We start from the raw sequence: 183,876 nt of genomic DNA, 5'->3' as shown, positions 1-183,876 counted from the left end.
CCATTAGTGTTCATCCGGTACCCGGCCCTAAAGGGCCGGGCTATGATTACGAAGCCCGCTGCGCGGGCTGCTGGCCCTCAACCCTCGCCCCCGTTCCCGCCTGACAATGGTACGGTTGTTACCGCAGAGGGCGCGGAGAGCGCAGAGGGGAAGGAGTGCAAGGACGGACCGAACGGATGCGCATCGATGTGGTTGATGGCGTTATGATGCGCTGGTGTGCCCCCACCCCCTTGCCCCTCCCCCGCTGGGGGAGGGGTGATAGGGAGCGCAGCACGGGACTTTACGGCATCGCACAGCGTTCCCTGTCAAGAAGAGACACGAGCCATGAACCGCGGCAGGAGACCCCGCCCCGTATGTCATTGCGAGGGCGCGCAGCGCCCGAAGCAATCTCCCGCTGTAGCGCGAACAAACATTGTGGAATATTGTCCTCCCTTGGGGGAGATTGTTTCGCCGCGCAGTGGGCCGAGCGCTAATCGGCCCTTACCATACGGTTCGCAGTGACAAACTGGAGAGCGGAACCCTTTCACGTCCATGTCCTGCATTGGAGGAGCGGGGCAGAGGATGAAGATGAACCGGCGACTCCCCAAGCCCTCAACCGTATCAACACTCAGGCGTTCTATCCACCCCTCAACTGCACGGAGCGAGGGCGTGCCGCATCGCCGGACGGTTTTACGGTATCCCATCAGAGCAAGATGAAGGAGAGCCGAGCCGTGCGGCTTTACAGTTCATCTAACGATCCTCACAAGTACGGTGCGGTGATTGCGGACGAGGGAGAGCCGCACGGCCGTGCGGCTTTACTACCCCTTCAGAGCGGGGCTTTTTTGTTTTGCCGTCGAAGCTGACGACTCGCTACGTCGTCAGCATCCGGTTTCAAACCCCTTCAGAGCGGGGCTTTTTTGTTTTGGTTCGTGGACATTGCTGGAATTCTATCTGAAAAACGTGTTTCAAACCCCTTCAGAGCAGGGCTTTTTTGTTTTGGCTTGCAGCGGGCTGGCGAAGCAACGCCGGGGTCGCGGTTTCAAACCCCTTCAGAGCGGGGCTTTTTTGTTTTGTTCGACCGGCTTCAATCAGCCGGTCGAACGCGGTTTGGTTTCAAACCCCTTCAGAGCGGGGCTTTTTTGTTTTGTTCGACCGGCTTCAATCAGCCGGTCGAACGCGGTTTGGTTTCAAACCCCTTCAGAGCGGGGCTTTTTTGTTTTGGAGGAGCGTTTCCTCCGCCCGCCATGCGCCAGCAACCGGTTTCAAACCCCTTCAGAGCGGGGCTTTTTTGTTTTGCTACGAGGTCCGCTACCTCTCCGGCCTCAACCGAAAAGTTTCAAACCCCTTCAGAGCGGGGCTTTTTTGTTTTGGTGTATGCAGAGCCACAAGAGTGGCTCTGCATTGAAGTTTCAAACCCCTTCAGAGCGGGGCTTTTTTGTTTTGCAGGCGGCAAGCGAGGCGCAGCGTCGTCTTGATTCGGGTTTCAAACCCCTTCAGAGCGGGGCTTTTTTGTTTTGTGGTGGTGTGCGCGGGGGACTGTGAACCCCCGCCCACGTTTCAAACCCCTTCAGAGCGGGGCTTTTTTGTTTTGTGGTGGGGGACGGGAGGTGAGGAGCCTCCCGCTGGTGTGTTTCAAACCCCTTCAGAGCGGGGCTTTTTTGTTTTGGATCGGCCGCGATACGCTCTGGCTCGACCACGAATGTTTCAAACCCCTTCAGAGCGGGGCTTTTTTGTTTTGTTCATATTCTTTCCCCCCCCCTTCGGGGGGGTGCTGGCGTTTCAAACCCCTTCAGAGCGGGGCTTTTTTGTTTTGTGGCCGCCATCATTATGGCGGCCATGGTGGGGTTCGCGTTTCAAACCCCTTCAGAGCGGGGCTTTTTTGTTTTGAGCACCCAACATAAGAGCGCCCAAAGGGGCGCCAAAGGTTTCAAACCCCTTCAGAGCGGGGCTTTTTTGTTTTGGCGCGGGGGTCACCGGCGAGGCGTTCGGCGCTGAGCGGGTTTCAAACCCCTTCAGAGCGGGGCTTTTTTGTTTTGAGGAGGGTGCTGCCATGACAACAGCACCCAACGTAAGAGTTTCAAACCCCTTCAGAGCGGGGCTTTTTTGTTTTGACTATCATTACTATTTTTGGTTGTGGCCGCCATCATTGTTTCAAACCCCTTCAGAGCGGGGCTTTTTTGTTTTGTCCCCGATACGGGGGAGGGTGAGGGCAGTCACCTTGTGTTTCAAACCCCTTCAGAGCGGGGCTTTTTTGTTTTGAAAACAATCCGGCGCCCAAAGGGGCGCCAAAGGGTAAGTTTCAAACCCCTTCAGAGCGGGGCTTTTTTGTTTTGGGACCCGAACGCGACCTTCTACCTCCACTTGGAGGGGAGTTTCAAACCCCTTCAGAGCGGGGCTTTTTTGTTTTGCCGAAAAATCATCGCAACCCTCGCCCTGCTGGGCGGGGTTTCAAACCCCTTCAGAGCGGGGCTTTTTTGTTTTGCTTTAATACCCGCAAACAATGGGTTTGCAGGGTCTTATGTTTCAAACCCCTTCAGAGCGGGGCTTTTTTGTTTTGTTGTGGCTGCCATCATTATGATGGCAGCCACGATGGTGTTTCAAACCCCTTCAGAGCGGGGCTTTTTTGTTTTGCGGTTCGATCCGGCGAAGTCGGACACACCCTCTATGGACGTTTCAAACCCCTTCAGAGCGGGGCTTTTTTGTTTTGAAGAAAGGAGGAAGCCCATGAAGGAGTTCATGGGCTTGTTTCAAACCCCTTCAGAGCGGGGCTTTTTTGTTTTGCTGAGGAGAACCCGGCCACGCCCGGCGAGGACAGGGAGTTTCAAACCCCTTCAGAGCGGGGCTTTTTTGTTTTGTCAGCGGGGCAGGAGCGACAAGGAGGAGCCATCAGCGTTTCAAACCCCTTCAGAGCGGGGCTTTTTTGTTTTGGCGAAACTCCCCCGCCGGTTCGGTCAGACAGCCACGTTTCAAACCCCTTCAGAGCGGGGCTTTTTTGTTTTGCACCACACGCCGGTACTGGCGTTCACACCGATGAGTTGTTTCAAACCCCTTCAGAGCGGGGCTTTTTTGTTTTGGCGAGCGCCAACGTGATCGGCCGTGCTGGTAGGTGCGGTTTCAAACCCCTTCAGAGCGGGGCTTTTTTGTTTTGCGGGCGTTGTCCCACCGGCCTATGAGCCGGTGGAGATGTTTCAAACCCCTTCAGAGCGGGGCTTTTTTGTTTTGAGGAGGATGCCGCGGACAAGGCGATCCGGCAACTTATGCTGTTTCAAACCCCTTCAGAGCGGGGCTTTTTTGTTTTGAAAAACAATCCGGCGCCCAGAGGGGTGTCAAAGGGTAGTTTCAAACCCCTTCAGAGCGGGGCTTTTTTGTTTTGGGGTGATCGAATTGCTGCTTCCGAACGCGGATCTGTCGTTTCAAACCCCTTCAGAGCGGGGCTTTTTTGTTTTGATGCGGATCGACATGGCGCCACTCGCGGAGATCCTTGGCTAGTTTCAAACCCCTTCAGAGCGGGGCTTTTTTGTTTTGAGGTGCCCATGAACTCCTTCATGGGCTTCCCCGTCGTGTTTCAAACCCCTTCAGAGCGGGGCTTTTTTGTTTTGCCGACGGTGCCGCCGACGGCGACGGCGACGCCAACGGGTTTCAAACCCCTTCAGAGCGGGGCTTTTTTGTTTTGAGGGGCCGCAATGGGCGGCCCCACGTATATTATCTCGTTTCAAACCCCTTCAGAGCGGGGCTTTTTTGTTTTGGAGGCTAGTTGGTATAAGTGGCCAACTGCCCCTGCGTGTTTCAAACCCCTTCAGAGCGGGGCTTTTTTGTTTTGCCGACGGTGCCGCCGACGGCGACGGCGACGCCAACGGGTTTCAAACCCCTTCAGAGCGGGGCTTTTTTGTTTTGGCCTGTGCGGGGGACTGTGAACCCCCGCGTCCGCGTGTTTCAAACCCCTTCAGAGCGGGGCTTTTTTGTTTTGCCGCCTCGAGCCGGGCGACCGGTTGGAGTACGGGGAGGTTTCAAACCCCTTCAGAGCGGGGCTTTTTTGTTTTGTAACCATACCTCCTCCTTCCAATAACTGTTACCATCGTTTCAAACCCCTTCAGAGCGGGGCTTTTTTGTTTTGGGCGCCTACGAGCCGCAGCCGGAAGGGCTGCGGCTCGTGTTTCAAACCCCTTCAGAGCGGGGCTTTTTTGTTTTGTGATCGATCTCACCCTCCCCGCGCTGCCGTCGTCGTCGTTTCAAACCCCTTCAGAGCGGGGCTTTTTTGTTTTGACGGGGGGGCTGGGGGCGGCCACCCACCCCCCGAAGGGTTTCAAACCCCTTCAGAGCGGGGCTTTTTTGTTTTGATGCGGATCGACATGGCGCCACTCGCGGAGATCCTTGGCTAGTTTCAAACCCCTTCAGAGCGGGGCTTTTTTGTTTTGAGGTGCCCATGAACTCCTTCATGGGCTTCCCCGTCGTGTTTCAAACCCCTTCAGAGCGGGGCTTTTTTGTTTTGAGCTGCTCAAGCTCTGTGCCCTGCCCGCCAGCGCCTTGTTTCAAACCCCTTCAGAGCGGGGCTTTTTTGTTTTGTTCATGAGGCGCTGACCGCTCCAGCGTTGCCCGATCGTTTCAAACCCCTTCAGAGCGGGGCTTTTTTGTTTTGTCATGGGCTTCCCCGTCGTCGAAGACGACGGGGAATTGTTTCAAACCCCTTCAGAGCGGGGCTTTTTTGTTTTGGGAGGAACAATGGAGATCCTCATGACGGAACGGTTGTGTTTCAAACCCCTTCAGAGCGGGGCTTTTTTGTTTTGCCCGTGCCACCGAGTCTGCGTGGCCGATACTCCGTCGTTTCAAACCCCTTCAGAGCGGGGCTTTTTTGTTTTGGAAGAGTCGCGCGTCATCGTGCGATTCCCGTATCATGTTTCAAACCCCTTCAGAGCGGGGCTTTTTTGTTTTGACGCGGCATCTCCCCCAACGACCTGTTGCACCGTGACGTTTCAAACCCCTTCAGAGCGGGGCTTTTTTGTTTTGAGGAAGGAGGAGCCGATGACGTTCGGCATTGCAAACTGGTTTCAAACCCCTTCAGAGCGGGGCTTTTTTGTTTTGGCCGTCGCGCACCGGGGTGAGCGGTGGTTGGCTTGTTGGCGCGTTCGTTGCTAGCAACCAATGACCTCCATTGTTGTATGTCCTGCCCCTTGTTGATCGGTTGGTGTATCATGGTTGGAACATTTGCATTGTATCAGGTCATTGGTGGAAAGGCAAGAGCGATGGTGCGTTGGGCTGTGTATCTGGCTGAGACGCCGGTGGTGTTGCAGCGTTTGATCGCGGCGACGCAGCGGGTGCGTTGGCCGCATCGCGCTGACGCTGCCGCGCGAGTGGCGGCGCTGCGCGCGGCGTTGTGCCGTCCGGCAGCAGTGCGGGCCTGTTATTTTGCGTTGGCGCCTGAGGCGCAAGCGGCCGTGCAGGTGTTGCGCCGCCGCCGGGGGGTGCTGTCGCCGGCTGCCGCCGAGCAGTTGTTGGGGCCGATCCGGCCGTTGCGCCAGTTGCGCCGCGATCGCCGGCCTCGTTCGATTGGCGAGACGCTGCTGCTGCTTGGGTGGCTCTTGCCCCGCCCGGCGCGTCCGCGCCATCCCGCCGGTTGGGTGCTGGCCCCTGAGCTGCGCCGTTGGTTGCCGGAGCCGTTGCCGGAGGTCGCTGCGCCTTGCGCGTTGCCATCCGCTCATGTCCCAGCCGCGTTGGCGGCTGCATCTACGCTGCTGGCCGTCGCTGCTACCCAGCCGTTGCCGGTGCGCGCTAGCGGTTTGTTGGCCAGCGCGGCGTTGCGCCGGTTGCGCGCGGTGGCCTCGACATTTACCGATGATCTGTGGCAGTGGTTGGCGCCGTTGTTGGTTGATGTGGGTGCGTTGCGTCTCGCTGGCCAAACGTTGCGCCCCGGCCCGGCCTTGGCCCAGTTTGCCGGCGCTGCTGCCACCACGCAGCTCGCCTTGCTACGCGCCGCATGGGAACATCAACCACGGCCTGACCGGTGGTTGGTACGGTTGCGGTTGTCGATGCGCGGTCTCGATTGGCCGGCGCTGCGCCGCCGGTTGTTGCACTGGGGCGAGGCAATGGCAGCGCAGCAGCTCGCTGCTGATGCTGCGTTTGTGGCGTTGACGAAGGCGGTGGGGCCGTTGGTTGATGGTACGACCCATAGTTTGTGGCCTGTCCGCCGCGCGCCGTGGTTGCGCCGGGGCCAGCAGCAGGCGTGGCGGGCGGCGGTGGCCGGGCCGCTGGCGTGGCTGGGGGTGGTGGCGCCGTTTGCGCTGCCGCAACCGCAACCATGGCAGTATGATGAGCTGACCCGGCAGGTGATCATCCCAACGGCGACGCTGGCGGCTGACTTGCCGGCGTTGCAGCCGTGGGCCGCATTGGTGCGGGTGGATCAAACGATGGCGCGTTGGCAGATCACGCCGGCGACGATCCGGCGCGGCTTGGCTGCCGGGCACGATCCCGGCGCGTTGCGCGATCTCTGGCGGCAGCGGTTGGGAAGCGATCCGCCAGCATGGATGTTGCCGGCGGCTTCCCCGCCGGTGCAGATTGTGACCCGCGCACTGGCACTGTGCGCGACCCCAGCGACGTTGGCCGCTGCGGTGCGCTCTCCGGCGGTGCGCCGCGCGCTGGCGATGCAGGTCGCTCCCGGTGTGGCGCTGGTGGCGCCGGGGCGCGAGCGAGCGTTGGCGCGAGCGTTGGCGCGGGTTGGGGTGGCGGTTGTGGCGGAAGCGACGCGCGATCAGGTCGCATCACAACCCGCGGGAGAGCGCTGGCCCGCGATTGAGAGCAGGGATGGCGTTGCTGAGCGTGATGAAGCTGTACTGCTATCACAGTTCGCGGAAGTGGGTGACAATGAATTGCCGGCAACAGCATCGGTCGCCGTTGGCGAGCGGGTTGATCCGGTGCAACCATGCCAACCGCTGGCGGTGACGTTGCAAATGCTGCGCGCGGCGATCCGGCGCCGGCAGGCGGTGCAGTTGCGGTACCAACCGCCGCAGCAGCCGGCGCATGAACGGCTGGTGCAACCGATCCGGCTCGAGCAGCACGGCGATCGCTGGCTGCTCTATGCTTATTGCGCCATGCGGCGGACCGAACGCTGTTTTCGCGTCGATCGAATTATTGACCTGCGTTCGACGCTCTTGCCACCGGCCAACCATCGCCGGCAGCAGGGAGCGGCGCGGCCCAAGGGTCGCTTGGCGCTGCCGGCCGCTCCTCCTAACCGGATCGCCCGGGTGTGGCTGGAATGAGCGGTTAGACCATGTAGTGGGTTGGGTCAGTGGTGATCCGGCCAATCCCATGGATGACGGTGCGCTCGGCGGCTACGGCGTCGAGCCGGTAACAGCGCACGCTGTCTTGGGCCGGATCGATCAGTTTGCGCAGTTGGTCGCTGACGGCGCGAAATTCGCGCGCGTCGAGCATGGCCTCGAAGACGCTGTACTGTACACGCACGCCGTAGCCTTTGAGCAGCTTCATAACGCTGGCGCGCCGTTTGTCATCCACGATGTCGTAGCTAATGATGGTGAACATGCTCATCGCACCACTCCTTCGTACCGCGCTTGCTCGCCGCGAATGATGCGGGCCACCATCTGGGCTTGCAAGAGCACGACGCGCCGGAATGCGGTTTGGCTGCCGCCGGCCAGCCGCACTGGCGTTTGCATCAGCGCTTCGTAGCGGCTGACCACCAGTTTGCGGGCGGCGCCGTTGAGGTAGATGGCGTTGGGTTTGTCAGGGCCGGCGCGCTCGAATTGCTGGCGGGTGATGGCGTTGGTAGTAATGAGATCGAGCGCCATGCGATCGACGATCAGCGGGCGAAACTCTTCCATCAGATCGAGCGCTAACGAGGGCCGGCCGGCTTCGATGGCGTGAAAGACGCCGAGGTAGGGATCGAGGCCGGTGAATTGCACGGCGGTTAAGACGTCGTGCAACAAGAGGGTGTAGCCAAACGAGAGGAGGGCGTTGATCGGATCGGGCGGCGGGTAGAAGGCGCGGCCTTGGAAGCCCCAGCCTTGTTGGAAGGCGGCGCGCCACGCGCCGAAGTAGGCGGCGGCGGCAGCGCCTTCAAAGCCGCGGGCAGCGTCGAGGGTGGCGGCGCTGGCTAAGCCGCGGGCAGCAGCGTCGATCTGCGCGATCGCTGTGGCCGCGGCTGGCCAGCCGGTCGCGGCGAGTACGGCGCGTTGGGCGGCCAATTTGGCGGCCACGATGCCGCGCGCCAGTTCGAGCGCCCACGCCGGATCGACCACCAGTTGGCTTTGGCGCAGACGCAACGCGCCAAACCGCGAGGGGCCGGCGGTGAGGGTGGCGTAATGGCGGCTGCCGTGCTGGTTGGTCAGCATGACCGGTATCCCGCGTCCGAGCAGTTCGACTAAGAGTGCGGTCGAAATCTGCACGCCGCGCCCCATAAGGACGATCTGGTCGATCTTGTTAAGTGGAATTTCTTGCAGCACTTCACCGGCGCGGGTGATGATGATCTGGTTGTCGCGTTTGCGCACGGTGGCGCCTTGTTCTTGGACGTACAGCGTAGCCATAGCATTGCTCCTTGTTGAGGTTGTTTACCGCAGAGGGGGCGGAGAGTGTAAACGCGTGCGATGCTCCTTCTCCCCGCTCCCTTTCAAGGGGCGACAGAACATTTGATCCAGCACCCGGCCCTGAAGGGCCGGGCTAGGATTACGAAGCCCGCTGCGCGGGCTGCTGGCCCTCATCCCCTGCCCCTCTCCCGCGCTAGCGCGGGAGAGGGGAGTGTAAAGTTGAGCGAGGTTGGTTGGCGAAATAGCCGCACAGCGCCGCAAAAGACACAAATGTAACCATTTTTTGCGCCTTTTGCGTCTTTTTGTGGCTATTCATCGCCCTCCCTACTCCCCTTCTTCCGCAGCCGGCCCACCTGCTCACGCAAGCGCCGCTCGGCTTCGTGAAAGTCGGTGAGACCGTGAAACAGGCCTTGCCCGCGGCGCGGGGCCAGCGCCTGACCCAGAAACTCGATGCCGTCGGCGTAGGCGACGATCCGGGTTTTGGCCGGGTTGAGCTGGAGGCGCAAGGTAGCCAGTTGCCGTTCAACCAGCGCCAAGGTGCGTTCGGCTACGTCACGATCGGGGCACATGACGACGAAATCATCAACGAAGCGCACCATGCGCGCGCCGTGGGCAGTCATCGCGACATCGAACGGGTGGAGGTAGATGTTAGCCAGCAGCGGCGAGAGCGGGCCGCCTTGGGGCGTGCCGCGCTGCGCGCGCTTGGCTTTGGCGTGATGCACCAGCTCGCTGACGGCGACTGCGCCGGCGGCCAGCGCGCCGCCGAGCAGCAGCCGTTGCGGGCCGATCCGGCGCACGAGCGGGCCAAGCCGTTGGGCGACTTCGATGGCCGGTTGGGCAAGGCTGATGGCGGCGAAGAGACCGGTGGGCAGACCGGCGCGCGGCGCCACCGGCGGCATGCCGTAAGGGTCTGAATAGTTCACATCGGGCGGATTCGGGTCAGCCGGCGCGCTGATCGCCTCGTGGATCAGTTCGCCGCCGCGCCGGAGCGCGTTCAGCAGCGGGCTGGCCGGCGCCGGTTCGGCTAGCTCCGCTTCTTCGTGCAACGCTCCCACGGCCAGCCATTGGCCGATCAGGCGCAAGATGGCCGGTTCGTCGATCCGTTGGCGCAGCAGACCCAGTAAAATCCCGTGGTCGATCGAGTCGAAGTAGGCGCTGATGTCGCTATCAACCACCCAACTCAGGCCCTGTTCGGCGTAGCGCGCCACCCGCTCGACCGCTTCCGGCACGCCGACCGCTAGCCGGCAGCCATACGAGCAATCGAGGAAGAGCGGCTCGAAGAGCGGGGTCAAGACTTGTTGCACGGCGCGCTGGGCAATGCGATCGCGGATGGCCAAAATCGCGATCGCCCGCTCGCCGCCGTTGGCTTTGGGCAGCATCACCCGGCGCGGCGGCAACGGCCGGTAGCTGCCGTCGCGCAATTCTTCGGCCAACTGGGCCATCTGGGCCGGCCAATCGGCTTCAAAATCGCGCAGCGTGACCTGATCGATTCCAGCGCTGCGATCACGCCGGATTAACTGGATGTTGGAACGCACCCGCCGCCATGCGTTGGTCAGGTTTTCAACCGTGCAGACCTGTTCGATCAGCGACGGGCCGTGATAGCGGGGAAAGAGTGGCATAGTGAAACCTCCGGGTTGATGTGATAGAACCTTATCTCCCTGCCTCTGTTCACGCACTGCGGGCTGTTGCCCCCACCCCTTGCCCCTCGCTCACGCCAGTGGGAGCGGGGAGCGTTGCGTCGAGTGTTGAGGCATTGCCCAGCGATCACTGGTGGTCAGCACCTCGGATCCGGCACCCGGCCCTGAAGGGCCGGGCTACTCTTACGAAGCCCGCTGCGCGGGCTGTTGCCCCCACCCCTTGCCCCTCCCCCGCTGGGGGAGGGGTGATGGGGAGCGCAGCACTGGGATGTCAGGCATTGCCCAGCGATCACTGGTAGTCAGAACCTCGGATCCGGCACCCGGCCCTGAAGGGCCGGGCTACTCTTACGAAGCCCGCTGCGCGGGCTGTTGCCCCCACCCCTTGCCCCTCCCCCGCTGGGGGAGGGGTGATGGGGAGCGCAGCACTGGGATGTAGGGAAGAAAGCAACGTTTTGTGTTCTTTTGTGGCTATTTCCCTTACCGTTCGGCCAGTTGCCAATTGCCGAGCCGCGCCATCTGGTCGGCCACCAATTGCTCGTGGCGCAGCCGCAGTTCGAGCAATACCCGCTCGTGGTGTTCGCGCCGCTCGGCGGCAGCTTGGGCCCGCGCCAGCCGGCGGTCTTCGAGCTGTTGCTGCAATTCGACCAACGCCTGCAACTGTGCGCCGCGCCGCTCTTCGACCCCCAATGTCACTTCGCCAGCGATACGCTCACTCTCGTGCTGAGCGGCCAGCAGCCGGAGGGCCTGATCGGTGCGGTGGCTCTCGAGCAGTTGCTGTTGCAGCCGTTCCCACTCTTGCTGGAAGCGAGCCTGCTCGCTCTGCCACACCTGCTCTTCGTGAGCAATCTCGGCGACCTGCGCCCGAATCTGGGCATTGATCAGATCGAGTTGGGCGGCCAGCGTTGCCCGCTGCACTTCAGCATGCTGGGCCAAGAGCTGCTCGCGCGCCTCGGCGGCCCGCATCTGCATACGCAAGCGATGCTCGTGATCGAGCTCAACCGTCTGCGCAGCCAGCGCGTGCAGACGCGCCCGGTGGCGGGCCTCGGCGACCCGGCGCTCTTCGTCGATCTGGGCCGCGGCAATCGTCGCCGCCATCGCCGCCTCGGTGTGGCGCTCATCGCCTTGCCGGTCGAGCGTCTGCACGCCGATAATCTCGAGGCCGGCTAGGGTTGGATCGGCCTGCAACCGTGCGCAGACAAAGCGGGCCGCCTCATCAATCCCCTGCGCGCCGGTGAGTTCGGCGTGGCTGTGCTGCTCGATGAAGACGTGGGCCGCGGCGCGAGTCGCCGCGCTCACCGCTGCCAGTGGTTCGCGGTGCAGCGCGATCAGCAGCGGATCATGCACCGCTAGCTCGATCGCCAGCCAGAGCCGGATCGGCCACTTATCGGCGCTCCATCCTTCGATCGGGCCGATCTGCACTTGGCGGCGGCGAGCATCGACCCACTGCGCCAGCACTGGGCCGGGAGGCGCCCAAATCGTGTGGCTGCCGGCGGTGAAGGTGCGCGTCGCGCCGCCGGGCAGATAGATCACCGCCCACGTGCCGGGAGGCACCACTACCTGCGCCATGAGGCCCAATAGTTGGCGCGGTAATTGTTGCGGCGCGGTGGCCAAGCCGGTGGCAAAGTGCAATACCGGCAACGTCTGCGCCATCGTCTCAGCGGTGATCGCGCCGTTCACGACCGCCAAGCCATCATTGACCGCTTCTGCGACCACCTCGCGCACAGTGGTTGCAATCGTGGGTTCGCGCGTTTGCATACCTTGCCTCCTCTCGTGATGGATCGTGAACCAAACCATTCCCTCGCCACCTACTCCCTGTTCCCTACCTCCCCACCCCGGCCCGGCGCAACAACGCCTGCCGTCCACCCAACGCCTCCCACGCCAGCGCGTCAGCCAGCCGGTTGAGATCGCGCGGGATGCGTACCAGCTCGAACGCCGCTGGCGGAAACTGGTCGATCAGCTCGCGCGCGGTCTGGTAGAGTGGGCGGATCGGTTCGGCGCGCACCGCTGCCGCGCCGCGCAATTGCTCAACCAGCAACTGGCTATCGGTGAGACAGCGCACCCGCCGGTTGGGAAAGTCGCGCCGGATCAAGCGCAGGGCCGCGATCAGGGCCTGATACTCGGCCTCGTTGCTAGTACGGGCCGGCGCGCGCCCGGCATAGAACCGGATCACCGCGCCGCGCTCACTGCGCACCAACACGCCTAATCCAGCCATGCCGCGCGCCGGAAAGCCCGGCGTACCGTCGATTTGCACAATCAGCCATTCGGCTAGGCGAGCAGGCTGTATGCGAGGATGAGAAAGATCGCGCCGGCGATCAGGAAGGTCGTCGCCAGACAGCCGCGTAACAGGTGGCGCGGCGACAGGCGCGGCAACCGGATCGGGCGGGGTTTGAACGTCAGCGCAGCGATCGCCAAACCGATGCAACAGAGCACGCACGAAGCGAGACACCATACCATAACCTCCTCCTTCCCCAAGAACTTTGGATCAGCAGCGCCGGTGTGCGGCGGAAGATGCAAGGCGCTCTACCCTGAGCATACCGGAAAGTACTTTCACATATGTGAAAAATGACGAGCATTTTCGACGAGTTTTCACGCTCGCCCAACGGCATACCCCCTTGCCAACACGGCTGCACTCGCTGCTACAATGAAAGGTATGAGCGCACCCATCACGACCATAACCTCCTCCTTCCCCAAGAACTTTGGATCAGCAGCGCCGGTGTGCGGCGGAAGATGCAAGGCGCTCTACCCTGAGCATACCGGAAAGTACTTTCACATATGTGAAAAATGACGAGCATTTTCGACGAGTTTTCACGCTCGCCCGACGGCATGCCCCCTTGCCAACACGGCTGCACTCTCTGCTATAATGAAAGGTATGAGCGAACACATCACTCTTGCTGAAATTGCGCGGCTACCAACTGCCTACCATGTCGCGCATATCCGTATCGAACCGAATATCATCCTCGCCCCGATGGCCGGCGTAACCGACAGCATCTTCCGCCGGATGATTCTGCGCCTCGGCGGCTGCGGCTTGGTCAGCACCGAAATGACCAATGCGGCCAGTGTTAGCCCCAAGGCCTTGCGCCGCCACCGGCTGCTCGACTATTTGCCGGAAGAGCGCCCGCTGACGATGCAGATTTCGGGCAACGATCCCGATCTGGTCGCCAACGCGGCCCGCATCGTCGAGCATTTAGGCGCCGACATTATTGACATCAACTGTGGCTGTCCATCGCCCAAAGTGACCGGCGGCGGCCACGGTTCGGCGTTGCTGCGCGATCTGCCGAAGATGGAACGGCTGTTGCGCGCGGTGCGCGCGGCGGTGCAGATTCCGGTGACGCTGAAATTCCGCGCCGGGTGGGATGAGCAGAGTCTGAATTATATTGAAGCGGCGCAACGCGCCGAAGCCGCTGGCGTTTCGGCGCTGGCGCTACACCCACGCACCCGCGAGCAGGGGTACAAAGGGCAAGCCGACTGGTCGCGGGTTGCCGAAGTCAAACGCGCCGTCTCGATCCCGGTGATCGGGAGCGGTGATGTGACGACGGCGGTTGATGCGCTGATCCGGTTGCGCGACAGCGGCGCTGATGGGGTGATGATCGGGCGCGGCGCGATCGCTAATCCGTGGATCTTTCGCCAGATCGCCGATCTGCGTCGCGGGGTTGCGCCATTTGCGCCGGCGCCGGCTGACAAACGCAACTTATTGATCGAATACATGGATATCTGCGCCGAGGAGTTGCCGGAACGGCTCGCGCTGAACAAGATCAAGCAGTTGATCGGCCAATTCCATGTTGGCTTGCCCGGCAGCAACCACCTGCGCGTGGCGGTGCATACGGCTGCCAGCCTTGCCGCTGCCCGTGAGGCGATTGAGCGGTTTTTTGCGCCCTACCTCGAAACTGATGCCGCTGTGCCTGAAACAGCGATAGCGGCGGATTAATGCGCCGGCCCTCAGCTACGACGAGCATCGTTGCGGCTGAGGGCCTTGGCGTCAGAATAGCAACCTGCGATGCACGATGGGTATCTGTTTACGCTAGGCATTTGCGGCAGCGCCGATGAAGATGATCCGGCGCCAGAGGTGTTGAGCGCGCTGCTCGGCCAATTGCCGCCGGTGAAGCGGGCCGCGTTTCTCGGCCCGTTGCCTCCCGGCCAACCCGACGCGCTGCTAGCCGATATTGTGGCCGATATGCGCGATGCCGAGTTGATCGTGATCGTCACGCCGGCGACGGCGCCGCAACTGCCGGCCCGCCTCAACGATCTGCTGCGCGCCGCTTATGCCGCCGATCTGGCCGGACGCTACGCCGCGTTAGTCGCTGTCGGGCCGCACGCTGCCGCCGTGCTCAACGAATTGCGGGCCGCGGTTGCGACATGCGGTTTTATGATCGCCGGTGCGGTTGCACTGGCCGCTGACACGCCGTTGCCACACGCCGCCATCCAAGCGGCGTACCAGACAGCGCGTGCAACGCTAGCGCCGCATGCGCTCCCATAGGACGGGCAGAGCGCTGCTCTGCCCCATCGCACAGCGAAGCCAATCCCGTATGGGTAGAGCGCTGCTCTGCCCCATCGCACAACGAAGCCACTATGGTCACGCCTCGCATCCCAGCCCACAAAATCTGGATCGCCGACGAAGCCATCTACTATCTGTTAGCGCGTCCGGCGCTCACTCGCAGCTTTGATCACATTTGGTTCGCCCAATACGGCCCGCGCCCCGATCCGCAGCGTGGCCCGTACATCTTCTACTTGAACCATTCGGCATGGTGGGATGGGTACATGATGATGCTCATTCACCGCGCAATTATGCGGCGGGCATTTGATAGTTATCTCATGATGGAAGAGCGGCAACTGCGCGCGTACCGCTTCTTTACGTGGTGCGGCGCTTTCTCGATCGAGCGGCGCGATCCCGCCGAATCGCAGCGCGCACAGATCTATGCCGCGAACCTATTGCGCGAGCGGCGTGATCGGGCGCTCTACATCTTCCCGCAAGGCCGGATCGAAGCCAACGACTACCGCCCGCTGACCATCTACCCCGGCATTGCCCGCATCGCCGCGCTCGCCGGCGATGTCACCCTCTGCCCAATTGCACTGCGCTACGAATTCCTCGGCCAACAATGGCCGCATGCCTTTGTGCAGATCGGCCCGCCCCACCCGCCGGCCAGCCGCGACGATATTGAAGCGATCCGGGCCGATGTCGCCGCGCGGCTGACCGCGGCAGTTGACACCCTCCGCGCCGATGTAATCGAGCAACGGCTAGGCCGGTTCCAGCCGCTGCTCAGCGGACGGTGGGGGATTGACCGCACGTGGGATACGGTCAAGGGTTGGTTTCGGCGACGCGACGCAGACGGCGGGCCAGCCGCGGCAGCAGCCAATCGCCTGCGAGCACGAGCATAATCAAGCCGCCGATCAGGGCCGGCAACACTTGGCCGCGGGCAAGGTTAACGACCACAAACATCGTGAGGTTGGTTAAATACAACACCGGCGGCAGCCACGGCATAAAGTGCTGCGGCGTATGGCTGCGGTGCGCCGCTTGCCGGCGCAACGCCAGCAACACCCACGATAAGATCAAACTCGTCACCCACCACGCCACAAAGTTGGACGCCGGAATGCCATAGTAGAAACCGGTCTCATCACTCGTCCAAACCCAGTAGCGATTGATGTAGACGGCGAACGGCTCAATTGTTACGTCAAGCAGCAACGCAAACGACGCCGCGGTCAAGACGCGGGTCGGATGAAGCTGGCGATCGTCTACCGGACGGCCATCACGGTTGAGGATCCGCTCGGCGACACCAACCGCCGCCACAACAATCAACAGCCATGCAAAGGGAATAGCTAGCGGCACCACGCCGAAGATTTGCGGTTGCAGCACATCGGTGTACGAATAGCTTCCGAACGGGAAGCCGGTGGTTGCGCCAATGTGCTCAACCGCCCATGAAATAACCAGAATCAAGCCGGCTGCCAGCGCCCCCCACCAGCGATAGCGCACGGTCAGCCACACACCCATCAACGCACCTTGCAAAATCAGCAAGGCGCCACCCATCCATGTGCCCCACACCGGCACCCGATCTAGCGCGACTAAGACAATGGCGAAAGGGTAGATAAAGAGGTAGACGGCGAGCAGAAGAACAACGCTGCGACGTAACTGTGGCAACAAAGATTGATCAGAAAGCATAAGGTAATATATTCCTGACAGACGGGTCATACCATTCGGCAGCCCCTATAGTTGATTATAGATTCGCTTTCATGGCCTGTCAAAGCCCATCAACAACCTAACCAGATCATCACAATCGCCAGCAGCAAATTGACAAAACTGTTATGGCAACAACCGCAAACATGTGCTACACTATAATAGGACTAAAGTACTATTACCACCGGCGCCGCCTCTACAGCTCACATCTTGCAATGGCGCAGGATCAGCGACATGGGGGGTGACCAATGACACACACGCAAGCCAATGGCCATCCAGTGCGTATTCTCCTTGTAGAGGATGACAATAATATTGGGCGTATTATCGAATTTGCTATGCGGGGGCTTGGCATTCCCTACGAATTCGTGTCGGTGCTCAGCGCGGAAGAGGGACTCGAGCGCTGGAAAGAACAGCCGTTTGATTTGCTGATCACCGACTACAACCTACGCGGTATGAGTGGCGTGCGCTTGATCAATGAGCTGCATGCCCAAGGGTATTACCCGCCAACGTTGATCGTCACCGCCTATGACTCGGCTGAGGTACGGAATGCAGCCGCTGAAGCGGCGGTCGATGGCTATATGACCAAGCCCTTCTTCATCGACGAATTGATCGAGCGGATTAAGCAACTGCTCCCCTCGGCCCACATCGTCCACGAGCGCGCGATCAACGGGTATTGAGCCAATTCATTGCAGGCACCATGCAAGCAGCGTTAAACAGGCGTGCGGCAGGGGCCTGCCGCACGCTGTATTTTAGCCAGCCACGTTAATCTAACACTGCCGGCGTGCGATGCAACGGCAGCAACCCGGCGGCGGCCTGTTCTGGCGACGGCAACGCCGATTCAGCCGGTTTGTCGGAAGCGGCCAACAGCAACGCTCCCCGTGCGTGCAGGTCCTGCCCCAGCCGGAACAGCTCGCTGCTGAGGGCCAGCCGGCCATCAGCCATGCGCGCTGCGGTTGTCACCAATTCGGTGCGGCGGAACTGCGTAAACGGCGTCGGATCACCAGCTTCGATCCGTTCGATCAATTGCTTGCGCAGCGCCTGCAACTCAACCGGCACCTGTTGCGCGGCAATCAACAATTCGAGCAGCGTCGGTGACAAGCCGGCAGCTAATTGCACTTCAATCGCCGGCAAATCAAACACCTCGACCGTCGCAAACAAGGCCAGCGCCACCGTGTAGTCTTGATTGTCGAGGGTCAGCCGGTGCCATTCCCGCCGGCACAATTCGGCATAATTCCGGCGAAACAAGCTGCGATCAAACTGGTCGCCCAACAACTCAGTGGCGACCATCAAGGCCGCCTCGGCCCGCGCATCGTCAATCGCGCCATCTGACCGCCCGCGCGGGCCGAGAAGGGTTTTGTCAATATCGATCAGGACGGCGGTTTGGGTCCAATCCACCCCCCGCGCCACCAGTTCCGCCGCCCATTGCTGCACCAAGGCCCAGCGGGTCGCCGTCGCAACTGCATCGTCCCACTCAAGGGTAGCCGGCGCTACCGGACGGTCAACGCCGATGAAGCCATACGCGGTGATCTCGCCCAAACTTTGCAAATGGACGGTCAAAAGCCGATCATTCTCGGTATCGCCGATCACGGCCACGGTCGTGAGCGGCGGGCCGTTGCGCAACGCCTGCGCCGCGCGGGCCAGCGCCAGAATCACCCGCGCGTATGCCACATCACGCTTGCGCGGCGTCACATTGGCCGGCAGGCCCAACACCGTGCGCAACGTAGCCAAACCGGGCAAAGCGGGGTCGCACGGCTGCAAATCGCGATAGATCACATAATCGCCGGTGAGATCGGCAATCGTTGCCCACCCATTCATAACCACCCCTGCGCATGCATCAGTTCGGCATTCAGAATCGACGCGCCGGCCGCACCCCGGATCGTATTGTGGCTGAGAGCAATCAGCTTGATATCAAACAGCGAACAGGGGCGGATGCGGCCAACGACTGTGGCCATGCCCCGGCCAGCGTCGCGATCGCGGCGCGGTTGCGGACGATCGGGTTCATCACGCACAATGATCGGCTGTTCAGGCGCAGTGGGCAAGCGCAGCTCTTGGGGCAAGCCGCGGAATTGGCGCAAGACGGCTGTCACTTCATCGGGCGTCGCCTTTTGTTCGAGTTCGATCGACAGGCAGACCAGATGGCCTTCGAGCACCGGCACCCGATTGCAGTGCGCTGAAGTGGCAAAACTCGCCGGCACAATCGTATCATCGCGCAACTGGCCGAGCATCTTTTGCGGTTCAATTTCGAGCTTTGGCTCCTCGCCACCGATAAACGGGATGACATTATCGACAATATCGTAGCTCGGCACACCCGGATAGCCCGCGCCGGAGAGGGCCTGCATACTGACCAGCAGCATACGGCGCACGCCGAAGGTATCGAGCAGCGGACGCAGCACCATCGTCGCCGGGGTTGAGGTGCAGTTGGGGTTGGTCACAATCGCACCCGACCAGCCGCGCCGGCGCCGCTGCACCGGAATGAGGTGCAGATGGTCGGGGTTGACTTCAGGGATCACGAGCGGCACATCGGGTTCCATCCGGTGGTTGGAAGCGTTGGAACAGACAATATGGCCGGCGGCGGCCAACCGCTGTTCAATCGGCCCAGCGACATTGCTGGGCAAGGCCGAGAAGACCAATTGCGCCGGCAGATCAGCATCGGCATCGAGCACCGTCAGATCGGCCACCGCTGCCGGCATTGGCGTATCGAGCACCCACCGGCAAACCTCGCGATACTTCTTGCCAGCGCTGCGCTCGCTACCGGTCAGCGCCACCACCTCAAAGAGCGGATGCCCTTCGAGCAATTGAATAAAGCGCTGGCCCACCGCGCCGGTGGCGCCCAGCACTGCAACCGGGATCGTAGCCATCCGAGACCTCCTGTCACTAGAACTCAATCGCCTTCATTATACTCAAAGACGAACGGTTGCATAAACAACTACTAATGGTTATTATTCGACTACGTTTGTTGTGAAAAAAGCCGGTAAAAGAGTAGCATTTCGACCCATGATGGTGTATAATCTCTGTGAGATCTGAAACATTATTCAGCTCCACCTCACTATTTGCGCTCCTCCCACGACGCAGGAGTCGTCATTTCTTCCCTAAGCAACGGTGATCACTGTTGATCACACAGGAAGGAGCAGCACTATGATCGACCCGCACGTCCAACGATTGTTAGAGCACGTGCTCGATACACCAACCAAGCTGCATTTGCTCCTCATGTTTCATGAAAACCCGCGCAGTGAGCTATCAGCAGCCGCGATCGCCGAGCGGCTCTTCCGCGATATTTGGAGCGTGCAACAGGCCCTCGATGAACTGGCCGCATCCGGGTTTTTATCCGTAACCAACACGATGGGCGGCCAACCGATCTACCGCTATACACCGCCACCCGAATGGCACGAAGCGATCCGGCGTTTGGTGCGCAGCTATAACGATCCACTCGAACGCGACCTGATCCAACGCACTATTCGCGATCTCGCCGCCTTAGCCTCGTTCCGGCGCAGCGAATTGGAACGGTTCGAGTTTGCCTGACGTTCCCGTGCGGCGACAAGGCCGTTCCGGCGCGGGGGACACCCGCGCCGTTGCTATGCTAACACAGATCTAACACAGCCTGTCTTGACGCTAGCGACAACGCTCTCTACAATCGAAAACAGACCCATGTGGCGGCAGACACTGCGGCGCGAGGCAGGTGTATGAAGGACTATTATCAGGTGCTTGGCGTAAGCCGTTCGGCCAGCGATGACGAGATCAAGCAAGCGTACCGGCGGTTGGCGCGCAAGTACCATCCCGATGTGAATCGAGGCGATCCGCAGGCCGAAGCCCGGTTTAAAGAGATTAACGAAGCCTATCAGGTGCTGTCCGATAAAGAGCAGCGCGCCAAGTATGATCGGTTCGGCAGCGATTTTCGTCGCTATGAGCAAGCCGGCTATGGCGGGTTTGATTACGGTAACGCTACCGATGTGGCCGATCTGTTTGAAACCCTCTTCGGCGCTCGTCGTACACCCGGCGGCGGGTTCAACGTCAGCCTTGACGGCCAAGATGTCGAGCAGAACGTCGAGCTGACGCTCGAAGAGGCCTACCACGGCACGCAACGCTCGTTGCAGTTTTCCAACCCTAACGGCACCCCGCGTACTATTACCGTCAAAATCCCTCCCGGCATCGATACCGGCAAGCGGGTGCGCGTTCCCGGCGAAGGCGCCCCCGGCCTGAACGGCGGTCGCCGCGGCGACTTGTATCTCGTGGTCACGGTCAAGCCGCATCCCCGCTTCGAGCGCAAAGGCAACGATCTGTACACCACCGCGCCAGTGAGTATGTACACGTTACTGCTGGGTGGGCAAATCCAGCTTCCGTTGCTCTCAGGCAAAACCCTGAAGCTGGCCATCCCCCCCCAAACGCAGAATGGCCGGGTGTTTCGCATCGCCGAACAGGGTATGCCGCTGATGGGCAGCCCGCGGTACGGCGACTTGTATGTCACGGTGAGCGCCGTGTTGCCAACTAATCTTTCCCCCCAAGCCCGCCAGTTGATCGAAGAGTTGCAGCGGCTCACGGGAAACCCGGCGGAAGAGAAATGACCCGGCTCGCTGGCATATTTGGTACTTTCGCACAAAACCGCTTGACACGCTTGCCTAAAGTGCGGTATAGTATTTGGTAATAATCCACGATAACAGTGCTGTTTAGCCGTACCGGGCGGTACAGTGGTCACACTCAATGATCGAGTGTGGCGCTTTCCTGTATCTTCCATCTTTATCATTTATCAATCAAACCGGATTGGCTTTGTTGCCAAGATGTGATCGCCGTAATCGCGCGGCGGTATCACTATCTCTACCGTAAATTGCAAACGCGAGAGCGCGCTCGCCCTTCTCTCATCGCCGAGGAGCAGCGAGCGCGCTTTTGTCTGTTTTTGTACTTGGCATCCGTCTACTTAGTGAAGAGCAAGGAACGAGCGATGTACCTTCCTGCGCGAGACCCAGCCCGACTTTACGATCCGCGCTTTGAGCATGATGCCTGCGGCATCGGTTTCGTGGCCCGCGTTAATGGTCGGGAGAGTCACGATATTCTTGAGCTGGCCCTGACTGCATTGAGCCGCCTTGAACATCGCGGCGCAGTGGCTGATGATGCGCGCACCGGTGATGGCGCTGGGGTGCTGACTCAATTGCCGCGCCGGCTCTTACGCCGTGAGCTGGCCGCCACCGGCATCGACGTCGCTGAGACCGATCTCGCGCTTGGCATGCTCTTCTTGCCCGCTGATCCCGCCCAGTGCGCCGCTGCATGCGCGCTGATCGAGCAGGCGCTGGCCGAACATCAGTTGCCGTTGCTGCGCTGGCGCGAGGTGCCGGTCGATCCCGACGTGCTCGGCGAGCGCGCGCGCAAGGCGATGCCGGCGATCCGGCAGGTGATCGTTGGCCGCCCGCAAGGGCTGGATGATCGCGCCTTCGAGCGCACGATCTTTCTCGCCCGCAAGGCGATGGAGCAGTCGTTCCGCCGCGCCGGTCTGCCGGCCTATATCCCCTCCTTCTCGTCGCGTACGGTCGTCTACAAGGGATTGTTGCTCGGCTCCCATCTGGCCGATTTCTACCTCGACCTGCGTGATCCCGATTTCACTACCGCACTGGCCGTTTATCACCAGCGTTACAGCACCAATACCTTCCCGACGTGGGATCGTGCCCAGCCCTTCCGCATGCTCTCGCACAACGGCGAGATCAATACCCTGCAAGGCAATGTAAACTGGATGCGTGCCCGCGAGCAGGCGATTACGTTGCCCGCCGATTTCTTGCCCAGCGGCGCGCCGCCGATGAGCGAACTGCTGCCGGTGATTGACGAGAGCGGTTCTGACTCGGCCATGCTCGACAATACGCTGGAGCTGCTGGTGATGGCCGGGCGCGATATTCGCCATGCGACGGCGATGCTGGTGCCGGAAGCATGGGAAAAGGTGCAGGATATTGATCCCACTCTGCGCGCCTTCTACCAGTACCATGCGTGTTTGATCGAGCCGTGGGACGGCCCGGCGGCGCTGGCTTTCTCGGATGGCGTGATCGTCGGTACGTCGCTCGATCGCAACGGCTTGCGCCCGGCGCGCTATATCGTGACCGATGACGGCTTGGTCGTATCGGGGTCGGAAGTCGGCGCGGTGCCGATCGCCGAAACGCGGATTGTCTGTAAAGGCAAGCTCGGCCCCGGCCAGATGCTGGCTGTCGATACCGCCGCCGGGAAGATTTACACTGATAGCGAGGTCAAGTCGCTGCTGGCGGCGCGCCAACCCTACACCGAATGGCTGAACGAGCATTTGTGTTATCTCCCCGCCGAATTGCCCCCTGTCGCCACCGCTGAACCGGAAGACCTGCAACCGTTGCAGATGGCGTTTGGCTATACCTCCGAAGAGCTGAACGTGATCCTCAAGCCCATGGGAATGACCGGCCACGAACCGGTCGGCTCGATGGGTGACGATACGCCGATCCCGCCGCTCTCGCAGTGGGAATTGGGCCGGCCACTGTTCCACTTCTTCAAGCAGCGCTTCGCCGAAGTGACCAATCCGCCGATTGACCCGCTGCGCGAAGAGCTGGTGATGTCGCTCAGCGTCGGCGTTGGCCGCCGCCGCTCGATCTTGCTCGAGACGCCCGAGCACGCCCACCTGCTGCAACTGACGTCGCCAATTCTGACCGATGCCCAGTTGCAGGCGATTCGGGCCCAAACCGATCCGCTGCTGCGTTCGGAGACGATCAGCCTGCTCTTCCCGGCCCGCCAGATTACGACCGAGAGTCTGCTCAAGGCGCTCGACCGGATCGGTGACGAGGCGGCGCAGGCGGTGCGCGATGGGGCGGCGATCGTGATCTTGAGCGATCGCGGGGTTGATGCCGATCACGCTGCATTGCCCATCTTGCTCGCTACTGGCGCCGTTCACCATCACCTGATCCGCACCGGCCTACGCTCGCGGGTGAGCTTGCTGGTCGAGACGGGTGAAGCGCGGGAAGTGCATCATATTGCCGCCTTGATCGGCTATGGCGCCGAGGCGATTAACCCCTATCTGGCACTGGCCAGCGTGCGCCGGATTGCGGTCGAGCGCGAGGCGGTGCGCCAGCGCGCCGAGCATAGCCTCGACCACGAGCAGAGCGATGCGCGCACCCATACGCTGGCGCTGGAAGCCGAAGAGCACTTTATCCACGCGCTCGAAAAGGGCCTGTTGAAGATTATGTCAAAGATGGGCATCTCGACCCTCGACAGCTACTGCGGCGCGCAGATCTTCGAGGCGGTCGGGTTGGCCCACGAGGTGATCGAGCGCTGCTTTACCGGGACGCCGTCACGGGTCGGCGGCATTTCGTTCAATCGCATTGCCCGCGATCTAGCCGCCCGCCATGCCCGCGCCTTCCAGACCGGGAGGGTGACGTTGCCGCACCCCGGCTTTTACAAGTTTAAGAAGGATGGCGAATACCACGCCTTCAGTCCAGCGGTTGTGCATGCCCTCCACAAGGCGGTGCGCAACCCGCACGCGCTGAATGGCGACAGCACCGGGCCGGAGCTGAGCAGCGAGGGTTATGCTACCTACCGCGCTTATGCCGAACTGGTTAACAACCGGCCACCAGTCGAGCCGCGCGATCTGCTGGAGTTTGTGCCGGCTGGCCCGCCCGTACCGCTGGATGAGGTAGAGCCGATCGAGTCGATTGTGAAGCGGTTTTCGACTGCGGCGATGAGCCACGGCTCGACCAGCTCGGAAGCGCACGAGACGCTGTCGATCGCGATGAACCGGCTGGGTGGCATGGCCAACAGCGGCGAAGGTGGCGAAGCGCCGGAGCGCTACCACGACGAGCGCAATTCGCGGATCAAGCAGGTGGCGTCGGGCCGGTTTGGCGTCACGCCGGCCTACCTCGCCAGCGCCAGCGAGTTGCAGATCAAGATGGCGCAAGGGGCCAAGCCCGGTGAAGGTGGCCAGTTGCCCGGCCATAAGGTCAACGAAGAGATCGCGCGCATCCGCCATACCGTGCCCGGCGTCGCGCTGATTAGCCCGCCGCCGCACCACGACATCTATAGCATTGAGGACTTGGCCCAGTTGATCTATGACCTCAAGCAGGTGAATCCGAACGCGCGCGTGTCGGTCAAGTTGGTGGCGACCGCCGGCGTCGGTACGGTAGCCGCTGGCGTGGCCAAAGGCTATGCCGACACCATCTTGATTAGCGGCCATTCCGGCGGCACCGGTGCTTCGCCGCTCAGCAGCATTAAGAACGCCGGCATCCCGTGGGAACTTGGCTTGGCGGAAACGCAGCAGACGCTGATCCTCAACGGGTTGCGCGAGCGGGTGCGGCTGCGCGCCGACGGCGGTCTCAAGACAGGGCGCGATGTAGTGATGGCGGCCTTGCTCGGCGCAGACGAGTTCTCGTTCGGCACCGCCGCACTGGTGGCCGAGGGTTGTATTATGGCCCGCGCCTGCCACAACAACACTTGTCCGGTCGGAATTGCCACCCAGCGCGGCGATCTGCGGGCCAAGTTCCCCGGCAAGCCGGAGATGGTGATGGCGTTCTTCCGCTACTTGGCCCAAGAGGTGCGCGAAATTCTCGCCAGCCTCGGCCTGCGTTCGATTGATGAAGCGGTTGGGCGCACCGATTTGCTGCGCCAGCGCCACACCGGGGTTGAAACCGCCGATCTGCTCGATATGACGCCGGTGTTGGGTGCGGCCAGCTTGATCGGGCGCGGCCCGATCCGCCATGGTGGCAAGCCCAATGCGCTGCCGCCGGAAGAGAGCCTCAATGACCGGATCATGCGCGATGCAGCCAGCGCGCTCGAAGCCAGCGGCCCAGTACGCTTGCAGTACCAGATCAACAACTGCGACCGTTCGGTCGGCGCACGCTTGGCCGGCGCGATCGGCCATCTGTACGGCGACAAAGGCTTGCCGCCCAACACGATTACGATCACGTTCCACGGCCACGCCGGCCAAAGCTTCGGCGTCTTCAATGCGCCGGGGGTAACGCTGCGTCTGATTGGCGACGCGAACGATTACGTCGGCAAGGGCATGGCCGGCGGGTTGATCACCATCGCCCCGCCGCCCGACGCGCAATACGTCTGGCACGAGAATGTGATCGCCGGCAACACGTTGCTGTACGGCGCCACCGGCGGCGAACTGTACGCGGCGGGACGGGTCGGCGAACGCTTTGCGGTGCGCAATTCCGGCGCAACGGCAGTGGTGGAAGGGATCGGCGATCACGGCTGCGAATACATGACCGGCGGCACAGTGGTGGTGCTCGGTCCGACCGGACGCAACTTCGGCGCTGGCATGACCGGCGGCGTGGCCTATGTGCTCGACGAACACGGCACGTTTGCCCAACGCTACAACCCGCAGTTGGTTGAACTGCGCCCGCTCAGTGATCGCGATGAGATGCGGTTGCGCGACCTCATTCGCCGTCACGTCGAGCTGACCAAGAGCCCGCGCGGCAGCGAGATTCTGGCCCGCTGGGATCGTTATCGCAATCTGTTCCTCACCGTGCGGCCCCGCGACGCAGTGGCCCAACTCGAAGCCGCCGCTGAAGGCACCGAAGAGCCAGCCAAAGCGCACGCTGCGTAACCGGCGTACAGCACTGGCAGACGGGACAGCAACTCTGTCCCGTCTGTCAGCTTTTTATCAGCTTGCAGACTAGCCGGGTCGTGGTAAGATAAGGCGCTGCATCATAACAGCAGCGGGTAACGATCACCTTGCCCGATACAACCGTATCATCGTTTCGTGATTAGCAACGGAGAAGAGCCAAGTATGCTCTGGGTCAGCCTGATAGCACTGATGGTTCTGATTGCAGCTTCACCGGGGATTATGCTCTACTTTGAACATCGGCAGGCAGGGGCCAGCCAGTTTGAGCAAACCGGAGATACATCCTCGTATCAGCACGATGCTTCTTAAGGTGCTACGTCAAACAACAACTCATCCACGTTCGGCACGGCTGGGCAGGCACACAGGCTTGCACATGATAGAACACCCACCGGCACAAGAGAAACAAACCCCAACCACACGCCAGCGGTTGCATCACCAACGACGCTGGACGATGGTTGGTTTATTTTTGGCGGATCAAGCGCTGATCTTCGCCGGTTTTGTGCTGGCCTACATCTTGCGCTATCAAGTGAGCTGGCCGCCGCCATTTGACCGGATCATCGCTGAAGTAGCGATTGAAAATCAGGTGCCGTTCAGCGCGTTCTTACCCATCGTCTTCATGCTGCAACTGCTGCTGGGGGTACGCTTCATCATGCGCGGTTTCTACCGCTCAAGCCGGCGCATGACGTTGCTCGATGAAGCTGAGGCCATCGCTGGCAGCGTGATCACGATGATCGCGCTGGTCATGGTGGTGGTCTTTCTTTACCGGCCATTCTTTTATTCACGGCTTATCTTTGCGTTTGCGGCCATTACCATTATTGGGTTGCTCTTGAGTTGGCGACTCTTGCTGATCGGAATCCGGCACTGGTTCTGGTCACGCGGTTTAGGCCGCGAACGAGTGTTGGTAGTAGGTGGCACCGGGTTGGGCCAATTGGTGATGCATGCGCTGACCGCATCACCGGGGGTCGGTTATACCCTCGCCGGCTATCTGAGCGAGCAACCGATCATTGCCGCCAATCGCGCGCGCGTGTTTCAACATCTTGGCGATCTCGACGATCTCGAGCAGGTCATCGAGCAACAACAGATCCAGCAAGTCATCATTGCCTTGCCGTTTTGGAACTACGATCGCTTACCCGAACTGGCCGCGCGTTGCCAACAATTAGGGGTTGAGTATCAAATCGCGCCGGATATTTATCAACTAAGCTTTGACCGGGTTGATATTATGCATCTGAGCGGCGTGCCGCTGCTGCAACCAAAAGAGATTCAGTTGCACGGCTTGAATCTGGCGCTCAAGCGCACCTTTGATTTAGCAGCAGTGTTGCTGAGTCTGCCGCTCACGCTGCCGCTGGCCGCGATGATTGCCCTCTTGATCTGGATCGACTCGGGCCGCCCGATCATCTTCCGCCAACAACGAATCGGCAAGCATGGCCGCCCATTCACCTGCTACAAATTCCGCACGATGGTGCCCGACGCCGAACAGCGCCGGCAAGAGCTCTTGGCGCACAATGAAGCCGATGGGCCGCTGTTCAAGATTCGCGATGACCCGCGCGTGACGCGGGTGGGACGTTGGTTACGGCGCACCAGCCTCGACGAGTTGCCGCAATTGTGGAATGTGCTGCGCGGCGAGATGAGTTTGATCGGCCCGCGTCCGGCGTTGCCCGAAGAGGTCGCCCGCTACGAGCCATGGCACCATCGCCGGCTGGAGGTGCAACCGGGGTTGGCATGCCTGCCGCAGGCGTTGGGGCGGAGCGAAATCTCGTTTGATGAGCAGGTTCGGCTCGATATTTATTACGCCGAGAACTGGTCATTGAGCCTTGATCTGCGCATCCTCATGATGGTTATTCCGGCGATTTTGTCTGGCCGCGGCGCGTGGTGATGCAGTTCCCAATGATGGCACAACGAGATTGGTCACGCTGGCTGTGGCTCGCGGGTGCGATCGCGACCGGCGCCAGTTTAGCCGTCATGCCGCCGTTGCTGGCAGTGAGTTGGCTGCTGGGGCTGGTTGCGTTGGGGCTTGCGGCCAGTGATCCGGTCTGGCCAGTGGCGCTGGCCGTCCTCTCGGTGCCCTTTCAGCAATTAGTGTTGCTGCCCGGCGGCATCAGCGTCACCCAGTTCTGCTTTGGGTTGGTGGCATTGAGCCTGTTGTGGCACATCCGCCAGCGTTGGCCAAAACCGGAGATCACAGGCCTGACCTTAGCGATCTTCATTTGGACGCTGGCGCTTGCCGCTGCCCTCACCCCATTGAGCCGCAGCGAGGGCTTGAAAGAGACGTTCCGTTGGGGCACGGTGCTGCTCATCTACCTCGCCGCAGTATGGGCCTTGCAAGACCCCGCCCGTGCGCAATGGCGGCGGGCCGTGCTCGTGGCCTGTTTGCTGGCTGCGCCGGCGATCACTGGCCTGATCGGCATCGGCCAATACCTGACCGGCATCGGCCCGGACAGCTTCGCGATTGGCAGCGGCCGCGTGCGCGCGTATGGCACTATCGGCCAGCCCAACTCGTTTGCCGGCTACCTGAATCAAGCATGGCCATTGGCCGCCGGGATGGGCTTGGCCCTGATCGAAACGCGACGCTGGCGCACATACCACTGGTGGCTGATCCTTGGCGCGCTTGCGCTGGCCGGGGCAAGTTTGCTTGGCGGGTTGCTGGCCAGTTTCTCGCGCGGCGGCTGGATTGGGGCCATGGTCGGGGTATTGGCGTTAGGCATCGCGTTTGCCGGACGGTACGGACGCCGGATCGTGGGGATCATTGTCACAGCGGTGCTGATCGCCGGCCTTGGAGGTCTCTTGCTGCTCAATAGCGGCTTGGTGCCGGCAGCATTCAGCAATCGCGTCAGTTCCATCCTCGAAAACCTGCGCCCCTTTGACGTCCGCAGCGTTGAAATCACGCCGGCCAATTTCGCCGTGGTCGAGCGCATGGCACACCTGCAAGCGGCGTGGAACATGATTCAAGAGCGCCCATTGTTCGGGGTGGGGCCGGGTAATTTCAGCATCGCCTACGAACGGCTAGTCTACAGCGGGCAAACCCCAACGTGGATCAAACCGTGGTATGATTCGCGTGGCCATGCCCACAACTACTACCTCCACATTGCGGCGGAAAGCGGATTGATCGGCGCGCTCGCCTATCTCGTTTGGCTCGGCAGTGGCTGGTATCGTGCTATTGGCGCTGTCCGGCGGGCGCGTGATTGGCTCACGCGCGGCATCGCGCTCGGCGGGATAGGGGTCATTGGGGCGCTAAGCGGTCACAATCTCTTTGAAAATCTGCACGTCTTGAATATGGGAGTGCAGCTTGGCACCGTGATTGCGCTGCTAGCAACTATCGCCGCCGAGCCTGCTTCCCAGCCGATTGATAAAGAGGATGTATGACGTATCTTGTCACCGGCGCAGCCGGATTTATTGGCAGCCATCTGGTCGACCACCTGCTGGCGCGCGGCGAACAGGTGATCGGTCTTGACAATCTGGTTGATTACTACAGCCCGGCGCGCAAGCGACGCAATCTGGCGCAGGCGCTGCAACAACCGGGGTTCACCTTCATCGAGGGCGATATTCGGGATAATGACACGGTAGCCGCGATCTTTGCCCGCTACCGTCCGCGCTATGTCGCCCATCTTGCCGCAATGCCCGGCCCCCGGCCATCGATCGCCAATCCGTTGTTGTACGAAGCGGTGAATGTAGGCGGCACGCTGGTGATGTTGGAACAAGCGTGCCGCGCCGGGGTCGAGAATCTGGTGATCGCTTCAACCTCATCGGTCTACGGCAAGACTGATCGTATCCCCTTCCGTGAAGACGATCCCACCGACCGGCCACTGTCGCCATACGCGGCCACCAAGAAGGCGGCTGAAGTACTGGCATACACCTTCCACAGCCTGTACGGCCTACCGATCAGCGTGGTTCGCTTCTTTACCGTCTATGGCCCGCGCGGCCGGCCCGATATGACGCCGTACCTGTTTGTCGAGCGCATGGTGCGCGGGCAGCCCATCACCCTCTTCAATGGCGGTGAAAATCTGTTTCGCGATTACACCTACATTGATGACATCATTGCCGGTGTCATCAACGCCCTCGACCGCCCGCAACCTTACGAGATTTTCAATCTCGGCCATTCGCAGCCGGTGGAACTACGGCGATTTGTCAGCTTGCTCGAACACATTACCGGCTATCCGGCCCAGATCGAGATCAAACCGTTGCCGGCGACTGAACCGCCGATCACCTACGCTGATACGACCAAAGCCAGTCAGTTCCTCGGCTTTGCGCCAACGATGGCGATTGAAGAAGGTTTGGAACGCTTCTGGGCATGGTATTGCGCAGAGATCGCATATTAACGGATTGATATTTGCATCCACGTCGTAGGATCGAGTAGGATTATGTCAGATAGCGAACCAGCAACCGTAGCGAATCACGGGAAGGCTCACATCCCTATGACCGATCAACCATCATCGGTTGAGCTGCCGGCTACCGAGCGCGGAACAAACGGTGAAGAGCGCAGCAGCTTTTCGCTTGGCCAGCGGCTGCGCCAACCACGCACGCTAATCTCGTTTGGAATTGCGATTGCCATCGTTGCGTTTGCGGTGCGCAGTCTTGACATTGATCTCTCAACGACGTGGCAATATATGCGCTCAGCCGATCCGGTCTTGCTCGGATTGGGATTGGTGGTGTTTTATATGACATTCCCGCTGCGCGCGTTGCGGTGGCGGATGCTGCTGGCTAACGCTGGGGTGCCGATCCAATCGGGCCGGGGCAGTTGGGCTTCGTTGCCGGCGCTGATTGAGTATATCTATTTGTCGTGGTTTGCCAATTGTATTGTGCCGGCCAAGCTCGGTGATGCGTACCGCGGCTATCTGCTCAAGCATAACGGCAATGTCTCATTTTCGGCCACATTTGGCACGATCTTCGCCGAGCGGCTGCTCGATATGATTGGCTTGTTCGGCTTGCTGGTGCTTTCCGGCTACCTCACCTTTGGCGTGCAGATGCCCGAAGGCACGCAAATCGTCTTTTTCTTTGGCGGTCTGCTCGTGGTCGTTATTATGAGCGGGTTGGCCGGCATGCGCTGGCTAGGGCCGCAGATCCGCTGGGTGATTCCGCGCCGGCTCCACCAAGTCTATGGCAATTTCGAGCAATCGGCGCTGAAGTCGTTCACACCGGCCATCTTGCCGCGGCTCTTCGCCTTTACCGGCGCGATCTGGCTGCTGGAAGGCTTCCGGCTCTGGTTTGTGATCCAGTCGCTGAATCACACTGGTCTCAATCTGACACTATCGGCGATTATCTTCGTCGCTCTCGCTTCATCGCTCTTAACGGCATTGCCAATTACCCCAGCCGGCTTGGGGGTGGTGGAAGGCACCATTACCGCTGTGCTGACCCTCTTCGGCATCGCTGCTAGTCTGGGGGGCGCAGTGACCTTGCTCGACCGGCTAATTAATTTCTGGAGCATCGTCGTCTTTGGCTTCATCCTCTATGTGTTCAGCCGGCGGAAGTAGTGATGCGGATCGGGATTGATGTTACAGCGGGGATGTGGCAAGGGGCCGGGATTGGCCGGTATACGCGCGAACTGGTGCGCGCGGCAGTGCAGGCAGGGCCTGACCTCGCCTTCCACCTCTTTTATGCGTCCGGCGGGCTTGATCCGCAGAGTCCCTTTGCTCGCTACGCGCACGAATTAGCGGCTGGTTATCCCAACATCACCTTACGACCCATCCCGATCAGCCCGCGCCTATTGACAATCCTCTGGCAACGACTACAGTTGCCGATCCGGGTCGAGTGGCTGATTGGGCCGATCGATGTGGTGCATGCGCCCGATTTTGTCTTGCCGCCAACCAAAGCCCGCACGCTGCTCACGATCCACGATTTGACCTTTCTGGTTGAACCGGCTTGCGCCGAACCGAATTTGCGCCGTTATTTAAGCGCAGCCGTGCCGCGTTCGTTACAGCGCGCTGATTTAATCGTGGTCGACTCGAAAGCGACGGCGAACGATTTGGGCCGGCTGTACGGCATTCCTAGCCGGCGCGTCCGCCTGCTCTACCCAGCGGTGGACGGACGATTCCGGCCAATGCCAGCGGCTGAGACGGCGCCGGTGCGCGAGCGGCTGCGCCTGCCCAATCGCTTCTTGCTCTTTGTCGGCACGCTCGAACCGCGCAAGAATCTGGTGCGTTTGTTGCAGGCATTCGCGCTCGTAAACGCCGACGACCCCGACCTGCACCTTGTGATTGCCGGACGGCGCGGTTGGCTATACGACGAGATCTTTACCGCAGTTGAGCGCTCGAGCGCGCGTGGGCGCATTCACTTCCTCGATTTTGTTGCCGACGATGATCTGCCGGCATTGTATAATCTAGCCGAAGCCTTCGTGTATCCGTCATTGTACGAAGGGTTTGGTTTTCCGGTCCTCGAAGCGTTGGCCTGCGGCACCCCGGTTGTTACTGCCAAGGTAGCAAGTTTGCCTGAGGTGGCCGGATCAGCCGCGATCATGGTCGATCCGCTAGAGGTCGAAGATATTGCTGCCGGTATCCGCGCTGCGCTCGCTGATCCGGCGCCGCTCCGCGCCGCCGGGCCGCCGCAGGCCGCTACCTTTCGTTGGGAACAGACCGGACAGGCGCTAGTGGCAATCTACCGTGAGCTCGCGGCAACAGCCGCTGCCACTTGAGGATGATGAGCATGATGCAACCAAACGATCTGACCGCAGAAGCGCTTAGCCGTGGCGCCTTACCGGGGCGCGGCTATGCGATAGCCCGGCGCATTTCGCAAATTCTGCACCCCGTCCCGCTGGGTATTGTCAGTATTTTTATCGTCGGTGTGTTTGGCAGCGACAACCGGGTGAGCGGATTGTGGTGGTCGATCGTGTGCGCGTTATTGCACGTGGTGCCGCCGACCATCTTTTTCAATATTCGCTTGCGCCAAGGCGCGTATAGCGATGACGATATTTCGGTGCGTACCCAACGCAACGAACTCTACTTGTTTGGCATGGCGAATGTGCTAGCCGGCACGGCCATCTTGTGGGCAATGAACGCGCCGCTGCCGTTGTTGGCGATGCTGGTATCGGTCGCAGTGATGAACGCGATCTCGTTCGTCATTAATCTGTTTTGGAAGATTAGCATTCACTCGGCCAGCATTGGCTCGTGCGCCACACTGGCCAGCATCTACTTGCCGATGCTGGGAGGGTTGTGTTGGGCGGCAGCCATTGTGTTAGGCTGGGCACGGTTGCGCACCCGCAATCACACCTTGATGCAAGTGATCGCCGGAATGAGTCTGGCGGTGGTCTGTGTGCTTGGCGTGTTCCGGCTATTTGGGCTGGTGTGAGGAACGAGCTATGGCGCGCCGTGAGGGGATCAATCCCGATGCCGTCTATTCCCGTGAAGAGGTGGCCCGCTTGCTCGGCGTCAGCCTGAGCACCGTGAAACGCCTGATTAGCAGCGGGCAACTGGCGGCCAGCCGGCCCGCCGGGTTGCGCCGGGTCTTTATTCGCGGGGCCAGCGTGTTAGAGATGTTGGAAACGACCCGCATCAATGGCGAGCGTGATGAGGAGTGATACGACCGCAGCGAGCGTGCGGAATGCTGCGGTCGTACAGCGGCGGTAGGCTATTCTAGCGCGTGCTGTCCGGCAGCGCCGCGCCGTCATCAGTTGTCTGCACCGGCAACGCCCGCACAATCACTCGCTGCTTAAACTTATCGGGGCCGCTCGGCGGCCAACATGTCACCATGGTCACAACTTCATAGCCGGTAGGCGCAATATAGCGGGCATTGGCAAGGCGCTGCTCAGGCGGCACCCCCTCTTCATCAACAACAATCCGCTCGTTGACAATGTAACGGTACGGCTGGCCGCGGCTGTACACAATCACTTCATCGCCGGGCTTGAGGTAGAACAGATCTTTGAAGACGCGGCCATAACCTCCCACATGGCCGGCCAACACGATATTGTCGCCTTCGCCGGGGTTAGCCGAACCACGGTGCTGGCCGACCGCATACTCAGCCACTTGCCAGACCGAGATCAATTGGCCGTTCTCTTCGATCGTATCCCAGCCGACCTCTATCACCTTAAAATCGACCCGAATCGCCGGAATGACCAGTCGATCGACCGTAGCCACCCACTCGGCGCGCACCGGCTCAGGCGGTTCGGAGATCAACAAACCGCTGCCTACCGCGGATAGCGTACTCGTCGCGGGGGCGGCAGGCGGAGAAACTTCGTCAGCCGGCGCTGCTGGCGCTGCCGCAGGCGGGGGAAGATCACCAGCCGGCGCTGCTGGCGCCGCCGGCGCCAGATCGGGCAGCAACGGCAATGGCCGTGCATCAGCCGGACGGAAACCGCTGGTGGTGATCTGCGGCGCAGGAAGGGGCGAATCACCGCGCGCAGCCCAACGGTAATATTCGATCTGCAAGGTCGTCACCAAGACATAGATCAACAAACCGGCACCAAGCACCATCAGCGCCGTACCAAGCAGCCACGGCCCACGCCGCGCCGGCGCGACGCGCCGGCCCGCGATCAGATGCCAAAATCGTTCACCGAGCATAGGAAAACGGTGGAGCATTGCCAACTATCCTCATCGCTGTTTGCTGTCTTCAGTATACCACGCGACCCGCCGGATCGGATTGCGCCGCATCTTATGCTACGCACGGCGTAGACGAAAGGATGTATGAGCGATCGTGGTGGCTGGGAAAGGCAAAACGGCGAGAGGAACCCGGCGCTTGGGGAATCAAAAAGGCGGGTTAGTAACCCGCCCTTGCCCCACTATCGCTCTACGCTACGGCTGAGAGCCTATGCCCTATTGCGCTTACGCCGATCAGGCAATATTGGCCGGCTCATCATGCTGGAGCAACGTCAGACTGCCGCGCAATGCGATCAAATCAGCGTCAGACAAAGCCGCGATCAGCGGATCGGGCGGCAAAGCTGTGCCATGCAGCAGCAACAACGCCCGCATCGCCAGCGGCCACGAGGCATCACCTACGTCGGCAGGCAGCGATGACGGCTGATCGCCGGTAAATGGAGATTGAGGCAAAGCATGGGGGGTGCGACGAGCGGCAGTCATGGGTTCTCCTCTCTATCAATCATACTGATAGTGTAGCCGGAAGCTGCCCGGTCGTCAAGCCAATTCGCCAATCAATTCATCAATGCGCTCAAGCACGTATGTCGGCTGGTAGGGCGAGCGTTCCAAATCGGCGCGTTGGCTATCGCCGGTCAAGACCAACGCCGTATCCATGCCGGCTGTCACCCCCATGGCAATGTCGGTCATCAAACGATCACCAACAATCAAGCAGCGTTCCGGCGGCAACCCGATCAGATTGCTCACCGTGCGGGCCATAATCGGCGATGGCTTGCCCACGATCACTTCACAGCGCGCTTCGGTGCATGCTTCGATGGCGGCGATGATCGCGGCTGCATCTGGCTCGCCGCCACCGGGAACGGGACAAAACCGGTCGGGATTGGTTGCAACCAAGCGCGCGCCGGCCCGGATGGCATCAAAGGCAATCTGGAGCTTGCGGTACGTGAAGGTGCGATCAAACGAGGCCACGACAAACTTGATTTCACCCGGACGTTCACTGAGCGGGAAGCCAGCCGCTTCCAGCTCACCGATTAAGGGTGCTTCCCCCACCACAAACAATGGCGCTCCCGGCGCGTTCGCTAACAGCCACTCCACCATCACCGCCGAACTATTCACAATCTCGCTTTCATCGGCGGCAATGCCGAGGCGTTGCAAACGTTCAGCGTATTGCCGGCGGGTTTTGGTCGGGTTATTCGAGAGAAAGGTGATCCGGCGCCCTTCACGGCGCAAGGTCGCTAGGAGCTCGGCAGCACCCGGCAAGAGCGTGTCGCCGAGATAGATGGTGCCGTCAAGATCAAAGATGTAGCCATCGTAGCGGGGGATCGATTGCATGGTGTCTCCAACCCTCTCACACATCGCCAATATTGTTTGAGATGGTACCATATCTGGCAGCACCGTTCGATCAAGGCGATACGAGGGGCAACCGGTACGTTGCCCCTCGTAGATGCGAACTAGCGCTTTAGTATGGTAGACGCATAGCAGCGCCCCACAAACGCAGCCTCATAATCCAAACATATCAAGCATATAGCGGAGATTTTCGAGCGAAACCGGCTTGTGCAGAAACAGTGAAGAACCAGCCACTATTGCATCGGTTTCGGTATCCGGATCGGCCGAAACGACCACGATCGGTATCGTGCACCCCTCCTGTCGCAAGGTGAAGGTCAGGTCGAGACCGGTCAGTTTTGGCATATGGTAATCAGTAATTATCAGATCGTACTCTTGCCGGCGCGCCATCTTCAGGCCATCGGCGCCATTTGTTGCCGTTTCAATTTTCACGCTGCGTCGCAACGCCTTCATGGCGTTTTGCAAGAACGAGCGCACATTAGAGTCGTCTTCTACGATGAGAATGCGCATAGGTGTCTCACTCAATCCGTTCAGCAAATATCACTTCATGAAACGAATGCGGCGGGCCAATTTCCACATCTCTCAGCTAACACTCTCGTCATTTTTGGCGCCAAGATTAGGCAAGATGTGCTAGGATCAACCAGAACCGGCTTGTTGAGGAGGTTGCTATGCCACAACGACAGCGCCTCGGCGTCGTCACCGGAGGATCGCTGCTAGAGGGATTGACCATCCGGCTTGATGCCGGCACATCAGTCGAGGATGTGCGGGTCGGCAAGTTTGTGGTGGTGCAGGGCCAACGGTTCACCTTCTTTTCGATGGTGACGGACGTGCGCCTCGGCACAACCACGCCCAAGGTGATGGCCGATCCGCCGCCGGATGACGAGTTCTTCAGCCACGTCCTAACCGGCACAACCACCTACGGCGAACTCCGGCTTGATTTGCGCCTGATGTTGCCGCTCGACGGCAGCGCCGAGCTATTGCCGGTCAAGACGGTGCCGCACCATTTTGCCCCGTTATTTGAAGCAAGCGACGCCGATTTCACCCAAGTATTCGGCCACGAAGAGGGCAGCCGGTTTATGATCGGGACGCCGCTCGATATGTCAGCGCCGGTCTGTATTGATCTGAACCGGCTGGTCGAACGCTCGAACGGGGTGTTTGGCAAGAGCGGCACCGGCAAGAGCTTTCTGACCCGGCTGCTGGTGTGCGGCGTCATTCTGGGTGATGTCGCCTCAAACCTCATTTTTGACATGCACGACGAATACGGCTGGTCGGCGCGCTCGGAAGGAACCAATTTCGTGAAAGGGTTGCGCCAGCTCTTTGGCAGCAAGGTGCTGGTCTATGCGCTGGCTGGCGGCGCGTTTGACCGCTCGCGCATCGACGGCGAGATTGTGATCGGTTACGACCAGATCGAGCCGGAAGATGTGCTCTTGCTCAGCGAAGAGCTGAACCTTAATCCAACCGCTGCCGAAACGGCGGAGCTGTTGGTGGATAAGTACGGCGCCCGATGGTTGGCCGAGCTTTGGGAGATGGATCAAGACGAGCTGAAGAACTTTGCCGACGAAAAAAGCGCCAGTCTCGCTTCGCTCAATGCGCTCAAGCGCAAGACCATGCAGCTCAAGCGGCTGGGATTTGTGCGCGCGCAAGCCGACCTCTCAGCGGTCGATCATTTGATCAACGCGCTGATGGCCGGTCGGCACGTGGTGCTCAGTTTTGGCCGCTACGACGATCCGCTGGCGTATATGCTGGTCGCCAACGTGCTTACCCGCCGGATTCACCAACGCTGGCGCGAGCAGACCGAACGGTATGTACACACCAAAAGCGACGCTGACCGGCCTCGCCCGCTGATGATCACGATCGAAGAGGCGCACAAATTTCTCAACCCGCGCCTTGCCCGCCAGACGATCTTTGGCACGATCGCCCGCGAGATGCGCAAATACAGCGTGACATTGCTGGTCGTTGACCAGCGCCCCTCATCGATCGACAGCGAAGTGCTTAGCCAGCTCGGCACGCGGATCACCGCGCTGCTGAGCGATGAACAGGACATTGACGCGGTGTTTACCGGCGTTGGCGGCAGCGCGCGTCTGCGGGCCGTGCTGGCCAATCTCGACACCCGCCAGCAGGCGCTGGTGCTGGGCCATGCAGTGCCGATGCCAGTGGTAGTGCAAACCCGTCCCTACGACGAGGCCTTCTACCGCTTTATCGAACAACACACGCGCCGCGCCAGCGATATGGTCACCGCCCAACAAGCGGTTGATGAACTGTTTCCCGATTAATTAAGCGTGCGTGCCGCTTATGGCCCGGAGGGGAATTGGCCGCTCGCATTGACCAACTCACCCGGCGAATTGCTCGTGCGCGAGAGGGTGCTAAACTGCACGGTTTCGGTCAACGCATTGCCATAGATGTCGGTGATGCGCAACGTAAAGGGGCCAAGCTCGCCATTGGCGCAATTGCATTGCCGGATGAAGTAGTTATACGTGGTGCGGGCCAATTCCACCCACTGGCCTTGGGGAGTGCGATATTCAAGCTTGGCGATCGGGTTGCGATGATTGCGCACCTGAAACGCCAACCACCACGGATTGCTGCCCGCTTTGAGGTGAATCTGCACCGGCCCGCTCAGCGGCGGACTGATCACGCGCCACGTGATCGGTACGCGGCCCCACGACCGTGGCGCAATGCGATCAAATGCCTCTGGACTCAGATCGAGATGGTTCAACCCGCAACCGGGATTATCCGGGCACAGATCGACGATCCGCACCACCACGCTGCCTTGGGGGCCGAATACTTCGACATAGGCGCCACAATAGTCGGCATTGCCGTAATTGAGATAACTAATCGCCGCCACCATCCGGTCGCCGGGGATCGGGTCAAACAGGCAGGCGCCGCTCCCGTCGGCTTCGAGGTAATAGGTCGCCTCGCCGCTGAAGAGCGGGTTCTGGGCCGCGCGAGTCACGAGCGGCACAAAGACACGATACGGCGATTGGGCCGTCGCCGGCGCCAACGCCAGCCAGAGCATGGCAACCAACAGCATCCACAGATGATAGCGGTGCATCGCCAGACCTCGCAGGGTAGGTATGGCCGCGGATGGCGCACTACGGTGCGCCACCCAGCAGGTTAGCCCTCGTTGACCAACTGTTCCAGCCGGTCAATATACGACGCCATCACGGCAAACGTGCGCTCGACCGGTTCAGGCGAGGCGAGATCAACTCCGGCCCGGCGCAGGGTGTCGAGCGGGAAGCGGGAACCGCCGGCCTTGAGAAACTCGTTGATATAGCGTTCGGCAGCGCCGGCCTCGCCGGCAATGATCGGTGCGGCGAGCGCATGCGCGCCGGCAATGCCGGTCGCGTACTGGTAGACGTAGAAATTGGCGTAGAGATGGGTGGAAAACTGGGCCCACGTATTGCCGACCCGCGCGCGATCAACCACCACTTCGGCCCCGTACCCTTCGGCGAAGAGATCGGCCATCAGCTCGTTGAAGATGGTGGCGGTCAGCGGCTGGCCACGCTCGGCGCGCTGGTGGATGGCCAGCTCGAAGCGGGCTAGGGTCGGCATGATGAAAAAGTAGCGGTGGAAATTTGCCATCGCTTCTTCGATCAGAGCGATCTGGGCATTGCGGTCAGTCAGGGTCTTGAACAGATAATCGCGCACCAGCGCCTGATTGAAATTAGAAGCCACCTCAGCGAGGAACAAGCCGTAGTTCGCGTAAATCACCGGCTGGGTGCGGCGCGTATAGTACGAGTGCATCGAGTGGCCAAGCTCGTGAGCGAGCGTGCTAAGGCCAAAGATGTCGTCGTTGTACGACATCATAATAAACGGATGGGTACCGGGAGCGCCGGTTGAAAACGCGCCGGCCCGCTTGCCGCGATTGGGGTAGACATCAACCCAGCGCTGTTCGCGCAAACCACGGCGCATAATCTGCACGTATTCGCTGCCCAACGGCGCCATGCCTGCGCAAATCCAATCAATTGCCTGCTCATACGGCACCACCAACGGCGTGGCAAGCGGCGCTTTGGTATCGTAAACGTGCAGCTCATCAACCCCTAGCGCAGTGCGACGCACTCGCCAATAGCGATGCCATACCGGCAAATGGCGCTCGAAGGTCGCAATCAGATTATGGAAGACCTCCAGCGGAATAACATTCGGCTTCAACGCACCTTCCAGCGCCGAAGCGTAACGGCGAGCGCGGGCAATAAACACATTCTGCTTGACACCGGCGGCCAGACACTGGGCCATGGTATTTTCGACCGCAATATGGGCATCGGCATAGCCTTCCCAAGCGTTCTTGCGCAGGGTGCGGTCGGGATGGGTAATCAAGGCATTGATCGTGCCTTGGGTAATCTCGTGCGCTTCGCCATTGCTATCATACGCCAGCGGGAAACGCAACTCAGCATTGGCCAACACGCCATGCACCGCACTCGCAGCAGCAAAGGGATCGCGCACTTGACCGAGCAACTCTTCCACCTCGGCAGAGCGAACGTGCGGCGCGCGCGCAATCAGGCGCTCGAAGTAGTGACGATAGGTCGCCAGATGTTCATCTTGATCGGCCCAAGCCAACAACTGATCGCCGCCAATTGCCAGCAACTCCGGTTCGCCAAAAGCCAGCGCCGCGCTTGCCCGCGCCTGCAAGCCGGTTGCCCGATCGCGCATCGCGCTCGCCTCGCGGTCGTTAGTATCAACCGTGTAAAACATGGTGGCAAAGACCGCAATCTGGCCGACATTGCGCATAATCGTCTCGCTCAGACCGAGAAAATCGGCAATCACGCGCGGGCCTTCACCTAGCCGGCCCCGAAACCGGGCAGCAGTGGCAATTAGCGCATCAGTCTCATCAATTGCCGCTTCCCATGCTGCCTGAGAAGGAAAGATACTGTACGGATCCCACTTATACTGATCCGGAATCTCGCTGCGTTCCCGCACTGTCTGCATTGCAATAGTCTCCTTTGGTACAATTGCGGTTCGCGAGGTATTATACTCCGTTTATCCGCACAAACACGCACCAATCGCACCGATACAAAGGCTCAGCCTTCAAAGATTGCTACAATAGAGCCATCACGACACCGATTGGAGAAAGCAATGACACCTGAACGACGCGCCATTCTGCTGGCCCGTTTCGAGCGTACCACTGAAATACCGATGCTGTTATTATCAGTGGGCTTCCTCGTCATCTTTTTCGCCATTGAGAGTAACGCCGTCAACGGCGAACTCATCCCCATTCTCGATGGGCTCCTCTGGTTAGTTTGGGGAGTTTTTGGCATTGAATTAGCCATCAAACTTTATCTAGCGCCAGAGCGAGGCCACTATATCCGTTCGCAATGGATCGAAATTCTGATCATAATCCTGCCATTTTTACGCCCGCTCCGGCTCTTATGGCTCCCCATCATTGTGACCCGCCTCTGGCGCCAATCGCGCCGTGTATTGCGCCAGCGTATGCCGGCTTTCATTGGCGTCACCAGTCTGGCGCTCGTGTTGGTAGGAGCAACGCTGATGGTGGTGGCCGAGCAAGGCTCCGGCGGCCCAATCGCTACGTTCGCTGATGCCGTTTGGTGGGCCTTAACGACCATCACCACCGTCGGTTACGGCGACACCTATCCAGTCACAGCACTGGGTCGTGGCGTGGCCGTCGTTTTGATGATTGCCGGCATCTCGCTCTTTGGACTGCTCACCGCCAACGTTGCCGCATTTTTTGTCGAGGAAGATACAGCCGATCGCAGCCAAGCCGAGTTAGCCCAGATCAACCAACGGATCGAGCGCATCGAGCAATTGCTAGCGACACTCACCCAACGTTTAGAAGAGGGTTCGCCCAAACCGAGGGAATAAGAACAACAAGGCAATGGCGGGGCTGGCGCGACTCGAACGCGCAACCATCGACTTAGAAGGTCGGTGCTCTATCCATTGAGCTACAGCCCCGCGCGTCCATTACTATACTGCAACCTCGCCAATTCTGGCAAGAGGGAGGAAGGAAGGCGTGCAGGCCACCTTCTCTCCTCTCCATCTAATTCGCGGCAATCTGCTCGAAACTGAGCTGATAGGTACGCGCGGCCACATCACCCAACCGCGCCGGCCACTGCCCGGTGAGCGCTTGGGTGATTTTGCCGGCGTGCTCGTGGCAATTCTCGATAAAGAGCGTATAGCGTTGCTGAATGCCGGCGGCCACTGTACCGGCCAGATACAAACCGGGCACATTCGTCTCCATCGTTGCCGGATCGTAGACCGGCACCCGGTTTGGCCCCTGTAAAATCACGCCAGCTTGTTCGAGCAGGCTCTGATCGCCGCGAAAACCGGTCGCCAGCAAAACAAAATCGGTCGGGCAGTAAAACTGCTCGGTGGTAGGCTGGCCATCGGCATCGGTGCGAGCCAGCGTCACCCCACCGGCATCGATCGCGACTGGCATCGTTTGGGGGAGAAAGCGGATCGTACCGGCCTCGACTTGGGCGGCAAAATCGGGCAACAGCCAATGCTTCACGCGATTGGCATCGAGCTGAGCCCGCCGGTACGACAACGTCACCTGCGCACCGGCCCGCCAGCAACGCAACGCCGCTTCGACCGCCGAATTCTTGCCGCCGACGATCAGCAACCGGCGGCGGAAATAGTCGTGGGGATCGCGAAAATAGTGACTGACGTGCGGCAAATCTTCACCGGGGATATTGAGGCGATGGGGGAAGTGCATATCACCAATCGCCAGCACCACCCGGCGCGCGGAATAGCGGCGCGGCCCGCTGAGCGGCTGGGTGATGAGCGTGAAACCTTCCCGCTCGCGGTGTAATGCGCTGACCGGCTCGTAGCTCTGCACCCGCAGATCGAACAGCTCAACCACCGAGCGCAGATACGCCAAATACTCTTCGCCGGTGATCCGCTGCTGATGGTTATTGGGAATGGGCACGCCGGCAATTGCCAGCCGCTCGGTCGTGCTGAAGAAATTGGTATTGCGCGGCCACCACGTCATCGTATACCCAATCTGGCGCGCATCGAACTGGATGTAATCCACCCCGGCCTGCTTGAGACAGACGGCCAATTCGAGCCCAATGGGGCCGGCGCCAACAATCGCCACCTCGTGCGTAGAAGTGAGCGGAATATCGTCGGTCATGAATGAACACCTCCAACGTGCATTGCTAACTCCACCTGTATCATACCCGCAAAAGGCACAATCGTGCGTGCGCGTTAAGATGTGAACATTTGCGCGAATTTCCCTATTGACACAAACGTTCGAGTATGGTATGGTAAAGACAGAGTACGAGTGGGTACGTGCAAGGAAGAGGAGGTACTGCGATGCTGACCACAGCGGACATTCCACAGGCCGATATGCTTTGGGACGTGGCGCGCGTTGCGGAAGCGATTGCGCGCGGGAGAGTAACGGCAGAGGAGATCGGAGAATACATCGGCGCCAAGGGTCAGCGTCAAGGCCTCTACTACATGCAGGCAGCGCGGATCATTGGCTTGATCGAGATCGGCGAGCAGACCGAGGCGGCGCAACTGACCAAGTTCGGGCTTGCGTTCACGCGCTACAACCGTGCCGACCAGCGCGCTGCCCTCCGCCGGCAACTCCTGCGGTACGAGCCTACCCGCTCAGTGATTGCCGCCCTTCGTGACACCCCCGAAGGTCTGACCCGCCACGATGTGGCGCGCATTCTCCAACAGCTCGCTCCCTTAGCCGAATCAACCGCGCTGCGCCGGGCAGCCACCGTTACAGCATGGTTGACCGAAATCGGGTTAGCTGACTGGCGCGACGATCGGCTATGTTATTGCGGGCCGGCCTTGCCGGTCGCAATGCCGCAACCGCCGCGTAACGCGATGTCGTTTGCCAGCGGCGTGTGAGGGGATAGCAGTGCAAGACACTATCCTCGCTTGTCATTGCGCGAGATCGGCAGACAGAACCGATGAACGCAGATGTGGCTAATGGCGTGGCGATGCGCTGGTGTACCCTCACCCCCAGCCCCGCTCCCACTGGCGCGGGAGAGGGGCGCTGCTACGTTCCGCTCCAATGGCGTTGCGATGCGCTAGTTTGCCCTCACCTCCAGCCCCTCTCCCACTGGCGCGGGAGAGGGGAGCAGAGCTACGCTTTGAGGCATTGCACCGCGATCAACGGTTGTGTGTGACCGGATGTCTGTCCGCCCCTCAACCCGCTAGCGCGGGGGAGGGGAGCTGCTACGTTCCGCTCCAATGGCGTGGCGATGCGCCGGTTCACCCCCAGCCCCGCTCCTACTAGTGTTGAGGAGCGGACAGAACGTTTGATCGAGTACAACTATCGATTGCTGTGCAATGGCGTAAAGTCCCGTGCTGCGCTCCTCATCACCCCTCCCCCAGCGGGGGAGGGGCAAGGGGTGGGGGCAACAGCCCGCGCAGCGGGCTTCGTACCCCTAGCCCGGCCCTTTAGGGCCGGGTGCCTTGCTGTCCGCCCCTCAATGTCATTGCGAGGGAGCGGCAGCACCTAGCCGAGCGAGGTGCCGCGCGACCGAAGCAATCTCCCGCTTCAGCGACAACCCATGCCTGAGCGGGCGCTTCCCGTGCTCGCGGGGGATTGCTGAGCCGGTGATGGTGGTTTCACCCGTGATGCGCGAACTTCCCGTGCTGCGCTCCTCATCACCCCTCCCCCAGCGGGGGAGGGGCAAGGGGTGGGGGCAACAGCCCGCGCAGCGGGCTTCGTACCCCTAGCCCGGCCCTTTAGGGCCGGGTGCCTTGCTGTCCGCCCCTCAATGTCATTGCGAGGGCGCGCAGCGCCCGAAGCAATCCCCCGCTTTAGCGCAACCCATGCCTGAGCGGGCGCTGCCCGTGCGCGCGGGGGATTGCTGAGCCGGTGATGGTGGTTTCACCCGTGATGCGCGAACTTCCCGTGCTCGCGGGGGATTGCTGCGCCTCGCTCCGCTCGGCTCGCAATGACAAAGGGGCGGGGACGATTGTCATTGCGAGGGAGAGATGGCCTCAGCAACGCTGGTGCCGCGCGACCGAAGCAATCTCCCGCTTTAGCGCAACCCATGCCTGAGCGGGCGCTTCCCGTGCTCGCGGGGGATTGCTGAGCCGGTGATGGTGGTTTCACCCGTGATGCGCGAACTTCCCGTGCTCGCGGGGGATTGCTGCGCCTCGCTCCGCTCGGCTCGCAATGACAAAGGGGCGGGGACGATTGTCATTGCGAGGGAGGGATGGCCTCAGCAACGCTGGGGCCGACCGACCGAAGCAATCTCCCGCTTCAGCGACAACTCATGCCTGAGCGGATCCTCCCGTGCGCGCGGGGGATTGCTGCGCTTCGCTCGCAATGACAAGGAGTGGCAGGAGATGGCAGTCTATCACGCTGCCGGCGCTTGCCCGGCGCGAGCCGGCGCTGCCACATGCCAATGCAACAACCCCATACCAATCACGCCTACCAGTGCGAGTAGGGCAAAGATCACGCCATAACCGGTCACCGTTGCGACAAGCCCTACCACCACCGGCCCTAACGCCGCTACTGGGGCCAAGGCCAGATTGGCAACCCCAATGTAGGTGGTTCGTTCGGCTGGCGGGCTAAAGGTGAAGACAAGGGTGAAGCCAGAGAGTTGGTAGCCAGCTTGTGACGCACCGACTAAGGCAAAGACGAGGTAAAACCACGCGCTTGCCGGGGCAATGAGGGCTAACACCAGCGCCGCCATCCCCATCCCCGCCGACAACACCAACACCTGTTTGTGGCCCCACCGATCGGCCAGCGCTCCCAAACCAATATTGCCAATTGCCTGCGCAGCTAGCATCACACTGGTAAACAGACCAATCTCAGCCGCCGGCACCTGAAACCGCTCAAGCGCAGCCGCCGTCAAGAAACTATGGCCGGTCAAGCCGAGCGCAATCGCCATCCGGCAAAACAGATAGCGCCGGAACGCGACATCGCGCCGCAAGAGCGGCCCCAAGCCGCGCAAAAAGACATGAAACGGGCGAGCTGGCACCGGCGCTTGGGCCGGTTCGACCGTCAGCGCCAGAAAGAGGTACGAGACCACCATCGCCGCAAAGCAAATCAAGGCGAGCATGCCGGCGCTTTGCGGGAAGGGTTGCTGGGCCAAGATCGCTGCTGCCAGCGCGCCGCCGCCAATGCCGAGCAGACCGCCTAAGCCAGCCTGCAAGCCAAAGAAGACCCCCCAGCGGTGGCCCGGAATGACCCGTGCAATTAGATCTTGCCACGCAATCGACGTGAGACCGGCGCTGGTGGCGAAGATAGCGTACAGCGTTAACACAATCACCAGCAACGCGCTTGCCGGCAAATCGGGCAACGTGAGCAGAATAATGCCCATCGCCAAAAAGGGCAGGCGCTCACCGATCGTCGCCAGCAGCACCCACGGCTTGCGCCGCGGCTGCGCTGCTACCAACGGCGCGGTAAACAATCCCGGCAATAACCAGCCGGCAAAAAAGATCGCCGGGATCAAGCCCTGCACCCAGCGCGCATCGGTCAACCGCTCGACAATCAGCGGCAAGACGGTAAACCGCGACACAAGGCTGATCCCAAAGGTGAAGGCGCTGCCATCGAGCACATTCAACCAGAAATTACGCCGGGCATAGCGGGCCAGCACCGCTTCTGACGCCGTGGTCATAGCTTATCCTGCTGTCTATTCTTGCGCTTCAACACCATGCATCGTAGCCTTGTTTCGGCGAACATGGATCGTTCCTGCGACTGATCGAAACTGTCCTCTTGCAATTCTGCAAAAGTGTGGTATAGTAGAAAAGTCAATCAACGTCGTGTGCTGCGAGACCGGCATCAGAGAACTCTCAAGCTTTAGGTCGATCGGCAGTGCTTCATCGCTCGAAGCAGGAACGTTGTCGATCGCCGGAGCGAACGCCCGATACATCTATCGGCGGCGGCTGTACGAGAGGTCTGTGATAGCCGGTTTTTGGTATGCCACGAACGTGTCTGCCAAACCAAGTCTCTGTGGAGTGTGTGCAATGTTAGTGAAACTGTTCGTCGGGAATTTGCCGTGGAGTGTCGGTGATGCTGAGCTGGGTGCGATCTTCGAGCCGCACGGCGAGGTGCAGAGCGCGCGTGTGATTAACGACCGCGATACCGGTCGCTCGCGCGGCTTCGGGTTTGTTGAGATCGAGACCAATAACGTCGCCGCCGTCATCCGGGCGACCGACGGCCTTGAGGTTGGCGGGCGCAATCTGCGCGTGAATGAGGCTGAAGACAAGCCGCGCAGCGCGCCGCGGGGCAATTTTGGCCGCCGCTACTAGACGGTAAACGCCACGTCGCTCAAGGCGCTGGCAACAACACAAGACCGGTGAACAATGGCGTTCACCGGTTTATTGTTTGCTTGCGGATGGTTGGCTACTTGATCGTTTGCTTGAGCCGCTCAACCAATTCAATGTAGCGATTCATCGCATCGGTGGCCGAGAGACCTTTGAGTTTAGCCCACGCATCATACTTGAGCCTCCCGGTCATATCCAGCACGCCGGGCCGCGATCCTTGCACATCGCCAACCGTTGCCTGCTTGTAGAGCGCATACAATTGCAATAATGTCTCGTTATCGGGACGGCGCGGCAACTCCTGCACCTCTTTCGCTGCTCGTTCAAAAGCTGCTCGCAGATCGCTCATATTCAACTCCTCACTCGACGCGGATGATAGCAGTATCGTACCATATTCACCATATCTATACCAATGGTCGAAGGGGTCTGCTCTTGAAACATGGAGTGCGGCAGTCAAACTGCCGCACTCCATAGGCATAATAACTCCTCGGTTGCATCCCTCTGCGCTGGAACATAGCGTGCAGCAGTGAGACTGCCGCACGCCATAGGCATCATGCCCTCCTCGGTTGCATCTCGCTGCGCTGGAACATAGCGTGCGGCAGTGGGACTGCCGCACTCCATAGGCATAATAACTCCTCGGTTGCATCCCTCTGCGCTGGAACATAGCGCGCGGCAGGGTGACTGCCGCACGCCATAACGAGGCGCAATACGCTACTCATCACGCAACGCCACTGCCGGACTGATCCGGCTCATGCGCAGGGCCGGCCACATGCCGGCCAGCAAGGCTGCCCCGATCGCAACTGCTAACGCTTGCCCAAACAGCGCCGGATCAACGGCGAGTTCCAGCGTCCAGCCAAACGATCGCTTATTGATGACATACGTCAACACGAGCGCCAGCGCCAGCCCCAACGGCGCGGCCAGCAACCCGGACGCCAACCCCATTAGACCGGTTTGGCCCAGCACTGCGCCCCACAGTTGGCCGGGTGTTAAGCCGTTGGCGCGCAAGACGCCTAATTCACGGGTGCGTTCGAGTTGCAATGCCATCAAGGCGCTCAAGATGCCGATAAAGGCGACAATCGTCGCCAGTAATTGCAGCACCGAGGTGATGGCAAAGGTGCGATCGAAGACTGCCAATGTCCCTTCGCGCAAGGCCCGGCTCGAATTGACCAGCACCATCCCGTAGGCGGCGCTCGTGGCCCGCACCTGTTCGATCACCGTGTCAACATCGTAGCCATCGCGAACATAGATCGCCAGCGACGAAATCGCCGGATCGTCCCACAAGGCGCGATAGGCAGCGGCGTTGATCCGCACCACACCTCGATCAGAGGCATAATCGTAATAGACGCCGGCGATCGGCAGGTCGCGCAAGCCGCGATCAGTACGCACCGTTAAGGTATCACCCAGCCCCAACCCGGTGCGGAAGGCGAGCGGCTCTGAGATCAACACTGCGCCGTTTTCCCACCCGGCCCACGTCGCCGCGTCACCACCCTGTTGGAAGCGCAACGCGCGCCGGCCCTGTTCCGTCGCGCCATCCACTGCCACCAACGTTGTTGGCCCGGTGGGCAAATCGATCTGGACACTACGAAAGGTTGTGATCGACTCAACTCCCGGCAGCGCTGCCAAGGCTGCTGGCAAGGCCGGATCAAGCGTCGTGTCGATCCGGTTAGCGACATTGCTTGGCGGCGAGAGGTAGATATCAGCGACAAGGCTTTGCTCAAGCCAATTGATCACCGTTTGGCGGAAGCTGCCGATCATAATGCCAACGCCAATCGTTACCGACACCGCAACCATCAAGGCAGCGACGGCCACCGCGGTGCGTGAGAGGCTCGCTACCACATCGCGCGCCGCCATCCGGCCCAGCAACCCCAACACCCGGCCCAACGCCGGACGCAACAGCGACATCAGCGCCACCAGCGCCAGCGGGGTGAGCAAGGCCGAACCAATCACCACCGCAAACAAACCGCCGAAGGCGACATAGAGACCGGCAGCGCCGGCAGGCGCCGGGATTGCCAGCAGCACACCGCCGATCGCAAGCAAGCCAACGCCAGCACCAGCCAAGCGCGGCGTTGCCCGCCGCACCCGCTCTTCGATGCTCGAACGGCGCAAGACGGTGCGTGGCGGGGTATACATCGCTTCCAGCGCCGGGGCCAGCGCCGCCAGCAGAGTCGCGGCCACCCCCAGCACTGCGCCTTTCAACAACACCGCCGGCTCAATGCTCAGATCGCGCACCGTGACCACAAAATAGAGATCGTTGATCGTCTGCGTCACCAAGCCGACCAAGCCGCGCCCCAACACCACACCCAAGGCCAACCCGCCGGCCACACCCAATATGCTGATCAGCAACGCTTCGACCAAGACCAAACCGGCTAATTGGCCGCGACTCACCCCGACGCAGCGCAGCGTCCCCCACAGAGTGCGCCGCTGCACAACGCTGAACGTCATCGTGTTATAGATGAGGAACATGCCAACAATCAGCGCCAAGAGACTGAGCGCAGTCAGGTTCAGCTCGAAAGCAGCCGTCATCTGCTGCAACGCGCCGGCGCGAGCCGCCACCGGTTGCACCGTCGCGCCGGGAGGTAACAGCGGCGCCAGCGCCGCCAGATCAAACGACTCCGGCACGATCAGGTCGATCCGGCTTAACCGTCCGACACTATCCAGCAACTCTTGCGCGCTGGCGATATCAACTGCAATCATCCCGGCCAGCGCGCGCCGGCTGAGATCATCCGCCGGTTCCAGCACTCCCACCACCTGCACGGTAGCGGCGCGCGGGCCGATCTGGATCGGTAACGCATCACCGAGCTGCACACCGGCCCGTTCAGCATTAGCGCGCGCCAGCAGCGCCGCTCCCGGTTCAACCAATAACGCCGCCACATCGACAGCGCCGCCACCGGCCAGATAGGGCCGGAAGGGCGCTTCGGCAAACGGATCAATCCCAAAAAGCTGGTAAACACCGGGGCCGAGCGAGGGGGCAAGTACGTACCCCTCGACAATCGGCGCTGCGGCCAAGGCTGGAAAACGCCGCCGGAGTTCGGGGTAGACCGTTTCGGGCAGGCCGGATGGGCCGCCAATGATCTGATGGGTTGATTGCCCGGCCACGGTATCGCCGGCCAGTTGGAACGCGCGGCGCGCGCTGGCATTGGCCAGATCAATCGCCACTACGACTGCCACCCCTAATGCCACTCCCAAAATACAGAGCAACATCTGCCACGGATGGCGCACAATCCAGCGGATTGAACTACGGAAAAGCATACGACCTCGTTACGGTTGTGAAACGCTGCATCAGATCTGACCCCCTTCTATCATTCTGCCATTATTTGCGCACTTTTTCACGCTGAAAATAGTCGTGGGTGGTTAGCCTACAGCGATCCTGTATGCTAACCACCCATCAGCAACGATCAAGGTACAGCTTGCCAGAGCGACTTACCGCGGCACTTCTACCCGATTGAGGATGCGCCCGATCGCCATATCGGCATTGAGACCTTCAATCTCGGCTTCTGGCCGCAGGATAATCCGGTGGCGCAACACCGGACGGGCCAGCATCTTCACCTCATCAGGCGTCACGTAGCTACGATCGTGAATTGCCGCCAGCGTCTTCGCCGCCAGCAACATTGCCACGCCGGCCCGCAGCGACGCGCCGACCAACAATTCAGGACTGGTGCGCGTTGCTTGCACAATCGAGACAATGTAATCGAGAATCCCCTGCTCGACTTGAACCTGCGCAATCTCGGCCCGGCAGGCAGCTAGCGCCTCAGGAGTCACGATGGGGCGCAAGCCGGCAGCAGCCAACTGGTGCGCGTCGAAGCCGAGATGATAGCGCCGCAACACCTCAGTCTCAACTTCGCGCGGAGCATAATCAATCACAACTTTGAACAGAAAGCGGTCAAGCTGAGCCTCAGGCAAGGGGTACGTCCCCTCGTACTCAATCGGGTTTTGGGTCGCAATCACAAAAAACGGCTCCGGCAACGGCAAGCGCTGGCCCTCAATCGTCACCTGCCGCTCTTCCATGGCCTCAAGCAACGCGCTTTGGGTCTTGGCCGGCGCGCGATTAATTTCATCGCCAAGCAACACTTGGGTAAAAATCGGCCCTTGCCGCAGGCGAAACTGGCTGCTGCTCAGATCGAAGACTTGCGTACCCACGATATCAGATGGCATCAAGTCAGGCGTAAACTGAATGCGGCGAAAATCGGCTTGGATCATCTGGGCCAACGTCTTAGCCATCAGCGTCTTCGCCGTGCCGGGAGGGCCTTCGAGCAAGACATGCCCGCCACTGAGCAATGCCGTCAGGAGCAACGTCAATGGTTCCTCTTGCCCAACCAGTGTCTTGCGCGCTTCATTCAACAACGCCGACGCCAACTGCGCAGTTTGCATAGCATATTCTCCAATGAGCGGGTTCCCGCTGCTCCCATCATCAAACATCACGCCGTTGCAATCCAACTACGGCTACGGCTTCAACGCGAATCGTTACAGAGTCAGAAAGATCAAACTGATGATCAAAAAGAGCGACAATACACCGATGCCGGCAGAAAAGAGAATCCGCTCCCAGTGCAACAAGCGCCAATCAGGGGGAATCAAATTCTCGAACCCATAGATCGCCAACTGGTACTCTTGCCCTTGCCGGCCAAGATCGAATTTGATCTCGGTCAGCGGGATAAAATGAATTTGCAGTTCCGCCATGACAATGCGGCTATCGTTATCGAGCGCCTGCCGTTGGCGATCAATCATCGCTTTCACTTCAGTGATTTGAAGCCATTCGGGCGGAATGCGCCCAACCACCCGGTGTTTATATACCAATTCGGCTTTGCATGTACGGCGCAACCATGTCTCATCAACATCCGGCAGATCGTTCTGAGCCTCATCACGCACAACCCGGCGCGACCACTCGATCAACTTGCGCTGCACGACGCGGCCAAAACTGTCACAGCGCTTGCACGGGATCGAACCGCGACCATTGCATTGCGTGCAAGCAATCACCCGTTGGCGCGCTACCGGCGGCGATGCGCCAGCGCCACCCGGCGATCCGGCTGGCTGCCCGGCGGCTGTTGATTCGGACTGTTCCGTCACCGTCACGCGCCGCGTACCCTTACACGTCGAACACGTGATCACGCCTTGCCCTTTACAGGCCGGACAATTGACCACTTGTTCGGAACCGGGCACAACCAACCGGCTACCCATCTGTTCTTGAAACTCCTTGGGCGGCGGTAACGCAATCTGCCAACGCTCCAGTTCACGATGGGGCGGTAATTCTTTCTGTTGCGTATCAGGTTCTTCCTCCATCCCGGCGTCACGGCGCTGTTCGATCAGTAATTGCAGATGGAAAAAGAAGACGTTAGAGTGCTGGACGTTGTGCAAGCGGGCCAACCGGCCAAGCAGCGGCAGCCGGAGCGGACGCTCTTGGGCCCATTGGTCAAGCAACTGGCTGATATGAGTGGCATTGAGCATACGCGCGCGCTGCTGGGCGCGCTCGATCGGTTCGTGAAACAAGGCGCCGGTCAACGCGCGCTCAACCTCGTTGGATTTGATGAGGGTGAACGGTTTGGGTTGACTCACCGGTTGCGCAATATTGGCCGATTCCAGCGTAACAACCTGTGTTTGCACCACATGGGGAGCGAGTGCTGCTTCGAGATCGGCAGCCGCAGCGCTGGCGCTGGCATAGCGATGGTGCGGTTCCCACGCCAACAGGGTGCGAATAATCCGATCCACTTCTTCTGGCAGCTTCTGCCCCGCTTCAGCTAATGAGCGAATCGGTGGCAACTCTACCCAGCTATCGCCCGGTTTTGGCTTTTCAACCCATGGCTCCTCGCCGGTCAGCATATAAAACAGCACTACCCCCAAACTGAAGATATCGGACAAATGGGTCGCTTTTTGCGCCTCGCGCATGCACTCGGGCGCGATAAAACCGGGTGTGCCCATAATCATGCCGGTCGAGGTCAACGATTGATCAGGATCGCGGGCAATTCCAAAGTCGATCAAGTACGCCTTCTCGGCATCCGGATCGATCAGGATATTGCCCGGCGCCAAATCACGATGGACAATATCAAGGCTATGGGCATAATCAAGGGCAGCGGCGATCTGCTGAAAATAGCGCAACGCCAGTTCGGGCGGCAATGGCAAATAAGAACCCTTTGGCAGCGTGTTTGTTTTCGGTGGTGATGGCAACTTGGGCAGATCACGCAACGAGCTGCCGTGAATATATTCAAACACCGCGTAGTGAAACGGATTTTGCACGCCGTAGTCGATCAAGCGTGAAATATGGGGATGGCGGAGGCGAGCGGCAATGCTCGCCTCTTGTTCAAAGCGTTGAATCCGCGCCGCTTCTTGGCTCAGCAATACTTTCAGCGCAACTTTATGCTCGCGGATACGGCGATGATGAGCGAGAAAGACGCGGCTTGACTCACCGCGTCCAATCCGCTGTTCGATCTCGTATTGGCCGAAGATGCGCGGCAGGCTGGTTGACGAAGAGAGGTTAGTCGTCATAGCCGTGTGGATGAGTGCGATGCCATTCCCAAGCCGAGGCAATAATCGACTCAAGATCAGGGTAGCGCGGCTGCCAGCCCAACTCGGCGCGGATCGTTTCGGAAGAGGCGACCAGCACGGCCGGATCACCGGGCCGGCGCGGCCCCACCACTGCCGGAATCGGATGGCCGGTCACTTTGCGCGCGGTCTCGATCACTTCCCGCACAGTAAAGCCTTGGCCATTGCCGAGATTGTAGCGACGTTCACCCAAGCGGTCGAGCGACTCCATCGCCAGAATGTGAGCGCTGGCCAGATCAAGCACGTGGATGTAGTCGCGCACGCAGGTACCATCGCGGGTCGGGTAATCGTCGCCAAAGATCGTGACGTGCGGACGTTGGCCCAACGCCACCTGCAACACGATCGGGATCAAATGCGTTTCCGGATCGTGATCTTCGCCGCGGTCAGGCGTATCGCCGCAAGCGTTAAAGTAGCGCAGACAAGCGTAGCGCATCCCATAGATCCGGTGCATCCAATGCAACATCCGCTCGATAAAAAATTTTGACTCACCGTAGGGCGAACCGGGCACGATCCGTTCGTGTTCGGCGATGGGAATCCGTTCGGGTTGGTCAAACAGATTCGCAGTAGACGAGAGGATAAACCGGCGCACTCCAGCGGCAATGGCGGCTTCGAGCAGATTCGCCGCATTCACCAGATTATCGCGCAAGTAGAGAAACGGCTTCTCCATGCTCTCGCCAACCAGCGTGTACGAAGCGAAGTGCATAATGCCGTCAATACCGGGATAAGCGGCGAACAGCTCGCGCAGCGCGTTGCGATCGGCTAAATCCGCCTCAATAAATGTCGCCTCTGGCGGCACAGCAGCGCGATGCCCTTGATAGAGGTTATCAACAACAATCACCTCGTGCCCGGCCCGCACCAATTCGGCGCTGGTAATGCTCCCGATGTAACCGGCGCCACCAGTAACCAAGATCTTCATCGTGATCATCTCCCTCGTCTATCAACTTTCGGGTGTGGTTCCATCGGAAGCAGGATCAACCGCAGCCGCCGGCGCTTCCGGCGCCGGTTCAGGCTGAGCCGGACTACGCACACTGTAAAGGGCTTGGATCGCGCGCTGGGCCAAACAGACAAACGAGCGATGCAACGGCGCACCGCCATTGATCGGGAAGATCGTCACGTTGCGAAGTGGAATGAAATCATCAGCCAACTCCGTCAACATCTCTTCCAATTCAACGTCTGGCCGGCGATACATCTCGGCCCGCACCGCAAACTCGCTGGTAAAAAACATCACCGGCTGCGCCGCCCGCGGCGGCGCTGAAACACGATAATCCGGCGGCGGTTCAGGTTCGGCTAACACCGCCACGAGCAGCGCATCGCCCCATGCCACTAAGGCTTGCGGCACCCGCTGCGCATGCTGTGGACGCCAGAGCGGGGCGATACTGACCTCACGGAGGTTCACAAAGCGGCTCATCCGGTTATTGAGAGCATCACTCACCCTGCGGTACAAGGGCAGCGTATAACTGCCGGTGTAAAGCAACGTTGGTGTGAAGATCTCGACCGTAAAGGTGAAGCCATCGCTCATACTGTCTCCTGCACCGCAGCGAGCGCCTGCCAGAAGCCGGGATAGCTCACTGCGGCGGCTGCCGGTTCTAAGATGGTAGTTTCGCCTCGCGCCACCAGCGCCGCAATCGCCCATGCCATTGCCAGCCGGTGGTCGTGATAGCTATCAAGAGTGGTGCCGTGCAGTTGGCCGGGCCGGCCAGTAATGACCATCCCATCGGCAGTCGGTTCGACCAGCGCACCCATCGCGCTCAAGCCGGCTGCGACCGTCGCGATGCGGTCGGTCTCTTTAGCGCGTAATTCGTGCGCATCGCGAATGACCGTCTCGCCATCGGCGCAGGCCGCAGCCACCGCCAAGATCGGGATTTCATCGATCAAGCGCGGGATCAATGCCCCAGCGATGGTAGTGCCGCGCAGGGTTGACGAACGCACCACCACATCACCAACCGGTTCGCTCCCTTCCAGCCGCTCGTTGACCACCTCAATCGCGGCCCCCATCGCGCGCAACACATCGAGCGCGCCGGTGCGGGTCGGATTGAGACACACGCCGGGAGTCACCAATTCGGCATCGGGATGGATCGCCGCCGCCACCCACCAAAAGGCGGCTGAGGAAGGATCACCGGGCACGCGCAGCGAGAGCGCCGCTGGAGCGGTGGCCGCAGTTGGCGGGCGCAACGTAATCTGTTCAGCAGCAACGGTTATGTCAAGCCCCATCGCCGCCAGCATCCGCTCGGTATGGTCGCGTGAGTCGATCCGGCCAGTCAGAGTAATGGGACTATCGGCGCTCAGTGCGGCCAGCAAGAGGGCCGATTTGACTTGGGCCGACGCGATCGGCAGCTCGTAGTGGCCGCCGCGCAGCGCGCCACCGCGGATCGCCAACGGCGCCCGATCACCCTCGGCGCGGCCATCGATCTGCGCCCCCATCGCGCGCAATGGCACGACAATCCGGCGTTGCGGGCGCGAACGCAACGAGGCATCGCCGGTCAACACGGTAAAGAATGGTTGGCCGGCTAACAACCCGGCCAGCAGGCGCAAGGTGGTGCCAGAGTTGCCGCAATCGAGCACATCAGCCGGCTCGCGGAAGCCGCCCAAGCCGGCGCCATGCACCACCAGCTCCCGCTCGCCGAGCTGTTCAACCGTTACCCCCAACCCCCGCACGCAAGCTACCGTGGAAAGGCAATCAGCGCCGGGCAAAAAATTAGCAATGTGCGCGCTGCCGGTCGCGATAGCGTTAAACAACACTGCGCGATGTGAAATCGATTTATCACCCGGCACCTGAATCACACCGCGCAACCGGCCCGGCGCAGTTAACGTTATCCCTGTCATCGCCGCATCATCCGCTCTAGCCCGCCGGCTCAGCGTCGGGGGCCACAATCAGCTTGTACCCAAACCCGCGCTGTGTCACCAAATACCGTGGTCGCGACGGATCAGGCTCGATCCGCTGGCGCAACCGGTAGACCAGCGCATCAATCGCGTTGTAATCAAAGATGGCGTAATCCCACACCTGACTAGCGATCTCTTCCTTACTCACCACCTCACCTTGCCGGCGGTAAAGCAAGGCCAACAATTGAAACTCTTTCACCGTCAGCGGCGGCGTGAGTAACTCACCGCGAATGTACACCGACTTAGTTGGTTCATCAACCCGGATCTCGGCCCGCACGGCCCGCAACAGCGCCGGGTCAAGCGTCCCTTTCATCGTTGCGGCGGGGTCGTTAAAGATAATAACGGTATCGGCAATCAAGATTTGATCGGAGTGATGCAAACTGCGCGCGCCAATCAAGCGCTCTTGATTAAGGAAGGTACCGTTCGTACTTTCAAGATCGCGAATGAAAAACCCTTCTTCCGTCTGTTCAAAGCGCGCATGGCGCCGGGAAGCGAGCGGATGATCGATAATAATATCATTCGCGCCATCCCGGCCAACGGTAATGACCGGTCGATCCCACACGATTTCCCGATAGTCGCCGTTACTACGTTTGACAATCAATTGCGGGGCGGGAGCGGATTGCATCGTTCACCAGCCTCCAGCTACAATATGCTTTTGAATGCGCGGATGCGATGTGGTACAATCGCTTTGACCTTGCTGATTATACCATGGCATATTCGCCTTTGGCAGTCATTGTGTTCACAGCATCGCACTGATGGGTGATCGGAGACACAGGTGAGCAGTGTTGGCGGGCGGCGCATCGGCCGATACGAACTGATCGAAGAGCTTGGCCGTGGCGGGATGGCGCGCGTGTATCGGGCGCGTGACACCCAACTTCAGCGCATCGTTGCCCTCAAAGTGCTGGCTGCGCAACTCAGCATGGACGCAGAGTTTATCAAGCGGTTCGAGCGCGAAGCGCGCACCGCTGCAAATCTGCGCCATCCGAATATTGTGACGGTATACGACATCGGTGAGGATCAGGGGCTGCACTACATCGCGATGGAGTATATCGACGGCTTGCCCTTGCACACCATTCTCGAACGGCATGTCGTGCTTGGGCTTGGCTATGCGATTGCCCTGCTCGAACCAATTGCCGCCGCCCTCGATTATGCTCATCAGGCCGGCGCTGTCCATCGCGATATTAAGCCGCATAACATCATGGTTGATCGCAATGGCCGGGTGGTGTTGACCGATTTCGGCATTGCCCAAACCCCCGAAGCCGATGATCAACGGCTGACCCGCACCGGCGTCTTTATGGGAACGCCGGAATACATTTCGCCCGAACAAGCCGAGGCCCGCCGGGTTGATGGACGCAGTGATCTTTATTCGCTGGCTGTGGTGGCCTACGAGATTATTGCCGGACGGGTGCCGTTTAGCGGGCCAACGCCGCAATTAATCGTTGCCCACGCCCAACAGCCGCCACCGCCAATCTCGTCTATCGCCCCCGATTTGCCGACCGATCTGGATTTAGTGCTGGCCCGTGCGCTGGCCAAACGCCCTGAACGGCGCTTTCAAACCGGGGCAGCCTTTATCGCGGCGCTCCGCGACATTGCTGATCGGAATGGGATTGTTCCCGCCACGGCTGCCGATCTGGCTGCGCTCGTTGCGCCGCCGGCCCTCAATCAAGCCGAGCCGACGATGCCGGCATTTACGGCCCAACCACGAGCCATTGCTGAGCCGCCGGCGCCACGACCAGCTCCTAGCTCATATCCACCGGCAAGCTCCAACCGGCCAGCAGCGCTACCGGCCAGCGCCGTTCCGAACCGCCCGGCACCGCCTGCAAGCCCGCCAAACAACCAACCGCCATCGGTCGCGCCACCGGCGCCGCCTGCCCAACCTCCGGCCCGGCGGAATACACCGGCCCATCCGCATGGGCACGGGAATATCGCGGTAGCCAGCGATCGCGCCGATCAACTGCCGTTTTTCATCATTGGCGGTATTTTGCTAGTGGTTGTCATCGCGTTAATCGTGTTTGTAGCGCGCAGTTTCAGCGACAACGCCACACCCACACCCACGCCGGCGGTTCCATCCGGCCCGTCGCCAACCTTGGCCGCGCCCCTGCCAACGGCGACGGCAACGTTTACGACCGTGCCAACGGCCACGCCAACCGAAACACCGTTGCCCACCGACACCTCATCACCAGTTCCGCCATCGCCAACTGCGCCGCCGCCACCGCCGCCGCCAAGACCGACGGCAACGCCATCACCAACAGCGACGGCAACGCCATCACCAACAGCGACGGTGCCAACTCCAACCGAGACGCCAACGTTGACACCAACCCCTACTGGGTCGCCAACCCCAACCGATACGCCAACGTTGACGCCAACCCCTACTGGGTCACCAACCCTAACGAGCACGCCAGCTACCACCGGCACTCCCACGCCAGAGGAGACACCGGCTACCACCGGCACCCCGACCGGCACTCCCACACCAGAGGGCACGCCGGCTACCACCAGTATCGCGACGCCGACCGAAACCGCGACACCGACCGAAACCGCTACGTCACTGCCAACGCCGGTACCAGTAACACCGGTGAACCCATAAGCGCCAGTGGACTATAATGAATAGTGATGGCCAGTGGGAATGTAATGAGCGAGGGCATGATGCCGGTCGCGTTTGTGATTGAAGTGCATACCCCATACGTGCGCCATCCCGGACGGCATCCGATCGGCGAAGAGCATCTGCACGCTTTTACCGCGCAGATGCTGATACCCCTGCTCGATCTGCTCGGTGAATTGCAGCGCCACCATCTCCCGGTCACGATCGCCTTGGCCTGCTCGCCAATTGCGCTCGAACAGTGGCGCGACCGGGTTGTCAGCAAGCATTTTGAACAGTGGCTGGAACAGAAAATTGCCCGCCATCAAGCTGAACTCGCTCGCTTTGAAGCGGAAGGCAATCGCCACGGGGCGTATCTGGCGCGGTTTTACCTTGATTGGGATCGCCAAACACTGCGTACATTCAATACGCGCTACCAGCGCAATTTGGCTGGACGGCTGCACGAATTAGTTATCACTGAGGTAATTACGCCGCTTTGTTTGCCGGCTAGTCACGCCATTTTACCATTGCTGAGCCGCGAGAGCCTCGTGCGAGCACAACTCGAGCACGGCTTGCTCTACATCTCGCGCCACCTCAAACGACCGGAAGGGCTCTGGCTGCCCGGTTGTGCATGGCGGCCGGGGATCGAACAGATCGCGCTCGACTTGGATCTCCGTTATGTCATTGTGGATCCGGCTTACGTGCGTACTGGCCAATTGCCCGGCTGGATCATCCCGCGCCGGCTGGCAGCGATTGGGGTTGAGAGCGACCTGTCCCGCCAGATTTGGTCCACCGAATTAGGCTATCCGGGTGATCCACTCTACCGGAACGCTGCTGATCCAACCGGTTATACGGCCAATGGCATCGATGCGCCACAGCCGTACGATCCGTATGATGCACTACGACGCGCGCAAGAGCATGCCAACCATTTCGTTGAGCAATTGCTGTACCGGTTGAATCAATTGCCGGCTGACACCACGATCGTGGTGCCAATTGATGCCCGCTGGTGGGGAAGCTGCTGGTTTGAAGGGCCGACATGGTTGCAAGCAGTATTGACTCGCTGCGCGACAGATTCTCGGCTCAGTTTGACGCAGCCGGGAACGATTCTGGCCAGCTTACGCACGAGCGAGACCGTCGCGCTGCACGCTGACTCCCAGCTCCCGCATCCCCTCTCGCGTTGGCAATCGCCAAGTGCGCAGCGTTATTGGCAGGCGCTCCACGACGCTGAACACCGATTTGCTGATTTGATCGCGCACTATCCGGCGGTCGAGGGATTCCGCGAGCGGGTGCTGACCCAAGCGGCGCGTGAACTATTGCTGGCTGAACAGAGTGATTGGGCGGAAGATCCGCAGGAATTGGGTTGGCAACGACACCTCGATCGCTTCGAGCAGTTGTTTGCGCTGGCGCGCCAAGAGTCGTTAAGTGCGACCGATCTTTTTACCCTTGAGCAGATCGAAACGCACGACGCGATCTTTCCGGTGTTGAATTATCGCCTGTTTGGCAAGGGGTGAGCGAAGATACCAGACAGCATCACTCACACCTCCCACCCTGCCGGGATGGTATACGTTTCGCGCCGCCAGCGCCAACCCGGTTCTAAAATCTCTCCCGGCTCGGCGAAGTAGAGACTGTGCAACGCCGCATACAACACGGTCATCTGTTGCGCCCGGTTCCCCGGTTCGCCTAACGGATGGCCAAACGGCCATGCCAGATGCAAGGTGCGCGGCGGACGCACCTGTTCGGCAATCGGCTTGAGGCTAACGATACAGATCGTGCTGATGCCGGCGTCTTCGATGATGCGCGCGATCAGTCCCACGGACTGATTGCACAACCCTCAGGCAGGGGTGAGCAAAACGGCGTCAACCTGCTCTTGTTTCAGAAAGCTGGCAACTGCGGGGGCGGTTTGCCGCAGCAAGGTTTCGAGATGGGGCGGTTCGATATGGCCCATGAAGCTGTAGCAATCAGCCACACCGCCAATGATCCCGTGTTGGGCCAACGAGCGCATCAAGGCCAGCGGAAAGAGAATGTTCAGATCGCGCTCGGCGTCGGTGTGGTCATAGTAATCGTGGGTGATGGTGAGATCGGCTACCGGCGTATCAGCCGGAATGCGGCGATAGGTAGGGTCGCCGCGCGGATCGACCATATCAAACGGCGGTTGATCGCGCCGGTGAACACCGCCGGTCGTGACCAGCGCGAAACGCGCTTCAGTCAGCGGCTTGCGCATGGGGGTAAAGGGCACCGTATCGAAACTGAGCGCGCGGTACGCACCGCCCCACAGGCGGGCCAACGCCGGAAGCTGCGAGAAGATCTGGCCGGTCAGCCGGTAGAGATCCTTGAGCGAGCGATTGCGCCAGTCATCGGTCATAACGTCCTCTGCAATGCCTATGCCGCCATTGATCCTGCTTTTGTAGTATACCTTCGTTTTGGGACTTTTAAGAGCGGACAGAATGTATCAGCGCAGATGTGGTTGAAAGCTTTGCGATCACCCCCTCACCCCAACCCCGCTCCCGCTGAGGAGCGGACAGAACGTTTGATCGAGTACAACTGTCGATCGCTGTGCAATGCCGTAAAGCTCCGGGCTGCGCTCCCCATCACCCCTCCCCCAGCGGGGGAGGGGCAAGGGGTGGGGGCATCAGCTCGCGCAGCGGGCTTTGTACCCCTAGCCCGACCCTTGAGGGCCGGGTTCCAGACAGATGTTCTGTCCGCCCTTGAACTCCCACTGGCGTGGGAGAGGGGAGTACAACGCTAAGCGTTGAAGCATTGCCCAGCGATCAACATACATGCTCTGTTCCCGCGCAACATTGTGGCGGATTGGTCGATCCCGGCCAGCGTCAACCGCGATTCAACGACCAATCATACGGACGGTAGACCAAACGGCCCCGCTGCGCTTGTAACAGCCATGCCCGGCGTTCGTCGTCAGGCAGCGCCTGCCGCAAGAGTTGTACGATCCCGTTGGGGCCGCCAAAATCCTCGCGGTACCAATCGAAGATGCGCGACAGATGGATCTCGCCGCGGGCCGGATCGATCGTCACATCGGCGTCAACAAAGCTGCGCATTGCTAATTCGAGCTGGGCATCGATTTGCTCGGCGCTGTAGACGCCAATCGGCGGGCACGAACGGCTGGCGCAGTTGAGGGCAAAGTGGATCCGGACATCAGGCGGATCGATGATCCAAGCGCGGCGCGGATCCCCAGCGGCAAACTGGGGGCCGGGGATGAAGGGATGGCCGCGATTAGCGCGCAGGATGCCGTGCTCGATGTCGTTGAGCGAACAGCGCTGGCCGCCGATCAGATAGGCCGCGGCTTGAAAGAAGCTAAGACCGGCCAACTCATCGGCAACACTGGTCTGGACGCCAAAGGCAATGACGGCATCGATCACTAGCGCGTTGTAGAGGTTGATCCAGAAGGCCAGCCGCGTTGCCCGATCCGGCAACGAAGCCGGATCGAAGCGCTGCAACTGCGGGGTGAGTTCGATGCGGAACGCGAGGTAAGCCGGATCAGAGCGCAGCCGATCGTAGGCCACCTGCGTGCCGCCGGCATCCATCGCCAGCGCCTTAAACTGGTTAACGGCCCGCTTGAGTTCGGCGGCCAGCGCCGCGCCATCGACCGGCGCTGCCGGTACGGGGCCGGCGTTCAGCACGCTGCGCGCGCGCTCGCCCAACGCCAATCCCATCACCGCTTCCCGCAACCAGACCAGTTGGCTCATACGGCATTCCCCAATAGTTGCCGGAACGAGGCGATCGCCGCGGCGGTACGCGGGCCGGGCCATGTCAAGGCCATGCCATCGCAGAACGCGATCTGGCAGCGATCAGCTACTTCAGCAAACGCCGGCAGATCGCGCTCGCTAAACGGGTACGGCTCGCTCGGCAAGAGGATGATATCAGGATCGAGGGCCAGCAGTTCGGCCAGCGGTGCGCGCGGATAGCGGCCCGGCAGCGCCGCCGCCACATTGATCCCGCCGCTAAGGCGTAGGAGGTCGTTGGCGTAGGTGTCTTGCCCCACCGCCATCCACGGATCGCGCCAAATCAACGCCAGCACCCGGCGCGCAGGCGCCGGCGGCTCGGCCATAGCGGCCTGTATTTCGGCAATCATCGGCGCAGCCGTCGCCGCCACATCGAGCACTGCGGCTAGCGCTGCCAATTGCGTGGCGGTATCGGCCACACTGCGAATGGCGGTGACATAGACATTGACGCCGGCGGCGGCCAAGGCCAGCACATCGCGCTCACGGTTTTCTTCTTGCTCGGCGATGACCAGATCAGGGTGCAGCGAAAGAATCGCTGTTCGATCCGGGTTCTTGGTGCCGCGCAGCCGCGGCAGATGCGCGATCGCCGCCGCCGGTTCGCTGCAATAGTCGGTGATCCCCACCACCCGCTCACCGGCTCCCACGCTAAACAGCCACTCAGTCATACTCGGCACCAACGAGACAATCCGTTGCGGCGGCGCCGCCAGCTCAATTGTCCGGCCAAGGGCATCACGCACCTGCATCACGCCCCCCTTCCAGTGATCAGCCATCGATCACGAAGACCGGTACGGTACTGCCGCCGCCGGCAGTGACATTCAACAACGTTACCGTGGACAGCCGGCACAGACAGCCATTGACTTCGGTGCCAAACAGGAACGGATCGCTATCAACCAACCGCTCGCCGATCACGACCTGCCCATCAACCAACGCCGGATACGGCTCATAGGCGATGGTCACCCGCTCTTGCACCACAAATGGCGCCGCGAGGGCCGCGTTCAGCGCGGCTTCCCACTCGGCGGCGCTTACCTCCCAACCGATGGTAATTCCCTTGCCGCCATACTCATCGTTCGGCTTTAGCAGCAACCGCTCGCGGTTGGCGCGGGCAAACGCCAGCAAATCAATCGTCTCACCCTGATAGGTCGTCTGGCCGGGCCGCACCACGCGCGTCCACGGCACATGGGCAGCGACGGCGGCGCGCTGCTCGGCGCTGAGCGGATCATAGAACTGCTCGTCGGACAGCAGGGCAAACAGCGACTTCTTGTGCAGCAGCTTGGCGCGGAACGAATTAACAATCACGCATGCGCCGGCGGCATACGCCTGCACCAGCGGGTGGCTGAGCGAGTCATCGCCGTAGTGGGTGAGAAACTCGCTGGTCAACACCCGCTTAAAGACGATCGTGACCAGCGTCTCGCTACCGTCTTCCAACCGCGCCCACAACTGGCCATCGTGGAAGACGAGATCTTGCGGCGCGCAGATCACCGCCGGCAAGCCGTGCTCGTTGAAATAGCGCCGGAACATCTCGAATTCGGTGGCAGTCGGCACACCACGCCAATCGACAATCGCCACCCGCGGCTCGTGGCCGGGACTGCCGGCTGCGCGCCAGCAATCCATCAGGGTGCGCAGCATGTACGGGCGGGCAGGCAACGGCATCAACGGATAGCGCTTGGCGAACTCTTCCATCACCGGCATAGCCAAAAAGGCCTGCGCCAGCAAATCTTCGTAGGCAATCGCCGCCGGACTTTCCGCGTTGTACTCAACAAATTGCAGCGACGATCCATCGACGGTGAGGAAGGTATCCATGCGGGAATGGGCACTCGGTTCGAGATAACCGGGGTGCATCGCAATCAGCCGCTCTTCGAGTGGGGTGAGCATCAAGATATCGCGCACCGCCTGCCCGGTTTCGTTATTCTCAAGCGCCGCCGCCACGATCACGCGCGCCGCCTCGGCGACGTGTTGCGTTCCCCGTCGTAACAAATCGTACTGCGATGCCGTAATCAAGCGCGGGCGCAACACGGTGGCCAGCGGGCGCTCGCCGAAATAGAGCTGGCGAGCGCGCATCTCTTCGGTCAGCCGCTGCCACGACGCGGCTGCCAGCGCCGGATCGAGCAGAGCGTGGTAATCGGCAATTGCTTGCGCAAGGGTCATAGTCGTTCCTTATTGGTCTAGAGACAACGTGGAATGCCTCATCCCGGCACTCTCGGAATAGCCACAAAGAGACACAAAAGGTATAAGAACTATAACACGAGATTACTTTTGTGTGTTCTTGCGGCGACTCAGTAAGGCGCAAAGGGAGCAGAGTCGCAGAGATGTATAACGCAAAGGCGCGAAGGACGCAGAGGGCGCAAAGAGCTTCCCACTTGTCATTGCGAGCCGAGCGTAGGGGCAGAGCCGTGCTCTGCCCCACGAGGCGAAGCAATCTCCCCCAACGGCGAGATTCGTGTACCCCACCCCGTCACTCTTTGCATAGCCATGAAGAGAGACAAAAGACACAAACATATCGTTCTATTCTTGTGTCTTTTGTGTGTTTTCGCGGCTATTCCCCAACGGAAATGGGATGAATCTTACGCCTCTTCAGTCGCCTTCTTCTTACGGGTTGTCCGGCGCTTCGGCGCTGCCGGTGCTTCGGTAGCCGGCGGGTCACTGTTGGGAACAGCTTCTGGCGCAGCCACGGGCGCGGCAGCCGGGGCCATCGGGCCGTTCAACAAGCGATGCCACGCGAACTCTTCCGGCTTGGCCCGGCCTTGCAAGGCCAGCTCGATGGTGAAATCGGCCATCGTGCGCACCACCCAGTCGAAGTAGTAGGGCGTGAGCGAATTGACATCAAAGTCGGGCGCGGGGTTGGTGAAGTCAATCGCATACGCAACGCCATCACGAATGGCGAACTCGACCGTGTTCATATCGTAGCCGAGGGCCTGATTCAGCTTGAGCGCGCCTTCCACCACCTGCCGGCCTTCGTCAGGGGTCAGGTAGTTATCATCGCGGAAGTAGCGGTGCGGCCACGGCGCATTGGCATCGAACTTGATCGTCATAATGTGGCGGCGACCGATCACGATGCAGCGCACGTACTTCTCCCACGCGATGTACTCTTGCAGCATCATGCACTCGATGCCGGTCTCGTTGTAGGCACGCCACAACTCCTCATACGAATGCACTTTGTAGACCTTCTTAAAACCGCCGCCCCACGCCGGCTTGAGAATAACCGGGAAGCCGCCGACATAATCGACGTGATCTTTCCACGGAATCGGGTATTGCAGATTACGCAGCGACTCTTCGACCACGCCTTCGATATAGGAATGCGACGGCAGCGCCACCGTGCGCGGATGGGGAATACCGAGCGCCGTCGCCAACGACGCGCCAAAAAACTTATCATCGGCGCTCCACCAGAAGGGGTTGTTGACGATGCGGGTGCCGCTGAGCGCCGCCGTCTTGAGAAACGTGCGGTAGTATGGGATCTCATGGCTAATGCGATCGACAATCACGTCGTAGTCGCACAACTCGGCCATGCGCGTTCCACCTAACTTGATGAACTCGGCCCGCACGCCAACATTGCGCCGATTGACCTCTTCGATAAAGGCGGGCGGCCACGACCACTCGCGACCGACGAGAATGCCGATCTTTTTGACACTCACCATAAACCTCCTTATATAGCAACAGGTATCGTTTCGCAAACCGGCAAGGCTGATTGTAGCATAAAGCGCGCCGCTCCGATCACCACGGAAAGAGCAGCGGCGCTGCCAACAGACAGATCACGAGCACGACGACCTGTAACGGGATGCCGGCGCGGGCATAATCGGCAAACCGGTAACCTCCCGGCGCCAGCACAAGTGTGTTGACCGGCGAGGCGATCGGGGTGGCAAAGGCTGTTGAAGCGGCAATCGCCGCCGTGATGACGAGCGGCTCCGGCGCTAGGCCCAACTGTTGCGCAATCCCCAGCGCAATCGGCATCATCAACACGGCAGTAGCGGTGTTCGAGATAAACTGGCTGAGGAAGCTGGTGATGATGAACACGCCGGCCAGCACTACCAGCGGCGAGAACGCACCGAGCGCGGTTGCCAGCTCGGTGGCGATCAAGGTGGCGCCACCAGTCTTGGTGAGCGCCGTCGCCATCGGCAACATCGCCGCAATCAACACCAAGCTCTCCCAACTGAGGCGGCGGTAGATCTCATTGAGCGGCACGCAGCCGGTGATAACCATCGCCACTGCCGCCACCAAAGCCACCGTGACGGTCGGCAACCAACCACCGGCCATCACGACCAACATTGCCAGCATAATCGCAATCGCCAACAACGCGCGCCGGCTGAGCCGGTCGCCGCTGACGGCCAGATCGCGCGGTAGCGCCACCACCGCCAGATCGCCAAAAGTGCGTTGATCGCGCACGATCGCCTCAAGGCGGGCCGGCGGGCCGGCAACCAATAGTGTATCGCCAAAGCGCAGCGTTTCGTGGGCCGGATCACCGGCGAGTGGCTGGCCCAAGCGACGCGCCCCCAACACCGTCACCCCAAATAGTTGGCGCAACTCGGAAGCAACCACCGTCTGGCCAATAAAACGCGACCGCGGGGTGAGCGCCACTTCCATTACCGGCAAATCCGGCCCAAACGGTAGATCGGGCTGCGGCGCTTGCGGGATCAAACGCTCGGCGCGGCAGAGCGCCGCTACCGCCGCCTCATCGCCGATCACATCGAGCAGATCATCAGCGAGCACGCGCGTCGCCGCAGTGACCGCGCGCGCCGGGCCGGGAGCTGGCCGATTGGCCGGCCAGCGGCGAATCCCAACTACCGTCACCCCATACCGGCTATGCAAACGCGCCTCGGCCAGCGTCAAACCGGCCAGCGGCGAATCGGCGGCGACCCGCACCTGCGCCAACCCCTCGGTCAAGCGGTACTCGGCAGCCAGTTCGGCCAGCGTTGGCCCGCGCGTCTCGCTAGTCAGCGGCGCCACCCGCGCCGGCAACAGCCAATGCCCAAACAGCACGATCACGAGCGTGATAGCGATCACGACCAAGCCGCCGATCGGGGTAAAACTAAAAAAGCCGAGCGGTGGTCTTCCGGCGGCTACTAAGGCATCAATAGCAATGATATTAGGAGGCGTTCCGACGGCCGTCAGCATTCCGCCTCCCAACGCCGCATACGCTAGCGGCAACAGCAAGCGCGACGGGCTAATACCGGCGCGGCGGGCCAAATTGACTGCAATCGGCAGCATAATCGCCACCGTGCCGGTCGAGCTGATGAACGCCGACAACACGGCCACCGGAATCATTAACGTCACCAGAATCCGGCGCTCATTGTTACCAGCGATCTGGCCCAACCGCTGGCCGATCCACGCCGCCACGCCGGTCTGGAACAGGCCATCACCGACCACCATGAGCGCGGCGATCAGCAACACGGTTGGATCGCCAAACCCAGCCACCGCTTCGGCAGGGGTGAGGATGCCGCTCAGCATCAGCGCCAGCATCCCCATGATCGCAACCAGATCGAGCCGGATGCGATCGCTGACGAACAGCGCGATCATCACCCCCAGCACGATAAACACAAAGGCGATATCGTTTGTCATTACGTCAATTCGTCAATCCGCGCCGCGACCGAACGCAGCGCCGCGGTATCGTCTTCGGTCAAGCCGATTTCGGCAGCCGCACGCGCTGCCGCCTGCACTAACAGCGACGGCGACGCCGCAGCCGGCTGCGCTGGTGATGCCGGCGAAGTTACTGGCGCCAAGGGCGGGGCCGGATCCCAGAGCGGCTCGGCGCGGAGCAACCGCGGGGCCGGCCAACCGTAAACCTCGGCCAAAAAGCCGATCATCGCCCGCGCCGCGCCGGGTAAGGTATGGTTGGTCGCTACATACGCCCGCGCCCGTGCCCCCAATGCCGCCGCCAGCGCCGGATCAGCCAGCAAGCGCCGGCAATAGGCAACGATCATATCGGTTTCGCACTCGTCAACATCGACCTGTGCCACCACGTCGGGCGGCAATTCGCAGAAAGCGTCAACTGCACTGACGAGTGTCGGCTTGCCCGCACCGAGCAGGCGCAACAGGCTAGCGCTGGTTTCACCGGCGGTCGGGTAACGCAAATTCAGGCAGACGTCGGTTGCAGCGACGTAATCCTCAAATCGTGATCGCTCGACATAGCCGGTGACGGTTACGGCTGCTTGCAGGCCAAGCCGCTCGATCACACTTTTGAGAGCATAATTGGGTGAAACGGAACCAACCAACACGCAGTGGGCATCGATCCCCTCCCGGCGCAAGGCGGACAGCGCCCGCAGGGTTGGTTCGATTCGCTTCCACGCATTGATATTGCCAAAGGTTGCCAACAGCGGGCGTTCGAGCGGGATGCCCAACCGCCGGCGCGCCTCGTTGCGATCAATCACCGGCGGCAATGGCACCCCCATCGGTACGAGACCGCGCGGCAGATCAGGCCGGATGGCCGCCACCTGTTCCAACAGATACCGGCTATGCCCAATCACCGCCTTGGCGGCGGCAAGCACATCTTCATTGCACGGAAACGAAAACGCTGCTTCGCTAAAGCGCGAACGGATCATGAGCTGAGCGACATTCTCGCCCTCTGCGCCGTAGCGCGCCCGCATCATCGCCACGTAGCGCTTTATGTCGCGCTGCACATTCGCCGCGTACCAGACCATAAAGTGATGCAGCACGAAATCGTGCATCACCATCACGCCGGGAACGCGCTGCGCAACCCGCCAGATACCGGCATGAGCAGGGCTATTGCCCATGTGGTAAACAATCGCATCAAACACCCCCCGCCGGGCTAACCGTTCAAGCTTGCGGATGGGCAAGACCGTGAAATGCCGTTCAAGCTGCGGATTCGTCGGGCGCAACCCATCCTCAACAAACAGCGTGATCTCGGCGTACTGGGCGAGGTAAGGTAGCAGCTCCTCGCTATAATCGGAAATCCCCGATGGGGCTGGATTGACGGGTGAACAATACGCGATGCGCGGGGTCATGCACGCTCCACCAAAGCCGCCACCAGCTCACGGCAGAAGGCGGGAATATCAGCCACCACCCGCCCCCAGACCAGATGACCATCGCGGAAGGCCGCTTCATCCACCCACGTCGCGCCAGCATTGATCAAATCGTCTTTGATCCCGGTCGAGCCAGTGGCCGGACGCCCGCGCACAATCCCGGCAGAAATCGCAATCGAACCGCCGTGGCAGATAATCCCGATCACCTTGCCAGCGGCGTCCATCGTGCGCACCAGATCGGTCACCGCCTGATAGCGGCGCAGCTTATCCGGCGCCCAACCACCGGGCAACACTAAGCCAAACAGGTCATCGGCGCGCAATTCAGCAATGGTCGTCGTAGGGGTAATCTCTAGCCCGTTCTTACCACGCACCGGTCGCAGATCGAGGCCGGCAGCCAATACCTCCGCGCCCTCTTCTTGCAAACGCATCAGCGGCACGTAAAACTCAAGGTCTTCCACCCCTTCGGCCAACAGAATCGCAATCCGTTTGCCTGCTAGTCGCATGATTGGCACTCCCTTCGATTGCAGCGACGCTGTACAGCAACGTCGCTAGCGGTGAGAACATGGGATCTGCAGCAGTAGCACTGCCGCACTCCATAGCTATAGTTTGCCTGTCGCCGGCCATGACCGCACACAATTGCCGCCGGCTACTTTGGCTGCATAGAGCGCTTCACCCACCCGCGTCAGCAAGTCAGCCGCATTGCGCGCATCGCGGGGAAAGGCGGCTACGCCAATTGAAATCGTCACTTGCAGATCAAGCGTATGAGGGCGAATCACCGTCTGCGCCACTGCCGCGCGCCACTGTTCGGCGCGGTGCAAGACGGTTTCGAGCGTCACCCGCGGTAACACCAACAGCAATTCATCACTGCCATAGCGGCAGAAGATATCGCCGCCGCGCACTTGCCGGCCAATCAGATTCGCCAGATGTTGCAACACCGCATCGCCGAGCGCGCGGCCAAACTGCCAATTCACCTGCTCAAGCTGGTCAATATCGATCAACGCCACGCTGAGCACTACCTGCTCGCGATCGGCGCGCCGCAGCTCGCGTTCCAGCGTCTCGTTAAGATAGCGGCGCGTATATAGGCCGGTGAGCGGATCGCGGATCTGCTCATTCTGCAAACGCACCGTCAAGGCATGCACTTGGGCCCGCGCCTCGGCCAATTGGTGACGGCGCGTTTGCTCGATCTGCCAGCGCGTTTGCGCGGTCGCCACCACGCGCAGCAAACATAGTGGCTGCAGCTCAGCTACAGTCAGCACTTCATGCACACCCGCTTGTAACGCGGTGACAGCAGCATCTGCATCCGCTACTAGACCAATCAACGGCGCATGCTCGGCTTGCGCTGCGAGATCGGGCGGCAACTGTTCCCGCAAGTCGACCAGATGCGGCGACGCAGAGGCAACCGTGTCTACCGGCATAAGCTGCCACGCTGAACCCAACAGCGCGCTGAGCTGTGCTATCAATGTCTGATCGCTCGTCAAAATCGGTAAGAGCTGTGCGGCAAATGCCATAGCCTGCCCGTGGTTAGATGACCGATACTGCGTCAACGATAGCATACTTCAACATTCTCGACAAGACAATGCTAGGTCAGCCTTGATCGCGGAGCGCACGGTATACATTCCCCAAACAACACGATCCTTGCGGATTGCGTAACTCGCAAGCACATTGGCCAGCGGCAATGCCCGCTCTGATATCGGCAATGATGGCTTCGTTTTCAGCGACAGTAGCCCGCTGAAGATCACTGGCGCGATACCGGAAGCAGTAACAGATAAAAACGTCAGGTTGACCCGTTTCCTTTTGATACACCCGTTCACGCACTTGATCAACCGTAAGGGTCTGTGCATTATCTGTACAATAGTAGACGACGGGACAGTGAGGCGTATGACAAAATTGATACGACGTTGATGGCAAGCAACGCAAACTGATTGCAGCCAGTGCTTGCACGGTCTGGATCGAAACCGGCGCTCCCTTCGCGCCACAAGCCGGACACATCCCCGATTGCACACGTGTTTCATGGCATGTTGTTTCAGCAGATGACGAGCCGGCGCAGCTTTGACTCATTGCGATTGCTCCTTCACGCCAAACAGGATACTGCCGCCGCCGCTATACGCCTTCCAGTACATAGTAGTTCACGCAATGGGAAACTAGCGCTATCAATTGTGTAAGGAAAAGGTTGTTCGCCGTTCATTCTTTTGAAGTACAATAGGCGGTATAGTAAGACCAACACAGTCCTCGTCTTGCCACATCAGATCAGCCAACAGAGATTTTCAAGCTAATGACGGCATCGATCACATCTGAGTGGAACGCACCTATGGCGGCAATACCGTTTGTGATGATCTATCTCATTCCGGCGATTATTTCCGCCGGACTAGCGATCATGATGTGGCAAAATCGCTACTATCGCGGTGGCCGTCCCTTCACGCTTTTGCTGGCCGCCATCGCATGGTGGAATGCTTGCCACGCGCTGAGTATCGCCGATACGACGTTTGAAGGCACGCTCTTTTGGTCATTGTTGCAGAATGTCGGCATTGTGATGATCGGGCCGTGCTGGCTCCTCATCGCGCTGGCCTATTCGGGTGAATGGTGGCGGGTGCCGCGCTGGCTGCGGCGCGGTATTTTTGTGCCCGAACTCATTTCGCTGGTGCTGGCACTGACGAACAATCTCCATTACCTCTGGTGGGCAACGGTCGAAGCCGACACCTCGCGCCCCTTCCTCTGGCTGTCAGTCACCCGCGGGCCAGCGTTCTGGTTTCACACCGTGTATGCATATGTCTGTCTGGCGATCGGCATTATCGTGCTGGCCCGCGCCTCGTGGCAAGCGCCGCCGGTGCATCGCTACCATGCCCGCCTGATGCTCACCGCGGCACTCATTCCGGCTGCCGGCAATATCGCTTTTCTTGGCGGGCTAAAGGTGCCGTGGAATGATGATCCGACGCCAATCTTGCTCTTCATCTCGGCGGCGCTTGGCATTTACACAACAATGCGCTACCGGCTGTACGATTTGGCCCCGCTGGCCGAGCAAGAAGTCATCGCTGGCTTGCCTGACGGCCTGATCGTGCTCGATAGCCGTGGACTGGTCGCCGAGATCAATCAGCACGCACCCCGGTTGCTCGGCGTGCATAGCGATCGCTGGATTGGCCGACCCTTAACCCAACTGGTCGCCTCCTCACCATTTGGGCGCGATCTGCAACATCTGCTGAACACAACCATCACGGCGCCAACTCGGCCAGTTATTTTCGATAATGGCTCCCAAGCGATCGAAGTGCGCATCCGTCCGCTCCAATCCGCCGCCGGGATTGCGACCGGATCGCTGGTGTTGGTACGTGATGTAAGCGAGCGGATGCGGGCCGAGCAAGAGCGCGCGCGCCATATCGCCGCGCTGCGCCTGATTAACGCCATTGCCCGCAGCGCCAACAACGCGCAAGAAACCGGCTCGCTGCTCAATACGATCGCGCGGATTATAGTGCGCGAAGGCCATTGGGAACGGGTTTCGATTGGCCTGATCGACGAATCGCAGCAACGTATTACGGTGGTCGTTGACCACACGACCCATGGCACCGGCCAGTTGCAGAACGAAATCATGAGCGGTGCTGCCGCCGCAACCTTGATCCAGCGCATCCAACAAGGACGGCCAGAATTAATCAATCTGGCCGAACTCACCGAGGAAGATCCGTTGGCAATCGGCTTACGTCAAGCAGGATTGCAATCGCTATTGCTGGTGCCGCTCCGGCATGAACACTATGCGACTGGCATCTTAGGGTTAGCGACTAGTGCGCCCAAGACGATGACGCCGACCTTGAGCGAGTTGGTCACCGCCATCGGTGAATTGATTACCGATGCGATCATCCGCATTCGCCTCTACGAGCAAGTCCAACGGGCTGACCGGCTCAAGACCGGCTTTCTCGCCACCGTCAGCCACGAGTTACGCACACCGCTGACCTCCATCATCGGCTATACCGATATGTTGCGGCGCGGCGTGTTAGGCGAACTTAGCCCAGAGGTGCAAGAGACGCTCGGCTATATGAAGCAGTCGAGCCTCAATCTGATGCGCTTGATCAGCGATATTCTGGAGTTTTCGCGTATGGAGGCCGGCCAACTTGAGATGGAGGTAGAGCCGGTTGAGGTAAGTGCAATCATTCAGAATGTGGCCGGGCAGATGTTGCCACAGGCGCGCGAACGCAATTTGGCGCTGTTGGTGAATATCCCTTCTGAATTACCGAAGGTGATGGCCAACGCTGGCCGGCTGGAACAGGTGCTGATCAATCTAGTCAGCAACGCGATTAAATTCAACCGTCCAGATGGGCGGGTGGAAATCTGCGCTGAACCACGCGGTGAATGGGTACGCATTTGCGTTAAAGACACCGGTGTGGGCATTGCCCCCGACGATCAAGAGCGGATCTTTGAAGAGTTTCAGCGCGTCCGCCAGCCAAACGGGCAGAAGGTGCATGGCGTCGGCCTTGGCCTTGCTATCTGCCGCCGCCTCATTACCTACATGGGTGGCAACATTGGGGTTGAGAGCACTCCCGGCGAAGGATCAACCTTCTTCTGCGATCTGCCGGTGGTGTCGATATCGCGCATTGTAGGGGAACGAGCTGGCGCATGACCGTACCCCCGATTCTGTTTGCTGCCGCCATCTCTCTCGCTGCCAAGCAGCGGCCGCTCCTAGCGCGCCGGGTGTTACCCGGGTTGCCGTCGCGGCGGCGATGCGAGCGAACGGGGTGGTACAACGAACACGGCCAAGCCGCATTCTCCCACCGATGAGCCCGCCCCACGCACCTTGCTCCCCATCGCCGGCGCAGTCGCCTAGCCGCCGGCATTGCTGCCGGCGCTGGCCGGCTCTTACCCGGCCGTTTCACCCCTTACCGGAAACCCGGCGGGACTGTTCTCTGTTGCCGTCTTGCGTCACCGGCCGATTGCTCGACCGGCGCCCCCGCTTGCTGTTTCGCGGGGCGGCGTTCCGCCTTGCGGCGGGCGGGGAGTCGGGAAGTTCCTCTGGGAAACCCCAGCGGCGGCGCATCATGCGCCAGCACCAATCTTAGTATAGCACACCGATCCAGAGGCGCAAAGCGAGCAAAGGCGCAGAGAATGGTAAACGCAAAGGCGCTAAGAACGCAAAGGACGCGAAGGTTGTTTGAGGTTGTTCTCAAGTACGCTTTTACCCAAATGATAACATGCTTTGCGCCCTCTGCGATCTTCGCGTCTTTGCGTTATAGGCCCTCTGCGGCTCTGCTTCCTCTGCGCCTACACCTGTTGTAAGCGGGTTAGTAGCTCTTGCTTCAGATCCCACAGGCGTTGGCTGAGCGACACGTGGTAGATATGCGGGTTCATAATCCGGCGCACACCAAGGTCAAGCCGCTCGACATCGGCGTGGCGACGCGCGCGCATCTGTTCCAGCGACAGCGGCTCAGCCACCCGCCGGCCCTCCACCATCGCTGGTTCGAGCAACGGCTCGATCCCGGTCAGTTCTGAGCGGCGCACCGTGCGCTGGCGGGCATGGTCGCTAGGGTGGCGCAACCGGATGCACTCTTCGCTGGTGGGGTCTTCATCTTCGAGTGCGATCAGGTCGGCAGTCGCCTTGCCGCGCTCGTCGTACAACCGCCACACCCGCTTCAAACCGGGATTGGTCAGCTTCGCTGCGCTCTCGGCAATCTTAATCGCCGGCTGCCATTCCTTGCCATCGTGCAGCGCCACCAGCTTATACACCCCGCCCAAGGCCCCCTCGCCGTGCGACGTGACCAGCCGGGTGCCGACACCGTACACCAACCGGCGAATAATCGCATCGGCATCAGCATTGTAACGCCGCGCCTCTTGAGCGATCTGGCTCTGAATCTGCCAAATCACCAGCTCGTCCAAATCATTCGAGAGCACGATCACCGTATCGGGGAACCCGGCCCGATCCAGCATCAACGCGGTCTGGATCGCAAGGTAAGCAAGGTCGCCCGAATCGAGCCGCACCCCGACCGGCTTATGCCCCTTGGCGCGCAGCTCCTCAAACACCCGGATCGCATTCGGCACCCCGCTGTGCAAGGTGTCGATCGTATCCACCAGCAGCAAACAATCGTCAGGATAGACCTCGGCGTAGGCGCGGAAGGCATCGAGTTCGCTCATGCCGAGGGCCAAAAACGACTGCACCATCGCGTGGGCATGGGTGCCCTTGGCAGTCTGGCCGATCGTATGGGCAAGGCCCACGTTCGAGGTAAAATCGGCCCCGCCAATCAAAGCTGCCCGCGTACCGGCATTCGCCCCCAACCCCTGCCCGCGACGCAGGCCAAACTCCAGCACCGTGCTCGCCCCGCTCGCCTCACGGATACGGCTCGCCTTGGTCGCCACCAACGTCTGATAATTGAGATGGTTAAGCAGTGCGGTTTCCAGAATCTGCGCCATCAATAACGGCCCGCGCACAATTGTCATCGGCGCTTGGGCATGCACCACCCGCCCTTCAGGCACTGCCCACAGCGTGATCCCGCCAAAATGGCCATGATCGCGCAAATAGGCCAAAAAATCCTCGCCAAAGACTGGCTTGCCCACCCGATTCCGCTGGCTGCGCAAAACCTCAAGCTCAGCCGGGCCAAACGCCGCCGTCTCCATCCAATCGAGCAGCCACTCAAGGCCGGCGGCGATGCAATAACCGGCGGAATGCAAACCATAGTTGGGCGGCTGGCGAAAGAAATGGTCAAACTGAGCCGGACGCTCGTGAATGCCCATGCGGAAATAGAGCTGGGCCATCGTCAACTGATACTGGTCGGTAAAGAGAATCCCGGTAGCGGTACGGAGCTGCGCGCCGTTCATAGGTGCCTCGCTATATAGTGTAACTTTCACACTAATATAGCAGCAAGCGGGGAGGTTGTCAATGAGCATGTTTACCGCAGAGAGCGCAGAGGACGCGGAGAGGAATACTATCATCGCGCAGGCGCGCAGCGCCCGCAGCAAGCTCCCGCTGAGGTGCAACCCAATGGCGTGGAGTCGTCCCTCCCGCTGAAGGGGGAGATTGCTTCGCCGCGCGGAGCGCGGCTCGCAATGACAACCGGCGTGCGGGAGATTGCTTCGCCGCGCGGAGCGCGGCTCGCAATGACAACAGAAGCGGCGGCGCTTCCCCCAAAACCTTTGCGCCCTCTGCGTTCTCTGCGCCTTTGCGTTAAAATTTTCTGCGCCCGCTGCGGAGCCGGAAGCCATCCGGCTCTCCTGCATCCTCTGCGTCCCCCCCTACACAAATGCCGACATCCCAGTGATCGCGCGCCCCACGATCAACGTATTCATCTCGTGGGTGCCTTCGTAGGAATAGAGCGCCTCGGCGTCGGCGAAGTAGCGGGCCACTTCGTGTTCGAGCAGGATGCCGTTGCCGCCGGAGACGGCGCGGGCCAGCGCCACCGTTTCGCGCATCTTTTCGCCGCAGAAGACCTTGGCCAGCGAGGCATGCTCGTGGCTGACTTTGCCGTTGCGGGCAGCGATCTGGCTCATCCGCAGGCACATGGTCTGCATCGCTGTCACGTTGGCCAGCATCTGCACCAGACTGTTCTGCACCAACTGGAAGCCGCCGATTGGCCGCCCGAATTGGATGCGCTGCTGTGCGTACGCCAACGCCTTTTCATACGCGCCCATCGCCACCCCGGTCATGGCCCACGCGACAGCGGCGCGGGTGATCGCGAGTTGGCGGGCAATACCGCGGAAGCCGCCCACATTCGGCAGCCGGTTGGCTTCGGGCACCCGGCAATTGACGAGCCGGATATTGGCGTTTTGCACCGTGCGCAATGCGATCTTGCCTTCCAGCCGTTCGACTTCGTACCCCGGCGTGCCGCGCTCGACGATGAAGCCTTGCACTTGGTTGTTGGATACATCGCGCGCCCAGATGATGTTGAGATCGGCAATCGGTGCGTTGCCGCTCCACTTTTTGGCCCCGTTGAGCACCCAATAGCCACGCTCGAAGCGGGCCGTGGTGGTGAGACCGGCGGCGGTCGCTGAGCCGACGTCGGGTTCGGTCAAGGCCCACGAGCCGATCAGCTCGAATCGTTGCATCGGCGGCAGCCAGCGTTGCTTCTGTTCGGCTGAGCCGAAGAGGTCGATCGACCCCATGCACAGGCCCCAATGCACGCCGAAGAAGGTGTAGATCGATGGATCGACCCGCGCGAGCTCCATACAGGCCACACCGGTGAGCACCGGGCCAAGAGCGTCGATGGCGTAAGGCCGGGTGCCGAAGGTTTCGGCGACGAGCCGGGCAAAGCTAGGCACAATCTCGTGCGGAAACTCGCCCCGCTCCCAGTAGCTGTTGGCCAGCGGACGGATCTTCTCTTCCATATACGCGCGGATCTTTTGCTGGATCAGCCGCTCTTCGGGCGAGAGTTCGCCCAAAATATCGAAGAAATCGCTATTAATCGGCGGCACGCGCTTGGGCCGCCGCTTGGCGGCGATGCTTTTCAGCAGCAGGCCGATTTCTTGCGGAGTGATGCTGCGCAAGGCGCGGAATGTGTCAACAAACGGCACATTCACCTGCTGCATCATGCGGGTGAGGCTGGCCGGGAGAGAGATGAGCGCCATAGATGCCTCCTGTTCAGCATTGAGCGATGGGCAACCCCATTGTTGCCGGATATGACTTCAAGCAGGGAAAGGAATGACGCGATGCGTCAAGAACAGTGTAGCATACGGCGGCGCAGGTGTCAATGACAATGTTGTCAGATTGCCGTCCATTGCCTGCGCGGTCGTTCGACTCGCTCCATGACGCACCGCATTATCCTCGTATCACGAGATGCTTCCCAAAACGGTTGACGGTCGGCGCTACCATCGTCTACAATAACGCGAGGAATAGCTTTTCGGCGTTAAATAGGCGTTATTCGTATGCAAAAATTAACCGCGGCCCAAATTCGCGAAACGTTTATCTCGTTCTTTATTCGCCATGGCCATACCCACGTGCCCAGCTCGTCGCTGGTCGTCGCCGACGACCCGACCCTGCTGTTTGCCAATTCGGGTATGGTGCAGTTTAAGGATGTCTTTCTGGGGCGCGAGCAGCGTCCCTATACCCGTGCTGTGACGGCGCAGAAATGTTTGCGCGTCAGCGGCAAGCATAACGATCTCGAAGAGGTTGGCCCCTCGCCGCGCCACCATACCTTTTTTGAGATGTTGGGCAACTTTTCCTTCGGCGATTACTTTAAGGCCGAGGCGATCCGGCTGGCGTGGAAGTTGTTGACCGAAGAGTTTCAGTTGCCGGTCGAGCGGCTGTGGTTTACGGTCTTCGCCGGTGATGACGAGGTGCCGCCTGATGATGAAGCCGCCGAGTTGTGGATCGCGCAGGGGGCCGATCCGTCGCGAGTGCTGCGCTTTGGCCGCAAAGATAATTTCTGGGTGATGGGTGATACCGGCCCCTGCGGCCCCTGCTCGGAAATTACGATGTATATCGGCGATGACCTCAGCCAGATGCGTGCCGAGGGGGTGAATTCCGACGACCCCAATTATGTCGAGATCTGGAATAACGTGTTTATGCAGTACGACCGCGCCACCATGCAGCCGCTGCCGCGTCCGTCGGTGGATACCGGCATGGGCCTTGAGCGGATGGCGATGGTGATGCAGGGGGTGCATAGCACCTACGAGACCGATCTGTTTGTGGCGATTATCAATCGCATTATCAGCGCGCGCGGCAGCGATGAGGCCCATTATCAGTCCCACCGCAGCGCCTATCGCGCGATTGCCGACCATGCGCGGGCGATTGCGTTTTTGATCGCCGATGGCGTGTTGCCGGGCAATCTGGGCCGGGCGTATGTGTTGCGCCGGATTTTGCGCCGTGCTGCGTATCAAGGCCGCACGATCGGTTTCGAGCGCCCGTTCCTCGCTGAGGTGATCACGGCGGTGATCGAGCAGATGGGCAACGCTTACCCCGAATTGGTCAAGCGGCGCGAGTTTATCCTCAGCGCCGCCGATCAAGAGGAGCGCCAGTTCTTACGCACGCTCAGCGGCGGTATCACGCGGCTGAACGCGGTGATCGAGCAGGTGCGCTCCCGCGGCGAGACGGTGATCCCCGGTAACGATGCGTTTGTATTGAAAGACACCTACGGTTTCCCGCTCGATCTGACCCAAAAGATCGCTGCCGAGCAAGGGTTGGCGGTTGATGAAGCCGGTTACGAGGCGGCGATGGCCGAACAACGGGCCCGTTCGCGAGCAGCGGCGACGAGCAAGCGCAGCGGCGAGGCCGATCTATGGGTGGAGCTGGATCTGCCCAATTCCCACTTTACCGGCTACGAGCGGCTGAGCGACCGGGCAACGGTGATTGGGATGCTGGCCGATGGCGATGCGTTGAACACGGCCAGCGCCGGGAGGCACGTGCAGATTGTGCTCAATACCACGCCGTTCTACGCCGAGAGCGGCGGTCAGGTCGGCGATACCGGCGTGCTGGTCGGCCCGGACGGGTCGGTGCGGGTGGAAGATACTCGCCGCCCGCTGCCCGGTCTGATCGTTCACTATGGCCGGGTGGTTGATGGCACGATCAGCGTGGGCGATCAGGTGCAAGCAACGGTCGATATCGTGCGGCGGGCCGATATTCAGCGCAACCACACTGCGACCCACATGCTCCAGCGCGCGCTGCGCGATGTGCTCGGCGAGCACGCGGCGCAGGCCGGTTCGCTGGTCGCGCCGGATCGGTTGCGCTTCGACTTTACCCACACCAAGCCGGTGGATCCCGAAGAATTGCGCGAGGTCGAGCGGCGCTTGAATGCGTGGGTGCGGGCCGATGCTACGGTGCGCTGGGAGATTACCGGCTATCAGGATGCGATGGCGCGCGGCGCGATCGCGCTGTTTGGCGAGAAGTACGGCGATACGGTGCGGGTGGTGACGATCGAGCGCGGCAATGGCTTGGATAACGGCGAGTACGCTTCGCGCGATAGCCTTGAGCTGTGCGGCGGCACCCACGTCAATCGCACCGGTGAGATCGGGTTTGTCCGGCTGGTGAGCGAGGGCAGCATCGGCAGCGGCATCCGCCGCGTCGAGGCACTGACCGGGCGCGGGGCCGAGGCGTGGGTGGAAGAGCAGGCCCAAGCGCTGCGCGATCTGGCGGCGCGGATCAATGCCCAACCTGCCCAGTTGGCCGAGCGGATCGAGGCGTTGCTGGCCGAGAACCGGCAGCGCCGGCAAGAGCTGGAGGCGCTGCGCAGCAAGATGGCGCGCGAGCAGCTCGCCACGCTGTTGAACCGGGTGCAGACGGTTGCCGGCGTGCCGTTGCTGGCTGCCGAGGTCGAGGCTGATACCGTCGAGCGCTTGCGCGAGATGGGCGAGTATCTGCGCGACAAGCTGGGCAGCGCGGTGATTGTGCTCGGCGCGCAAATCAATGGCAAGCCGCAATTGCTGACGATGGTCACCGCCGATCTTGTCCGGCGCGGATTGAACGCTGTGCAACTGGTCAAGCCGCTGGCCGCGATCGTCGGTGGCGGCGGCGGCGGCAAACCCGAAGTCGCCCAAGCCGGCGGGCGCAACCCCGACCAGTTAGCCGCGGCGATCAACGCCGCCGCTGGCGTATTGGCCGAACAAGCAGGGTGAGGGGAATAGCCACAAAGACACACAAAAGGCACAAAACACTTCAATGTTTTTGCATGGCTATACCCCTCCCCGTGTACGGGGAGGGGCAGGGGGAGGGGTAAAGAATAGCCACAAAGAGACACAAAAGACGCAAAAATAATATTTTTGTTCCTTTTGCGGCTTTTCGTGGCTATTCAAATCAACCATCGCGCGTGGTAGACTTATACCGTGAACAAGCGAATGACGATGACGCATTGCCGCAGCGCCCCTCTCCCTGCATGCGGGGAAAGGGGCCGGGGGTGAGGGGCTATGATCACCGACGAAACAGCGATTGTCCTTGCGCTACCCGATGATACCGCCGAGTCGCTGATGGCGCGGGTACGCGCCACCCATGCCGCCAATGTCCAGATCTTAGCCCCCGAAGGAACGAGCTTCCTCCAGCGCGTCGCTGGTACCGATGCGTTGCGCGAATTGGCCGCTGCCGCCGGCATTGCCCTCACGATTATTAGCTCTGACCCGGCCATCCTCAAAGCGGCCCGCCAGAGCCGGCTGACCACGATCGAAGTCACTGGCGCGCATGTGCAAGCGCCGGCGCCTCCCCCGCCGCCTGCCGGCGAAGACCTGCCGGCTGAAGATCTTGAGTTTCTGGCCGCACTTGACGAGCTCGCCGCGACCGGCAAGGTTGATGATCTAGAGCTGTTTGAACCGCCGAAACCGGCGCCGGCTGAGACCCGCCCGATGGCAGCGCCAGTAACGCGGCCTATTCCAACCACGACCAGCGGCGCAGCGGCGCCGCCAGCCCAAGCGATGGGTGACGATGACCTAGAGTTCTTCGACGCGCTTGACGATCTGGCTGCCGCCTTCGAGCAAGAACGCACCGGCGCGCCGCCGCCGCCTATCCCGCCAGTGCGTGAAGCGGTGAGCCAAGCGCCGCGGGTGCGGCCCGAAGATATTCAACTCTCAGCGGCTGAACAGGCGCGGGCTAGCCAAATTGGCCAGCGCAGCGACGCTGATCGCGCCCAACGCGCACCCACCCAACCCCGGCGCGAACCGGCAGTCGCGCCGCCGCCTGCTCCTACCCCGCGCAGCGCCTCCCAACCTGCCGCTCGCCGGCAATCGCGCCTCGCCACGATCCTGCTGGTTGTGTTGGTGGTGATGATTGCCATCTTCGGCGTGTTCCTGATAGTGACGCGCAGCACGACGGTGGTCGTGCGTTTGCCGGCCCGCGAGACGACCCCGATCACTGGCTTGGCACTGCCAATGATCCCGGTCACCGCGCCGAGCAGCAATGGCGCCGTCGCCGCTGACCCGATCGGCACGACGGTTGCCATCAGTCTGCGCGGTGAAGTGACGGACGGCGTGATGACGCCGGTTAGCAGTGCGCAGGGTTCGATCATTCTCCGCAATCTGAATACCCAGCCGATCACCATTCCGGCAGGGAGCGAGTTTGTCGCCGTTGGGCCAAACAATCAGCCGATTCCCTTTATTAGCGAAACCGACGTGACCGTGCCCGGCGCAGTCACAACCAATCGCGGCAACCAGATCATCACCACCCTCGGCGAAGCGCAAGTGCGGATTATTGCCCGCTCACCCGGCAGCGCCTCCAACGTTCCCGCCAATAGCATCCGCGAACTGCGCATTCCCGGCGGGCCAACGATTAATCTCACCGGCGGCGTGCTGACGATCGTGCATGACGCGATCGGCGGCGGCGCTGATGAAGAGGTGTTTGTGATTAAAGAGAGCGACGTGCGCCGCTATCTAGCCGAGGCATTGACCCGGCTCGACCAAGAGGCGCGCCGGCAGCTCGATGGCCTCGCCTTAGCTCGCAATCTCCGCCTCGAACCGACCACCGTCTCGCCGAGCCGGGCCGAGCTTGAGCAACTGGCCGGCTTCGAGCAGATCGTGGATCCGCCGATAGGTACATCGTTGCCGAAAGATAATCGCTTCTTTACGTTGACCGTGCAAGCGAACTACAGCGGGTTGGCGGTCAACGGTGATCCAGCCAGCTTCCAGCGCCAATTGGCTGATGCGTTTAATGCCCAACTGATCCAAAACGGCCAGTTGCGTCCGGGTGACTGCAAGGCCGCCGTGATCAACGGCTGGCGCTGGGATGGCGCAACCCTGCGCGTTGATGGCGCGGTCGGGCCAGACCCGGCCTGCGGCAACGAGCTTGATCCGGCAACGCGCGCAGCGATCCAGAACGCGGTGCTCGGTCGCACCCGCGCCGAAGCCGAAGCCGGCTTGCAGGCGCTAGTAGCAAACGGAAGGCTGGCCGGCTTTACGCTGCCGCCAGATGTTGACCGCTTCCCCGGTTGGAGCTGGCAGCTCCGGATTCGGATTGAGTGAGGAGGGCACGTTGCCGTAGACGCAGCATACTGCAACTACGGCAACTGCTTGCAGAACAACAGATTTATCGCAAGCGTAGAGTGGCTGCCACAACATAGAGGATATAGACGCCTCAGCGCCCTCTGCGTTGCCATTATATCCGGCTAACGTGAACCTAACCAACGAACAGACCATCCTAGGGCTTGATGTCGGCGAACGGCGCATCGGCGTGGCGATCAGCGACGCCAGTGCGCGCATTGCCGCGCCGCTCACCACGATCGCCGCCCACCCACCCGAACGAGCCATTGCCCAGATTGCCCGGCTGGTCGCCGAGCGTGGCGTGACGCGGGTGGTGGTGGGATTACCGCTGACCATGCGCGGTGAACACGGCCCGCAAGCCGTGGCAGTGCAACGCTTTGCCGATGCGTTGGCCGCGGCGCTCACGTGCTCGGTCGAAATGTTCGACGAACGGCTGACCAGTGTCGCCGCCGAGCAGATGTTGCGCAATCTCGGCCTCAAACCGGCCAAAATCAAAGAGCAGATTGATCAGGTCGCCGCGTCGATCATCTTGCAAGACTATCTCGATGCAAAGGCGCAGCGTGAGCAGAGGCGCGGAGACAGTTAAACGCAAAGGCGCCGAGCAAGCAAAGACGCAGAGAATGGTAAACGCAAAGGCGCGAAGGACGCAGAGATCGCAGAGAATGGGTAAACGCAAAGGCGCGAAGGACGCAGAGATCGCAGAGCATTTTGTGGTATTTGGATCAATCTCAAATATCTTTGTGTCTTTGCGTTAGAATCCTCTACGTCTTTGCTTCCTCTACGTCTCTAAGTTACAGGCATGAACGTATGAACTACGCCATTCACCCCATCAGCGCCGCCGCAACCCGGCCACTGCGCCAACACATCCTACGCCCGCACCAAGCGATTGACGAACTCGTCTATCCCGGCGATGACCACCCGCTCGCGTTGCACGCCGGCGGCTTCATTGGCGACCAGCTTGTCGGCATTGCCTCATTCGCCCCCGAAGCGTTTCCCGACGTACCGGCCCGCGCGGCGTGGCGGCTGCGCGGCATGGGAGTCTTGCCCGCCTTCCGCCGGCAAGGGATCGGCCAAGCGTTGCTTCAAACCGGGATCGAGCATGTCCGGCGTCACGGCGGCGATATGATCTGGTGTCACGGGCGCACAAGCGCGTTGCCGTTCTATCTTGCCTTTGGTTTCGTGACACACGGCGCAGAATTCGTGGTGCCGCACACCGGGCCGCACTATATTCTGCTCTACTGGGTGAAATAGGAGGTGCGCGATACCAATATGGAGTGCGGCAGTTTGACTAATACTTCATCGACTTTTACCTCGACCAGCGCAAAACACAAGTGTGTGAAACCATTATGGAGTGCGGCAGTCAAACTGCCGCACTCCATAGCATACATCCAAGCACAGCGGCACCCCACCTACAACACATACCCCCGCTTACGCGCCACCTCTTCCTTATGCTTGCGAAAGAGAATATCGCGCTCAGTGCCCTTTATTTCGCGGCTGTAGGTCGCCAGAATCCGCTCAACTTCAGCGTCAATCTCCTCTTCGATCTTCAGATCGGCCACAATCGCATCATAGATCGCCTTGACCCGCAACGCGCGGCCATCGCTAGGGCGCTGGCCGGGACGGTCGCGGTAGGCTAACAGGCCGCGCTCGGCCAATTCGTCGTGCAAGCGCTCGGCAATCCGGCGCACTTTATCTTCACTGAGTCGCATAGCTCACCTCGGTTTCGCTGATCACGGCGCTGCTTCTATTGTACACGAAAGGGCGGCGAAGCAATCCCCCGCTCCCCCTCTGTCATTGCGAGCCGCGCGTAGGGGCAGAGCGATGCTCTGCCCACGCGCGGCGAAGCAATCCCCCGCGAGCACGGCAGCAACCCGCTCAGGCATTTCTCTCGCTGAAGCGGGAGATTGCTTCGGTCGGGCGGCACCCTGCTTCGCGGGTGGCCACCCTCCCTCGCAATGACAACCGACCACGCCCCCTCGCAATGACATATAGGTGCGCGGGAACAGCAATCTTTTAGTGAAACATTTCACTTCTCAACCGTGCGCAGCCGGACAGGCGATAGTTCAATGATTGCGCTTCCATCAATTGTTGGTGAAACGTTACACACACGATCTTGACAAGGAAAAAAGTGGTGCTACAATAAGCCCATCAGCCGCAACTGCGCTTTGCACGACGAGGCAATTTTTTATTTGCCCGTATGAAACGTTTCATTTCACGATAGCCGGGTTGCTCTCTTTTCACAACGGAGTGTTATGGAACGCCTCTTTCCTAGCCGCTATGGCTACTTCAGCGCCGATGGCCGCGAATACATCATCACCACGCCGCTGACGCCGCGCCCTTGGGGGAATGTGATCAGTAATGGCGACTATGCGCTGATGGTGTCGCAGACCGGTTCGGGTTATAGTTGGCGCAATAACGCCGGCCAGAATCGGATTACCCGCTCGTTTCAGGATTTGGTGCAAGACAATTGGGGGAAGTATCTCTATCTGCGCGATCTCGACAGCGGCCAGTTTTGGTCGGCGACGTATAAGCCGACGCTGCATGCGTATGACCACTATCAAGTGACCCACGGCCTCGGTTATTCGCGTTTCGCGCAGGAGGCATACGGCATCCGTAGCCGGTTGACCGTCTTTGTTGCGCCGCACGATCCGGTTGAGCTGTTTGAGCTGACGTTGACCAATCTGACTGACCGGCCTCGCCGGCTCGATGTTACGACCTATGTCGAGTGGTTGTTGGGGTTTGCGCCCGATGAGCATCGCGAGTTTCATAAGCTGTTCATTGATACGGCGGTCGATCAGTCGCTGAATGCGTTGCTGGCGCGCAAGTATTTGTGGGGCTTTGCCGATGAGGAGGGCCGGCATAACAATATCGATTGGCCTTACGTGGCGTTTATCGCTGCCAGCGAGCCGCTCAAGAGCTTCGACGGCGATAAGGAGTCGTTTATTGGCTTGTACCAGAGCCTTGAGCATCCGCAGGCGATGCAGATGGCGACCTTGGCTGGACGCACCGGTCGCTTCGGCGATGCAATCGGCGCGTTGCAGGTCGAGGTGGCGCTGGCGCCGGGGGCAAGCCATACGATCGTCTTTACGCTAGGTGCTGCCGAGCAGGGCCGCGAAGATCCCGCCGAGTTGATCCGCCGTTTCACTTCGCCGGCTGCCAGCACCCAAACGCTTGCAGCAGTGCATGCCTTCTGGTCGCGGCTAGTTGACGCCGAGCATGTCGAAACGCCTGATCCGGCGCTCAATCTGATGACCAACTACTGGCTGAAGTATCAGGCGATTTCGGGCCGGTTGTGGGCCAAGTCGGCGTTGTATCAAGTCTCGGCGGGCTATGGCTTCCGCGATCAGTTGCAAGACAGCCAAATTTTCTTGGTCTGCGATCCGGCTTTAGCCAAGCGCCAGATCTTGCTCCACGCCTCCCAACAATTTATCGAAGGCGATGTGCTGCACTGGTGGTTTTCGATCCGGGGTGGCGGGCCGCGTACCAACTGTTCGGACGACTTGCTCTGGCTGCCGTTTATCGTCGATTCGTACCTGCAAGAGACCAACGATCTCGCGATTCTGGATGAGCCAGTGCCGTACCTCAACGGCCCGGCGGAGCCGCTCTACCTGCACTGCAAGCGGGCGATCGAGCGCGCGTTCAGCCGCTTTTCGCCCCGTGGCATCCCGCTGATGGGGGATCACGATTGGAACGATGGCCTCAATGCGGTTGGCACCCATCTGCGCGGCGAGAGTTTTTGGGTGGCTGAATTTCTCTACGCGATCCTTGAGCGCTGGATGCCGCTGGCGCAGCAACGCGGCGATGCGGCGTTCGCCGAACGCTGCGCGGCGGTGCGCGAGACGCTGCGTTGGGCGACGAACCGCTACGGCTGGGATGGCGAGTGGTTTTTGCAAGCGACGACCGATGATGGCTTGCCGCTCGGATCGCATGCGAATGATGAGGGCCGCATCTTTTTGATGCCCAACATTTGGGCGGTGATTAGCGGCATTGCCGATCGCGAACGGGCATGGCAGGCGATGGAGTCGGTCTCGCGCCACCTGCTCTGCGAGTATGGCACGTTGCTCAACTATCCCGCCTTTACCCGTCCCCGTCCCGACATCGGTTATGTCACCCGCTACGCGCCGGGCCTGCGCGAGAACGGCGGCGTCTATACCCACGCTGCCACGTGGTCGGTGTGGGCCTACGCTCTGCTCGGTGACGCCGAGAAAGCTTATGAAGCCTATCGCCGTATCTGCCCGCCCAACCGCAGCGCCGATCCGGATCGCTACAAAGCCGAACCTTACGTCACGCCGGGCAACGTTGACGGCCCGCAATCGCCGTATTTCGGGCGCGGCGGCTGGACGTGGTACACCGGTTCGGCCCAGTGGCTGCACCGGATGGCGACCCATTGGATTTTGGGGATTAGGCCGCAGGCCAATGGCTTGCTGATCGATCCGCTGATTCCAGCGGCATGGGATCGCTTCACCGTGCGCCGTTCGTTCCGCGGTGCGGTGTACGAGATCGAGGTGCTGAACCCGCAACACGTGAGCCGGGGTGTGGCGACGGTAGAGGTGGACGGCCAGCCGCTCGCTGGCAACGTCGTGCCGGTCTTCGCCGATGGCCAGACTCACCGGGTGCGAGTGGTCTTGGGGTAACGAGGGTCGCAGCGGCAGCCAAGCTGCCGCTCACCATACCAACGCGCCAACATCCTGCGTGGCGCACCGTTGCGAAAGGAGGTGACACGCGCAAAAAACCTGATTGCAATGCCGCAACGTTCGTTCGTAGCTTTGTTTGCATGTCAAGGAGGAAATGCATGAAACCCGCTGCCAAAGGTGGCTTCCTGCTCGTGATACTGATGTTGCTCGCGGCCATGACCGGCTGTACGCCAGCGGCTACGCCACCGACTCCCCAAGCGCCAACCGCTGCGCCACAGACACCCCCTGAACAACCGACCGCCGCGCCAACGGCTGCGCCGACGGCAGCTCCCACTGCTGCCGCCAAGCAGCCGGTGACCCTGCGCTACGCCAACTGGAACCTCGGCACCGAGGAAGAGAACAACATCCAGCGCCGCTTGGTCAAGGTCTATACCGAGCTGAACCCGCACGTGACGATCGAGTTCGTTGATATGGCGGGCGCCGGCTGGGACGATATGCTCAATACCTATGCGGCTAAAGGCGCGCTGCCTGATGTCTTTATGGCCAACAATATGCCGCTCTACGTCAAGAACGGCTGGCTGGCCGATCTGACCGAACTGGTGGCGAATGATCCCGATTGGCCGCTCATCCCGCAAGTGCTGCGGTCGGGTGTCACTTATGATGGCAAGGTGATGGGCTTGCCGGCGGCGCAGTTCATTATGGGGTACTTCGTCAACCGCGATCTCTACGAAGCGGCTAACCTCGACGCGCCTGAGTACGGCTTCACACTCGACGAGTTCAACGCGGCGGTAACCGGCCTGCACAACCCGGCCCGCGGCGTGCTCGGCCTCGACGAGATGGAGTTCGTGATGGGCTGGTACCCGCACGTGCTCGACAACAAGTTGCAGTGGTTCAGCTTCGACGGCGTTCACATGAACTACAACTCCGCCGCCTTCAAAGACACCGTGGCGCGGGTGACTGAGCTGAAGCCCTATACGTGGCAAGGGTTGACCGACGAGCAGAAGGTGAACTTCAAGTCGGCTGGGCCGTGGGAGCTGTTCCTGAATCAAGAAGTCGGTATGCGCTGGGAAGGCGGTTGGGCCATTCCGCAGATTGCGCAGAACGCCACCTTTGACTGGGACTTTGTCGGCATCCCCGGCGGCAATCAGGCGATTGTGATGGACATCATCGTCGTCTCGAAGACGGCGCCGAATCTGGAGGAAGCTTACCAATTCGCGCGCTGGATGACCTTTGCCCGCGCCGCCTATGCTAAAGAGGTGGAACTGGCCCGCGAGATGGGCGGCGTGCCGAGCAAGATGCCGGTCGCGATCGACACTGAGTCGCTGGCGCTCTACCGCCAATTCTTCGACAAGCCGGGGATCAACGCCGCGCTGGCCAATCTTGACAATAGCCTTGTCGAGTCGCTGGCCAAACTGGTGCCGGGGTACATCCAAGCGCGGTGGGAAGGCAAGCCGGGCATTGACATCGGCGAAGACAAAGACGTGAACATGTGGTTCATGTTCTTCCGCGCCGGCGATGGCATCTACAAGTACGAGGATTACGCGCCGAAATTAGAGACGTTCGCCAACAATATCCTCGATACGGCGCGGGCCGAGGTTGACGCCGCCTTGCGCTAGTAGGAAGCAACGCACGGCGGTGCGTCCCTCGCACTGCCGTGCATCTCCCGCACAGCATCGACACATTGTTCGTAGTGATAGTTAGGTGAAGCTATGGGTTGGCGCCGGCAGATCACAACCTCTATCCGCCTCCTCATCGTCCTTTGGCTGGCGCTCGCTAGCTTGCTCGCCGGCCCGCTGCCGGTGCGGGCCGAGGGTGGCAGTGCGCCAGTGGTTGAGGTGCGCGCCGACACGCTCGGTCTGCCGGCGGCAACCCATCCGTTGGCAGCGAGCTATGCCAAGCCAAGCGTCATGCTGCGCGGCGGCGATCAGGTCTCGTTCACCATCACCGTGCCGCAAGCCGGCGCGTATGCGTTAGCGATTGACGCCGCCGTGCCGGAAACTGTCACCTTCATCCCGCCTGAACTGCTCGTGCAGATCGAGGGCCAACCTGAGCGCTGGCGGCTGATTGTGCCACTGTTCTATCACGATACCGCCGATCAGTTCCCGCTCGACCGCTACGGCAACGAAACCCTGATCCCGCAGGCCCGCTTGGCCCGCTGGAGCCGCGTCTTCTTGCGCGACCCCAACTTCAGCCAGCCGTACCCGATCGCACTCACGCTGCCGGCGGGCCGCCAGCGCATTTCACTCAGCCTCGGCGAAGGCGAGCTGGCGCTAGGCAGTTTCTATCTGCTGCCGGCGATCGACTCGTACCCGTCTTACGCCGCCTACCGCGCGAGCCGGCAAGCGCCGGCCAGCAGCGGGGTGCTGATCGAACTCGCCGCTGAGCGGCCAAGCTTCAAGAACGACACCAGTGTGCGCCCGATCAGCCGCCGCAATCTGGACGTGACACCCTACGATCCCTACCATCTGCGGATGAATGCCCTCGGCGGCGAGAGTTGGAGCCGCAGCGGCACGACGGTTTACTACGAGTTTACCGTGCCGCAGAGCGGCTGGTATGCGATCACCCTGCGCGCTATCCAAGATTACAAGAATAACTTTACCGTGTATCGCCGCATCCTGATTGATGATCAGGTGCTGTTTGCCGAGTTGAATGCGGTACCGTTTAGCTATAACCCACATTGGCGCAACGACACTTTGGGCGGAGCGACGCCGTACCAGATCTATCTTGAGCAAGGCCGGCACGTCTTGGGCATCGAAGCCACGACCGCGCCTTATCATGACTCGATCGAGCGGGTGCGAGCCGGTTTGAAGGCGATTGCCGATCTGGCCTTCGCAATCAAGCGCCTCACCGGCAACCAGATCGATATTTACAAAGAGTGGGAGATCGCCGATTACATTCCCGATATTCGCGAACGGCTGGCGGCGCTGGCCAGCCAACTGCGCGCCGACCAACAGGCCTTGCTGGCCGTCAACCAGACCCCGGCCTCGCCAGAGGTGCTCGCTTACCAGATGGCAATCGACAACCTTGAGGTGCTGGCCCAAGACCCCAACCGGATTCCGACCCGCATGAGCCGCTTGTCGGAAGGGGCCGGTTCGGCGGCGCACCTGCTCGGCAGCATCTTGCCCTCGTTGCAGAGCCAGCCGCTGGCGCTCGATACCATCTACATCCATTCGCCGGACATCATCCCTCCCGAACCGAACATCACCGCCGGCGCAATCGTAACCGATTGGTTCCAGCGGTTTCTTGCCTCTTTCCGCAGCGATCCCTACCAGAGCATTGGCGCAGCGCCGGATGAGCTGGAAGTGTGGGTGAATCGCCCGCAACAATATGTCAACCTGCTTCAGCGCATGGCCGACGAGCGCTTCACACCGCAGACCGGGATCAAGGTCAAGTTTTCGATTATGCCTAACGAATCGAAGCTGGTCTTGGCCTGCGCCGCCGGCACCCAACCCGACATTGCGCTCGGCGTCAGCACCAACATCCCGTATGAGCTGGCGATCCGCAATGCGCTCTACGATTTGCGCAGCTTCCCCGACTTCGACCGCTTCATCCGCATCTATGCCCCCGGTTCGCTCTTGAGCTACATCATTAACGACTCGGTGTACGCCATTCCCGAAACACAAGATTTTTGGGTGACGTTCTACCGCAAAGATATTCTGGAAACGCTGAATTTACCGGTACCGCAAACGTGGAATGAAGTACTCGAGATTCTGCCCGAATTGCAGCGTTTCGGCATGAACTACAACACGCCGCTCTCTAGCGGCGGCGGCATGAAGGGCTATCTGGTCACGGCCCCCTACCTCTTCAACTACGGCGCGTCGCTCTACACCCCCGATGGCATGTCGGGCTTGGGGTCGGACGAAGCGATTCAGGCGATCCGGTTTATGGCCGAGAGTTTCACCATCTACGGCATGCCGCTGACCACGGCTAGTTTCTACGACAGTTTTCGCGCTGGTGAAACGCCGGTCGGCATCTCGAACTTTGAAACCTACCTCAAGCTGCTCACCGCGGCGCCGGAGATCGATGGGTTGTGGGACATTGCCCTCTACCCGGCCACCGTCTTGCCTGATGGCAGGCAGTTGCGCTATGCGACCGGCTCGGCGCAGGCGGCCATGATGTTCGCCAATACCGACAAGCCGCAACAGGGGTGGGCCTTCCTCAAGTGGTGGATGGCAACCGAGACGCAGGTTGCATTCCAGCAAGAATTAATTATGAATTTTGGGTTGGAATATTTGTGGAATTCAGCGAACCTAGAGGCGTTTCGCTTTACCCCAATTTCGGCGGCGCACCGCGACGTGATTTTGCAGCAGTGGCAATGGCTGCAAGAGCCGATCAAGCTGCCGGGCAGCTATATGCAAGAGCGCGAGTTGAGCAACGTCTGGAACCGGATCGTCTTTCAGGGGGCCAACCCGCGCGTCGCGATTGACAATGCGGTGACGGTGATCAACCGCGAGATTGTGCGCAAGATGACCGAGTTCGGCTACATCCGCAATGGCGAGCGGGTGCGCACGATGACGATCCCGACCATCGAGACGGTGAAGGAGTGGATGGCGCATGCAAACTGAGTGGCGCAGCCAATTGAGCAGGCAGTGGCGCAAAGAGGCGAGCGCATACGGATTCATCGCCCCGTATGCGGTGCTGTTCGCGATCTTTATCGCGATTCCGGTGCTGGCGGCCTTCTTGCTTTCATTCACCTTTTTCGACTCGATCCAGCCGCCGCAGTTCAACGGCTTGCTCAACTATATCGTGTTGCTGACCCAAGACGATATCTTTATGCGCTACGTCTTGCCCAACACGATCCAGTTTGCGGTGCTGGTCGGGCCGGGGGGCTATGTGCTGGCCTTTTTGCTGGCGTGGATGCTGGCCCAACTGCCGCGCACGCCACGCACCATCTTCGCCCTCATCCTCTACTCGCCGTCGATGACGGGCGGCGTGGCGATGGCGGTGGTCTGGCAGACGCTGTTTAGCGGCGATCAGAATGGCTACCTCAACAGTTTTCTGCTCAGCTTGAACCTGATTCAAGCGCCGATCCAGTGGCTGCAATCGCCAGAGTATTTGATGACGATTATGATCATCGTCACCCTGTGGAGCAGTATGGGTGTCGGCTTTTTGGCGATGCTGGCCGGCATGCTCGACATCAATCCCGAATTGTACGAAGCCGGTGCGCTCGATGGGGTCAGCAGCCGCTGGCAAGAGATTATCTACATCACCATCCCATCAATGAAGCCGCAGATGCTGTTTGGCGCGGTGATGGCGATTGTCGGCGCGTTTCAGGCCGGCACGATCGGGGTGGCGCTGTCGGGCAGCAACCCGACGCCGCAGTACGCCGGCCAACTGATCGTCAACCATATCGAAGACTACGGCTTTCTGCGCTACGAAATGGGGTACGCCGCCGCCGTGTCGGTGGTGCTGTTGTTGATGGTGTTGCTGTTTAACCGGCTGGCCAATAGACTGTTCCGCGAGGATTGAGATGAGGCGCAAACGCTGGTTGAGCTATAGTCTGCGTGACAGCGGCATGAACCCGCGCGGGTTCCATCCGAGCCAGATCAAGTTCTATCTGGTGCTGGTTCCGCTAGCAGCGTTTATGCTGCTGCCGATCGTCTTTATCTTCTCGCACGCCTTCAAACCGCCAGAGGAGCTGTTCGCTTATCCGCCGCGCTTTTTCGTGGTGCGGCCCACGCTCAAGAACTTCACCGACCTGTTTGCCCGCATCTCCACCTCAGAGGTGCCGGTCAGCCGCTATCTGTTCAACAGCGTGCTGGTGACGCTGCTGACGGTGCTGGCCTCGGTGGGAGTCGGCTCGACCGCGGCGTTTGCGCTCTCGAAGAAGCGATTCCGGCTCAAGAATACGCTGTTTGCGATCAACACCGTCGCGCTGATGTTCGTGCCGGTGGCGGTGACGATCCCGCGCTTTCTGATTATCCAGCAGCTTGGCCTGCTCAATACCTTCTGGGTGCATATTCTGCCCGCGCTGGCTATGCCGGTCGGCTTGTTCCTGCTCAAGCAGTTTATGGATGCGCTGCCCAACGAGATGATCGAAGCCGCCCAAATCGACGGGGCCAGCGATCTGCAAATCTACTGGCACATCATCTTGCCGCTGACCAGACCGGCGCTGGCGACGATTGCAATCCTCGCCTTTCAGGCCTCGTGGAATAACGTGGATACGTCAGCGATGTACATCAACGACGAACAGCTCAAGACCTTCGCCTTCTATCTGTCCAGCCTGACCTCAACCACTGCGGGGGCCAATCTGGTCGCCGGGCAGGGGATGGCGGCAGCCGCGTCGTTGATCGTGTTTCTGCCGAACCTGATCATCTTTATCCTGTTGCAGAGCCAAGTGATGAGCACAATGTCGCATTCGGGGTTGAAATAAGCTCGTGAGCGAGCGTGGGTCAACGCAGAGGCAACCGCATGAAACTGATGCGCACCCGCAAGCGAAGAGGATTGTTGATCGGCGCGATCATCGGATTGGCGCTGGGATTGGTATTGCTCGCGCCGCTGGCGCGGGCCGATGCGCCCTACGTGACGTGGACTCCCGGCCCCGGCGGTAAGCTGTACATGACGCAAGACGCTTACACCCCGGCGGATGAGATTGGCTTGCCGGTGGCGGGGCCGGAAGACCTCTTTATGACCCCGGATGGCGTGATCTATCTTGCCGATACCGGTAACGGGCGGGTGGTGCGGCTCGACAACACGACGTTGGACGTGGCGGCGGAATATGGCAAAGGGGTGCTGAACAAGCCCACCGGCGTGTTTGTCGATGATGAAGGGACGGTCTACGTAGCCGATGCCGGCCTCAACCAGATCGTGGTCTTTGCCGCCGACGGCGCGTTGCGCCACCAATTTGGCCGGCCTAGCGAACCGCTCTTCGGCAAGAATCGCACCTTTTTGCCGCGCAAAGTGGCGGTTGACCGGCGCAAAAACCTCTATGTCATCAGCGAAGGCTCGGTGCAGGGAGTCATCCAGCTCAACCCCGACGGACGCTTTATCGGCAACTTCGCCGCCAACACTGCCCAGATGTCGCTGCGCATGATCTTGCAGCGCATGTTTCTGAGCGAAGAGCAACTGGCCCAACTGGTGCGCAACGAAGCCGCTTCACCGTCCAATCTGGCGATTGACCGCCAATCGATGCTCTATACCATTACCGCCAGCACCTTCGCCGATCAGAGCATTCGCAAGTTTACCGTAGCGGGACGGAATATCTTCCCCACCATCTACGGCTCGACCTCGTTCCGCGATATTCACATCGATCGCGAAGGGTTGCTGGTGGTGGTTGACGGTGAGGGGCGCGTGTTTGAGTACGACCAAAACGGCACGTTGCTGTTTATGTTCAATGCCCGCGACACCGGCGACCAGCGCCGCGGCACGCTGATCAATCCGACCGGCATTGCCCGTTACGGCGATACGATCTACGTGCTCGATAAAGAAAAGAATGCACTGATCCTCTACCAAGCGACTGCCTTCGCCGAGACTGTGCATCGCGCGATGCGGCTCTATTTGGCCGGCTTCTACCGCGAAGCGCAACCCTACTTTGAGCAGGTGCTCAACTACAATGGCTCGTTCATCATGGCCTATCAGGGGTTAGCCGACGCCTATTTCAAAGCGGGTGACTACCCCGCCGCGCTGGCCGCTTACCGCTACGCCGAAGACCGGAACGGCTATTCGGAAGCGTTCTGGGAGCTGCGTAATGCGGTGTTGCAGCAGTACCTCGGCCCGTTCATCGTGGCGGTGACGCTGGCCGCACTTGGGCAGAGCGTCTTCCGCCGGTTCGAGCGACGGCATGGCTGGCTAGCGCCGTTGCGCGACAGCATGCGCCGGCTGCGCCGATACCGGCTGGTCGATGACGCGATCTTCTTGCTGCGCTTCGTGCGCCACCCGGTTGATAGCTTCTACTACATCAAGGCCAACCAGCGCGGCAGCCTGCGCTTTGCCCTGCTGATCTACCTGTGGGTAATCGCAGTGCATGTGTCCTCGCTCTACCTGATCGGCTTCCCGTTCAACCCGTATGCCTACCCCGGCCAGATTCGGGTCGAGAACGAGATTGCGCTGTTGGTGGCGCTGTTTGGCTTGTGGAACGCCGCCAACTATCTGGTCTCAACCATCAGCGACGGCGAAGGGCGGGTGCGCGATGTCGTGATCGGCAGCGCCTATAGTCTCGTTCCCTATGCGTTGTTCATGCCGGTGGTGATTGCGGCCTCGAATGTGCTGACGCTGAACGAAGTCTTTTTGGTCAGCTTTTCGCAGCAGGTCATCTTTGCATGGACTGGATTGATGCTTTTCATTATGGTGCGGGAAATCCACAACTACACCATTTCCGAAACGACAAGCAATGTGCTCAAGACCCTGTTCACGATGGCGATGCTGGCGTTGACCGCCTACATCTTGTCCTTGCTGTTTGGGCAACTGTTCGACTTTGTGAGCGCAGTCTGGCAAGAGATCGGGTTACGTGGTCTGTAACAACGCTGCTTGGTATCACCGACGAGGCTGAGGGTGAAAGCATATCCATTCATCATCCTGATCGCAGCAATAGTGCTGGCAACTGCGCCGGCCACGAGCCAAGCCGCAGGCGCTGCCATCCCCGCCGGCTACGAACGGGTGGCGGCCAACGCCAGCTTCGAGCTGTACCTCAACCGTGAAACGCTGGCGTTTAAGGTACTCGACCGGCGCAGCGGGCATCTTTGGTCGTCGAACCTTGATGAGGTCACGCCAGACGACCGGCTCAACCGGACATGGACGGCCTTTGCTCGCAGCGGGATCAGCATCGAGTATATGGATGCGCGCACCAACACCCGGCGGGCCTCGATCACCAATGCCGATCACCGGATCGAGGTGACGCTGCTCAGCGATGGGTTTAGCGGGCAAGTCACCTTTACCGAACCGGCCATCACCGTGACGGTACAGGTCACGCTCACGCCAGCAGGGGTACGGGTGGCGGTACCCTTCAGCGGGATCAGCGAAGCGGGCAACTTCCGGCTGGCCCAATTGCACCTCTACCCCTTCTTTGGCGCGACCCGCGAAGCCGCCACGCCGGGGTATATGCTCATTCCCGACGGCAGCGGCAGCCTGATCGCCTTCGCCGAACGCACCACGGCCCGCACCATGTTTTATGGCCGTTACTACGGGCCTGATCTAGGCATGCGCGGCGAGCTGCCCGCCAACCCCGACACCCGCCCCACCTACCCGTTGTCGGCGCCGGTCTTTGGCATGGTGCATGGCGAAGGGCAGCATGCCTTCCTCACCATTCTCGAACAAGGATCGGCCTTTGCCGAATTGCTGGCCCACCCGGCAGGGATCATCACCAAATTCAACTTTCTCTACAACCTGTTCATCTACAACGAGAGCTACTTCCAACCCACCAATCGCTCCGGCGCAGGGGTGACGGTCATCCAACCGCAGACCAACGCCTTCGACATTGTGCAGCACTACCGCTTCCTCAGCGGCGCCGAAGCGGATTATACCGGTTTGGCGCGGGAATACCAGCGCTACCTGATCGAACAAGGCGTCTTGCATGCGCCAACCGCCGCCAGCGGCGAGCTGCCGTTGCGGGTTGAGTTTTTGGGGGCGGAACGCGAGCGGGTGCTCTTCTGGCAACGGGCCATCCCGATGACCACCATCGCCGAGATGGCCGATATTATCGCCGACCTGCCCACCAAACGGGTGGAAGTGGTCTACTACGGCTGGCAACCGCAAGGCGCCACCGCGCCGCTGCCGCTGGCTTTGCGGATCGAAGGCGCGCTGGGCAGCCGGGGGGCGTTGGAACGGTTGGCGCAGACGATTGCCGAACAGGGTGGCAGCCTGAGTTTATACGTTGATCCGCAAGCCGGGATTGTTGATGAGAGCGGCTACAGCCGCGCCGAGACAGCGATGGCGATAAACCGGGCCAGCGTGCGCGGCGTCCACCGCGGCATGCAGCAGATCTACCTTACCTTGCCGGCGGTCGAACAGCGGATCGCCGGGTGGCGAACAGCCTTCGCGTCCGCCGGATTAGGTATGGCGCTCGACGGGATCGGCTTCCGGCTCTACAGCGATTTTCGGGCCGAAACCCGCCGCAACCGCGAAGCGAGCTTGCAAGCCTATCAAGCGCTATTGGCAGCGAATGGCCCCGTCGCCCTCTACCGGCCCAACGCCTATCTGTGGGGAGCCGCTCGCGCTTACTATGATATGCCACTCGGCGACAGCGGCTACATCTACACCACCAAAGCCGTACCCTTCCTGCCGACCGTCTTGGCCGGCTACATCCCATACTACGGCCCGCCGCTCAACTTCTCGTCGAATCTGGAAGAAGACCTGCTGCGCCACGCCGATTATGGCGCCTATCCATCGTTCTTGCTGACCCACGAAGCGACGGCGGCGATGTTGCAGACCCGCTCGAACTGGATTTACACCTCGGCCTACAGCCAATGGCGCGACGAGGTGCAACGAGCCTACACACGGCTAGCGAAGGTGCTGGGGCCAGTGCAAGGAGCGGCCATCGTCGCGCGCGCCACGCCCTTGCCCGGCGTGGCCGTCACCGACTATGCCAACGGCAAACGGATTGTGGTCAACTACACCACCCAGCCGGTCACGCTGGCGGGCAGAACCATCCCGCCGCGCGACGCGGTGGTGCTAGAGAGGTGATGATGCGCGCAATGACAGCCCAACCTGTCATTGCGAGGGGGCGGGGGGGATGTGGCCCCCACCCCAGCCCTCCCCCGCTGGGGGAGGGAGGTACAGCGAGGGATGCCAAGCGGGTGGCTCCCGTGCTCGCGGGGGATTGTTTCGCCGCCTCCGGCGGCTCGCAATGACAGATGGTGAGGGGGGATGCCCCCACCCCAGCCCTCCCCCGCTGGGGGAGGGAGGAGCCGGGAGGGATGCCAAGCGGAGTGCTCCCGTGCGCGTGGGGGAGTGCTTCGCCGCTCCGCGGCTCGCAATGACAGATGGTGAGGGGGGATGCCCCCACCCCAGCCCTCCCCCGCTGGAGGAGGGAGGTACAGCGAGGGATGCCAAGCGGGTGGCTCCCGTGCTCGCGGGGGATGCCCCCACCCCAGCCCTCCCCCGCTGGGGGAGGGAGGTACAGAGAGGGATGCCGAGCGGGTGGCTCCTGCGCTCGCGGGGGATGCCCCCACCCCAGCCCTCCCCCGCTGGGGGAGGGAGGTACAGGGAAGGATGCCAAGCGTGGTGATCCCGTGCTCGCGGGGGATGCCCCCACCCCAGCCCTCCCCCGCTGGGGGAGGGAGGTACAGAGAGGGATGCCGAGCGGGTGGCTCCTGCGCTCGCGGGGGATGCCCCCACCCCAGCCCTCCCCCGCTGGGGGAGGGAGGTACAGGGAAGGATGCCAAGCGTGGTGATCCCGTGCTCGCGGGGGATTGCTTCGCCGCCTCCGGCGGCTCACAATGACAGCCCAACCTGTCATTGCGAGGGGGCGCAGACCCTGAAGCAATCTCCCCCTTCAGTGGGAACGATCCGCTGCGATAGCAGCAATGGGACACAGATATACACGGATCGGCACGGACACACACAGATCGGAAGGGCAAGCGTGAGTTAGCCCTATCAAGGAGCACCGGCATGGGCAAGAGCGAATTATGGCGGCGCTTGCGCCTACGCGAAAACCTGCAAGGTTATCGCTTTCTGCTGCCGTGGATCATCGGCTTCGCGCTGTTTACGGCAGCGCCGCTGGCGCAAACCTTTCAATACAGCCTGAGCAACGTCAAAGTTGCGGTGACTGGGATTGAGTTAGCAGCGGTGGGTTGGCAAAACTACACTCGCGCTCTATTTACTGATCCAACCTTTGTGCAATTGCTAGTTGAATATCTGATTGAAACCGCGGTTTCGGTACCGATCATCTTAATCTTTTCGCTAATCATCGCCCTCTTTTTGAACGTACCGTTTTGGGGGCGCAGCATCTTTCGCACCATCTTCTTCTTGCCGGTGGTGATCACCAGCGGGCCGGTGATTAGCGAACTAGTCGCACAAGGGGCAACCTCCGCGCCGCAGGTGGCGTCATCGGCGGCGGTAGCGGCCTTTGTCGCCCAACTGCCGGCGCTGTTGCGCGAGCCGGTGCAGTATCTGTTGACATCGTTCATTCTGATTTTGTGGTTTTCAGGGGTGCAAATTCTGATCTATCTGGCCGGATTGCAAAAAATTGACCGCTTCGTCTACGAAGCCGCCGCCGTCGATGGCGCGTCGGCGTGGGAGATGTTTTGGAAGATTACCTTGCCGGCGCTGACGACGACCACACTGATCAATGCGCTGTATACGGTGATTACGCTCTCGCATTTTTCCGAGAACAAGGTGATCAAATACATCGCTGCCCGCATTTACGACGTTGAAGGCGGGATTGGCTATGCTAGCGCGATGGCGTTTTTGTATTCGCTGGCGTTGATTGCGCTGTTGGTGGCGACCTTTGCGGTGCTGCGCCCGCGAGTGAAGGATTGAGCAGGTTGGCGGTGATGGTCAGCGGCAATGGGACGGGGATGGATGCGGAGTGGCAAGGTGCCACAGATTGTCATTGCGAGGGAGGGCCGCCACCCGCGCAGCAGGGTGCCGCCCGACCGAAGCAATCTCCCGCTTCGGCGGGAAAGATGCCTGAGCGGGGTGATCCCGTGCGCGCGGTGGCATCGCTGTGCGATGCCCCTACGCGCGGCTCGCAATGACAACCGGGGAGCGGGAGGGATGCCCCCACCCCAGCCCTCCCCCGCTGGGGGAGGGAGGCACAGCGAGGGATGCCGAGCGGGGTGCTCCCGTGCTCGTAGGGGATTGCTTCGCCGCGCGGAGCGCGGCTCGCAATGACAGAGGCCATTTGTCATTGCGAGGGAGGGCGGCCACCCGCGAAGCAGGGCGCCGCCCGACCGAAGCAATCTCCCGCTACAGCGGGAACGAACCGCTGAACGGATAGGACACAGATACACACGGATCGGAAGGATAAGCACATGCGGCGGCTACAGTTCGATTATCTCCGGCGAGTGGCGTGGGGCGCGCATAACCGGACGGGGATCATCCCGACCGTCTTGCTCTATGCCGTCTTGATCGCCATCGGGTTTGTCTACCTCTACCCGTTGCTGTTTATGGCGATCACCAGCTTCAAAAGCCCGGATGATCTGCTCAACCCGATGGTGCAGTGGGTGCCGACCGATCTGTATCTGGGCAATTATCAGAAGGCGTACCGGGTGCTCAACTACCTCGATACGCTACGCTCGACGATTGTGGTCAGCGTGGCTCCGACGGCCTTGCAGGTGGTCGTCTGCGCGCTGGTTGGCTATGGCTTGGCCCGCTACCGGCTCTGGGGCAAGCCGCTGCTCTTTGCCCTGATCTTCGCCACCTTCGTCATCCCGCCGCAAAACACGATCATCCCGCAGATGCTCAACTATCGTTATCTCAATCTGTTGGGATCGCTGTGGGCGTTGCTTATTCCAGCGGTGTTAGGCCAAGGCTTCAAGAGCGCGATCTTCATTCTCATCTTCTACCAAAACTTTCTCTCGCTGCCCCGCTCGCTCGAAGAAGCCGCCCGGCTCGATGGCGCGTCCGATTTCACCGTCTTTTGGCGAATCGCGCTGCCCGGCGCAGTACCGGCCTTTATCGTCTCGTTCATCTTCTCGGTGGTTTGGTATTGGAATGAGACGTACCTGACGACGGTGTTTTTGGAAGGTGGTATGCAGACGTTACCGATGCAACTGGCCAAATTCACCCAAGCCTACGAGAATCTCTACCCCGCCAGTATGGTGAATATCTTCGACCGTCTGAACGAAGCGGTCAAGATGAGCGGAACATTTCTGACCATTTTGCCCTTGCTGGTGATGTATTTCATCTTGCAACGCTGGTTTGTCGAATCGATTGAACGATCAGGACTCGCCGGTGAATAAGCTATACTTGTGGAACATTCTGTTCGGAGTTGTGTTGGCGCTGGCCGCCTGCGCTGCCCCCGCCGGGCCAAGCGTTGCGCCGCCGGACACCCCTGCGCCGGTGGCGGCTTCGCCCACGCCGCTGCCAGCCACGCCAGCACCGTCACCCACTGCGACCACGATGGCGCCATCGGTCACGCCGGTACCAGCCACGGCTAGCGATGACGAGATCATCGCCTATGAACTGCGCGCGGCTTTCGATTTCTTCTGGGAGCAGGCCAACACCGATCCGGCCAGCCCCGGCTATGGCCTGATTCGCGACCGCTATCCGGGGTCAGCCGGCATCGCTAGCATCGCGTCGGTTGGCTTCGGCCTGACCGCGTTGATTGTCGGGGTCGAACGCGGCTTTATCACCCGCGCACAAGGCTACGAACGGGCGTTGGGCACGTTGCAGACGCTGGAACGGATGGCCTTGGTTGAAGGCTTTTACTATCACTTTGTTGACATCCAGACGGGCCAGCGCGCTTGGCAGAGCGAAGTATCGAGCATTGACACCGCCATCTTGCTGATGGGGGTGTTGGCGGCTGGACAATATTTCGGCGACGAGGCGCAAACGCTAGCCACGACCATCTATGAACGGGTCGATTGGCCGTGGTTTCTCGATCCAGATCGGCAGATGTTCTATATGGCCTTTACCCCTGAAAAGGGCTTCAGCGGCCATTGGGACTTTTACGCCGAACAACTCATGCTCTATGTATTGGCCGCGGGATCGCCTACCCATCCGGTTGACGAAACGCCTTACTACACCTTCATCCGCCACAAGGGGCGTTACGGTACAGGAGAACCATTCATCCACTCGTGGTTTGGTTCGCTCTTCACCTACCAGTTTAGCCATGCGTGGATCGACTTTCGCGGCTTAGTTGACCGGCAGGGGGTCGATTGGCATCAGAACTCGGTGGCCGCCTCGCGCGCCCACTACGACTTTGCCGTCGCGATGGACGCGAAATACACCACAATTGGCCCCACTGCGTGGGGGTTGACCGCGTGCGATGGCCCCAACGGCTATGAAGGGCGCTACGGCGCGCCACCATCGGGGTATGACAACCGTTCGCACTTCATTGATGACACGGTGCCGCCGGCGGGAGCGATCGGCTCAATCATCTTCACGCCAGAAGAGTCGTTGCAGGCGATGCGCTACTACTATACGCTCGAACGGCTGAAGGGGCGCTACGGCTTCTTCGACGCCTTCAACCTCTCACGCGACTGGTACGCCACCGATGTGATCGGGATCGATAAAGGCATTTCCTTGCTGATGCTAGCCAATTATCAAGATGGCTTGATCCACCGCGTGATGATGGCCCATCCCGTGATCCAGACCGGGTTGGCGCGGCTGGGGTTCACACCGGCGAAGTGAGCTGATCTGGCGCCATCCGCCGCGCTGGTGGAGGGACGGACAGAGAACGTAGGATGGCATATTCAGCGAACGATTGCTGCCAGAGCGTGTTGAGAGACCGTGTAGCTGGTTCAGGAGGGACAATGCCCACGATCAAAGATGTTGCCCGCCGCGCTGGGGTGAGTGTCACCGCGGCATCATACGCACTCAACCGCACCGGCACCATCAGCGAAGAGACGCGCCAGCGCGTGCTGCAAGCGGCAGAGGAACTCAACTACCATCCCAACGCCTTTGCCCGCCACCTCAAGGCACGCCGGTCGCGCACGATCGGGGTATTTATCACCCGCTTCGCCGGCGCGTTCTACGAAGAGATTCTCGATGGAATTCACGAAGTGATTTTGGCAACCGAATATGAGTTAATTGTCTGCCCGGAGACGCGCGTCGAGCGGCGCATCTTCACCCACCGCCAAGTCGATGGCGCCATCGTCTTCGATACCAGTATTCCTGACGAGCAGATCCTGCGGCTGGCCGGGCCGAAATTCCCGATCGTAGTGATGGATCGGCAGCTCGAAGCAGAGCACGTCTTCCCGCTGTTGCTCGATAACCGGCAAGGCGTCGCCCAAGCCTTCGCCCATCTCTACCGGCAAGGGTTGCGCCACTTGGCCTACGTGGCCGGCGCACCCGACTCGTTTGACAATAACGAACGCATGCAGGCGTTTCTCAACGAAGCCGCCCGCCACCAACTCTCGGTGCGGGTCTATCCCGGCAATTTCACCGAGCAATCGGGCTACGCGGCGGCGCAGCGGATTATCGCTGAAGGCGACCTGCCGGAAGGAGTCTTTTGCGCCAATGACCAGATGGCAATCGGCTTTATGCGAGCAATGCGCGAACACGGCTTGGAAGCGCCGCGCGACATTGCGGTGGTCGGCTGCGACGACATCCTGTTGGCGCGTTACGTGCAACCGCCGCTCTCAACCATCGGCGCGTCGCGGCGGGCATGGGGCGGCACTGCCGCCAAATGGTTGATGCGCTACCTTGAACACGAAGAGGTTTTCCCGCCGCAGCGGATTCCCACCACCTTTATCGCACGTGCCTCATCGCTGAAACATCCGGCAACTCTGGAGTAGCTTGTGGACGAAGCAACCTTGTTTGATTATGAGATCGAAGGCGCGCTCGCCTTTTTTCGCGCCGGCACCAACCTCGATCCGGCCAGCCCCGGCTATGGCCTGACGGTTGATGCTATCCATCGCCCGCGCATCGCTTCGATTGCTTCGGTTGGGTTTGCCTTAAGCACATGGGTAATCGCGATCGAACGCGGGCGGATGAGCCGCGCCGAGGGGTTGGCGATTACCCGCGGCACGCTCCGCACCCTCTACGAGCGCGTGCCACACCAATACGGCTTCTTTGCCCACTTTCTCGATCGCTATACCGCCACTCGCTGGCAACAGTGCGAATACTCGACCATTGACACTGGTCTCTGCCTAAACGGCGTGCTCACCGCAGCCGCCTATTTTCGCGACGCCGAGATTGATGAGCTGGCAATGCGCCTGCTCGACCGGATCGATTGGGCGGCGTTTATCACCGAGCGCAACGGCCAAACCGTGTTGCGCATGTCGTACAACCCCGATGCCGGCGGCGACTACGTAACCGGTGCGCCGGGATTCATTAGCTACTGGGATATGGCCGCCGAGCAGAAGCTGCTCTACATCCAAGCCGCGCTTTGTGTGCCGGCAAACACCGCCCGCGCGCTCTACCGCGGCTTTCGCCGTGACATCGGCCTCTACCAAGGCCAGCCAGTGATTATCAATCCCGGCGGCACGCTCTTTGCGTACCAGTACACTGAAGCATGGCTAGACACCCGCAGCTATCGCGATCCCGATGGCGTTGATTGGTTCAACAACGCGCGGCTGGCGGCGCTGGCCAACCGCGACTTTTGCCTCAGCTTGCGCGATCAGTTTCGCACCTATCACGAGCGGAGCTGGGGCATTGGCTGCGGCGACACGCCACGCGGCTACGTCGTTGCCGGTGCACCGCCGGCGCTGGTGCCGCCCGAACCCGACGGTACGGTGTCGATCAGCAATGCCATTGCTTGTATGCCGTTCACACCGGCTGAAGTGCTAGCGATGCTTGACTACCTCTACCACGAGCAGCCGCAAACCTGCGGGCCATACGGCTTTTATGACGCCTATAACCTCGCGGTGAGGCCGCCGTGGTATAGCCGGACGATCTACGGAATTAACAAAGGCTGCGCGCTGCTGATGCTCGAAAATGCGCGCAGCGGCCTGATTTGGGATGTCTATTCGTCGAGTTTGCTGATCCAACGGGCGCTAAACGTGTTGGGGTTCATGAAGCGCGAGCAAGCGCACTGATGAAGACGGGCAAGAGCGCGAGCGGCGCGCTCGCATCAGACAAATGGAGCGCGGGCGGCCCGCCCGCATCAACACGAGGGAATCTGTGCGGGCCAGCGGCCCGCGCCCCAAGCATAAGACGGAGCGCGGGCGGCTCGCCCGCATCAGACAGATAGAGCGCGACGTGCGGGCCAGCGGCCCGCGCCCCACACGGTAGATAGGAGCGCGGGCGGCCCGCCCGCATCAACACAAGGGAATACATGCGGGCCAGCGGCCCGCGCCCCACACGATAGATAGGAGCGCGGGCGACTCGCCCGCATCAACACAAGGGAATACATGCGGGCCAGCGGCCCGCGCCCCACACGACAGATAGGAGCGCGGGCGGCCCACCCGCATCCGCAACACTAATGCAATCGTTAAAGGCACTGAGGATACTGCCATCATGCCAAAACTAACTGTTCACAACCAACAATTCTGGCTCGATGAGCGCCCGCTCTTATTGCAAGCGGGTGAATTCCACTACTTCCGCACCCCCGCCGATCAATGGGAACACCGGCTCAGCCTGCTTGTGCAAGCCGGATTTAACGCAGTTGCCTGCTACATCCCGTGGCTCTGGCACCAACCGCAACCGGAACTGGTCGATCTGGCCGGCACGAGCCACCCTATGCGCGACCTTGCTGGATTCCTCGATCTGGCCCACCGCATGGGTCTCTATGTGATCGCCCGTCCCGGCCCGTACATTATGGCCGAAACGATCAATGAAGGCATCCCGCCGTGGGTGTTTGAACGCCATCCACAGATTGCGCTGATCAACCAGCGCGGCGAAACTGAACACATCGCCAGCTATTTGCACCCTGATTTTCTGAACTGCGCCGCCGAATGGTACCGCGCCGTCTTTGCCGTGCTGGCGCCGCGCCAGATCACCCGCGGAGGCCCGATCGTGCTGGTGCAGCTCGATAATGAAATGGCCATGCTGCACTGGGTGCGCAACAGTTTCGACCTCAACCCGGTGGCGATGCAGCATTTCGCTGCGTGGCGAGAGGCAATGTACGGCGCTGGTCAAACCGGCGATCCGGCGACGCTAGCCGAACGCTTGCGGCACGCCGATGGCACAGAAGGCGCGCAATTGGTCGCCGATTATCGCCGTTTCTACCGTACCTATTTGCGCGACTACACAAGCTGGATGCTGGCGACGGCCCGCGCACACGGCCTTGAGGTGCCGGCGGTGATCAATATTCACGGCTTTGCCAACGGCGGCAAAACCTTCCCAATCGGCTTATCGCAATTGGCCGATGTGTTGCGCATGCCCGACGTGATCAGCGCCACCGATGTCTATCCAAGCCAGATCGGCGAGGGCACCTTTCACCAACTGGTGCTGGTCAACGCCATGACCGCTGCCATCCAAAACCCGGCCCAGCCGCTCTTTTCGATCGAATTTCAGGCCGGCGGCAATCTCGACTTTAGCAATATGTCGAGCGCCTTCTACGATCTCCATACCCGCCTGTGCCTCTCAAACGGCATGCGCGCCATCAACCACTACCTCTTTTTCGATGGCGAAAACGACCCGATCCTTAGTCCAGTCAAGCGGCACGACTGGGGCCACCCGGTGCGCAAAGACGGCAGCCTGCGCAGCCACTACCACCGCTACCCGTTGCTATCGCGCACCTTGGCCAGCTACGGCGAGGCGCTCGTCTTAGCCCGACCAGAACCGGTCACCACGATTGGTTTCCGACTTGACGATTTTATGACTGAGGTCAACCAGCCTTGCACCCAAGCGGCAACCAACATCATCACCCATCAGCGCGAAGTTATTCTGTTCGACTTCATCGCGCGCGGGTTGGCGCTGAGCCATCGCGACTTCGCCGCGGTTGACCTGCAACAGGCCACGCTCGATCCGGGCCGCACGCCGCTCGTGTGGGCCATGCTTGACACTACCAGCGACCCGGCCACCGAACACAAGCTGGTGGACTATGCCCGCGCCGGCGGGAAGGCGGTAATCGTTGGTCGCTTGCGCGCCGAGGGTGAGCTGGCGCAGGCGTTAGCGGTGCAGATCACCAGCGACCCGCCCTTCACCCCGCGCCGGGTGCAGGTCTTCAACATCGCCGACATTCCGGCCAGTTTCGTGCAGACCTACCACGGCGAACTCGGCACGGTCTTTGCGACGGCTGATGGAATGCCGATAGGGTTCCGAAAGTCTATTGGCAACGGCGAAATCATCGTACTCGGCGCAGCCTTCCCGATCATCGCCCTCGATGATCTGCGCGCCTTCACTGCGCTGGCGGATTGGGCCGGTTGTCCAGCGCCATTCACGCTCAGTCACTGGGCCGACGTGCGGCTCAGTCGCGGCCCGAACGGCGACTTCCTCTTCATCAACCACTACGGCGACGACCCGCTAGCAACCGAGATCAGGTATCGCGGCACGCCACTCTTCGATAGCCACCCGATCCATCTGCCGGCCCGCAGCGGAGCGATCTTGCCACTCAATTGGCGCATACAACCCGAACTCACCATTCGTTACGCCACCGCCGAAGTCAGATCAGTCACCGAGGAGGCAGGCACCATCGCATTAACTTTTGCCCAACCAACCGGATACATTTGTGTGGAAAGCAACGGTATCACCCAAACCATTCAATTCACCAACGGCGCCGCCACCCTCCCGTAGGGGCACACGGCAGTGTGCCCCCACACGGCAGTGTGCCCCCACACGGCAGTGTGCCCCCACACGGCAGTGTGCCCCCACACGGCAGTGTGCCCTACACCGTGGTACGCCCCCGCACCGTGGTGCGCCCACGGTGCGTTTCCCACCGTCACCGTAGGAGCACACAGCCGTGTGCCCCCACACGGCAGTGTGCTCAGAAATTGAAATATTGCTTAGGAACCAACTATGAACCACATCGAAGATCGCATCAACCACCTCTTGGGGCAAATGACCCTCGAAGAGAAGATCGGCCAGCTCAACCAACCGATGATCCATGGCTTGCCGGGTCTCGATCTGTTACGGCAAGGCCAAGCCGGTTCAATCATCAACGCCTTCGGCGCGCTCAGCGGGCAAGGTTTCGATCACCTAAGCAGCGCCGAGCAATGCAACGCACTGCAAAAAGCCGCCCTCGAATCACGCTTGGGCATCCCATTGCTCTTTGGGCGCGACATCATTCACGGCCAACGCACCGTCTTCCCGATCCCGCTGGCGCAGGCCGCCAGTTTCAACCCAACATTGGTCGAAACTATCAACCGCATCGCCGCCCGCGAAGCCAGCGCCGTCGGCATTCGCTGGACGTTCGCGCCCATGCTCGATATTGCCCGCGATGCGCGTTGGGGCCGCATCGCCGAAGGCTATGGCGAAGACCCCTACCTGACGTCGCGCATGGCCGAGGCCGCGGTGCGCGGCTTTCAAGGTGATGATGTCAGCCAACCCGACCGGTTAGTTGCCTGCGCCAAACATTATGTCGGCTACGGCGCTGCTGAAGGCGGGCGCGATTACGAACAGGCGGAAATCTCTGAACCAACCCTGCGCGATGTCTACCTGCCGCCGTTCCGGGCCGCCGTCGCTGCCGGCGCCGGCACGGTCATGAGCGCCTTCCTCGACCTCAACGGCGTCCCGGCCACCGCCAACCGCCGGCTCTTGACCGATGTCCTGCGCGGCGAATGGGGCTTCGACGGCTTCGTCGTCTCGGATTGGGAATCGGTTGGGGAACTAGTGCAGCACGGCGTGGCCGAAGATCAGGCGCATGCGGCGGCGCTTGCCCTACGTGCCGGGGTTGATATGGACATGGTGAGCGGCGCGTATCAAACCACGCTGGCCGAAAACTTGCATCGAGGCCGGATCACGCGCGCCGAAATCGACGAAGCGGTGCGGCGCATCTTGCGCATCAAATTCCGTGCCGGCATCTTCGAGCGACCCTTTACCGATCCTGAGCGCGCCCAACGCGACATCCTCACCCACGATGCGCGCGCGTTCGCCCGCCAAGCGGCCCGTGAGACGATGGTGCTGCTCAAGAACGAACACAACCTCCTGCCGCTACGCGACTTCCGCCGCATCCTCGTCGCCGGGCCATTTGCCCACGCCACCGCCGAATTGTTTGGCACGTGGACAATGGACGGGCGGGCGGAAGATGTGACGCCGCTCGATCGGGCATTTCAAGAGGTCGCGCCAGCAGGGGTCGAGCTGTGGTTCGCCGCTGCGCCCGATTTAGCCATGTCCCGCGCTCACTACGCCGATGCCGTGGTCTTGCTGGTAGGCGAGCATCCTGCTCGCTCCGGCGAAAACGCCAACGTCAGCGACCTTGGGTTGCCGCCGGGACAACTCGAATGGATCACGGCCATGGCCGCGATCGGCAAACCGATTGTGCTGGTCGTCTTCGCCGGCAGGCCATTGGCGATCACCCGCGCCGTCGCACAGGCACAAGCCGTCATCTACGCTTGGCATCCGGGCATTGAAGGCGCCGCAGCGCTAGCCGAGCTTCTGTTTGGCTTAGCCGCGCCAGCGGGCCGGCTGCCGGTGAGCATGCCCCGCACAACCGGCCAAGCGCCGCTCTACTACAACCGCAAACCGACGGGACGGCCCTTAATCGCCGATGGGCCCTTCCGCACCCGCTACGTTGATACGCCGACCGCGCCGCTGTTCCCCTTCGGCTACGGTCTCACCTACACCCGCTTCAGCTACAGCGATCTGCGCCTCAGCAGCTCGCGCATGCGCGGCGCGCTGGAGGTGAGCGCCCTAATCACCAACACCGGCGAACAGGCCGGTACCGAAGTGGTGCAACTCTACGTGCGCGATCTGGTCGGATCGCTCACCCGCCCGGTACGCGAACTCAAAGGCTTCCAGCGCATTACCTTGCCACCCGGCGCAGCGCAGCGCGTCACCTTCACCTTGCGCGAAGAGGACTTGGCCTTCACTCGCGCCGACGGCAGTTGGGGAGCCGAACCGGGCCGGTTCAAGGTCTGGATTGCACCGCACTGCGAGGGCGGGCTAGAGGGTGAATTTGAATTATAACATTTGCCGGCTAATAAATTTCTTTGACAGGATGTGCCAAGAAGGTTTGCTGGCTAACAATCATTTATCGTGGTGAGATATTCTCATGTCATTGCGAGGGCGCGGAGCGCCCGAAGCAATCTCCTGCTTCAGCGGAACAGGCTTCCTGAAAGGTATCGCTTCCCCTCCCCCAGCGGGGGAGGGCTGGGGTGGGTGTACGGAACCGAATAGCCACAAAGAGACGCAAAAGGCACAAAAATCGTACGTTTTTGTGTATTTTGTGTCTTTTCGTGGCGATGTCGCGAGCCCTCACCCCCCAGCCCCCTCTCCCACCTAACGGCGGGAGAGGGGTTGGGGGTGAGGGTCTATGTACCGCCAGCGCCCGCAGCACGCTCCCCCTGCGGCGGAAAGGTTCCGCTTCCGTGCTCGCGGGGGATTGCTTCGCCGCCTCTGGCGGCTCGCAATGACAATCGGGGTGCGGCGCTGCCGATCTTTTGTCATTGCGAGGGCGCGGAGCGCCCGAAGCAATCTCCTGCTTCAGCGGAACAGGCTTCCTGAAAGGTATCGCTTCCCCTCCCCCAGCGGGGGAGGGCTGGGGTGGGGGCCATCTCCCGCCCGTGTCAGTGCGCGCCGCGGAACGCGGCGAAGCAATAAGCCGGTACATTGTGCGTCTTGTTGCAGCTAGTCTATGAACCTCTCACTCTAAAGATATGGTATAATCCATTACGCAGTGCGTCATAATTTTAATCTGTTAGGAGGCGACCAATGACGATCGCAAGCGAGCGCGGGATTGACATCTTCCATTTCGACGATTTACTCACCCCGCGCGAGCGCGCGCTTCGCGATAAAGTGCGCGCATTTTGCAACGAGCATGTGCTGCCGATCATTAATGACTACTGGGAGCGGGCCGAATTCCCGTTTGAACTGATTCCGCGCATCGCCGAGCTTGGCATCGTGGGCGGCACCATTCAGGGGTACGGTTGTCCGGGATTCACCAGCGTCGAAGTTGGCCTGATCGCCGCCGAGCTGGCCCGCGGCGACGGCAGCGTGGGCACGTTTGTCGGCGTCACCAGCGGCTTGGCAATGGGCGCGATCGCCGCCTGCGGTTCAGAAGAGCAGAAGCAACGTTGGCTACCAGCGATGGCCCGGCTGGAAAAGATTGGCGCCTTTGCCCTTACCGAACCGCATGTCGGCTCTGATGCGGCGCACATTCGCACCACCGCCAAGCGGGTCGATGGCGGCTATCTGCTCAACGGCGAAAAGCGCTGGATCGGCAACGCCACCTTTGCCGATGTGATTGTGGTTTGGGCGAAAGATGAAGAGACCGGACGGATTGGCGGCTTTCTGGTCGAAAAGGGCACGCCGGGCTATCAGGCGACCAAAATCGAGGGCAAGATCGCCAAACGTTCGGTGATAAATGCTGACATCAAGCTGGATAACGTCTTCGTGCCTGAAGCGAACCGCTTGCCGCTGGCCCGCTCGTTCCGCGATACGGCCAATATCCTCAAAAACACCCGCTACGGCGTGGCATGGGAAGCGGTTGGGCACGCGCAGGCCGCGTACGAACTCGCCCTCGACTACACCTTGCAGCGCGAACAGTTTGGCCGTCCGATCGCCGGCTTTCAATTGGTGCAGCAGAAGCTGGTGCAGATGCTCGGTGATTTAACGGCGATCCAGTTGATGGCGTGGCGGCTGAGCAAGCTCCGCGATGAAGATGAAAGCCAGATCACTGAGGGCATGGCTTCGCTGGCCAAGCAATACTGCGCCGGCAAGGCGCGCCAGATTGTGGCGCTAGGCCGTGAAGTGCTCGGCGGCAACGGCATCTTGCTCGACCGGCACATTGCCCGCCACTTCGCCGACATCGAAGCCGTCTATACCTACGAGGGCACCAACGAGATCAATACGTTGGTCGTTGGGCGTGAGATCACTGGGATTGCGGCGTTTGTGTAGCGCACACACGCACCACTCAAGACTGCCTCATAGAGTGCGGCAGCTTGGCTGCTGCACTCTACTGACAAGAGGAACAACCCGCTCAGGCACTGCTTCCGCTGACGCGGGAGATTGCTTCGGTCGGGCGCGACCCAGCCGCGCTGGGTCGCACCGCTCCCTCGCAATGACAAATGGCTCCTGTCATTGCGAGCGTAGCGCAGCGGAGCGAAGCAATCTCCCACGAGCGCGGCAGCAACTCGCTCAGCCACCCTTCCCTCTGACGCCCTCCCCCAGCGGGTTGAGGTGCGGACAGAACATTCGATCGAGCACGACCATTGATCGCGGTGCAATGCCTCAAAGCGTAGCTCTTCACTCCCCTCTCCCGCGCCAGTGGGAGAGGGGCTGGGGGTGAGGGCCAGCAGCCCGCGCAGCGGGCTTCGTACCCCTAGCCCGGCCCTTCAGAGCCGGGTATCGGACAGATGTTCTATCCACCCTTGAACCTCCAGCGGGTTGAGGGCTGGGGTGGGGGCCATTTACCCTCTGTCATTGCGAGCGTAGCGCAGCGGAGCGAAGCAATCTCCCGCGAGCACGGGAGCAACTCGCTCAGGCACCCTTCCCTCTGACTCCCTCCCCCAGCGGGGGAGGGCTGGGGTGGGGGCAACTCACTCAGGCACTTCTTCCGCTGACGCGGGGGATTGCTTCGGTCGGGCGGCACCCTGCTTCGCGGGTGGCCGCCCTCCCTCGCAATGACAAACAGGCGCCGCCGCCCCCTCGCAGGACTGTTCGCGTATAATAGCAATAGCTGGGCGATCTGCGAGGTACGCGATGCCAACATCTTCACTCCCGCCAATTCAGCGGTCATGGGCGCGCTGCCAAGCGCATAGCCTTGATCCGGCCAGTCCGCCGCAGACGGGGCCGGTCAATCTAGCAGTGTGGAGCCATCTGCAAGCACTGGCCCGCTCATCGATCGAGAATCTCTACCAGCTTAGCGAGCACCCCGGTTTTGCGGTCGTGATATGCGACGAGCAGGGTACGATCATCGACCTTGCCGGCGATAGTGAGATTATCGATCAAGCGCAGCAACATGGGATCGGATATGGCATTAGCTTGGCGGAAGAGGTCGCCGGCACGAACGCGGTCGATTTGGCGCTGCGCGAAGCATTGCCTTACCAGACCGGCGGCGACGAGCACTATTGCAATTGGTTGCAGCCGTTTGCACTGGCGGCAGCCCCGATCTTCAGCCCTGATGGCGAGGCGTTAGGTGCGCTGGCTATCCTTACCCTCGCTGAAGCACACCATCCTTATGCGCTTGGGATGGTGATTGCCGCAGCGCAGGCGTTGCACAGCCAACTCCGCGCCGAACGGCTGCTCAACGAGGCTAACGACCAACTGAGCGAACTGTATGCAACCCTTGATACGATCAACGAAGGGCTGATCTTTGTAGGGCCGAACGGTGAGATCCGCCGGCTGAGTCGGCGGGTGGCGAATATTCTTGACATCAATGTGCGGTCAGCCGCCGGTCGCCCGCTGAGTAGCGTCATCGCGGTGCCGCCGGTCATTGCGACAGCGCTTCATAACCTCAACACCCTCGACGAACAAGAAGTGATCTGGCAGACGCCGAATGGCGCCCAAGCGGTCATCTGCGGCGTGCGCCCGGTTTGGGATCGCAGCCGGCGGTATTTGGGCAGCGTCATTACCTTACGGCCAACTGAGAGTGTGCGCCAACTGGTGCAACAAGTGGTCGGCGCGCAAGCCACGTTTACGTTTCGCGATATCATTGGCCAGAGTGAGAGTATGCGGCAAGCGCTGCGGCAGGCGCGGCTTGCCGCAGCCGGTCGCGGCGCAGTGCTGTTGCGCGGCGAAGCCGGTGTGGGCAAAGAGATCTTTGCCCAAGCGATCCACAATGCCAGTAACCGCGCCGGCGGCCCCTTCGTGCGAATTTCATGCGCTGCCATCCCACACCAACTGCTTGATAGTGAACTGTTCGGGGTTGAGGGAACCGACCGGCAACCGGGCCGTCCGGGCAAGCTCGAACTGGCTTATGGCGGCGTTATCTATCTCGAAGCGATTGATGCGCTCTCGTTTGATCAACAAACCAGTTTGCTTCGCGCCATCGAGATGGGGCGGCTGATCCGAACAGGGGGCGCGCGCCCTGTCTCGATCGATGTCAGAATGATCGTCGCTGGCCATGATCTCGAACAACTGGTGCAAGAGGGTCGTTTCCGCGCCGATCTGTATGCCCGGTTGAGCGCGTTTATCGTTGACATTCCACCCCTGCGCCAGCGTGGTAATGATGTCATTTTGCTCGCCAACCAAATGGTGCAACGGCTTAGCGAACAACTGGGCCGTCCGGTAGCGCTTGATCCTGATGCGCTCGCTGCGTTGCGAGCGTACCCGTGGCCGGGCAATGTGCGCGAATTGGAAGTGGTGCTGGAACGGATGGCGCAAACCAGCGCCAAGAGCGTCTTGACGGTCAACGATTTGCCGCCGGCGATTGCTCGCCATGCGACGCCGTTAACGATGGCGGATAGCCCGCGACTGGCGGAAGCGCAAGAGTTGAGTGAGCGCGACGCGATTGTCCGCGCTATCCGCACCGCCGGCGGGCGCTTGGGCCGGGCAGCAGCCTTGTTGGGGATTAGCCGGGCCACCCTTTGGCGGAAGATGACCCGCTACCACATTGCACGTGATGATCTCACATCATAACAGCGTTTCAAGATTGAAACACTTTTGCATGCCGCACAGCCTCTTCACAGCTTGACGTTCCTTAACCCACTTTGCTACGATACCAACTACAGGGATCACGACCCAACAACGAAGCAAAGAGGGGTAATGGAATCCCGTCTGCAGCCAGAACGTGATGGCTAGCGCATGACAGCGCTTGGCAGGAAACGTTTGTGCATTGCACGGTGCAATGCATCGTGTCACTCATAGAGAGCATTGAGAAAGGAGGTGCGCAGGGCGGGTCGCCGCACACTGCCAGCAGAGCAGATGGCGCGCACGCCCAGTTCAGATGCGCCGGCACGCCACGTTGCGCGTGCAAGCGGTTATGCTTCCGATAACCGTGAATCAGGATTGGCGCGCATCACGTTCTCTGGTTGAACGATGGATCAAGGTTGATTCGCAAGAACTGGTTCCGTTTGTGTTGCAAGGAGGAGACCCTCTATGCCTGCGTCCTTTCTGGGCGAAGTGTTTGGCACCATGGTGCTGATTCTGTTTGGCAATGGCGTCGTGGCCAATGTATTGCTGACGCAATCGAAAGGGAATGGCGGCGGCTGGATCGTGATTACCACCGGCTGGGCCTTCGCAGTGATGGCTGGCGTTTTTACCGCTTCGGCGCTTGGCAGCCCCGGCGCTGACCTCAACCCGGCGGTGACGATCGCAGTGATGCTGCGCGGCGGCTATGATGTTGGCACCGCAGTGATGCACATTGTCGCCCAGTTCATTGGCGCGTTCATTGGCGCAACCCTCGTCTGGCTGACCTACCTCTCGCACTGGGAAGTCACCAAAGACCCCGGCCTCAAGCTGGCCTGTTTCAGCACCGGCCCGGCGATCAATAATCCGGTGAACAACATCATTACCGAAGTGATCGGCACCTTCGCGCTGGTCTTCATTATCTTCGCCATCTTCAGCGCCGATGGCGCTACCGGTGGCAGCCCTGCCAGCGGGCTTGGCCCGTATTTAGTGGCGGCCTTGGTTTGGGGTATCGGTCTGTCGCTTGGCGGCCCGACCGGATATGCCATTAACCCTGCTCGCGACCTTGGCCCGCGCATTGCCCACTTCGTGTTGCCGATCGCCGGCAAGGGCGACAGCAATTGGGGCTATTCGTGGGTGCCAGTGGTTGGTCCGATCATCGGCGGCTCGATCGCAGCCCTGCTGGCGAATGCGCTTGGCATGTAACGGTTAGCAGTCATCGCTTCAAGGGAGGAAACCTGTGAAGAAGTTGATCAACGCACCGGAGAACGTCGTTAAAGAGGCGCTGGCCGGGATGGCGATCGCTCATGCTGACCTGATTGATGTGCATTTCGATCCCGATTATATTGTCCGCAAGGGCGCGCCGCACAACAAGGTCGGCGTGATTTCGGGCGGCGGTTCGGGCCACGAACCGATGCACGGCGGGTTTGTCGGCTACGGCATGCTTGATGCCGCCTGCCCCGGCGCGGTCTTTACTTCGCCGGTGCCCGATCAGATGCTGGCCGCAACTAAGGCGGTCAATGGCGGCAAGGGGGTGCTGCATATCGTCAAGAACTACACCGGCGACGTGATGAACTTTGAGATGGCGGCCGAATTGGCCGCCGCCGAGGGGATCGAGGTGGCCAGTGTAGTGACGAACGACGATGTGGCGGTAGAGAATAGCACATGGACGGCTGGCCGCCGCGGCGTCGGTGTGACGGTGCTGCTCGAGAAGATTGTCGGCGCCGCTGCCGAAGCCGGCGCCGATCTGGCAACCTGCAAGGCGATTGCCGAGCGGGTGAATGCCCACGGGCGCAGCATGGGTATGGCCCTGACGCCGTGTACGGTGCCGCAGGCCGGCAAGCCGGGCTTTGAGCTGGCCGAAGATGAGATGGAGGTCGGGATCGGCATCCACGGTGAGCCGGGCCGCCGCCGCGAGAAGCTGGCCCCCGCCCGCGACATCGCCGAAATGCTGGCCGGCCCGATCCTCGACGACCTGCCGTTCCAGAGCGGCGATGCCGTGCTCGCTTTCGTCAACGGTATGGGTGGCACGCCACTGATCGAGCTCTATTTGATGTACAATGAATTAGCGCGCATTCTCAAGGATCGCAACATCACCATCGCTCGTTCGTTGGTGGGCAACTACATTACCTCGCTTGAGATGGCTGGCGTCAGCTTTACGTTGCTTCGCCTCGATGATGAGATGATCAAGCTTTGGGATGCGCCCGTACATACGCCTGCCTTGCGCTGGGGTATGTAAGCAGGTGGAAGACCACGGCGGGGCGCGATGCCCCGCCGCCAGACTGACGCAGAGGAACCATGCAGATCACCGCCGATCATGTCACAAGCTTTCTCCAACTGGTTGCCGAACGGGTTAAAGAGCAGCGTGAGTATTTGACGCGGCTCGATGCGGCGATTGGCGATGCCGACCACGGGGTGAATCTCGACCGCGGCTTTAGCACGGTGATGAGCAAATTGCCCACGGCGACCGACCGCAGTATCAGCGGCTTGCTGAAATTAACAGGCATGACGCTGATCTCGACCGTTGGCGGGGCTAGCGGCCCCCTCTACGGCACCGCCTTTCTCCGCGCCGGCACTGCGATCGGCGACCGGGCCACGATCGGCGCCGAAGAGCTGATCGCTGCGCTCAGCGCCGCTCTCGAAGGCATTCAAACGCGCGGCAAGGCAACCCGCGGCGAAAAGACGATGATCGATGCGATCGCGCCAGCGATCGATGCGCTGAAAGAACAGTATGCAGCAAGCGGTGATCTGCTGGCGGCGATGCGTGCCGCAGTTACCGCTTGCGAACAGGGCATGATCGCAACTGAACCAATGCTGGCGACAAAGGGCCGCGCGTCGTACCTCGGTGAACGCTCGATTGGCCACCGTGATCCGGGGGCAGCATCGGCGTTCCTGATGGCGCAGGCCATGCTCGCTACCCTCGAACGCGCCGTTCAAGGATAAGTTCGCATACCGTTTGGTATGCTTGGAGACAAAGGAGTCTGTACTCATGGCAAAGTATGCCGCTGCTATCGATCAGGGAACGACTAGCACCCGCTGTATGATTTTTGACCACAGTGGCAATGTGGTCTGCTACGACCAGAAAGAGCACGAGCAGATTTATCCCCGCCCCGGCTGGGTTGAACATAGCCCCGATGAGATTTGGGAGCGCACCCAGAGCGTGATCCGCGGCGCGCTCAATAAGGGTGGGCTCAGCGCCAGCGATATTGTCGCGGTTGGCATCACCAATCAGCGCGAGACGACGGTGGTCTGGAATCGCAAAACGGGCCGCCCGGTCTATAACGCGATTGTCTGGCAAGACACCCGCACCGACCAGATTTGCAACGAATTGGCGGCTGACGGTGGCCAAGATCGCTTCCGCGCTAAGGTCGGCTTGCCGCTAGCGACCTACTTCTCTGGCCCCAAGATCCGCTGGATCCTCGATAATGTGCCCGGCGCGCGCGAGGCGGCGGAGGCCGGCGATGTCATCTTCGGTAACATTGACACCTTCTTGACGTGGTGGCTCACCGGCGGCCCCGATGGCGGCGTTCACGTCACTGATGTGACCAATGCCTCGCGCACGATGTTGATGAATCTCGAAACCCTCGATTGGGATGACGAGATCCTTGGCATTATGGGCATTCCGCGCCAGATGCTGCCCAAGATTATGCCATCGAGTATGGTCTACGGCACGGCGACCGGCGAGCTAGCCGGCGTGCCGGTGGCCGGCATCCTCGGCGATCAGCAGGCAGCCATGGTCGGCCAAACCTGCTTCGATCCCGGTGAAGCGAAGAACACCTACGGCACCGGTTCGTTTATGCTGCTCAATACCGGCACCAAGATTGTGCCGTCAACGAGCGGTTTGCTGACGACCGTCTGCTACCAGTTCGGCAACCAGCCTGCCGTTTACGCACTCGAAGGTTCGATCGCGATTACCGGCGCGCTGGTGCAGTGGCTGCGTGATAACCTTGGCCTGATTACCTCGTCGGCTGAGGTCGAGGCGCTGGCCAATCTGGTCGAAGATAACGGCGGTATCTATTTCGTGCCCGCCTTCTCTGGCCTGTTCGCACCGTACTGGCGCTCGGATGCCCGCGGTGTGATTGTGGGTCTGACTCGTTACGTCAATAAAGGCCACCTCGCCCGGGCCGTGCTCGAAGCGACTGCCTATCAAACCCGCGAAGTACTCGATGCGATGGAGCAGGATTCGGGGGTGAAGCTGACCGCGCTCAAGGTCGATGGCGGGATGGTCTACAATAACACCTTGATGCAGTTCCAAGCTGACATCCTCGGCGTGCCCGTCATCCGGCCCAAGGTGGCAGAAACGACGTCGCTCGGTGCGGCGTATGCCGCCGGCCTCGCTGTCGGCTTCTGGTCGAACACCGACGAGATGCGGGCTAACTGGGGTGTCGATCATACGTGGACGCCGCAGATGGATGAGGAGACTCGCGCCCGCCTCTATCGCGGTTGGAAGAAGGCAGTGACCCGCACCTTCGATTGGGTAGAATAATTTCGCGGAGCACGCTTCTCGATGCACGCAACGCCGCCAAGCAGATTGGTGGATGTATAGCGGTGCGTAACCAGCGCGATGGTGTTATGATACCATCATCGGTTATGTACCGCCCGTCCTGTGCGGCAGTGTCTGTTCAATGCGGCAAGACCGGCGCGGGCAATCCTGCCGGTCTTGTTGCCCGTTAGGAGATCAGCATGCAAACGCTCTCCACCGACGTGTTGGTGATCGGCGGTGGTGCGACCGGTACCGGCTGTGCGCTCGATTTGGCAATGCGCGGCATTCGCTGCATCCTCGTCGAGAAGGGAGATTTGACCCATGGCACTACCGGTCGCTATCACGGCCTGCTCCATTCCGGCGGAAGATATGTGACCAAAGACCCGCAATCGGCCACCGAATGCGCCCACGAAAATGCCATCCTGCGCCGGATTATGCCTCACTGCATCGAGCAGACTTCTGGCTTTTTCGTGATTACGCCGTGGGATGATGAAAGTTATGGCGATGTGTTTGTGGCAAACTGCCATCGTACCGGCGTGCCGGTGCAAGAGATCAGCGTCGCCGAGATGCTCCGCCGCGAACCGGCCCTCAATCCACGCATTTCGCGCGTGTTTGAGGTGCATGATGGTTCCGCCGACTCGTTTCTCGCCACCCACTCGGTTGCGCTGGCTGCCCGCGAGTATGGCGCCGAGATTCGCACCTATCACAATGTGGTCGATCTAGTACGGGTAGGCGATCGGGTGGTAGGGGCAATTGTCGAAGATTTGCGTAGTGGCGAGCGGATCCGGATCGATTGCACCTATGTGCTCAATGCCGCCGGCGCATGGGCCGGCAAGATCGCGGCGCTGGCCGGCGTGACCGTGACGGTCGTGCCCGGCAAGGGTACCATGGTGGCAATGAACCATCGGATGGTGAACACGGTGGTCAATCGCTGCAAGCTCCCCTCTGATGGCGACATTATCGTGCCCATCCATACGGTGGCTGTGATCGGAACGACTGATGTGCATGTCCCTGATCCTGATGTGTTTGGGATCGAGCCGGAAGAGATCCAGTTTATGCTCGATGAAGGCGAGAAGCTGATCCCCGGTTTCCGCCAGTATCGCGCCCTGCGCGCATGGGCCGGCGTGCGCCCGCTCTACAAAGATAAAGATGTCGCCAGCGACCGCGATATTCCCCGCACGTTCAAGTTGCTCGATCACGAAGAGCGTGATGGCGTGAGCGGTATTCTATCGATTGTCGGCGGCAAGTGGACAACCTACCGCCTCATGGCCGAGCAGACGGTCAACGAGCTGGCCCGCCGGTTGGGCAATACCCAACCGTGCCGCACGGCGAGCGAGGTCTTGCCGGTGCCGCGCTTCGAGCACCGTGCCCACGCGATGGTGACGGTGTCAACCGATCCAGCAGCCCAAACGCCGCACTACTGGTTGGGAAAGCCGCTGGCCTTGGTTGAGAGCGAGCACGCTGCCGGTGATCTGATTTGCGAATGCGAACTCGTGACTCGCGACCGGATTGTAGCGGCGATCGATGCTGGCGCGCATAACCTTGACGATATCCGGCGCGATGTGCGCATGGGGATGGGGCCATGCCAAGGCGGGTGGTGCATCTACCGCACGGCTAACCTGCTCTACGAGCGGCGCTGCGCCGATGGCCTCAGCCATACCCACGCCAACGAAGCGATTTTGCACTTCCTCCAAGAGCGGTGGAAGGGATTGACGCCGGTGCTCTGGGGCGACCAGTTGCGGCAGGCCCGTCTCGACGAGCTGATTTACGCCGGCGTGTTGGGCATTCACCGCTTGCGCGCGCTGGCCGAGCCGGGAGGCGGGTTGGTGACGCAGCATCCCGCGATCGCAACCGAGTATGTGCAGGCGTAGCCCGCCGGGAGAGTGTTTATGTACGATACGATTGTGATCGGCGCTGGCCTCAGCGGGATGCTGGCTGCGATTGGCCGCGCCGAACGCGGCGAGAAGGTGCTGGTGCTAGCCAAAGGCCACGGCGCGACACACTGGTCAACCGGCTGTATCGATCTGCTTGCCGATGTGGATGACCCGCTGGCCGGGATTGCCCAGTTGGCGATCCAACACCCCCATCACCCTTACGCCTTGGCCGGCCCGGCGATGATCGAGCAGGGGATTGCCCGCGTCCGTGCGATCGGCGAAGCCGCCGGCTACCCATTCGCTGGCAGTTTCAACCGTAACCTGCTCTTGCCGACCGCGCTAGGAGCGCTGCGCCCCACCGCCTTCGCTCCGGCCACGATGATCGCCGGCGATGCCCGCCAACTGCGCGATGGCCGGCCCACCCTCATTGCCGGTTTTGCCGAGCTGCGCGACTTCTTTCCGCCACTGATCGCCGCCAACCTGCGCGCGCAGGGCATTGCTGCTGAAGCGGCGCAGTTGACGCTGCCACCTACGCAGCGCCAACACGATTTCAGCCCGGTAACGCTGGCCCGGCTGTGCGAGCAACCGGCCTTCCGCGCCAACCTTGGCGAGCAATTGGCCGCCTATGTGCGCAAGGGTGGTTATGCCCGCATTGGTCTGCCGGCGATCCTCGGCCTTAAGCATGCCACCGAGGTGGTGCGTGATCTGCAAAATCGGGCCGGCGCCTTGATCTTTGAAATTCCTACCCTGCCGGTTTCGGTGGCCGGTATGCGGTTGTATCAGATACTTGAGGATGAATTGCTACGGCTAGGCGGTCGCATCCAATTGGGTGGATTCGTCCAACGCGCCGAGCGCATTAGTGACACCCTCGTTGCCGTGTTCAGCGAGGCGGCAGCCCGCGAGCAACGCCACACTGCCCGGCGTTGGGTGCTGGCGACCGGCGGCATTCTCGGCGGTGGTGTGCGCGCCACGCCCGATGGCCATCTGCATGAAACGGCGCTCGACCTGCCGCTGCAAACGCCTGACGGCAGAGCCGGATGGTTTGCGCCACGGTTTCTCAATGCGCACGGCCACCCTGTCTTCCAAACCGGGGTACGGGTCGATCAACGCCTGCGCCCGCTCGACGCCGCGGGCCAGCTAGTATACGAGAATGTGCAAATCGTTGGCGGCGCGCTGGCCGGCTACGATCCGATTCGCGAAGGCAATCTCGAAGGGGCCGCTATCGCCACCGGCTGGGCCGCCGGGCAGGCATGAACGTACAGCCGCACGGCCGTGCGGCTCCATGATGCGCTCGCAGAGGAAACCCTATACAGCCGCACGGCCGTGCGGCTCCATGATGCGCTCGCAGAGGAAACCCTGTACAAACGCACGGCCGTGCGGCTCCATGATGCGCTCGCAGAGGAAACCCTGTACAGACGCACGGCCGTGCGTCTCTATCATGCGCTCGCAGAGGAATCACCACTATGGATCATATCGAACTCTCACTCACCCAATCACTCGATCACTGCATCAAATGCAACATCTGCACCTCAGCCTGCCCGGTGGCGGCAGTGACCGATGTCTTCCCCGGCCCCAAATACGTCGGGCCGCAAGCGCAACGCTTCCGCCACGCCGCCCAACCGGTGCCTGATGCTTCGGTTGATTACTGTTCAGGCTGCCGGGTCTGCAATCAGGTCTGCCCGACCGGCGTGCGCATCGCCGAGCTGAACGCCCGTGCCCGCGCCCAAATCGTCGCCGAACGCGGCATGCCCTTGCGCAACCGGATCATCGCCCGTTCGGGATTGGTGGGGCGGCTCAGCAGCGGCCCGCACGCGCCGCTGGTCAACTTCACGCTCAATTTTGCGCCGGCACGTTGGATAATCGAACGGGTAATGGGCATCCACCGCCACGCACCGCTACCCAAAGCCAGCACCTACACCTTCCGCCGTTGGTTTAAACGGCGCAAACCGGCGACCAACGGACGGCGACCGCAGGTGGTCTACTTCCACGGGTGCAGCACCAACTACTACGAACCGCACGTTGGCAAAGCGGCGATTGCCGTGCTCGAACACCTCGGGTTTGAGGTCATCGTGCCGCCACAACGCTGCTGCGGCTTGCCATTGCTCTCGAACGGCGACTTTCCGGCGGCGCAGAGCCATCACGAATACAACGTCGCCCAACTCTTGCCCTACGCTCGCGCCGGCATCCCGATCGTCGGTACCAGCACCAGTTGCACCCTCACTCTGAAAGAAGAGGCGCCGGAGCTATTGGGGTTGCACGGCGACGACATTCGCGCGGTCGCTGCCGGCACTTACGACATCTTCGAGTTCTTGCGCGATCTGCATCAGCAGGGCCGCCTGCGCACTGATTTCCGCCCGATCGAACGCGAGTTGCCTTACCACCCGCCATGCCAGTTGCGCGCGCACCGGATTGGCCGGCCCGTGCTCGATGTATTGGGACTGATACCCGGCTTGCGCCTGCGCGAGAGCCGGGCCGAATGCTGCGGCATCGCCGGCACCTACGGCCTCAAGCGCGAGAAGTATCAGATCGCAATGGACGTCGGCAAACCCCTGTTCGACTTCGTGCGCGCCAGCGGCCAAGACCTTGCCCTCTGCGACAGCGAGACCTGTCGCTGGCAGATCAGCGGCGCAACCGGCGTCGCTACCCGCCATCCGATCGAAATTCTAGCCGAGGCCTACGGTCTATCGGTGTAATGCCTTTCCATCCATCTGTCATTGCGAGGGGCGGCGGCGCCTGTCTGTCATTGCGAGGGGCGGCGGCGCCTGTCTGTCAGTGCGAGGGGACGAAGCTCCTGTTTGTCAGTGCGAGGGGACGAAGCCCCCGAAGCAATCTCCCACCTTTAGCGGGCAGAATACCTGAGAGGATCACATTTGCTGAAGCAGGAGATTGCTGCGCCGCCTCTGGCTGATGCCCCCACCCCTTGCCCCTCCCCCGCTGGGGGAGGGAGGCAGAGGGAAGGATGCCTGAGCAGCTTGCTCCCGTGCTCGCGTTGAGGGACAGACAGAACATGTGCTCGACCACACCCATTGATCGCTGTGCGATGCTTCAAAGCCCGGCGCTCCGCGACCCTCTCCAGCCGTTAGGTGGGAGAGGGGTCGGGGGTGAGGGCCAGCAGCCCGCGCAGCGGGCTTCGTAACCATAGCCCGGCCCTTCAGGGCCGGGTACCGGACAGATGTTCTGTCCGCCCCTGAACCCGCTAGGGGGAGGGACTCAGAGGGAAGGATGCCAGAGCGGCTCACTTCCGCTTTCCTCTGTCATTGCGAGGGAGCGGCGGTACCTGTTTGTCATTGCGAGGGGGCGCAGCCCCGAAGCAATCTCCCCCTTCTGCGCAACCCATGCCTGAGCGGATTGCTTTCGCCAGACGCGAAAGAACGCGATCTACACTTGGTTCAACCGCAATGCCAGCATTTTGTTATAATACGGTTTAGTGTGTTCGCGTCTGCCCGGAGTAGTGCGCATGCTTGCGCCGGAAACAGTCTTGCAAGGCCGGTATCGGGTCATCACCCAGATCGCCAAAGGCGGGATGGGCGCCGTCTATCAGGCGCGCGATCTGCGGCTACGCATTGACGTGGCCCTGAAACAGACCCTGTTTAACGATGAGGCATACCGGCAAGCGTTCGAGCGCGAAGCGCAAATACTGGCCCGGCTTAGGCATCAGGCTTTGCCGCGAGTAATCGATCACTTCATCGATCCACAAGGCCAGTTTTTGGTCATGGAATTCATCCACGGCGAAGATCTCGGCAATCAATTGGCGCGCCTTGGCCGCCGGTTCGCTTCACCACAGGTCTTGCCCATGGTGATTAAATGGATGGATCAACTCCTCGATGTGTTGAATTATCTGCACACACGGCCAGTTCCGGTCATTCATCGCGATATTAAGCCCAAGAACCTTAAACTAACACCGAGCCACGATATCATCTTGCTCGATTTTGGGCTGGCCCGCGGCGGGATGACGGTCTCAGCCGGGATTGACGGGTCGGGCACGCGCAAGGTCTACGGTTTTACCCCGCCGTATGCGCCCTACGAGCAGATGCGCGATGGCGAACCGGATCCGCGCAGCGATATTTATTCGCTCTCGGCCACCCTGTATCATCTGCTGACCGGTGTGCTGCCACCTGATGCGATGACCCGCATGGCCCGGCTGGTCAATGGCCAACCTGATCCGTTGCGTCCGATCCGCAGCTTGGCGCCGCATGTACCGGAAGGGTTGGCCCAGTTGATCGAGCAGGGCATGGCAACCCTGATCGATCAGCGACCGCAATCGGCCCGCGAGATGCGCGAGGCGCTTCACCGGCTGCGTGGCAAGCCAGCCGCTGCTGCGCCGGCAGTTTTACGGCCCATACCCCAACCAGTAGCGCCACCAGTCCCTGAGCCTACTGAGACGCCCTCCCAACCGTCACCGGAGGAGCCGAGCCCTGCCCAATTGACGACACCGGTTGGCACGATGTTACGTCGCTTGATCACTGGCAGCCAAGTGCGGAGTATCGCCTTTTCGCCAGATGGCAAACGGTTGTTGGCTGGCTATGACGATTATACGGTTGGAGTATGGGAGGCCAGCACCGGTGAACAAGTTACCAGCCTGCGTGGCCACGAGAGCACCGTCCGCACCGTCGCGTGGAGTCCTGATGGCAAGCTGGCTGTAACCGGCAGCGATGACGAGACGGTGCGGATCTGGCGCACGGACGATTGGCAACTATTACAAACCATCCAACACCCCGGTTGCCCAATCGAGAGCATCGCGTTTAGCCCTGATGGCCGGTATCTTGCTACTGGCGGGTGGGGGAGTGCGATCACACTGTACGAACTACGGCAACAGAAAATCACGCCAATTGGTTTGTTTACCAGCCCCTTCGTACATTCATTGAGCTTTTCGCCTGATGGCTCGCTCTTAGCGGCTGGCTGCTATGACGGCGCGATCTACCTCTGGCAGGTCGCCGATCAACGAGCACTCGAACCGATTAACGGCTTTAATACGTTTATTTACAGTGTCGCGTTTAATCCGGCCAGCACGATTATCGCCGCTAGCAGCGGCACTACTATCCGGCTGTGGCGACTCAAAGATTATCATCCGCTCGACACCCTGCAAGGGCACACGGCGCCGGTGCGTGGGCTTGCCTTCAGCCCGCGATCCCCGATCTTGGCTTCGGTCAGCGAAGATCGTAGCGCCCGCTTTTGGCACATGGAACAGGCGCAACCGTTACCGCTCGTGCTCGAACACAGCGCCGGTGTGAGCTGCCTGAGCTTTAGCCCCGACGGCCAATTGCTGGCGACCGGCGCTCATGATGGCCGTATCTGCCTCTGGCAGGCGCCAACCAAATAGAGGCAGAGGCACAGCGTTGCTGTACCACTACCTTTTATTCTTCACCCGTTCCACCAAGGCAATAATCCGTTCGGCCCGCCGGCCATAGGTGTGTTCAGCCGCCAAGGCCTGCCGCGCCGCTGCAAGCGAAGGGTCACGCTCGGCCAGCGCTGCGCTCAGCGCCGCTTGTAAACCGGCCAGATCGCGCCGGGTGAAGCTGTAGGCCAGATGCGGCGGCAAGATCTCGTGCAAGGCTGGAATGGACGGCAGCACGACCGGGATGCCCAACGCCATATACTCAAACAACTTGAGCGGCGAAGCAGTCACATCGGTGACGGTATCGGGAATCACCAGCGCATCAGCCGCACCGAGGCAACGCACCACCGCGGTTTGCGGGCGTGGCGGCAGCAGGTAGAGATCGGCTGGTGTAGCCGTGGTTTCAGCGACCCGCAACCCTTCACTGATCGCATGGGCCGCCAGTGCCGCCCGCTCGCCGGGTCGTCCGCCGAGAATCAGACCGATCAAATCTGGCTGGGTCACGCGCAGAGCACGGATGGCGCTGAGCAAGCCATCGAGCCAGCGGTGGGCAAAGGTCATGCCGGCATAGGCGACGATCGGCGCCGCGGACGGCAAGCCAAGTTCGGCGCGGCACGCAGCGCGATCTTGCGGCGCAAAGATCTGCTCGTCGTAGGCATCGGGAATGACCGCTACATCAGCCGGATCGCGCCAGCCAATGTGCGCCAACAGCCGGCGAAAATCCTCGGTGAGTGATGCAACCGCCGTCACCCGACCGATCGCCGTCCGGTCGATCAAATCGAGCAACCCGCGCGCCCAACGTTCTTTGGCACGTGACGGGTTGCGTGACTCAAGGTCATGCGCCTCGTAGATCACGGGCAGGCCAAGCCGGGGCCCAAAAACGCCGGCCCACCACGCGGCAATAATCGGCTGGCGGATATAGACCGCCTCGACGGTCTGCCGGCGGGGAGCCACCATCGCCGCGGTCATGGCGGCGAAGACCGAATGTTCCATGTAATAGAGCAGCGTGCTCTTGTACAGGCGTGAGAGCTTACCAATCGCCGGGCGGGGCAAATGCACCGCGCCAACGTCATAAAACCGGCTTGGCTCCATCCCCCAACGCGGAATCAGGGCAAGGGTGTCAGGCCGGCGCGCGCGCAATTCGCGCAGCGAGGTATAGGTTTGCAGCGCATTGGCCGACTGCAAATTCAAGCTGGTGGGATAGGCGATATAGACGATCATCTCAACGGGCAACCTCAAGCCGCGACAGCAAACGATCCAATTCCGCCAGCGTTGAGGCCAGCCCTTCTGGAGCGGTGTGGAGTGAGCCGCCAGTCACCAACGCTGCGCGCACAAGATGCGGGTCATCGCCGGCCATCTGTAAGTTGCGCAAATCTTGCCGGATTCGCTCATCGCTGATCGCAATGCCATGCCGGGCCAGCATCGCCCGGTAATACGGATAATGTTCGCAGAGATGGCGGGCCACGCTCTCGAAGCCGTGGCGCGCGATCGTCATCCGGGTGCGGAAACGCATCGTATTTTCGGCGAACATCGTCCGATCATGGCGCGAAGGTTCGATCAGAATGATGTCAACTTCAGGATGGCGGCGACGCACTTGTTTGATGTGGTAATGCAAACCGGCGTGGATAAAGGTACGAAACACTTGATTGCCGATCCGCTGAATACCCTGATCGCTGATGCCGGCGCCGGGCGGATGGCGGCGGTTATCGAACGGCACCATCGGATTGATGCACACGATCAGCTCGGCGCCACGCTCGATGGCGACATCGAGGCTCGCGGTACCGCGCAACCCGCCATCGATATAATCGCGATCGCCGATCCGCACCGGGCGGTAGAAAATGGGGATCGCCGCCGACGCACAGACGGCGAGTGAAATCGGCACGTGTTCAAGCGGCGGTAACCCGAAGACGGCGCGTTCACCGGTATCGAGATCGGTCGCAACAATCATGAGCTCGCGGTCAAGATCGGTAAAGCGATTTGAGCGACCGGGTTGTTCGAGCGCCACCCGCAGGTAGCGTTCAAGCGCCTGTGAGTCATAGAGACCGGTCGGCAAGCCAACCGCCAAGGTTTCGATCAGATCGAGGAGCGACGCCTCGCTGCCTTCACGCAACCAGCGTTGGACAGCTCGAACCAACGCGCCGGGCAGGTGAGAAGCGCGGCGCAACAGATCGGCCAGATTGAACTGGTAGAGGTGGTGCGGTTCGAGCTGATCGATGCCGAGCAATGAACTTTCGAGCACGCTAATTAACGTGCGCGGCGACATATTGTTGGCGAGACAGGCATTGATCAACGCGCCGGCGCTGGTGCCGACATAGATATCAAATTCATTGACCGAGAGATGTTCGAGCACCTGATCGATGGCGCAGAGGGCGCCGATCTCATAAGCGGCGCCGGCCACGCCGCCGCCGGCGAGGACCAAAGCGGTTGTGCTGCGCTGCATAGCCTGCCTCTCTGCAACGATATGCGATCACCTTCAACGCCGGCGTAACAATTGCTCGACCATGCTGGCGAGCGCATCGATCTGGGCATGAAGCCGTTCGACATCGTTGCGTGTCGGCACATCAGCGATGCGATCGGCCAATTGATTCTGCGCATCACGGGCAAACTCTTGCCGCAACAGCAGCTTGCGCCAGCGATCAGCCTCTTCGGGCGAAAGTTCGCCCTCGTCAACCAGCACGTCGATCCGCCGGCCAATTTCAGCTTCGATCAGTTCATCACCACCGAGCGAACTGAAGAGTGTGCGCCGCAACGTCGTGAGGGTATCGCCACCAACCTGAATCAGACCGGTGAGCAAGTTGGTTGGCAACGGCGAACCGCGCCCACGGGCCTGTAATACGACCTGCGCCAAAATATTCGCCGTGATGTCGTCACCGGTCTCATTGTCGAGTACCTGTACCGTCTCGCCCTCTTGCACCAGCTTGGCAATGCCATCGAGGGTGATATAGCGCTTCTGGTTGGTGTGGTACAGTTTCCGGTTGGCGTATTTTTTAATGACATGCATGGTAGGTGCCGCCTTGCGCCGGGTCGTGCCAGTAAACGCAATGCCTTAGCAATCCCGGCGTTGCCTCAGTAGTCTCAGCGGCAATTATAACACGCTGCGCCAAAACGCCGGCAACTGTGGCCAGCGCCACAGTGCCGGCGTCCGGCAACTCGGAGCTAACTACTTCTCGCTGTGCTCTTCCTTCGCCTCGCTGCGGGTGCGGCTGCGAGCCGGCGCCTCTTGCGCGCGGCGCAGCTCTTCGACGCGGGCCGCCAGTTGGGCAATCTTGGCGCTCAGCTCGTCAATGTCGCGCTTGGAGGGAATGTTGAGCCGGTTGAGGAACTGCTCGAAGCTGGTCTCAACCTGCGCCGTCAGATTGTTGAGGTTAGCCTGCACCTGATCGGTCTGCGGCATCGCCGTCTTGCGGAAGCGCTCGGCAGCCTCCTCAAACAACTTCTGCGCATCTTTCTGCGCCAGTTCACCCCGCTCGACCAGCCGGTTGAGGAACGCCTCGGCCTCTTCGCGGCTGAGCGCAAACGCGCCAATGCCAGCCAGCATCAGCTTGCGCACCACTTCAAAGATCTGCACGCTCGGATTAACCGGCGGCGGCGTCTCGTCGATCTGGCGGACATTGACCTCAATCTCTTCGACCGTTGTCATAGCAGCCTCCTGCTCTATGGTAGTAACCGGAATTCAAGCTGTCTGTATCATAGCACAGCCTGCCGGGTTTCGGTAGTCATATAACGCGGTGCGTTACAACTCTGAGTATAACACGCTGCGTCATGGAAGTCAATGGTGAAATAGTTGCGAAGTGACAAACTTCGTAACGTCCCCGCTACTACGTCAAGCGGTGGTCACATCGCAGACGAAATGGAAGCTGCTCAGCCGCATCCCCTCGCGCTCGTAAAACCGGTGTGCGTCTTTGCGCCACGTACCCGAATCGAGGTGGAGTTGAGCGCACCCAGTAGCGGCAGCATACTCCTTGAGCCACGCCAGCAACCTCGCGCCATAGCCATGCGAACGCCGATCGGCCCGAGTCACCAGATCATCAACATACAGAAAGCGACCCCACGCCAGATTTTCGCTTACCCGAAACCCGGCCACCGCAACGGCTGCGCCATCCACCCAGACCGCAGCAAGCTGATAGCCATGCGCCATCTGCTGCCGGATGCGATCGACAAACGCTGCTGCAACCAGATGCGGACGCAGTTCAACCATAGCTGGATAACACGCTGCAATTGCTTCATCAGTTGTGGCCAGCGCAATAACAGGTTCGGCAGACATATCATCACCTTATCACATGCCGTAGGGGCGGAATGGTATTCCGCCCCTACGCTTGTTCGCTCGCGCCAACGTCTTCGCGATAGGTGCGTCCGGGAAAACGGATCCGCTCGGCGTTGATAATGGCTCTCCCGCGCGCGCCGGCCAGCGTAGCGCCGAGCGCCACCACCGTCGCCACATGCCCGCCGGTCAGATACAAGCCGCCGCTGCCACCGCCAAACAACCGGTCGCGCCGCGACGGATCGTAGCGCAAGATATGCGGCGACTCGGTCTGATCGTGGAAGACCAGCACGCCTTCTTCAACTTCGCTGACCCCTTCCACCGCGGCGTTGATGGGGTAGTGGTGCGGGTAGCCCTGCGTTACCAGCGCCAAGGCCACACTTGCTTCATCGCGCCAGCGCAGAGGCGGCAAACGGTGCAGACTGCGAGCAATGGCGGCCTCGAAGTAGGGCGCCAGATCGTCGATCAAACGCGGCAAGACTGCCTGCGCTTCCATATCGCGCAAACTACAGCGCAACCCGATAATCCGCGGCCCCTGCGCGCCGATCACGCAGTCAACGCCGATGATCCCCCAATAGGGCAATTGTTCGCGGGCAATGGCCGCGACCAATGGCTGCATCAGGTGGCGTTCGAGGTACGCCCTCAGCTTCTGGGCATAGGCGGAATTACCGGTAATCGCACCCATACCCGGCGCAGGAGGGCTATCCGGTTGCGGCCCCATCCCGTCATAGATACGGGCCGGCAGCAGCGATACCAAATGGCTGCCATCAGTAATGGCTGAAAAGCTCACCACTGGCCCGCTCACATACTCTTCAATCACCACCCCGTGACTGCTGCCCTCCACTGGCCGCGACACAAACAACGCGCGTAAGGCTTCCAAGGCAGCGTAGCGATCGTGGTAAACCCCCTCGCCGGCGGCGGGATGGTCGCCACGCAGCACTACCGGCAGCGGTTGCGCGGCGAGGTACTTTTCCGCCATCGGCAAGCTAGCAAAACATCGCCCCGCCGGCGTGGGCAATTGGTAGCGCAGCAGCAACTCTTTGGCGTAGCAGCGGCTCCACTCGATGCGTGTGCTGCGCTGCGATGCGCCGCAGACGCCGATGTGCATACTCACCACTTCATCCACCAACCCGGCCCAGAGTGGTTCGCTGCTCGCCGGCACGATCAGATCGATCTGCTCGTTAAACGCCCACTGCGCGACTTGGGCCGGCTGCGCCGGATCGAGATCAACCTGCGGCGCTATCTGGCAGGCGCCGCCATTGCCCGGCGCCACCAGCACATCGGCGGTTGGGCTAGCGAAGAGCTTCCAGACTAGCGCGTGGCAGCGCCCATCATTGCCGAGCACGAGGATTTTCATATCCCTAACCGGGTGCGGGTTGCTTTGATCAGATTCTGCATGAGCATCACATTCGTCACCGGGCCAGTGCCGCCGGGTACCGGTGTAATAGCGCCCGCCACTTCCACCGCCCCAGCATAATCGACATCACCGACCATACTGCCATCGGCCAGTACGTTGGTGCCGAAATCGATCACCGTCGCGCCGGGTTTAATCATCTCAGCCGTAATGAGGCCGGGCCGGCCAGCCGCGGCGGCGATGATGTCACACTCGCGCAAGACAGCGCCCAAATCGGGGGTGCGCGAATGGCAAATGGTGACGGTAGCATCGGCCTGTAGCAAGAGCAGGGCCATGGGCCGGCCCACAATCGCCGAGCGGCCCACCACGGCCGCCCGCTTGCCGCGCACTTCAATCCCATACCGGCGCAGCAGCTCCATCCCGCCGGCAGGGGTATTTGGCGTCAACGCCGGGCGCCCCTGTGCCAGCAAGCCAGCATTGATCGGGTGAATGCCGTCGAGATCCTTTTCTGGGACAAGACGATGCAAGACGCCATCGAGCGACAAGCCCGCCGGTAGCGGCAGTTGCAGCAAGATGCCATCAACCCGGTCATCGGCGCTCAGGTGCGAGACCGTCGCTTCCAGATCGGCTTGGTCGGTGGTTGCCGGCAGGGCAATGGCCCGGCATGCCGCCCCCAGCGACTGGCATAGCCGGTCGATGCTGCGCACGTAGCGCGTCGCAGCGGGATCGTCACCTACTTGGACGACCGCAATCGTTGGAGCGCGATCAATCCGCATGCGCAACTCGGCAATCTGCGCCGCCGCCTCGGCGCGCAGCTCTTGGGCTAGCGCGCGACCATCGAGAATCTGGGCGCTCATGCCGCCATCCTTCCCCGGACAATGGTGACAATGCCGTCAACTTCATCACCAAGCCCGATCAGCAGATCTTGCAACTGGGCGCGTGTTTGGCGCACGAACACCTGATCCTCGAGTGCAGCGAGGTTGATTTCAACATTGAGCGCCGCGCTCTGCACCGTAGCCCGTACCAGCAAGACGGCAACCCCCACATCGCTCACCACCAGCCGGGCGCAATTGTTGGCCAGCGTCGTACAGAGCGGCAACAACGCCGCCGCGGCTTGCGCGGTGCGCAACGGCACTTCGGCGGCCAAGCGGGTAATCTGCTGGATCGCCGCTTTGCGCGTCGCTGCATCGGCCTCGGTGGTGCGTGGCAGCTTGTACGCCGCTGCTAGCCGGTTGAAAACGGCAATATCTTCATCAGCCAGCCGCTGCAATTCGGCCCGCAACTGTTCGGCCTGCGCATGGATCGCGCGCAACTCGCCTTCAACCTCGGCAAACTGCGGTTTACCGATTGTCAGTTCACACACCATACTCACCAAACCGGCAGCCATCGCGCCGGTCAGGGCAGCGACGCTGCCACCACCGGGAGTAGGCGCGCGCGAGGCCAGTGCGTCGAGAATAGCGCCGAGCGGCTGTTGCATCAATGATTCTGACATGGTGCCTCCCTGAGCTGGACAACCACATAAAGGGAACGCTCCGTAAGCGTTGACCACGACTCATTATAGCTGATCGGCGGTACCAAGTGTTTGCCATATCCGCTGGCCAATCGCAACCACCATGTTAGCAAAGTTGCATATAATACAATCAGCAACCACCTGCACAGACCTGTGCTGCAAACAGGACGATCGCTATGTGGCCCACTACTGCGCAGATCATTATTTTTAGCGGTGAAGCGAGCGCCCTCGCCGCAGCCGCTACGGCAGTTGCTTCAGCCGCGCAAGGCCAACCCACCCTGCTTGCCAGTCTCACGCCCACCCACGACTGCGCGACCCTCTTAGGCGCCCCACTAGCGCCTCAGCCGGCTAGCCTCGCCCCCCAGTTTGATCTCTGGACGTTCCAGCCACTGGCGGATTTGAGCGCAACGTGGAATGAACTCCGCGCACGCATCAGCTTGCCCGGCCCACCTATCGCTGGCGATGATCTGCCATTGCTGCCCGGTCTCGAACTGTTTTTGGCCGTCTATCGTCTGGCCGGCCATGCCCAACGCGGCTACCAGCTCATCTGCGTTGATGCCGGGCCGCCAGATGGCCTCTTGCGCGCGCTGGCCGTTCCCGACACCTTTCGCTGGCTGATGCGGCAACTCTTTGGGCTCGATCGTGGCCCCGGCCAATCAAGCGAGTCGTTGGCGCGCGCAGCGTTACCGGCCAATCTGCTGCCATTCGAGCAGATTGGGCAGATGCAAGAGGCGCGGGTACGGTTTGAGCAGTTGCGCGACGCTGCACTCGACCCAACGCGGGTGCGGGCGCGTTTGGTGATCCGGCCCGATCAAGCTGGCTTGCGCGCGGCAACGTTGTATGCACCCGCCTTGACACTCTTTGGCCTGAATCTCGATGCGCTGATCGCCGGCCCGCTATTGCCGGTGGTGAGTGATGGCCACGAACTCGCCACCCCGGTTTTAGAGCAGGCTACGGTCGTAGCCGCCGTCGCGGCGCGCTGGCCGAACTTGCCGCTGTTGCGTCTGCCGTTTCACGCCACGCCTCACGGGCCGGCGCCGTTAGTGACAATCGGGAAAGGGTTGCTGCACCCGCCGGCGCCGCTGCCGCCACCGATTGGCATTGGTTCGCAGACCGATCCGTTTATCAGCCTGTTGCTGCCGGGTGTCGCCCGTGAAGATCTTACCGTGAGCGTGAGCGGTGATGAACTGATCGTCTCGCTGGGGCCATACCGGCGGCACCTGCTCTTGCCGGCAGCGCTTCGCGGTGCGCCGATCCGTGCGGTGCGCGAGGGCGACCGGTTGACGATTCGCCGGCGCTAATCGGGGGCCGGAGGTTTCAGCCGCCAGCATAAACAACGCAGTATCCAACCTGCGCAGCCATTACGGTGTCTGTCCTGCTTGTATCACAACGAGGAGACCATGGCTCAGAAGACAACCGATGTGCGTAACCTGACCGCAGTCGTGACCGGCGGCAGCCGGGGGATCGGGCGGGCCATCGCGGAAGCATTAGCCCGCGCCGGCGCGCAGGTCGTGATTTCGTCGACCAATGCCGCCAACCTAGCCGAAGCCGAACGTGCAATGCAAGCCGCTGGCCTCAAGGTGAGCGGCGTCCGCTGCGATGTCAGCAATCGCCTCGAAGTCGAGGCCCTCGCCGCGACTGCCGCCGAGCGGATGGGCCGGATCGACCTGTGGGTTAACAATGCCGGCATTTCGGGACCATTCGGCTACGTCCTCGACGTGCCGCCCGAAGCGTGGGAACAGGTCATTAAGGTGAACCTGCTCGGCACCTATTATGGCTGCCGGGCCGCCTTGCCGTACATGATCAAACAACGCAACGGCCAGATCATCAACCTTTCCGGCGGCGGCGCCAAGCGACCGCAGCGCTTTCTCTCGGCCTACAGCGTCTCGAAGGCGGGGATTGTGCGCTTAACCGAAGCCTTTGCCCGTGATTATCAAGATCACCCCTATCTGCGCTTCAACGTGCTGACGCCGGGGATGGTGCCGACCGACATGATCAACCACTTTGAGACGGTTGGCCCCGGCGGGGAAGCGATCAAGCAACTGCCGCGCGTTTTGAACATCTTCGGCACCACCGCCGAAGAGACGGCAGAACTCGCGTTGCGCATCGTGCGCGAGGGCAAGAATGGGCAGATCTTTGAAGTCATGCCGCGCCACCGCGCCATCTGGCGTCTGCTGAAAGCCGCCTTGCGGCGCAAGCAATAGTGCCAAACCTGCGGCCAGCAACCGGAGCGCCCCACCCACGGCGGTGGGGCGCTAGCCATGATTTAGTTCGCTTCAGCGCCGGGGATGTAACCATGCTGCTGCCGATTCAGCGGGCAGCGGACGGCCAATGTAGTAGCCCTGAAACACATCACAACCGGCATCGAGCAAGATCTGGCGTTGGCCAACCGTCTCGACGCCTTCGGCCACGATTTGCATACCAAGGTGATGGCCCAGCGAAATGATGGCGCTGACGAGGCTACGCTCGACCATCGCATCAGACTGATCGAGCCGCGCTACAAACGAGCGATCAATCTTGAGGACATTAATTGGCAAGCGATGCAAGTATGACAACGACGAATAGCCAGTGCCAAAGTCATCAATCGCTAACGTCACCCCCAATTGGCGTAGATCAATCAGTTGGCGGCGTAAATCATCAATCTGCCCCATCAACATGCTCTCGGTCAATTCGAGTTCGAGCCAGCCCAAGGGCAAATCGGCCTGCGCTAAAGTTTCCGCCACCGTTTGTACAAAACCGCTTTGTGAGAATTGCAAAGCCGATACATTGGCCGCCACCGGCACGATCGGTAAACCTTGCGCGCGCCATTCGCGCATTTGCCGGGCAATCTCTTGCAGCACCCATGCGCCAATTGAAATGATTAACCCTGTATCTTCAGCAATGGGGATGAAACGCGCCGGCGAGACCATGCCAAGCTCAGCGTTCTGCCAGCGGATCAACGCCTCAAACCCAACCAGTTTCCCGGCGCGATCAACTTTCGGTTGATAGTGCAACAACAACTCATCGCGCTCAATCGCCCGCCGCAGCAGCGTCTCGATCTGTAATTGCTCGATCGATGTACTCGTAATCGCTGCGTCGAAGAACTGAAAACTATTGCGCAGGGTGCCTTTGGCGCGATACATCGCCATATCTGCCGCCCGTTGCAACGCGATCACATCGGTACCATCGATCGGGTACAGGCTCGCGCCAATGCTGGCACTCACAAAAATTTCATGCCCATTAATGAAAAATGGGTGCTCAAGCGCTTCGTGCAAGCGGCGCGCGATGGCAGTGACCTGTTGCGGCGAATTAATCTCAGGCAACGCCAACAGAAACTCATCACCACCATGCCGGGCCAGCGTATCGGTCGCCCGCACGCACAATTCAAACCGGCGCGCCACTTGTATCAATAAGAGGTCGCCGATCGCATGGCCAAGCGTGTCATTCACCTGCTTGAAGCGGTCGAGATCGATAAAGAGCACTGCTACCAGCGTATTATTACGGCGCGCATGCTCGATAGCGTGCTGCAAGCGATCTTCAAACAACAACCGGTTCGGCAAGCCGGTCAACGCATCGTGATGGGCTTGGTACGCCAATTTGTGCAGCGTCGCGTGCTGTTCAAGCGCAATGGTCGTCAATTGTTCGATATGATCGAGCAGTTGCTGTTCTTCTAAGGCTAGTGGCGTATCACTTTGCCGGCAAAGCAATAGCCACCCATCAGCCGGATCGCGATTGGTGCGCAAGACAATCAACCAACAGCGGTTAATGATTTGCATCTGGATGAGTGACTGAATTTTCTGCCAATGTGGCGAATCCGGCTCAAGTTCGCTGACCCGCTGATTACGGTATGGCAATCGGGTGAGTAATTCACTGGCCCATTGATCCAAGTGCGGCAGATCATCGTGCAGAATGTAACGGTTGTAGCTCACAAAAACCGCCGCCGAACGCACCACATACGCGGCATAGACTAAATCCGTCATCTGCTCGCCGAGCAACTGCAACATCTCGCGCGTAATGGTTCTGAAATCGTACTGGCGAGCGATCAACTCGAGCACCCGCCGGCGCGCCAGACCGATCTGCTCGGCTTGGTGGCGGGCCGATACATCTTCCAGTACCATCACGACCCGCACTCGCTCGCTAGCCCCAAACCGCACTGCACGTATCGCTAGCCAGCAGTGATCATGGGTAACTGTAGCAAACTCTCCTTCATAGCGTTCCAGTTCACTCGCCAGCAGTTGCTCGATCGCTGCCGTAACCACTACTGCCGGCCCCACCCCAAGCTGGCAGGCAGCCAAAAACGATGCCCCAACTGTGCAATCGATCGCTTCGACGCCAAGCAGTGGGCCTAGTTGCAACCAACGCACATTAGCGGCCAACACCTGCCCATACCGATCAAGAATAGCAATCGCCGACGGCAGAGCATCGAGCGCCGAATGGAGCAATTGCTGGGTTTCGATCAGCAACTGCTCGGCCTGTTTGCGTTCGGTAATGTCGTGGAGCACCGCTAACATAGCAGGTGCCCCCTCCCACTCGATCGGCTCAACCCGTAAATCAACGATCACCACCGAGTGATCAGGGCGCACGATCTCAGCATCGACCGTCAGGCCCGGTTGGAGGGGAAAGCCAAACGGGCTGCCCTGCACCTGATCGGCGTGCCGGCCAAACAGGCGCAGCGCAGCTTCATTGGCAAACAGAACCATACCGGCAAGATCAAGCACCAGCAGGGCATTGCTATTATTGGCCACGATTGCCTGCAACGATCGTTGGTCAGGATATGGCGCTGGACGATCAGCAGTGCTGTGTGGTTCGGAAGCAGAAGGATCGTGCTGCACTGTGGCAATCTCCCCCACACCCAGCCAGTGCTACTTGAACATGACAAGTTAATTGGTTGGCGCAGTATCTCTGGCGGGTTCGTCGCCCTCGTCATCGCGGAACATCGCGCTCAGCCGGTCAATTTCGCTCGGCGCAATGTGGGTAAACTGCCCTGACAAGATGCCGGAAATATTACGGAAGGGCCGGCCAATATGCATGCCACGACTATCAATAGTAAATTCGCGAATATCTTTATCGTGGCTCGATCCGCGCATCTTGAGGACGGTCAACCCACGGCGCATTTCGCCGAACAACTCAACATAGCGCAAGAGAATGATTGAGTCGGTAATTGTCGAAATATGCGCTTCGGTAATCGACGAACCGCCGAGCAAGGTTGGCGTTGTCGCAGTATAGAGACCGGCCATCTCTTGATGCTTGATGAACGAGGTCAGGCCAATCACAAACTCGCGAAAGCCCTTAATCGTCGCCACCCGTTCCAACGCCGAGAGGCTGTCAACCGCCACCCGTTGCGGGCGGAAGCGATCAATTTCGGCCTTCATAAAGATCAGTTGATCTTCGAGGCTGGTCACTTCGGGGTAGTTGCAGATCACACGCAGCAGGCCATCGCGTTCCATCTGCTCGAAATCGATCCCCCAGCCGATCGCGTTGCGGAAGAGCTGGTCGCGGCTCTCTTCAAAGGCAAACAGGAGCGAGCGCTCGTTTTGGCGCACACCGGCGGCCATAAACGTGGTCGCCATCAACGTCTTGCCAGTGCCGGTCGCGCCGCTCACCAGCACGATCGAATCGCGGAAGAAACCGCCGCCGCACATACGGTCGAGTTCAGCGTTGCCCGACGTGGTGCGCACGCTCGACGAGCGTTGCTTCAGCTCGATTGCCGAGAGCGGGATCACGTGAATACCCTCGCCGGGAATGACGGTGAAGGGGAAACTGCCCTTCTGGTGCGAGGTGCCGCGGAACTTGAGAATCTCGACTGTGCGCCGGCGCTTTTCATCTTCGAGCAGGTTGCGCAGGATCACCACGTCATCCGAGACAAACTCCTCGACGCCGTAGCGGGCAATTTCGCCATACTCCTGCGTCCGCTCGGCAGTCAGCACCGCCGTCACTCCTAACCGGCGCAGCGTGCTGACAATCCGGAGCAATTCGTTGCGCACCACCCGCGAATCATTCAGGCGCGTAAAGATCGCACCGAGCGAATCCATCGACAGCCGGATCGCGCCGATACTCCGCACAGCATGCTCGATGCGCGCCAACAACGCACCGAGATCGTACGATCCAAGTTCAACCAGCTCCTCTTCCGGCTGCGGCGACACATCGACAAAGGCCCATTTCCCCTCAGCCTCCCAGCGGGCAATATCCCAACCAAACCCAAGCATATTGCGGCGCAAGGCTTCCGGCGTCTCTTCAAACGTCACAAATACGCCCGGCTCGCCCCGCTTAATGCCAGCCGCCAAAAACTGGGCCGCAAAGACCGTCTTCGCGCTACCAGCTGTGCCTGACACAAGGGTCGTCCGGCCCTTAGGCAAGCCGCCGTTGGCAATATGGTCAAAGCCGGTGATTCCGGTAGGAAGCCGTTCGATCTGATCAGCGCACACCAGCGTTCTCCTTATTGGTTGCACAGAGGCAAGAACGTCTCAAGATTGTGGCGGTAGATTCAAGACATTCAACAAATCACTAACGCTCGACAGGTCGCCAATCACCCGCCGTTACGGTGGCGGCGAACTCTTGATCAAGGTCGGCGTCGCCAAGATCTTTTGATTCTCGGCCTGCTGCGGATCGGCAAGCACATCAATAATGGTCAACTCACATTCATAGCCGGCCAACTCCTGCTCGATCATCCGGCGAAGCGTACTAATCGCCCGTTCGGCGCGTGGTGTCTGGCCAGCGATATAGAGATGCAAAACAATCTTGCTCACAGTCTGTTCGTCCCGGCAACAGTTTCAGTCGCCGCTACTCTGAATCACGGAAAGACAATTCACCAGCCGCCATTGATCGATAATACGATGCTAGATGACCCATTAATTCTAGCAGAAGCAGGCGTCCTTCTTCAAAGTATGCTTGCAACTTCTTGGGCGTATTATGTTGGCTGCGATCACGCATCGCTTGCAAATGCACCTCGATCAGATCACGTGGCGCCGCCCAAATCGAACCAAACCATTCGCCCAATTCGCGCAGTGACCGCGATGGCGCCGGGGTGCGATGCACACGGCTGTACAACGCCTCTTCGAGTAATGCGCCATACCGTTCCAACCCGTAGCTAAACAGATCGGGCGCGCGCTGGCGCAACGGCGCAGTCAACGATCGCACCATCTCATCAGGCCGTGAGATCGCCTCCACCGAGATTAGCTCGCGTTCCATTTGGCGTACCTGTTCGCGCAACATCTCGGCTTCGGCGGCAATTTGGGCAGCGCGACGCTGGTCGGTAATATCGTTGTGCGCCACGACTAACCCCTGCCGCGCCCCCCGCAACGGCACTGCTCGCAAGGCAAACCAGCGCATGCCCTGCGGGCCGGGGCAGGGATATTCATACGTGAATTCGGCCAGTTCACCTGAGAGAACCGCCTTCAACCCCTGCAACGCTTCCGGGCCGCCGGTGCCCGGCCCCGCTGCCGCGCAGGCCGTAAAGTAATCAGCGCCGACACTGATCGACGCGAGATCGGTAATCCCGTTTTCACGGCCAAATTGGAGCCACGCTTCATTGACCGCCACAATTTTGCCTTGCTTATCCAGTACCACAATTTCGCTAGCCAGCGAATTGAGAATCGCAATACTAAATGCCTCTGCTTCCCGCAGCGCCGCTTCAGCCCGTCGCTCGAAGGTCACATCGCGCAACGTAATCAAAAACGCATCTTGACCTTCCCACACGATTGACAAGACCCGCATCTCGGCAACGGCAAATTCGCCATCAGGACGCAACACCTCAACTTCCGCTCGTTCGCCGACTACTAGCGGAAAGCCAAATATCTGGCCGTGCAGTTCGGCGCCATGACGATTCAACAACCGCTCGGCAGCACTGTTGAGGAAACGCACTGCCCCACTGTGATCGACAATGATCGCGCCATCAACGTCATGGCTTACAACTGCGCGCAGATGGTCTTCTGCTGTCGAACGGGGCTGGGCGTCGATAACGATCACCCCATTTCTTTGGCGGCGCGTGATCCAACCGTACCCCGGCTCACGCGTGCTATGGCTAGCACCTGTCTCTAACCGTGCAAATTGTTTTACTCATCTGCGAAACATCACGCTGGCGCATTGGTGCGAAGATGAGGTGATCAACCACAAACACGACATTCCTGCGCCGAAACAAATGAACCCGAGTACGCACTTAGCATGATGAGGTGACAAACCCTTCCTGTCAAGTTTGTATATGTGAAATTTGTCACCCTTTCGAGATCAATATATTCACGATCAAACGGCGCGTAGGGCTTGGTTCAGATCGGCGATCAGATCATCAGGATGCTCAACCCCAACCGACAGACGCACCATGCTAGGGCCAATCCCAAACTCGATCCGTTCTTCAGGGTCAACATCGGCATGGGTCATCGTCGCCGGATGCTCGGCCAGCGACTCGGTACCACCTAAACTCACCGCTAAATGGATGAGTTGCAGATGGTTGAGGAAGCGAAACGCCTCCGCTTCACCGCCGCGCAGATCGAACGAGATCATCGCCCCCGGCCCGGCACACTGCCGCCGGTAGATATGATACTGCGGATCATCACTCGTGAGATGACCTAAATAGTAGACCCGCTCAACTTTGGGATGGTTGGCGAGAAAATCAGCTACTCGTCGCGCTCCAGTCTGCTGTGCTTCCATCCGCACCTTAAGCGTTTCCAGCGAACGCAAGAGCAGCCATCCCGTATGCGCACCCGCCATCGTGCCCATAATCGTGCGCATGCCCTTGACCTGCGCGATCAGTTCGCGGCTGCCCAAACAGACACCGGCGATCACATCGCTGTGCCCGCCAATGTACTTCGTCGCCGAATAGAGCACGAGATCAGCGCCGTGTGCTAGCGGATGCTGCCAGAGCGGGCCGAGGAAGGTGTTGTCAACCGCCGTCAACACCCGGCGCGGCGTCCGTTTCGCCAGCGCCGCAAAACCGGCAATATCCACCAGCGCGTTGGTCGGGTTGGCCGGTGTTTCGAGGTAGATCATCCCCACTGCATCAAATAACCCGGCCCGCCGGAGCTGCGTCTCGATCTGTTCGGGTGAAACACCGGAAACAAAGCCGTACCGCCGGATGCCAAAGGCCGGCAAAATGTGTTTGAGCAGGTAGTCGGTGCCGCCGTACACTGGCTCGCTATGAACGATGACATCACCGGGCCGTAAGAATGTAAGCAAGGTGGTGGTAATCGCCGCCATGCCGCTGGCAAACACCGCTGCCGCTTCGGACTGATCCCAGAGCGTCAGCCGATCTTCGAGAATCTCGAGATCGGGATTGTTAAGCCGGCTATAGATCAGACCGATCTCTTCACCCTCGTGCGGACGGCGCAAGCCGTAGGCCAGTTCAAAGAAGGCTTTACCCTCTTCCGCAGTTTGAAAGACAAAAGTTGAGGTTTGAAAAATAGGGCACTTGATCGCGCCCTCCGATAGCGCCGGCACATAGCCGTAGCTCATCATCAAGCTTTCAGGATGCAGCCGGTGGCCATCGATCATGGTTTGCTTGCTCTGCTTGGTCATACCGCCTCCTCGCGCGCCGAGCGCCATCGCTCGTTTAGGTAAACAGCAACGACACGCTGTAAATCATCAATCCTACCAATCCACCTACAATAGTACCATTAATGCGGATAAATTGCAGATCACGCCCAAACTGCAACTCGATCTTGCGCGTCACTTCCGCCGTGTCCCACCCATTGACCGTCTGCGTCACAAACTCGCCGATCGCGTGCCCGTACCGGCGCACCAATGCAGCCACGGCTGCTGCCAGCCAGTGTTCGACCTTCGCACGCCATTCGGGATCGTGCTCGAGCAGATCGGCAAATCGCGCGATAGCCTCAGTTATCGAGCGGCGCAGCGGTGACGAGGGAGAGACGCTCTGGCTCAGCAAGGTGAGCTTGAGATCACGCCAGCTCGCTTGCGCCAGCTCGCGCACCACCGGATGCGCCAGTACCTCGCGCTTCAATGCCTCGCCTTGTTGTTGCACCTGCGGATCGAATTGCAGATCAACGATCCAGCGATCGATCAAGGCGGTAAACTGCTGGTAGAGCGGATGGTCGGGGTCTTCACGCAATTCGCGTAACAGCCGTTGAATCCCTTCCAACAACCGCTCGTAGATGCGTTGATCGACAATCCGCGGCACCCATGCCGGCAACTCACCGGCGATGCGGCGGCGGATTTCCTTTTCGTTACTGGCAATCACCTCGGCCAGTAAGTTTACCAACTGCATCAACGCATCGCGCTGGCGTCCGCCAGCTACCAAAACGCCAAGCAATCGTCCGGCCAGCGGCGCCGCCGGGATCGTCTCCAAGCGCTGACTAAGGCCACGCGCCAACGCTTGGCTGACATCATCATCGTCAACCACACGTAATAATCCGCCCAACGCCTCGACCGCCACATCGGCCACCTGTTCCCCCCGCTTCGGATCGCGTAGCCAATGGGCGAGCCGGCTTACCGGATCATGCCGCCGGATCCACGCAATAATCTGATCGGGGTTGAGAAAGTTGGTTTCGATAAACCGGCCAAAGCCAGCCGCAATGTTGGCTTTGCGCGCCGGCACAATCGCGGTATGCGGAATCGGCAAGCCTAACGGGTGGCGAAAGAGGGCGGTAACAGCGAACCAGTCGGCAAATGCGCCAACCATGGCCGCTTCGGCAAAGGCGCGCACAAACGGCACCCACGGCGCGGCATCACGCCAGATGCTCGCCAGCACAAAGACGATGCCGGCCAAGACTAATAGACCGGTGGCGAGCGTTTGCATGCGGCGGAGGTCATAAAGGCGTTGTTGATCGTCCATGAACATACCTTTGGCAATACGGTCTATGACCATCGAACAATGGATACTATAGTAATATGCTATTGGCTAACGCATCCATGAACGCTGCGAGTCATTTTTCTATTCCGCTCAATGTTCATCATCAACCGTGCAACACCTGCTCATAGCGCATGTGTATCAGTAGTCTATCACGAACGTATGCGGGCATTGCGCTGCCACGCAAGCAACACCCGGCCAGCGCATAGTTTCGGCGTTGTGGACGCTGGCCCGTCACGCGCTAACCTTCGGTTGCCAACTCATCACGTATAATACGGCTATGATGACAACTGAAATCAATGACACTGCAACAATTGCCCTGATCGCATTCACGTTGTTGGCCGGCCTGATCCTCGACTGGCTGGTGCGTCCGCGCGTGCGGCGGTGGGCCAATGCCCGCCACCGGATCGTGATCGAGTCGATCGCAATTGCGCTTGGCGGCCAGTTTACCTTCTGGTCGCTGGTGTTTACACTGCGCTTCTTCTCTGGCCCGTTCATCGATACTGCCACGCTAGCTGCTTGGCAACCGGCGTTCGATCTTGCCGTTGTATTGGCGATCACCGTCTTTGTGGTACGGCTGATCATTAATCTGATCGACACCTATCTGCGCCATCGCCAGATTGGAAACATCTCGCTAATCAACAATCTACTGCGTGGTTTGGGGGCATTAGCCATCGGCGGCACCCTCCTCGTCAGCTATGGCGTCCCGCTAGGGCCATTGCTAACCGTGATCGCCGGTTCGAGCCTCGGCCTGACGTTGGCCTTGCGCGAACCGCTGGCCAATTTCTTTGCCGGCGTGCAAATTATCGCTTCTAACCGGGTGCGGCCCGGCGATTTCATCCGCCTCTCTACCGGCGAAGAAGGCATTGTCACCGATATTCGCTGGTCTGACACGTATATCAGACAGTTGGCAAACAATATCATTATTATTCCTAACTCGCAGATGATTACGCAGATTGTGACCAACTTCAGCCGGCCCGAACCAGAACTAGCGGTGTTGGTTGATTTTTCGGTTGGCTCTAATGCTGATCTTGCACGCACTGAAGAACTTGTGCTTGAGGTAGCCCGCACAGTGCTGGCTGAAACTCCCGGCAGCGTCTCCACCTTTGAGCCATTGGTACGGTTCAATGCGATGGATACCGCAAGTGTCCGCTTTACTGTCGTGCTGCGCGGTCAGAGCTTTGCCGACCAGTTTCTCTTGCGCCATGAAATGATTAAGCGGCTGCACGAACGATTGCGCATCGAGGGGATTTCCCTGCCGGCCCAGATCGTGCATGTGCGGAGCAATCCATAACAATGGCGGAGCAGGTGTCTGCTCCGCCTTGCATTGCTTACCTCAACCGGCAAGGACAGGCTACCGCGAAGTCGCCGGCACGTACACGGTATATACCCGCTCACCCGGTGCGAGCAGGCGCACCACCGTCTCTGAAAAGAGCTGGCTGCCGTTCGACAGGTCGAGCCGTACCTTATAAAGGCCCGGCTTGAACGATGGATCAAACGAGGCAATGAGCGTATCCGCTGAACCCGGCGCATACGCGATAGCGGCGAACTGTTGCTCGTTCTGGCCGTTGAGGTCAACCAGATATGCCTTGGGCAGCTCGCCTTCCAGCCCAATCACGCGGAGGGAGAGCGTAGCAGTCGACGAGATCGTGACCATCGCCGGATCAACTGTGTCTATCTTGGCCGAGCTAGCCACGGTTGGCACCGCCACTTGCGCGCTGCTCTGCCAGAAGACGCCGTTGCCATCGGTGGCGAGCACTTGCACCGGCAGCAGGAGTTGTTTTTCGGCAAGCGTCGCCCGCAGCCGCCAGCGCAACCGCAAGAGCGTAGCTGGCTGATCGGATTGCCACCCGGTGGTCACGGACAGATCACCACGACCCACTTCCTGCGCCATCCACGCGCCTTCAGCCAGCGGTTGCCCAGCCGGATCGAGCGGCTCAATCGCTAACAATTCGACCAAATCGCTCTTCGGCGTCACCACCAGCTTGTAGCTCGCAGCCCGGCCCACCGCTTGGACGAGAGTGGTAAACTCTTGCCCCGGTTGCGGCACGACATCAACCGTGATCCCAACCAACCGCAACTGATCGCCGTTCACCGCTTCGTTCTGCACCGTGATCAGCGACACTGGCAAATGGCCGGCCAGTTCTGCATCACTGAGCGTACCGCCAATAACGATGCGGAATGAATAGGTCGCAGTAGGCAACCCGCCAGTTGATCCGTATGGCCGGCTCTTGACGAAGAAGGGGCCACTGGATGGCGCCGTCCACACGATTCGCGAAGCCCAACCGCCGCCGCCGTCATCGTTGTAAGTCAGCAACGTACCGCTGCTGTTGTACAGCTCAAGGACGGTATCAGCTTCAGCGCCCAAGTTGTAGGTGTAGATGGTGTAGGTTGAACCACCGGCAGCAGTAAAGACCATCCAGTCCACATCCGTTGTGCTATGGAAGTTATGGTCTTGGCCGGCGCCGTTGACGGTGAAGCTGCGTGCTTGCGCCATCGTATCGTCAGGCTCGTAAGCGTCAGGGTTCAGCGAGGTACTAGTGACCTCAAGATCGTATTGGGTGCATGCGCCACTCGTATATGGGTTGTAGTGACGCACCTTCAGGTAGAGCCGCGCGTTGGCCGGAGCAGTGTAGTCAATGCGTGAGGCTAATCCGCCGCCGCCGTCATCATTCTGTGCCAGCAATACACCGCCTGAGTTGTACAGTTCGAGCACCGTATCGCTGCACGACCCTAGATTAAATGTCCGCATGACGTAGCGATTACCGGCGTTCACGTCAAAATAGACCCAATCTTGATCGCCAGCAATGTGGAAGTTGCGCCGTTGCGCCGCACTGTTGACGATTATTGGCTTCGCCGTGCTCAGCGTATTATCCGGCTCGTAGGCATCTCCTACTATGCCACTGCTCGTTACCCGCACATCGTAAGCGGTGCAGGAGCCATACGCAGCCGAACTGTAATGGCGAACCTTGACGTAGAAATTGGCGCTGCTTGGTGCAACCCAATCAATCCGCGATGCCCAACCGCCGCCGCCGTCATCGTTGTACGCCAGCAACGCTCCGCTGCTGTTGTACAGCTCAAGGACGGTATCACTGCACGACGCCAGATTGAGCGTCTCAATTCGGTAGCTATAGCCTGCTGTGGCGCCAAAGAAGATCCAGTCTTGATCACCAGCCACATGGAACGTATGCGTTTGCGCCGCGCCATTCACCGTGATTGGGCGCGCCGTGGCAAGCGTGTTGTCCGGCTCATAGGCATCAGGCGCAGCGCTTGCCAAGTTCAGGCGATAATCGGTATTGGCCCCGTAGATGGTACTATTGTACTGGCGCACTTTGACGAAGAATCGCCCGTTTGCCGTGGCCGTCCAGATAATCCGCGACGCTAAACCGCTATAATCGTCGTTGTAGGCGAGTAAGCTGCCGCTGCTATTGTACAGCTCGAGCACCGTATCAGACCTCGTACCCAGATGGCTCGTGGTCAGGGTATATTCGATCCCATTGACAGCATCGAAATACACCCAGTCTTGATCGCCAACCGCGTGGAAGTTGTGTTGCTGCGACCCACCAACGCTGATCGGTTTTGCCGTCGCCAGCGTATTGTCCGGTTCGTAAGCATCAGGCGTTGCCGGGGTGCCATAGGCGCCGATCCGCAAATCGTAGCCAGTGCGTTCACCGCCCACACCGCTACTGTAATGGCGCACCCGCAAATAATACGTGTCACTGGCAGGCGCATACCATGTCAAACGCGAAGCCCAGCCGCCGCCGCCGTCGTCATTCTCAGCAATAACTGTTGTGCCGTTTGGCTCAAACAGCGTAATAACCGTGTCGGCCCGATCGTCTAAATTCGCCGTCTCGAAGAGGTAGAAATTGCCGGCGGTCGTTGTGATGCGCACCCAGTCTTGATCACCGGCCACGTGGAAGTTATGGCGGGTGACATTTGGTGCATCGAGCGTCCCCGGCGTGATGGCCCGCGCCGTGGCCGCCGTATTGTCCGGCTCGAACGAATCTGGCGTGGTTGCCGGCACCCCAGTGACTCGAATATCATAGCGTAGACCGCTGTGACCGGCACTGCTACTGTAATGCCGCACCTTCACAAAGAACCGTTGCGCGCTGCTGGTCGTAAAACCGATCCGCGACGCTAAACCGCTATAATCGTCATTATAGGCTAGCAAAGCGCCGCTGCTATTGTACAGCTCAAGCACAGTGTCATTACCGGCTGCGAGGTTGAACGTCTCGATCACATAGGATGCGCTGCTGGCAACAGTATCGAAGTAGACCCAGTCTTGATCGCCGGCAATATGGAACGTATGGGTCTGCGCCGCGCCATTGACGGTAATCGGCTTCGCCGCGCCAAGTGAGTTGTCTGGCTCATAACTATCACCCACCGGCGACGGGATCAGCGTTACCCGCAGATCATAGACTGTAGCGGCGCCATACGCAGATGATCTGTAATGGCGTACTTTGACGAAGAGATTAGCTGCACTCGGCGTATACCACTGGATCCGCGAGGCGTATGTGCCGCCATAGTCATCATTCTGCGCTAGCCGGTTGCCACTGCCATCGTACAACTCAAGCACCGTATCAGACGCTGGGCCGAGGTTAAGCGTCTCGATAACGTAGGTGCTGCCGGCTGTGGCGCTAAAGCGCACCCAGTCTTGATCTCCGGCTACGTGGAAATTGTGGCGCTGAGCTGCGCCGCCGATCGTGATGGGTTTCGCCGTACTTAGTGTGTTATCAGGTTCGTAGGCATCAGGCGTCGTTGACGATGGATCAGAGGTAACCGTGAGGTTGTAGCCGGTGTTAACACCACCCCGATTGGCAAAATTGGTGACGCGCACATGCAACGGCCCGCTAGCAGTGGCTAACCAACTGATCCGTGAAGCGAATGTGCCGCCATAGTCATCATTCTGCGCCAGCAGCAACGTGCCGTTGTTGCCGAACAACGCCAACACGGTATCGGCGTTGCTTTGCAAGCCGCTAGTCTGAATGATATAGGTATTCCCACTCACCGCAGTGAATGTCACCCAGTCTTGATCACCGGCGACGTGGAAATTGTGGCTCTGCGCCGAACCATTTACTGTAATCGGCTTGGCTGTTGACGCGCTGTTGTCTGGCTCGTAGCTATCAGGCGTCGCCGTGCCGCCACACGATGGCAACACATTCAACTCAACTGCCTGCGCTGCGTTTAACGTACTTTGATACTGCGTTGATGACGTGCCATACAATGCTCCGGCTGCAGCGAGCAATGCGTTGTACATATCGGCAAACGTGGCCGACGATGTGAGATAGGCAGTGAGCGCCCGGTAAAAGATCCGTTCGGTCGCGTTACGTCCAATGGCCGTCACAGTGCGCCCATTGAACGTTCCGCCGTCAGACATCAGATAGGCAATCTTGTTGGGAATGCCGCTGTTGATATGCACACCGCCGTTATCGCTCGTGGTGCAAACATAGTTACCCACTCGATCAGGTTGGCTGTAAGCTGGCGGATTAGCCATGCTCCGCAACGCGCCAATCGGTGTGTCTTCACCCATTAACCAGTCATCGCGATCGACCATCGCGCCAAACACATCAGAAAACGACTCGTTCAACGCACCCGATTGGCCGTTGTAGATCAGATCGGCCGTGTATTGGGTAACAGCGTGCGACCACTCGTGCGCAACCACATCGCGCGTCGCAAAACCGGGGCCAAATGCTGTAACGTAGCCATTCCAGAAAGCATTCGCCACTGTGCCATACCGCACGACCGCGATCATCGCTGCACCGGCGTTATCGAAGCTGTCACGGCCAAAGGTGTTGAAGAAATAATCGTACGTAAGGCCGGTGTTGGTAAACGCTGCCGTACAATCAGGATGGACTGTGCCGGACGGCCCGCTTTCAGTGTAGCAGGTTGTACCGCCAGTCGTGTTTACACCGTTGGCATCGCGTATAATCCGATTCTTCCCGCTATGGTAGTTCGAGAAGCTCAGCCAAACCTTGCCGGTCAGCGCATCAACCACCACTGTCGCGCTCGCACTTTCGTCTGGCGCAGTGAGCACTAACCGGTAGGCGAGCGCCGTGGCGCTGTCACCCAGCTCAAAGAGCGCCGGGTTGAAGAAAACCAACTCATGCTCATCGAGCCGTGGTTTGGCAAATGCTTCCGCCAGCACCACCAGTTCTTCATCGTCGTGGCGCGGCGGATTATTCTGCAACGCCAACGTGGCAATCTTCACCGCCTCATCAAGATTGAGCGCCGGCTTAGTGTCAGCCGCCACACTTGGCACAAAAGCGCCGCTTAGGCTGCGCACCGTATTGCCAGCAACCTGCAACGCCAGATCTGCGCCCCAGATCGGCACTGCGCCTTTGTACTGCGCTACCCGCACCACCGTCACATTATCAACTTGCTCACTGCGCAATGGCACCCAGTTGAGATCATTGGCCGTCGCGACCAAGCTCGCACCCGGCCCGCGGAGAAAGTCAAGCGCTACTGCCTTAGGATCATCCGCCAGCACACTTGGGAGCGCTCCAGCAAGAGCCGGATGCGGCGCTATGACTGCATCGACAAAGACCCGCTGCGGTTGTTCTGCCAACGGCGCTCCGTGCGCCGCCGGCGCAATCGCCAAGATAGCGGCTGCTTGCCAAACGATCAGTACGGTCACCGTTAACCATGACCAAGTTAAGAGCCATCGCCTTCGCATACCCCACCCCTTTCTGGTACGGACAAGCTCGCAATCTACCGTGTATGGAGGCCGGTAATGATCGCATTCAACTCTGTCACAAGGGGCTGCAACGAAGCTGGCAAATCGGCATCGGTCGTTTGAATGGTTATGGCGTCGATTTGAATTCGATAGCTTAGGAAATCACAGCATTGGTGTGGAGACGCCGGCGTCGCCGCGAGATTGGCGAGATCAAGCGCCGCGATGAGAGTGGCGAGACGTGAACGTTGCTCGGCGCTTAATGTGGTCGTTAGCACCTCTTTGCGCCGCTGGAGTTGAGCCGTGCCAGTGGTGAGATCGATCGTCAAACGATCATCAAGCCCGGCCAAACCGCCACTCCGTTCAAAGAGAATAGTGGCAGGTCTCGCCACTGATGTGCCACACGCAACGCTGCCTGCCACCCACACAATGAGGGCGATGAAGAGAAACCAGTGACGATGGAGCTGGCATACGTTTGGCAGGAACGAACTCTGCTGCCATATCATTTTACAACTCTTAACTTTTTCATAATTAGTAAAAGTTTATAATTAACGATTTTATTATATCACTCAAAGGATTGTCTTGTCAATATTCAAAGTAAAACACCGATTTATTATTAGTTTCTAAACTTTTTCTAAACCAAAAAGTTATTATATTCACAAAAATTCAAAAATCTACAAAGTTAAAAATCTTTCATCTTTAAACAAAGGGCGGGAGCGTGTTTAGACGCTCCCGCAATTACACAAATACACCACCAGATCGAGCAACACCGTGCGTAACAAATCTGACAATCGTTCATTGGAGCGACACTCGAACCGCTGCGTGACCCGTTGGCGTGCTATGCAATTGTTGGGCGTCCGGCGGATCGGCCACCGGCAACTGCCGGCTCAGCACAAGGATCGCGATCACCGCCACCCAGAGCGGCCAACCGGTAATGCCCAGTGCGGTCGCCCAGATCGTGTCAACTGTCGCCCCTTCGCGGGCAAACAGCGCAATTGCGCCACCGAAGGCGTTGATGCTGCCATGCCCGATCACCGCCGGCCAGACGCTCCCCGTCGCCAGCCGCGTCCAGCCCAGTATGATGCCTACCAACACGCAGAACACCGTCATCATCACTACGCCAAGCGCCGGATTGGTCGGGTAGTTGTAGCCGAGCAAGATGATCGGCGCGTGCCACACCCCCCAAATCACGCCGCTGATAATCATCGCCGGCCACTGGCCGAGCGGCAATAACTGCGGCAACAGGTAGCCCCGCCAGCCCCACTCTTCGCCAAATACTGGCGCCGCGTTGAGCAATGGCCCGGCGACCAATGCCACTCCTAGTTGCGCAATCACAATCGGCCATAACGAAATATTGGCCAGCGCTTCACCCGCACCCGCTGCGTTGAGCAAGGCGCGGAATCCCGACAATGACAGGTCGAGATCGTAGACGCCGAACAATGCGCTGAAAAATGGTGATACCACCATGATCAGGCCGGGTACCGTCCACGCAAACAGCCAGTACCAACCCCAGCGCCGGCCTTTGCCGATCCCTAGTCCGGTCGCTTTCACGATTCCTTCCGGCGGCGGGCTAATCCAGCGCGTCACGATCAACGTCGCCAATGCCGGCGTGAACATCATCGCCAGCATCAGCGGCAACGCCAGCGGATTGGCCAATCCGGCCTCGCTCAGCCACAATGGCGCGCAGCATAGCCACGCCAAACCCACGCTTAAACCAACAAACCAGCCTAACCCACGCCAATTCAGCGTAGCCATCAGGGTTTCCTTTCGCGGCTAGCCGGCCCGGTGCAGCCGCCGCCACACAATGTACGAATACGGGATAGTCGCCAACACCGGCACAATGATCAACGGAAAACTGGTCACAAACAACCACTCTTCCGGCACGAACAGGCTGACCAGCGCCGACGCCAAGCCGCCGGCCACGAACAAGCGCGCACCCACCCGGTGCGTGATCCGCCACACCTCCGGGTCGGCCAGCGTCCACGGCGTGCGAATGCCGACAAAGTAGTTTGGCGTCACCCGCCCTAACTCATTCCCCAACACCGCAATCAGCAGCGCCGCCCCAATGCTGATCAGCCGTGGCACGCTGATCGGCCATCCCACTGCCACCCCAACCGTAATCAGATGCATTGCAGCAAAGAACAGGATGACACTGTTCATAATCAGTGCATACGTGCGGGAAAAGGCAACATACCCCTGCCCACGCGGATCGATCCGCGGCAAGAGCGGCGCGAGCGCGGCCATCAATGTAGCGATCGCCGGCGGGAAGAAGGCGACAAACCACGAGCTGCCATAGCCATCAACCTCACCGGCAGCATTCCAGTGAATTGGCGCCGGATCAGGGATGAAGGGCAGCATCACTGCGCCAAACACCCACATCAGCGCCGTGATGACAATCATAAACCGCAGATTACGCATGGCCGCCCTCCTTTCGTTGCGTATCGGCGTCTGCGCCAACCTTAAACAGATCCATTACAAGACTCAACACCTCTTGTAACACGGTTGCATTCAGGCGATAGATCATGTGCTGGCCATGCCGCTCAGCAGTCACCAAATCCGCCGCCTTGAGCACACTCAGATGGTGCGATACGCTCGGGGCCGAGATCGCAAACCGTGCCGCAATCTCGCCCGCCGTCATGTCGCGCTCGTTCAGCATCTGGAGAATCGCCCGCCGGGTCGGATCCGATAAGGCGTGAAGCGTGCGGGTGATGGCTTGTTCCATAGATAGTTAGCCAATCTTCTAAATACTCTCAACCCTTAGTATAGATAGCTTCACCGCATCATGTCAAGAGCAAATGTATACTATATGTAACCATGCTGTAACTACGTTTACTACCCTATGGAAAGAACCGCGCATCTCAACGCGCCTTGATGGCGCGCCGTCAAAGGAGATTGGCAATGACTCAGCCTCCGAATGGCTTCGACCCAAACGACCCGATTGGTACGTGGCGGGCATGGCGTGACGCCAGCCTCGACGCATGGGCGAAGAGCCTGACCGCAATGGTCAACACGGAAACCTTCTCGCAGGCGATTGGCGCGCAACTCGACGCGCTGCTCGCTGTCTCCGGCCCAGTCCAACAGGCAGTTCAGCAGTATATGGAACGGTATCTGGCCCAAGCCCAGATGCCGTCGCGCAGCGAGGTGGTATCGTTGGCCAGCCGGCTGACCAACATCGAGTTCCGGCTTGACGATATGCAAGTGCAACTCGATGAATTGACCGATCTCGTGCGCCAACTGGCCGCGGCTGGCGCGCCGGTGCCGGCTGATGTCAGCTTTATCGGCGACCGGCTCAGCGCGATCGAAGCGCAACTGAACGCCATTGCCGCCTCCCGCCCGGCTGCTCGTGCCCGTAAGGCGACAACCGAAGAGAAAGAGTAGGAGTGTTTGACCATGACTAGTTCAGATGCCGCGCCGATCGATCTCGAGCGGATGACCGAGCAGTTGTTGAAAGAGATTGAACGCACCACCAAGAGCAGCGATATGGCTGCTCGCCTTGCGACCAATCGCATTAAGGTGGCTGTCGGTCAGACGCCGAAGGAACAGATTTGGGCGCTCAATAAGATGCGCCTCTACCACTATTATCCGCAGGTGCCCCCGGAACAGCGCAAGGCGGTGCCGATCCTACTGGTGTTTGCGTTGATCAACCGGCCGTATATCTTCGACCTGCGCCCCGGCAATAGCTTCGTCGAGTATTTGCTTCACCACGGCTACGAGGTCTATCTGCTCGATTGGGGCACCCCCGGCCCCGAAGACGCCGGCTACGACTTCGAGGATTTCTCGCTCAAGTTCCTGCCCCGCGCCGTGCGCGCAATGCAGCGCCATAGCAAGAAGCGTGAGTTTACGATGCTCGGCTGGTGCATCGGCGCTACCATTGTCACTATCTATGCCGCGATGCGCCCCGATGATGGCTTGCGCAACCTGATCTTGCTGACCGCGCCGATTGACTTCAGCGACAAAGAGGGCAGCACCTTCAGCCGCTGGCTCAATACCGAGTACTACAATGTCGATGAGCTGGTGCGCCAGTTTGGCAATGTGCCCTCGACCGTGATCGAGTACGGGAATAAGATGCTCAAGCCGGTCGAGAACTATATCGGCACCTACCTCAAGCTGTGGGATAACCTCGACAATCCGGCGGTGGTCGAGGCATGGCTGGCGATGAATACATGGGTGACCGATAACGTCGATTTCCCCGGCGCCGCGTTCCGCCAGTGGGTGGTCGAGTTCTTCCGTGAGAACCGGCTCATGGAAAATAAGCTGATGATGGAAGGTCGCATCGTCGATCTCGCCAACATCAAGGCCAACCTGCTCAATGTGATTGCCGATAAGGATCACATCGTGCCCAATTGCCAGTCACGCTCGATCATGGATCGGGTCGGCAGCAAGGATAAGAAGCTGATCGAACTGAAGGGCGGCCATATCGGGATTATGGTCGGCAGCGGCGCAAGCAAGCGCGCATGGCCGCTGATGGAAGCGTGGCTGAGCGAACGTAGCAACTAGCATTCCCGATCGGTACATTCGTTTGGCGATTGGCATCGTCGTTTTAGAGACGGCGATGCCTTGGCCTCTTGTTGTCTCAATTTCACGATGACCAGCGTTTGCTACGCTTGGTCTAGTTGTAAGACTGGAAGGAGAAGGCTATGCGTCTGAGCGGAAAAGTGGCGATCATTACCGGCGGCGGGCAGGGTATTGGTCGCGCTACGGCATTGCTGTTCGGCAAGGAGGGCGCAAAGGTTGCAGTAGCCGATATTAACGAAGAGGCCGCGACCGCGACGGCAAATGCGATCGTCGAAGCCGGCGGCGAGGCCAAAGCGTTTGTGGTGAATGTCGGGCAGGCCGCTTCGGTGGAAGCAATGGTCAAAGGAGTAGTAGAGTGGGCCGGCACTGTTGATATCTTGGTCAATAATGCCGGTATCACTCGCGATGCGCGCATGATCAAGATGACCGAAGAGCAGTTCGACGCGGTGATTAATGTCAATCTGAAGGGTGTTTGGCTCTGCACCAAGTATGTCGCGCCAATTATGCTCGAAAAGGGCAAAGGCTCGATTATTAACGCCGCCTCGATCGTCGCTTTCAATGGTAATTTCGGCCAGACCAATTATGTCGCCTCGAAGGCCGGCGTGATCGGGATGACCAAGACGTGGGCCCGCGAGTTTGGGCCGAGCGGTGTCCGCGTGAACGCCGTCGCTCCCGGCTTTACCCAGACCGAGATGATCGCGCACGTGCCCGAAAAGGTGCTCGATGAGTTCAAGGGCCGCACGCCGCTCCGCCGCTTGGGCACCTCCGAAGATATGGCGTACGCCTACCTCTTCCTCGCTTCCGATGAGTCGAGCTTTATCACCGGCGAGGTATTGCCGGTTGATGGCGGCTTGGAATTGTAACGCCACCAGCCGGCCAAGCTGGCAGAACACCACAGAGACGGCCCGGCGGGCCGTCTCTGCTGATCTGGACGCTGAGCGGCTTTTTGTGCCTTTTGGGTCTTTTCGTGGCTATTCCTAGCCACCAGCGAGGTTGACAGCCATATCCCGGCGAGGCGCTGCCGGTTGATGGCGGGTTGGAATTGTAAATGTAACACAGTAAGCCGGCAGCATACAACAGAGACGGCCCGTTGGCCGTCTCTGCTGTTCTGGACACTAAGCGGCTTTTTGTGTCTTTTGTGTCTTTTTGTGGCTATTCCTTACGACCAGCGAGGTTTACAGCTCTATATCCCTTCCCTTCCCCCGCAGGGCAAGGGAAGGGAGCGGGCCAAGCGAGTAACCTACTTCTCGACCGCAGCCACTTCGGTCTCGGCAGTTTCCGACTCTTCCGCCACCGCGCTGCGCTGCAATGCGGCGCCACCGGCCAGCGCCGCCGCACCCAACCCGGCCAGCCACGCCAGCGGCGTCAGCGCGCCACCAGTGTTGGGCAAGGTTGCCGGAGTCGGTTGGGACGGAGCAGGCTGCGCCGGAGCCGCCGGCTGGGCCGGTGCGGCGCCAACCGCGATCCGGCCATCAACCGCCGGATTGACCGGCGAATTGGCGGCAATGTACTCTTCAACGACATCAGCCAAAATGAAGCCGGTATCAACCTGATTACGCCCGCGGGTGAAGACGCTGTAGCCATCGCCGCCGGTCAGCATAAAGTTGTTGGTGACGACCACGTAGCTAGCGTTTTGATCGATCGGCGCGCCGCCGACGGTCACGCTCGTCACCCGGCTGGCCGCCGGCAATGACGGATCGTAGGTGAAGCGGAAGCCGGCAATCTGCGGGAAGCGGCCCGCGCCGCTCTCAACTTGGCTGACGCCGTTGTTGAGCGCCTCGATCACCTGCGCGCCGGTCAATGTCACCAGCGCCAGCGTATTACCGAACGGCAGCACCTCCAGAATCTGGCCAACCGTCACCGGCCCCGCCGGGATCGATGCCCGAATGCCGCCGCCGTTGGTGATCGCCAGTGTCGCCCCCGCACTACGTGCCTTAGCCAGCATAGCCTCGGCCACCAAATTGCCGAGATTCGTCTCACGCGAGCGAATATTGGTGCGACTGCCATCGAGATCGACCGCTGCCGAACCAACCACCCGCGCGCGCAATTGCTCGATCGGGCCCTTGAAGACCGCAATCCGGTTCTCAAACCCCTGATCTGCCGGCAGCGATGGCAGCACCTCAGTCGGGTTGCCCTGCAAGTCGATCACCGTGCCGGCAGCGTTAAAGGCCACCGTCATATCACCCAACCAGCGCCCCCACTCCCAGTCGGTAACGACCACCACCGGCTTGCCATCTGGCCCGGCGATCAGTTCGGGGTAGGGAGGCGTGCGCACATTGTTCATCGGCGCCATCGGCGTGTGCGAGTGGCCGCCGATGATCATGCTCATCCCGCCTACTTCGCGCGCAATCCGGCGATCAACATCGATCCCCACATGGGTCAACGCAATGATGGTGAAAACGCCTTCAGCCTTCAGCGCCGCTACCTGTTGGCGCGCCGCTTCGATCGCCGAAGTAAAGGTAATGCCGGGGCCGGCGTTCGAGAGCACGCCGGTATCTTCCGGGGTCAAGCTGAAGATGCCGATCTTTCGGCCATCTTTCTCAATGATCGTGCGCGGCTTGATCAGACCGGCCAGCGGGTTGCCGGCGGCAACCGCAATATTCGCGCTCAACACCGGGAATTTAGCCCGCGTGATGAAATCAACCAGCGCCTGCGGCCCTTTGTCAAACTCGTGATTGCCAACGGCCATCGCCTCATACCCCATCACATTGTAGAACTCGAGGTCGGCCATGCCGTTGTACTGGTTGAAATAGAGCGTTCCTTGGAAGACATCGCCAGCATCGACCAACAAGGTGGGCATTGCCGTCTCGCGGCGGATCTTGTCGATCAATGCTTTGCGGCGCGAAACACCGCCATGAACCGGCGTGTTGCCGTTAAACACCGGTTCAATCCGGGCATGGTGATCATTCGTGTGCAGAATCCGCATGCGGAAGGCAGGATTTTCCTGCGCCAATGCCAGCCGGAAGCTACCGTCGCTGTAAATTGCGAGCAGCGCCCCCGCCCCCAGAGCGACCGTCCCCTTGAGAAACCGCCGGCGTGAGATCTTCTCCATAAGGCATGCTCTCCGTTTCAAGTCGCGAACAACCACAACCAGACCGCGTTGCCTTTCATGATGGCAATCCGGTTGGCCTCATCGAGCGTGCAAGCATCAAGGTGCAAACCAACGTTGAACTAGAATGGGCATGCGCATAGTACCGTAGATGGAGCGTTTTGGCAAGTAAATCAGGGCGCTTTTTTGCCTGCTCTGATGCAATTAATCGATTGTTCAAGCACGCTTAATCATTTCTTGATGCAACCGCACGCTATTGTGATGATGGCAGACTGATGAATTGCGATAGCTTCACTGCCGCATTCCACTCTATTGTCAGGTATAATACGAGTGTCCCTGCCTAAGCGACCAATAAGGAGCGATGTATGCCCCGCACTGAGCCAACGCCCGCGCTGATCAGCGCGATCGAAGAGGTGCAACAGCGCGTGCTCTGGTTAGCGACGCTGATGATTCATCACGCCAACCACGTGCGCCCTAATCCCGACGGGGTGAAGGTAGGAGGTCATCAGGCGTCTTCAGCGTCGATGGTCACGATCATGACCACGCTCTACCTGCACTATTTGCGTCCCGGTGATCGGGTGTCGGTGAAACCGCACGCTTCGCCGGTCTATCACGCGCTGCAATATTTGCTGGGCCGGCTCGATGTACGCTATCTCACCCAACTGCGCGCGTTTGGCGGTCTGCAAGCCTACCCTTCGCGCACCAAAGACCCTGACCCGCCCGATTTTTCCACCGGCTCGGTCGGTCTTGGCGCGGTGGCGCCAGCCTTTGCCGCCCTCAGCGCCCAATACGCCGCCTCTCATTTCAACCGGCCCGCCACCCAACGCTTTATCGCGCTCGTCGGCGATGCCGAACTCGATGAGGGCAACGTCTGGGAAGCGGTGATCGATCCGGCGCTCGCCGATCTCGATAATTTGCTCTGGATCGTCGATCTGAACCGGCAGAGTCTCGACCGGGTGGTGCCCGGCATCCGCGCCGCGCACCTCAAACGGCTCTTTGCCGAGAGCGGCTGGCGGGTGTTGGAAGCAAAGTACGGCTGCCGCCTGCAAACCCTCTTCGCCCAACCCGGCGGCGATGCACTGCGCGCCCGCATCGACGAGATGAGTAACGAGGAGTATCAGGCGCTCATCCGTTTGCCCGGCCCCGACTTGCGCCCTCGCCTGATCAACGGCGACGAGCGGCTTGCCCGCCTGCTCGCCACCGTTCCCGATGAGGAGTTGCCGGCGACGCTGGCCAATCTCGGCGGCCACGATGTGATCGAATTGCTCAAGACGCTTGCCGCCGCCGATGCCGAACCGCGCCGGCCAACGATTATCTTTGCCTATACGATTAAGGGTTGGGGTCTGCCCATCGCCGGCAATCCGCTCAATCACTCGATGCTGCTCACACCCGAACAGATCGAGGCACTGCGCGAACAGTTCGGCATCGCTCCCGGCCACGAGTGGGATCGGCTGCCGCCCGATTCACCCGGCGGCCAGCTCTGCGCCGCCGCCGCGGCCCGTCTGTATGGCGTACCCGATCACGCTGCGCCTGCCGTGACCATTCCCCTGCCCGCCGAGATTGCCGTGCCGGCCAGCGGTATGGTTAGCACCCAAGATACCTTTGGCCGCTTTCTGGTGCGCGTCGCCGATATTGCCGGTCTGCGCGAACGGATCGTGACCGCGTCGCCGGATGTGTCGGTTTCGACCAATTTGGCCGGCTGGATCAACAAGACTGGGGTGTTTGCCCGCCACGAAGAGCCGGATTTTGAGACCGAAGCCTATCGCATGTTGCGCTGGCGGCGCTGGCCGGGTGGGCAGCATATCGAGCTGGGCATCTCTGAGATGAACCTCTTTATGCTGCTGGGGATGTTTGGGTTGGCGGCTGATCTGATCGGCGAACCGCTCATTCCGATCGGCACGGTCTACGATCCGTTTGTCTGCCGCGGCCTCGATGCGTTTATCTACGGCCTCTATTCAGGAGCGCGATTTATTGTCGTTGGCACTCCCAGCGGCATTACGCTATCGCCCGAAGGCGGCGCGCACCAGTCATCGGTCACAGCCTCATTGGGGATCGAGTTGCCCAATCTGGCGAGTTTCGAGCCGTGTTTCGCCCTTGAAACGGCGTGGCTGCTACGCGAGGCGCTCCGGCTCTGTATCGATCCCAATGGTTCGGCCAGCTATCTACGCCTCTCGACCCGCCCAATCGACCAGAGCTTGCTCCAACCGGCCCTCGACCGGCTCGGCGCTGATGAGCTGCGCCGGCAAGTGTTGCGCGGCGGCTACCGGCTGATTGACCGCGCCGATTACCACGATCATCCGCATGCGCCGGTGGTGCAGATCATCACCAGCGGCGCCTTAGTGCCTGAAGCGGTTGCGGCGGCTCACTATCTGCGCCGCGAAGGGGTGGCGGTGAATGTGATCAACCTCACCAGCGCCCGCCGGGTGTACGAGCAATGGAAACAGGGTAGCGATGTGAGCTGGCTCATCCCGCCCAGCGAACGCAACGCGCCGATCGTGACCGTCCACGATGCCGCTTCGCACGCGCTGGCATGGCTCGGTTCGATCTACGGCGCGCCGCTCCGCGCCCTCGGCGTTGACCGGTTTGGCCAATCAGGTGCGCGTGATGATCTCTATCGCGCGTTTGGGCTTGATCCGCTATCAATCGCGGAAGCGGCGTTTGAGCTAGTGGATTAACACCGCAGGGGGCGCAGAGGTAAGACGCTCGGTTGCTTGCCAACGCCTTTTGCCTCTGCGTCCTCCGCGTCCTCGGCGGTAAAAACCTATGGTCTAACACCCCATCGGTGCGAGGGTAGCGGTCATAGGCGCCACCCCCGTGCGCCAACCTCCTCCTCCGCGCCCTCTGCGCTCTCTGCGGTAACGTCATCTACCCCCGCCCCTGCAACAACAACGTTGCAATCAAGGTCTGGGCAAACGTCAGCGTGGCCGGCGCAGATGGCGGCTCTTCACCCGCCGCTACCTGCCCGCGCACCGGCAACCGCGCGCGCAAGGCATCACTGACCCGATGCAGCGCAGGATCATTGGTTGCCGAAACCAACACTGCCGGCAAGCCATCTTCATCCGCCGGTACCGAACGGATCCGTATCGCTGCCGCGCTCTCTGCCGGCTGCGCCACGCTTGCCACGTCAAAAGCCAAAGCGCGCCGCCGCAACGACATCTGCACGTCAAGCCCATCCGTTCCCGGCCCAAAGCGCAACACCACATCCGCCAACGGGCGCTGGGGCGCGATGTAGCGCTGGATGTCACGCTCGCGGGCCGGCCACGCCGCGCGCACCTGTTCGACCGTATAGCCGCGCTGTTTGACATCCCGTTCTTCACGCCAGCGCCGGTACAGGTCAGGATGCGGATCAAGATAAACGGTCAAGTCAAACAGCTCAGCTTGCACCGGCGGGGTGAGGGTAAGCGCGCCATACGCAATCACCAGACCGGTCGGCGCAACCCGTTCACTGCCGCGCAGCGCACCGGCCACGTGATCGTACACCGGCTTATCGATGGTTTGGCACCGGCGCAATGCCGCCAGATCAGCCGCCATGCGCTCAAGGTCGGTCGCCGCCGGATCAGCGTCGGTCAAGCCGAGCGCTGCCCGTTCGGCCCGGCTGTAGCGCAGATAATCATCGAGACTGATCGGCGTCACCCCCTGCGCCCCTAGCAGACGAATAATCCCGCGGGTTAGGGTCGTCTTGCCAGCGCCGCTCGCGCCAATCAGACCAAGCATCAGGGGTCGGTCGTCCATAACCTCTTCTCATGAAGCCGAACGCGATTTCCAATCGGCCAAAAATTGCTCGATGCCGCGATCGGTCAACGGATGGCGCATCGCCTGCTGCAACACCTTGAACGGGCAGGTCGCAATATCAGCCCCCGCCAGCGCCGCTTCGACAATGTGGCGCGGATGGCGGATTGAAGCCGCCAGAATCTTAGTCGTAATCTCGCGATCTTGGCGATAGATGCCGGCAATCTCGCGAATGAGCGCCATACCATCAACACCAGTATCATCCACCCGCCCGACGAAGGGGCTGATGATAAACGCACCGGCCCGCGCCGCCAACAGCGCCTGCACCGAGTTGAAGCAGAGCGTGACGTTGCAGCGGATGCCGTGCTTAGCCAACTGGCTCACCGCGCGCAAGCCCTCGGTGGTGCTCGGCACCTTGATAATCACATTCGGGTGCCACGAAGCGTATTCGATGCCCTCGCGCACCATCCCCTCAGCATCGAGCGAGATGGTCTCGGCGCTGATCGGGCCATCCACCAGTTCGGCAATCTCGGTAATGATGGCTTTGAAATCAGCGCCGCGCTCACGCGCAATCAAGGTCGGGTTGGTCGTCACCCCGCTAAGAATGCCCCAACTGGCCGCTTCCCGAATTTCGGCCAGATTCGCCGTATCGAGATAGATCTGCATAGTGTTCCTCCTCTATTTGGGCGCCATGCGAATTGCGCCATCAAGCCGGATTACTTCGCCATTCAACATCGGATTTTCGATAATATGCTGCACCAGCGCGGCATACTCCGCCGGACGGCCTAGCCGCGAGGGGAAGGGCACCTGTGCGCCGAGCGATTCGCGTGCCGCTGCCGGCAAGCTGGCCATCATCGCTGTATCGAAAATGCCCGGCGCGATTGTCATCACCCGGATGCCAAACCTAGCCAATTCGCGCGCCGCCGGCAAGCCCATGCCCACGACCCCCGCCTTCGAGGCCGCATACGCCACTTGCCCGATTTGACCATCGAAGGCAGCGATCGAGGCCGTGTTCACAATCACCCCGCGCTCGCCCTCATCGTTCGGCTGATTGTTCGCCATCACCTGCGCCGCGTAGAGCATCATCTGAAACGTGCCAATCAAGTTGACCTCGATCACCCGCTTGAAACGGGCCGGGTCATGCACGCCATCGCGCCCCAACATCCGCTCGGCCAGCACAATCCCGGCGCAGCAGACCAGTGCGTGCAGGCTGCCAGCGTTTGTCGCCGCCGCCACCGCCGCCGCACACTGCGCCGGATCGGTTACGTCGGTGCGCACAAACTGCCCGCCGATCCGTTCGGCGAGCTCAAGACCGGCTGCTGTATTCAGATCGGCGATTGTAACCCGTGCTCCGGCTCCCGCCAGCCGCTCGGCTGTCGCCGCCCCCAACCCCGATGCGCCGCCGGTGACCAACACACCGAGACCGTTCAGTTGCATTGCTTGCTCCTTTGCTCAGCGGGCAACTGCCCATTCAAAATGCATGCCATCACTGGCGCCTCTGCCATCGTAATTCCAGTGGCCGCCCCAGAAGAACCCCAGTGCGTTCGCGATCGGCACTAACTCGCGCACCGAGCCGCGATCGCCTACCAGCGCCGCCGGTTTGTAGAATGCGTTCCACTGTGCATTGATATCAAATGCCGTGCCATACGCATGGTTACTCAACGTGGTTGGATTGCTACGAATGGTACGCGGCCACCACGCACCGTCAAATGTTAACACTAACTGCAAGAGTCCTGCATCTTCCCATGCCTGCCACAACCGGCGCAATTGGTCAGCCGCCACCCGGTGAAACTTGATCCGCCCGCCGTTGGTATTGCGGAACCGGGCCAATTGCGGAATCGACACCTCGATCAGGTTCTGCGCCACCCAATCATTAGTGATGGTAATATCATCGCCGCTCTTGCGCACCCACTCGATTTTACCCAAGATTCGTTCGCGCTGGCCGTTGCGGTCAGTCAGAATGTTGAAATCGGGCATTGGCGGCCAATTCGGATCGCGACGCGGCGGCCCGGCCCGCACCACCTCCGGCGCATTCAGAATTGACGACACTGGCGCTGGTGGCTGGGCCGGTTGCGCCGGGGCAACGGGTGCCGGCGCTGGTGGCTGGACCGGTTGCACTGGGGCCGCCGCCGGACGTGGCTGCCACGCCTGTACCTCAGCCGGACGCGGCAGCTCGCTCATCCGGCGTAACACGCCATCTGGCCCGCGGTACAACGTATCATACGCAAAGACCTGTAGCTCGTAGGCCGTCCCATTGATCGTCTCACGCACCACCCCGCTCAGCGGCGTACCCAACTTTAATTCCAACGCCCGCTGGTGAAACGGATCGGTAGGATTGTACGGCACGCCGGCGACTTTGTACGTTTCGGCCCATAGTTGGGCATACTGCGGGCTAGCCGGGTCGGTTAAGCTGAGAAAGAAACAACCGGATTGCTGGCTCATCGGCGTATAGAGGGTGTCGCCAGCAAAGACTTGCAGCGCAAACGCGCGGTCAGCCGTAACGTAATTCCCGCTCAGCGCCGGGCCAAGTTTGGCTTGCAGCGCCACAAAATGGAAGCGCCAATCGGCGCGAAACTCGGTCTTGCCCTCGAGCGGCGCGCGCGCCGCGCTCGCCTTCAACGCACTGCGATAGCTCGCCTCAATCAAGGCCCGGCTCACCCCGCCGGCAGGAATTGCGCCGATGTCCGGCCCCAGCAGATTGGCCAAACTCTGCACGGCAGCGTACTGCGTCCCCTCATTAAAGATCGTATCGCGAGCAAAGACCTGAAAGTTATACGTCTTGCCGTCCAGCGCCACTGGCGGCGGCTCGTTAGGGGCCAGCGGCGCACCGAGATCAAACTTGCCCCAGTGAAGTGAAAAGGCTTGGTTGAGCCGCAATTGGCCGCCGCGTTGCCGCCATGTCACCGTCGCCAAGCCCACCCATAGCTCTTGTTCGGGAGAGCGCACGCCGCTGCCGAGAATGAACTCATCAGCAGGAACAACTGGCGGCGCCGGCGGCAAATACGGTAGCACCCGGCGCTTCCCGCGAGCATCGGTAATCAGCATGCCAATATCAGCCAACGACAGGCCATGTTGCTCGGCTACCGCCGGCAACCAATCAGCCAGCACCGCGGCTTGCGCCTCGCTCAGATCGGTCAGCGCCGGCGCTGCAAGACTCACAATCACCGCCGCCCGGTCGAGATGATGCACTCGCCCCCGCCAAATTGCCCGGCCCAACCCATAACCGGCACGTGATGTAGCGACCAGTTGATGCAATACCCCATCCCGATCAAGGTAGAAATGGGGCAACATTGCCGCATCCGCGCTTTGGTAGGCGGCTAGCGCCATCGCGGCAGGCTGCGTGTCAGCCACTGCCACCACTAGCGCCACCGGGCTGCCTTCGCGACTCCTCCCCGCCCGATCCGGTCTTCCCACCGTGATCGCCTGCACCTCAGCGCTGCTCATGGCACGCTCCATCATTGCTAAAAAATATTCTCGGCTCATCGTAGCACAGTGCCGTAGAGAAGGCAACGCATCGAGGGAGACAGCGCGGGGGATAAGGGCCGATGACCCTGTTGCAACACGAGCAAAGACTCAGAGACTCTTAACGCAAAGGCGCCGTAGAGCCGGACGGCTGTCCGGCTCCGCAGAGGGAGCGAAGGAGTTTGGGAAGTGCCGCACCCCGGTTGTCATTGCGAGCCGAGCAACGCGAGGCGAAGCAATCCCCCACGAGAGCGGCATGCTGCTACTCATCGCATGGCACCGCTGCCCAACTCGTCTGCGTCGTGGTATCGCAATTGCTTGCCCCCACCCCTTACCCCTCCCCCGCTGGCGGAGGGGGATCACCCGCACCCCCGGCCCCGACCCGCGTCGCGGGAGCAGGACGCTGCTAGCTGCTGCTTCAGCAAAACTGCTCTCGCCCACCGAGCGGATCCCCCTCTGCGTCCTCCGCGCCCTCTGCGGTAAACAAACATTCCCCTTCTCCCGCCGTTAGGTGGGAGAAGGGGCGGGGGGATGAGGGTCAGCCCACTACGCGGGTGGAATAGCCGCGAAAAGACACAAGAGGCACAAAAACGGGCGATTGTTGCGTCTTTTGCGTGTCTTTGTGGCTATTCGGCCCCATGCCCTCACCCCATCCCCGCTCCCACTGGCGTGGGAGCGAGACGCTGCTGCGGGCCGCACCCCGGTTGTCATTGCGAGCCGAGCGACGCGAGGCGAAGCAATCTCCCGCACCCCGGTTGTCATTGCGAGCCGAGCGACGCGAGGCGAAGCAATCCCCCACGAGAGCGGCATGCTGCTACTCATCGCATGGCACCGCCTCCCAACTCGTCTGCGTCGTGGTATCGCAATTGCTTGCCCCCACCCCTTACCCCTCCCCCGCTGGGGGAGGGGGATCACCCGCACCCCCGGCCCCGACCCGCGTCGCGGGAGCAGGACGCTGCTAGCTGCTGCTTCAGCAAAACTGCTCTCGCCCACCGAGCGGATCCCCCTCTGCGTCCTCCGCGCCCTCTGCGGTAAACAAACATTCCCCTTCTCCCGCCGTTAGGTGGGAGAAGGGGCGGGGGGATGAGGGCTAGCCCGCGCAGCGGCTTCGTAAGCCTAGCCCGGCCCTTCAGGGCCGGGCCTATACACCGCAGCAATCCCCCGCTTCAGCGCGCGCCGCCGGTTGAACATAGCACAAGGGACTACTCGCAACATAGTATAAAAACCCTATTGCCTGCTCCATAGATTGGCTGGTACATTACTACACAGATCGCGCCAATCAATAATGGAATTCGGGAGCTACATCTTATGCGTCGATCTCTGCTCTTGTATCCAATCGTCATCTGTCTCCTTGTCCTGCTGTCACTGCCGGCCAACATCGTTGCCCAATCAGAAACGCCGCAAGATCAACCACGCACTATCTTTATCCCCCTGATCACCCGCACGGTGACATACCCGCCGCTCTCTTCCAACTGGTTAGAGCGGGTGAACGCCTATCGAGCGCGGGCCGGGGTGCCGCCGGTCACTGAAAGTAGCGAGCTCAACAGCAACTGCTGGGAACATGCGCGCTACATGGCCGAAAATAACCAAATCACCCACAACCAAGACCCAACCAAGCCCTTTGCCTCACCCACCGGCCAGATCTGCGCACAAAAGGGCAATGTGTGGATTGGATGGGGCAACAGTTGGCAGCCCGCTGACGCAGTTGATAGCTGGATGAAATCGATCGGCCATCGCATCTGGCTGCTCTACCCCACCACGCCCACCTTCGGGTTTGGGTTTTACACCACCGCCACCGCAAAATGCCGGGTGAATAACGTGAACTGGCACTGTAACGGCGCCGCGCTCGATGTGCTCTCCTACTTTAATTACAGGGCTGATGCTGATTACCCCGGTTGGCCGGTGCGCTACCCCGGTATTGACCAAACCGATGTGCCGGCGACCCAATATCCGATTACGTTGCAATGGCGCTACTTTGGCAGTACGCCGGTGATCAGCAGCACGGATCTGCGTGTCGTCGGCGGCAATGCCATTCCGCATACCAGCACCACCAGCTTGCCGGTCGGCCATAAAGGGATCGCCGTCACCCCTACCGTCAATTTGCCCGCCAATAGCCTGATCGAAGTCTCGATCAGCGGATCGTATGATGGGCAACCGTTTACCTACACGTGGCAGTTCCGCACGGGGAGTTAATGATGGCCCGTACTACCGAATGATTGAGGATGGAATGCGGCAGTTTCACTGCCGCACTCCATAGCAAGAGCAGGCTAGAGCGTGCGCAAGCGGCCCAACCCGATCGCACACTGCCCAGCGATCCCAACCCTCTGTGCCTGCGCCAAACCGCCCAACTTGCACCCCGCCAAACCCATGGTATAATAGGCCGCCCGCGTTGTTCCGCCACGACTTGCGGCACACAAGGAAAGAAATGCATGAGGAGTAGCTTTTCTGCACTAGCCCTGTTGCTCAGTGTGTTGTTAATCAGCGCATGTGGTGCGGCAGCAGCCAATGAGCCAGCGCCACTGCCTACAGCTATCGATGTTGCCACCCGGCTGCCAGACACCCCGCAGCCAACAGCCGTGCCAACCCTTCCGCCCACCGCAACGCCCGAACCGACCGCTACCCCCGAACCGACCGCCACCCCTGAACCGACCGCCACTCCAGCGCCCACTGCCACTCCTGAACCCATCACTGCGCCGCTCGCCGTGCCGCGCGGTTCGGTCACGAGCCGGCCCTTTGCGGTGATGTACGATAACCATCCCAATGCCTACCCGCAAACCGGGATGGATAAGGCGGCCATCGTGTTCGAGGCGTTGGCCGAGTTCGGCATTACTCGCTATATGGCGATCTTTATCCCCGGCATTTCGCCTGATGTCCCGGTGATCGGCCCAGTCCGCAGCGCCCGCTCGTATTATGTCGAATGGGCCAAGGGCTTCCGCGCTGTCTATGTGCATGCCGGCGGTTCTCCCGAAGGCTTATTACTGGCTGAAACCTCGATCGAATTGATCAATATGGATGCGCTGCGCGGCAATGCCAGCGGGTATTTCTACCGCACCCGCGATCGCAGCGCGCCGCACAACCTGTATACCAATAGCGCCAATATCGCCCAGTTTGCTGCGGCAAATGATCGGCCAGTGGAAGGCTTGGCAGAGATCGGGTTCACCTATTCACCCGAAGCGCCACCCTCCGAACGGCCAACCCAACAGGCATTACGCTATTTCTTCATTTACCGCGAAGCAAGCGTCGGCTGGCAGTACGATCCGGCCACGAATAGCTATCGCTATCTGCGCGGCAATCGTCCGCACGTCGATGCTGCCACCGGCGCGCAGTTGCAGTTCAAGAATGTTGTCATTCTCGAGGTGCCCGAACGGCCTATCCCGAATGATCCGAAAGGGCGCATCGAGCAGGATGTGATCGGCGAAGGCCCGGCCCGCATCTTCCGCGATGGCCGCATGATCGAGGCCACATGGCGCAAAGCGGCAGGCTATGCCCAGCTCTACCTCGTTGATGCTGATGGCAACGAAGTGCCGCTCGCACCCGGCTCGGTCTGGATCGCCGCCATTCCCGACCTCGCCAATCTGACGGTTGAGGGCGGGCGCTAACACAACACCCCGGAGCCCGTTGCTCCGGCTTGATTGGGCGGGCGCCGCAAAGCGCTGGCTCTGTTTGCCAGATCTACCGCTTACCACGCTATTGCGCCTTGCAGCGCACCAAGCGGCGCCCCGGCAGACGCACATTCAGATTATCCCATGACGGGGTAATGGTGGCGTGTATCCAAGCCAGCATGCCCCACCACGCGGCGGCTGCCCCGCGTCTGCCCGGCACACTGTGCCGAATGCCGCCATAAAAGGAGGAAACAGACTGTATGAGAGGAAGCATCGTTCGCCGCGGCTTGATTGTCGCTGTGCTGGTCGTGCTTTCGACCGCCATCGCCCACGTACAGGCCGCCCCGACGACCGCACCGTCCCAGCAGCCACCCGTCGCCCCCACGTACCGCATCTTCGCCACTCGTGAAGGTCTGGTTGGCTACCGCACCGCTAATGGCCACATTATCCAACCCCGCGACCGGTTCGTGGCCCTACCCTGTTGGTGCGCGCTCTCACCCAAAGGCACCGATAAGTTCAAAGTTCGCCTTACCTACAACGGCCGTTCCGTGGTGGTGCCCGTCTGGGATGTCGGGCCGTGGAATACGCGCGACGATTATTGGAACCCGAACCGCCGTTACAGCGACCTGCCGATCGGTATGCCAATGGCCGAAGCAGCCTACTTCCATGGCTACAACGGTGGCCGCGATGAGTGGGGCCGGCGGATTACCCTCCCCAACGGGATCGATATCGCTGATGGTACGTTCTGGGACGACCTCGGTATGACTCGTAGCGATTATGTCTACGTCACCTTCCTCTGGCTTGGCGAAGACCCCGGTCCCGGTGATGCGGTTGAGGTTGGTCCCAGCCAGTTCACCGATGATGCTGCGCAAGAAACCGTTACCGCGCCCGAAGGTGCGTTCACCATTGATAATACTGATACGGCGTTTGACCCGGTTGGCAAGGATTGGTACGAAGAACGGTGCGGCTTGAATGGCCAGCATCAATGGACCTATTCCACCACTGATCCAGCCAAAGCGACCACTGCCGCAGCATGGACTGCGCCCAACCTCAACCCCGGTTTCTATGAGGTCAAAGCCTACATCCCAACCTGCGGCAATCCAGCTACCACCAGCGCCCGTTACCGGATCAGCCATGCCGGAGCGACGACTGAAGTGACGCTTGACCAACGTTCAGCCAGCGGCCAGTGGGCTTCACTCGGCACCTATTACTTTGGCGGCCCCGGCAACGAAGTGCCGCAGGTCTTCCTCAGCGACCTCACCGGTGATCGCGGCATGTCCGTGCGTTACGACGCAATTGCATGGGAACCGCGCAGCGATACGACCCCGCCCAATACCCAGATTCTTTCGATGACGCGCGCCGGCAACGGCTTCTCGATCAAATGGGGCGGCAACGATGATATGACCGGTATCGCTAGCTACGATGTGCAGGTACGGTTGTTGCCCGATGGCGGTTGGACTGATTGGAAGAAAGAGACAACTGATCTGAGCGCGTGGTTTGGCCCCGATGAGGGCAAGCAGTTCGCCTTCCGCGTGCGCGCCCGCGATTGGGCCGGCAATGTCGAGCCGTGGGAAGAAGCTGCGATTGCTGACACCACTAATGTGCCATAATGCGCTCGGGACACGGCAACGCCGTGTCCCGCTGATCCCGATCCGCCATCATGGGCAAGGGACACGGTGCTGCCGTGTCCCTTGCCATTCGCTTACTCAGCGTCTTGCAATGCAGCGACACCGGGCAGCACCCGCCCTTCGAGCAACTCAAGCGACGCGCCGCCGCCGGTGCTGACGTGTGACATCTTCTCAGCCAACCCAGCCTGCTCGACCGCCGCGACGCTATCACCGCCGCCGACAATCGTGATCGCGCCGTTCGCCGAAGCTTCCGCCATCGCTTGAGCAATCGCCCGCGTACCGGCAGCAAACGGCTCCAGCTCAAACACCCCCATCGGGCCATTCCAGATCACCGTCCGCGCCGACCGGATCTCGGCGCTGTACAGCTCAATCGTCTTTGGCCCAATATCGAGTACCCGCCAACCATCTGGAATGGCGTTAACATCAACCACCTGCCGCTGAGCCTCAGCGCTGAACGCATCGGCGATCACCACATCGACCGGCAAGAGCAGCCGCGCGCCGCGCTCTTCGGCCTTGGCCATCAGTTGCTGCGCCACTGCGACACTATCCGGTTCCACCAGCGAGTCGCCAAGATTCAACCCCTTCGCCAGCAAGAAGGTATTGGCCATTCCGCCACCAATCAGCAGCGCATCAACCTTGCCGAGCAAGTTCTCGATCACGCCAATCTTATCGCTGATTTTGGCGCCACCGATCACGGTCACAAACGGGCGCTGCGGATTGTTCAGCGCACCGCCGATGTAGGCCAATTCTTTCTCCATCAGGAAACCGGCCACCGCCGGCAAATAATGCGCCACGCCCTCGGTGCTGGCATTGGCGCGGTGCGCGGTGCCAAACGCATCGTTGACATACACGTCACCCAGCTTGGCCAGCTCGGCGGCCATCTGCGGATCATTCTTCTCTTCCCGCGGATCGAAGCGGGTGTTCTCCAGCACCAGTACCTGCCCCGGCTTGAGCATAGCCACCGCTGCTTCGGCGGCTGGGCCGGTAATGGCTTCCGTCTTCTTGACCTCAGTCGCTTCCGGCAGCAACTCAAACAAGCGCTCAACCACCGGACGCAAGCTATACTTCGGATCGGGCTTGCCTTTGGGCCGCCCAAGGTGTGACATCAACACGACGCTGGCGCCGTGTTCCAACAGATACCGAATCGTCGGCAACGCCGCTCGGATGCGCGTGTCATCGGTAATCAGACCCTGATCATCGAGCGGTACGTTGAAATCAACCCGCACGAGCGCGCGTTTCCCGGCCCAATCCACATCGCGGATGGTCTTCTTATTCATGCGCGTTCCTCCTTATTCGCGGTGTAACGGCACAGTGCCATTGTAACACAGTGGCTACTTGCCGATGCAAAACCGGCTGAAGATCACATCGAGCAGGTCTTCGCCCACCGTCTCGCCGGTGATCTCGCCGAGCGCATTGGCGGCGCCGGTCAGATCGGCAGCCAGCAGATCGGTCGCCGCATTGGTCGCTAAGGTCTCTTGGGCAGCGCGCAAAAACTCAACCGCCCGGCGCAAGGCGGCGCGATGGCGCGGGTTGCTGACCAGATGGGTGGTTCCCATCGCCGGTAATGTGCCGCCGAGCAACGTCGCTGCAATCGTGGTGGCGAGGTGATCGATCCCATGACCGTAACGCGCCGAGCAGGCTACGACCGCCACACTGCGCGGATGCTCCGGTGCCGGCGGCGGCGCGCTGGCCGGATCATCGCATTTGTTCCAGACAATAATGGTTGGCCGTTCGGCAGTGGCTGACAGCATCGCCGCATCTTCGGCGGTAAACGGTTGCTGGGCATCGAACACTAACAATGCCAGATCAGCGCTGGCCAACGCCGATCGCGCCCGCTCAACCCCAATCTGTTCCACCGGATCATCACTGGCCCGCATGCCGGCAGTGTCGATCAACACCACCGGCACCCCGGCCAGATTGGCCGTCTCTTCGAGCGTATCGCGGGTAGTGCCGGGGATCGGCGTCACAATCGCCCGCTCGACCCGCAACAAAGCGTTGAGCAAACTCGATTTGCCGACATTAGGCCGCCCGACCAATGCCACCCGCGCGCCGTTGCGGATCACCATCCCCTGATCGGCCCCAGCCAACAACCGCTCTACCGTCGCTAACGCTTGCGCCACTGGCTCAGCCACTGCCTGCGGCTCGATCCCCTCTTCCGGGAAGTCGATCAGCGCAGTGATGTAGGCCAGCGGTTCGAGCAAGGCGGCCCGCGCTGCCCGCACTTCCCGCGCCAGCCACCCGCCAAGTTGGGCCTGCGCCACCGCCAACCCCGCGCTCGTCTGCGCCCGAATCACATCGAGCGTGGCCTCAGCTTGGCTCAGATCGATCCGCCCGTTCAAAAAGGCGCGCATGGTAAATTCGCCGGGATTGGCCAAGCGCGCGCCGGCAGCTAAGGCCGCTTCCAGCGTGAGCTGTACCGGCAACGCGCCCCCATGGCAAGAGATTTCAACGACGTCTTCGCGGGTAAAACTGTGCGGCGCGGCCATGAAGGTCAGTAACGCTTCATCAATCACTGCCCCATTAGGCCCGATCACATGCCCATAGCGCACCCGATGGCTGCGCAACCGGCCCGCCCGCGCCGGACGGAAGATCTTCAGCGCAATCGATTGAGCATCTGGCCCACTTAGCCGTATAATACCAATGCCACCCTCACCGGGAGGGGTCGCAATCGCTGCAATCGTGTCGCTCATTGAGGTTCCGTGCGTCTGCTGGCTACACTCTTCCGCCTGATCACCCTCTACAATACACTCGCCAATCTGGCCGGATTGCGCGGCCTAAGCTGGAGCGAACGGCTCGCTATCCCGCTAGCGGCGCTGAGTTGGCGTCTACCGGCAGCAAGTTGGCGCGCGGCCATCGCCCTCTTGCTACCGGCGCTCATTATTCAGCTTAGCCTAGCTACCTTGCGCCGGCGCCAACTCAACCCGCGCCGGCAGCTCCAACCGGGAATCTATGCTGATCGCCACATTACCCGGCTCGATCTGCCCGCGCGCCATGGCCCGGTGCCGGCCTTGCACATCGTGCCCCGCGGCGGCGCCGCCGCCGCCGTGCTCGTAACGCATGGGTCGGGTTGCGACAAAACGTTTTACGCATGGCGGCTGGTCGATGCCTTGATTGCGCGCGGCTTAGCGGTCGTGCTGATCGACCTTGACGGCCATGGCGAAAGCCCGCGCCCGCAGTCGTTCCCGCAGATGGTTGAGAGTGTCGCTGATCCGCTGGTTTGGCTACAAGCACGCTACTGCCGGATCGGCGCACTTGGCATGAGTTTAGGCGGCGCCGTGCTGGCTCGCGCTGTCGCCAACGGTGCGCCAGTTGATGCGCTCGCGCTGTGGGAAGTGCCGCCGCGACTCCGGCTCGATGCGCGCCAATACCGTCAGGTGCAGATTCGGGAAGCAATTGCCATTGTGCAACTGCGCATGCTGCATCTGTTCCGCGATGGCGCCATCGATCACGTGATCAACGCATGGCAGACGAGCGGCATCCGGGCCACGATCGGCACGTGGGATCTGTTCGACGCGCTCGACGTGCCCGGCAGCTTGCGAATCATAGCCCAGCGCCAACCTCCGCCACCTACACTGATGGTTTACGCAGGCCGCGATGCCATTGTCCCGCCGGCGGCAGCCGCCGAAATCGCTTCGCTTGCCGCCGGTTGGGCCGAATACCATCTGTTGCCGTTCGCCAGCCATATCTCATTGCCGATCGATATGGCCAACATCACCCTGACCAGCGACTGGTTCCGCCGGCAGCTCACCGCTGCTGCGGGGTCAGAATGGCGTCAATCAAGCCGTACTCGAGCGCCTGCGACGCGGTCATGTAAAAATCGCGGCTAAAATCGGCCTCTAACCGTTCGACCGGCTGGCCGGAGTGTTTCGCCATAATCTCGCGCAACAGCCGCTGCAAACGCAGCATCTCATCGACTGCGATCTGCACATCCGGCGCATACCCCTCGGCGCCGCCGCCTGCCGGATGCGAGTGGATCGTCGCATGCGGCAAGGCAAACCGCTTGCCCTTCGCCCCGGCACAGAGCAGCACTGTCGCCATGCTCGCCGCCCGGCCCACGCACACCGTGCAAATATCAGGAGTCACCAACTGCATCGTGTCGTAGATCGCCAACCCGGCCCGGATCACACCACCCGGACTGTTGATGTACATCCAGATATCACGTTCAGGGTCTTGCTGTTGCAACACCAACAACTGCGCCACCACCGACGAGGCCAGCTCATCATCAATTGGCTCGCCGATAATAATCACCCGTTCTTTGAGCAAACGGGAAAAAATATCCCAACTCCGCTCACCGCGGCTAGTGCGCTCTACAATTGTTGGCACCGGAATGGACGGCATATCATCCTCTTTCTGATTGATCAACCAGCAAACAACTGCCGGTCATTGTCTTTGACTGTCGCTTCACGATAACTGCTCGCTGCGCAATCTCGTAGGGTTGCTGATATTGGGATGGCGCTACCGGCACAACGGCAATCGAGACACTGAGCAATGCATAACGGCACGGACGACCTTGCCGATCGTGACCGAAAATATAGCCCCGCTCGCGATCCTCTGCGGCATAAAAATAAGGAATCGTCGCGTCAAAGCGTTTGATCATTGCTTGACCAAGGCGTTGCGCTCGTTCCAACGTCGTCACCAACACAAAATCATCACCGCCGAGATGGCCCAGAAAATCGTCCGCTTCGCCATACCAATGAACGATGTCGGCCAAAAGCCGGGCCGTATGGACAATCACCGCATCGCCCTTAAAAAAACCGTAGTGATCATTATACCCCTTAAAATGGTCGAGATCGATATACGCCACCGCAAACGATTGCTGTTTCGCCAGCCGCTCGTGAATCACTTGTTCGATCACGATATTACCGGGCAACCGCGACAGCGGATTCACGCTGCTATCCCGCTCACTCCGGCGCAAAATCGAACGGATCCGCGCTGCCAATTCTGCTGCGCTGCACGGTTTCACGATATAGTCATCGGCGCCTAATTGCAAACTCCGCACCTTTTCATCCAGTGCGCTGACCGCAGACAGCAACACCACAGGCACCAACCGCGTCGCCGGCGTAGTGCGCAGGGTATGCAATATCTGCAAACCATCGCCATCGGGCAACAATCGATCAAGCACAACGAGATCGAAATGCTGAGTTGTCGCCAACTGCACCGCTGTCGCACTATCCGCTGCCGTCACCACCACAAACCCAGCATCGGTCAATTGTTGGCCAAGCGTCACCCGAATCTCTGGTTCGTCATCAACCAAGAGAATTCGTGGCACCCCCCGCTCGCTATGATGTGCGGTCAACAAGCGCTGCACCTGATCAAGCAGCGGTTGATTCAGATCGATCAACAAGCCATTGCCACCAACCAATGGGTGGTGGCTTGCCACCGCCGCCGCCACCTCGCGCGTCTCCGGATCGGTACGGGCAATCTGGACACAGGTAGGCGGATCAATGTCGGTGATTTCCTCAGCTATTACCAGCAAGCGTGGCCGGCGGCGACGGGCAAGGTCAAGGCCGGCAGCTCCAGTCGTTACACGCTGCACCTCTAAGCCCGCTGCCACCAACGCCTGCTCCAACCGTCAAGCGTCGCCCCACCCGCCAATACTGCTAATCCTGAACCGATTGAAACGGCTGGCGACGATGCCGGTGCAGCCGGCGATGCCGGCTGATACGCTTCAATTGGCACCCGCGCAACGATCATATTGCCCTCCACCTGCAACCGGCCAGTTAAATGTTCGCTAAACTGGCGCAAACGGGCCGTCGATCGCTGTAACGAGCCGATCAAAGTGCGTAGCCGCTGATCATCGCTCTGCCCATAGTGATGCACCAGCAGGTCTACTGCGCTCTGCAACGCCGTGAGCGGTGATGCAAGCTGATGGATAAACTTTTCCACTTCGGAAGGAGCCTTATTCATCACCACCCTCGCGTGTCTTCATAACGGATGTCAACGTGGCAATAAGACGCTCAGCGGTAACCGGCTTCTCGAGAAACCCGCGTGCGCCAAGATTGAATGCCTGCGCTGACGCATCAGGCCCCAAGTCATTGGCGGTCAAAATCACAACGGGGATCGTGGCCGTAGCTGGCTGCGCCTGTAACCGCTGCAACACTTCCAAGCCGTCCATACCGGGCATACGCAGATCAAGCAAGACCGCATGCGGTCGCGAATGGTGGACTAATTCCAGTGCCGCAACCCCATCACTCGCCGCCAACACCCGCATGCGATGCCGCTGCAAAATCCGCACCAACACCGTCCGCACATTCGGATCATCATTAACCACCAGCACCAATGGCTGCGGTTCGGCAATCTGGCGGCGTATTTCGGCAATAATGTCTTCGATCGGGCTATGAACCGGCAAGACACTGGCATCACGCAGGCGGCTTGCCCCCGGCGCATCACTGATCACGATCATCGGCACAATCCGGTAGAGCGGAAGTGCGCGAATTTGATTGACTCGCTCATCGAGATCGCCAGAGTCGATGAGCACCAGACATGCCGGCTGGCGTGCTGGCGCAGCGACGTTAATGTCACGCGCCTGCATCTGGATCACGTGCCAGTTTGGATCGGCTTCCAGCGCAGCGCATAGCTTAGCGACCCACGGATGGGCACCGTCGGCAACGACAATCAGCGGGAGTTGGCCTTCCACCGGTTGCGGCTGCACTTTCGCTACCGGCACCGTAAAACTGAACGTACTTCCCCGGCCAAGATCACTATCGACCCAAATCTTGCCGCCGTGTAATTCAACTAACTCTTTCGAGATAGCCAACCCCAATCCAGAACCGCTTCTTTCGCGACTGATCGATTGATCAAGCTGGTGAAACTTCTGAAACAATCGCATCTGATCGGCGCGGGCAATGCCGGGGCCCCAATCGCGCACGCTAAAGCGCACGACGTTCTGCTCGTGGATAGCGCTCAGCAGCACCTGCTGCCCTTGCGGTGAAAACTTGATCGCGTTCGACAACAGGTTGATCACCACCTGCACAATCCGATCGCGATCGACCTCCACCAATGGCAAATTGGGCGGCACATTCAGCGAAATAGTCACGCCATACTGGCGCGCGAACGCTCGCAGTTCTTCCATGGCGCTCCGGCAGATCTCGATCGGCGCGATCGGTTTCGGCTGCAACTGCAACCGTCCCTGCTCGATCTTCGCAATATCGAGAATATCGTTCACCAACCGGATGAGACGTTCGGTATTCGCCAGCGACACTTGGAGCATTGAACGTACCGGCGCGGCGAGATCAGGAGCAAGCCCGGGCTTGCCCCGCGTGGCGTCGCCTAACACTAGTTGCAGTGACCCCTGAATGCTACTCAATGGCGTTCGCAATTCATGCGATACGGTTGAGACAAACTCGTCTTTCAGGCGCTCAACTTCACGCTCGCGCGTCACATCACGGAAGATCAAGATTCGTCCTAAATACTGCTCACGCCGGTCAATCACTGGCGCTGAGAAGCAGTGCAAGCGGCGCGCCTCTGGCCAAATCACTTGAAACTCTTCATAGGCGCGGTCGGTTTCTGAACCTAGCAGTTGCCCCAACCAGAACGTTAAGCGGGTACTATTGGCAAAGACACGGCCAAAGATGAGCAACAGGTCATCATACGACCGGCCCTTAAGATCGTGCTCGGCCACGCCAAAGAAATAGCAAGCTCGTCGATTGACCATCACGACCCGGCGCTGACGGTCAATCATAATAATGCCATCGTTGGTCGTTTCTACGACAGCCTGCGCCCGATCAAGCTCGATCCGCAAATGATCAAAAAGCCGGGTATGCTCAATTGCTGCACCAATTTGCCGCGCCAATAGGCGCAGCCACTGTATCTGCCGTTCACTGAAACGATTGCTTGGCCACGGCGCTAATTGCACAACGCCAGCCTGCCATCCACCGGCTACGATAGCTAGTGAAACCACACCAGTAATGGCATGCGAACGCAGAAATGCGTGTAATGTCTCAGATACCGGTGATGGTGAAGAATCTGTTGGCAGATAAGCGATTTCCTCGGCTGACTCGAGCAATGACGCGGCCAACGCTTGCATCTGCTGGCCAAGCTCGTGTTGCCATAACTGGTGGAATACGGTCGCGAAAGCTGGCAACGATGCGCTGGTCGTCACCGTCTTTAACTCAAGCTGGCTGGTCTCATCATGGTAGAGATAGAGCGCACCGGCTGCGGCGCCAACTGCGCTCACCAGTTGCTCGAGCGCAACCCCAACCAGTTGATCGGGAGTATGGGTGTAGAGCAAAGCCAGATCGACAAAGACATCAACTGGCAGCGGTTCAGGCTCATGCAGACCGTCAACCTGATCAAACCGCGTCTGGGCATAAATGGCATCATCGGCGAGAAATTGCAATACGCCGATGTATTCATGGGCGATCTGCGCCTCCCATCCACAGATGCACAAGCCCTGCAACGCGCCATTGGCTACGAGCGGCAAGATCACAATCTGCGTTGGCGGCTGTTCAGGCCAGATCGCATTGGTCAACGCCAAGGCCAGCGGGGTTGATTGGCGATCGGGCGTAAAGAGCAGTGGTTGCCGCAACAACCGCAAATCATGCATCAAGTAGTGGGGAATGCTAATCTGTTGCGGAGTCACGCCTGCTACCGGATCAGCCTGATCGTTAAAACGTTGCAATTGATCACTTTCAGGCCCAAGCTGATAGATCAACGCCACCCTCGCCATAGCAAGGCTGCGCGCGCCATCAAGCAATACCTGCCACACGACCTCGCGCGATGGGGCGCGATACATCTGCCGGCATAGGATGGCTAGAAGGGCTGATCGATCAGACAATTCCACGACAGCTTACACCTTCGTATGAATGCTAGGATGTATGGAAGCATGCACGTATCAACACTCGCCGGCGAGCACGGATTCGACTTTCTCGACCAGTGCAAATACATTAAACGGTTTTTCAACCCAACCGCGCACTGAAGGCGGCAAGTGTTGCGGAAGCTCCCGCACTCTGGGGCTAGCCGTAAGCAAGACGATCGGGATCTGGCGCCAAACCGGATGGTGCTGTAACCGCTGGCACAGCTCTAATCCATCCATCTGCGGCATCATGACATCGATCAACAAGAGATCAACGGTCTGACGGGCAAGTTGCTCCAACGCTTCAAAACCATTATTCGCGATAACAACGGTATAGTTCGCATCTTCGAGCGCCATGCGCGTGATTAGTTGTAGATCGGGCTCATCTTCGGCCAGTAGAATTTTCGTACTCATGTTCTTCCATCAACAAGATTTGGCGCGCGACCTCTTCAATCGCAATTCGCTGCTTCCGGTAAAAGTCCGACTCGCTCATCGCGAGCCGATGAGCGACATCGCGCACCGTCTGCCGGCGCAAAAATCGCCCTTCTAGCAGATTGTACAATAGCCACTCCTGCGCCGAAGGATCAATCTGATCATCAGGTCGCAAATTCGCGATCGCTTGCCGCAAGACGGCCTGCAAGGCCTTGGTCGGGCTGCCGCCTTGCTCGGCGAGCACCCGCCGCACACTGCGCAAGCCAAGCAATGGGCTGTCGGCCAGTTTCGGCCCGCCCCAAAATTGCGTTAACGCATCTTTGACCAGTTGCGGAAAATCGGGGTGGAGCACGATGTCATCCTCGATCGCGTTTAAGGTGCTCGGGGTCGCTTGCTCTAAGCGTGAACTGAGTTGTTGCAACGACTGCATTTCTGGCGCTAACCCGCGCAGCGCATCAAAAATTTGCCGCTGCATCTGCGCCGTCGTCAGGGCTAACTCGATTTGGTGGGCCAACCCGGTCACCATGCGCCGCATCTCGGTAGACATCCCGCCGTTGCGTTGCAATTGTTCGGGCGTGGCCTCAAGCCCGATTGCACCCAGAAAGACGCCATCAGGACTGCGCAACGGCAATAAGCAAAACGACCCGATCACCACAAACGATCCGCTATCAAGGCTAGCGCTGGCATCATACGGCATCGCATCAAGCTGCGGAATCAGGTTGGCAATTGGATGCTCGGTTACAAACCGGCGCACTTCACGGCGCGATCCCCATAAGGCTTTGATGCTAAATCCGTCTTCCCCCGGCGCAATTACAAAGCCTGTTTTCACCCCCAAGGGGTTACAGATCGCGACGAGTGAGTTTTCGAGCAACGCTCGCAGATCGGCTCGGGTAAACATATTGCGCGGCAAGTTGCGCAAATAGTCGATCTCAGAATGGTCTTGGCGATAGATCAGAGCGTCAAGGTATGGTTTGGCCTGCGTCACAAAGATCGGCATTAAGACCGTCATCACCATCACCCCAAAAGTGATGAGCGTCTCTGGCGGCAAGCCAAGTTGCTGAGCGATGACCGGCACGGCCTGGATAAATAGAATCGTGGTAATACCGACAAAGGGGCCGTATAACCACCACCGGACAAAATCTTGCTTGATCAGCCGCTCAGGAATAAGCATACCCTGAAACGCTACTGAATACGTCATAATCGTGACCATCACGATCACGATGACACTGGCAATCGCCTGTAACGCAAGTATTAGGCTGATTGGTGCAGCGCTCGGCGAGGCAACTAACAAAAATGGGAAGACGCCAATCCCGGGCGCGGCAAAGGTCGCGCTCAGATAACTCAACCGCCGGCGTTGCGATGGCGTTAGCGCCGAACGACGCACAGTCAGGATGGCGATCAACGCAGTTGCCGCCGCCACGACAAAGAAGACGACGTAAAACCAAAACAATGGCCCAGCTTGAAATTGGGCGACGGGGCCGCTTGGCATCCCGGTGTGAATCACTAAATTCGTGCCAAGAGCAACAAGGAGAAAGATGATAATACTGCCTAGATAGGCGAGATACACGCTGCGCCGCCAGCGTTGGGCAAGGGTATTGGCATTCCCAAACGCTAACAAGGCATTCGCAAAGTGAATGTAACCCGCCGGAACCAAGACAATCCCTAACCATTGCGCCCTGCCCAAAAATTCAACCGTCTCCGGACGTTGCGCACGGGCCAGTAGTAAATCACCGCTGTAGGCAATGATGACGCCAGCCAACAAGACCCCAAGCGCGCGCACAATATCGCTGCGCCAGTTTTGCAGCACAATGTAGGCTAACAATGAAAAGCTGACAATCAATACTGCGGCAAACAGTACTTCATTGATGCGTTCAAGCAGAGTGACCATATCGGTATGCGTCGCAGTTCATGCAACTACCACAGAGTACAAATTTCTATCGCAACAATGATGACCTGCATAGAGTAGCCAATGAGGTGGTATCGGGTCACGCACTCACATCCTTATACGGAAGGTAAAGACGTTGCAGTGCAACGTCTCTTCTCCAAGCAGCGGTATCGCTCCTTACTCACCTTCACGTTGGCAATAGTCGCTCCGTTACGATCGGTTTTCGGCGACGAACCGTTTGGCGCGCTGAGCGACGTTGTTTGCCAGTCATGATGATTGATCTGAATTATACCATGGCAGGTAGCAAGGGATTTACTTTCTAAAATTATGTCAATAAGATATCAGAGACCCGGTGTGCTATAATCGAAGTGCAGAGTAAGGCGTAGATCCGAGTAGGAAACCATGCGACAGCTTCCCAATCTGCTGGGCCTTTTCCGCATCATTGCGACGCCGATTCTGGCGTGGCTGGTGCTGGTGGCAACGCCAACCGCCTATCTTGGCGCGGCATTTTTGCTGTTGTTGATGGCATTGAGCGATATGGCCGACGGACGGCTGGCTCGCCATCTGAAGGTAGTTTCACCCCTTGGCATTTTTATCGATACGATTAGCGACAAGATCTTCGTTGCCGGCGTCCTTATCCCTATGATTGAGGTTGGGTTACTGCCATCATGGGTTGCCCTTGCAATCATTGTGCGCGAATTTGTCGTCTCCGGTCTCCGTTCATTTGCCGCTGCCGAAGGGGTCGTTATTTCAGCCCGTCGCTTTGGCAAGCAGAAGCTCGTAATTACAGTCGTGGCCCTAATCTGGCGCCTCCTTGCCGCCCACGCCGAAACTGGCGGCTTCCTCGGACTGCTCGCCGGTGGCTTGCTGATCCCACTCCTCAATCTCTGGCCCGTCCCGATGGCGCTCGCTCTCATCTGGACGATTGGTTCCGGGATCGAATACCTCTGGCAAGCGTGGCCGCTGCTGCGCCGGGGCTGGTCTCCCCGCCCCTCAGAACGATAGCGTCTCCGTGCAGATACAATGCCCACCAAAAACCACATCACCCCCGCTAGCTGCGCTAGCGGGGGTGATGGTGCTGGTGGTAGCGGCGGCAGGATTCGAACCTGCGACCTTCGGGTTATGAGCCCGACGAGCTGCCACTGCTCCACGCCGCGGCAGACAAACGGGGGAACTGCCTCGCGACAGCTCCCCCGCGCATCGGGAGGGTGCGTGGACCTAGGTTCCCAGCGGAGAGCCGCCAGTAGGATCGGCGCTGCGACGTTTCACGACCCGGTTCGGGA

At 60.3% G+C, this 183,876-nt stretch carries 133 protein-coding genes, 2 tRNA genes and 1 CRISPR repeat array; of the genes, 62 read left to right on the top strand and 73 right to left on the bottom strand.

Going from position 1 to position 183,876, the window contains the following annotated elements; all coding sequences use genetic code 11:
- Positions 1 to 792: 792 nt before the first annotated feature.
- A CRISPR array of direct repeats spans positions 793 to 5,058; the repeat unit is 37 nt; unit sequence GTTTCAAACCCCTTCAGAGCGGGGCTTTTTTGTTTTG.
- Positions 5,059 to 5,219: 161 nt separating this feature from the next.
- The gene (locus A6A03_RS14675) at positions 5,220 to 7,229 is read left to right on the top strand and encodes a helix-turn-helix transcriptional regulator (protein WP_066789789.1); all 2,010 of its coding nucleotides are present in this window, start codon (positions 5,220 to 5,222) and stop codon (positions 7,227 to 7,229) included.
- Positions 7,230 to 7,233: 4 nt separating this feature from the next.
- Here the strand turns inward: A6A03_RS14675 and cas2 are convergent, their stop codons facing one another.
- The 6 genes from cas2 to A6A03_RS20910 form a co-directional block, all read right to left on the bottom strand.
- Complete coding sequence (gene cas2 / locus A6A03_RS14670) at positions 7,234 to 7,515, bottom strand: CRISPR-associated endonuclease Cas2 (protein ID WP_082908980.1); 282 nt, start codon at positions 7,513 to 7,515, stop codon at positions 7,234 to 7,236.
- Positions 7,512 to 8,507 carry a CRISPR-associated endonuclease Cas1 gene (cas1, locus tag A6A03_RS14665; RefSeq protein ID WP_066789787.1) on the bottom strand — a complete coding sequence of 332 codons (996 nt, stop codon included), beginning with the start codon at positions 8,505 to 8,507 and terminating at the stop codon, positions 7,512 to 7,514. The genes cas2 and cas1 overlap by 4 nt, the downstream gene beginning before the upstream one ends.
- Positions 8,508 to 8,815: 308 nt before the next feature.
- Entirely contained in the window at positions 8,816 to 10,126 is a 1,311-nt protein-coding gene (locus A6A03_RS14660) for a reverse transcriptase domain-containing protein (RefSeq protein ID WP_066789785.1), read from the bottom strand.
- 495 nt (positions 10,127 to 10,621) lie between these two features.
- Positions 10,622 to 11,899, bottom strand: a complete 1,278-nt coding sequence (locus tag A6A03_RS14655) for an SPFH domain-containing protein (RefSeq protein WP_066789783.1) — start codon at positions 11,897 to 11,899, stop codon at positions 10,622 to 10,624.
- Between the two features lie 64 nt (positions 11,900 to 11,963).
- Entirely contained in the window at positions 11,964 to 12,395 is a 432-nt protein-coding gene (locus A6A03_RS14650) for a ribonuclease HI family protein (RefSeq protein ID WP_245669004.1), read from the bottom strand.
- Positions 12,396 to 12,409: 14 nt separating this feature from the next.
- On the bottom strand, positions 12,410 to 12,598 hold the full coding sequence (locus A6A03_RS20910) for a hypothetical protein (RefSeq protein ID WP_245669003.1): 189 nt from the start codon (positions 12,596 to 12,598) through the stop codon (positions 12,410 to 12,412).
- Positions 12,599 to 13,013: 415 nt separating this feature from the next.
- Between A6A03_RS20910 and dusB the strand changes: the two genes are divergently transcribed.
- From dusB to A6A03_RS14635, 3 genes are all read left to right on the top strand, one after another.
- Positions 13,014 to 14,069, top strand: a complete 1,056-nt coding sequence (dusB, locus tag A6A03_RS14645) for a tRNA dihydrouridine synthase DusB (RefSeq protein ID WP_066789781.1) — start codon at positions 13,014 to 13,016, stop codon at positions 14,067 to 14,069.
- Between the two features lie 69 nt (positions 14,070 to 14,138).
- On the top strand, positions 14,139 to 14,618 hold the full coding sequence (locus A6A03_RS14640; protein WP_066789780.1) for an NAD(P)H-dependent oxidoreductase: 480 nt from the start codon (positions 14,139 to 14,141) through the stop codon (positions 14,616 to 14,618).
- 92 nt (positions 14,619 to 14,710) lie between these two features.
- The gene (locus A6A03_RS14635; protein ID WP_066789779.1) at positions 14,711 to 15,517 is read left to right on the top strand and encodes a lysophospholipid acyltransferase family protein; all 807 of its coding nucleotides are present in this window, start codon (positions 14,711 to 14,713) and stop codon (positions 15,515 to 15,517) included.
- On the opposite strand, the gene A6A03_RS14630 is transcribed toward A6A03_RS14635, so the two are convergent.
- Positions 15,438 to 16,295 (bottom strand): carotenoid biosynthesis protein, encoded by an 858-nt coding sequence (locus A6A03_RS14630; protein ID WP_066789778.1) that lies wholly within the window; start codon positions 16,293 to 16,295, stop codon positions 15,438 to 15,440. The genes A6A03_RS14635 and A6A03_RS14630 overlap by 80 nt on opposite strands.
- Positions 16,296 to 16,558: 263 nt before the next feature.
- On the opposite strand from A6A03_RS14630, the gene A6A03_RS14625 reads away from it, so the two are divergent.
- Positions 16,559 to 16,987 (top strand): response regulator, encoded by a 429-nt coding sequence (locus A6A03_RS14625; protein ID WP_066789776.1) that lies wholly within the window; start codon positions 16,559 to 16,561, stop codon positions 16,985 to 16,987.
- An 85-nt stretch (positions 16,988 to 17,072) separates the two neighbouring features.
- Here A6A03_RS14625 and A6A03_RS14620 read toward each other — a convergent pair whose 3' ends face one another.
- A complete protein-coding gene (locus A6A03_RS14620; RefSeq protein WP_066789774.1) occupies positions 17,073 to 18,125 on the bottom strand; it encodes a hypothetical protein in 1,053 nt (350 codons plus the stop codon).
- Entirely contained in the window at positions 18,122 to 19,168 is a 1,047-nt protein-coding gene (gene asd, locus A6A03_RS14615) for an aspartate-semialdehyde dehydrogenase (protein WP_066789773.1), read from the bottom strand. Before asd ends, A6A03_RS14620 begins: the two co-directional genes overlap by 4 nt.
- 277 nt (positions 19,169 to 19,445) lie before the next feature.
- Here asd and A6A03_RS14610 point away from each other — a divergent pair, with 277 nt between their 5' ends.
- The 10 genes from A6A03_RS14610 (at position 19,446) to A6A03_RS14565 (ending at position 33,367) form a co-directional block, all read left to right on the top strand.
- On the top strand, positions 19,446 to 19,829 hold the full coding sequence (locus A6A03_RS14610; RefSeq protein ID WP_066789772.1) for a hypothetical protein: 384 nt from the start codon (positions 19,446 to 19,448) through the stop codon (positions 19,827 to 19,829).
- Positions 19,830 to 19,990: 161 nt separating this feature from the next.
- Positions 19,991 to 20,869, top strand: a complete 879-nt coding sequence (locus tag A6A03_RS14605; RefSeq protein ID WP_066789770.1) for a DnaJ C-terminal domain-containing protein — start codon at positions 19,991 to 19,993, stop codon at positions 20,867 to 20,869.
- A 374-nt stretch (positions 20,870 to 21,243) separates the two neighbouring features.
- A complete protein-coding gene (gltB, locus tag A6A03_RS14600; protein WP_066789764.1) occupies positions 21,244 to 25,845 on the top strand; it encodes a glutamate synthase large subunit in 4,602 nt (1,533 codons plus the stop codon).
- Between the two features lie 391 nt (positions 25,846 to 26,236).
- Positions 26,237 to 27,736, top strand: a complete 1,500-nt coding sequence (locus A6A03_RS14595; protein ID WP_066789762.1) for a sugar transferase — start codon at positions 26,237 to 26,239, stop codon at positions 27,734 to 27,736.
- A gap of 11 nt (positions 27,737 to 27,747) precedes the next feature.
- Positions 27,748 to 29,223, top strand: a complete 1,476-nt coding sequence (locus tag A6A03_RS14590; RefSeq protein WP_245669002.1) for an O-antigen ligase family protein — start codon at positions 27,748 to 27,750, stop codon at positions 29,221 to 29,223.
- Positions 29,220 to 30,176 carry an NAD-dependent epimerase/dehydratase family protein gene (locus A6A03_RS14585; protein WP_066789758.1) on the top strand — a complete coding sequence of 319 codons (957 nt, stop codon included), beginning with the start codon at positions 29,220 to 29,222 and terminating at the stop codon, positions 30,174 to 30,176. Before A6A03_RS14590 ends, A6A03_RS14585 begins: the two co-directional genes overlap by 4 nt.
- A 96-nt stretch (positions 30,177 to 30,272) precedes the next feature.
- Complete coding sequence (locus A6A03_RS14580) at positions 30,273 to 31,328, top strand: lysylphosphatidylglycerol synthase transmembrane domain-containing protein (RefSeq protein WP_066789757.1); 1,056 nt, start codon at positions 30,273 to 30,275, stop codon at positions 31,326 to 31,328.
- Positions 31,329 to 31,330: 2 nt separating this feature from the next.
- Entirely contained in the window at positions 31,331 to 32,485 is a 1,155-nt protein-coding gene (locus tag A6A03_RS14575; RefSeq protein ID WP_066789755.1) for a glycosyltransferase family 4 protein, read from the top strand.
- 11 nt (positions 32,486 to 32,496) lie between these two features.
- Complete coding sequence (locus A6A03_RS14570) at positions 32,497 to 33,138, top strand: phosphatase PAP2 family protein (protein WP_066789753.1); 642 nt, start codon at positions 32,497 to 32,499, stop codon at positions 33,136 to 33,138.
- A 10-nt stretch (positions 33,139 to 33,148) separates the two neighbouring features.
- Positions 33,149 to 33,367, top strand: coding sequence for a helix-turn-helix domain-containing protein (locus tag A6A03_RS14565; RefSeq protein WP_066789751.1), 219 nt, complete (start codon positions 33,149 to 33,151; stop codon positions 33,365 to 33,367).
- A gap of 55 nt (positions 33,368 to 33,422) precedes the next feature.
- Here A6A03_RS14565 and A6A03_RS14560 read toward each other — a convergent pair whose 3' ends face one another.
- From A6A03_RS14560 to A6A03_RS14545, 4 genes are all read right to left on the bottom strand, one after another.
- Entirely contained in the window at positions 33,423 to 34,364 is a 942-nt protein-coding gene (locus tag A6A03_RS14560) for a sortase (protein ID WP_066789750.1), read from the bottom strand.
- Positions 34,365 to 34,616: 252 nt separating this feature from the next.
- Entirely contained in the window at positions 34,617 to 34,862 is a 246-nt protein-coding gene (locus A6A03_RS14555) for a hypothetical protein (RefSeq protein ID WP_066789748.1), read from the bottom strand.
- A 54-nt stretch (positions 34,863 to 34,916) separates the two neighbouring features.
- Positions 34,917 to 35,708 carry an HAD-IIA family hydrolase gene (locus A6A03_RS14550; protein WP_066789746.1) on the bottom strand — a complete coding sequence of 264 codons (792 nt, stop codon included), beginning with the start codon at positions 35,706 to 35,708 and terminating at the stop codon, positions 34,917 to 34,919.
- A 168-nt stretch (positions 35,709 to 35,876) separates the two neighbouring features.
- A complete protein-coding gene (locus A6A03_RS14545) occupies positions 35,877 to 36,230 on the bottom strand; it encodes a response regulator (protein WP_066789744.1) in 354 nt (117 codons plus the stop codon).
- A gap of 158 nt (positions 36,231 to 36,388) precedes the next feature.
- Here A6A03_RS14545 and A6A03_RS14540 point away from each other — a divergent pair, with 158 nt between their 5' ends.
- Positions 36,389 to 37,993 carry a helicase HerA domain-containing protein gene (locus tag A6A03_RS14540; protein WP_066789740.1) on the top strand — a complete coding sequence of 535 codons (1,605 nt, stop codon included), beginning with the start codon at positions 36,389 to 36,391 and terminating at the stop codon, positions 37,991 to 37,993.
- Between the two features lie 17 nt (positions 37,994 to 38,010).
- Here A6A03_RS14540 and A6A03_RS14535 read toward each other — a convergent pair whose 3' ends face one another.
- Entirely contained in the window at positions 38,011 to 38,769 is a 759-nt protein-coding gene (locus A6A03_RS14535) for an expansin EXLX1 family cellulose-binding protein (RefSeq protein ID WP_082908979.1), read from the bottom strand.
- A gap of 62 nt (positions 38,770 to 38,831) precedes the next feature.
- Positions 38,832 to 40,640: an oligoendopeptidase F gene (gene pepF / locus A6A03_RS14530; protein ID WP_066789739.1), complete on the bottom strand. Its 1,809-nt coding sequence runs from the start codon at positions 40,638 to 40,640 to the stop codon at positions 38,832 to 38,834.
- A gap of 147 nt (positions 40,641 to 40,787) precedes the next feature.
- On the opposite strand from pepF, the gene A6A03_RS14525 reads away from it, so the two are divergent.
- The gene (locus tag A6A03_RS14525; protein WP_066789738.1) at positions 40,788 to 41,531 is read left to right on the top strand and encodes a potassium channel family protein; all 744 of its coding nucleotides are present in this window, start codon (positions 40,788 to 40,790) and stop codon (positions 41,529 to 41,531) included.
- A gap of 14 nt (positions 41,532 to 41,545) precedes the next feature.
- Here A6A03_RS14525 and A6A03_RS14520 read toward each other — a convergent pair.
- Both A6A03_RS14520 and A6A03_RS14515 read right to left on the bottom strand, forming a co-directional pair.
- Positions 41,546 to 41,621, bottom strand: a tRNA-Arg gene (locus A6A03_RS14520).
- A gap of 85 nt (positions 41,622 to 41,706) precedes the next feature.
- Positions 41,707 to 42,798: an NAD(P)-binding domain-containing protein gene (locus A6A03_RS14515; protein ID WP_066789736.1), complete on the bottom strand. Its 1,092-nt coding sequence runs from the start codon at positions 42,796 to 42,798 to the stop codon at positions 41,707 to 41,709.
- Between the two features lie 182 nt (positions 42,799 to 42,980).
- Here A6A03_RS14515 and A6A03_RS14510 point away from each other — a divergent pair, with 182 nt between their 5' ends.
- Positions 42,981 to 43,526 carry a DUF7226 domain-containing protein gene (locus A6A03_RS14510; RefSeq protein WP_066789734.1) on the top strand — a complete coding sequence of 182 codons (546 nt, stop codon included), beginning with the start codon at positions 42,981 to 42,983 and terminating at the stop codon, positions 43,524 to 43,526.
- A 1,466-nt stretch (positions 43,527 to 44,992) separates the two neighbouring features.
- Here A6A03_RS14510 and A6A03_RS14505 read toward each other — a convergent pair.
- On the bottom strand, positions 44,993 to 46,258 hold the full coding sequence (locus A6A03_RS14505) for an MFS transporter (protein WP_066789732.1): 1,266 nt from the start codon (positions 46,256 to 46,258) through the stop codon (positions 44,993 to 44,995).
- A 349-nt stretch (positions 46,259 to 46,607) separates the two neighbouring features.
- On the opposite strand from A6A03_RS14505, the gene A6A03_RS14500 reads away from it, so the two are divergent.
- Positions 46,608 to 46,892 (top strand): RNA recognition motif domain-containing protein, encoded by a 285-nt coding sequence (locus A6A03_RS14500; protein WP_066789728.1) that lies wholly within the window; start codon positions 46,608 to 46,610, stop codon positions 46,890 to 46,892.
- Between the two features lie 94 nt (positions 46,893 to 46,986).
- On the opposite strand, the gene A6A03_RS14495 is transcribed toward A6A03_RS14500, so the two are convergent.
- The 8 genes from A6A03_RS14495 to A6A03_RS14460 all read right to left on the bottom strand — a co-directional run bounded on the left by A6A03_RS14495 (position 46,987) and on the right by A6A03_RS14460 (position 56,940).
- Positions 46,987 to 47,253 (bottom strand): acyl-CoA-binding protein, encoded by a 267-nt coding sequence (locus tag A6A03_RS14495; protein ID WP_066789726.1) that lies wholly within the window; start codon positions 47,251 to 47,253, stop codon positions 46,987 to 46,989.
- A 362-nt stretch (positions 47,254 to 47,615) separates the two neighbouring features.
- Positions 47,616 to 50,153, bottom strand: a complete 2,538-nt coding sequence (locus A6A03_RS14490; protein WP_066789724.1) for an FtsX-like permease family protein — start codon at positions 50,151 to 50,153, stop codon at positions 47,616 to 47,618.
- Positions 50,154 to 50,324: 171 nt separating this feature from the next.
- Entirely contained in the window at positions 50,325 to 51,272 is a 948-nt protein-coding gene (locus A6A03_RS14485; RefSeq protein ID WP_066789801.1) for an AAA family ATPase, read from the bottom strand.
- A gap of 93 nt (positions 51,273 to 51,365) precedes the next feature.
- Positions 51,366 to 53,378, bottom strand: coding sequence for a protein kinase domain-containing protein (locus A6A03_RS14480; protein WP_066789722.1), 2,013 nt, complete (start codon positions 53,376 to 53,378; stop codon positions 51,366 to 51,368).
- Positions 53,368 to 54,351 (bottom strand): UDP-glucose 4-epimerase GalE, encoded by a 984-nt coding sequence (gene galE / locus A6A03_RS14475; RefSeq protein WP_066789799.1) that lies wholly within the window; start codon positions 54,349 to 54,351, stop codon positions 53,368 to 53,370. The genes A6A03_RS14480 and galE overlap by 11 nt, the downstream gene beginning before the upstream one ends.
- Positions 54,352 to 54,372: 21 nt before the next feature.
- Positions 54,373 to 54,954, bottom strand: coding sequence for a hypothetical protein (locus A6A03_RS14470; protein WP_066789720.1), 582 nt, complete (start codon positions 54,952 to 54,954; stop codon positions 54,373 to 54,375).
- Positions 54,951 to 56,258, bottom strand: coding sequence for a 3-phosphoshikimate 1-carboxyvinyltransferase (gene aroA, locus A6A03_RS14465; RefSeq protein ID WP_066789718.1), 1,308 nt, complete (start codon positions 56,256 to 56,258; stop codon positions 54,951 to 54,953). The genes A6A03_RS14470 and aroA overlap by 4 nt, the downstream gene beginning before the upstream one ends.
- A gap of 16 nt (positions 56,259 to 56,274) precedes the next feature.
- Positions 56,275 to 56,940, bottom strand: coding sequence for a winged helix-turn-helix domain-containing protein (locus A6A03_RS14460; RefSeq protein WP_066789717.1), 666 nt, complete (start codon positions 56,938 to 56,940; stop codon positions 56,275 to 56,277).
- A gap of 150 nt (positions 56,941 to 57,090) precedes the next feature.
- Here A6A03_RS14460 and A6A03_RS14455 point away from each other — a divergent pair, with 150 nt between their 5' ends.
- Together A6A03_RS14455 and A6A03_RS14450 are read left to right on the top strand one after the other, a co-directional pair.
- Entirely contained in the window at positions 57,091 to 58,899 is a 1,809-nt protein-coding gene (locus A6A03_RS14455) for a serine/threonine-protein kinase (protein ID WP_066789716.1), read from the top strand.
- Positions 58,900 to 58,925: 26 nt separating this feature from the next.
- Positions 58,926 to 60,401 carry a 1,4-alpha-glucan branching protein domain-containing protein gene (locus tag A6A03_RS14450; protein ID WP_245669001.1) on the top strand — a complete coding sequence of 492 codons (1,476 nt, stop codon included), beginning with the start codon at positions 58,926 to 58,928 and terminating at the stop codon, positions 60,399 to 60,401.
- Between the two features lie 23 nt (positions 60,402 to 60,424).
- Here the strand turns inward: A6A03_RS14450 and A6A03_RS14445 are convergent, their stop codons facing one another.
- The 11 genes from A6A03_RS14445 to A6A03_RS20640 all read right to left on the bottom strand — a co-directional run bounded on the left by A6A03_RS14445 (position 60,425) and on the right by A6A03_RS20640 (position 71,656).
- Positions 60,425 to 60,703, bottom strand: a complete 279-nt coding sequence (locus A6A03_RS14445) for a proline reductase (RefSeq protein ID WP_066789714.1) — start codon at positions 60,701 to 60,703, stop codon at positions 60,425 to 60,427.
- A gap of 18 nt (positions 60,704 to 60,721) precedes the next feature.
- Positions 60,722 to 61,252: a glycine/sarcosine/betaine reductase selenoprotein B family protein gene (locus A6A03_RS14440; protein WP_066789712.1), complete on the bottom strand. Its 531-nt coding sequence runs from the start codon at positions 61,250 to 61,252 to the stop codon at positions 60,722 to 60,724.
- Between the two features lie 466 nt (positions 61,253 to 61,718).
- A complete protein-coding gene (locus tag A6A03_RS14435) occupies positions 61,719 to 62,591 on the bottom strand; it encodes a DUF547 domain-containing protein (RefSeq protein ID WP_066789710.1) in 873 nt (290 codons plus the stop codon).
- The gene (locus tag A6A03_RS14430; RefSeq protein ID WP_066789708.1) at positions 62,588 to 63,370 is read right to left on the bottom strand and encodes a helical backbone metal receptor; all 783 of its coding nucleotides are present in this window, start codon (positions 63,368 to 63,370) and stop codon (positions 62,588 to 62,590) included. Before A6A03_RS14430 ends, A6A03_RS14435 begins: the two co-directional genes overlap by 4 nt.
- 19 nt (positions 63,371 to 63,389) lie before the next feature.
- Positions 63,390 to 64,772, bottom strand: a complete 1,383-nt coding sequence (locus A6A03_RS14425) for a circularly permuted type 2 ATP-grasp protein (RefSeq protein ID WP_066789707.1) — start codon at positions 64,770 to 64,772, stop codon at positions 63,390 to 63,392.
- Between the two features lie 416 nt (positions 64,773 to 65,188).
- Positions 65,189 to 66,259, bottom strand: coding sequence for an ATP-grasp domain-containing protein (locus A6A03_RS14420; RefSeq protein ID WP_245669000.1), 1,071 nt, complete (start codon positions 66,257 to 66,259; stop codon positions 65,189 to 65,191).
- 76 nt (positions 66,260 to 66,335) lie between these two features.
- Positions 66,336 to 68,177: an SLC13 family permease gene (locus A6A03_RS14415; RefSeq protein WP_066789706.1), complete on the bottom strand. Its 1,842-nt coding sequence runs from the start codon at positions 68,175 to 68,177 to the stop codon at positions 66,336 to 66,338.
- A complete protein-coding gene (locus tag A6A03_RS14410; RefSeq protein WP_066789705.1) occupies positions 68,177 to 69,580 on the bottom strand; it encodes a glycosyltransferase family 4 protein in 1,404 nt (467 codons plus the stop codon). The genes A6A03_RS14415 and A6A03_RS14410 overlap by 1 nt, the downstream gene beginning before the upstream one ends.
- Positions 69,577 to 70,101: a type 1 glutamine amidotransferase domain-containing protein gene (locus A6A03_RS14405; RefSeq protein WP_066789704.1), complete on the bottom strand. Its 525-nt coding sequence runs from the start codon at positions 70,099 to 70,101 to the stop codon at positions 69,577 to 69,579. Before A6A03_RS14405 ends, A6A03_RS14410 begins: the two co-directional genes overlap by 4 nt.
- Before the next feature lie 96 nt (positions 70,102 to 70,197).
- Positions 70,198 to 71,106: a GGDEF domain-containing protein gene (locus A6A03_RS14400; protein ID WP_066789702.1), complete on the bottom strand. Its 909-nt coding sequence runs from the start codon at positions 71,104 to 71,106 to the stop codon at positions 70,198 to 70,200.
- A 76-nt stretch (positions 71,107 to 71,182) separates the two neighbouring features.
- Complete coding sequence (locus tag A6A03_RS20640; protein ID WP_076798261.1) at positions 71,183 to 71,656, bottom strand: putative iron-sulfur cluster-binding metallochaperone; 474 nt, start codon at positions 71,654 to 71,656, stop codon at positions 71,183 to 71,185.
- Positions 71,657 to 71,906: 250 nt separating this feature from the next.
- Between A6A03_RS20640 and A6A03_RS14395 the strand changes: the two genes are divergently transcribed.
- Entirely contained in the window at positions 71,907 to 74,198 is a 2,292-nt protein-coding gene (locus A6A03_RS14395; RefSeq protein ID WP_066789700.1) for a histidine kinase N-terminal 7TM domain-containing protein, read from the top strand.
- Positions 74,199 to 74,836: 638 nt separating this feature from the next.
- Here the strand turns inward: A6A03_RS14395 and A6A03_RS14390 are convergent.
- Positions 74,837 to 76,384, bottom strand: a complete 1,548-nt coding sequence (locus A6A03_RS14390) for a nicotinate phosphoribosyltransferase (RefSeq protein WP_066789698.1) — start codon at positions 76,382 to 76,384, stop codon at positions 74,837 to 74,839.
- A gap of 414 nt (positions 76,385 to 76,798) precedes the next feature.
- Positions 76,799 to 78,127: an acyl-CoA dehydrogenase family protein gene (locus A6A03_RS14385; RefSeq protein WP_066789696.1), complete on the bottom strand. Its 1,329-nt coding sequence runs from the start codon at positions 78,125 to 78,127 to the stop codon at positions 76,799 to 76,801.
- A gap of 297 nt (positions 78,128 to 78,424) precedes the next feature.
- On the opposite strand from A6A03_RS14385, the gene alaS reads away from it, so the two are divergent.
- The 4 genes from alaS (at position 78,425) to A6A03_RS14365 (ending at position 84,703) form a co-directional block, all read left to right on the top strand.
- Positions 78,425 to 81,109: an alanine--tRNA ligase gene (gene alaS / locus A6A03_RS14380; protein WP_066789694.1), complete on the top strand. Its 2,685-nt coding sequence runs from the start codon at positions 78,425 to 78,427 to the stop codon at positions 81,107 to 81,109.
- A 288-nt stretch (positions 81,110 to 81,397) separates the two neighbouring features.
- On the top strand, positions 81,398 to 83,434 hold the full coding sequence (locus A6A03_RS14375) for a hypothetical protein (RefSeq protein ID WP_066789692.1): 2,037 nt from the start codon (positions 81,398 to 81,400) through the stop codon (positions 83,432 to 83,434).
- A 148-nt stretch (positions 83,435 to 83,582) separates the two neighbouring features.
- Positions 83,583 to 84,038 carry a Holliday junction resolvase RuvX gene (gene ruvX, locus A6A03_RS14370; RefSeq protein WP_066789796.1) on the top strand — a complete coding sequence of 152 codons (456 nt, stop codon included), beginning with the start codon at positions 83,583 to 83,585 and terminating at the stop codon, positions 84,036 to 84,038.
- A 221-nt stretch (positions 84,039 to 84,259) separates the two neighbouring features.
- Positions 84,260 to 84,703: a GNAT family N-acetyltransferase gene (locus tag A6A03_RS14365; protein ID WP_066789690.1), complete on the top strand. Its 444-nt coding sequence runs from the start codon at positions 84,260 to 84,262 to the stop codon at positions 84,701 to 84,703.
- A gap of 158 nt (positions 84,704 to 84,861) precedes the next feature.
- On the opposite strand, the gene A6A03_RS14360 is transcribed toward A6A03_RS14365, so the two are convergent.
- Entirely contained in the window at positions 84,862 to 85,161 is a 300-nt protein-coding gene (locus tag A6A03_RS14360) for a DUF507 family protein (RefSeq protein ID WP_066789688.1), read from the bottom strand.
- Positions 85,162 to 85,704: 543 nt separating this feature from the next.
- Between A6A03_RS14360 and A6A03_RS14355 the strand changes: the two genes are divergently transcribed.
- From A6A03_RS14355 to A6A03_RS14240, 24 genes are all read left to right on the top strand, one after another.
- Positions 85,705 to 88,086 (top strand): glycoside hydrolase family 94 protein, encoded by a 2,382-nt coding sequence (locus A6A03_RS14355; protein ID WP_066789687.1) that lies wholly within the window; start codon positions 85,705 to 85,707, stop codon positions 88,084 to 88,086.
- A 158-nt stretch (positions 88,087 to 88,244) separates the two neighbouring features.
- Entirely contained in the window at positions 88,245 to 89,702 is a 1,458-nt protein-coding gene (locus A6A03_RS14350) for an ABC transporter substrate-binding protein (RefSeq protein ID WP_066789685.1), read from the top strand.
- A gap of 93 nt (positions 89,703 to 89,795) precedes the next feature.
- On the top strand, positions 89,796 to 92,651 hold the full coding sequence (locus A6A03_RS14345; RefSeq protein WP_066789682.1) for an extracellular solute-binding protein: 2,856 nt from the start codon (positions 89,796 to 89,798) through the stop codon (positions 92,649 to 92,651).
- Positions 92,641 to 93,555, top strand: a complete 915-nt coding sequence (locus A6A03_RS14340) for a carbohydrate ABC transporter permease (RefSeq protein WP_066789680.1) — start codon at positions 92,641 to 92,643, stop codon at positions 93,553 to 93,555. Before A6A03_RS14345 ends, A6A03_RS14340 begins: the two co-directional genes overlap by 11 nt.
- 1 nt (position 93,556) lies before the next feature.
- The gene (locus A6A03_RS14335) at positions 93,557 to 94,459 is read left to right on the top strand and encodes a carbohydrate ABC transporter permease (protein WP_066789678.1); all 903 of its coding nucleotides are present in this window, start codon (positions 93,557 to 93,559) and stop codon (positions 94,457 to 94,459) included.
- A gap of 38 nt (positions 94,460 to 94,497) precedes the next feature.
- Complete coding sequence (locus tag A6A03_RS14330; protein WP_082908978.1) at positions 94,498 to 96,543, top strand: YIP1 family protein; 2,046 nt, start codon at positions 94,498 to 94,500, stop codon at positions 96,541 to 96,543.
- A gap of 33 nt (positions 96,544 to 96,576) precedes the next feature.
- Complete coding sequence (locus tag A6A03_RS14325; RefSeq protein ID WP_245668999.1) at positions 96,577 to 98,703, top strand: DUF5696 domain-containing protein; 2,127 nt, start codon at positions 96,577 to 96,579, stop codon at positions 98,701 to 98,703.
- 927 nt (positions 98,704 to 99,630) lie between these two features.
- Entirely contained in the window at positions 99,631 to 100,500 is an 870-nt protein-coding gene (locus A6A03_RS14320; protein WP_066789676.1) for a carbohydrate ABC transporter permease, read from the top strand.
- 494 nt (positions 100,501 to 100,994) lie between these two features.
- Positions 100,995 to 101,924: a carbohydrate ABC transporter permease gene (locus A6A03_RS14315; protein WP_066789675.1), complete on the top strand. Its 930-nt coding sequence runs from the start codon at positions 100,995 to 100,997 to the stop codon at positions 101,922 to 101,924.
- A complete protein-coding gene (locus A6A03_RS14310; RefSeq protein WP_066789674.1) occupies positions 101,917 to 103,317 on the top strand; it encodes a glucoamylase family protein in 1,401 nt (466 codons plus the stop codon). The genes A6A03_RS14315 and A6A03_RS14310 overlap by 8 nt, the downstream gene beginning before the upstream one ends.
- Positions 103,318 to 103,439: 122 nt before the next feature.
- A complete protein-coding gene (locus A6A03_RS14305; RefSeq protein WP_066789673.1) occupies positions 103,440 to 104,423 on the top strand; it encodes a LacI family DNA-binding transcriptional regulator in 984 nt (327 codons plus the stop codon).
- 3 nt (positions 104,424 to 104,426) lie between these two features.
- A complete protein-coding gene (locus A6A03_RS14300; RefSeq protein ID WP_066789671.1) occupies positions 104,427 to 105,665 on the top strand; it encodes a glucoamylase family protein in 1,239 nt (412 codons plus the stop codon).
- Between the two features lie 421 nt (positions 105,666 to 106,086).
- Positions 106,087 to 108,306 carry a beta-galactosidase gene (locus tag A6A03_RS14295; RefSeq protein ID WP_066789669.1) on the top strand — a complete coding sequence of 740 codons (2,220 nt, stop codon included), beginning with the start codon at positions 106,087 to 106,089 and terminating at the stop codon, positions 108,304 to 108,306.
- Between the two features lie 222 nt (positions 108,307 to 108,528).
- On the top strand, positions 108,529 to 110,637 hold the full coding sequence (locus A6A03_RS14290; RefSeq protein ID WP_066789667.1) for a glycoside hydrolase family 3 N-terminal domain-containing protein: 2,109 nt from the start codon (positions 108,529 to 108,531) through the stop codon (positions 110,635 to 110,637).
- A 744-nt stretch (positions 110,638 to 111,381) separates the two neighbouring features.
- Entirely contained in the window at positions 111,382 to 112,566 is a 1,185-nt protein-coding gene (locus A6A03_RS14285) for an acyl-CoA dehydrogenase family protein (RefSeq protein WP_066789664.1), read from the top strand.
- An 804-nt stretch (positions 112,567 to 113,370) separates the two neighbouring features.
- Complete coding sequence (locus tag A6A03_RS14280) at positions 113,371 to 115,248, top strand: sigma-54-dependent Fis family transcriptional regulator (RefSeq protein ID WP_066789662.1); 1,878 nt, start codon at positions 113,371 to 113,373, stop codon at positions 115,246 to 115,248.
- A gap of 459 nt (positions 115,249 to 115,707) precedes the next feature.
- Positions 115,708 to 116,442 (top strand): MIP/aquaporin family protein, encoded by a 735-nt coding sequence (locus tag A6A03_RS14275; protein ID WP_066789661.1) that lies wholly within the window; start codon positions 115,708 to 115,710, stop codon positions 116,440 to 116,442.
- Between the two features lie 34 nt (positions 116,443 to 116,476).
- Entirely contained in the window at positions 116,477 to 117,475 is a 999-nt protein-coding gene (gene dhaK, locus A6A03_RS14270; protein ID WP_066789660.1) for a dihydroxyacetone kinase subunit DhaK, read from the top strand.
- A 59-nt stretch (positions 117,476 to 117,534) separates the two neighbouring features.
- Positions 117,535 to 118,179, top strand: coding sequence for a dihydroxyacetone kinase subunit DhaL (gene dhaL, locus A6A03_RS14265; protein ID WP_066789658.1), 645 nt, complete (start codon positions 117,535 to 117,537; stop codon positions 118,177 to 118,179).
- 46 nt (positions 118,180 to 118,225) lie between these two features.
- Positions 118,226 to 119,722, top strand: a complete 1,497-nt coding sequence (gene glpK, locus A6A03_RS14260; protein ID WP_066789656.1) for a glycerol kinase GlpK — start codon at positions 118,226 to 118,228, stop codon at positions 119,720 to 119,722.
- Positions 119,723 to 119,919: 197 nt separating this feature from the next.
- Positions 119,920 to 121,590, top strand: coding sequence for an anaerobic glycerol-3-phosphate dehydrogenase subunit GlpA (gene glpA / locus A6A03_RS14255; protein ID WP_066789654.1), 1,671 nt, complete (start codon positions 119,920 to 119,922; stop codon positions 121,588 to 121,590).
- 18 nt (positions 121,591 to 121,608) lie between these two features.
- A complete protein-coding gene (gene glpB, locus A6A03_RS14250; RefSeq protein WP_066789653.1) occupies positions 121,609 to 122,847 on the top strand; it encodes a glycerol-3-phosphate dehydrogenase subunit GlpB in 1,239 nt (412 codons plus the stop codon).
- 209 nt (positions 122,848 to 123,056) lie between these two features.
- Positions 123,057 to 124,286, top strand: coding sequence for an anaerobic glycerol-3-phosphate dehydrogenase subunit C (locus A6A03_RS14245; RefSeq protein WP_066789652.1), 1,230 nt, complete (start codon positions 123,057 to 123,059; stop codon positions 124,284 to 124,286).
- A 764-nt stretch (positions 124,287 to 125,050) separates the two neighbouring features.
- Entirely contained in the window at positions 125,051 to 126,913 is a 1,863-nt protein-coding gene (locus A6A03_RS14240; RefSeq protein WP_066789651.1) for a WD40 repeat domain-containing serine/threonine protein kinase, read from the top strand.
- A gap of 27 nt (positions 126,914 to 126,940) precedes the next feature.
- Here the strand turns inward: A6A03_RS14240 and A6A03_RS14235 are convergent, their stop codons facing one another.
- The 8 genes from A6A03_RS14235 to A6A03_RS14200 form a co-directional block, all read right to left on the bottom strand.
- Positions 126,941 to 128,149 (bottom strand): glycosyltransferase, encoded by a 1,209-nt coding sequence (locus A6A03_RS14235; protein WP_066789649.1) that lies wholly within the window; start codon positions 128,147 to 128,149, stop codon positions 126,941 to 126,943.
- 1 nt (position 128,150) lies between these two features.
- A complete protein-coding gene (locus A6A03_RS14230; RefSeq protein ID WP_066789647.1) occupies positions 128,151 to 129,368 on the bottom strand; it encodes a patatin family protein in 1,218 nt (405 codons plus the stop codon).
- Positions 129,369 to 129,401: 33 nt separating this feature from the next.
- Positions 129,402 to 129,929, bottom strand: a complete 528-nt coding sequence (locus tag A6A03_RS14225; protein WP_066789645.1) for a polyhydroxyalkanoate synthesis regulator DNA-binding domain-containing protein — start codon at positions 129,927 to 129,929, stop codon at positions 129,402 to 129,404.
- A gap of 159 nt (positions 129,930 to 130,088) precedes the next feature.
- Positions 130,089 to 130,568, bottom strand: a complete 480-nt coding sequence (locus A6A03_RS14220; protein WP_066789643.1) for a phasin family protein — start codon at positions 130,566 to 130,568, stop codon at positions 130,089 to 130,091.
- 183 nt (positions 130,569 to 130,751) lie between these two features.
- Entirely contained in the window at positions 130,752 to 131,192 is a 441-nt protein-coding gene (locus A6A03_RS14215) for a GNAT family N-acetyltransferase (protein ID WP_066789641.1), read from the bottom strand.
- A 46-nt stretch (positions 131,193 to 131,238) separates the two neighbouring features.
- Positions 131,239 to 132,546, bottom strand: a complete 1,308-nt coding sequence (locus A6A03_RS14210; RefSeq protein ID WP_066789639.1) for a phosphoribosylamine--glycine ligase — start codon at positions 132,544 to 132,546, stop codon at positions 131,239 to 131,241.
- Positions 132,543 to 133,400 carry a bifunctional 5,10-methylenetetrahydrofolate dehydrogenase/5,10-methenyltetrahydrofolate cyclohydrolase gene (locus A6A03_RS14205; RefSeq protein WP_066789637.1) on the bottom strand — a complete coding sequence of 286 codons (858 nt, stop codon included), beginning with the start codon at positions 133,398 to 133,400 and terminating at the stop codon, positions 132,543 to 132,545. Before A6A03_RS14205 ends, A6A03_RS14210 begins: the two co-directional genes overlap by 4 nt.
- Entirely contained in the window at positions 133,397 to 134,035 is a 639-nt protein-coding gene (locus A6A03_RS14200) for a cyclodeaminase/cyclohydrolase family protein (RefSeq protein WP_066789635.1), read from the bottom strand. The genes A6A03_RS14205 and A6A03_RS14200 overlap by 4 nt, the downstream gene beginning before the upstream one ends.
- A 194-nt stretch (positions 134,036 to 134,229) precedes the next feature.
- On the opposite strand from A6A03_RS14200, the gene A6A03_RS14195 reads away from it, so the two are divergent.
- Positions 134,230 to 135,354, top strand: a complete 1,125-nt coding sequence (locus tag A6A03_RS14195) for an ArsA family ATPase (RefSeq protein ID WP_066789633.1) — start codon at positions 134,230 to 134,232, stop codon at positions 135,352 to 135,354.
- Between the two features lie 99 nt (positions 135,355 to 135,453).
- A complete protein-coding gene (locus tag A6A03_RS14190; protein WP_066789631.1) occupies positions 135,454 to 136,257 on the top strand; it encodes an SDR family NAD(P)-dependent oxidoreductase in 804 nt (267 codons plus the stop codon).
- A gap of 72 nt (positions 136,258 to 136,329) precedes the next feature.
- Here A6A03_RS14190 and A6A03_RS14185 read toward each other — a convergent pair whose 3' ends face one another.
- The 6 genes from A6A03_RS14185 to A6A03_RS14160 all read right to left on the bottom strand — a co-directional run bounded on the left by A6A03_RS14185 (position 136,330) and on the right by A6A03_RS14160 (position 144,812).
- The gene (locus tag A6A03_RS14185; RefSeq protein ID WP_066789629.1) at positions 136,330 to 138,864 is read right to left on the bottom strand and encodes a sensor domain-containing protein; all 2,535 of its coding nucleotides are present in this window, start codon (positions 138,862 to 138,864) and stop codon (positions 136,330 to 136,332) included.
- A gap of 48 nt (positions 138,865 to 138,912) precedes the next feature.
- Positions 138,913 to 140,457 (bottom strand): circadian clock protein KaiC, encoded by a 1,545-nt coding sequence (gene kaiC, locus A6A03_RS14180; RefSeq protein ID WP_066789626.1) that lies wholly within the window; start codon positions 140,455 to 140,457, stop codon positions 138,913 to 138,915.
- 111 nt (positions 140,458 to 140,568) lie between these two features.
- Positions 140,569 to 140,778 (bottom strand): circadian clock KaiB family protein, encoded by a 210-nt coding sequence (locus tag A6A03_RS14175; protein ID WP_245668998.1) that lies wholly within the window; start codon positions 140,776 to 140,778, stop codon positions 140,569 to 140,571.
- Between the two features lie 34 nt (positions 140,779 to 140,812).
- Positions 140,813 to 141,997: a PAS domain-containing protein gene (locus A6A03_RS14170; protein WP_245668997.1), complete on the bottom strand. Its 1,185-nt coding sequence runs from the start codon at positions 141,995 to 141,997 to the stop codon at positions 140,813 to 140,815.
- Positions 141,998 to 142,270: 273 nt separating this feature from the next.
- Positions 142,271 to 143,539, bottom strand: a complete 1,269-nt coding sequence (locus A6A03_RS14165) for a cystathionine gamma-synthase family protein (protein ID WP_066789623.1) — start codon at positions 143,537 to 143,539, stop codon at positions 142,271 to 142,273.
- A 34-nt stretch (positions 143,540 to 143,573) separates the two neighbouring features.
- Positions 143,574 to 144,812, bottom strand: coding sequence for a DUF445 domain-containing protein (locus tag A6A03_RS14160; protein WP_066789621.1), 1,239 nt, complete (start codon positions 144,810 to 144,812; stop codon positions 143,574 to 143,576).
- A gap of 295 nt (positions 144,813 to 145,107) precedes the next feature.
- Between A6A03_RS14160 and A6A03_RS14155 the strand changes: the two genes are divergently transcribed.
- Positions 145,108 to 146,121: a mechanosensitive ion channel family protein gene (locus A6A03_RS14155; RefSeq protein ID WP_066789793.1), complete on the top strand. Its 1,014-nt coding sequence runs from the start codon at positions 145,108 to 145,110 to the stop codon at positions 146,119 to 146,121.
- A 60-nt stretch (positions 146,122 to 146,181) separates the two neighbouring features.
- Here A6A03_RS14155 and A6A03_RS14150 read toward each other — a convergent pair whose 3' ends face one another.
- The 5 genes from A6A03_RS14150 to A6A03_RS14130 all read right to left on the bottom strand — a co-directional run bounded on the left by A6A03_RS14150 (position 146,182) and on the right by A6A03_RS14130 (position 154,219).
- The gene (locus tag A6A03_RS14150) at positions 146,182 to 151,500 is read right to left on the bottom strand and encodes a M4 family metallopeptidase (protein WP_066789618.1); all 5,319 of its coding nucleotides are present in this window, start codon (positions 151,498 to 151,500) and stop codon (positions 146,182 to 146,184) included.
- Between the two features lie 35 nt (positions 151,501 to 151,535).
- The gene (locus tag A6A03_RS14145) at positions 151,536 to 152,003 is read right to left on the bottom strand and encodes a protealysin inhibitor emfourin (RefSeq protein WP_066789617.1); all 468 of its coding nucleotides are present in this window, start codon (positions 152,001 to 152,003) and stop codon (positions 151,536 to 151,538) included.
- A 289-nt stretch (positions 152,004 to 152,292) separates the two neighbouring features.
- Positions 152,293 to 153,252 carry a CPBP family intramembrane glutamic endopeptidase gene (locus tag A6A03_RS14140; protein ID WP_066789616.1) on the bottom strand — a complete coding sequence of 320 codons (960 nt, stop codon included), beginning with the start codon at positions 153,250 to 153,252 and terminating at the stop codon, positions 152,293 to 152,295.
- 18 nt (positions 153,253 to 153,270) lie between these two features.
- A complete protein-coding gene (locus A6A03_RS14135) occupies positions 153,271 to 153,915 on the bottom strand; it encodes an SdpI family protein (RefSeq protein WP_066789614.1) in 645 nt (214 codons plus the stop codon).
- Positions 153,908 to 154,219, bottom strand: coding sequence for an autorepressor SdpR family transcription factor (locus A6A03_RS14130; RefSeq protein WP_066789612.1), 312 nt, complete (start codon positions 154,217 to 154,219; stop codon positions 153,908 to 153,910). The genes A6A03_RS14135 and A6A03_RS14130 overlap by 8 nt, the downstream gene beginning before the upstream one ends.
- Before the next feature lie 176 nt (positions 154,220 to 154,395).
- On the opposite strand from A6A03_RS14130, the gene A6A03_RS14125 reads away from it, so the two are divergent.
- The 3 genes from A6A03_RS14125 to A6A03_RS14115 all read left to right on the top strand — a co-directional run bounded on the left by A6A03_RS14125 (position 154,396) and on the right by A6A03_RS14115 (position 156,875).
- Entirely contained in the window at positions 154,396 to 154,875 is a 480-nt protein-coding gene (locus A6A03_RS14125; RefSeq protein WP_066789610.1) for a poly(R)-hydroxyalkanoic acid synthase subunit PhaE, read from the top strand.
- A gap of 12 nt (positions 154,876 to 154,887) precedes the next feature.
- A complete protein-coding gene (locus A6A03_RS14120) occupies positions 154,888 to 155,994 on the top strand; it encodes a PHA/PHB synthase family protein (RefSeq protein WP_066789608.1) in 1,107 nt (368 codons plus the stop codon).
- Positions 155,995 to 156,134: 140 nt separating this feature from the next.
- Positions 156,135 to 156,875, top strand: a complete 741-nt coding sequence (locus A6A03_RS14115; RefSeq protein WP_066789606.1) for a glucose 1-dehydrogenase — start codon at positions 156,135 to 156,137, stop codon at positions 156,873 to 156,875.
- Positions 156,876 to 157,252: 377 nt separating this feature from the next.
- Here A6A03_RS14115 and A6A03_RS14110 read toward each other — a convergent pair whose 3' ends face one another.
- Positions 157,253 to 159,064, bottom strand: coding sequence for a 5'-nucleotidase C-terminal domain-containing protein (locus A6A03_RS14110; protein ID WP_066789604.1), 1,812 nt, complete (start codon positions 159,062 to 159,064; stop codon positions 157,253 to 157,255).
- Between the two features lie 362 nt (positions 159,065 to 159,426).
- Between A6A03_RS14110 and A6A03_RS14105 the strand changes: the two genes are divergently transcribed.
- On the top strand, positions 159,427 to 161,736 hold the full coding sequence (locus A6A03_RS14105; RefSeq protein ID WP_066789602.1) for a transketolase-like TK C-terminal-containing protein: 2,310 nt from the start codon (positions 159,427 to 159,429) through the stop codon (positions 161,734 to 161,736).
- Between the two features lie 190 nt (positions 161,737 to 161,926).
- On the opposite strand, the gene A6A03_RS14100 is transcribed toward A6A03_RS14105, so the two are convergent.
- The 4 genes from A6A03_RS14100 to A6A03_RS14085 are packed head-to-tail and all read right to left on the bottom strand — an operon-like array spanning position 161,927 to position 166,234.
- The gene (locus A6A03_RS14100; RefSeq protein WP_066789600.1) at positions 161,927 to 162,793 is read right to left on the bottom strand and encodes a nucleoside/nucleotide kinase family protein; all 867 of its coding nucleotides are present in this window, start codon (positions 162,791 to 162,793) and stop codon (positions 161,927 to 161,929) included.
- A 9-nt stretch (positions 162,794 to 162,802) separates the two neighbouring features.
- Positions 162,803 to 163,456 carry a fructose-6-phosphate aldolase gene (fsa, locus tag A6A03_RS14095; RefSeq protein ID WP_012615939.1) on the bottom strand — a complete coding sequence of 218 codons (654 nt, stop codon included), beginning with the start codon at positions 163,454 to 163,456 and terminating at the stop codon, positions 162,803 to 162,805.
- 12 nt (positions 163,457 to 163,468) lie between these two features.
- Positions 163,469 to 164,227, bottom strand: coding sequence for an SDR family NAD(P)-dependent oxidoreductase (locus A6A03_RS14090; RefSeq protein WP_066789598.1), 759 nt, complete (start codon positions 164,225 to 164,227; stop codon positions 163,469 to 163,471).
- A gap of 15 nt (positions 164,228 to 164,242) precedes the next feature.
- Complete coding sequence (locus A6A03_RS14085; RefSeq protein ID WP_066789596.1) at positions 164,243 to 166,234, bottom strand: M15 family metallopeptidase; 1,992 nt, start codon at positions 166,232 to 166,234, stop codon at positions 164,243 to 164,245.
- Positions 166,235 to 167,560: 1,326 nt separating this feature from the next.
- Between A6A03_RS14085 and A6A03_RS14080 the strand changes: the two genes are divergently transcribed.
- From A6A03_RS14080 to A6A03_RS14070, 3 genes are all read left to right on the top strand, one after another.
- The gene (locus A6A03_RS14080) at positions 167,561 to 168,445 is read left to right on the top strand and encodes a CAP domain-containing protein (RefSeq protein WP_066789594.1); all 885 of its coding nucleotides are present in this window, start codon (positions 167,561 to 167,563) and stop codon (positions 168,443 to 168,445) included.
- 236 nt (positions 168,446 to 168,681) lie between these two features.
- Entirely contained in the window at positions 168,682 to 169,851 is a 1,170-nt protein-coding gene (locus A6A03_RS14075) for a DUF3048 domain-containing protein (RefSeq protein WP_066789592.1), read from the top strand.
- Between the two features lie 263 nt (positions 169,852 to 170,114).
- On the top strand, positions 170,115 to 171,464 hold the full coding sequence (locus tag A6A03_RS14070; protein ID WP_066789590.1) for a golvesin C-terminal-like domain-containing protein: 1,350 nt from the start codon (positions 170,115 to 170,117) through the stop codon (positions 171,462 to 171,464).
- A gap of 92 nt (positions 171,465 to 171,556) precedes the next feature.
- On the opposite strand, the gene A6A03_RS14065 is transcribed toward A6A03_RS14070, so the two are convergent.
- Together A6A03_RS14065 and mnmE are read right to left on the bottom strand one after the other, a co-directional pair.
- On the bottom strand, positions 171,557 to 172,759 hold the full coding sequence (locus tag A6A03_RS14065) for a phosphoglycerate kinase (RefSeq protein ID WP_066789588.1): 1,203 nt from the start codon (positions 172,757 to 172,759) through the stop codon (positions 171,557 to 171,559).
- Between the two features lie 54 nt (positions 172,760 to 172,813).
- On the bottom strand, positions 172,814 to 174,172 hold the full coding sequence (mnmE, locus tag A6A03_RS14060) for a tRNA uridine-5-carboxymethylaminomethyl(34) synthesis GTPase MnmE (RefSeq protein WP_066789586.1): 1,359 nt from the start codon (positions 174,170 to 174,172) through the stop codon (positions 172,814 to 172,816).
- A 9-nt stretch (positions 174,173 to 174,181) separates the two neighbouring features.
- Between mnmE and A6A03_RS14055 the strand changes: the two genes are divergently transcribed.
- The gene (locus A6A03_RS14055; RefSeq protein WP_082908977.1) at positions 174,182 to 175,309 is read left to right on the top strand and encodes an alpha/beta hydrolase; all 1,128 of its coding nucleotides are present in this window, start codon (positions 174,182 to 174,184) and stop codon (positions 175,307 to 175,309) included.
- On the opposite strand, the gene A6A03_RS14050 is transcribed toward A6A03_RS14055, so the two are convergent.
- Genes A6A03_RS14050 through A6A03_RS14025 form a run of 6 tightly spaced genes read right to left on the bottom strand, consistent with a single transcriptional unit; the run spans position 175,227 to position 182,596 of the window.
- On the bottom strand, positions 175,227 to 175,820 hold the full coding sequence (locus tag A6A03_RS14050; protein WP_066789584.1) for an ATP-dependent Clp protease proteolytic subunit: 594 nt from the start codon (positions 175,818 to 175,820) through the stop codon (positions 175,227 to 175,229). The genes A6A03_RS14055 and A6A03_RS14050 overlap by 83 nt on opposite strands.
- 1 nt (position 175,821) lies before the next feature.
- Complete coding sequence (locus tag A6A03_RS20180) at positions 175,822 to 177,036, bottom strand: GGDEF domain-containing response regulator (RefSeq protein ID WP_245668996.1); 1,215 nt, start codon at positions 177,034 to 177,036, stop codon at positions 175,822 to 175,824.
- A complete protein-coding gene (locus tag A6A03_RS20905; RefSeq protein WP_245668995.1) occupies positions 177,021 to 177,389 on the bottom strand; it encodes a histidine kinase in 369 nt (122 codons plus the stop codon). Before A6A03_RS20905 ends, A6A03_RS20180 begins: the two co-directional genes overlap by 16 nt.
- A complete protein-coding gene (locus A6A03_RS14035; RefSeq protein WP_066789580.1) occupies positions 177,382 to 180,264 on the bottom strand; it encodes an ATP-binding protein in 2,883 nt (960 codons plus the stop codon). The genes A6A03_RS20905 and A6A03_RS14035 overlap by 8 nt, the downstream gene beginning before the upstream one ends.
- A 51-nt stretch (positions 180,265 to 180,315) precedes the next feature.
- On the bottom strand, positions 180,316 to 180,690 hold the full coding sequence (locus tag A6A03_RS14030) for a response regulator (RefSeq protein ID WP_066789577.1): 375 nt from the start codon (positions 180,688 to 180,690) through the stop codon (positions 180,316 to 180,318).
- Complete coding sequence (locus A6A03_RS14025; protein WP_066789575.1) at positions 180,659 to 182,596, bottom strand: histidine kinase N-terminal 7TM domain-containing protein; 1,938 nt, start codon at positions 182,594 to 182,596, stop codon at positions 180,659 to 180,661. The genes A6A03_RS14030 and A6A03_RS14025 overlap by 32 nt, the downstream gene beginning before the upstream one ends.
- A 399-nt stretch (positions 182,597 to 182,995) precedes the next feature.
- On the opposite strand from A6A03_RS14025, the gene pgsA reads away from it, so the two are divergent.
- Positions 182,996 to 183,598 carry a CDP-diacylglycerol--glycerol-3-phosphate 3-phosphatidyltransferase gene (pgsA, locus tag A6A03_RS14020; RefSeq protein ID WP_066789573.1) on the top strand — a complete coding sequence of 201 codons (603 nt, stop codon included), beginning with the start codon at positions 182,996 to 182,998 and terminating at the stop codon, positions 183,596 to 183,598.
- A 77-nt stretch (positions 183,599 to 183,675) separates the two neighbouring features.
- Here the strand turns inward: pgsA and A6A03_RS14015 are convergent.
- A tRNA-Met gene (locus tag A6A03_RS14015) sits at positions 183,676 to 183,750 on the bottom strand.
- Positions 183,751 to 183,876 lie beyond the last annotated feature (126 nt).

The sequence above is a fragment of the Chloroflexus islandicus genome, assembly GCF_001650695.1.
GTDB lineage: Bacteria > Chloroflexota > Chloroflexia > Chloroflexales > Chloroflexaceae > Chloroflexus > Chloroflexus islandicus.
This window is presented reverse-complemented; position numbering and strand designations above follow the sequence as displayed.

What these genes read in the sequence shown, in the direction of transcription:
- A6A03_RS14675 (WP_066789789.1), top strand. Translation starts at nt 5,220, where the DNA reads ATGGTGCGTTGGGCTGTGTATCTGGCTGAGACGCCGGTGGTGTTGCAG.
- cas2 (WP_082908980.1), bottom strand. Translation starts at nt 7,515, where the DNA reads ATGAGCATGTTCACCATCATTAGCTACGACATCGTGGATGACAAACGG.
- cas1 (WP_066789787.1), bottom strand. Translation starts at nt 8,507, where the DNA reads ATGGCTACGCTGTACGTCCAAGAACAAGGCGCCACCGTGCGCAAACGC.
- A6A03_RS14660 (WP_066789785.1), bottom strand. Translation starts at nt 10,126, where the DNA reads ATGCCACTCTTTCCCCGCTATCACGGCCCGTCGCTGATCGAACAGGTC.
- A6A03_RS14655 (WP_066789783.1), bottom strand. Translation starts at nt 11,899, where the DNA reads ATGCAAACGCGCGAACCCACGATTGCAACCACTGTGCGCGAGGTGGTC.
- A6A03_RS20910 (WP_245669003.1), bottom strand. Translation starts at nt 12,598, where the DNA reads ATGGTATGGTGTCTCGCTTCGTGCGTGCTCTGTTGCATCGGTTTGGCG.
- dusB (WP_066789781.1), top strand. Translation starts at nt 13,014, where the DNA reads ATGAGCGAACACATCACTCTTGCTGAAATTGCGCGGCTACCAACTGCC.
- A6A03_RS14640 (WP_066789780.1), top strand. Translation starts at nt 14,139, where the DNA reads ATGCACGATGGGTATCTGTTTACGCTAGGCATTTGCGGCAGCGCCGAT.
- A6A03_RS14635 (WP_066789779.1), top strand. Translation starts at nt 14,711, where the DNA reads ATGGTCACGCCTCGCATCCCAGCCCACAAAATCTGGATCGCCGACGAA.
- A6A03_RS14630 (WP_066789778.1), bottom strand. Translation starts at nt 16,295, where the DNA reads ATGCTTTCTGATCAATCTTTGTTGCCACAGTTACGTCGCAGCGTTGTT.
- A6A03_RS14625 (WP_066789776.1), top strand. Translation starts at nt 16,559, where the DNA reads ATGACACACACGCAAGCCAATGGCCATCCAGTGCGTATTCTCCTTGTA.
- A6A03_RS14620 (WP_066789774.1), bottom strand. Translation starts at nt 18,125, where the DNA reads ATGAATGGGTGGGCAACGATTGCCGATCTCACCGGCGATTATGTGATC.
- asd (WP_066789773.1), bottom strand. Translation starts at nt 19,168, where the DNA reads ATGGCTACGATCCCGGTTGCAGTGCTGGGCGCCACCGGCGCGGTGGGC.
- A6A03_RS14610 (WP_066789772.1), top strand. Translation starts at nt 19,446, where the DNA reads ATGATCGACCCGCACGTCCAACGATTGTTAGAGCACGTGCTCGATACA.
- A6A03_RS14605 (WP_066789770.1), top strand. Translation starts at nt 19,991, where the DNA reads ATGAAGGACTATTATCAGGTGCTTGGCGTAAGCCGTTCGGCCAGCGAT.
- gltB (WP_066789764.1), top strand. Translation starts at nt 21,244, where the DNA reads ATGTACCTTCCTGCGCGAGACCCAGCCCGACTTTACGATCCGCGCTTT.
- A6A03_RS14595 (WP_066789762.1), top strand. Translation starts at nt 26,237, where the DNA reads ATGATAGAACACCCACCGGCACAAGAGAAACAAACCCCAACCACACGC.
- A6A03_RS14590 (WP_245669002.1), top strand. Translation starts at nt 27,748, where the DNA reads ATGATGGCACAACGAGATTGGTCACGCTGGCTGTGGCTCGCGGGTGCG.
- A6A03_RS14585 (WP_066789758.1), top strand. Translation starts at nt 29,220, where the DNA reads ATGACGTATCTTGTCACCGGCGCAGCCGGATTTATTGGCAGCCATCTG.
- A6A03_RS14580 (WP_066789757.1), top strand. Translation starts at nt 30,273, where the DNA reads ATGACCGATCAACCATCATCGGTTGAGCTGCCGGCTACCGAGCGCGGA.
- A6A03_RS14575 (WP_066789755.1), top strand. Translation starts at nt 31,331, where the DNA reads ATGCGGATCGGGATTGATGTTACAGCGGGGATGTGGCAAGGGGCCGGG.
- A6A03_RS14570 (WP_066789753.1), top strand. Translation starts at nt 32,497, where the DNA reads ATGATGCAACCAAACGATCTGACCGCAGAAGCGCTTAGCCGTGGCGCC.
- A6A03_RS14565 (WP_066789751.1), top strand. Translation starts at nt 33,149, where the DNA reads ATGGCGCGCCGTGAGGGGATCAATCCCGATGCCGTCTATTCCCGTGAA.
- A6A03_RS14560 (WP_066789750.1), bottom strand. Translation starts at nt 34,364, where the DNA reads ATGCTCCACCGTTTTCCTATGCTCGGTGAACGATTTTGGCATCTGATC.
- A6A03_RS14555 (WP_066789748.1), bottom strand. Translation starts at nt 34,862, where the DNA reads ATGACTGCCGCTCGTCGCACCCCCCATGCTTTGCCTCAATCTCCATTT.
- A6A03_RS14550 (WP_066789746.1), bottom strand. Translation starts at nt 35,708, where the DNA reads ATGCAATCGATCCCCCGCTACGATGGCTACATCTTTGATCTTGACGGC.
- A6A03_RS14545 (WP_066789744.1), bottom strand. Translation starts at nt 36,230, where the DNA reads ATGCGCATTCTCATCGTAGAAGACGACTCTAATGTGCGCTCGTTCTTG.
- A6A03_RS14540 (WP_066789740.1), top strand. Translation starts at nt 36,389, where the DNA reads ATGCCACAACGACAGCGCCTCGGCGTCGTCACCGGAGGATCGCTGCTA.
- A6A03_RS14535 (WP_082908979.1), bottom strand. Translation starts at nt 38,769, where the DNA reads ATGCACCGCTATCATCTGTGGATGCTGTTGGTTGCCATGCTCTGGCTG.
- pepF (WP_066789739.1), bottom strand. Translation starts at nt 40,640, where the DNA reads ATGCAGACAGTGCGGGAACGCAGCGAGATTCCGGATCAGTATAAGTGG.
- A6A03_RS14525 (WP_066789738.1), top strand. Translation starts at nt 40,788, where the DNA reads ATGACACCTGAACGACGCGCCATTCTGCTGGCCCGTTTCGAGCGTACC.
- A6A03_RS14515 (WP_066789736.1), bottom strand. Translation starts at nt 42,798, where the DNA reads ATGACCGACGATATTCCGCTCACTTCTACGCACGAGGTGGCGATTGTT.
- A6A03_RS14510 (WP_066789734.1), top strand. Translation starts at nt 42,981, where the DNA reads ATGCTGACCACAGCGGACATTCCACAGGCCGATATGCTTTGGGACGTG.
- A6A03_RS14505 (WP_066789732.1), bottom strand. Translation starts at nt 46,258, where the DNA reads ATGACCACGGCGTCAGAAGCGGTGCTGGCCCGCTATGCCCGGCGTAAT.
- A6A03_RS14500 (WP_066789728.1), top strand. Translation starts at nt 46,608, where the DNA reads ATGTTAGTGAAACTGTTCGTCGGGAATTTGCCGTGGAGTGTCGGTGAT.
- A6A03_RS14495 (WP_066789726.1), bottom strand. Translation starts at nt 47,253, where the DNA reads ATGAGCGATCTGCGAGCAGCTTTTGAACGAGCAGCGAAAGAGGTGCAG.
- A6A03_RS14490 (WP_066789724.1), bottom strand. Translation starts at nt 50,153, where the DNA reads ATGCTTTTCCGTAGTTCAATCCGCTGGATTGTGCGCCATCCGTGGCAG.
- A6A03_RS14485 (WP_066789801.1), bottom strand. Translation starts at nt 51,272, where the DNA reads ATGCAAACTGCGCAGTTGGCGTCGGCGTTGTTGAATGAAGCGCGCAAG.
- A6A03_RS14480 (WP_066789722.1), bottom strand. Translation starts at nt 53,378, where the DNA reads ATGACGACTAACCTCTCTTCGTCAACCAGCCTGCCGCGCATCTTCGGC.
- galE (WP_066789799.1), bottom strand. Translation starts at nt 54,351, where the DNA reads ATGAAGATCTTGGTTACTGGTGGCGCCGGTTACATCGGGAGCATTACC.
- A6A03_RS14470 (WP_066789720.1), bottom strand. Translation starts at nt 54,954, where the DNA reads ATGAGCGATGGCTTCACCTTTACGGTCGAGATCTTCACACCAACGTTG.
- aroA (WP_066789718.1), bottom strand. Translation starts at nt 56,258, where the DNA reads ATGACAGGGATAACGTTAACTGCGCCGGGCCGGTTGCGCGGTGTGATT.
- A6A03_RS14460 (WP_066789717.1), bottom strand. Translation starts at nt 56,940, where the DNA reads ATGCAATCCGCTCCCGCCCCGCAATTGATTGTCAAACGTAGTAACGGC.
- A6A03_RS14450 (WP_245669001.1), top strand. Translation starts at nt 58,926, where the DNA reads ATGGCCAGTGGGAATGTAATGAGCGAGGGCATGATGCCGGTCGCGTTT.
- A6A03_RS14440 (WP_066789712.1), bottom strand. Translation starts at nt 61,252, where the DNA reads ATGACCGATGACTGGCGCAATCGCTCGCTCAAGGATCTCTACCGGCTG.
- A6A03_RS14435 (WP_066789710.1), bottom strand. Translation starts at nt 62,591, where the DNA reads ATGAGCCAACTGGTCTGGTTGCGGGAAGCGGTGATGGGATTGGCGTTG.
- A6A03_RS14430 (WP_066789708.1), bottom strand. Translation starts at nt 63,370, where the DNA reads ATGCAGGTGCGTGATGCCCTTGGCCGGACAATTGAGCTGGCGGCGCCG.
- A6A03_RS14425 (WP_066789707.1), bottom strand. Translation starts at nt 64,772, where the DNA reads ATGACCCTTGCGCAAGCAATTGCCGATTACCACGCTCTGCTCGATCCG.
- A6A03_RS14420 (WP_245669000.1), bottom strand. Translation starts at nt 66,259, where the DNA reads ATGGTGAGTGTCAAAAAGATCGGCATTCTCGTCGGTCGCGAGTGGTCG.
- A6A03_RS14415 (WP_066789706.1), bottom strand. Translation starts at nt 68,177, where the DNA reads ATGACAAACGATATCGCCTTTGTGTTTATCGTGCTGGGGGTGATGATC.
- A6A03_RS14410 (WP_066789705.1), bottom strand. Translation starts at nt 69,580, where the DNA reads ATGACCCCGCGCATCGCGTATTGTTCACCCGTCAATCCAGCCCCATCG.
- A6A03_RS14405 (WP_066789704.1), bottom strand. Translation starts at nt 70,101, where the DNA reads ATGCGACTAGCAGGCAAACGGATTGCGATTCTGTTGGCCGAAGGGGTG.
- A6A03_RS14400 (WP_066789702.1), bottom strand. Translation starts at nt 71,106, where the DNA reads ATGGCATTTGCCGCACAGCTCTTACCGATTTTGACGAGCGATCAGACA.
- A6A03_RS20640 (WP_076798261.1), bottom strand. Translation starts at nt 71,656, where the DNA reads ATGAGTCAAAGCTGCGCCGGCTCGTCATCTGCTGAAACAACATGCCAT.
- A6A03_RS14395 (WP_066789700.1), top strand. Translation starts at nt 71,907, where the DNA reads ATGGCGGCAATACCGTTTGTGATGATCTATCTCATTCCGGCGATTATT.
- A6A03_RS14390 (WP_066789698.1), bottom strand. Translation starts at nt 76,384, where the DNA reads ATGAACGGCGCGCAGCTCCGTACCGCTACCGGGATTCTCTTTACCGAC.
- A6A03_RS14385 (WP_066789696.1), bottom strand. Translation starts at nt 78,127, where the DNA reads ATGGCGCTCATCTCTCTCCCGGCCAGCCTCACCCGCATGATGCAGCAG.
- alaS (WP_066789694.1), top strand. Translation starts at nt 78,425, where the DNA reads ATGCAAAAATTAACCGCGGCCCAAATTCGCGAAACGTTTATCTCGTTC.
- A6A03_RS14375 (WP_066789692.1), top strand. Translation starts at nt 81,398, where the DNA reads ATGATCACCGACGAAACAGCGATTGTCCTTGCGCTACCCGATGATACC.
- A6A03_RS14365 (WP_066789690.1), top strand. Translation starts at nt 84,260, where the DNA reads ATGAACTACGCCATTCACCCCATCAGCGCCGCCGCAACCCGGCCACTG.
- A6A03_RS14360 (WP_066789688.1), bottom strand. Translation starts at nt 85,161, where the DNA reads ATGCGACTCAGTGAAGATAAAGTGCGCCGGATTGCCGAGCGCTTGCAC.
- A6A03_RS14355 (WP_066789687.1), top strand. Translation starts at nt 85,705, where the DNA reads ATGGAACGCCTCTTTCCTAGCCGCTATGGCTACTTCAGCGCCGATGGC.
- A6A03_RS14350 (WP_066789685.1), top strand. Translation starts at nt 88,245, where the DNA reads ATGAAACCCGCTGCCAAAGGTGGCTTCCTGCTCGTGATACTGATGTTG.
- A6A03_RS14345 (WP_066789682.1), top strand. Translation starts at nt 89,796, where the DNA reads ATGGGTTGGCGCCGGCAGATCACAACCTCTATCCGCCTCCTCATCGTC.
- A6A03_RS14340 (WP_066789680.1), top strand. Translation starts at nt 92,641, where the DNA reads ATGCAAACTGAGTGGCGCAGCCAATTGAGCAGGCAGTGGCGCAAAGAG.
- A6A03_RS14335 (WP_066789678.1), top strand. Translation starts at nt 93,557, where the DNA reads ATGAGGCGCAAACGCTGGTTGAGCTATAGTCTGCGTGACAGCGGCATG.
- A6A03_RS14330 (WP_082908978.1), top strand. Translation starts at nt 94,498, where the DNA reads ATGAAACTGATGCGCACCCGCAAGCGAAGAGGATTGTTGATCGGCGCG.
- A6A03_RS14320 (WP_066789676.1), top strand. Translation starts at nt 99,631, where the DNA reads ATGGGCAAGAGCGAATTATGGCGGCGCTTGCGCCTACGCGAAAACCTG.
- A6A03_RS14315 (WP_066789675.1), top strand. Translation starts at nt 100,995, where the DNA reads ATGCGGCGGCTACAGTTCGATTATCTCCGGCGAGTGGCGTGGGGCGCG.
- A6A03_RS14305 (WP_066789673.1), top strand. Translation starts at nt 103,440, where the DNA reads ATGCCCACGATCAAAGATGTTGCCCGCCGCGCTGGGGTGAGTGTCACC.
- A6A03_RS14295 (WP_066789669.1), top strand. Translation starts at nt 106,087, where the DNA reads ATGCCAAAACTAACTGTTCACAACCAACAATTCTGGCTCGATGAGCGC.
- A6A03_RS14290 (WP_066789667.1), top strand. Translation starts at nt 108,529, where the DNA reads ATGAACCACATCGAAGATCGCATCAACCACCTCTTGGGGCAAATGACC.
- A6A03_RS14285 (WP_066789664.1), top strand. Translation starts at nt 111,382, where the DNA reads ATGACGATCGCAAGCGAGCGCGGGATTGACATCTTCCATTTCGACGAT.
- A6A03_RS14280 (WP_066789662.1), top strand. Translation starts at nt 113,371, where the DNA reads ATGCCAACATCTTCACTCCCGCCAATTCAGCGGTCATGGGCGCGCTGC.
- A6A03_RS14275 (WP_066789661.1), top strand. Translation starts at nt 115,708, where the DNA reads ATGCCTGCGTCCTTTCTGGGCGAAGTGTTTGGCACCATGGTGCTGATT.
- dhaL (WP_066789658.1), top strand. Translation starts at nt 117,535, where the DNA reads ATGCAGATCACCGCCGATCATGTCACAAGCTTTCTCCAACTGGTTGCC.
- glpK (WP_066789656.1), top strand. Translation starts at nt 118,226, where the DNA reads ATGGCAAAGTATGCCGCTGCTATCGATCAGGGAACGACTAGCACCCGC.
- glpA (WP_066789654.1), top strand. Translation starts at nt 119,920, where the DNA reads ATGCAAACGCTCTCCACCGACGTGTTGGTGATCGGCGGTGGTGCGACC.
- glpB (WP_066789653.1), top strand. Translation starts at nt 121,609, where the DNA reads ATGTACGATACGATTGTGATCGGCGCTGGCCTCAGCGGGATGCTGGCT.
- A6A03_RS14245 (WP_066789652.1), top strand. Translation starts at nt 123,057, where the DNA reads ATGGATCATATCGAACTCTCACTCACCCAATCACTCGATCACTGCATC.
- A6A03_RS14240 (WP_066789651.1), top strand. Translation starts at nt 125,051, where the DNA reads ATGCTTGCGCCGGAAACAGTCTTGCAAGGCCGGTATCGGGTCATCACC.
- A6A03_RS14235 (WP_066789649.1), bottom strand. Translation starts at nt 128,149, where the DNA reads ATGATCGTCTATATCGCCTATCCCACCAGCTTGAATTTGCAGTCGGCC.
- A6A03_RS14230 (WP_066789647.1), bottom strand. Translation starts at nt 129,368, where the DNA reads ATGCAGCGCAGCACAACCGCTTTGGTCCTCGCCGGCGGCGGCGTGGCC.
- A6A03_RS14225 (WP_066789645.1), bottom strand. Translation starts at nt 129,929, where the DNA reads ATGCATGTCATTAAAAAATACGCCAACCGGAAACTGTACCACACCAAC.
- A6A03_RS14220 (WP_066789643.1), bottom strand. Translation starts at nt 130,568, where the DNA reads ATGACAACGGTCGAAGAGATTGAGGTCAATGTCCGCCAGATCGACGAG.
- A6A03_RS14215 (WP_066789641.1), bottom strand. Translation starts at nt 131,192, where the DNA reads ATGTCTGCCGAACCTGTTATTGCGCTGGCCACAACTGATGAAGCAATT.
- A6A03_RS14210 (WP_066789639.1), bottom strand. Translation starts at nt 132,546, where the DNA reads ATGAAAATCCTCGTGCTCGGCAATGATGGGCGCTGCCACGCGCTAGTC.
- A6A03_RS14205 (WP_066789637.1), bottom strand. Translation starts at nt 133,400, where the DNA reads ATGAGCGCCCAGATTCTCGATGGTCGCGCGCTAGCCCAAGAGCTGCGC.
- A6A03_RS14200 (WP_066789635.1), bottom strand. Translation starts at nt 134,035, where the DNA reads ATGTCAGAATCATTGATGCAACAGCCGCTCGGCGCTATTCTCGACGCA.
- A6A03_RS14195 (WP_066789633.1), top strand. Translation starts at nt 134,230, where the DNA reads ATGTGGCCCACTACTGCGCAGATCATTATTTTTAGCGGTGAAGCGAGC.
- A6A03_RS14190 (WP_066789631.1), top strand. Translation starts at nt 135,454, where the DNA reads ATGGCTCAGAAGACAACCGATGTGCGTAACCTGACCGCAGTCGTGACC.
- A6A03_RS14165 (WP_066789623.1), bottom strand. Translation starts at nt 143,539, where the DNA reads ATGACCAAGCAGAGCAAGCAAACCATGATCGATGGCCACCGGCTGCAT.
- A6A03_RS14160 (WP_066789621.1), bottom strand. Translation starts at nt 144,812, where the DNA reads ATGGACGATCAACAACGCCTTTATGACCTCCGCCGCATGCAAACGCTC.
- A6A03_RS14155 (WP_066789793.1), top strand. Translation starts at nt 145,108, where the DNA reads ATGATGACAACTGAAATCAATGACACTGCAACAATTGCCCTGATCGCA.
- A6A03_RS14150 (WP_066789618.1), bottom strand. Translation starts at nt 151,500, where the DNA reads ATGCGAAGGCGATGGCTCTTAACTTGGTCATGGTTAACGGTGACCGTA.
- A6A03_RS14145 (WP_066789617.1), bottom strand. Translation starts at nt 152,003, where the DNA reads ATGATATGGCAGCAGAGTTCGTTCCTGCCAAACGTATGCCAGCTCCAT.
- A6A03_RS14140 (WP_066789616.1), bottom strand. Translation starts at nt 153,252, where the DNA reads ATGGCTACGCTGAATTGGCGTGGGTTAGGCTGGTTTGTTGGTTTAAGC.
- A6A03_RS14135 (WP_066789614.1), bottom strand. Translation starts at nt 153,915, where the DNA reads ATGCGTAATCTGCGGTTTATGATTGTCATCACGGCGCTGATGTGGGTG.
- A6A03_RS14130 (WP_066789612.1), bottom strand. Translation starts at nt 154,219, where the DNA reads ATGGAACAAGCCATCACCCGCACGCTTCACGCCTTATCGGATCCGACC.
- A6A03_RS14125 (WP_066789610.1), top strand. Translation starts at nt 154,396, where the DNA reads ATGACTCAGCCTCCGAATGGCTTCGACCCAAACGACCCGATTGGTACG.
- A6A03_RS14120 (WP_066789608.1), top strand. Translation starts at nt 154,888, where the DNA reads ATGACTAGTTCAGATGCCGCGCCGATCGATCTCGAGCGGATGACCGAG.
- A6A03_RS14115 (WP_066789606.1), top strand. Translation starts at nt 156,135, where the DNA reads ATGCGTCTGAGCGGAAAAGTGGCGATCATTACCGGCGGCGGGCAGGGT.
- A6A03_RS14110 (WP_066789604.1), bottom strand. Translation starts at nt 159,064, where the DNA reads ATGGAGAAGATCTCACGCCGGCGGTTTCTCAAGGGGACGGTCGCTCTG.
- A6A03_RS14105 (WP_066789602.1), top strand. Translation starts at nt 159,427, where the DNA reads ATGCCCCGCACTGAGCCAACGCCCGCGCTGATCAGCGCGATCGAAGAG.
- A6A03_RS14100 (WP_066789600.1), bottom strand. Translation starts at nt 162,793, where the DNA reads ATGGACGACCGACCCCTGATGCTTGGTCTGATTGGCGCGAGCGGCGCT.
- fsa (WP_012615939.1), bottom strand. Translation starts at nt 163,456, where the DNA reads ATGCAGATCTATCTCGATACGGCGAATCTGGCCGAAATTCGGGAAGCG.
- A6A03_RS14090 (WP_066789598.1), bottom strand. Translation starts at nt 164,227, where the DNA reads ATGCAACTGAACGGTCTCGGTGTGTTGGTCACCGGCGGCGCATCGGGG.
- A6A03_RS14085 (WP_066789596.1), bottom strand. Translation starts at nt 166,234, where the DNA reads ATGAGCAGCGCTGAGGTGCAGGCGATCACGGTGGGAAGACCGGATCGG.
- A6A03_RS14080 (WP_066789594.1), top strand. Translation starts at nt 167,561, where the DNA reads ATGCGTCGATCTCTGCTCTTGTATCCAATCGTCATCTGTCTCCTTGTC.
- A6A03_RS14075 (WP_066789592.1), top strand. Translation starts at nt 168,682, where the DNA reads ATGAGGAGTAGCTTTTCTGCACTAGCCCTGTTGCTCAGTGTGTTGTTA.
- A6A03_RS14070 (WP_066789590.1), top strand. Translation starts at nt 170,115, where the DNA reads ATGAGAGGAAGCATCGTTCGCCGCGGCTTGATTGTCGCTGTGCTGGTC.
- A6A03_RS14065 (WP_066789588.1), bottom strand. Translation starts at nt 172,759, where the DNA reads ATGAATAAGAAGACCATCCGCGATGTGGATTGGGCCGGGAAACGCGCG.
- mnmE (WP_066789586.1), bottom strand. Translation starts at nt 174,172, where the DNA reads ATGAGCGACACGATTGCAGCGATTGCGACCCCTCCCGGTGAGGGTGGC.
- A6A03_RS14050 (WP_066789584.1), bottom strand. Translation starts at nt 175,820, where the DNA reads ATGCCGTCCATTCCGGTGCCAACAATTGTAGAGCGCACTAGCCGCGGT.
- A6A03_RS20905 (WP_245668995.1), bottom strand. Translation starts at nt 177,389, where the DNA reads ATGAATAAGGCTCCTTCCGAAGTGGAAAAGTTTATCCATCAGCTTGCA.
- A6A03_RS14030 (WP_066789577.1), bottom strand. Translation starts at nt 180,690, where the DNA reads ATGAGTACGAAAATTCTACTGGCCGAAGATGAGCCCGATCTACAACTA.
- A6A03_RS14025 (WP_066789575.1), bottom strand. Translation starts at nt 182,596, where the DNA reads ATGGTCACTCTGCTTGAACGCATCAATGAAGTACTGTTTGCCGCAGTA.
- pgsA (WP_066789573.1), top strand. Translation starts at nt 182,996, where the DNA reads ATGCGACAGCTTCCCAATCTGCTGGGCCTTTTCCGCATCATTGCGACG.